Source organism: Falsiroseomonas sp. E2-1-a4 (assembly GCF_051433165.1).
GTDB lineage: Bacteria > Pseudomonadota > Alphaproteobacteria > Acetobacterales > Acetobacteraceae > Falsiroseomonas.
Window position 1 is genome coordinate 1 of sequence record NZ_JBHMFS010000003.1, and the last position, 222,467, is coordinate 222,467.

General features: G+C 69.5%; 205 protein-coding genes and 1 tRNA gene (1 of these 206 running past the window's edge). 118 read left to right on the forward strand and 88 right to left on the reverse strand.

Going from position 1 to position 222,467, the window contains the following annotated elements; translation table 11 throughout:
- Positions 1–455: 455 nt before the first annotated feature.
- From mbhE to ACFHNC_RS04300, 9 genes are all read left to right on the forward strand, one after another.
- The gene (gene mbhE, locus ACFHNC_RS04260; protein ID WP_437167975.1) at positions 456–2,633 is read left to right on the forward strand and encodes a hydrogen gas-evolving membrane-bound hydrogenase subunit E; all 2,178 of its coding nucleotides are present in this window, start codon (positions 456–458) and stop codon (positions 2,631–2,633) included.
- 4 nt (positions 2,634–2,637) lie between these two features.
- Positions 2,638–3,054 carry an MnhB domain-containing protein gene (locus ACFHNC_RS04265; protein WP_437167976.1) on the forward strand — a complete coding sequence of 139 codons (417 nt, stop codon included), beginning with the start codon at positions 2,638–2,640 and terminating at the stop codon, positions 3,052–3,054.
- Between the two features lie 4 nt (positions 3,055–3,058).
- Positions 3,059–3,463 (forward strand): NADH-quinone oxidoreductase subunit K, encoded by a 405-nt coding sequence (locus ACFHNC_RS04270; protein ID WP_437167977.1) that lies wholly within the window; start codon positions 3,059–3,061, stop codon positions 3,461–3,463.
- Positions 3,463–4,992, forward strand: a complete 1,530-nt coding sequence (locus tag ACFHNC_RS04275) for a Na+/H+ antiporter subunit D (protein ID WP_437167978.1) — start codon at positions 3,463–3,465, stop codon at positions 4,990–4,992. The genes ACFHNC_RS04270 and ACFHNC_RS04275 overlap by 1 nt, the downstream gene beginning before the upstream one ends.
- Positions 4,989–5,315 carry a Na+/H+ antiporter subunit E gene (locus tag ACFHNC_RS04280; RefSeq protein WP_437167979.1) on the forward strand — a complete coding sequence of 109 codons (327 nt, stop codon included), beginning with the start codon at positions 4,989–4,991 and terminating at the stop codon, positions 5,313–5,315. The genes ACFHNC_RS04275 and ACFHNC_RS04280 overlap by 4 nt, the downstream gene beginning before the upstream one ends.
- Positions 5,312–5,626: a monovalent cation/H+ antiporter complex subunit F gene (locus ACFHNC_RS04285; RefSeq protein ID WP_437167980.1), complete on the forward strand. Its 315-nt coding sequence runs from the start codon at positions 5,312–5,314 to the stop codon at positions 5,624–5,626. Before ACFHNC_RS04280 ends, ACFHNC_RS04285 begins: the two co-directional genes overlap by 4 nt.
- The gene (locus ACFHNC_RS04290) at positions 5,623–6,933 is read left to right on the forward strand and encodes a monovalent cation/H(+) antiporter subunit G (protein ID WP_437167981.1); all 1,311 of its coding nucleotides are present in this window, start codon (positions 5,623–5,625) and stop codon (positions 6,931–6,933) included. Before ACFHNC_RS04285 ends, ACFHNC_RS04290 begins: the two co-directional genes overlap by 4 nt.
- A gap of 65 nt (positions 6,934–6,998) precedes the next feature.
- The gene (locus tag ACFHNC_RS04295) at positions 6,999–8,489 is read left to right on the forward strand and encodes an ATP-binding protein (protein WP_437167982.1); all 1,491 of its coding nucleotides are present in this window, start codon (positions 6,999–7,001) and stop codon (positions 8,487–8,489) included.
- A complete protein-coding gene (locus ACFHNC_RS04300; RefSeq protein WP_437167983.1) occupies positions 8,486–9,814 on the forward strand; it encodes a sigma-54-dependent transcriptional regulator in 1,329 nt (442 codons plus the stop codon). The genes ACFHNC_RS04295 and ACFHNC_RS04300 overlap by 4 nt, the downstream gene beginning before the upstream one ends.
- Positions 9,815–9,856: 42 nt before the next feature.
- Here ACFHNC_RS04300 and ggt read toward each other — a convergent pair whose 3' ends face one another.
- From ggt to ACFHNC_RS04320, 4 genes are all read right to left on the reverse strand, one after another.
- Complete coding sequence (gene ggt / locus ACFHNC_RS04305) at positions 9,857–11,464, reverse strand: gamma-glutamyltransferase (protein ID WP_437167984.1); 1,608 nt, start codon at positions 11,462–11,464, stop codon at positions 9,857–9,859.
- A gap of 141 nt (positions 11,465–11,605) precedes the next feature.
- The gene (locus ACFHNC_RS04310) at positions 11,606–12,601 is read right to left on the reverse strand and encodes a Bug family tripartite tricarboxylate transporter substrate binding protein (protein WP_437167985.1); all 996 of its coding nucleotides are present in this window, start codon (positions 12,599–12,601) and stop codon (positions 11,606–11,608) included.
- Between the two features lie 2 nt (positions 12,602–12,603).
- A complete protein-coding gene (locus ACFHNC_RS04315; protein WP_437167986.1) occupies positions 12,604–13,170 on the reverse strand; it encodes a GAF domain-containing protein in 567 nt (188 codons plus the stop codon).
- Entirely contained in the window at positions 13,163–15,004 is a 1,842-nt protein-coding gene (locus tag ACFHNC_RS04320) for a CocE/NonD family hydrolase (protein ID WP_437167987.1), read from the reverse strand. The genes ACFHNC_RS04315 and ACFHNC_RS04320 overlap by 8 nt, the downstream gene beginning before the upstream one ends.
- 132 nt (positions 15,005–15,136) lie before the next feature.
- Between ACFHNC_RS04320 and ACFHNC_RS04325 the strand changes: the two genes are divergently transcribed.
- Together ACFHNC_RS04325 and ACFHNC_RS04330 are read left to right on the forward strand one after the other, a co-directional pair.
- Positions 15,137–16,126, forward strand: coding sequence for a LysR family transcriptional regulator (locus ACFHNC_RS04325; RefSeq protein ID WP_437167988.1), 990 nt, complete (start codon positions 15,137–15,139; stop codon positions 16,124–16,126).
- Positions 16,123–16,722: a glutathione S-transferase N-terminal domain-containing protein gene (locus ACFHNC_RS04330; RefSeq protein WP_437167989.1), complete on the forward strand. Its 600-nt coding sequence runs from the start codon at positions 16,123–16,125 to the stop codon at positions 16,720–16,722. The genes ACFHNC_RS04325 and ACFHNC_RS04330 overlap by 4 nt, the downstream gene beginning before the upstream one ends.
- 4 nt (positions 16,723–16,726) lie before the next feature.
- Here the strand turns inward: ACFHNC_RS04330 and ACFHNC_RS04335 are convergent, their stop codons facing one another.
- Positions 16,727–18,493, reverse strand: a complete 1,767-nt coding sequence (locus ACFHNC_RS04335) for a hypothetical protein (protein WP_437167990.1) — start codon at positions 18,491–18,493, stop codon at positions 16,727–16,729.
- A gap of 105 nt (positions 18,494–18,598) precedes the next feature.
- The gene (locus ACFHNC_RS04340) at positions 18,599–19,888 is read right to left on the reverse strand and encodes an HlyC/CorC family transporter (protein ID WP_437167991.1); all 1,290 of its coding nucleotides are present in this window, start codon (positions 19,886–19,888) and stop codon (positions 18,599–18,601) included.
- A 224-nt stretch (positions 19,889–20,112) separates the two neighbouring features.
- Between ACFHNC_RS04340 and ACFHNC_RS04345 the strand changes: the two genes are divergently transcribed.
- The 6 genes from ACFHNC_RS04345 (at position 20,113) to ACFHNC_RS04370 (ending at position 24,601) form a co-directional block, all read left to right on the forward strand.
- Positions 20,113–21,294, forward strand: a complete 1,182-nt coding sequence (locus tag ACFHNC_RS04345) for a urate hydroxylase PuuD (RefSeq protein ID WP_437167992.1) — start codon at positions 20,113–20,115, stop codon at positions 21,292–21,294.
- The gene (gene uraH / locus ACFHNC_RS04350) at positions 21,291–21,629 is read left to right on the forward strand and encodes a hydroxyisourate hydrolase (RefSeq protein WP_437167993.1); all 339 of its coding nucleotides are present in this window, start codon (positions 21,291–21,293) and stop codon (positions 21,627–21,629) included. Before ACFHNC_RS04345 ends, uraH begins: the two co-directional genes overlap by 4 nt.
- 35 nt (positions 21,630–21,664) lie before the next feature.
- Positions 21,665–22,279: a DUF2243 domain-containing protein gene (locus ACFHNC_RS04355; protein ID WP_437167994.1), complete on the forward strand. Its 615-nt coding sequence runs from the start codon at positions 21,665–21,667 to the stop codon at positions 22,277–22,279.
- Positions 22,280–22,359: 80 nt separating this feature from the next.
- Positions 22,360–23,334, forward strand: coding sequence for a 3-hydroxyacyl-CoA dehydrogenase family protein (locus tag ACFHNC_RS04360; protein WP_437167995.1), 975 nt, complete (start codon positions 22,360–22,362; stop codon positions 23,332–23,334).
- Positions 23,331–24,095: an SDR family NAD(P)-dependent oxidoreductase gene (locus tag ACFHNC_RS04365; protein WP_437167996.1), complete on the forward strand. Its 765-nt coding sequence runs from the start codon at positions 23,331–23,333 to the stop codon at positions 24,093–24,095. The genes ACFHNC_RS04360 and ACFHNC_RS04365 overlap by 4 nt, the downstream gene beginning before the upstream one ends.
- 80 nt (positions 24,096–24,175) lie before the next feature.
- Positions 24,176–24,601, forward strand: coding sequence for a VOC family protein (locus ACFHNC_RS04370; RefSeq protein ID WP_437167997.1), 426 nt, complete (start codon positions 24,176–24,178; stop codon positions 24,599–24,601).
- Positions 24,602–24,621: 20 nt separating this feature from the next.
- On the opposite strand, the gene ACFHNC_RS04375 is transcribed toward ACFHNC_RS04370, so the two are convergent.
- Positions 24,622–25,689 carry an LLM class flavin-dependent oxidoreductase gene (locus ACFHNC_RS04375; RefSeq protein ID WP_437167998.1) on the reverse strand — a complete coding sequence of 356 codons (1,068 nt, stop codon included), beginning with the start codon at positions 25,687–25,689 and terminating at the stop codon, positions 24,622–24,624.
- A 123-nt stretch (positions 25,690–25,812) separates the two neighbouring features.
- Between ACFHNC_RS04375 and ACFHNC_RS04380 the strand changes: the two genes are divergently transcribed.
- A complete protein-coding gene (locus ACFHNC_RS04380) occupies positions 25,813–26,766 on the forward strand; it encodes a tripartite tricarboxylate transporter substrate binding protein (RefSeq protein WP_437167999.1) in 954 nt (317 codons plus the stop codon).
- On the opposite strand, the gene ACFHNC_RS04385 is transcribed toward ACFHNC_RS04380, so the two are convergent.
- The gene (locus ACFHNC_RS04385; protein WP_437168000.1) at positions 26,763–27,149 is read right to left on the reverse strand and encodes a RidA family protein; all 387 of its coding nucleotides are present in this window, start codon (positions 27,147–27,149) and stop codon (positions 26,763–26,765) included. The two genes, ACFHNC_RS04380 and ACFHNC_RS04385, sit on opposite strands and share 4 nt — an antisense overlap.
- A gap of 77 nt (positions 27,150–27,226) precedes the next feature.
- On the opposite strand from ACFHNC_RS04385, the gene ACFHNC_RS04390 reads away from it, so the two are divergent.
- Positions 27,227–28,438: a Zn-dependent hydrolase gene (locus tag ACFHNC_RS04390; RefSeq protein WP_437168001.1), complete on the forward strand. Its 1,212-nt coding sequence runs from the start codon at positions 27,227–27,229 to the stop codon at positions 28,436–28,438.
- Position 28,439: 1 nt separating this feature from the next.
- On the opposite strand, the gene ACFHNC_RS04395 is transcribed toward ACFHNC_RS04390, so the two are convergent.
- The 4 genes from ACFHNC_RS04395 to ACFHNC_RS04410 all read right to left on the reverse strand — a co-directional run bounded on the left by ACFHNC_RS04395 (position 28,440) and on the right by ACFHNC_RS04410 (position 31,686).
- Positions 28,440–29,270 carry an alpha/beta hydrolase gene (locus tag ACFHNC_RS04395; RefSeq protein ID WP_437168002.1) on the reverse strand — a complete coding sequence of 277 codons (831 nt, stop codon included), beginning with the start codon at positions 29,268–29,270 and terminating at the stop codon, positions 28,440–28,442.
- Positions 29,267–30,244 carry a D-2-hydroxyacid dehydrogenase family protein gene (locus ACFHNC_RS04400; protein WP_437168003.1) on the reverse strand — a complete coding sequence of 326 codons (978 nt, stop codon included), beginning with the start codon at positions 30,242–30,244 and terminating at the stop codon, positions 29,267–29,269. Before ACFHNC_RS04400 ends, ACFHNC_RS04395 begins: the two co-directional genes overlap by 4 nt.
- A gap of 57 nt (positions 30,245–30,301) precedes the next feature.
- On the reverse strand, positions 30,302–31,144 hold the full coding sequence (locus ACFHNC_RS04405) for a hypothetical protein (protein ID WP_437168004.1): 843 nt from the start codon (positions 31,142–31,144) through the stop codon (positions 30,302–30,304).
- Positions 31,145–31,248: 104 nt separating this feature from the next.
- Positions 31,249–31,686: an acyl-CoA thioesterase gene (locus tag ACFHNC_RS04410; protein WP_437168005.1), complete on the reverse strand. Its 438-nt coding sequence runs from the start codon at positions 31,684–31,686 to the stop codon at positions 31,249–31,251.
- Between the two features lie 235 nt (positions 31,687–31,921).
- Between ACFHNC_RS04410 and minC the strand changes: the two genes are divergently transcribed.
- From minC to minE, 3 genes are all read left to right on the forward strand, one after another.
- Entirely contained in the window at positions 31,922–32,692 is a 771-nt protein-coding gene (gene minC, locus ACFHNC_RS04415) for a septum site-determining protein MinC (RefSeq protein WP_437168006.1), read from the forward strand.
- A gap of 66 nt (positions 32,693–32,758) precedes the next feature.
- Complete coding sequence (minD, locus tag ACFHNC_RS04420; protein ID WP_437168007.1) at positions 32,759–33,577, forward strand: septum site-determining protein MinD; 819 nt, start codon at positions 32,759–32,761, stop codon at positions 33,575–33,577.
- Positions 33,574–33,867 (forward strand): cell division topological specificity factor MinE, encoded by a 294-nt coding sequence (gene minE, locus ACFHNC_RS04425; protein WP_437168008.1) that lies wholly within the window; start codon positions 33,574–33,576, stop codon positions 33,865–33,867. The genes minD and minE overlap by 4 nt, the downstream gene beginning before the upstream one ends.
- Here minE and ACFHNC_RS04430 read toward each other — a convergent pair.
- Positions 33,864–35,093 (reverse strand): glycosyltransferase, encoded by a 1,230-nt coding sequence (locus ACFHNC_RS04430; RefSeq protein ID WP_437168009.1) that lies wholly within the window; start codon positions 35,091–35,093, stop codon positions 33,864–33,866. The two genes, minE and ACFHNC_RS04430, sit on opposite strands and share 4 nt — an antisense overlap.
- A gap of 74 nt (positions 35,094–35,167) precedes the next feature.
- Between ACFHNC_RS04430 and ACFHNC_RS04435 the strand changes: the two genes are divergently transcribed.
- From ACFHNC_RS04435 to ACFHNC_RS04450, 4 genes are all read left to right on the forward strand, one after another.
- Positions 35,168–36,169 carry an LLM class flavin-dependent oxidoreductase gene (locus ACFHNC_RS04435; protein ID WP_437168222.1) on the forward strand — a complete coding sequence of 334 codons (1,002 nt, stop codon included), beginning with the start codon at positions 35,168–35,170 and terminating at the stop codon, positions 36,167–36,169.
- A gap of 194 nt (positions 36,170–36,363) precedes the next feature.
- Positions 36,364–37,500 carry an acyl-CoA dehydrogenase family protein gene (locus ACFHNC_RS04440; RefSeq protein WP_437168010.1) on the forward strand — a complete coding sequence of 379 codons (1,137 nt, stop codon included), beginning with the start codon at positions 36,364–36,366 and terminating at the stop codon, positions 37,498–37,500.
- Entirely contained in the window at positions 37,500–38,267 is a 768-nt protein-coding gene (locus ACFHNC_RS04445; RefSeq protein ID WP_437168011.1) for a PIG-L deacetylase family protein, read from the forward strand. The genes ACFHNC_RS04440 and ACFHNC_RS04445 overlap by 1 nt, the downstream gene beginning before the upstream one ends.
- Positions 38,264–38,833: an SAM-dependent methyltransferase gene (locus ACFHNC_RS04450; protein WP_437168012.1), complete on the forward strand. Its 570-nt coding sequence runs from the start codon at positions 38,264–38,266 to the stop codon at positions 38,831–38,833. The genes ACFHNC_RS04445 and ACFHNC_RS04450 overlap by 4 nt, the downstream gene beginning before the upstream one ends.
- Here the strand turns inward: ACFHNC_RS04450 and ACFHNC_RS04455 are convergent.
- From ACFHNC_RS04455 to ACFHNC_RS04480, 6 genes are all read right to left on the reverse strand, one after another.
- The gene (locus ACFHNC_RS04455) at positions 38,778–39,935 is read right to left on the reverse strand and encodes a glycosyltransferase (protein ID WP_437168013.1); all 1,158 of its coding nucleotides are present in this window, start codon (positions 39,933–39,935) and stop codon (positions 38,778–38,780) included. The genes ACFHNC_RS04450 and ACFHNC_RS04455 overlap by 56 nt on opposite strands.
- Positions 39,936–39,997: 62 nt before the next feature.
- Positions 39,998–41,614: a GMC family oxidoreductase gene (locus tag ACFHNC_RS04460; RefSeq protein WP_437168014.1), complete on the reverse strand. Its 1,617-nt coding sequence runs from the start codon at positions 41,612–41,614 to the stop codon at positions 39,998–40,000.
- Positions 41,611–42,078, reverse strand: a complete 468-nt coding sequence (locus ACFHNC_RS04465; protein ID WP_437168015.1) for a RidA family protein — start codon at positions 42,076–42,078, stop codon at positions 41,611–41,613. Before ACFHNC_RS04465 ends, ACFHNC_RS04460 begins: the two co-directional genes overlap by 4 nt.
- A gap of 73 nt (positions 42,079–42,151) precedes the next feature.
- On the reverse strand, positions 42,152–43,747 hold the full coding sequence (gene guaA, locus ACFHNC_RS04470; protein WP_437168016.1) for a glutamine-hydrolyzing GMP synthase: 1,596 nt from the start codon (positions 43,745–43,747) through the stop codon (positions 42,152–42,154).
- Between the two features lie 50 nt (positions 43,748–43,797).
- On the reverse strand, positions 43,798–44,403 hold the full coding sequence (locus tag ACFHNC_RS04475; protein WP_437168017.1) for an N-acetyltransferase family protein: 606 nt from the start codon (positions 44,401–44,403) through the stop codon (positions 43,798–43,800).
- Complete coding sequence (locus ACFHNC_RS04480) at positions 44,400–45,713, reverse strand: RsmB/NOP family class I SAM-dependent RNA methyltransferase (protein ID WP_437168018.1); 1,314 nt, start codon at positions 45,711–45,713, stop codon at positions 44,400–44,402. The genes ACFHNC_RS04475 and ACFHNC_RS04480 overlap by 4 nt, the downstream gene beginning before the upstream one ends.
- Positions 45,714–46,004: 291 nt before the next feature.
- Here ACFHNC_RS04480 and ACFHNC_RS04485 point away from each other — a divergent pair, with 291 nt between their 5' ends.
- A complete protein-coding gene (locus tag ACFHNC_RS04485; RefSeq protein ID WP_437168019.1) occupies positions 46,005–46,511 on the forward strand; it encodes a hypothetical protein in 507 nt (168 codons plus the stop codon).
- A 36-nt stretch (positions 46,512–46,547) separates the two neighbouring features.
- On the opposite strand, the gene guaB is transcribed toward ACFHNC_RS04485, so the two are convergent.
- From guaB to ACFHNC_RS04505, 4 genes are all read right to left on the reverse strand, one after another.
- A complete protein-coding gene (gene guaB, locus ACFHNC_RS04490) occupies positions 46,548–48,083 on the reverse strand; it encodes an IMP dehydrogenase (RefSeq protein ID WP_437168020.1) in 1,536 nt (511 codons plus the stop codon).
- Between the two features lie 80 nt (positions 48,084–48,163).
- Positions 48,164–48,892: an RlmE family RNA methyltransferase gene (locus ACFHNC_RS04495; protein WP_437168021.1), complete on the reverse strand. Its 729-nt coding sequence runs from the start codon at positions 48,890–48,892 to the stop codon at positions 48,164–48,166.
- A 61-nt stretch (positions 48,893–48,953) separates the two neighbouring features.
- Positions 48,954–49,394 (reverse strand): helix-turn-helix domain-containing protein, encoded by a 441-nt coding sequence (locus ACFHNC_RS04500; RefSeq protein WP_437168022.1) that lies wholly within the window; start codon positions 49,392–49,394, stop codon positions 48,954–48,956.
- A gap of 143 nt (positions 49,395–49,537) precedes the next feature.
- Positions 49,538–50,674, reverse strand: a complete 1,137-nt coding sequence (locus ACFHNC_RS04505) for a Ppx/GppA phosphatase family protein (RefSeq protein WP_437168023.1) — start codon at positions 50,672–50,674, stop codon at positions 49,538–49,540.
- A 200-nt stretch (positions 50,675–50,874) separates the two neighbouring features.
- On the opposite strand from ACFHNC_RS04505, the gene ACFHNC_RS04510 reads away from it, so the two are divergent.
- Positions 50,875–50,948 (forward strand) — tRNA-Gln (locus ACFHNC_RS04510).
- Between the two features lie 21 nt (positions 50,949–50,969).
- Here the strand turns inward: ACFHNC_RS04510 and ACFHNC_RS04515 are convergent.
- Positions 50,970–53,489: a sensor histidine kinase gene (locus ACFHNC_RS04515; RefSeq protein WP_437168024.1), complete on the reverse strand. Its 2,520-nt coding sequence runs from the start codon at positions 53,487–53,489 to the stop codon at positions 50,970–50,972.
- Between the two features lie 108 nt (positions 53,490–53,597).
- On the opposite strand from ACFHNC_RS04515, the gene ACFHNC_RS04520 reads away from it, so the two are divergent.
- The 4 genes from ACFHNC_RS04520 (at position 53,598) to ACFHNC_RS04535 (ending at position 57,665) form a co-directional block, all read left to right on the forward strand.
- Entirely contained in the window at positions 53,598–53,966 is a 369-nt protein-coding gene (locus ACFHNC_RS04520; RefSeq protein ID WP_437168025.1) for an ArsC family reductase, read from the forward strand.
- A gap of 118 nt (positions 53,967–54,084) precedes the next feature.
- Positions 54,085–55,365, forward strand: coding sequence for an ArgE/DapE family deacylase (locus tag ACFHNC_RS04525; protein WP_437168026.1), 1,281 nt, complete (start codon positions 54,085–54,087; stop codon positions 55,363–55,365).
- Positions 55,362–55,922 (forward strand): nucleotidyltransferase family protein, encoded by a 561-nt coding sequence (locus ACFHNC_RS04530; protein ID WP_437168027.1) that lies wholly within the window; start codon positions 55,362–55,364, stop codon positions 55,920–55,922. Before ACFHNC_RS04525 ends, ACFHNC_RS04530 begins: the two co-directional genes overlap by 4 nt.
- 63 nt (positions 55,923–55,985) lie before the next feature.
- Positions 55,986–57,665, forward strand: coding sequence for a cation:proton antiporter (locus ACFHNC_RS04535; protein WP_437168028.1), 1,680 nt, complete (start codon positions 55,986–55,988; stop codon positions 57,663–57,665).
- Positions 57,666–57,693: 28 nt separating this feature from the next.
- Here ACFHNC_RS04535 and ACFHNC_RS04540 read toward each other — a convergent pair whose 3' ends face one another.
- The 3 genes from ACFHNC_RS04540 to ACFHNC_RS04550 form a co-directional block, all read right to left on the reverse strand.
- The gene (locus ACFHNC_RS04540; RefSeq protein WP_437168029.1) at positions 57,694–58,203 is read right to left on the reverse strand and encodes a cupin domain-containing protein; all 510 of its coding nucleotides are present in this window, start codon (positions 58,201–58,203) and stop codon (positions 57,694–57,696) included.
- Positions 58,204–58,214: 11 nt separating this feature from the next.
- On the reverse strand, positions 58,215–59,201 hold the full coding sequence (locus tag ACFHNC_RS04545; RefSeq protein ID WP_437168030.1) for a Bug family tripartite tricarboxylate transporter substrate binding protein: 987 nt from the start codon (positions 59,199–59,201) through the stop codon (positions 58,215–58,217).
- A gap of 87 nt (positions 59,202–59,288) precedes the next feature.
- Positions 59,289–59,669: a hypothetical protein gene (locus ACFHNC_RS04550; RefSeq protein WP_437168031.1), complete on the reverse strand. Its 381-nt coding sequence runs from the start codon at positions 59,667–59,669 to the stop codon at positions 59,289–59,291.
- Between the two features lie 382 nt (positions 59,670–60,051).
- On the opposite strand from ACFHNC_RS04550, the gene ACFHNC_RS04555 reads away from it, so the two are divergent.
- The 5 genes from ACFHNC_RS04555 to ACFHNC_RS04575 all read left to right on the forward strand — a co-directional run bounded on the left by ACFHNC_RS04555 (position 60,052) and on the right by ACFHNC_RS04575 (position 64,321).
- A complete protein-coding gene (locus ACFHNC_RS04555) occupies positions 60,052–61,911 on the forward strand; it encodes a ribonucleoside-diphosphate reductase subunit alpha (RefSeq protein WP_437168032.1) in 1,860 nt (619 codons plus the stop codon).
- Complete coding sequence (locus tag ACFHNC_RS04560) at positions 61,902–62,111, forward strand: hypothetical protein (protein ID WP_437168033.1); 210 nt, start codon at positions 61,902–61,904, stop codon at positions 62,109–62,111. The genes ACFHNC_RS04555 and ACFHNC_RS04560 overlap by 10 nt, the downstream gene beginning before the upstream one ends.
- A gap of 23 nt (positions 62,112–62,134) precedes the next feature.
- Positions 62,135–63,190 carry a ribonucleotide-diphosphate reductase subunit beta gene (locus ACFHNC_RS04565; RefSeq protein ID WP_437168034.1) on the forward strand — a complete coding sequence of 352 codons (1,056 nt, stop codon included), beginning with the start codon at positions 62,135–62,137 and terminating at the stop codon, positions 63,188–63,190.
- A gap of 60 nt (positions 63,191–63,250) precedes the next feature.
- Positions 63,251–63,925 (forward strand): SCO family protein, encoded by a 675-nt coding sequence (locus tag ACFHNC_RS04570; protein WP_437168035.1) that lies wholly within the window; start codon positions 63,251–63,253, stop codon positions 63,923–63,925.
- A gap of 111 nt (positions 63,926–64,036) precedes the next feature.
- On the forward strand, positions 64,037–64,321 hold the full coding sequence (locus tag ACFHNC_RS04575) for a hypothetical protein (RefSeq protein WP_437168036.1): 285 nt from the start codon (positions 64,037–64,039) through the stop codon (positions 64,319–64,321).
- Here the strand turns inward: ACFHNC_RS04575 and ACFHNC_RS04580 are convergent.
- A complete protein-coding gene (locus ACFHNC_RS04580) occupies positions 64,318–65,046 on the reverse strand; it encodes a tRNA1(Val) (adenine(37)-N6)-methyltransferase (protein WP_437168037.1) in 729 nt (242 codons plus the stop codon). The genes ACFHNC_RS04575 and ACFHNC_RS04580 overlap by 4 nt on opposite strands.
- Positions 65,033–65,251, reverse strand: coding sequence for a putative signal transducing protein (locus ACFHNC_RS04585; RefSeq protein WP_437168038.1), 219 nt, complete (start codon positions 65,249–65,251; stop codon positions 65,033–65,035). Before ACFHNC_RS04585 ends, ACFHNC_RS04580 begins: the two co-directional genes overlap by 14 nt.
- Before the next feature lie 147 nt (positions 65,252–65,398).
- Here ACFHNC_RS04585 and ACFHNC_RS04590 point away from each other — a divergent pair, with 147 nt between their 5' ends.
- A complete protein-coding gene (locus ACFHNC_RS04590; RefSeq protein WP_437168039.1) occupies positions 65,399–66,433 on the forward strand; it encodes a polyprenyl synthetase family protein in 1,035 nt (344 codons plus the stop codon).
- Positions 66,434–66,471: 38 nt separating this feature from the next.
- On the opposite strand, the gene ACFHNC_RS04595 is transcribed toward ACFHNC_RS04590, so the two are convergent.
- A complete protein-coding gene (locus ACFHNC_RS04595) occupies positions 66,472–67,878 on the reverse strand; it encodes an aspartate aminotransferase family protein (RefSeq protein ID WP_437168040.1) in 1,407 nt (468 codons plus the stop codon).
- Positions 67,879–68,030: 152 nt separating this feature from the next.
- Here ACFHNC_RS04595 and ACFHNC_RS04600 point away from each other — a divergent pair, with 152 nt between their 5' ends.
- Positions 68,031–70,340 (forward strand): molybdopterin-dependent oxidoreductase, encoded by a 2,310-nt coding sequence (locus ACFHNC_RS04600; protein WP_437168041.1) that lies wholly within the window; start codon positions 68,031–68,033, stop codon positions 70,338–70,340.
- A 23-nt stretch (positions 70,341–70,363) separates the two neighbouring features.
- Here ACFHNC_RS04600 and ACFHNC_RS04605 read toward each other — a convergent pair whose 3' ends face one another.
- The 9 genes from ACFHNC_RS04605 to ACFHNC_RS04645 all read right to left on the reverse strand — a co-directional run bounded on the left by ACFHNC_RS04605 (position 70,364) and on the right by ACFHNC_RS04645 (position 79,594).
- A complete protein-coding gene (locus ACFHNC_RS04605; protein WP_437168042.1) occupies positions 70,364–72,412 on the reverse strand; it encodes a PhoX family protein in 2,049 nt (682 codons plus the stop codon).
- 99 nt (positions 72,413–72,511) lie between these two features.
- The gene (locus tag ACFHNC_RS04610) at positions 72,512–73,486 is read right to left on the reverse strand and encodes a Bug family tripartite tricarboxylate transporter substrate binding protein (protein WP_437168043.1); all 975 of its coding nucleotides are present in this window, start codon (positions 73,484–73,486) and stop codon (positions 72,512–72,514) included.
- Positions 73,487–73,578: 92 nt separating this feature from the next.
- Entirely contained in the window at positions 73,579–74,748 is a 1,170-nt protein-coding gene (locus tag ACFHNC_RS04615) for a hypothetical protein (RefSeq protein WP_437168044.1), read from the reverse strand.
- A gap of 25 nt (positions 74,749–74,773) precedes the next feature.
- Positions 74,774–75,589, reverse strand: a complete 816-nt coding sequence (locus tag ACFHNC_RS04620) for an ABC transporter permease (protein ID WP_437168045.1) — start codon at positions 75,587–75,589, stop codon at positions 74,774–74,776.
- A gap of 136 nt (positions 75,590–75,725) precedes the next feature.
- Positions 75,726–76,658 carry an ABC transporter permease gene (locus ACFHNC_RS04625; RefSeq protein ID WP_437168046.1) on the reverse strand — a complete coding sequence of 311 codons (933 nt, stop codon included), beginning with the start codon at positions 76,656–76,658 and terminating at the stop codon, positions 75,726–75,728.
- 10 nt (positions 76,659–76,668) lie between these two features.
- On the reverse strand, positions 76,669–78,327 hold the full coding sequence (locus ACFHNC_RS04630; RefSeq protein WP_437168047.1) for a peptide ABC transporter substrate-binding protein: 1,659 nt from the start codon (positions 78,325–78,327) through the stop codon (positions 76,669–76,671).
- A complete protein-coding gene (locus tag ACFHNC_RS04635) occupies positions 78,309–78,590 on the reverse strand; it encodes a type II toxin-antitoxin system RelE/ParE family toxin (protein WP_437168048.1) in 282 nt (93 codons plus the stop codon). The genes ACFHNC_RS04630 and ACFHNC_RS04635 overlap by 19 nt, the downstream gene beginning before the upstream one ends.
- Positions 78,587–78,844 (reverse strand): hypothetical protein, encoded by a 258-nt coding sequence (locus ACFHNC_RS04640; protein WP_437168049.1) that lies wholly within the window; start codon positions 78,842–78,844, stop codon positions 78,587–78,589. The genes ACFHNC_RS04635 and ACFHNC_RS04640 overlap by 4 nt, the downstream gene beginning before the upstream one ends.
- 27 nt (positions 78,845–78,871) lie before the next feature.
- Positions 78,872–79,594 (reverse strand): orotate phosphoribosyltransferase, encoded by a 723-nt coding sequence (locus ACFHNC_RS04645; RefSeq protein WP_437168050.1) that lies wholly within the window; start codon positions 79,592–79,594, stop codon positions 78,872–78,874.
- A 61-nt stretch (positions 79,595–79,655) separates the two neighbouring features.
- Between ACFHNC_RS04645 and ACFHNC_RS04650 the strand changes: the two genes are divergently transcribed.
- From ACFHNC_RS04650 to ACFHNC_RS04670, 5 genes are all read left to right on the forward strand, one after another.
- On the forward strand, positions 79,656–80,576 hold the full coding sequence (locus tag ACFHNC_RS04650) for a mitochondrial fission ELM1 family protein (protein ID WP_437168051.1): 921 nt from the start codon (positions 79,656–79,658) through the stop codon (positions 80,574–80,576).
- Between the two features lie 38 nt (positions 80,577–80,614).
- Positions 80,615–81,451: a sulfite oxidase heme-binding subunit YedZ gene (locus tag ACFHNC_RS04655; protein ID WP_437168052.1), complete on the forward strand. Its 837-nt coding sequence runs from the start codon at positions 80,615–80,617 to the stop codon at positions 81,449–81,451.
- 89 nt (positions 81,452–81,540) lie between these two features.
- Complete coding sequence (locus tag ACFHNC_RS04660; protein WP_437168053.1) at positions 81,541–82,086, forward strand: amino acid synthesis family protein; 546 nt, start codon at positions 81,541–81,543, stop codon at positions 82,084–82,086.
- 111 nt (positions 82,087–82,197) lie between these two features.
- Positions 82,198–83,271: a tartrate dehydrogenase gene (locus ACFHNC_RS04665; RefSeq protein ID WP_437168054.1), complete on the forward strand. Its 1,074-nt coding sequence runs from the start codon at positions 82,198–82,200 to the stop codon at positions 83,269–83,271.
- Positions 83,272–83,427: 156 nt separating this feature from the next.
- Positions 83,428–83,667 (forward strand): hypothetical protein, encoded by a 240-nt coding sequence (locus tag ACFHNC_RS04670; protein WP_168053781.1) that lies wholly within the window; start codon positions 83,428–83,430, stop codon positions 83,665–83,667.
- A gap of 67 nt (positions 83,668–83,734) precedes the next feature.
- On the opposite strand, the gene ACFHNC_RS04675 is transcribed toward ACFHNC_RS04670, so the two are convergent.
- Positions 83,735–87,700 carry a PAS-domain containing protein gene (locus tag ACFHNC_RS04675; protein WP_437168055.1) on the reverse strand — a complete coding sequence of 1,322 codons (3,966 nt, stop codon included), beginning with the start codon at positions 87,698–87,700 and terminating at the stop codon, positions 83,735–83,737.
- Between the two features lie 163 nt (positions 87,701–87,863).
- On the opposite strand from ACFHNC_RS04675, the gene ACFHNC_RS04680 reads away from it, so the two are divergent.
- Positions 87,864–88,601 carry a response regulator gene (locus ACFHNC_RS04680; RefSeq protein WP_437168056.1) on the forward strand — a complete coding sequence of 246 codons (738 nt, stop codon included), beginning with the start codon at positions 87,864–87,866 and terminating at the stop codon, positions 88,599–88,601.
- Between the two features lie 8 nt (positions 88,602–88,609).
- Here the strand turns inward: ACFHNC_RS04680 and ACFHNC_RS04685 are convergent, their stop codons facing one another.
- Together ACFHNC_RS04685 and ACFHNC_RS04690 are read right to left on the reverse strand one after the other, a co-directional pair.
- Positions 88,610–89,725, reverse strand: a complete 1,116-nt coding sequence (locus ACFHNC_RS04685; RefSeq protein WP_437168057.1) for a mechanosensitive ion channel family protein — start codon at positions 89,723–89,725, stop codon at positions 88,610–88,612.
- 154 nt (positions 89,726–89,879) lie between these two features.
- Positions 89,880–90,593 carry an aspartate/glutamate racemase family protein gene (locus tag ACFHNC_RS04690; RefSeq protein ID WP_437168058.1) on the reverse strand — a complete coding sequence of 238 codons (714 nt, stop codon included), beginning with the start codon at positions 90,591–90,593 and terminating at the stop codon, positions 89,880–89,882.
- A 46-nt stretch (positions 90,594–90,639) separates the two neighbouring features.
- Between ACFHNC_RS04690 and ACFHNC_RS04695 the strand changes: the two genes are divergently transcribed.
- Positions 90,640–91,605, forward strand: coding sequence for a TRAP transporter substrate-binding protein (locus ACFHNC_RS04695; RefSeq protein ID WP_437168059.1), 966 nt, complete (start codon positions 90,640–90,642; stop codon positions 91,603–91,605).
- On the opposite strand, the gene ACFHNC_RS04700 is transcribed toward ACFHNC_RS04695, so the two are convergent.
- Positions 91,606–92,373, reverse strand: a complete 768-nt coding sequence (locus ACFHNC_RS04700; protein WP_437168060.1) for a sulfite exporter TauE/SafE family protein — start codon at positions 92,371–92,373, stop codon at positions 91,606–91,608.
- Positions 92,374–92,469: 96 nt separating this feature from the next.
- Between ACFHNC_RS04700 and ACFHNC_RS04705 the strand changes: the two genes are divergently transcribed.
- Positions 92,470–93,300: a sulfite exporter TauE/SafE family protein gene (locus tag ACFHNC_RS04705; RefSeq protein ID WP_437168061.1), complete on the forward strand. Its 831-nt coding sequence runs from the start codon at positions 92,470–92,472 to the stop codon at positions 93,298–93,300.
- Positions 93,301–93,446: 146 nt separating this feature from the next.
- Here the strand turns inward: ACFHNC_RS04705 and ACFHNC_RS04710 are convergent, their stop codons facing one another.
- The 7 genes from ACFHNC_RS04710 to ACFHNC_RS04740 all read right to left on the reverse strand — a co-directional run bounded on the left by ACFHNC_RS04710 (position 93,447) and on the right by ACFHNC_RS04740 (position 101,542).
- Positions 93,447–95,117, reverse strand: coding sequence for an ABC transporter permease (locus ACFHNC_RS04710; RefSeq protein ID WP_437168062.1), 1,671 nt, complete (start codon positions 95,115–95,117; stop codon positions 93,447–93,449).
- 16 nt (positions 95,118–95,133) lie between these two features.
- The gene (locus ACFHNC_RS04715; RefSeq protein WP_437168063.1) at positions 95,134–96,138 is read right to left on the reverse strand and encodes an ABC transporter substrate-binding protein; all 1,005 of its coding nucleotides are present in this window, start codon (positions 96,136–96,138) and stop codon (positions 95,134–95,136) included.
- A gap of 163 nt (positions 96,139–96,301) precedes the next feature.
- Entirely contained in the window at positions 96,302–96,952 is a 651-nt protein-coding gene (locus ACFHNC_RS04720) for a hypothetical protein (protein ID WP_437168064.1), read from the reverse strand.
- Positions 96,953–97,367: 415 nt separating this feature from the next.
- Positions 97,368–98,672: a citrate synthase gene (gltA, locus tag ACFHNC_RS04725; RefSeq protein ID WP_437168065.1), complete on the reverse strand. Its 1,305-nt coding sequence runs from the start codon at positions 98,670–98,672 to the stop codon at positions 97,368–97,370.
- Between the two features lie 130 nt (positions 98,673–98,802).
- Complete coding sequence (locus tag ACFHNC_RS04730) at positions 98,803–99,369, reverse strand: thermonuclease family protein (RefSeq protein ID WP_437168066.1); 567 nt, start codon at positions 99,367–99,369, stop codon at positions 98,803–98,805.
- A 105-nt stretch (positions 99,370–99,474) separates the two neighbouring features.
- Entirely contained in the window at positions 99,475–100,986 is a 1,512-nt protein-coding gene (locus ACFHNC_RS04735; protein ID WP_437168067.1) for a CHAD domain-containing protein, read from the reverse strand.
- A gap of 4 nt (positions 100,987–100,990) precedes the next feature.
- Positions 100,991–101,542 (reverse strand): SixA phosphatase family protein, encoded by a 552-nt coding sequence (locus ACFHNC_RS04740; RefSeq protein ID WP_437168068.1) that lies wholly within the window; start codon positions 101,540–101,542, stop codon positions 100,991–100,993.
- A 120-nt stretch (positions 101,543–101,662) separates the two neighbouring features.
- Between ACFHNC_RS04740 and ACFHNC_RS04745 the strand changes: the two genes are divergently transcribed.
- From ACFHNC_RS04745 to ACFHNC_RS04755, 3 genes are read left to right on the forward strand one after another with little or no spacing between them, the layout of a single operon-like run.
- Positions 101,663–102,385: an SDR family NAD(P)-dependent oxidoreductase gene (locus ACFHNC_RS04745; RefSeq protein WP_437168069.1), complete on the forward strand. Its 723-nt coding sequence runs from the start codon at positions 101,663–101,665 to the stop codon at positions 102,383–102,385.
- Positions 102,386–102,420: 35 nt separating this feature from the next.
- Complete coding sequence (locus ACFHNC_RS04750; RefSeq protein WP_437168070.1) at positions 102,421–102,990, forward strand: DUF6134 family protein; 570 nt, start codon at positions 102,421–102,423, stop codon at positions 102,988–102,990.
- The gene (locus ACFHNC_RS04755) at positions 102,987–104,633 is read left to right on the forward strand and encodes a cryptochrome/photolyase family protein (RefSeq protein ID WP_437168071.1); all 1,647 of its coding nucleotides are present in this window, start codon (positions 102,987–102,989) and stop codon (positions 104,631–104,633) included. The genes ACFHNC_RS04750 and ACFHNC_RS04755 overlap by 4 nt, the downstream gene beginning before the upstream one ends.
- Here ACFHNC_RS04755 and ACFHNC_RS04760 read toward each other — a convergent pair.
- Both ACFHNC_RS04760 and ACFHNC_RS04765 read right to left on the reverse strand, forming a co-directional pair.
- Complete coding sequence (locus tag ACFHNC_RS04760) at positions 104,530–105,015, reverse strand: GNAT family N-acetyltransferase (protein ID WP_437168072.1); 486 nt, start codon at positions 105,013–105,015, stop codon at positions 104,530–104,532. The two genes, ACFHNC_RS04755 and ACFHNC_RS04760, sit on opposite strands and share 104 nt — an antisense overlap.
- Positions 105,012–106,889, reverse strand: coding sequence for a putative bifunctional diguanylate cyclase/phosphodiesterase (locus tag ACFHNC_RS04765; protein WP_437168073.1), 1,878 nt, complete (start codon positions 106,887–106,889; stop codon positions 105,012–105,014). Before ACFHNC_RS04765 ends, ACFHNC_RS04760 begins: the two co-directional genes overlap by 4 nt.
- Positions 106,890–107,037: 148 nt before the next feature.
- Here ACFHNC_RS04765 and ACFHNC_RS04770 point away from each other — a divergent pair, with 148 nt between their 5' ends.
- The 4 genes from ACFHNC_RS04770 to ACFHNC_RS04785 all read left to right on the forward strand — a co-directional run bounded on the left by ACFHNC_RS04770 (position 107,038) and on the right by ACFHNC_RS04785 (position 109,383).
- Entirely contained in the window at positions 107,038–107,787 is a 750-nt protein-coding gene (locus ACFHNC_RS04770) for a YebC/PmpR family DNA-binding transcriptional regulator (RefSeq protein ID WP_437168074.1), read from the forward strand.
- Between the two features lie 175 nt (positions 107,788–107,962).
- A complete protein-coding gene (locus ACFHNC_RS04775; RefSeq protein ID WP_437168075.1) occupies positions 107,963–108,106 on the forward strand; it encodes a hypothetical protein in 144 nt (47 codons plus the stop codon).
- Positions 108,107–108,121: 15 nt separating this feature from the next.
- Positions 108,122–108,283 carry a DUF3309 family protein gene (locus tag ACFHNC_RS04780; protein WP_437168076.1) on the forward strand — a complete coding sequence of 54 codons (162 nt, stop codon included), beginning with the start codon at positions 108,122–108,124 and terminating at the stop codon, positions 108,281–108,283.
- Between the two features lie 113 nt (positions 108,284–108,396).
- Complete coding sequence (locus ACFHNC_RS04785) at positions 108,397–109,383, forward strand: Bug family tripartite tricarboxylate transporter substrate binding protein (RefSeq protein WP_437168077.1); 987 nt, start codon at positions 108,397–108,399, stop codon at positions 109,381–109,383.
- Here ACFHNC_RS04785 and ACFHNC_RS04790 read toward each other — a convergent pair.
- Complete coding sequence (locus ACFHNC_RS04790) at positions 109,370–110,365, reverse strand: ABC transporter substrate-binding protein (RefSeq protein ID WP_437168078.1); 996 nt, start codon at positions 110,363–110,365, stop codon at positions 109,370–109,372. The genes ACFHNC_RS04785 and ACFHNC_RS04790 overlap by 14 nt on opposite strands.
- Positions 110,366–110,369: 4 nt before the next feature.
- Positions 110,370–111,353, reverse strand: a complete 984-nt coding sequence (locus ACFHNC_RS04795; protein ID WP_437168079.1) for a Bug family tripartite tricarboxylate transporter substrate binding protein — start codon at positions 111,351–111,353, stop codon at positions 110,370–110,372.
- Positions 111,354–111,518: 165 nt separating this feature from the next.
- Here ACFHNC_RS04795 and ACFHNC_RS04800 point away from each other — a divergent pair, with 165 nt between their 5' ends.
- From ACFHNC_RS04800 to ACFHNC_RS04815, 4 genes are read left to right on the forward strand one after another with little or no spacing between them, the layout of a single operon-like run.
- Positions 111,519–112,463 carry a 4-hydroxy-tetrahydrodipicolinate synthase family protein gene (locus tag ACFHNC_RS04800; protein ID WP_437168080.1) on the forward strand — a complete coding sequence of 315 codons (945 nt, stop codon included), beginning with the start codon at positions 111,519–111,521 and terminating at the stop codon, positions 112,461–112,463.
- A gap of 21 nt (positions 112,464–112,484) precedes the next feature.
- A complete protein-coding gene (locus tag ACFHNC_RS04805; RefSeq protein WP_437168081.1) occupies positions 112,485–113,801 on the forward strand; it encodes a sulfite oxidase in 1,317 nt (438 codons plus the stop codon).
- Positions 113,802–113,848: 47 nt separating this feature from the next.
- The gene (locus tag ACFHNC_RS04810; RefSeq protein ID WP_437168082.1) at positions 113,849–115,180 is read left to right on the forward strand and encodes a sulfite oxidase; all 1,332 of its coding nucleotides are present in this window, start codon (positions 113,849–113,851) and stop codon (positions 115,178–115,180) included.
- Positions 115,180–115,557, forward strand: coding sequence for a hypothetical protein (locus tag ACFHNC_RS04815; protein WP_437168083.1), 378 nt, complete (start codon positions 115,180–115,182; stop codon positions 115,555–115,557). Before ACFHNC_RS04810 ends, ACFHNC_RS04815 begins: the two co-directional genes overlap by 1 nt.
- 1 nt (position 115,558) lies before the next feature.
- On the opposite strand, the gene ACFHNC_RS04820 is transcribed toward ACFHNC_RS04815, so the two are convergent.
- The gene (locus tag ACFHNC_RS04820) at positions 115,559–115,741 is read right to left on the reverse strand and encodes a hypothetical protein (RefSeq protein ID WP_437168084.1); all 183 of its coding nucleotides are present in this window, start codon (positions 115,739–115,741) and stop codon (positions 115,559–115,561) included.
- A gap of 137 nt (positions 115,742–115,878) precedes the next feature.
- Here ACFHNC_RS04820 and pcaF point away from each other — a divergent pair, with 137 nt between their 5' ends.
- From pcaF to pcaB, 5 genes are all read left to right on the forward strand, one after another.
- Positions 115,879–117,087, forward strand: a complete 1,209-nt coding sequence (gene pcaF, locus ACFHNC_RS04825) for a 3-oxoadipyl-CoA thiolase (RefSeq protein WP_437168085.1) — start codon at positions 115,879–115,881, stop codon at positions 117,085–117,087.
- A 143-nt stretch (positions 117,088–117,230) separates the two neighbouring features.
- Positions 117,231–118,370, forward strand: a complete 1,140-nt coding sequence (pcaDC, locus tag ACFHNC_RS04830; protein WP_437168086.1) for a bifunctional 3-oxoadipate enol-lactonase/4-carboxymuconolactone decarboxylase PcaDC — start codon at positions 117,231–117,233, stop codon at positions 118,368–118,370.
- Between the two features lie 4 nt (positions 118,371–118,374).
- Complete coding sequence (gene pcaH, locus ACFHNC_RS04835) at positions 118,375–119,082, forward strand: protocatechuate 3,4-dioxygenase subunit beta (RefSeq protein WP_437168087.1); 708 nt, start codon at positions 118,375–118,377, stop codon at positions 119,080–119,082.
- Positions 119,079–119,624: a protocatechuate 3,4-dioxygenase subunit alpha gene (gene pcaG, locus ACFHNC_RS04840; RefSeq protein ID WP_437168088.1), complete on the forward strand. Its 546-nt coding sequence runs from the start codon at positions 119,079–119,081 to the stop codon at positions 119,622–119,624. The genes pcaH and pcaG overlap by 4 nt, the downstream gene beginning before the upstream one ends.
- Entirely contained in the window at positions 119,621–120,967 is a 1,347-nt protein-coding gene (gene pcaB / locus ACFHNC_RS04845; RefSeq protein ID WP_437168089.1) for a 3-carboxy-cis,cis-muconate cycloisomerase, read from the forward strand. The genes pcaG and pcaB overlap by 4 nt, the downstream gene beginning before the upstream one ends.
- Here the strand turns inward: pcaB and ACFHNC_RS04850 are convergent, their stop codons facing one another.
- The gene (locus tag ACFHNC_RS04850) at positions 120,968–121,333 is read right to left on the reverse strand and encodes a response regulator (RefSeq protein ID WP_437168090.1); all 366 of its coding nucleotides are present in this window, start codon (positions 121,331–121,333) and stop codon (positions 120,968–120,970) included. It abuts the gene before it with no gap.
- Positions 121,334–121,540: 207 nt separating this feature from the next.
- On the opposite strand from ACFHNC_RS04850, the gene ACFHNC_RS04855 reads away from it, so the two are divergent.
- The 5 genes from ACFHNC_RS04855 (at position 121,541) to ACFHNC_RS04875 (ending at position 125,742) form a co-directional block, all read left to right on the forward strand.
- Positions 121,541–122,533 (forward strand): NAD(P)/FAD-dependent oxidoreductase, encoded by a 993-nt coding sequence (locus ACFHNC_RS04855; protein ID WP_437168091.1) that lies wholly within the window; start codon positions 121,541–121,543, stop codon positions 122,531–122,533.
- On the forward strand, positions 122,530–123,108 hold the full coding sequence (locus tag ACFHNC_RS04860) for a pyridoxamine 5'-phosphate oxidase family protein (RefSeq protein ID WP_437168092.1): 579 nt from the start codon (positions 122,530–122,532) through the stop codon (positions 123,106–123,108). The genes ACFHNC_RS04855 and ACFHNC_RS04860 overlap by 4 nt, the downstream gene beginning before the upstream one ends.
- A 109-nt stretch (positions 123,109–123,217) precedes the next feature.
- Positions 123,218–123,553, forward strand: coding sequence for a DUF3253 domain-containing protein (locus tag ACFHNC_RS04865; RefSeq protein ID WP_437168093.1), 336 nt, complete (start codon positions 123,218–123,220; stop codon positions 123,551–123,553).
- Positions 123,550–123,996 (forward strand): DUF1499 domain-containing protein, encoded by a 447-nt coding sequence (locus tag ACFHNC_RS04870; protein WP_437168094.1) that lies wholly within the window; start codon positions 123,550–123,552, stop codon positions 123,994–123,996. The genes ACFHNC_RS04865 and ACFHNC_RS04870 overlap by 4 nt, the downstream gene beginning before the upstream one ends.
- Positions 123,997–124,017: 21 nt before the next feature.
- Complete coding sequence (locus tag ACFHNC_RS04875; protein WP_437168095.1) at positions 124,018–125,742, forward strand: ABC transporter ATP-binding protein/permease; 1,725 nt, start codon at positions 124,018–124,020, stop codon at positions 125,740–125,742.
- A 6-nt stretch (positions 125,743–125,748) separates the two neighbouring features.
- Here ACFHNC_RS04875 and ACFHNC_RS04880 read toward each other — a convergent pair whose 3' ends face one another.
- From ACFHNC_RS04880 to mepA, 8 genes are all read right to left on the reverse strand, one after another.
- Positions 125,749–127,071: a TRAP transporter large permease gene (locus ACFHNC_RS04880; protein ID WP_437168096.1), complete on the reverse strand. Its 1,323-nt coding sequence runs from the start codon at positions 127,069–127,071 to the stop codon at positions 125,749–125,751.
- On the reverse strand, positions 127,071–127,565 hold the full coding sequence (locus ACFHNC_RS04885; protein ID WP_437168097.1) for a TRAP transporter small permease: 495 nt from the start codon (positions 127,563–127,565) through the stop codon (positions 127,071–127,073). The genes ACFHNC_RS04880 and ACFHNC_RS04885 overlap by 1 nt, the downstream gene beginning before the upstream one ends.
- 37 nt (positions 127,566–127,602) lie before the next feature.
- Positions 127,603–128,646: a TRAP transporter substrate-binding protein gene (locus ACFHNC_RS04890; protein WP_437168098.1), complete on the reverse strand. Its 1,044-nt coding sequence runs from the start codon at positions 128,644–128,646 to the stop codon at positions 127,603–127,605.
- Between the two features lie 79 nt (positions 128,647–128,725).
- Complete coding sequence (locus tag ACFHNC_RS04895) at positions 128,726–129,334, reverse strand: 2-dehydro-3-deoxy-6-phosphogalactonate aldolase (RefSeq protein ID WP_437168099.1); 609 nt, start codon at positions 129,332–129,334, stop codon at positions 128,726–128,728.
- Complete coding sequence (locus ACFHNC_RS04900; protein WP_437168100.1) at positions 129,325–130,200, reverse strand: 2-dehydro-3-deoxygalactonokinase; 876 nt, start codon at positions 130,198–130,200, stop codon at positions 129,325–129,327. Before ACFHNC_RS04900 ends, ACFHNC_RS04895 begins: the two co-directional genes overlap by 10 nt.
- Positions 130,201–130,274: 74 nt before the next feature.
- Positions 130,275–131,195, reverse strand: a complete 921-nt coding sequence (locus ACFHNC_RS04905; RefSeq protein WP_437168101.1) for an ABC transporter permease — start codon at positions 131,193–131,195, stop codon at positions 130,275–130,277.
- Positions 131,185–131,994: an ABC transporter ATP-binding protein gene (locus ACFHNC_RS04910; protein ID WP_437168102.1), complete on the reverse strand. Its 810-nt coding sequence runs from the start codon at positions 131,992–131,994 to the stop codon at positions 131,185–131,187. The genes ACFHNC_RS04905 and ACFHNC_RS04910 overlap by 11 nt, the downstream gene beginning before the upstream one ends.
- Positions 131,995–132,154: 160 nt before the next feature.
- Positions 132,155–133,054, reverse strand: a complete 900-nt coding sequence (gene mepA / locus ACFHNC_RS04915; protein ID WP_437168103.1) for a penicillin-insensitive murein endopeptidase — start codon at positions 133,052–133,054, stop codon at positions 132,155–132,157.
- A 160-nt stretch (positions 133,055–133,214) separates the two neighbouring features.
- On the opposite strand from mepA, the gene galE reads away from it, so the two are divergent.
- Positions 133,215–134,216, forward strand: a complete 1,002-nt coding sequence (galE, locus tag ACFHNC_RS04920) for a UDP-glucose 4-epimerase GalE (RefSeq protein ID WP_437168104.1) — start codon at positions 133,215–133,217, stop codon at positions 134,214–134,216.
- 21 nt (positions 134,217–134,237) lie between these two features.
- On the opposite strand, the gene ACFHNC_RS04925 is transcribed toward galE, so the two are convergent.
- The 6 genes from ACFHNC_RS04925 to ACFHNC_RS04950 all read right to left on the reverse strand — a co-directional run bounded on the left by ACFHNC_RS04925 (position 134,238) and on the right by ACFHNC_RS04950 (position 139,788).
- A complete protein-coding gene (locus tag ACFHNC_RS04925) occupies positions 134,238–134,573 on the reverse strand; it encodes a hypothetical protein (protein WP_437168105.1) in 336 nt (111 codons plus the stop codon).
- Positions 134,574–134,583: 10 nt separating this feature from the next.
- Complete coding sequence (locus ACFHNC_RS04930) at positions 134,584–136,011, reverse strand: HlyD family type I secretion periplasmic adaptor subunit (RefSeq protein WP_437168106.1); 1,428 nt, start codon at positions 136,009–136,011, stop codon at positions 134,584–134,586.
- On the reverse strand, positions 136,008–137,744 hold the full coding sequence (locus tag ACFHNC_RS04935; RefSeq protein ID WP_437168107.1) for a type I secretion system permease/ATPase: 1,737 nt from the start codon (positions 137,742–137,744) through the stop codon (positions 136,008–136,010). Before ACFHNC_RS04935 ends, ACFHNC_RS04930 begins: the two co-directional genes overlap by 4 nt.
- Before the next feature lie 15 nt (positions 137,745–137,759).
- Complete coding sequence (locus tag ACFHNC_RS04940) at positions 137,760–138,140, reverse strand: hypothetical protein (RefSeq protein ID WP_437168108.1); 381 nt, start codon at positions 138,138–138,140, stop codon at positions 137,760–137,762.
- A gap of 227 nt (positions 138,141–138,367) precedes the next feature.
- Positions 138,368–139,336, reverse strand: a complete 969-nt coding sequence (locus tag ACFHNC_RS04945) for a glycosyltransferase family 2 protein (RefSeq protein ID WP_437168109.1) — start codon at positions 139,334–139,336, stop codon at positions 138,368–138,370.
- Positions 139,333–139,788: a GtrA family protein gene (locus tag ACFHNC_RS04950; protein ID WP_437168110.1), complete on the reverse strand. Its 456-nt coding sequence runs from the start codon at positions 139,786–139,788 to the stop codon at positions 139,333–139,335. Before ACFHNC_RS04950 ends, ACFHNC_RS04945 begins: the two co-directional genes overlap by 4 nt.
- A 134-nt stretch (positions 139,789–139,922) precedes the next feature.
- Between ACFHNC_RS04950 and ACFHNC_RS04955 the strand changes: the two genes are divergently transcribed.
- From ACFHNC_RS04955 to ACFHNC_RS05040, 18 genes are all read left to right on the forward strand, one after another.
- A complete protein-coding gene (locus ACFHNC_RS04955; RefSeq protein ID WP_437168111.1) occupies positions 139,923–140,771 on the forward strand; it encodes an NAD(P)-dependent oxidoreductase in 849 nt (282 codons plus the stop codon).
- Positions 140,768–142,288: an aldehyde dehydrogenase family protein gene (locus ACFHNC_RS04960; RefSeq protein WP_437168112.1), complete on the forward strand. Its 1,521-nt coding sequence runs from the start codon at positions 140,768–140,770 to the stop codon at positions 142,286–142,288. Before ACFHNC_RS04955 ends, ACFHNC_RS04960 begins: the two co-directional genes overlap by 4 nt.
- 103 nt (positions 142,289–142,391) lie before the next feature.
- Positions 142,392–143,993, forward strand: a complete 1,602-nt coding sequence (locus ACFHNC_RS04965; RefSeq protein ID WP_437168113.1) for an ABC transporter substrate-binding protein — start codon at positions 142,392–142,394, stop codon at positions 143,991–143,993.
- Positions 143,994–144,104: 111 nt separating this feature from the next.
- On the forward strand, positions 144,105–145,697 hold the full coding sequence (locus ACFHNC_RS04970) for an ABC transporter substrate-binding protein (RefSeq protein ID WP_437168114.1): 1,593 nt from the start codon (positions 144,105–144,107) through the stop codon (positions 145,695–145,697).
- A gap of 29 nt (positions 145,698–145,726) precedes the next feature.
- Positions 145,727–147,307, forward strand: coding sequence for an ABC transporter substrate-binding protein (locus ACFHNC_RS04975; protein WP_437168115.1), 1,581 nt, complete (start codon positions 145,727–145,729; stop codon positions 147,305–147,307).
- 4 nt (positions 147,308–147,311) lie between these two features.
- Positions 147,312–148,901, forward strand: coding sequence for an ABC transporter substrate-binding protein (locus ACFHNC_RS04980; protein WP_437168116.1), 1,590 nt, complete (start codon positions 147,312–147,314; stop codon positions 148,899–148,901).
- Positions 148,902–149,053: 152 nt separating this feature from the next.
- Positions 149,054–150,658 carry an ABC transporter substrate-binding protein gene (locus ACFHNC_RS04985; protein ID WP_437168117.1) on the forward strand — a complete coding sequence of 535 codons (1,605 nt, stop codon included), beginning with the start codon at positions 149,054–149,056 and terminating at the stop codon, positions 150,656–150,658.
- Positions 150,659–150,729: 71 nt separating this feature from the next.
- A complete protein-coding gene (locus ACFHNC_RS04990) occupies positions 150,730–151,671 on the forward strand; it encodes an ABC transporter permease (RefSeq protein WP_437168118.1) in 942 nt (313 codons plus the stop codon).
- 77 nt (positions 151,672–151,748) lie between these two features.
- Positions 151,749–152,600, forward strand: coding sequence for an ABC transporter permease (locus ACFHNC_RS04995; protein ID WP_437168119.1), 852 nt, complete (start codon positions 151,749–151,751; stop codon positions 152,598–152,600).
- 4 nt (positions 152,601–152,604) lie between these two features.
- Complete coding sequence (locus tag ACFHNC_RS05000; RefSeq protein WP_437168120.1) at positions 152,605–153,597, forward strand: ABC transporter ATP-binding protein; 993 nt, start codon at positions 152,605–152,607, stop codon at positions 153,595–153,597.
- Positions 153,594–154,640, forward strand: a complete 1,047-nt coding sequence (locus ACFHNC_RS05005) for an ABC transporter ATP-binding protein (protein ID WP_437168121.1) — start codon at positions 153,594–153,596, stop codon at positions 154,638–154,640. The genes ACFHNC_RS05000 and ACFHNC_RS05005 overlap by 4 nt, the downstream gene beginning before the upstream one ends.
- A 108-nt stretch (positions 154,641–154,748) precedes the next feature.
- A complete protein-coding gene (locus tag ACFHNC_RS05010) occupies positions 154,749–155,255 on the forward strand; it encodes a (2Fe-2S)-binding protein (RefSeq protein ID WP_437168122.1) in 507 nt (168 codons plus the stop codon).
- Between the two features lie 78 nt (positions 155,256–155,333).
- The gene (locus ACFHNC_RS05015; protein ID WP_437168123.1) at positions 155,334–157,721 is read left to right on the forward strand and encodes a xanthine dehydrogenase family protein molybdopterin-binding subunit; all 2,388 of its coding nucleotides are present in this window, start codon (positions 155,334–155,336) and stop codon (positions 157,719–157,721) included.
- Positions 157,722–157,737: 16 nt separating this feature from the next.
- Positions 157,738–158,535, forward strand: coding sequence for an FAD binding domain-containing protein (locus ACFHNC_RS05020; RefSeq protein WP_437168124.1), 798 nt, complete (start codon positions 157,738–157,740; stop codon positions 158,533–158,535).
- Between the two features lie 70 nt (positions 158,536–158,605).
- Positions 158,606–159,016, forward strand: a complete 411-nt coding sequence (locus ACFHNC_RS05025) for an AtzH-like domain-containing protein (RefSeq protein ID WP_437168125.1) — start codon at positions 158,606–158,608, stop codon at positions 159,014–159,016.
- The gene (locus ACFHNC_RS05030) at positions 159,013–160,290 is read left to right on the forward strand and encodes an NAD(P)/FAD-dependent oxidoreductase (protein WP_437168126.1); all 1,278 of its coding nucleotides are present in this window, start codon (positions 159,013–159,015) and stop codon (positions 160,288–160,290) included. Before ACFHNC_RS05025 ends, ACFHNC_RS05030 begins: the two co-directional genes overlap by 4 nt.
- A gap of 38 nt (positions 160,291–160,328) precedes the next feature.
- A complete protein-coding gene (locus tag ACFHNC_RS05035) occupies positions 160,329–161,213 on the forward strand; it encodes a cold-shock protein (RefSeq protein WP_437168127.1) in 885 nt (294 codons plus the stop codon).
- Between the two features lie 225 nt (positions 161,214–161,438).
- Entirely contained in the window at positions 161,439–161,825 is a 387-nt protein-coding gene (locus ACFHNC_RS05040; RefSeq protein ID WP_437168128.1) for a hypothetical protein, read from the forward strand.
- A gap of 9 nt (positions 161,826–161,834) precedes the next feature.
- Here ACFHNC_RS05040 and ACFHNC_RS05045 read toward each other — a convergent pair whose 3' ends face one another.
- Positions 161,835–162,575 (reverse strand): aspartate/glutamate racemase family protein, encoded by a 741-nt coding sequence (locus ACFHNC_RS05045; RefSeq protein WP_437168129.1) that lies wholly within the window; start codon positions 162,573–162,575, stop codon positions 161,835–161,837.
- 110 nt (positions 162,576–162,685) lie between these two features.
- Between ACFHNC_RS05045 and ACFHNC_RS05050 the strand changes: the two genes are divergently transcribed.
- Positions 162,686–163,681 (forward strand): Bug family tripartite tricarboxylate transporter substrate binding protein, encoded by a 996-nt coding sequence (locus tag ACFHNC_RS05050; RefSeq protein ID WP_437168130.1) that lies wholly within the window; start codon positions 162,686–162,688, stop codon positions 163,679–163,681.
- 37 nt (positions 163,682–163,718) lie between these two features.
- Here the strand turns inward: ACFHNC_RS05050 and ACFHNC_RS05055 are convergent, their stop codons facing one another.
- The 3 genes from ACFHNC_RS05055 to ACFHNC_RS05065 all read right to left on the reverse strand — a co-directional run bounded on the left by ACFHNC_RS05055 (position 163,719) and on the right by ACFHNC_RS05065 (position 169,033).
- Positions 163,719–166,466, reverse strand: coding sequence for a Calx-beta domain-containing protein (locus tag ACFHNC_RS05055; protein WP_437168131.1), 2,748 nt, complete (start codon positions 166,464–166,466; stop codon positions 163,719–163,721).
- A 106-nt stretch (positions 166,467–166,572) separates the two neighbouring features.
- Complete coding sequence (gene phnD, locus ACFHNC_RS05060; RefSeq protein ID WP_437168132.1) at positions 166,573–167,538, reverse strand: phosphate/phosphite/phosphonate ABC transporter substrate-binding protein; 966 nt, start codon at positions 167,536–167,538, stop codon at positions 166,573–166,575.
- Between the two features lie 55 nt (positions 167,539–167,593).
- Positions 167,594–169,033: a dihydroorotase gene (locus ACFHNC_RS05065; RefSeq protein WP_437168133.1), complete on the reverse strand. Its 1,440-nt coding sequence runs from the start codon at positions 169,031–169,033 to the stop codon at positions 167,594–167,596.
- A 250-nt stretch (positions 169,034–169,283) separates the two neighbouring features.
- Between ACFHNC_RS05065 and ACFHNC_RS05070 the strand changes: the two genes are divergently transcribed.
- Entirely contained in the window at positions 169,284–171,041 is a 1,758-nt protein-coding gene (locus ACFHNC_RS05070) for a glycosyltransferase 61 family protein (RefSeq protein WP_437168134.1), read from the forward strand.
- An 11-nt stretch (positions 171,042–171,052) separates the two neighbouring features.
- Here ACFHNC_RS05070 and ACFHNC_RS05075 read toward each other — a convergent pair whose 3' ends face one another.
- The 5 genes from ACFHNC_RS05075 to ACFHNC_RS05095 all read right to left on the reverse strand — a co-directional run bounded on the left by ACFHNC_RS05075 (position 171,053) and on the right by ACFHNC_RS05095 (position 175,784).
- Positions 171,053–171,832, reverse strand: coding sequence for an SDR family NAD(P)-dependent oxidoreductase (locus tag ACFHNC_RS05075; RefSeq protein ID WP_437168135.1), 780 nt, complete (start codon positions 171,830–171,832; stop codon positions 171,053–171,055).
- A gap of 22 nt (positions 171,833–171,854) precedes the next feature.
- Positions 171,855–173,345, reverse strand: coding sequence for an amidohydrolase family protein (locus tag ACFHNC_RS05080; RefSeq protein ID WP_437168136.1), 1,491 nt, complete (start codon positions 173,343–173,345; stop codon positions 171,855–171,857).
- Positions 173,346–173,527: 182 nt separating this feature from the next.
- Positions 173,528–174,547 carry an ABC transporter substrate-binding protein gene (locus ACFHNC_RS05085; protein ID WP_437168137.1) on the reverse strand — a complete coding sequence of 340 codons (1,020 nt, stop codon included), beginning with the start codon at positions 174,545–174,547 and terminating at the stop codon, positions 173,528–173,530.
- A 142-nt stretch (positions 174,548–174,689) separates the two neighbouring features.
- Positions 174,690–175,586 carry a DMT family transporter gene (locus ACFHNC_RS05090; RefSeq protein WP_437168138.1) on the reverse strand — a complete coding sequence of 299 codons (897 nt, stop codon included), beginning with the start codon at positions 175,584–175,586 and terminating at the stop codon, positions 174,690–174,692.
- Between the two features lie 6 nt (positions 175,587–175,592).
- Positions 175,593–175,784: a hypothetical protein gene (locus tag ACFHNC_RS05095; RefSeq protein WP_437168139.1), complete on the reverse strand. Its 192-nt coding sequence runs from the start codon at positions 175,782–175,784 to the stop codon at positions 175,593–175,595.
- A 237-nt stretch (positions 175,785–176,021) separates the two neighbouring features.
- Here ACFHNC_RS05095 and ACFHNC_RS05100 point away from each other — a divergent pair, with 237 nt between their 5' ends.
- The 11 genes from ACFHNC_RS05100 (at position 176,022) to ACFHNC_RS05150 (ending at position 190,094) form a co-directional block, all read left to right on the forward strand.
- Positions 176,022–177,236, forward strand: coding sequence for an ABC transporter substrate-binding protein (locus ACFHNC_RS05100; protein WP_437168140.1), 1,215 nt, complete (start codon positions 176,022–176,024; stop codon positions 177,234–177,236).
- A 112-nt stretch (positions 177,237–177,348) separates the two neighbouring features.
- Positions 177,349–178,227: a branched-chain amino acid ABC transporter permease gene (locus tag ACFHNC_RS05105; RefSeq protein ID WP_437168141.1), complete on the forward strand. Its 879-nt coding sequence runs from the start codon at positions 177,349–177,351 to the stop codon at positions 178,225–178,227.
- Positions 178,224–179,165: a branched-chain amino acid ABC transporter permease gene (locus ACFHNC_RS05110; protein ID WP_437168142.1), complete on the forward strand. Its 942-nt coding sequence runs from the start codon at positions 178,224–178,226 to the stop codon at positions 179,163–179,165. The genes ACFHNC_RS05105 and ACFHNC_RS05110 overlap by 4 nt, the downstream gene beginning before the upstream one ends.
- Positions 179,162–179,908: an ABC transporter ATP-binding protein gene (locus ACFHNC_RS05115; protein WP_437168143.1), complete on the forward strand. Its 747-nt coding sequence runs from the start codon at positions 179,162–179,164 to the stop codon at positions 179,906–179,908. The genes ACFHNC_RS05110 and ACFHNC_RS05115 overlap by 4 nt, the downstream gene beginning before the upstream one ends.
- Complete coding sequence (locus tag ACFHNC_RS05120; RefSeq protein ID WP_437168144.1) at positions 179,901–180,602, forward strand: ABC transporter ATP-binding protein; 702 nt, start codon at positions 179,901–179,903, stop codon at positions 180,600–180,602. Before ACFHNC_RS05115 ends, ACFHNC_RS05120 begins: the two co-directional genes overlap by 8 nt.
- A 30-nt stretch (positions 180,603–180,632) precedes the next feature.
- A complete protein-coding gene (locus ACFHNC_RS05125; protein ID WP_437168145.1) occupies positions 180,633–182,024 on the forward strand; it encodes an MmgE/PrpD family protein in 1,392 nt (463 codons plus the stop codon).
- Positions 182,021–183,697: a hydantoinase B/oxoprolinase family protein gene (locus ACFHNC_RS05130; RefSeq protein ID WP_437168146.1), complete on the forward strand. Its 1,677-nt coding sequence runs from the start codon at positions 182,021–182,023 to the stop codon at positions 183,695–183,697. The genes ACFHNC_RS05125 and ACFHNC_RS05130 overlap by 4 nt, the downstream gene beginning before the upstream one ends.
- Positions 183,694–185,760 (forward strand): hydantoinase/oxoprolinase family protein, encoded by a 2,067-nt coding sequence (locus tag ACFHNC_RS05135; RefSeq protein ID WP_437168147.1) that lies wholly within the window; start codon positions 183,694–183,696, stop codon positions 185,758–185,760. The genes ACFHNC_RS05130 and ACFHNC_RS05135 overlap by 4 nt, the downstream gene beginning before the upstream one ends.
- A gap of 4 nt (positions 185,761–185,764) precedes the next feature.
- A complete protein-coding gene (locus tag ACFHNC_RS05140; protein ID WP_437168148.1) occupies positions 185,765–186,355 on the forward strand; it encodes a cysteine hydrolase family protein in 591 nt (196 codons plus the stop codon).
- The gene (locus ACFHNC_RS05145; RefSeq protein WP_437168149.1) at positions 186,352–187,740 is read left to right on the forward strand and encodes an FAD-dependent oxidoreductase; all 1,389 of its coding nucleotides are present in this window, start codon (positions 186,352–186,354) and stop codon (positions 187,738–187,740) included. Before ACFHNC_RS05140 ends, ACFHNC_RS05145 begins: the two co-directional genes overlap by 4 nt.
- A gap of 11 nt (positions 187,741–187,751) precedes the next feature.
- The gene (locus tag ACFHNC_RS05150; protein WP_437168150.1) at positions 187,752–190,094 is read left to right on the forward strand and encodes a xanthine dehydrogenase family protein molybdopterin-binding subunit; all 2,343 of its coding nucleotides are present in this window, start codon (positions 187,752–187,754) and stop codon (positions 190,092–190,094) included.
- 3 nt (positions 190,095–190,097) lie between these two features.
- Here the strand turns inward: ACFHNC_RS05150 and ACFHNC_RS05155 are convergent, their stop codons facing one another.
- A complete protein-coding gene (locus tag ACFHNC_RS05155; protein WP_437168151.1) occupies positions 190,098–191,735 on the reverse strand; it encodes a solute carrier family 23 protein in 1,638 nt (545 codons plus the stop codon).
- A 244-nt stretch (positions 191,736–191,979) separates the two neighbouring features.
- Between ACFHNC_RS05155 and ACFHNC_RS05160 the strand changes: the two genes are divergently transcribed.
- Entirely contained in the window at positions 191,980–192,402 is a 423-nt protein-coding gene (locus tag ACFHNC_RS05160) for an ATP-binding protein (protein WP_437168152.1), read from the forward strand.
- A 19-nt stretch (positions 192,403–192,421) separates the two neighbouring features.
- On the opposite strand, the gene ACFHNC_RS05165 is transcribed toward ACFHNC_RS05160, so the two are convergent.
- Positions 192,422–194,026, reverse strand: a complete 1,605-nt coding sequence (locus tag ACFHNC_RS05165) for a Na/Pi symporter (RefSeq protein WP_437168153.1) — start codon at positions 194,024–194,026, stop codon at positions 192,422–192,424.
- Positions 194,027–194,297: 271 nt separating this feature from the next.
- On the opposite strand from ACFHNC_RS05165, the gene ACFHNC_RS05170 reads away from it, so the two are divergent.
- The 6 genes from ACFHNC_RS05170 (at position 194,298) to ACFHNC_RS05195 (ending at position 201,895) form a co-directional block, all read left to right on the forward strand.
- The gene (locus ACFHNC_RS05170) at positions 194,298–195,089 is read left to right on the forward strand and encodes a CheR family methyltransferase (protein ID WP_437168154.1); all 792 of its coding nucleotides are present in this window, start codon (positions 194,298–194,300) and stop codon (positions 195,087–195,089) included.
- Positions 195,082–196,233, forward strand: a complete 1,152-nt coding sequence (locus tag ACFHNC_RS05175; RefSeq protein WP_437168155.1) for a chemotaxis protein CheW — start codon at positions 195,082–195,084, stop codon at positions 196,231–196,233. Before ACFHNC_RS05170 ends, ACFHNC_RS05175 begins: the two co-directional genes overlap by 8 nt.
- Positions 196,230–197,267 carry a chemotaxis protein CheB gene (locus ACFHNC_RS05180; protein WP_437168156.1) on the forward strand — a complete coding sequence of 346 codons (1,038 nt, stop codon included), beginning with the start codon at positions 196,230–196,232 and terminating at the stop codon, positions 197,265–197,267. The genes ACFHNC_RS05175 and ACFHNC_RS05180 overlap by 4 nt, the downstream gene beginning before the upstream one ends.
- Complete coding sequence (locus tag ACFHNC_RS05185; protein ID WP_437168157.1) at positions 197,264–198,601, forward strand: response regulator; 1,338 nt, start codon at positions 197,264–197,266, stop codon at positions 198,599–198,601. The genes ACFHNC_RS05180 and ACFHNC_RS05185 overlap by 4 nt, the downstream gene beginning before the upstream one ends.
- A complete protein-coding gene (locus ACFHNC_RS05190; RefSeq protein WP_437168158.1) occupies positions 198,598–201,198 on the forward strand; it encodes an ATP-binding protein in 2,601 nt (866 codons plus the stop codon). Before ACFHNC_RS05185 ends, ACFHNC_RS05190 begins: the two co-directional genes overlap by 4 nt.
- A 127-nt stretch (positions 201,199–201,325) precedes the next feature.
- Positions 201,326–201,895, forward strand: a complete 570-nt coding sequence (locus ACFHNC_RS05195; RefSeq protein ID WP_437168159.1) for a fasciclin domain-containing protein — start codon at positions 201,326–201,328, stop codon at positions 201,893–201,895.
- A 25-nt stretch (positions 201,896–201,920) separates the two neighbouring features.
- On the opposite strand, the gene ACFHNC_RS05200 is transcribed toward ACFHNC_RS05195, so the two are convergent.
- Together ACFHNC_RS05200 and ACFHNC_RS05205 are read right to left on the reverse strand one after the other, a co-directional pair.
- Positions 201,921–203,102, reverse strand: coding sequence for a PP2C family protein-serine/threonine phosphatase (locus ACFHNC_RS05200; protein ID WP_437168160.1), 1,182 nt, complete (start codon positions 203,100–203,102; stop codon positions 201,921–201,923).
- A complete protein-coding gene (locus tag ACFHNC_RS05205; protein WP_437168161.1) occupies positions 203,099–204,787 on the reverse strand; it encodes a methyl-accepting chemotaxis protein in 1,689 nt (562 codons plus the stop codon). Before ACFHNC_RS05205 ends, ACFHNC_RS05200 begins: the two co-directional genes overlap by 4 nt.
- 195 nt (positions 204,788–204,982) lie before the next feature.
- On the opposite strand from ACFHNC_RS05205, the gene ACFHNC_RS05210 reads away from it, so the two are divergent.
- Genes ACFHNC_RS05210 through ACFHNC_RS05220 form a run of 3 tightly spaced genes read left to right on the forward strand, consistent with a single transcriptional unit; the run spans position 204,983 to position 207,347 of the window.
- Positions 204,983–205,690, forward strand: coding sequence for an RraA family protein (locus ACFHNC_RS05210; protein WP_437168162.1), 708 nt, complete (start codon positions 204,983–204,985; stop codon positions 205,688–205,690).
- Positions 205,677–206,162 carry an acyl-CoA thioesterase gene (locus tag ACFHNC_RS05215; RefSeq protein WP_437168163.1) on the forward strand — a complete coding sequence of 162 codons (486 nt, stop codon included), beginning with the start codon at positions 205,677–205,679 and terminating at the stop codon, positions 206,160–206,162. The genes ACFHNC_RS05210 and ACFHNC_RS05215 overlap by 14 nt, the downstream gene beginning before the upstream one ends.
- Positions 206,163–206,222: 60 nt before the next feature.
- Positions 206,223–207,347 carry a TMEM43 family protein gene (locus ACFHNC_RS05220; RefSeq protein ID WP_437168164.1) on the forward strand — a complete coding sequence of 375 codons (1,125 nt, stop codon included), beginning with the start codon at positions 206,223–206,225 and terminating at the stop codon, positions 207,345–207,347.
- Here the strand turns inward: ACFHNC_RS05220 and ACFHNC_RS05225 are convergent.
- Genes ACFHNC_RS05225 through ACFHNC_RS05240 form a run of 4 tightly spaced genes read right to left on the reverse strand, consistent with a single transcriptional unit; the run spans position 207,338 to position 213,013 of the window.
- Positions 207,338–209,203, reverse strand: a complete 1,866-nt coding sequence (locus tag ACFHNC_RS05225) for an ABC transporter ATP-binding protein (protein WP_437168165.1) — start codon at positions 209,201–209,203, stop codon at positions 207,338–207,340. The genes ACFHNC_RS05220 and ACFHNC_RS05225 overlap by 10 nt on opposite strands.
- Complete coding sequence (locus ACFHNC_RS05230; RefSeq protein ID WP_437168166.1) at positions 209,200–210,090, reverse strand: DMT family transporter; 891 nt, start codon at positions 210,088–210,090, stop codon at positions 209,200–209,202. The genes ACFHNC_RS05225 and ACFHNC_RS05230 overlap by 4 nt, the downstream gene beginning before the upstream one ends.
- A complete protein-coding gene (locus ACFHNC_RS05235; RefSeq protein WP_437168167.1) occupies positions 210,087–211,694 on the reverse strand; it encodes an amidohydrolase in 1,608 nt (535 codons plus the stop codon). Before ACFHNC_RS05235 ends, ACFHNC_RS05230 begins: the two co-directional genes overlap by 4 nt.
- Positions 211,691–213,013 carry an NAD(P)/FAD-dependent oxidoreductase gene (locus ACFHNC_RS05240; RefSeq protein WP_437168168.1) on the reverse strand — a complete coding sequence of 441 codons (1,323 nt, stop codon included), beginning with the start codon at positions 213,011–213,013 and terminating at the stop codon, positions 211,691–211,693. The genes ACFHNC_RS05235 and ACFHNC_RS05240 overlap by 4 nt, the downstream gene beginning before the upstream one ends.
- Before the next feature lie 107 nt (positions 213,014–213,120).
- Here ACFHNC_RS05240 and ACFHNC_RS05245 point away from each other — a divergent pair, with 107 nt between their 5' ends.
- From ACFHNC_RS05245 to hflX, 8 genes are read left to right on the forward strand one after another with little or no spacing between them, the layout of a single operon-like run.
- Positions 213,121–214,227: an extracellular solute-binding protein gene (locus ACFHNC_RS05245; protein ID WP_437168169.1), complete on the forward strand. Its 1,107-nt coding sequence runs from the start codon at positions 213,121–213,123 to the stop codon at positions 214,225–214,227.
- A gap of 58 nt (positions 214,228–214,285) precedes the next feature.
- On the forward strand, positions 214,286–215,227 hold the full coding sequence (locus tag ACFHNC_RS05250) for a 2-hydroxyacid dehydrogenase (protein ID WP_437168170.1): 942 nt from the start codon (positions 214,286–214,288) through the stop codon (positions 215,225–215,227).
- Complete coding sequence (locus tag ACFHNC_RS05255; RefSeq protein ID WP_437168171.1) at positions 215,228–215,998, forward strand: class II aldolase/adducin family protein; 771 nt, start codon at positions 215,228–215,230, stop codon at positions 215,996–215,998.
- Positions 215,998–217,089 carry an ABC transporter ATP-binding protein gene (locus ACFHNC_RS05260; protein ID WP_437168172.1) on the forward strand — a complete coding sequence of 364 codons (1,092 nt, stop codon included), beginning with the start codon at positions 215,998–216,000 and terminating at the stop codon, positions 217,087–217,089. The genes ACFHNC_RS05255 and ACFHNC_RS05260 overlap by 1 nt, the downstream gene beginning before the upstream one ends.
- Positions 217,086–217,928 (forward strand): ABC transporter permease, encoded by an 843-nt coding sequence (locus tag ACFHNC_RS05265; RefSeq protein WP_437168173.1) that lies wholly within the window; start codon positions 217,086–217,088, stop codon positions 217,926–217,928. Before ACFHNC_RS05260 ends, ACFHNC_RS05265 begins: the two co-directional genes overlap by 4 nt.
- Positions 217,925–218,710 carry an ABC transporter permease gene (locus ACFHNC_RS05270; protein ID WP_437168174.1) on the forward strand — a complete coding sequence of 262 codons (786 nt, stop codon included), beginning with the start codon at positions 217,925–217,927 and terminating at the stop codon, positions 218,708–218,710. The genes ACFHNC_RS05265 and ACFHNC_RS05270 overlap by 4 nt, the downstream gene beginning before the upstream one ends.
- A gap of 12 nt (positions 218,711–218,722) precedes the next feature.
- Entirely contained in the window at positions 218,723–219,733 is a 1,011-nt protein-coding gene (locus tag ACFHNC_RS05275) for a dimethylarginine dimethylaminohydrolase family protein (RefSeq protein ID WP_437168175.1), read from the forward strand.
- Positions 219,734–219,770: 37 nt separating this feature from the next.
- The gene (gene hflX / locus ACFHNC_RS05280; protein WP_437168176.1) at positions 219,771–221,114 is read left to right on the forward strand and encodes a GTPase HflX; all 1,344 of its coding nucleotides are present in this window, start codon (positions 219,771–219,773) and stop codon (positions 221,112–221,114) included.
- 3 nt (positions 221,115–221,117) lie between these two features.
- Here hflX and ACFHNC_RS05285 read toward each other — a convergent pair whose 3' ends face one another.
- On the reverse strand, positions 221,118–222,467 hold the 3' portion of the coding sequence (locus tag ACFHNC_RS05285; protein ID WP_437168177.1) for an ABC transporter substrate-binding protein. The gene runs 225 nt beyond the window's last position; the window shows 1,350 of its 1,575 coding nt (coding positions 226–1,575); its start codon lies off the right edge, out of view; the stop codon is at positions 221,118–221,120.

The following is a 222,467-nucleotide window of genomic DNA, read 5'->3' on the forward strand; positions in this document are numbered from 1 at the left end:
TCCGATGCGCCAGAGCCTCCGTTAGCCAACCGCCTCCGCTGTCTCAAAGCATTCGACGACGGACAGTGTCGCCGGTTGTGTGTCCCCGCATCCCATTCGACGAACGTAATCAGCGCGTTAACCTGTTCGCACCGTGACCCGTCGTCAACGCGGGGATGCGGGTGCCCTGTTGTGGCAGGGTTGATGCTTTCCGGGCCGTTCATGATCCTGAACGCCAGCGTTCAACTGCGTTAACCCGCCCAGACGTCGTCGGACAGGGATCGCCCCTAACCCATTGAAGCATAACGAGTGGTAGTCTGGCGCGAAGCTTGCTTACCTCGGTGTTCATCATGCTCTCGCCCGATCTCATGCTCCCGCTTCCCCTCATCCTCGGCCTCGCTGCGGCGATGCTCGTGGCATGCCTGCAACCAACACGCGCTGCGCCGGTGGGGGCTGCCGCGGCGGCTACTTCATTCGTGGTCTATCTGGCTCTGGCGGGCGGCGATCCTGCCTCCGCGGGATTCTGGGCGGTGCCGTCCCTTGGTATTTCGGGCGGGCTACGGCTGGACGGGCTGGCGGCGCTGTTCGCGCTTCTCATCACCGGCATCGGCACCCTCGTGCTGCTCTACGCCGGAAGCTACCTCAAGGGTGATCCGCGCCTCACGCGCCTCGTGGTGCTGTTGCTGATCTTCATGGTGGCGATGCTCGGCTCCGTCACCGCGAACGACGTCATCACCCTGTTCATCTTCTGGGAATTGACGAGCCTCACCTCGTTCTTCCTCGTCGGCTATGACCACGAGAAGCCGGAGGCCCGGAAAGCCGCCCTGCAGGCGCTGCTGATCACCGGCGGCGGCGGCCTGGCGCTGCTTGCCGGCCTGATCCTGGTCGCCATTGCGGCGGAGACCACCAGCCTCACCGGCATCATCGCGGCGCGTGAGGCGGTGCTGGCGCACCCTGCGGCCGTGCCGGCGATGCTGCTGGTGATCCTCGGCGCCTTCACCAAATCGGCCCAGTTTCCGTTCCATTTCTGGCTGCCGAACGCCATGGCCGCGCCGACGCCGGTCAGCGCCTATCTTCACTCCGCCACCATGGTGAAGCTCGGTATCTACCTGCTCGCACGCTTCAACCCGGTCTATGGGTCGGAGGCGCTGTGGCAGAACCTGCTGACCTGGACCGGGCTGCTGACGGCGCTGCTCGCCGCGGTGCTCGCCTTCCGCGAAACCGACCTGAAGCGCGTCCTGGCCTACACCACCGTCACGGCGCTGGGCACGCTGACGATGCTGCTCGGCCTCGCGCCCGAATTGTCGGCCATGGCGGCGGTGACCTTCCTGACGGTCCACGCCCTGTACAAGGCGGCGCTGTTCCTGACCGCCGGCATCCTGGACCACGAGACGGGCACGCGGGACGCCTCCGCCTTGGGTGGACTGCGGGGGGTCATGCCCTGGACGGCCGCGGCCGCGGTGCTGGCTGCCCTTTCGATGGCCGGGCTGCCGCCCTTCCTCGGCTTCGTCGGCAAGGAAATTGTCTATGAGGCGGCGGTCGCGGCGGATGGCGGGGCAGGGCTGGTCGTCCTGGGCGCCTTCCTCGTCAACACCGCGGGCGTGGCGATCGCGGGCCTCCTGTCCTGGCGAATCTTCTTCGGTGCGCGACCCAAGACGCCGAAGGCGCCGCATGATCCGCCCATCGCGATGCTGGCTGGGCCGATCCTGCTCGCGTCGCTCGGCCTGGTGGCCGGACTGGCGCCGTCGCTGCTTGGTGGCTGGCTTCTGGATGGGGCCGCCGCCTCCATCCTCGGCCATCCGCCCACCACCTATCTGGCGCTGTGGCACGGCTTCACGCCGATCCTGGCGCTGAGCGCCGTGACGGTGCTGCTCGGGGCGGTGCTGACGCTGCTGTGGCCGCGCCTGATGCGGGGGTTGCAGGCCACGCGGGCGCTGGACCGGTTCGGCCCCGCCAATGCCTACGACGCCGCGCTGGCCGGCCTCGTTCGCACCGCGGATGCCACGACGGCCGCGGTCCAGCATGGCAGCCTGCGCGGGTACATGCAGGTGCTGCTGCTGGTGGCGGCGCTGGGTCCGCTGATTGTCATTGTCGCGCGCGGCGGCCTGGCATGGCCGGCGGAGACGGCGCTGGATCCGCGCGCGCTCGCCTTCGCCCTAATCGCCGCCGGCGGGGTGGCGACTGCCCTCGCAGCCGGCACTTTCGCCGCGGTGATGGCGCTGGGCTTGGTGGGTTTCGGGGCGGCGGTCGTCTTCCTCACCTTCGGTGCGCCCGACGTGGCGCTCACGCAGTTCACGGTCGAGGTGCTGCTGGTTGTCATCCTGGCAACCGTGCTGATCCGCCTGCCGATCCATGGCCGGGACAGGCGCACCACCCGCCAGCGGGGCACTGATGCGGGGGTTGCGGTGGCGGCGGGGGTTTCCGTCACGGTGCTGCTGCTTGCTGTTCTGGCGTCGCCCTTCGATCCGCGGCTCAGCACCTGGTTCGGGGAAAACAGCGTCCCGGCCGCGCATGGGCAGAATGTCGTGAACGTCATCCTCGTCGATTTCCGCGCCCTCGACACGCTGGGCGAGATCGCGGTGCTCGCCATTGCCGCCTTCGCCGTCATCGCGTTGCTGCGCGGTGCGGCGCGCCCGCTCCGCAGGGGAAACTGAGCCGATGCCCGCCTCCCTCATCCTTCGCGTCGCGGCGCCGCTGCTGCTGTGGATGCCCCTGATCGTGTCGTTCTACCTGCTGCTCCGCGGGCACAATGCGCCGGGCGGCGGCTTCGTCGGCGGCCTGGTCGCCGCTTCGGGCCTGGTCTTCTTCGCCATCGCGCGTGGCCAGGCAGCGGCGCTCTCCGTCATGCGCCTGCCGCCGGCGTCCTGGTGCGGCGTGGGTCTGCTGCTGGGGGGCGGCAGTGGCCTGCTGGCCTTGCTTGATCCCGCTTCCGGCTACCTGACGCACCTCTGGTGGTTCCCGGATCTGCCGGTGAAGCTGCCGCTGAACACCGCCTTCATTTTCGATGTCGGCGTCTATCTCGTGGTGATCGGGACGATCACGGCGATGGTCTTCGCCCTCGTGTCGGAGGATTGAGGCCATGGAAGCGCTTCTTGCCCTGAGCATTGGCGTGCTTGTCGCCGCGGCGGCCTATCTGTTGCTGGCACGCGATCTGCCGCGCGTGCTGCTCGGCTTCGTGCTGCTCGGCAACGCCACCAACCTGACGATCTTCGCCGCGGGCCGGATCGGCACCATGGCGCCGCCGCTGGTGGAGTATGGGGTGCCGACGCTGGCCGCTGGGGCTGCGAACCCGCTGCCGCAGGCCCTGGTGCTGACGGCGATCGTCATCGGCTTCGGCCTTGCTGCCTTCGCGCTGGTGCTGGTGATGCGCGCCTATGCCGAATTCGGCAGCGCCCAGGCCGAGGACATGGATGCGGCGGAGGGTCCGGACGAGCCGGTGCCGTCCCAGCAGGACCCGATGCCCGCGCAACGGGAAGCCGCGTGATGCGCCAGTTCCTCATTGTCGCGCCCATCCTGATTCCGCTCGCGGCCACCGCCGTCACGGCGCTGCTGTGGTCGCGCCCCGCGGCGCAGCGCCTGATTGGGCTGGGTGCCGCGGTTGCGCTGTTCGTCGCCACCCTGGCGGTGCTGGCAGAGGTGATTTCCGGCGGCATGCTGGTCGGGCAGATGGGCAGTTGGCCCGCGCCCTTCGGCATCTCCCTGGTTATTGACCATCTGGCCGCCGCAATGCTGGCGATCACCGGGCTGATGGGCCTGACCGTCGCGGTCTATGCCATGGGGCCGGGCGCGCAGGAGCGTGACCGCGCGGGCTTCCAGCCGCTGTTCCATGCGCTGCTGATGGGCGTCACCGGCTCCTTCACCACGGGCGACCTGTTCAACCTGTATGTGTGGTTCGAGGTGATGCTGATCGCCTCCTTCGGCCTGCTGGTACTGGACCGCACGCGGGAGCAGATCGATGGCGGCATCCGCTACGTGATGCTCAACCTGGTCGGCACCACCTTCTTCCTGCTGGCCATCGGGCTGGTCTATGGGCTGACCGGCACGCTGAACATGGCGGATCTGGCGCGCGTGGCGCCGGATATCGAGAACCAGGGCGCGCTGGCCGCGGTGGGCGTGCTGCTGCTGGTGGCCTTCGGGGCGAAGGCGGCGGTCTTCCCGCTGTTCAACTGGCTGCCGGCCTCCTACCACACGGCCTCCATGCCGGTGGCGGCGATCTTCGCGGCGCTGCTGACCAAGGTGGGCGTCTACGCCATCATCCGCGTCTTCACGCTGATCTTCGCGCATGACCAGGCGCTGTTCGGGCCGCTGCTCGGCATCATCGCCATGGCGACCATGGTGGTGGGCGTGCTGGGGGCGGCCTCGCATTACGATGTGCGACGCATCCTGAGTTTCCACATCATCAGCCAGATCGGCTACATGCTGGTGGGCGTGGCGCTGATGACGCCGCTCGCGATCGCCGGCAGCGTGCTCTACGTGATCCACCACATCGTGGTGAAGGCCAACCTGTTCCTGGTGGCCGGCGCCATGCAGCAGGTGAGCGGGACCTTCGCGCTGAAGCGCCTCGGCGGGCTTTACGCGGCGCGGCCGCTGCTCGGCCTGGCCTTCCTCATCCCGGCGCTGTCGCTGGCCGGCATCCCGCCGCTGTCGGGCTTCTGGGGCAAGCTGGTTGTCATCCGCTCCGGCCTGGAGGCGGAGGCCTATGTGCTTGCCTTCGTCGCCCTCGCGGTCGGGTTGCTGACGCTCTACTCCATGGTGAAGATCTGGAACGAGGCTTTCTGGAAGGCCAAGCCGGATACGGCGCCGGAGACGACACCCGACTGGAGCCTGGCGCAGCGCATCGCGACCTTCGCGCCCATTGTCGTGCTGTGTGGCGTCACGCTGACCATCGGCCTCTGGACCGAACCCTTCGCTGCCTTCTCGATCACGGCAGCCGAAAGCCTGCTCGACCGCGAGGCCTATATCGCCGCGGTGCTCGGCACCAACCCCGTCCAACTCACGGAGGCCGCCCCATGAAGCTCGCGCTTGCGTGGCTCCGCGTCGCAATCACCTTCATCGTGGAGTTGGCCAAATCCACCGGCGCCGTGGTGCGCGCGGTGCTCGGGCCGACGGAGCGGTTGCGCCCGGCAATCCTGGCGGTGCCGCTGGATATCCGATCTCCGGCCGGCAAGGTGCTGCTGGCCAATATCGTGACGCTGACGCCGGGAACCACGAGCCTCGATATCTCGGCCGATGGGCGCATCCTGTATGTCCATGTGCTCGACGCACCGGACCGGGATGCGGCGATCGCCGACATCAAGGCGACGCTGGAATCCCGGGTGCGGGAGGTGCTGCCATGATCTCGGGCCTGATCTACTGGGCGGCCGGGCTGGCCGCGGCCATCGTCGCCCTCGGTGTCGCCCCGGTCGCCTGGCGCCTTCTGGCGGGGCCGTCCTCGGCGGATCGTGCGATCGCCACCGACATGCTGGGCCTGCTCGGGGCCTGCCTCGCCGCGCTTGCCGCGGTGATCGCCGGGGATGCCGCCTTCCTCACCATCGCGCTCGGCATCGCGCTCGTCGGCTTCCTGGCCGCGGTTGCCTTTGCCCGGCTCCTGGAGCGCAGCGGCACTAGGCCCGCCGAAACCCCCCAGCGCGAAAGGGTCGTGGAATGAGCCTCTTCATCGAGATTCTCGCGGCACTCCTGCTGATCGGTGGCGCCACCGTCGTCGGGCTGGCGGCGACCGGCGTGGCGCGGCTGCCCGACCCGTTCAGCCGCATGCATGCGGCGGCCAAGGCCGGTGTCGCGGGTGCCGGCCTGCTGCTGCTCGGCGCCGGCCTTGCCTTCGGGACGACGAGCGCGATCCTCACCACGCTCGTCGCGGTCGTGTTCCTCGTGCTGACGGCGCCGCTCGCCTCGCACGCGCTCGGCCGCTCCGCCTATATTTCCGGCGCGCCGCTTGGCGCGGCGAGCGAGGCCGATGCTCTTGCGGGCATTCTTGAGCGCCGCGTCTTCGACCCCAACCCCGCCGCCGCCGCCGGGCGCAGGCTGCCTGCAAGCATCCCGCCCCGGGGCGACGCCGCCCCGGGCTACCGGCCGAGGGCGCTGCCGGGCAATCCGGCAGCCGGCGAACGGACGGGTGCCACGCCCGTACCGCTCCGCCGCATCCTGCTGTGCCTGCTCGGCGGCCCAGCGCAGCGCGATGCGGCGGCGCAGGCCGTGGAGCTGGCGCGGCCGCATGGCGCCACGGTGCTCGGTCTTTCGGGGGCAGGGCTGGAGCCGCGCAGCTGGCGCGGGCCACTGCCCATCGGGGGGGCCTACTGGGCCGAATGGCTCGCCTCCCGCAGCCGGTCGCAGATGCGCGAGGCCGCGGCGACGGCGCTGGCGGAGTTTCGCGAGGTTGCCGCCGCCAATCCGCAGGTCGAGACCAGCGCGCGGCATGAGGAAGTCGCCTCGGAGGACCTCATCCGGCTTCTGGCCGGCCAGGATCTGGTCATCGTGCCGGCCGGCGTCGGGCCACATGGCGCGGAGAGCGAGCTGGCGCATGAAACCGCGGCGGCACTTGCCGCGGCACATATCGTGCCCGTGCTGCGGGTCCGCCGGCGCCCGGATACGATCCGCGGCGTGGTGCTCGTGGTCGGCTCCTCGCCCGGCTGCGGGGCGCTGGCGGCCGGGCTGCTGCGGTCGGGGCTGTGGTCCTCCGCGCCCATCTCCATCCTGCCGGTCGGCGATGACCGCCGCGGGGTGCGGGAAATGGTGGAGGCGCAGGCCGCACTTCTGCAGGATCATGGGCGAGACGTCACCGTGATGGCGCCGATCGCCCTGGATTTCGAGGTGGATGACCTGCGCGGGCGCCTGGCCGGCTTCGACGCAGCCGTGGTGTCCGGCCTCTCGACGCGCTACGGAGGGGTCTTCGACAGCATCCGGGGCTGCGCCTTCGAAACCACCACGGAAACCGTGCCGCTCGTTCTTCTGCCCTGAGAGGGGAGGCGGCGCAGGGCGGCGGGGCCAGCCCGAATTGGAGTGACCGTGGAGCCTTCCAGGCCATGACGCCTGCCCCCGTCCGCCCCCCCGGGGTCGGCCCAGGGGTCAGCCCCGGGCCCAAGCACCTGCCGCGCCCCATCCTGCCCCCGGCCCTGCGGCTGCCGGCGGCGGCGGGGTTGATTGTCTTCGCGGTAGCCGTCGGCACCACCCAGGTTGCCCTGCAGGTCACCAACCGGCAGGCGGATCGCCAGCTTCAGCAGCTTGGCCAGGTCTATCTCGATGGGCTGGTGGCCAATGTGCGGCCCGGGCTGCAGGCACGCGATCCCGCCGACATTGCCGCCCGCTTCGCCCGCGCCTTCGGCGAACAGTCGGTGGTCGCCGAGCGCGGGCTTTTCGCCTACGCCGCGGATGGCGAGTTGCTGGCCCGGCACGGCGACCCCGCATTGCCGATGCCGGCGCCCGGCTTCCTGACGGGAACCACATGGGCGATCGATTCCGAGACCGGTGTGGCCTGGATCAGCGGTGGCGTGCAGGAGGATGCCGGCCCGGTCGGCCAGCTCGTCGCCGCACTCGATGTTGCGCCGATCCTGGCCGCGCGTGCGCGGTTGGCCTGGATCGTCGTGATGGTGGATCTGTTGCTGGCCGCGGCCTTCGCCGTGCTGACCGGGCTGGTGCTTCGCCACCTGGGTCGCCCGCTGCGGAAGCTGGTGCAGGAATTGTCCGAGGGCGCGCACCGCCCGCCCGCCCGGCTGCCGGAGACGCTGGTCGCCAGTTCCGACCCGCGGACCGCCCATGTGCTGCGCGCCTATAACCGCATGGCCGACGGCGTGCGGGAGCGGGAGAGGCTGTCCGCGGCGCTGGCGGAACGCGAACAGGCAGCCGCCTTGGGCCAGCTTGCCGCGACCGTCGCGCATGAGGTGCGCAACCCGCTCGGCGGTCTCGCCACCGCCGTCTCCACGCTGCGGCGCTTCGGTGACCGGGCGGAGGTGCGCGCGGAATCGCTCGGCTTCCTGGAGCGCGGGATCACGGCGCTGGAGCGGATCGTGACCGGCACGCTCGACGCCTACCGGCCCGGCGAGGACCGGCCACTGACGCGCGCGGATTTCGAGGATCTGCGCCATCTGGTGCGCCCGGCGGCGGAGCGGCGCGGCGTGACGGTCGTTTTCGATCTGGACCTGCCGCAGGGCGCCATCGGCCTCGGCTCCGGCGGGGTACGCCAGGTGCTGTTGAACCTGCTGCTGAATGCCTGTGCCGCCACGCCGCCGCAGGGCGTGGTGGGGTTGCAGGCCAGGATCCTGCAGGGCGATCTGGTCTGCGAGATCACCGATGAGGGTGCGGGTCTCGACCCGGCCGAGGCGCTGCGGCTGTCGGACGGGGCGGCGTCGGAGCCAGGCTCCCGCCGCCTCGGGCTGAGTGTGGTGGTCTCGCTGCTCGGCAATCTCGATGCCCGTGCCTCGGTGGCCGAGCGGCCGACCGGCGGCACCGCCATTCGGCTGGCAATCCCGCTTGTGACCCCGCTGGGCGCCCCAGGCGCACGGGAGGACCGGGCGTGAGCGGGCCGAAGGTGGTGCTGGTGGTGGAGGACGACCCGGTTCTGGGTCCGGCCCTGGTGCAGCGCCTGCGGCTCGAAGGCTTCCGCCCCCGCCTGGCCGCGACCGGGGCGGAGGCGCTGCGGGAGGCGGCGGCGCTGCGCCCCGATGCGGTGCTGAGTGATATCCGCCTGCCGGACATGTCGGGGGAGGCGGTGTATCTGCGCCTGGTGGCGGATCTCGGCGCATTGCCCGCCGTGTTCATGACCGCCTTCAGCGAGGTGGCGCAGGCCGTGCGCCTCGTCCGCGCCGGGGCGCGCGACTACCTGACGAAGCCGGTTGATGTGGACCGGCTGGTCGAGGCGCTGGGCGCCGCCATGGCCGACATCCCGGCACAGCGGATCAAGGCGCCCGGACCCTCGCTCGGCATCTCCGCCGCCATGCAGGAGGTCGAGGCGCTGATGCGCAAGGCGGCGCGGGTCGATGCGCCGGTGGTCTTCACGGGTGAGACCGGTGTCGGCAAGGAAGTCGCGGCGCGCTTCCTGCACGCGGTCTCGGCCCGGGCGGATGAGCCCTTCGTGGCGCTGAACTGTGCCGCCATCGCGCGCGACCTGGCCGAGAGCACGCTGTTTGGCCATGAGCGCGGCGCCTTCACGGGCGCGGTGGCCCGCCAGGTCGGTGTGGTGGAGCGGGCCGGCGCGGGCACGCTGCTGCTGGACGAGATCGCGGAACTGTCGCTCGACCTGCAGGCGAAGCTGCTGCGGCTGGTGCAGGAGCGGAGCTTCCTGCCGCTGGGCGCCGCCGCGGAGCGTCCCTTCGCCGCACGGCTGGTCTGCGCCACCCATGCGGACCTCGCCGCCCGGGTGCGCGCGGGCAGCTTTCGCGAGGATCTCTACTACCGCCTGCACGTCATCCCGGTAGAGGTTCCCCCGCTGCGCCGACGCACGGAGGACCTGCCCTGGCTGGCGGAACGGCTGCTGGCCGAGGCCGTGGCGCGCTTTGACCTGGGTGCGCGCCATCTGGCCCCCGCTGCCCTGGCGAGCCTGGCCGACCATGACTGGCCGGGCAATGTGCGGGAATTGCGCAACCGTATCGAACGCGCGGTGGCCCTGGCGGAAGGCGAGGAGATCGGCGTCGCCGACCTGTTTCCGGAAGGTCGCCTCGACGACAGTGCCGGGCCGGGTGGGGCGTCCCGGCTCGGGGCGGCGATCGATGGCGCGACGCGCGACGCGATCGCCGAGGCGCTGCAGCGTGTCGGTGGCAACCGGGCGGAAGCGGCGCGGCGGCTTGGGATTTCCCGCACCACGCTGTGGAAGCGGATGCGGGAACTTGGCATGGCGGCGGACTGACCGACGTAGCCGGAGGACGGGAGAGATCGGCCGAGAGCGCCCCTACGCGCCCAATGCGATCCCGTCCCGCTGCGGGTCAGCCCCGCCGTGGCAGGCACCGTCCCGGATCAGCACGCCATGCGGCGCACCGAAGGCGTAGCTCTGGTAGGATCGCGCCACCGGATAGCCCATTGCGCCCAGCGCATCCGTCACCCGGTGCGGGACGCGGTTGGCGACATCGATGGTGTCACTCAGCGCCACGATGCGCGGCGCAGCCACCGCGTCCGACATGTCCATGTCGAAATCCACCACATTGCTGATCGCCTGCGCCAGCGCCGGCACGATGTAGGTGCCGCCCGGCGCGCCCAGCACCATGGCAATCCTCTCGTCCCGGAACAGGATGGTCGGCGCCAGGGCGCTGCCGCGGCTTTTGCCCGGTGCGATGGAGGCGGCGCGGCCCGGGCGGGGATCGAAGCCGCTCATGCAGCCATTATACATGAAGCCCAGCCCCGGCGTGATGGCGCCGGAGGGAATGCCGAGCGTGTGGGTGAGGGACACCGCATTGCCCTGCCCATCCACCACGCAGACCACGGTGGTATCCGGCGGGGCCTTCGGTTCCTCCGCGCGCGGCACGCGGGCCTTCTCCCCGGCGCGGATGCGCGCCGCCAGGGCCTCGGCATGTTCGGCCGAGAGCAGCCGGTCGAGCGGCACATCGACGAAATCGGGGTCGCCCATATGGGCGTCCTTGTCGATCGTCATCCACTTCATGGCTTCCGCCAGGATGCGCAGATGCTCCGGGCTGTTGTGCTCCAGCGCGCCGAGGTCGAAGCAGCCCATGATGTGCAGCAGCTCGATCAGCGATCCGCCGCCGGCCGGCGGCGGGTTGGAGGCGACGCGCAGCCCGCGATACATCCCCCAGCAGGGCGCCTTTTCCCGCACCCGGTAGGCTGCCAGATCCTCCAGCGTCACGCCGCCTCCCTGGGCTGCCATGTCGGCCGCGATCTCGTGCGCCATGTCGCCGCGATAGAAGATCTCGGCGCCGCCCTCGGCGATGCGTTCCAGGCTGCGCGCCATGTCCGGGTTGTGCAGCATGTCGCCCGGGCGCTTCAGCGTGCCGTCGGCGCGGAAATAGACCTGCCGGCCGGTTTCGCTGAATCGCAGCTTGTCGGCGACATTCACCTGGCCGTCGCCGCCGTGGTCGATCGCCCAGTAGTAATGCATGTAGGGCCGAACCATCACGCCGCGACGCGCCTGGCCGATCGCGGGCTGCATCACCTCACGCAATGGCATGCTGCCGAAGCGGGAAAGCGCCTCCGTATAGCCTGCGACATTGCCCGGCGTGCCGACGGCGCCGTAGCCCCGGTCATTGGCCTGGTCGCGCAGCAGGAAGACGAAGCCGTCGCGGGACTGGCCGATGAATTTGTCGGCCCACATTCCGGGCGTCGCGGAAAGCGGCGCCCTGCCGAAGAACTCCAGCACCGTGTGCACGCCGCGCGAAGGCATGCAGATCTGCATCGCGCCGAAGCCGCCGATGCCGCACATCTGCGGATCGACGACGCCCTGGCTGAAGGCGCAGGCGATGGCCGCATCCACCGCATTGCCGCCCTGGCGGAGGATCTCCACCCCCGCCTCCGCCGCCTCCGGCTGCGCCGCGACCACCATGCCCCGCATCGTGTCTCTCCCCTTCTTGATACACGCGGCCAGCAAAGCTGGCCGAGGCGCCGAACGGCGCCCGCCGCCGATGCGGCGAAGCCATTCGGGGCGCCGCCCCGAAGCCGGAGGCCGCGTCCGGCGCTTGAGAAATTACGAGTACTAATCCGGCGTGATGCCCGAGGCGCGGATCACCGGCGCCCAGGCGGCAATTTCCTGCCGCACGAATGCCTGCGCATCCGCCAGGTAGAGACGCCCGGCAGTGGTCGAGGTCTCGGCGAAGCGGCGCTGGACGTTCGGGCTGGCCTGCGCGCCGCGCACCGCCTCGGCCAGCTTCTCCAGGATCGGCCGCGGCGTGCCGGCCGGGGCGGCGAGGCCAGCCCAGCCATCGGCCACGACCTCCGGGTAGCCCAGCTCGCGGAAGGTCGGCACATTCGGGAAATCCGGGGAGCGTTCCGGCGCCGTGGTCGCCAGCGCCCGCAGCGCGCCGGAGCGGACATGCGCGCTGGTCGCGGTCAGGCTGTCCACCACGCTCGGCACCACGCCGGCCATGAGGTCCGTGATCGCCTGGGTGGAGCCGCGATAGGGCACATGCTCCAGCGGCGCGCCCGTGGCCGCCGCCAGGCGCATGCCCAGCAGATGCGCGACGCCGCCGGCGCCGGAGGTGCCGTAGAACATCGGGCGGGCCTTCGCTGCCGCCACATAGCCGGCGACATCGCGGATCGGCAGGCTGGGGTTCACGCAGAGCAAATAGGGCGTGCCCATCATGATGGCGATGTGCTCGAAGGAGGTGTCCGCATTGTACTGGATGCGGTCCCGGTACAGCGTCTGGCCGATTGCCATGCCGCTGATGGTGGTGATCAGCAGCGTGTAGCCATCCGCGGGCATGCGCGCGACATAGGCCGAGCCGAGGGTGGAGCCGGCGCCGCCGCGGTTTTCCATCACCATGGTCTGGCCCAGCGTGGCCTGCATTTCCTGCGCGATGACGCGGGCTGCGATATCCGTGGCACCGCCCGCGCCGAAGGGCACGATGACGCGGATCGGCTGCGCCTGCGGCCAGGGCGTGCCCTGGGCGGCGGCGGGGCGGGCGAGCAGCGGCGTGGCGGCCGCGAGGGCGGCGGCCTGCAAGAGCTGGCGGCGGGTGGTTCCGGCTTGCATGGTCAGGTTCCTGTGGCTTGGGGGGGATTCGGCGATCGGATCGTGCCGGTTTCGGCGAGGATCAGGAAGGCCGGCATGGCAAGCTGGGCGAAGCAGCGCACCAGCATCAGGTCATCCTCCGTGTACCAGCTGGAGCGATGCATCAGATTGACCTGGCCCAGCGTGCGGCCCTGCCAGCGCAGCGGCGTGTTCATGGCGCTGCCGCAGCCGAGCGCCGTCGCACCGGCATGGTCCGGATAGCTGGCCCGCAGTTCATCCTCCGTGCGGATCAGGATGGGCCGGCCATGCTGCATCAGCTCCCGCATCCGTGGTGCGGCGGAGGCCAGCTTGCGGCCACCGACCGGATAGGCCTCCGGCAGGTTGGACCAGACCCGCTCCGCCTCCCCACCCGCATGGTGCACCTGCATGGTGCACAGGATGTGCCCGACAGCGCCCGCCAGCGCCGCATCCAGCGCGGCCAGCGTGGCGCCGGGCTGCGCCGGCTCGGCCTGCGCCAAAGCGAGGCGGGTGAGGTAGGGCAGGGGGTGGGCGCGCCGGTTCATGCTGCCGCGCATATCGGACTCATGCATGGGCAGCACCTGGCCCGCAGGGCCGCAGCGGCAATTCCAAGGCCGAGGCCCGATCGCCGCCGCGCAGCAGGGTCAGGCGCGGCGGCCGGCCATGCGGCACCTGCGCCGCGTGGTCGGCATCGGCGCCCGACACGGACAGTCGGATGCGGCTGCCCTGGCGGAACACCCAGGCTGTTGGCAGTAGCGGAATGCGCAGGCGCGTGACCTGGCCGGGCACTAGCGGCGCCGCATCCTCGCGGCGAAAACTGCGGAAGGGCCAGGTGGTGCGGTAGGACTCCGGCGCCGGGCTTTCCTTGCGGTGCAGGGCGCGCAGCAGGCCCTCTGTCACGTAGCGGATGCTGCCATCCGCCTCGACTTCCGAGAGATAGACGAACAGGGCTGCATCCGGCTCGCTCGATTCCAGCCAGAGATCGGCCAGGCCGTGCCCGGCCAATTCCATGTCCTGCGCCAACGGGGCGGAGGACCAGCCAACCAGCCCCGCCTGCCGCTGCCCCCAATCCGCGTAGTAGGTGGTGCTGTTGATGCCGGCGATGCGCTCATACCGCGTGCCGTCGCCGCTGCCCCAGGCGAAATCGGCATGCGTCGCATCCTGCCCCGCAGCCCCCGGTGCCTCGGCCAGCGCGCCCTCGGCGGCGAGGTACAGGCGCTGCGTGGCCTCCACCGGCGGCCAGGAGTCCGCCGCGCGCCAGGCCTCCGCATGCAGGCTGAAGAAATGCACCGGCGCTTCCCGGTCCAGCCCGGTATCTCGCCGCAGCAGGTAATGGTCGAAGAAGCGCAGCACCGCGCCGAGCAGGTCAAATTCCGGCGTCTGATCCCGCCGCCAGGGGGAGACGTTGCAGCGCGCCCCATGATCCCACGGCCCCAGGATCAGATGCACCGGATTGTCGCGCAGCGTCAGGAAGCGGGAGATCGCGCCATTGGCGTAGCCCGCCCCATCCATCCAGCCGGACATCGCGAGCACCGCCACATCCGGCCGGATGCCGGCGCCGACCGAATAGGGGCTGAAGGAAGCCGAGCTGAAGCCCGCATCATAGGGCAGCGGGTCCTCGCGGAAGCGGAACTCCGCCATGAAATCCGGCTGCCGAAAATTGCCGGCATGCTCGCGCAGCGCCTCCGCCAGCAGGCTGCCATCCGCATCCTCATCCACCGGATGCGGCCCGGCGAGATCCGGGTTGGCGTAGTAAACATAGTTCCGCAGCAGGTCGCGCCGGTCGTGGTCCATCGCGACCATCAGGTCATCATAGCTCTTCGCGAGCTGCTTCATGGCGATTCCGCCCGGGTAGTAGTTATCCGCATAGGTGTCCCACACCGCGAATAGCGGCGCGATCGCCTTCACCGCCGGGTGCCCGGTGCTGGCCAGGAAGTCCGACGCCGCGCCGGGGTAGGAGATGCCGGTGGCGCCTACCTGCCCATCCGACCAGGGCTGCGCCACCACCCAATCCGTGATCTCCCGCGAATCCTCCCGCTCCCGCGGCGAGCGGAAGCTGTCGCGCGTGCCGAAGGAGGCGCCGGTGCCGCGCACATCCACCACCACCACCGCATAGCCGCGCGGCACCAGATGGCGCACGAACTTGCCAGCGTTCGGGATGGCGTCGCCCTGGCCACCCTCGCGCAGTCGGAAGCGGCGGTAATAGGGCGTCAGGATCAGGATGGCGGGCACCGGGCCCGTGGCACCCTCCGGCCGCCAGACATCCACCGCGATGCGGCAGCCATCGCGCATGGTGAGGTAGCGGGAGGCCGGTGCCTCCGGCAGCGCGAAGGCCACTTCGCGGGTGGCTGCGTAGCTGGAAGGCGCCAGGCGCCAGGCGGCGCCGGTCTGGTCTCGGTCGGACATGGTCGCAGCCTCGCTGGAGCCGGGACATCGGCCGTGTCACCGGTCCGTCATCCATGCGCGCCGCTGCACTGCTGCGTCAAATGCGTTATGGGTGCCAGGATATGCGATTTCCGCACAGGAAGAAGGGACAGGATGCACAACCTCCGGTCGCTGGATGCGCTGCGTGCCTTCGTCGATGGCGGCTCCGTCTCCCAGGCCGCGATCCGACTGGGGCGCACCCAGCCGCAGGTCGGGCGGCTGCTGGCGGCGCTGGAAGCGGATCTCGGCTTCCGGCTGTTCCACCGCGAGAACCGTCGCCTGACCCTGACGGCGGAGGGGTTGCGCTTCTACCGGCAGGCCGAGCGGGTGCTGGCCGGGCATGATGGGTTGCAACGGCTGGCCGCCGGCATCCGCGAAGGCCGCAGCGACCGCCACCTGCGCGTGCTGACGGCGCCGCAGGTGGCGAGCGTGGTGCTCGGCCCGGCGCTGCGCGCCATGGCGGCGCGGGTGCCCGACTTCACCGCACTGATCGACACGCGCATCCGCCTGGATGCCGAGACGGTGGTGGAGCAGGAGCATTTCGACCTCGGCGTCACCGTCCTGCCGCTGGCCCACCCCAAGCTGAAGGTGGAACCGGTCTGCGCGCTGGAGGCGGTGGTGGTGATGCGCCGCGACCATCCCCTGGCACAGCTTCGGCAAATCGGCTTGGCCGATCTGCTGGCGCATGATCTGGTGGTGACGCATGAACGATCCCTGCTGCGGCAGGGGCTGGAGCGGCATAGCCGAGAGGCGGGGCTGACCCCGCGCCCACGATTCGAGGCATCGAACGGCGTGGTGGTCTGCCAGCTTGTGGCGCAGGGGCTGGGCGTGGCGCTGGCGGACCCCTTCGTGGTGCTGTCCAACCCGGCGCCGCAACTGGTCATGCGGCCCTTCGCCTGCTCGATCCCGGTCCCCTACGGCCTGTTCTTCCCCGCCTGGCAGCCGCGCCCCGGGATCGTGGACGACTTCGCCGCACTGGTGGCCGAGACGGCGCGGCGCGAGGCCGCTTCGCTGCGGCGCAGCCTGCGCCGGCGGGCGCCGGATATTGCCGGGATGCGCGGCGCGGCGGAGACTGCGGCGCCACAGGAGGAACCGTACGAATGAAGCTCACCGTCTCCCCCAACAGCCCCTATGTCCGCAAGGCGATGGCCTGCGCCATCCAGCGCGGCATCGACGGCCGCATCACCCCCTGGGCGGAGGCCGGCAAGGACCCGGCGCTGCTGCAGCACAACCCGCTGTCGAAGATCCCGACCCTGGTCACGGATGATGGCCTGTCGCTGTATGACAGCCCGGTGGTCTGCGAATACCTCGACAGCATCGGCGATGCGCCGAAGCTGTTCCCCGCCGCCGGCCCGGCGCGCTGGACCGCGCTGCGGCAGCAGGCGCTGGGCGACGGCATCATGGATGCGACGCAGCCGCGACGGCGGGAGATTGCGCTGCCGCTGGATGAAGGCCGCCGGACCTATATCGAGACGCAGCAGGGCAAGGTGACCCGCGCCATCGATGCGCTGGAGGCGGAGGCGGAGACGCTGGGCGCGCTGACGACGATCGGCGAGATCACCATCGCCTGCGCCCTCGGCTACCTCGATTTCCGCTACCCGAATGAGCCGTGGCGCCCGGGCCATCCAAAGCTGGAGGCCTGGTACGCCAAGGTCGCCGCGATGCCCGCCATGGCGCGCACCGCCCCGCCCGCCGGCTGAGCCTTCAGCGCGCCACGGCAGACAGGCCGAGCCGCCGTGCCGTCTCCACCGGCCCGGCGGCGGTCAGGCCCTGCATGTCGCCGAAGCTGACCGGCTGCGGCGGGCGCAGGGTGAATTCCAGTTCGCCCGGCTGGCGGATGAAACTGGCCAGCGCCTCACGCACCGACAAGAACGGATCAGCCGGGCCGGCTGCCTGGGGTGCCGACCCCTGGGTTGCCGCCCCCTTGGAACTGCCCGCCGGGGGCGCTGCCGGGGCCGCGCCCTTGCGCGCCGGGGCTGGGGCCGGCGCCGCACGGCCGCGCGGTGCCGCGGGCGCGGCGCCCGGGATCGGCATGGCGAGCGCCATCTGGGCGAATTGTTCGCGAAGCTGCGCCTCCGGCACCCCCTGGCTGCGCGCCTGCTCGGCCAGGACGCGGCCAACCAGACCCTCGTCGCGCAGCGACAGCGTCAGCCCATGCAGCCGGGCCTGCAACAGCTGCGCCAGGAACGCATCATCATCCTGCTCCTCGCCCGGCCGGGGCAGCGGCATTCCGGTCATGTTGCTCCGCAACGACAGGCTGGCCGCCCGGTCCCAGCGTAGCCCGATGGGCGCGATATCCAGCACGCCACCCTCCCGCCGTGCCGAGGCGCGCAGTTCCAGGCCGCCGGCGATCTCGCGGTAGCCATGCTGTTCCAGCCAGGCGGCGGTGCCGGCGGGCAGCGTCACCCGCAGGCCCTGCAAAGTCATGCTGGTCTCCGCCAGGCCGGTTGCATCCATCGAGCCATCGATCGCAGTGCGGCCGAGGGTGAAGATCGGCTGGCCACCCGCCTGTGCCGACAGCCCTTCCAACACCACGCTCTGTGGCGTGCCCACCACCGGGTCCGGCATCTGCACCCCATCCATCAGCGCGATGGTGGTCCCGGCCATGTCGATGCCCTGGGAGGCGATGCGCCCGATGCGGACATCGCCGGCGCCCAGCGCCCCGAAGGGGGCGGCCACCCGCACCCCTTCCACCGCCAGGTCGGTCAGCCGGCCCGGCACCCAGTCCCGCAGCGCGAAGCGGCCAATCGCCAGATCCACCTGGTTGTCCGGCTCGCGCAGCTCCGCCCCTTCCAGCGTCAGAAGCTGGACGGAGAATTGCCGAGGGTCCGGCATCGATCCATCCAGCGGCGGCAGCACCATGGATTGCACCGCGGCGCGGCCGAGGCGGAAGGCGAGGGCGCCGCTGCCGCTATCGCGGAAATCGACGCCTTCCAGTGACGCCGCGCCGAGCACGCCGGGGCCATAGCCCTCCAGCGTGGCGCGACCGACGGTCAGGTTGCCCGGCTGGCCGGTGCCGCGCAGCGCCTCCAGCTCCATCGCGCCAAGCTCGAAGGTGGACAGGCTGAAATCCTGGCCTGCCGGCGGCAGGGACATGCCGCCGAGCACCAGGCGGGCGACCTCGAAGCGGTCCTCCGCCGTGCCGATATTTGTGACCAGCAGGATGGAGCGCGCCTCCGCCCGGCCGAGCCGCTTTTCCGTCACGTCCTGGAGCAGCAATTCGGTGACGGAAATGCGCTCTGTCGGCGCCGTGATGGTCAGGTCGCCAAGTCGCGCACGGCCGGTGACCGGGTCCACCTGCCGCAGCCCGACCGCCAGCCGCGCCTCCGGCCCGAAGGCCAGCCGCAGGCGTTCCAGCGCGGCATCGAGCTGGCGCTCGGCTTCCGCCTGGGCAACGGCGCCGGCACCGGCCAGGGCCAGGGCGCCGGTGAAGGCGCCGGTAAAGACGAGCATGGCGAGGCGGCGGCGCATGGCAGGCTCCCGGGATGATTTGGCCGCCAGCCTATCCAGGATGCCCGGCGCAGGTCCAATGCCGCGCATGGCGGATGGTTTCGGGGTGTTTCACCGGCGTGGAGATCAGGCTGGTATCGCAGGGTTCAGCGGCCGCACCACCAGCCGGTCGATCCGCTGGCCACGGCGTTCCAGCACCCGCAGCACATAGGGACCGATGGAGACCTCCGTGCCCACCTGCGGAATGCCACGCTGGCGCGCCGCCACCAGGCCGCCGATCGTCGCCGCCTCATCCTCCGGCAGGTCCCAGCCGAGCTCGCGGTTGATGTCCCGCACCCGCAGGTCGCCGCGGACCTCGACCTCGCCATTCTCGGACAGGTCGCCGAGGATGGCCTCGCCGCGCTGCACGATCTGGCCGACCACGACCTCGACGATATCCTCCAGCGTGACGATGCCCTTGAGGGAGCCGTATTCATCCAGCACCATCGCCATCTTGATCGGCGCCTTGCGGAATTCCTGAAGCTGTTCGCGCAGCGGCCGCGTCTCGATCACCAGGGAGGCGGGCTGCGCCACCGCGACGAGGTCCATTTTGGCCGTATCGCCCTGCGCCGTCTGCAGGGCGCGCAGCACGTCCCGCGCATGCACCACGCCCAGGATCTCCTCCCCATCCCGGCCCCAGAGCGGGAAGCGCGCATGCGGGGAGGCGAGGACCTTGGCCAGCATCGCCTCCGGCTTCTCCCCCGTGTTCAGGGCGACGACGCGGGACCGGTGGGTCATCACGTCCCGCACCGTCATGTCGTCCAGCGACAGCACGCCGCGCAGCATGCCGCGTTCCTGGCGGGCAGCGAGATCGGCCGGGCCCTGGTGGCCCATGCCGTGCAGGTCGATGGCGCCGAGCAGCTCATCTTCCGTGATGCCGGGGCGCTCGGCTTCCGGCGTCTTCACGCCGAACAGCCGCAGCGTGCCACGCACAACCAGGTTCACGAGGTCGGCGACCGGACCAAGCACCTTCATGGTGGTGGACAGCACCGGCACCACGCGCAGCGCCGCGGCATCGGGCGACCGCAGCGCCAGCGTCTTTGGCAGCACCTCGGAGAAGATCACCAGCAGGGCGGTCATCACCAGGGAGGCATAGGCAACGCCACCCTCGCCGAACCAGGAGATCAGCAGCGCGGAGGCGAGCGCCGTGGCGGTGGTGTTGACCAAGTTGTTGCCGACCAGGATGGCCGCCACGACCCGGTCCTTGCGCTCGCTCAGCCGGCTGAGGGTCCCAGCGCGGCGGTCGCCTTCCTTGGCGCGCCGGGTGACGAAGGCGCGGCTGGCGGCGGTGAAGGCGGTCTCCGTACCGGAGAACATGGCGGAGGCACACAGCAATGCCAGGATGACCCCGAGCATCACCAGACTGGTTCCGTCCATCGACCGACACGACCTCCGCCACGGGAGCGGCCCGGGCCGCGAGATACGGCCGGGTGGCTGCCGGATGAAAAAGCTACCACAATCCTGGCCGGGCTTGCAGGGGGCGGGGCGGGGTGGCGCCACACAAGGTCGCGGGCGCTGGACGCCCGCGCCGCCTGGCGCGAATGTTGCTATGCAAGATGCGCCACGTGGCATCCCCCCGCGGCCGAAGGACGCCCGAGACGATGGACCTCGCCTACCTCGCCGAATGGGCGAATCTGCTGATCCGCTGGCTGCACCTGATCACCGGCATCGCCTGGATCGGCACCAGCTTCTACTTCATCGGCCTGGACAACCAGCTCGACCCGCCGCGGGACGGCAACCCCCTGGTAAAGGGGGAGCAATGGTCGATCCATGGCGGCGGCTTCTACCACAAGCAGAAATACGCCAACGCCCCCGCCAGCCTGCCGGAAAAGCTGCACTGGTTCAAATGGGAGGCGTATTGGACCTGGATCAGCGGATTCGCGCTGTTCATGCTGATCTATTGGGGCCAGGCCAGCACCTATCTGGTGGACCCGGCGGTGATGGACCTTTCGCCCGGCGTGGCGGTGGCGATTTCGGCCGTGATGCTGGTGGCGGGGTGGGTGGTGTACGACCTCGCCTGCCGCTCGAAATGGGGGGAGAACGAGACGTGGCTCTCGGCCTTCGGGGTCGGGCTGCTGGTGGTGGCGGCTTTCGCCGCCTGCCACATCTTCTCCGGCCGCGGCGCCTTCCTGCAGATCGGCGCGATGACGGGCACGATCATGGTGGCGAACGTCGCCATGGTGATCATCCCGGGCCAGCGGAAGATGGTGGCCGCGATGCAGGCGGGGCAGGTGCCGGATGCGAAATATGGCCGCTGGGGCAAGCAGCGCAGCGTCCACAACACCTACCTGACGCTGCCCGTGCTGTTCCTGATGATCAGCCCGCACTACCCGATGACCTGGGGTTCCGAGTGGAACTGGGTGGTGCTGCTCGGCATCACCCTGGCGGGCGCGCTGGTGCGGCAGTTCTTCGTGCAGCGGCAATTCGGCCGCAACCCGCTGGCGCTGCCCGCCGCGGCCGCGGTGGTGGTGGGCGTCATGGCCTTCGCGCTGATGCCGGCCCGCACGCCCGCCGGCGCACCGGCGCCCGCCTTCGCCGAGGTCGAGGGCATCATGGCCGCCCGCTGCGCCTCATGCCACGCGGCAAGGCCGACGCAGGAGGGCTTCGTCGAAGCGCCGAAGGGTGTGCGGCTGGATGAGCCGGGGCAGATCCGCCGCTGGGCGCAATCCATCCGCCAGCAGGTGGCGACGGAGGCGATGCCCCCCGGCAACCTGACCGAATTGACGGCAGAGGAACGCGCCAGCCTGATCGCCTGGGTCGCCGCCGGGGCGCCGCGCGAATGAAGCCCTCCGCACTCACCACCCACATCCTGAACACCGCCAGCGGCAGGCCGATGGAGGGCGTGACGGTCGAGCTGTTCCGCCACGATCCGACCGGCCCGGTACAGGTGACCCAGGCCGTGACCAATGCCGACGGCCGCACCGATGCGCCGCTGCTGACGGCCGCGACCTTTGCCCCCGGCACCTACGAATTGCGCTTCCATGTCGGGGCGCATTTCGGCGGGGCGGGATTCCTGGACGTGGTGCCGATCGTGGTGCGGCTGATGGCGGGGCAGGGGCACTACCACGTGCCGCTGCTCTGCTCGCCCTGGTCCTACGCGACCTATCGCGGAAGCTGAACGAACGCGGCCGGGCGGGCTGCGTTGGATCGGCCATGCAAAGCCATCCGAGCCGCCTGACGCTACCCGCGCTGCTGATCAGCTTCGCCCTCGGCGGCTTCCTCGACGGCATCCTGCTGCACCAGATCCTGCAATGGCATCACCTGCTCAGCGCGGTGACGGACCCGGCCGATCTGCGCTTCCAGATGTTCTGGGACGGCATCTTCCACGGCCTGCATTACCTGCTGGGCTTCGCCGGGCTGTGGCTGTTGCTGGTCCGCCGCCGGCATGCCGCCGCGGCGGGCGCCGGGCGCGTGCTGGTCTCCGCCTGCCTGATCGGTTTCGGCGCCTGGCACCTGGTGGATGCGGTGCTGGTCCACTGGATCCTCGGCCTGCACCGGATTCGCGACGGCTCGCCCAATGTCCTGGCGTGGGACCTTTTGTTCTTTGGCCTGGGCGCGGTGACGGTGGCGCTCGGCGCCTGGATGCGGGGTCGCGACGGTGGGGCCGCCGGGCGCGCCATCGCGGCGGGGCTGGCCCTTTGTGTCCTGGCCGGTGCCCCTGCCGCCGCGCTGCCGCCGCGGGAGGTGGACCCGGTGATGCAGCTCGCCGCCGGCGGCCTGCTGCCCGCCTTCTGCGCGGCCTGGACCCGCGCCCCCCAGTCTCGCTGAGGCCGCCTCGCTGAGCCGCGACTTGCCCGGAACGCGGGGCCGGGCCAGTTTCGCCGCCGGGATTCGGGATGGGAACACACATGGCCAGCGCAACAGGCATCAAGGTCGCCATCATCGGCGCCGGCACCATGGGCCACGCCTTGGCGCTGGTCTTCGCGCTCGGCGGGCATGAGGTGCGGCTGACCGACAATAGTATGGCCACGCTGGACAAGGCCGGTGGGCTGATGGAGACGGCGCTGGAGACGCTGGTGGTGGCCGGCGAGGCGCCGCGCGAGGCCGATGCTGATTGGCTGCACCACGCGGTCACGCGCCTGCCGGTGCTGGCCGAGGCGCTGGAAGACGCCGATCTGGTGCTGGAGGCCATCATCGAGCAGCCGGACGCCAAGCGCGCCCTGTTTGAGGAGGTGGACCGCCTGGCGCCGCCCGACGCCATCATCGCCAGCAACACCAGCTACCTCGACCCTTTCCCGCTGATCCCCGCACGCCGGCAGGGCCGCGCGCTGATCATGCATTGGTACACGCCGCCCTATCTGGTGGATCTGGTGGACATCGTCGGCGGTCCGGACTGCGACCCGGCGGTGGTGGAATTCGCCGTGGCGCTGTGCCGCGCCATGGGCAAGCGCCCCGTGGTGATGCGGAAATTCGTGCCGGGCTACATCGCCAACCGCGTGCAATCCGCCATCGCGCTGGAGGTGCAGAAACTGCTGGATGAAGGCGTCGCCACCGCATCCGAGATCGACACCGCGATTATCGAGGGCATTTCACTGCGCCTGCCGATCCTGGGCGTGCTGGCCAAGGCCGATTTCACCGGCCTCGCCTTCACCCAGACCAGCCTGAAGAACCGCATGTACACGCCGCCCCCGGTGCGCGGGCAATGCGATGCGGTGGATGCGCTGGTGGCGGAGGGCCGCACCGGCGTGATGGCGGGCGCCGGCTTCTACGACTGGCCGGGGGCGACGGCGGATGTGTTGGAAGACCGGGACCGCCGGCTGCTCGCTCTGAAACGCGCGCTGCGGCAGATCGGCACGCTGGCAGGGGAGGGACGCGACCAATGATCACCTATGATCTTCGGGGCAAGGCGGCGCTGGTGACGGGCGGCGCCTCTGGCATCGGCTTGGCCACCGCGACGCTGCTGGCGCGCAGCGGCTGCGACGTGGCGATCAATTTCCTGGCCGGCGATGCGCGCGGCGCGGAGTCCGTCGCGCGCCTCCAGGCCGAGACCAATGCGCGCATCCTGCCCGCGCCAGGCAATGTGGCGGATGCGGCGGATGCGGCGCGGATGGTGGGGCAGGCGGTGGCCGAGCTCGGCCGGCTCGACTACCTGGTGAACAATGCCGGCACGCCCGGCACGCCGACCGCCATCGCGCCGAACGACTTCGACCGGCTGACGGAGGAGCTGTGGGATGCGGTGCTGGAGGTGAACCTGCGTGGCGTGTTCCGTTGCGCCAAGGCGGCCGGGCCGGCGCTGCGCGCGGCAAACGGGGCCATGGTCAACATCGCCTCCATCGCCGGCATCAATTCCGCCGGGTCTTCCATGGCCTATGGCGCGACCAAGGCGGGCGTCATCTCGCTCACCAAGAACCTGGCGCGGGGGCTGGCGCCGGAGGTGCGGGTGAACGCCGTGGCGCCGGGGGCCGTGGACAGCACCTGGATGATCGAATGGACGGAGGAACAGCGCCGATCCTCGATCGAGGGCGCGCTGCTCAAGCGCCGCTGCACGCCGGAAGACCTTGCTGAGGTGATCGTGTTCCTTCTCGCCGGCGCCGCCATGGTCACCGGCCAGACCGTCGTGGTGGATGGCGGGCTGACCACCTGACGCGCATGTGAGCCAGCCGGGGCATTGCATTTGTTAACCTAGTGGTTCAGTGTTTGGGTGTGCCAGACAGGAGCCATGCGATGCCTCGGCTTATCTTTGTCAACCTGCCCGTCACCGATCTGCCGCGCTCGGTCGCCTTCTACGCATCAGTCGGTGCGCGGAAGAACCCCCAATTCAGCGACGAGACCGGCGCCTGCATGGTGTTCTCTGACACCATCCATGTGATGCTGCTGACCCACGCCAAGTTCAGCCAGTTCACCAGCAAGCCGATCGTCGATGCCCGCAAGGCGTGCGAGGTGCTGATCTGCATCTCGGCCGAGAGCCGCGCGGAGGTGGATGATCTGGCGCGCCGCGCGACCGCCGCCGGCGGCGCGGCAGACCCGACGCCTGTGCAGGATCACGGCTTTATGTACGGCCGCAGCTTCGAGGATCCGGACGGCCATATCTGGGAAGTCATGTGGATGGACATGGAAGCCGCGCAGGCCGCCATGGCGCCGGCGGACTGATCCGGCGCCGCCCCCGATGGCTAATCAGCGGCCAGCGCCTGCGGCGTCGCGCGGAAGCGCGGCGCCACCTCCTCCATGAATAGCCGCAGTGACCGCGCGGCGAGATCGGCCGGCATCGGCCCGAGGCGGAAACTGCCGATGACGCCGCCGATGCCGGTGGCCTCGATCTCTGCCATCCGCGCGGCGACGGTGGCGGGCGAACCGGCGATCAGCGCCTTCTCCGGGTCAACGCGCGCGGGCGGCACCGTTTCCTTCTTCATGATGATGCCCTGCTCGCGGTAGATCTTCTCCCGCAGCGATTTCCGCTGTTCCTGCATGGCGAGGAAGTTTGGCACCGCGATGCGCTGTGCCTCCGCATCGGTCTCCGCGACGAAGATGTTGCGCCAGCACCAGCTTTCCTGAAGGCAGGCTTCCACCTGTTCCGCGCTGAAACCCGAATCCGCCATGGTGGCGCGATATTGCAGCAGGCGGTCGCGCGTCGTCTCCAGCGACTGCACATTCATCAGGAAGGGCACGCCACGCCGCGCCAAATGTAGCGCGCCGGCTTCGGAGGATGCGGCGCGGATCACATAGGGATGTGGCTGGGTGAAGGGCTTGGGCCGCAGGCGCGGGATGTTGAGGGTCCAGAACTTGCCCTCATGCCGCATGCCCTCGGGACTGGTCCAGGCCTTGAGCATGATGCCCTCGGCTTCCTCATAGCGTTCCAGCGCTTCCTCCGCCGGAATGCCGTAGCCCTGGTATTCATAGACGTTGTAGGCGGTGCCGCGCCCGAGGCCGACGATGACGCGGCCGCGGGAGAGGTTGTCGAGCAGCGACATCTGCTCCGCCAGCCGCGTCGGGTGGTGCAGCGAAACCTGCGCGACGGCGAAGCCCACCTTGATGCGCTTGGTCGCCGAAAGGATCGCGGCGGCGAAGGTCACCGGGTCGACATAGGCGCAATTGCCGTCAAAATGATGCTCGGCGAGCCATACAACCTCGAAGCCCAGCTCCTCACACAGCAGCGCCTCATCCATCGCTTCGCGGATCGCATCCGCGTCGCGATCGGGGTCGCGGCTTTCGGGGAACAAGAAGTTGCTGAAGCGCAGCATGCGGCGGCTCCTGACCATCTGCAGGAATCGTAGCCAGCGCCTTGCATCCCTGCAACCTAATCCTTGCATCGCGGGAATGTGCGGATGTTAGGATGGGTGCTTCCCCATGCGGAGGTTCCTGCCTTGCCCCAGCGCCGCAGCCTTCTCGCCGCCGGCCTTGCCCTGCCCGCCCTCATCTCCCGCGCCCATGCGCAGGATCGTCCGACGCAGTTGCTCGTGGGCTTCACGCCTGGCGGGAATATCGACCTTGCCGCACGCATGGCGGCGCCCTTCTTCGCGAAGTATCTCGGCCAACAGGTCATCGTGGTGAACCGCCCCGGCGCCGGGGGCATGATCATGCTGAACGAACTGGCCGCCGCCGCACCAGATGGCCGCACCGCGGCGCTGGTCTCCTTCCCCGCGCTGGTGACGGCGCTGTTCGACAACACGCCGCGCTACACGGTGGACAGCTTCGCCTATGTCGGGCTGCTGACGGATGAACCCTACACCATCTTTGTCGGCCCGAACTCGCCCTACAAGTCGCTGCCCGAACTGGTGGCCGCCGCGCGTGCACAGCCGGAATCGGTGACGATGGCTGGCGCAGGTGTCGGCAGCGCGCCGCATCTGGCGTTGATGCAGTTGGAACGCGCGGCCGGCGTGCGCTTCACCTGGGTGCCGACGCCGGGCGCGGGCCAGGCGATGCAGCTTGTCCAGGGCGGGCATGTCGCGGGCTCCATCTCCACCGTCAGCCTGACCGTGCGCGCGCACATCCAGGGCGCGCTGCGCGTGCTGGCGCTGATGTCCGAAAACCGCTGGGACCGCGCGCCGGACCTGCCGACGACGGGGGAGGGGGGCTGGAAACTGGAGGCGGGCTCCGCTCGCGGCTTCGCCCTGCCCGCCGCCACGCCCGCGCCGATCATTCAGCGCTGGGAGGATGCGGTGCGCCAGACCGCGCAGGACCCGGAGTTCAAGGCGCTGACCGAGCGCGACTACCTGATCCTGCGCTACATGGACCGCGCCACGATGACCGCCTTCGTGCAGCGCGAACACGCGGCCTACGGCGAGATCTGGCGCACCACGCCCTGGAAGCAGTCTTAATAAACCGCCGCGATACACTCGATCTCGAGTAGGAATTCCGGCACCGGCAGCGCCGCCACCACGCAGGTGGTGCGCGCCGGCAGCGCATCGGCGGGGAAGGCCTCGGCATAAAGGCGGTTCATCTCCGCCACATCGCCCACGCGCGTCAGCAGCACATTCGCCTTCAGGATGCTCCGCATGTTGCTGCCGCCCTCGGTCAGCGCGCGTTGCAGATGGCCGATGACCAGGGCGAATTGCGCGGCGAAATCATCCTTCGGCACCCCATCCGGCCCCATCGGCCCGATGCCGGAGACATAGAGCGTGGCGCCATGGCGGACGGAGATAGCGAAGGGCGGGTACTGCCGGCCGCCGGCGGGCGGCATGAAGCGGCTGATTTCGGGCATGGCGGCGGGTTCCTTCTCTGGACGCGGCAGGGATGCGCGTTCCACCATGCCGAAGCAACAGCCGAAGGTCGCACGATATGCCGCAGGTCGACACCGCCCGCTTCCTGAAGGACCTGCATGACCTGCGGAAAATCGGCACCTACAAGACCGGCGTGCACCGCCCGACCTACTCGCCGGAGGATATGGAAAGCCGCCGCTGGCTGATGGACCGCATGGCGGAATGCGGGCTGGAGCCGTCGATCGACGGCATCGGCAACGTCATCGGCCGCCATCCCGGCGCGGGGCCGAAGCTGCTGGTGGGGAGCCATATCGAAAGCCAGAACCAGGCCGGCTGGCTGGATGGTGCGCTCGGCGTGATGGCGGGCGTGGCACTGGCGCGCAGCGGCCTGCCGGTGGATGTCATCGCCTTCGCCGATGAGGAAGGCCATTACGGCGGCTTCATCGGCAGCCGCAGCTTCCTCGGCGACTTGCCGGAGGACGAGATCGACCGCCTGGCCAACCGCTACCACGGCAAGCCCCTGCGCCAAGCGCTGCGCGAGGCGGGGCTGGAGGGGCTGCCGCGCACGCAGTTCGAGCCCGGCCGTCACAAGGGTTTTCTCGAACTGCATATCGAACAGGGCACGCAGCTGGAATCGGCCGCGCAGCAGGTGGGCGTGGTGACGGGCATCGTCGCCATCTGGCAATGGCGCATCCTCATTGAGGGCATGCAGGACCATGCCGGCGGCACCACCATGGCGGAACGCCGCGATGCCGGGCTGACGGCGGTGCGGCTGCTGGCCATGCTCGATGAACGCATGCCCTTCGCCTGCGGCCCGCGCAGCACCTGGACCTGCGGCCGCATCAGCCTGGACCCCGGCGCGGCCTCAATCATCCCCGGCACGGCTGAGGTGCTGTTCCAGTTCCGCGACGTGGAACAGCCGGTGCTGGACCGCATGGAGGCCTGCCTGCGCGCCTGCATCCAGGAAGCCAACCGCCGCGAACGCTGCACCGTGACGCTGGAGGCGATGAGCCTGTCCAAGCCCGCTCTGTGCGACCCGGCGATGCAGGCCGCGCTGGCCGCAGCGGCGGAGGATCTGGCCCCCGGCGCCTGGCGCCACATGCCATCCGGCGCCGGGCATGATGCACAATACATGGCGAAGGTGATGCCGGTGGCGATGCTGTTCGCCCCCTCCATCGGCGGTATCAGCCACCATTGGGCGGAGGATACGAAGGACGAGGACCTCGCGAAATGCGCCGAGGTGCTGGCGGAAGGCGCGGCGCGCTATCTGGGCAACAACGCGCCGGCCTGACCTAGCTCAACAGCGTCCCCGCTAGCCGCAGCAGCGACCCGCCCGGCTGGCGCAGCGCCTCCAGCACCCGGAAGTGGTCCGCGCCCGGAATGGGCACCAGCGGTCCCGGCGCATGGGCGGCGCTGCGCAGCGCATGGAAATCGCGGCTGTGGCGCACAAGCTCCGGCAGTTCCGCGGTGCCATAGGCGATGGCGAGCGGCTTGTGCACCACCGGCCGGCGCATCGGCGAAAGCTCCGCGATCTCCGTCTCCGTCAGCTTCAGCGCGGCGTTCAGGTAGGTGTCGCGGATCGGTGCGAGTTCGAAAATACCGGAGATCGCCAGCCCCGCCGTCACCGCCGGATGCTCCAGCGCCAGCGCCGTCAGATGCCCGCCGGCGGACCAGCCGGAGGCGACCAGCGGCCCGCCAATGCCATGCTGTGCGCCATGCGCCGAAAGCCAATCCAGCGCCCGGTGTACCTGCCAGGCGATCTGCGTCAGCGTCGCGGCCGGTGCCAGCGTGTAGCCGTTGAAGGCCACGGACCAGCCCATCGCCAGCGCGCCTTCCGCGAGATGCGAAAAATTCTCGCGCCGGTTGCGCTGCCAATAGCCGCCATGGATGAACACCAGACAGGGCGCCGCCGGGTCCCGGCCGGGGAACAGGTCCCAAGCCTCCCGCTCGCCCTCGCCATAGGCCAGGTCGAGATGCCCGGGATGGGCGGCGCGAAACGCCTCCGCCGCCGCATCGCGGTCCGCCACCAGCGCGGTGCTGTCCGCCACCGCTTCGGCATTGTTATAGGCGGTATCGCGTTCCGCCTGGCTGGCTGCGGCCCAGAAGCCGGGAAGGGCGCTCATGGCGTCAGCACGCGGATCGGCGCATCGGCCAGATAGGCCTCGATCGTCTCCACCGCGCCGGCAAAATACGCGCCGAAATTCTGGCGCGAGACATAGCCCAGATGCGGCGTCAGCAGCGTGTTCGGGCAGGACATCAGCGGATGGTCCAGCGGCAGCGGCTCGCGGTCGAACACGTCGAGCCCGGCGCCGGCGATGCAGCCCTCGGTCAATGCCGCGATCAGCGCGGGCTGGTCGATCAGCGGGCCGCGGCTGGTGTTCACGATGTAGGCGCTGGGCTTCATCGCGGCCAATTCGCTCGCGCCGACAATGCCGCGGGACCGGTCGGACAGGATCATGTGCAGCGTCACCACATCCGCCTGCGCGAACAGCTCCGCCTTCTCCACCCGCGTCGCGCCGGCCGCGACGGCCGCCTCCGCCGTCAGGTTCTGGCTCCAGGCGATCACCTTCATGCCGAAGGCCTGGCCCACCTTGGCCACGCGGGTGCCAAGCTTGCCGAGGCCGAGGATGCCGAGCGTCAGCCCCTCCGCCGCTGTGCCGACGCTGTTGGGCGCGCCCTTGGCCTGCCAGGTGCCGGCGCGCAGGCTGGCGGTCTGTGCCGGCAGGTCGCGCAGCAGGCCGAGGATCAGGCCCCAGGTGATGTCCACGGTCGGCGCGCCGCTGCTCGGCGTGCCGCAGACGGTAACGCCCTGGGCAGTGGCGGCGGCGACATCGAAGGCGCGGTTACGCTCCCCGGTCGTCATCAGCAGCTTCAGATTCGGCAGGCGCTTCAGCAGCGCGGCGGGGAAGGGCGTGCGTTCCCGGATGCCCAGGATGGCGTCGAAGGGCAACAGCCGGGCTGCCAGCGCATCCTGGTCGGCCAGCGCATCCTCGAAGAACTCGATCTGCAGGCCCGGCGGCAGCCGGTTCCAGGGGCCCAACTCCCGGGCGACGCCCTGGAAGTCATCGAGGATCGCCAGCCTGTTCAGCGTTGCCATGCCATGGGTTCCTTCCGGATCAATCTGGCCCGGAATGCGGTCCGCGGCGCCGTGCCGTCAATGGGGGGTGACAAGGTCCCAGCGGATGGTGCGGCCGGGGCGGATCGGCAGCAGGCTGGGTGGCTGATCACCGGGTGCGCCATCAGCGGCGCGCAGTTGCACGGGGCAGGGGGTGAACAGCAGTGCCTCCCGCCCCTCCGCCATGCCGTCCAGCCCATCCGGCAGCGCGCCGAGGAAGTCCGCCGCCAGCGCGGCCGCCAGGGCCGGCACCGGCACCCGGACCTCCAGCGCGCGGGCCACCGGCGGCGGTGGGGGCGCATCGAGCCGCGTCGCCTCGCCGGGCAGGTGCAAGGCGAAGCTGCCATCGGCATCCGTCCAGATAACAAGCCGCACCGGCTTGCCGTGCAGCAGGGTGGCGCATTCCAGGCGGCCGAGGGCGATGCCGCGGCCCTGCCGGTCCCGCAGCCGCCCGATCACCGCCGTCATCCCGTCCGGGATGGCGCGGCTGGGCGAGGGACGCAGCCGGACGGAGACCCGGAGCGGCGCCCTGCCCGCCGATGCCCCGCCTGGCGGTGGGGACGCGGTCGGCCGGGCCGGGAAGCGGGACGGGACCACCACGGTCAGCGCCGCCGGCAGATAGCGGCGCTGCGGGTCCGTCACCAGGATGCGGCGCGGGCCGGGCGGCAGGTCCCGCAGGAAGGTGAGACCGGTGGCGGGATCGAAGCCCTGTTCGGCGCCGGCCAGCCCCACAGCCTGCAGGCGCAGCCCGGCGATCGCGGGCAGGGCGCCTGGCCCGCCCTCCGCCAGATAGCGCAGGGCGTGGACGGACAGCACCGGCTCCGCGTCCGCGCGGGCTGCCGGGGCCAGGCGCCATCCCGGCAGCAGGCCGGTGGCGCTCATGCGGGAAAGGACCTGCCGGCTCGCGTCATCCGATCCTCATCACGGGCACGGACGGAGGCTAACGGCTGGAAGAAAGCGCCGCAACCTCTGGTTGTCTCGCTTCATCAAGGCGCAAGGATTGCGGTAGCAGCCTGCCGCAATATCTCGGGCAGCGCCGTCGGCCGGCGCTGCGTCGCGCGGTCCACATAGACATGCACGAAATGCCCTTCCGCGCACACCTGCTGCGCCTCGCCGCGGAAGATGCCGATGCCGTAGCGGATCGAGGTATTGCCCACGCGCTCCACCCGCAGCCCGGCAGTCACGGCGTCCGGGAAGGCGATGGGCGCGTGGAAGCGGCATTGCGTCTCAACCACCACCCCAATCACCGCGCTGTCCACCAGGTTGATGGCGCCGCTGCCGAGCAGGAAGCGCGCGACCACCGTATCGAAATAGGAATAATACGTCACATTGTTGATGTGACCGTAGATGTCGTTGTCCATCCAGCGGGTCGGGATATCCAGGAAGAAGCGGTAATCCGCCCGCTCCGGAAGCTTCTTGGTCATCCCTCGCGCTCCGCCCATGTCGGGGATAGGGAACAACAGCCACGCGGCCGGGTGAAGGGGCCTACCCCTCGATTCGGGCCTGATGCAGCATCGCAGAGTCAGGCGCCAAGCATCTGCAAAGTGTCATGCCTGCGTGAGAAGGCTTCGCTCTCCGTCCCGGGGCCGGTATAGAGCAGGATTACGCCGACCCTCCCTTCGATCCTGCACCTCCTGGCCCGGGAAATCCCCCCTCGCGATGTCCGCCGCGCACCAGCCTTCCGCCTCGCGCCTTGAGCCCTTCCGCCTGCGGGGGGCGAATTTCAATCTGCTCGTGATGCGGCTGCTGGACCACCGGGTGGAGGCCCTGGTGCCCGCGCTGGGCGACCAGTTCCGCCGCGCCCCCGGCTTCCTGCGCTTCGCCCCCGTGGTGATCGGGCTGGACGACATTCCCGCGCGGCCGGAGGAGGTGGATTTCGCCGCCCTGGTGCAGGGGCTCCGCGCCATCGAGATCGTGCCGATCGGCACCACCGGTGGCACGCCTGAGATGCGGATCGCAGCCCAGGGCGCCGGCCTGCCGCCGCTGCGCCAGGCCGGCGGCGCGCGGGAGGAGGATGTGCCGATGGCGCCCCCCGGCGCCCCCATGCCGCCGCCCCCGGCCGCGCCGCAACCCGCGCCGCCCGCCGAGGCGCCCGCGCTGCGCGCCGCCATGGTGGTGGACCAGCCGGTTCGCGCCGGCCAGCGCATCTGGGCGCAAGGCACAGACCTGATCATCGTCGGCACCGTCAATCGCGGCGCGGAAGTGATCGCGGATGGCAACATCCACGTCTATGGCCGCCTGCTGGGCCGCGCCATCGCCGGTGGCCAGGACAATGCGGAAGCGCGCGTCTTCGCGCTGAATTTCGACCCCGAACTCGTCTCCATCGCCGGCTATTACGCGGTGCGGGAAGGGCTGGGGGAGGCACCGATCGGCAAGACCGTGCAGGCGCGGCTGGTCGGCGAGCATATGCGGTTCGACCCGGTCGGCTGACGCCACCGAGGTCGGTTTTGAATGGTTGCGGCGCGCCCCACGGGGTCGCGGTTGATGGGGGTCAGCATGGCGGAAATCATCGTGGTCACGTCGGGCAAGGGGGGGGTCGGCAAGACGACATCGTCGGCCGCCATCGCCACCGGCCTGGCGCAGCGTGGCAAGAAGACCGTGGTCATCGATTTCGATGTGGGGCTGCGCAACCTCGACCTGATCATGGGCGTCGAGCGCCGCGTGGTGTTCGACATCGTCAACGTCATCAGCGGCGAGGCGCGGCTGAACCAGGCGCTGATCAAGGACAAGCGCGTCGACACGCTCTCGATCCTGCCGGCCAGCCAGACGCGGGACAAGGATGCGCTGACCAAGGAAGGCGTCGGCAAGATCATCGAGGAACTCTCGAAGGATCACGACTTCATCGTCTGCGACAGCCCGGCGGGCATCGAGAAGGGCGCGCTGCTGGCGCTGTACTTCGCGGACCAGGCGATCATCGTGACGAACCCCGAGGTTTCCTCCGTCCGCGACAGCGACCGCATCCTGGGCGTGCTGCAATCCAAGTCGAAGCGCGCCGAGGACAAGCGGGAGCCGGTGCGCGAGCACCTGCTGGTCACCCGCTACGACCCCACCCGCGTTGAGCGTGGCGAGATGCTAAAGCTGGAGGATATCCGGGAAATCCTGGCCATCCCGCTGCTCGGCGTGATCCCGGAGAGCGAGAGCGTGCTGAAGGCCTCCAACACCGGCAATCCGGTGATCATGGACCAGGAAAGCGCCGCCGGTCAGGCCTACAAGGATGCGGTCGGCCGCTTCCTGGGCGACAAGATCGAGCACCGGTTCCTGGAGCCCGTGAAGAAGGGCCTGTTTTCACGTCTGTTCGGGGGGAGGGCGGCATGAGCTGGCTCGCTGATCTCTTCAAGGGCCGCAAGCCCGAGCCGCCGACCGCGTCCAACGCCAAGGAACGGCTCCAGATCGTTTTGGCGCATGAGCGCATCGGGCGGACGCGGGAGGATTTCCTGCCGAAGCTGCAGATGGAGATCGTGGCGGTGGTGGCGCGCTATGTCGCCATCGATCCGGGGCGGGTGAATGTCTCGCTGGACCGGGGCGGGGACATGTCTACGCTGGCCATCGAGATCGACCTGCCCGGCCCGCCCGCCACCGCGAACCGGCGCGCCGCGGCCGGCTAGGCCAGGGCTTGGCGCAGGATGCGGATGGCCTCGGCCACCCCATCCTCGCCGGCCATCCGCACCGCAATGCGCGCGGCCGAATCGCTCATTGCCGGGTCACTGACCGCCTGCCGGATGGCCGCCGCCAGCCGAGGCGACGTCAGCGCGCGAAAGGGGATTGGCGCCGGCCCGGCCCCCAGCGCCTGCACCCTTCGGCCCCAGAACGGTTGGTCGCCGAAGAAGGGGCAGAGGATGGAGGGGCAGCCGGCGCGCAGCCCGGCATCCGTGGTGCCGGCGCCGCCATGATGCACCACCGCCGCCATGCGCGGGAACAGCCAGCCATGCGGCGCGCCTTCCACCACATGCAGGCCCGGTCCTGGTGCCTCCAGCGCCAGCCCGCCCCAGCCGGTTGAGATCACGCCACGCTGCCCGGCGAGCGCCAGCGCCTCCGCCACCAGCCGTCCCATCCCCGCGGCATCCTTCGTCGGCAGGCTGCCGAAGCCGACATGCACGGGCGGCGGGCCCGCAGCCAGGAAGGCGGCCAGGGCCGGCGGCGGCGTCCAGGCCGGTTCCACGGGCAGCACCCAGGCGCCGGTGACATGGGTGCGCGCATCCCAATCCGCCGGGCGCGGCACCAGCGCCGGGCTGTAGGCGTGCAGCCGCCCGGCGGCCGCCGCGCCGCGTCCGGAAGGCGGCAGGCCCAGCGCCTTCGCCCGCCAGTCCCGCAATGGCTTGCGGGCCATGCGCGCCGCGGCGCCCAGCATCAGGGCGTGGCTCGCCCGGTTCAGCGGACCCAGATCGGCGAACGGCAGCAGCGGGGAGGGGAAGGCCCGTGTCGGCGCCAGGGCCGGCAGCGGCAGCGCGACGAAGGCCGGAATGCCCAGCCGCTCCGCGATATGCGCCCCGCCCAGCGCCTTCGGGTGGCAGACCAGAAGCGCCGCGCCCTGCGCCGTCTCCCACTGTGCCTGCAGCAGCCGGCGGAACATCGGGCCGCGGCCGCGCATCAGGCGCAGGGTCGCCAGAAGCTTGTGCCGGCCGGAGATCGCGGCCTGGCCCTCCGGTGTGTCGATCAGCTCCAGCATCTCGCCCGGCAGCGGCGCGAAGGGCACGCCCGCCGCTTCAATGGTCGGCTGGAAACGCGGGGCCGTCGCCAGCCGCACGGGGAATCCCGCTGCCTGCAGGCCGATCGCCAGGGCCAGGAAGGGCTGCACATCGCCGCGCGTGCCGAGTGTCTGCAGGACGATCATCCGGTCTCCCCGCGCATGGCACATCCCCGCGTGCCAGGGTTTTGCCGCCGCGGGCTGATGCCCATATGGCGCACATGATCACCCTATCCGTCCTCGACCTCTCGCCCATCCCCGAAGGCAGCGATGCGGGGCAGGCGCTCCGTAATTCCGCCGATCTGGCGCGGCATGCGGAACAGCTTGGCTACAACCGCTTCTGGATGGCCGAGCACCACAACATGCCCGGCATCGCCAGCGCGGCAACCGCGGTGGCGCTGGCGCATGTGGCGCATGGCACCAGCCGCATCCGCATCGGCGCCGGCGGCGTGATGCTGCCGAACCACGCGCCGCTGCTGGTGGCGGAGCAGTTCGGCACGCTGGCGGCGCTGTATCCCGGCCGCATCGACCTCGGCCTCGGGCGCGCCCCGGGCACGGACGGCCACGCCGCCCAGGCGATGCGCCGCAACCTGACCGCGGATGTCGATGACTTCCCGCGCGACGTGATGGAGCTTCTGGCCTATTTCGAGCCCACCCAGCCGGGCCAAGCGGTGCAGGCCGTGCCCGGCGCCGGGCTGGCGGTGGAGGCCTGGATCCTCGGCTCCTCCACCTATGGCGCGCAGCTCGCCGCCATGCTGGGGCTGCCCTATGCCTTCGCCTCCCACTTCGCCCCGGCGCAGATGCGTGAGGCGATGGAGATCTACCGTGCCCGGTTCCGGCCCTCCGCCCGGCTGGCGGCGCCGCATGTGATGCTCGGCGTGAATGTGGTGGCCGCGCCCACGGATGCGGAGGCGCGCTTCCTGTTCTCCTCCCTGCAGCAGGCCTTCGTGAATCTGCGCACCGGCCGCGCCGGTAAGCTGCCCGCCCCGGTGGAGGGCTACGCTGAGCGGCTGGACCCTCGGGCGCAGGCGATGCTGGACAATGCGCTGTCCTGCTCCATTGTCGGCGGGCCGGAGACGGTGCGGCGGGGCCTGGTGGATTTCGTTGCCCGGACCGGCGCGGATGAGCTGATGGTGACGGCGCAGGTCCACGACCCGGCGGCACGTCTGCGGTCCTTCGGCATTCTGGCGGAGGCGCGTGCGGCGGTGCCCGTCGCCGCCTGAGGCGGCGCGTAGTTAAGCCGCCTGAGGCGGCGCGTAGTTAAGCCGCCTGAGGCGGCGCGTAGTTAAGCCGCCTGAGGCGGCGCGTAGTTAAGCCGCCTGAGGCGGCGCTGCATCCATTTGCGGCCTGGGCCGTTACCCCTCCGGCGCGACCTGCGCCGTGAGAGGAGATCCCGGATGCGCCACGGCGCCGTCGCATGAGTAGCCTGCACCGCCTGCCAAGCCCGGCGCCCCGCGCAGACGCCACATCGCTGCTGATCGCCCTGCGCGATGCCGTTCCCGGCATCGCTGCGGAGGCGGCGACGCTGGATGTCGACGGCGCCTTTCCCGAAGCGGGTCTGGACGCGCTGCGGAACATCGGCTTGCTCGCCGCGCCTTTGCCGCCCGCCCTCGGCGGCGCCGGCTTTGGGACGACGCCCAAAAATGCGACATCGCTGGCCACGGCTTTGCGCCTGGTCGGTCGCGCCAGCCTGCCGCTCGGCCGCTTGTTCGAAGGCCATGTGAATGCGCTGCGCCTGGTCCTGCTCCACGGCAGCCCCGCCCAGGCCGAGGCGGCGGCGCGGGATGCGCGGCAGGGCCGGTTCTTCGGCGTCTGGAACACCGATGGCTTTGGCGAACCGCCCCTGGCCCTGGCGGGTGGGGTGCTGCGCGGGCGCAAGATCCTGTGCTCCGGCGCCGGCTGGGTGGACCGCGCCTTGGTCACCGCACGCGACGACCCCGAGGCGCCGCCACAGATGCTGCTGGTGGAACTGGCGCCGGGCGAGCGGGCGGATCTCTCGCCCTGGCGAGCGCAGGGCATGCGCGCCTCCGCCACCGGCGCCGTGGATTTCACCGGGCTGTCGGCGGATTTGATCGGCCAGAAGGGCGACTATCTGCGCCAGCCCGATTTCTCCGGCGGCGCCTGGCGCTTCGCCGCGGTGCAATGCGGCGGGGTGGAGGCGGTGCTCGGCCTGCTGCGCGCGCATCTGAACCATACCGGCCGCGGTGGCGATCCGCATCAGGCAGCGCGGCTCGGCCAGGCGGCGATGGCGGCGGAGACGGCGCGGCTCTGGGTGGACTCCGCCGCGGAACGCGCCGAAGCCGTAAGCCCGCCCCCGGATACGGTGGCCTATGTGAACCTTGCGCGGCTGGCGGTGGAGCGGGCGGCGCTGGATGTGCTGGAACTGGCGCAGCGCTCCATCGGCCTCCAGGCTTTCATGCGCCCGAACCCGATCGAGCGCGTCGCCCGCGACCTTGCCACCTATCTGCGCCAGCCTGCGCCCGACCGCGCGCTGGTGGGTGCGGCGGCGCATGTGCTGGAGGCGAAAGCGGAGCCCGGCGACCTGTGGGGCTGATGCCGGCCGGGGATTGGCTGCGCGCGGCGGAGCGCGACCTGCCGTGCGGCGCGGACCCTGCCGCACTGCTCGGCGTGGATGGCGCGGCGCTGGTGCTGGCGCCGCATCCGGATGACGAAAGCCTGGGCTGCGGAGGCTTCCTGGCCGCCTGTGCCGGGGCGGGGCGGCGGGTGATGGTGGTGGTGGTCAGCGACGGCGCCGGGTCTCACCCCAACTCCCGCGCCTGGCCGCCGGCGCGGCTTGCCGAGCTGCGCCAGACGGAAACGCGGGATGCGGTGGCGGCGCTGGGCCTGGATGCGGCGCGGGATCTGCATTTCCTGGGGCTGCCGGATCGCAGCGTCCCCCACGAAGGCCCGGCCTTCGAGGCGGCGCTGGCGCGGCTGCTGGAACTGGCACCGGCTTCCTGCACCATCTTCGCCGCCTGGCGGCACGACCCGCATGCCGACCACGCGGCCAGCTTCGTCCTCGCCAGCGCGTTGCGGCAGCGCCGGGGAACGCGGCTTTTCGCCTATCCCGTCTGGGGCCTGGCCCATGCCCATCCCGTGCCCGGCTTCCCGCTGCCCCCGCCACCCGGCCTGCCGGCACCGCCGCGTGGCCATCGTCTGGATGTCTCGGCCTGGCTGCCGGCGAAGCGCCGGGCGATCGCAGCGCACCGGTCCCAACTCGGCCAGGTGGTGAGGGATGATCCTGGCGGCTTCGTGCTGCCCCAGGCCCTGCTGGACCTCGCCTGCCGGCCGCATGAATTGTTCCTGGAGGAGCCGGCATGAGCCTGCCGCCGAATTACTTCGAGGCGCTGTACCAGGCCGACCCCGACCCCTGGCGCTTCGCCGAGAGCGCGTATGAGCGCGGCAAATACGCCGCCACCCTCGCCGCCCTGCCGCGCTCCCGCTACGCCAGCGCCTTCGAGGCAGGGTGCTCCATCGGCGTGCTGACAGCGGCGCTTGCACCACGCTGCGAGGCCCTGCTGGCGGTGGATGCGGCCGCGGCACCGTTGCAGGCGGCGCGGGACCGCTGCGCCGCGCTGCCACAGGTCACGCTGCGCCAGGCGGTGCTGCCGGCGGATTGGCCGGTCGGGACCTTCGACCTGATGCTGTTCTCGGAGGTCCTGTATTACCTCGACCATGACGACCTGCACCGCCTGGCGGCGCAGGCCTCGGCCAGCCTGGCGCCGGGCGGCGACATCCTGCTGGTGCATTGGACCGGGGAGACGGACTACCCGCTGACCGGCGACGCGGCCGCCGAGGCCTTCTGCGCGGCGCTGGCGCCACGCGCCGCCATCACGTGGCAAAGCCGCGCAGATCGCTATCGGCTGGATCTGCTGCGCGGCCGCTGACCAGCGCCTGGCCCATCCGTAGCAGCGCCAGCAGGCTGCGCACGCGCGCGATCTCCACCGGCAATTCGGCCAGGCGCAGCGTGCGGCGGCGCAGCGCGGGGGCGGCGCGCTGCAACTCCTCCCAGGCCGGCCAGAAATGCGGCATGGCGGCAATCGCGCGCAGCCTCTCGCGCGGCAGGCCGAGCGCCAGCGCCAGCCGGGCCGGATCGCCGATGCGCGGCCTTCCGGCATGCAGGCGCCGCAATGCGTAGCGGCAGCGCAGCCGCAGCAGCGCGGCGAGGGCGGGCTCCAGCCTGTCATCAACCGGCGCATCGGGATGCGCCAGGCGCTGGCGGAGCGTATCCGCCATCCCGCCCACGGCCCGCCCCTCGAGGCGGCAGGAGACGATGACCCGTGCCGCCGGGCAGTGCCGCACGCGCAGCCCGGCGCAGAGCAGGGCGTCGAACAGGGCGCGATCCTCCCCCACCGGCACCTCCGGCAGCCCGCCCACCGCGGGGTAGGCGGCAAGGCGCAGTGCGATAGAGGCGCCGGAATGCACGGCGTGGCGGGGCCAGGGGTCGTGCGGGTCGGAATCGACCAGCGTGGCCATCTCCTCCAGCAGCGTGGCGTAGCTGGCCTCCATCGCCTCCCGCCGCCGCAGCGCTTCGGGAAGCAGTGCGACCTCGGCGGGGTCGGGGGCGTAGGTGCCAGCTACCGCATCGGCGCCGGCGGCGAAGGCGGCCAGGTTGGCGGCGATCCAGTTCGGGGTGGCACGGCCATCCGCATCCGTGCTGAGCAGCAGCGCCCCAGCCTCGGGCGCTGCGCCGAACAGGGCGGCACCGGCTTCCATCGCCGCCCGGCGGGCGCCGCCGGCATGTGCGCGGCTGGGTGGCAGGCGGCATTCGGACACCTCCAGCCGATAGGGCAGGCCGGGTGCCAGGCTACGGGCGAGTTCGGCTGTGTCGTCGCCGCAGTTGTTCGCCAGGACCAGCACGGCAACCTCATCCAGCCGCACGCCCCGCTGTTCCGCCAGCGCGGCGAGGCAGGACGGAAGCTGGGGCGCCTCATCCCGGGCCGGGATGGCAATGACGATGCGGGGCGGGGGAAGGGGCGGGATCGGCATGGGAGGTGGCGGGAAAACGCCCCCCAGGCTCAGCCGTTCCCGTCACGGCCCCGTTGGCAGGCTCATGTTACCGTGCCGGTGATGAAATCCGCCGCCCGCTCCGCGATCATCAGCGTGGTCGCGTAGGTGTTGGCGGAGGGCATGGAGGGCATGATGGAGGCGTCCACCACCCGCAACCCGGCCAGCCCATGCACCAGCAGCCGATCGCTGACCACGGCGGAGGGATCCGTCTCCGGCCCCATCCGGGCCGTGCCGATCAGATGGTAGGTGGTGCTGCCGTTCTTCTTGGCGAAATCCAGCAACTCGTCGTCGCCCTGCACCTTCGGCCCGGGCAGCGTCTCGCCATCCAGGTACTGTCCGAGTTCCGGCGTGCCGAGCATCCGCCGCAGCAGCTTCATGCCGCCGAGATGCACGCGGATATCCATCGGGTCCGAGAGGTAGTTCGGGTTGATCTCCGGGTCCTCGAACACGTCGGTGCTGCGCGCGCGCACCCAGCCGGTGCTTTCGGGGCGGTGCTGCCAGGCGCCGGCGGTGACGCCGGGGTAGTCATCCAGCACATAGACCTTGCCCTCGGCATAGCTGCCGGGGGTGAAGACGCATTGCAGGTCGGGCTGGTCGAGGCCTTCGAAACTCTTCCAGAAGACATGCACATGGGAGGGCGTGGTGGCGAGGATGCTCGGCCGCCCGGTGGCCCAGCGGGCGATCTGTGCGCCGAGCTTCAGGCCGCGCGACAGCTCGTTCAGCGTCTCCACCCCGGGCTTGGCGCGCATCACGAAGCGGCTGGCGTAGTGATCCCGAAAGTTGGACCCCACGCCGCGCACGTCCCGGACCACCGGAACGCCGAGCCGCCCCAGCAGATCGGCCGGCCCGATGCCCGAGACCTGCAGCAGTCGCGCCGTGTTCACCGTGCCGGAGCACAAAATCACCTCCCGCCGCGCCAACACCTGCCGCGGCGGCGCATTGCGCGCGGATTGGTAGGCGATGCCGGTGGCGCGGGTGCCCTCGAACAGGATGCGGCTGGCACGGGCGTTGGTGCGGACTTCCAGGTTCGGCCGCTTCATCGCCGGCTTCAGGAAGGCGGTTGCGGCAGAGATGCGGCGGCCGTTGCGGATGGTGCGCTGGTAGTAGCCGACGCCGGCCTGGTGGCCGCTGTTGTAGTCGGGCGCGCGGGGGATGCCGATGCCCTCGCAGCCGCGGATGAAGGCCTCCGAAACCTGGTTGATCCAGTCCATGTCGGTGATCGGGATGCCGTCCGCATTGCGGCCGCGCGTCTCATCCCCAACCCCGATGCGATTCTCGCTGCGCCGGTAATAGGGCAGGCAATCCGCATAGCCCCAGCCGCGATTGCCGCGCTGCGCCCAGCTATCCAGATCCGTCGGCTGGCCTCGATTGTAGATCAAGCCATTGACGGAGGAAGACCCGCCCAGCGTACGCCCCTGGGTCGTGCTGATCCGCCGCCCGCCCGTCATTGGGATGCCCTCGGTCTTGAACTGCCAGGTGACCGCCGGGTTGGACAAGGTCTTGATGAAGCCGGCGGGGATGTGGATGAAGGGGTTGCGGTCCGGCGGCCCGGCTTCCAGCACGCAGACGGTAACGGTGGGATCGGCGCTCAGCCGGTTGGCCAGCACCGATCCGGCAGCACCGGAGCCGACGATGACGTAGTCGAAGCTTTCGGTCACGGCGCGGATTTCAGCAGGACAACGGCCTCGATCTCCACCGCGATGCCGCGCGGCAGGCTGGCCAACCCCACGGCGGAACGTGCCGGGCGGCCGGAGTCGCCGAACACCTCCACGAACAGATCGGTGCAGCCATTGATGACTTCCGGCTGGTGCCCGAAGTCCGGCACGGCGCGCACCATGCCGAGCACCTTCAGGATGGTATCGACCCGGTCGAGCGACCCCAGCGCGCCGCGCATATTGGCCAGCAGGTTGATGCCGCAGAGCCGCGCGGCCTCATACCCCTGCTGCACGTCCAGATCGGCGCCGACCAGCCCGGTGATCGAACTGCCATCCGCCCGCCGCGGCCCGACGCCGGACAGGAACAATAGCCCGCCGCCAATCCGCCAGGGCACGTAATTGCCCATCGGCTTCGGCGATGGCGGCAGTTCCAGGCCGAGTTCGGTCAGGCGGCGTTCGGCAGACATGGGGTGGCTCCGTGGCGAGAAGATGCACCATCCTGCCGGGCAGGGCGCCGCTGATCCATCCCCCGATTCACGGTCACTCCCACTCAATCGTCCCCGGCGGCTTGCTCGTGATGTCGTAGGTCACGCGGTTGATCCCGCGCACCTCGTTCACGATGCGGCCGGCCACGCGCGTCAGGAATTCCATGCTGAACGGATAGACATCCGCCGTCATGCCATCCGTGCTGGTCACGGCGCGCAGCGCGCAGGCGCTGTCATAGGTGCGGCCATCGCCCATCACGCCCACGGTCCGCACCGGCAGCAGCACCGCGAAGGCCTGCCAGATCGCGTCGTACAGGCCGGCGTTGCGGATTTCCTCCAGGTAGATGGTGTCCGCGTGGCGCAGGATATCCGCCTTCTCCGCGGTCACCTCGCCGGGGATGCGGATGGCAAGCCCCGGGCCGGGGAAGGGGTGGCGGCCGACGATGACCTCCGGGATGCCGAGCTCCCGCCCCAGCACGCGGACCTCGTCCTTGAACAGGTCGCGCAGTGGCTCCACCAGCTTCATCCGCATGCCCTCGGGCAGGCCGCCGACATTGTGGTGGGACTTGATCGTCACGCTGGGGCCGCCGGTGGCGGAAACGCTTTCGATCACGTCGGGGTACAGCGTGCCCTGGGCCAGGAAGTCGGCGCCGCCGATGTTCTGCTGTTCCTCCTCGAACACCTCGATGAACAGGCGGCCGATGGTCTTGCGCTTCTTCTCCGGGTCGGTGACGCCGGAGAGCTGGCCGAGGAACAGGTCGCTGGCATCGCGATGCACCAGCTTGATGTTGAAGCGGTCGCGGAAGGTGGCGACCACCTGTTCCGACTCATTGGCCCGCATCAGCCCGTGATCGACATAGATGCAGGTGAGCTGGTCGCCGATCGCCTCATGCAGCAGCACCGCGGCGACGGAGGAATCGACGCCCCCGGAAAGCCCGCAGATCACGCGCCCGCTGCCGACCTGCGCCCGTATTTTTGCGACCATCTCCGCCCGGAAGGCGCCCATGGTCCAGTCGCCGGTGCAGCCGCAGACAATGTGGGAAAAGTTCTTCAGCAGGGCGGCGCCATGCGGCGTGTGCACCACCTCCGGGTGGAACATGGTGCCGTAGTAGCGGCGCTCGTCATTGGCGATGACGGCGAAGGGCGCGCCCTCGCTGGCGGCAACGACCCGGAACCCCTCGGGCAGCCGGGTGATGCGGTCGCCGTGGCTCATCCACACCTGTTCCCGCGCGCCCGGCGCCCAGACGCCCTGGGTGATGGCGCAGTCGCCAGTCACGTCGATATGGGCGCGGCCGAATTCGCGCAGATGGCCGCCCTCCACCAGCCCGCCGAGCTGATGCGCCATGACCTGCTGGCCGTAGCAGATGCCGAGAATCGGCAGCCCCATTCCGAACACCGCCTCCGGCGCGCGGGGGCTGGCTTCCTCCGTCACGCTGGCTGGGCCGCCGGACAGGATGATGCCCTTCGGCGCGAAGGCGCGGATGCGGTCATCCGGCGCGGCGTTGAAGGGCCAGACCTCACAGTACACACCGGATTCGCGGAGGCGGCGCGCGATGAGCTGCGTCACCTGGCTGCCGAAATCGAGTATCAGGATCCGGTCGTGATGCTGCGCGAGCGGGGTGGAAGCGGCATCGGGGGCGGCGTGTGTCATAGCGCCTAACAGCACAGGCACGATGCAGCGACAAGCCGTTTTGCGGCCAGTCAGCCTTCCTCGCGAATCCGCCCCTGGGGCCCGCCCCGGGGCCCTCCCTGGGGCACCGGCGCGGTGGCCGCCAGCAGCGTGTCGATCGGGTCCCATAGCAGGGCGATCTGGTCCACCCCCTGGCCCGCCACCCGGATCATCTCCCGCATCGCCGTGCGGCCGCCGAGGTGGCGGTAGAAGAAACGGCTGGGATTGGCCTCCAGCACCCAGGCCATGGCAGAATTGCAGCCGATGGCCCGCAAATGCGCCGCCATGGCCCGCATCAGGCGCCGGCCGCAGCCACGCTCACGGTAATCATCCAGCACATAAAGGGTCTCCACCTCGCCCTCCGCCAGGCCGCGGCGCCGGGCGCGGCCGCCGGAGGCGAAGCCCACCACCTGCGCCGGGCCGGATTCATCCTCCGGCGTGGAGGTGGCCACGAACACCGCGTGGCCTTCGCGCCGGTCCAGGATGGCGCGCTGGTAGAAGCCGGCCAGCCGGATCTCGGACAGTTCTGCCAGGTAGCCATCCCGCAGGATGCCGGCATAGGCGCTGCGCCAGGCCGCGACATGCACCGCGGCGATCGCCGCGGCATCGCCCGGCCGGGCGCGGCGGATGGAGATCATGAAGGTTGCCGTTGCAGTACGGCGGCGAAGAAGCCATCCGTGCCATGGCTGCCGGGCGACAGCGCCATGTAGGGACCAGGGCCGGGCGCCGCGACGCCGGGTCGCAGCGCGTCCCAGACCTCCGCGAAGGGCATCGCGGTGAAGTCCTGGTGGCGTTCCAGGAAGGCCGCCATCTGCATCTCGTCCTCCTCGGGCAGCAGCGAGCAGGTAGCGTAGACCAGCCTTCCGCCCGGACGCACCAATTCAGATGCATCGTCGAGGATCATCGCCTGCTTCAGCACCAACTCCGCCAGGTCCCGCCCATTGGTGCGGATGCGGGCATCCGGGTTGCGGCGCCAGGTGCCGGTGCCGGTGCAGGGGGCATCCACCAGCACCCGGTCGAATTTGCGCGAGTTGCGCTTGCGCCATTTGTCGCCGGAGGTGAGCAGATGGCGCTCGGCATTGTTCACATCGGCCCGGCGCAGCCGGCGGCCGGCGCCTTCCAGCCGGGCGGCGGAGGTATCGCAGGCCACGATGTGGCCCTTGTTGGCCATGGTCGCGGCCAGCGCCAGGGTCTTGCCCGCGGCGCCGGCGCAGAAATCGGCAACCCGCATGCCGGGGCGCGCATCGGTCAGCAGGGCCACAAGCTGGCTGCCCTCGTCCTGCACCTCGATCAGCCCCTCCAGGAAGGCCTTGGTGGCGGAGACCGGGCGGCGATCGGCGATCCGCATCCCCCAGGGGGAGAGCGGGGTGGGGGTGGCGGCGATGCCCTCCGCCGCCAGCGCGGCCAGCGCCGCCTCCCGCGTCACCTTCAGCAGATTGGCCCGCAGGTCGAGCGGCGCTGGCTCCTCCATCGCCGCGGCTTCCTCGGCCAGCTTGTCGCCAAAGCGGGTGACGAGGCCCGGCATCGCCCATTCCGGTAGGTTCAGCCGCGGCCCGTCCGGCATGCGCGGCAGCACCAGCGGGCGGCCCGCCAGCTTGCCGAGCAGCGCACGCTCCTCCTCCACCAGGGGGGAAGCGGCGAAGCGCTCGCCGGAGAAGTTCTGGTCCACGCCATCTACCGACCAGCCCTCGGCAAGGATCAGATGCGCCCCCAGCAGCAGCCGGGCGGAGGGGCTGGCGATGCCCATTTCGGAAAAATGCCAGGCGAGCCGAAGCCGCTGGCGGATCGCCCCCCAGGCGCGCTCCGAGACGTTCCGCCGGTCCGAGCCGCCGATGTAGCGGCGGGCGCGGAAGAAATCATTGGCGATGGCATCCGCCGGACGGCGGGGGGAGGCCTCGACGGCGGAGAGCAGGTCGATGGCGGCGGAGAGGCGGGCGGCGGGGGTCATGCGGGAAAATCCGGGCGGCCGCGGCGCCGGGGGCGCGGGGCGGACGCGGGCAGGGGGTGGCGCGCCGGGGCTCCGGCGGCGAAGGGCGGCAGACCGGGGCGGCGGGCCCCGGCCGGAACCGTGCGGGCAACATAGACCTTTGCCGCCGTCTCCGCGATGCCGGGCATGCGCGACAATGTTCCGGCATGATTTTCATGTCAGCATGTTTCGCGCCGGGTGGGCTTGATGCGCGGTTTCCGATTAGTTTGCCTCACGCCGCATCAGGCGGTTCGACAAAGGGGTCCTACACCGATGTTCAAATCCATCCTCGCCGCCGGCGCGGTGCTGGCGCTGGTCGCCGGTGGTGCGGTTGCCCAGCAGAAGGGCGCGGCGCCGCAGCAGGCCCAGCAATATCCCGACTGGCGCGCCCAGCCGCGCTACGCCACCGTCAACCTGCGCGCCGGCTTCGAGCCGGACCCGCGGGAGATTCCCGTGGAAGCGGGCGGCGACCGGGAAGCCACCGGCATCGGCCCGGATTGCGCCGGCTGGATCGATTTCTCCAAGCCCGATGTGGACCTGAACTACACCTCCGGCCAGTTCCCGCTGTTCATTTCCGTCGTCGCGAACACCGATACGACGCTGGTGATCAACGATTCGGCCGGCAACTGGCACTGCAACGACGACCTGGACGGGGTGAACCCCGGCATCGTCCTGCAGCGCCCGGCGAGCGGCAACTACAACATCTGGATCGGCACCTTCGAGCGCGGCACGCCGCAGCGCGCGACGCTGCGGATCAGCGAGATCCCGCCGAACCGCTGACACAACGCGCGCCCCGCCCAGGCGGGGCGTGCGATGTCAGCCTTCCAGGCGGTAGTTCGGCGCTTCCCGCGTCACCGCCACATCATGCACATGGCTTTCGCGCAGGCCGGCATTGGTGATGCGGCGGAACTTCGCCTTGGTCTGAAGGTCCTGGATGGTGGCGGCGCCGGTGTAGCCCATGGCCGCGCGCAGGCCGCCGACCATCTGGTGAATCACGGTGCCGACCGGCCCCTTGTAGCCAACGCGGCCCTCGACACCTTCCGGCACCAGCTTCAGCTTGTCCGCCACTTCTGCCTGGAAGTACCGATCCGCGGAGCCGCGCGCCATGGCGCCGAGCGAGCCCATGCCGCGATAGGATTTGTAGGATCGGCCCTGGTACAGGAAGACCTCGCCCGGGGCTTCATCCGTGCCGGCGAAGACGCTGCCCATCATCACGCAATCGGCACCGGCCGCAATCGCCTTGGCGACATCGCCGGAGGACCGGATGCCGCCATCGGCAATTGCCGGCACGCCGCGTTCGCGGCAGGCGGCCGCGCTTTCCAGCACGGCGGTCAGCTGCGGCACGCCGACACCGGCGACGATGCGCGTGGTGCAGATGGAACCCGGGCCAATGCCGATCTTCACCGCATCGGCACCCGCCTCGATCAGCGCCAGCGCGCCTTCTGGGGTTGCAACGTTGCCGGCCACGATCTGCACGGCGTTCGACAGTTTCTTGATGCGCTCCACCGCGCGCAGCACGCCGCCCGAATGGCCATGCGCGGTATCCACCACGAGCACGTCAATATCGGCGGCCACCAGCAGGCCGGCCCGATGGAAGCCATCATCCCCCACGCCTATCGCGGCCGCGGTGCGCAGGCGCCCCATCGGGTCCTTCACCGCATTGGGGTTGGCCTGGGCCTTGTCCATGTCCTTCACGGTGATCAGGCCGACGCAGCGATAGGCCTCGTCCACCACCAGCAGCTTCTCGATGCGGTGCTTGTGCAGCAGCTCCCGCGCCTTGTCCTTGGTAACGTCGGCATCGGCCGTCACCAGGTTTTCCCGCGTCATCAGCTCATAGACCCGCAGGTTCGGGTCTGTGGCGAAGCGGACGTCGCGGTTGGTGATGATGCCGACCAGGCGGCCCGAATCCCGCTCCACCACCGGCACGCCGCTGATCCGGTGCGTTTCCTGCAGCGCGCGGACCTCGGCCAGCGTCTGGTCCGGGTGGATGGTCAGCGGGTTCACCACCATCCCCGACTCGAACTTCTTCACCTGGCGGACCTGGGCGGCCTGGTCTTCCGGGGACAGGTTTTTGTGGATCACGCCGATGCCGCCGGCCTGGGACATGGCAATGGCCATGTTGGCTTCCGTCACCGTATCCATCGCCGCGGCAACCAGCGGGATGTTCAGTGAAATCTCCCGCGTCAGCCGGGTGCGGGTATCCGTCTCGCTCGGCAGCACGGTGGAATAGGCCGGGACGAGCAGCACGTCATCGAAGGCGTAAGCTTCCTCGAACCTGGCGCGAAAGGCGGCCTCGCGGTTCGTGGAGGTGCCAGGGGATTTAGCAGGGGTATTCGTGTCTGGGGGCGCCATGGCGGGAACCTCTTTCGATCCGCAACCTTGGCGGCCCCGCCTACACCGGTTCCGGGTGCGGCGTCCATAGTGGGAAAATGTCAGGCCGGCTTGCCGCCGCGAAAGCCTGTCGCCACCACATACAGCTCCGCGCTGTCCTTCCGGCTGGCGGGCGGCTTGGCGTGGCGCACCACGACGAAGTCGCGCTTCAGCGTGGCGAGGAATTCCTTCTCCGACCCACCCGCCAGCACCTTGGTGACGAAGCCGCCACCCGGCGCCAACACCCTTCCGGCGAAATCCAGCGCAATTTCGGCGAGCGCCATGATGCGGAGGTGGTCCGTCGCGTTGTGGCCGGTGGTGTTGGGCGCCATGTCGGACAGCACCAGGTCGGCCTGGCCATTGAGCGCGGCCAGCACGCGCTGTTCCGCCTCGGCATCCTGGAAGTCGCCCTGCATCAGGATGGCGCCCGGAATCGGGTCCACCACCAGCAGGTCGATACCGACCACGCGGGTGGCCTTGCGCGCCAGCGCCACCTGGGTCCAGCCACCAGGCGCCGCGCCGAGGTCCACGACGCGGGATCCGGGCTTCAGCAGATGGAACTTGTCATCCATCTGTTCCAGCTTGAAGGCGGCGCGGGACCGCAGGCCGCGGGCCTTGGCCTCCTTCACATAAGGGTCGTTCAACTGCCGCTCCAGCCAGCGCTGGCTGCCGATGGTGCGGCCCTTGGCGGTTTTCAGGCGATCGGCGAGCTGGCGCGTGGTGCCGGAAAGTTTTCCGGCCGAGGATTTACCGGCTGCAGATTTACCGGGAGGGGTTGGGGACTTGGCCATGGAAAGGCTTTACGCCCTCTGCGGCCATCCCGGAATGCCCATGCACACCCGCGCCGCGCAATCAGGCTTCGTCGCGCCAACGCTTGATGGACGCGCGGCCGACACGAAGCTCCTTCGCGATGGCGGAGACGGTCTTGCCCGCGGCCAGCATTGCCTTCGCCTGGGCCATCTTGCTGTCCGGCGTCGGCTGGGCGGCGGCTGGCGCCGGCTCGACCGCAGGCGCAGCTGCCGTGGCTGCGGGCAGCGCTGCCACCGGCTGCTCCGGCGCATCCTCCAGCGTCCATTGCTCATCTAGAGCATAGATGATGTGGCCCGGAATCGGAGCCCCCTTCAAAACAGCATTCCGGACGATGAAAAAACGACCTTCGAGTGGAAAATCCGGCGCCTTGATGACATCGCCCCTGGCGACGCGGAGCTTGTCTGTGTCTGGTTGAACCTTGCTGTGCTTGTTTCGGTCCGCCTTAAGATGCGTGTCGATTTTGGCTATCAGATGATACGGCATCGGCGATCCTAGTAAGAATGGAAAACGACTGGCAACTGAAGGGCGACCTACCTGAATGGCAAGGGCGCCGCAAAAACAGCAGGAATAGTAATTCGCTCAACGATCCGCCGCCAGCGGCGGCTTTGCCGGGTCGTGTTGGTCCGTCAGCCGCAACCGGGCCATAAGCGGCCGGGCCGGCGCTGCGTGGCGCGATCCAGCCGCATCAGCCGCAGCAGAATCCCCTCCCGCAGCCCGCGGTCGGCCACCGTCAGCCGCGGCACCGGCCAGACGCGGCGGATGGCGGCATAGACGGCGCAGCCCGGCAGAACGAAATCCACCCGCTCCGGCCCAACGCAGGGGTGGGCGGCCAGCCCGTCCCGGCCCAGCGCGAACAGGTCGCCCAGCGCCTGGTCGGCGTCGCACGCCTCCAGCACCTGGCCATCGACCAGCAGGCGGCGGTAGCGCGGCAGCGCCATGGCGACGCCGGCCAGTGTGGTGACGGTGCCGGAGGTGCCCATCAGCCGCACCCCGCCGGCGCGGATTTCCTGGCCGATGCAATGCACCGCATCGAAGCCACGCAGCCGCGCCGCCACCTCATCCACCACCGCATGAAAGCCCGCCTCCGTGAAGCAGGACGGGCCGCAGCGTTCGGACAAGGTGACGACGCCGACGGGGACGGAGATGGTGCCGATCAGCTCCGGCACCCGGCGGCCCGGATGGATGCGAATCCAGGCAATTTCGGTCGATCCACCGCCGATATCGAACAGCAGGGCGCGGCGGTCGCAGGCCTCCAGCAGCGGGGCGCAGCTTTCCATCGCCAGCTCCGCCTCCTCCCGCGCCGAGATGATCCGCAGGCGCAGGCCGGTCTCGGCCTCGACCCGCGCGACGAATTCCGGGCCGTTGCCGGCACGGCGGCAGGCTTCCGTGGCCACCGCCAGCAGGCCGCGCACCGGGCGGCGGGCCAGCTTGTTGGCGCAGGCGTGCAGCGCCGTCAGCGCCCGGTCCATGGCCGCGTCGGACAGCCGGCCGGTGGCGCCGAGTCCCTCACCCAGCCGCACGATCCGGGAAAAACTATCCACCACCCGGAAGTTGAAGGGTGCCCCGGTTCGCGTTGTCGCCCCCGCGCCGGTGCCCCAATGCGGCGTGCCGATCAGCAGGCGGCAGTTGTTGGTGCCAAGATCGAGGGCCGCGAATGCGCTGGATCCCTGATTCGGCTGCCATCCCGGCAGCGGCAGGCATGCCTCGCCCGGTCGGGCGATGCAGTCTGTCGGCTGGAAGGGGAGGGGCGCGTCGTCGGGCATGTCCTCAACCAAATGGGTTGCCGGGCGGGTGATCCGTAGCCCCTGGCAGAAATGCCGGTGGCCCGTGGGCGCCCGGCGCATGATCCGGCGGGCGGGCGGCAGGGGCAAGGCATTTCGCAGCGGCGGCGTGGTTGCCTGCCTCGAAGTCGCATGCTAATTCGCCGCTCCCGACGGTTGTGGCGCAGGCCGGACCGTGCTGGTGGGGGATAGTTTAACGGTAGAACTCCCGACTCTGACTCGGGCAGTCTTGGTTCGAATCCAGGTCCCCCAGCCATTTCGGCAGCACATGGCCGCCTCAGATCGCCGCCGCCGGCTCCACCAGCAGCACATGCCGCCCGGGCAGCGCCAGCACCACGCTCAATCCCACCGGCGCCCAGTCCCAGGTAACGCGACCACCGAGCTGCGACCGCACGGTACCGTCCACCACGCGCGTCCCAAAGCCGCGCCGGGCGGGTGGGGCGTGCAGCGTGGGGCCGCCGGATTCGGTCCAGGCCAGCTCCAACAGCCCCTGTTCGTCATGGCCCGGCGGCCCCGGCAGCAGTTGCCAGGTCACTGCCAGCCGGCCATCCGGGCAGGATAGCGCGCCGTATTTGGTCGCATTCGTCGCCAACTCATGCACCGCCATGGCCAGCGGCTGCACCGCGTTCGGGGCCAGAATCACGGGCGGGCCGTCCAGCCTCGCCCTCGGCAGGCCCGGCGCGGCCTGCCCGCCCTCAGCGGTCGATACGAAGGCGGCCAGCGCGCCGTCCAGCATCTCCCGCAGCGGGATGCCGGACCAGCTGGTCTCGGACAGCAGGGTCTGGGCGCGGGCCAGCGCATCGATGCGCCCTTCCACGGCGGCGGCGTAATAGGCCGCATCGTCCCGCGGGGTCAGGCGCAGTGCGGCCTTCACCACGGCGAGGGCATTCTTCGCCCGATGGTCCACCTCCCGCAGCAGCAGGAACTGGCGTTCCTCCGCAATCCGGCGCGCGGTGACGTCGACGGCGCCGCCGACCAGCCAGGCTGGTGCGCCGGTCGACGGGTCGCGGGTGACCTGGCCGCGGTCCCACAGCCAGGCCCATCCGCCATCGGCGCGGGCCACGCGATACTCCACGGCGAAGCTGTGCCGGTCCGCCTCCTCCTGCACCGCGAGGAGCACGGCATCCACCCGGTCGCGATCCTCCGGGTGGATGCGGGCCAGCCATTCCTCGGCCGAGAGCGTCGCGGCATGGCCGAGCAGCGCATCGGCGCCGCCGGTGCGCTCGACGCGGCCGGTGGCGAATTCCCACTCATAGACGAAGCCCGCCATGGCCGCGGTCGCTACGGCAAAGCGCGCCTCCGCCCGGCGACGCTCATTGATGTCGATGTCGATTCCCACCATCCGCGCCGGCTTGCCGCCCTCGGCGGGGTAGAGCCGGGCCCGGCAAAACAGCCAGACCTGCTCCCTCCGGCCGTCCGCCCGGCGGCGGAAGACGCGGAACTCGACGGTCATCGTGCCCTCCGTCAGCCCGTCGAGGATGGCGGAGCGCAGCATCGCGCGGTCCTTGGGGTGCACCATCGCCATGAAGCCATCGAGGGTGCCGCTATCCGCATCGCGTTCATGATGCAGGCCGAGCAGGGCAAACATCTCCTCGGACCAGTGCAGCCGGCCGGATTCCGGCTCCCAGGACCAGGACCCGGCGCCGGCGGCCTGCTGGGCCAGGCGCAGCATGCTCTCCCGCTCCCGTAGGTCGCGCGTGCGGTCCTCCACCCGGCGCTCCAGCGCGGCGTTGGTGGCGACCAGAGCGGCCTGCCGGCGCAGCGCCACGCGCGCCAGCAGCAGCAGCAGCAGCAGCAGGGTGGACCCCAGGGAGAGCACGGCCTGCGGCGCCACCGTCTGCCGCCACGCCGCTACCACCGCGGGTCTCGCCCGCGCTGCCGCGGCATAGACGGGCCAATCCCCGCCGACCCGCCGCAGCGCCGCGACCCGTTCCACCCCATCGGTGCGCGAGGGCCGGGCCTCGATGATCCGGGGTAGGCCCAACACCATGCTCGCTACCGCCGGTGAATCCGGCGCCAGGCGCATGGCTTCGGGGGCCAGGTCGCCGAAGTCGCCGGAGCGCGCTAGCAGGACCCCATCCGTGCGGATCAGCGCCACCCGATCACCCTCCGCGGCGCCCAGTGCCCCCAGTGCCGCACTGGCATGATCGAGGTAGATCGAGGCGACGAGAACCCCGTCATAGGCGCCGGGCTCGGCCCCGTTATCCGCCCCGACCCGCCGTGCGGCCACCGAGAAATAGGGCCGACCCGTGGTGCGGCCGACATAGATGCGGCTGACATGCACCCAGGGGGCATCCGGCGGCCGCAGTGCCTGGTTGAACTCCCGCGCCTGGATCACCGGATTCGGTCCCGGGGCCGGCAGCAGGTTGCTGGCCACCAGCGCATCGCCGTTGCGGTCATAGGCCAAGATGTAGAAAGCGGCTTGATCCGCCGGCTCCCGCTCCGCCGCAATGCCGGCCAGCGACCGGTTCAGTTCGCTCTGCCGCGCCCTGACCTCGGCATCGCTGAGGCCGGCCAGAAGCTCATTCGCCCGTTGCAGCCGCAGCACCTGGCCTTCCAGCAGGCAACGGGCATATTCGGCGGCCGCGTCGGCGGTGCGGGTGACCTCCAGCTCCGCCCCGCGCCAGGCCTGGTCCCAGCTGCGCCAGGCGGAGACGGCAAAGATCAGCAGAGGCGCCAGCACCGCGGCCGCCAGACCCCAATGCAGCGCCGTGATGCGGCGCAGCGCGCGAGGTCCGTCCGCCTCAAGGACCGGCGATGACGACGTCGCGTCTGGATGGGGCGCAGCCTGGTCCAAATCTCATTCGCTCTACGGGGGCCAAAGACTGGGGCAAAGCCCGGCACGGCAGGTCTGGCGACTCACGTTCAGGTGAAGCAGAACACCACAACATTAAGGGATGCACCCATGGCCGCGCCAATCATGATCTACGGGATCAAGAACTGCGATACGATGAAGAAGGCGCGTGGCTGGCTGGAGTTGCACGGCGTGGCCTGCACGTTTCACGACTACCGGCAATCCGGCATCCCGGCCGGGCTGCTGGAGGGTTGGGTGGCGCAGGTCGGCTGGCCCGCCCTGCTGAACCGCGCCGGCACCACCTTCCGCAACTTGCCGGAGACGGAGCGGGAGGGGCTGGACGAGGCCCGCGCCATCGCCCTGATGCACAGCTATCCCGCCATCATCAAGCGCCCGGTCCTGCCGCGGGCGGGCGGCCTGCTGATCGGCTTCAAGCCGGAGACCTATGCCGCGGTGTTTGGGAGCCCCGGCCCGGCTTGACGCGAACACCGGCACGTCCTGACGCACCAAGCCGCGCGTCTTGACGCGAACACCCGCGCGTCTTGACGCGACCCAGCATGGCGCGGACCGTCCGGGACGCATTGCACAGGATTGCCCCATGCCCGACGCCGCCCTGCTCGACCGCCTTCGCCACGCCGTGGAAGCAGGCTTTGCGCGGGAGACCGCCTTCCTGCAGGAGCTGGTGCGCTTCCCCAGCCTGCGGGGGCGGGAGGCACCGTTGCAGGACTGGTTCGCCCGGCAGATGGCCGGCCGCGGCTACGACGTGGACCGTTTCAGCCTGGCCGATGTGCCGGCGCATCCCAAGACCGCGCCCATGGTGGATGCCGACCCCGGCGCCAGCATCCAGGTGGTCGCCACGCACCGTCCCGCGAATCCCACCGGTCGCAGCCTGATCCTGCAGGGCCATATCGACGTGGTGCCGGAAGGCCCGCATGAGATGTGGACCCACCCGCCCTACGCCGCCGTGATCCGCGATGGCTGGATGTATGGCCGCGGCGCGCATGACATGAAGGCCGGCGTCGCCGCCATGGTCTTCGCCATGGATGCGATCCGCGAAGCCGGGCTGGAGCCCGCCGCGGATGTGTACCTCCAGACGGTGACGGAGGAGGAAAGCACCGGCAACGGCGCGCTCGCCACCCTGCTGCGCGGCTACCGCGCCGAGGCCGCGCTGATCCCGGAGCCCACGGCCCATTCCATCACCCGCGCCCAGACCGGCACCATCTGGTTCCGCCTGAAGGTGCGCGGCGTGCCGGTGCATGTGATGGTGGCGCAGGATGGCAGCAACGCCATCATGTCCGCCTACGCGCTGATCAATGCGCTGTACGCGCACACCAAGGCGCTGAACCAGGCCGGGCGCGACAATGCCTGGTACGGCGCGGTGCCGGACCCGATCAAGTTCAACCCCGGCATCATCCGCGGCGGCGACTGGGCTTCCTCGACCCCCGCCTGGTGCGAGGTGGATTGCCGCATCGGCCTGCTGCCTGGCACGACCCCGGAGGAGGCCATGGCCGGCGTCGAGGCTGCGGTGCGGGCGGCGGCCAAGGGCGACGCCTTCCTCGCCAACAACCCGCCCGAGATCACGTTCCACGGTTTCCAGACCGACCCATACGTCCTGGAGCCGGGCTCCGAGGCCGAGGCGGTGCTGGCCGCCGCGCATGCGGCCGTGCATGGGGGGGAGATGCCGGCGCGGCTGTCCACCGCAGTGAACGACACTCGGTATTACGGCCTGTACTTCGCCATCCCCGGCCTGTGCTACGGCCCGAAGGGGGAGATGGCGCATGGCTTCGATGAGCGGACCTCCCTGGCGGACCTCAAGACCTGCACGCTGACCATTGCCGCCTTCATCGCCGATTGGTGCGGGGTGCGCCCGGCGGCATGACGGCCGAGGCGCGGCTTCTTGCCCTGGCGCGAGCCAGTCCGGTGAATGCCGCGCTGTTGGAAATTCTGCCGTCGCTCGGCCTGAACCAGGGCCATCTAACCGCCGGCTGCCTGTTCCAGGAGGTCTGGAACCACCGCGCCGGCCGGCCGGTGGGCTGGGGCATCCGCGACTACGACGTGTTCTACTTCGACGACGGCGACCTGTCCTTCGAGGCGGAGGATGCGGTGATCCGCCGGGTGCGCCAGGCCACGGCGCATCTGGCGGTGGAGGTGGAGGTGCGGAACCAGGCGCGGGTGCATCTGTGGTACCCGCAGCGCTTCGGCCCAGGCTATCCGCAGTTGCGCTCGGCGCGGGACGGAATTGACCGCTACCTGGTGGCCTGCACCTGCATCGGGATCGAATTGGCCACCGGCATGCTGTATGCGCCGCGCGGACTGGCGGAGCTGGAGGCCGGGATGCTGAGGCCCAATCCGCGCAATGACCGGCCGGACCTGTTTCGCGCCAAGGCCGAGGCCTATCGGGCACGCTGGCCGTTCCTGACCATCCTGGACGAGTGAACAAGCCCTTCACGCGGGCGTCCCGGCGCGGCAGAACCACGGCAGATTGAGGGGCACGACGCCTTGGAAAACATTCTCGCAACCTCGGTCTTCTACGAGGTCGCCGCCCTGCTGGTGCTGGGCGCCGCGGTGGGCCTGGTGGCGCTGCTGCTGCGCCAGCCGCTGATCGTCGGCCTGATCGCCGCCGGCATTCTGGCCGGCCCGGCGGCGCTCGGCATTGCCCGATCCGATGAATACATCACGCTGCTGTCGGAACTCGGCATCGCGGTGCTTCTGTTCCTGGTGGGGCTGAAACTCGACCTCAGTCTGGTCCGCAACCTGGGCCGTGTGGCGCTGGCAACCGGCCTCGGCCAGGTCGCCTTCACCGCCATCATCGGCTACGCGCTGTGCATTCTGCTGGGGCTTGGGGCGCTGGAGAGCGTGTATGTCGCGGTCGCGCTGACCTTCTCCAGCACCATCATCATCGTCAAGCTGCTATCCGACAAACGCGAGATCGACAGCCTGCACGGCCGCATCGCGCTCGGCTTCCTCATCGTGCAGGACATCTTCGTGGTGCTGGCCATGGTGGTGGTCTCGGCGATGGCGGCCGGGGCGGGGGAGGCCTCGGCCATGGCCGGGCTGGCGCGGGTGCTGGCCGGCGGCGTGGGGATGCTGGTGGCGGTCGGCCTCATCATCCGCTTCGTCGCCGGGCCGCTGACCGCGCGGCTGGCGCGCGCGCCGGAACTGCTGGCCGGCTTCGCCATCGGCTGGGCGGCGCTGCTGGCGGCGGTCGGCGATTATGTCGGGCTGGGCAAGGAGTTGGGCGGACTGCTTGCCGGCGTCGCCCTGGCCTCCACTCCGTACCGGGAGGCGATCGCGGCGCGGCTGTCGAGCCTGCGCGACTTCCTGCTGCTGTTCTTCTTCATCGCGCTCGGCTCGCGGCTCGACCTCGCCTCGATGGGGGAACAGGTGGGCGCGGCGCTGGCTCTGTCCGCCTTCGTGCTAATCGGCAATCCGCTGATCGTCGTGGCGATCATGGGCTATATGGGCTACCGGCGCCGCACCGGGCTGCTGGCCGGGCTGACGGTCGCGCAGATCAGCGAATTCTCGTTGATCTTCATGGCGATGGGCGTGGCGCTGGGCCATGTCGCGGAACCGGCGCTGGGGCTGGTGACGCTGGTCGGATTGGTGACCATCGCGCTGTCCACCTACATGATCACCCACTCGCACAAATTGGCGGCCTGGCTCGACGCGCCTTTGCGGGTCTTCGAGCGGGAGCATCCGTGGCGGGAAGCGCTGGAGGCCGGGGATGCGAGCGTGGCCGCGGAGAAGGCCGATGTCGTTCTGTTCGGCCTCGGCCGTTTCGGCTGCAACATCGCCCTGCACCTGCGCGCGCGGGGGCTGACGGTGCTCGGCGTGGATTTCGACCCGGAGGCGGTGCGCCAGTGGCACGAACAGGGCTTCGCCGCGCTGTATGGCGATGCCTCCGACCCCGAACTGATCGCGGCCCTGCCGCTGGAGGGCGCGCGCTGGGCCGTCTCCGCCATTCCCGCCCGCACCGGCGGGGTGACGCATGAGGATCACCGCCTGGCGCTGATAGACGCGCTGCGGGCGCAGCATTTCGCCGGTGGTATCGCGGTGACGGCGCATGCGGAGAAAGAGGCAGCTGCGCTGCGCCAGCGCGGCGCCGCCCTCGTGCTGCTGCCGTTCCGGGATGCGGCGGACCGGGCGGCGGAATTGCTGGCGGCGCCGCCCGCCGGCTGATCCGGCGGGCGGCCCAGGGTTCAGGGATTCAGGGGGCCTTGTGGATCGGGTCCACCCAGGCGACCGATTCCGGCTTCTCCGCCGGCTCGATATCCAGGTTCACCACCACCGCTTCATTGTCCGAGCGCACCAGCACGCACTCCAGCGTCTCATCCGTGCTGGCGTTGATTTCCTGGTGCGGGACGTAGGGCGGCACGAAGATGAAATCGCCGGGGCCGGCCTCAGCCACATATTCCAGCTTCTCCCCCCAGCGCATCCGGGCGCGACCCTTGAGGATGTAGATCACCGATTCCAGCGCGCCGTGGTGATGCGCGCCGGTCTTGGCATTGGCGTGGATATGCACCGTGCCGGCCCAGATCTTCTGCGCGCCGACGCGGGCGAAGTTGATCGCGGCGGCGCGGTTCATGCCGGGGGTCTGGGCGGTGTTGGTGTCCAGGCTGTCGCCCGGAATCACCCGCACGCCGGTATGCTTCCAGCCATCATCCGGCGGCGTTTCGTGCCCGTGGTCGTTTCCATGGTCGTGTCCGTCATGCGGCATCTGCGTTCTCCTCAATCAGCCCGTGCGCCGGAGGCGCGGACCAGCGGCAGCCACAGGTCGATCTCGGACTTCAGAAAATCCTCGAAGCGCTGCGGGGTCCAGCCGCGCATGGCGGGCGTGCCCATCTGGTCGAAGCGCTGGCCGATGGCAGGGTCGGACAGCGCCTGTTCGATCGCCGCGGCCATACGCGCCACGATCGGGGCGGGCGTGCCGGCGGGGGCGTAGATGCCATACCAGGAATAGGCCTTGTAATCGCCCAAGCCCACCTCCCGCGCCGTTGGCACATCGGGCACCTGCGGGCTGCGCTCATCGGTCGCGACGAAGATCAGCCGCGCCGAATCGGCCTGGTGGAAGGGCGCGAGGATGGAGGGGATGTCGCTGGTGAAGGCGATCTCGCCCTGCTGCAGCGCCAGGTAGGTCTGCCCCGGATTGCGATAGGGAATATGCTCCGCCGTCGCCCCGATGCGCGACAGGAAGGCGGAGGAGGCGATGTGGCCGGAGGTGCCGGCGCCGGCGCTGCCATAGGAATACTTGCCCGGATTGGCCCGCAGCAGCGCGATGAACTCCTGCGCCGTGCGCACGCCGAGCTTTGACGAGATCGCCATCCCGATCGGGATGAAGACCGTCGGCGCAATGGAGACGAAGTCCTTCAACGGGTCATAGGGCAGCCGGCTGTACAGCCCGATGGCAAGCGCCATGTTGGAGACGGTGGCCAGCAGGAAGGTCTCGCCATTCGGCTGCGCCTTGGCCACCAGATCGGCGCCCAGTGTGCCGCCGGCCCCGGGCCGGTTCTCGATCACCACCGTCTGGCCGAGAATCTCGGACAACTTCGGCGCCAGGACCCGGGTGGTGATGTCCGTTCCGCCGCCGGTGCCGAAGGGCACGACGATTCGGATGGGCCGGGTCGGCCAAGCCTGGCCGCTGCCTTGGGCCAGGGCGGGCAGCGATGTGGCGGCAAGCGGCAGCGCCAGGGTGGCGCGGCGGGTGATCGGTCGCATGGTGGGGGTCTCCGGTCTTCCCCCCGATCAAAGCGCGACTGGCCGCGGCTTGCACCCCCCCAACGCCAGAACGCGCCGCGATCGGCCTTAATAGGCCGGCGGGGGCGGCACCGGCAGGCCGGGGGTGTGCGGCCGGATCGTCAGCGCATCCTGCTCCGGCACGGCGATGCGGCCCGCGACTCGCGACCAGCCAGCGCCATCCAGACTCTTGCCTTCCTGGTACAGCCAGCCGGTGATCTGGCCCTGGGTGGTGAATCGCCGCGCCAGGCGATCCAGATCCGGGCCTGGGCCGAGTGCGGCAAGCTCCGCCATGCTCAGCCCCGGCAGCAGGTCGCCCCGGATGGTCACCACACGGAACAGCTGCATGCTGGGGAGGGCAGGGTGGGCGTGGGCAGGCAGGGCGGCGCCGGGCCGCCGGCGCTGAAACAGGCCGGGGAACAGCGCGGCGGCAACACGCTGCGTGGACATGGGCCGGGCCTCCTGCGTTAGACGCAAACCTGAACCGCGGATGTTGCGCGAACATGTCGCGCCCTGTTTCGCGCGCTTCGCCCGGTTTTGCCTGTGGATCAGGAGGATATCGGGGACGACCGGCGTTTCCGGTGCCCCGGCGCCGACGGCCCTGCATGGCATGGGGCGCGCGCCGGCCCATGCCGCGCTACAATGTGAACGAAACGGGAACTTGAGTCCGTACCCGCAAGGCCCGCGAAATGCAACCGTTGAAGTGCTTCGCACCCGTAGTAGCGACGGGGGTGTGGCAACACTACATCTTGTTGGTGTAGGACTGCGCGGGCATCCTGCGGGTGTCGGGGGAGTCGCTCCACGCGACGGAAGCCAGATTGGGGGTTGGTCGGTGTTTGATGCAGTTCAGCTTGAAGGCCACGGCCAAGTTCAGATCGATCGGTCCCGCGACGCGCTGCTGACCGATTTCGGCAAGGCGACGCTGGATGACCGCTACCTGCTGCCCGGCGAATCCTACCAGGACCTGTTTGCCCGCGTCGCCTCCGCCTATGGCGACGATGCGGCGCATGCCCAGCGGATCTACGACTACATCTCCCGGCTCTGGTTCATGCCGGCCACCCCGGTGCTGTCTAATGGCGGCACGACGCGCGGGCTGCCGATCTCCTGCTTCCTGAACGAAGCCTCCGACAGCCTCGATGGCATCGTCGGGCTGTGGAACGAGAATGTCTGGCTGGCGGCGAAGGGCGGGGGAATCGGGTCCTACTGGGGCAATCTGCGCGGGATCGGCGAGAAGGTCGGCCGCAACGGCAAGACCTCCGGCGTCATCCCCTTCATCCGGGTGATGGACAGCCTGACGCTGGCGATCAGCCAGGGTTCGCTGCGCCGCGGCTCGGCGGCCTGCTACCTGCCGGTGAACCATCCGGAGATCGAGGAGTTCCTCGAAATGCGCCGCCCGACCGGTGGCGACCCGAATCGCAAGGCGCTGAACCTGCATCACGGCGTGCTGCTGTCCGATGCCTTTATGCGCGCGGTGGAAGCGGATGAGGAATGGGCGCTGGTCTCGCCCAAGGACGGCGCGCTGATGCGGAAGGTCTCCGCGCGCTCCATCTGGATTCGAATCCTGACGGCGCGGATCGAGACCGGCGAGCCCTACATCATCTACTCCGACCACGTGAACCGCGCGCGGCCGGAACACCACAAGCTCTCGGGCCTTGAGGTGAAGACCTCGAACCTGTGCAGCGAGATTACCCTACCGACCGGCATCGACCAGCATGGCCAGGAACGCACCGCGGTGTGCTGCCTGTCCTCGCTGAACTGCGAGACCTGGTTCGAGTGGAAGGATCATCCGCGGTTCATCCCGGATGTGATGCGGTTCCTGGACAACGTGCTGCAGTCCTTTATCGACTCGGCACCGGATTCCATGGCGCGGGCGCGCTATTCTGCGATGCGGGAGCGGTCGGTGGGCCTCGGCGTGATGGGCTTCCACAGCTTCCTGCAGGCGCTGAACGTGCCCTTCGAAAGCGCCATCGCGAAGGTCTGGAACAAGCGGATGTTCAAGCACATCCGCGAACAGGCCGACCTGTCCAGCCGCATGCTGGCGGAAGAACGCGGACCCTGCCCGGATGCCGCAGAATACGGCTTCATGGAGCGCTTCTCGAACAAGATGGCGATCGCGCCGACGGCGAGCATCTCCATCATCTGCGGTGGCGCCTCGCCGGGCATCGAGCCGATTGCGGCCAATGTGTACAACCACAAGACGCTGTCCGGATCCTACATCGTCCGCAATATCCACCTGAAGAAGGTGCTGGCGAAGCATGGCCGGGACGATGACGACACCTGGACCAGCATCACCGTCACCAAGGGCAGCGTGCAGCACCTGGATTTCCTGACGGACCAGGAACGCGCCACCTTCAAGACGGCCTTTGAGCTGGACCAGCGCTGGGTGATCGAACACGCGGCGGATCGCACGCCGTTCATCTGCCAGTCGCAGTCGGTAAACGTTTTCTTGCCGGCGGACGTCCACAAGCGGGATCTTCACCAGATTCACATGACCGCGTGGAAAAAGGGCCTGAAGTCGCTTTATTACTGCCGCAGCCTGTCCATCCAGCGCGCCGATACCATCTCTGCCAAGGTGGTAGGCCAGTCCGACGTGATGACGCTGCACAAGGACGAGGAAGTCCGGAAGCTGGTGGCCGCCGCACCGCCATCCGAGAACGAAAATGACTACGAGGAATGCCTCGCGTGTCAGTGAGAAACCCGCAACACCCCGATCCCGCGCGCGTCGCTGCGCTCAAGGCGGCGCTGGAGCGTGATCTGGACCGCATGCTGGAATGGCGTGGCCCGGTGACGGAAGTCCGTCGCCTGGTGGCGGAGCTTGACCATCTCGATGCCCAGTTCCAGCGGGCCACCGCGCGCGCCGCCGGACCGGCGCGCGACCACATGGCCAATTGAACAATTTTACGGCGAGACACTTCATGCCCGATGACGCGATCCCCCGCGCAGAACTTCCCACCCGCTTCGACCTGCTGACGGCGAACCCGGTCTACAAGCCGTTTCGCTACCCCTGGGCCTATGAGGCCTGGCTGCAGCAGCAGCGCATCCATTGGCTGCCGGAGGAAGTGCCGCTCGCCGATGATGTGAAGGACTGGCAGAAGAACCTGACGCCGGGTGAGAAGAACCTGCTGACGCAGATCTTCCGCTTTTTCACCCAGGCGGATGTCGAAGTGAACAACTGCTACATGAAGCAGTATTCACAGGTCTTCAAGCCGACCGAAGTGCTGATGATGATGTCGGCGTTCTCGAACACCGAGACAATCCACATCGCCGCCTACAGCCATCTTCTCGATACCATCGGCATGCCGGAAACCGAGTACACGGCCTTCCTCAAATACAAGGAGATGAAGGACAAGTACGACTACATGCACAACTTCTCGGTCGACAACAAGACCGAGATCGCGAAGACGCTCGCCGCCTTCGGCGCCTTCACGGAGGGCCTGCAGCTATTCGCCTCCTTCGCCATCCTCATGAACTTCCCGCGCTTCAACAAGATGAAGGGCATGGGGCAGATCGTGTCCTGGTCGGTGCGCGATGAGACGCTGCACTGCCTGTCCGTGATCCGCCTGTTCCGCACCTTCGTGCAGGAAAATCCGGAGATCTGGACGGAGGAACTGAAGCGCGACCTGTACACGATCTGCTCCACCATCGTGGAGCATGAGGACGCCTTCATCGACCTCGCCTTCGAACTGGGCGGCGTGGAAGGCCTCGATGCGGCGCAGACCAAGCAGTACATCCGCTACATCGCGGATCGCCGACTGCAGCAGCTTGGCCTCGAATGCCTCTACAACATCGAGAAGAACCCGCTGCCCTGGCTCGATGAAATGCTGAACGCAATCGAGCACACCAACTTCTTCGAGAACCGGGCCACCGAATATTCCCGCGCCAGCACCGCCGGGTCCTGGGAAGAGGCCTTTGGCGACCAGACCTTTACTTCGGCGCAGCCGGAAGGGGAGATCGCCCTCCCGGCACGGTGATGCGCCGCGGCGTGGCTTCCGTTATGGACGCCGCGCCGCGCCCCGCCTATCTCACCCTCCATGTTGATAGCAATTCGCGTTTTCGCCCTGATGCTGATCCTGCTGCTCGGTGGGATTTGGACAGCCGCTTGGCTCGGCCGCGCGCCGGGTGAGGGGGTGGCGGATGCCTTCCTGCGCCGGATCGGCAGCTTCGTGGGCGCCGACATGCCGGCACCCTCCGCCGGTGGGGTGCAACTGCCGCAGGGCCTGGCGCTGGGCGGGCCGTTCAGCCTGGTGGACCAGACCGGCCGCGCGGTGACGGAGGCGGATTTTGCCGGCCGCAACCTGCTGGTCTATTTCGGCTTCACCTACTGCCCGGATGTCTGCCCGACCGAACTCGGCACCATCGCCGCCGCGATCGATGAGCTGGGCGAGCAGGGGGAGCAGGTGACCCCGATGCTCATCACCATCGACCCGGAACGTGATACGCCGGAGGCACTGGCCGACTATGTCTCCCGCTTCCATCCGCGTATGGTCGGGCTGACCGGTACTCCGGCGCAGATTGCCGCCGCCGCCCGTGCCTACCGCGTCTTCTATGCGAAGGTGGAGCGGCCGGAGATGTCGGCCTACCTGATGGACCACTCCTCCTTCATCTATTTGGTCGGGCCGGACGGCAAGGTGAGAACGCTGTTCCGCCCGGAATCGACACCAGAGGCGATTGCCCAGTCCGTACGGGCTTATTTGCGCGGCATCTGAACGTCTTCTTGGAGCCTTCCCAAAGCGGAGGGTTCCGGGCCACCTTAACACTGGCTATTGTCCTGTCGATGGCACCGGAATCCGGTGCCGAACTTTGGAGCCGCATTCTGCATGTCCGACGAGGAACGGGATCTATCGGGCCGCGATGCAGGTCGTGCACCGTCCAACCCGCCACGCCACACCAGGCGGCTTTCCGACAAGATCCTGATCGCCTTCCATCACGCCTGTGACCAGGGTGATTTCGAGGTGGCGGAGGAATTGCTGCGGATCCTGGAAATGATGCTGACCCGCCGCCCGGTCGCACCCGACGTCAACCGCCGCAAGAACATGGAAAGCCTGGTGGCGGCGCATGAGCGGCTGTGGCTGCTGCGCCACCCCGACTCGAACGAAAGCTAGAGCGCCAGGGCCTCGCCACCCCGCAGCACGGGCTCTGCCGCCGCACCCGGCCCGTGCAGCACCAGTCCCGGCAGGATTCGCGCCGGGCCGCGGCCGCCGCGCCGGCCAGAGATCAGCACCCGCTTCGCCGCCTCGCCCTGCCGCGGCCAGAGCGGCAGCAGCGCCAGGCTGCCACAGCCCGCACCCTGCAGGGCTACCAGCCCCTCCGCGAAGCGCGCGGCCGGCAGCACCAGGGTAAGGCTGCCGAGATGGGCCAGGCCATGGGCCAGGAATCCTGTCCAGTCAGGCAGTGCCACAGCCTCCGCATGGGTCGCCCCGGCGCGCAGCGACTCCGGCGGCCGCGTGCCGCTGGGCCAGTAGGGCGGGTTGGCGAAGGCGTGGTGCAGGCGGGGCAGAATGCGGCGCAGCGCCGGGTCCGCCACATCGCCCTCCGTCACCGTCACCTGCGCCGCCCATCCGTTGCGCGCCGCATTCTCCCGCGCCAGCGCCGCCAGCCCCGCATCGCGCTCCACCGCCAGGACCATCACGCCCGGCACGCGGGCCAGCAGGCAGAGGAAGACGGCGCCGCTGCCGCAACCGGCCTCCAGCACGGTCTGACCGGGCCGAGCCGGGATGGTGGCTGCCAGCAGCACCGCGTCATGCCCGGCACGCAGCCCCTGGCGTGGCTGGTGCAGCCGCACCTTGCCATCCAGCAGCCGATCCTCGGTGAGGTCAGCGCAGCCCATCCGTCTCCCCGGCCTCGGCCAGCACACGCCGAGCCTGGGCTTCCTGCTCCGAAGGCACCGCCAGGCGGCGCGGGAAGATGCCGATACCGCCCTCGATTGCGCTGATATGGCCATCCATCACCAGCGGCGCGCAGCCGGCATCGCGCAGCAGGGCCATCAGGAAGGACAGGCGGATCGGGTCCGTGGTGGCCAGCAGCACCCGCATCACGCGACCCCCTGAAGACGAAGAACCGGCCCCGGCCTTGCCGGATCGCGCATAGACCGCACCTGCACCAACAGGCGTCGGCCGCCAGCTTGCCCCGAGGGGGGGCGGTGGCTAAGTTGCCCGCCACTTGAACGAGGTCAATACCGCGTGGATCTGCCCGTCGCGCCCAGCGCCGAACAAGCTCCGGAGACCATCCGCGGTGAGGACGCCCTCGCCACGTTGACGGCCCTGGTGCAGCGCGACCTGGAAGCCTGCAACCGGCTGATCGTGGAACGGATGCAGAGCCCCGTGGCGCTGATCCCTCAGCTCGCCGCTCACATCGTGGCCGCCGGCGGCAAGCGGCTGCGCCCGTTGCTGACCCTGGCCGCCGCGAAGCTGGCCGGCTATCGCGTGGGCGAGCGCCATGTGGCGCTCGCCGCCTGTGTCGAGTTCATCCACACGGCGACGCTGCTGCACGACGATGTGGTGGATGAAAGCGCGCTGCGCCGCGGCCAGGCCAGCGCCAACGCGCTGTTCGGCAACAAGCCCAGCGTGCTGGTCGGCGACTTCCTGTTCGCCCGCGCCTTCCAGGTGATGGTCGAGGACGGCTCGCTGGAAGTGCTGCGAATCCTGGCCGAAGCCTCGGCCACCATCGCGGAAGGCGAGGTGCTGCAACTCATCACCCAGAACGATACGGCGACGACGGAGGCGCAGTATCTCGCCGTCATCGAGGGTAAGACCGCCGCACTGTTCGCCGCCGCAACCGAAGTCGGCGCCATCGTCGCGGAATGCGGTGCGGCGCGGCAGGCGGCGCTGCGCGCCTATGGCCACAATCTCGGCGTCGCCTTCCAGCTGATCGACGACGCGCTGGACTACAGCGCGGCGCAGGAAGCGCTGGGCAAGACGGTCGGCGACGATTTCCGCGAGGGCAAGATCACCCTGCCGGTGCTGCTCGCCTTCCAGCGTGGCGACATGGCTGAGCGCGACTTCTGGCGCCGGACGCTGGAGGAACGCGACCAGGCGGAGGACGACCTGCCGCACGCCATCGCCCTGATGCAGAAGCACGCCGCCTTCTCCGATACCGTCGGTCGTGCGCGGCACTACGGGCAGGCGGCACTGGATGCGCTGGAGCTGTTCCCGGATGGCGTCGAGCGCCGCGCCTTGGCCGGCATCGTCGAGTTCTGCATCAGCCGGGCACGCTGAAATCCCTCTCCCCCGGATCGGGGGAGAGGTTCGGAACCTCAGACCAGCGTCAGGCTTTCGCGGCGCAGCTGCACCGTCACCGCATCCAGCGCGCGCGCGGTGCGGTCCACCATCGCATCGACTTCCTCCGTCTTCATGATCAGCGGCGGGGAGAAGGCGATGGTGTCGTTCGCCAGGCCGCGCAGGATCACGCCCTCGGCCTCACCGGCCTTGGCGATACGCGGGCCGACCTTGGCGGAGGGCTCGAAGTTCTTGTGGTTGGCCTTGTCCGCCACCAGCTCGATCGCCGCCACCATGCCGATGCCGCGCACTTCGCCGACCAGCGGATGGCCCTCGAACCGCTCGCGCAGCAGCTTCTGCATGTAGCCGCCGACGGTCCTCACATGGTCCACGATGTTCAGCTCGTCGTAGATCTTCAGCGTCTCCAGCGCGACGGCGGCGGCGACGGGGTGCCCGGAATAGGTGAAGCCATGGCCCCAGGTGCCGATGGTGGCGGAGCCATCCGCCAGGCCCTGGAAGATCTTGTCGTTGATGATGATGGCGGAGATCGGCAGGAAGGATGCCGACAGCGCCTTGGCGCAGGTGATGATGTCCGGCGTGATGTTATAGGTCTGGCAGCCCCAGTAGTTGCCCGTGCGCCCAAAGCCGCAGATCACCTCATCGGCCACGAACAGCACATCGTACTTGCGCAGGACGGCCTGGATCTTCTCGAAATAGGTGGCGGGCGGCAGCATCACGCCGCCGGCGCCCATCACCGGCTCGGCGAAGAAGGCGGCGACCGTCTCCGGCCCCTCGCGCAGGATGGTTTCCTCCAGCTCGGTGGCCAGACGGGTGGCGAAATCCTCCTCCGACTCGCCGGGCTTCGCGCCGTGGTAGTGGTGCGGCGTCGAGACATGAATGATGCCGGCGATCGGCAGGTCGAACATCTTGTGGTTGGCCGGCAGGCCGGTCAGCGACCCGCTGGCGATAGTGATGCCGTGATAGGCCTTGAGGCGCGAGATGATCTTCTTCTTCTCGGGCCGTCCGATGGCGTTGTTGTAGTACCAGACCATCTTGATGGCGGTGTCGTTGGCCTCGGAGCCGCTGTTCGCATAGAACACCTTGCCCATGGGGCAGGGTGCACGCTCGATCAGCATCTCGGACAGGTCGATCAGCGGCTCATGCGATTTGGCGCCGAAGGCGTGGTAGAAGGGCAGCTTCAGCATCTGCTGATGCGCCACATCGGCCAGGCGCTTGCTGTCGAAGCCCAGCGCCGCGCACCACAGGCCGGCCACGCCCTCGATGTATTCCTTGCCCTGGTCGTCCCACACCCGCACGCCCTCGCCCCGCGTGATCACCAGCGGGCCGTTCACGGCATGGGCGCGGTGGTCCGTGTAGGGGTGGAGCACATTCGCGATGTCGCGGGCGGCGTTCGAATTGCGGGCCGCATTGGCGGGGGGCGTCATGGCGCTCGATATTCCTTGAGCAGGAGGTGGTCGTCGGCGGGAAGCCTAGACCCTTTTCAGCCGAGTGGAAGCGGCAGGATGGACCTCGCGGCATTGCCGGTTGCCGCACGCGGCCGCGGGCGGCAGATTGCCGTGATTGGAGACCCCGACACATGACCGAGATCAAGCCGCATTCGTCCCATTGGGGCGCCTTCCAGGCGGTGGTGGAGGGCGGCCGGCTGGTCGAGGCGCGGCCCTTCGCGCGGGACCCGTTCCCGGGCTCGCTGCTCGCCTCGATGCCGGATGCGGTGCATGGCGCCGCGCGGATCGACCGGCCCTATATCCGCGCCGGCTGGCTGCGCGGCGAACGGCGCGGCGCCTCCCGCGGCGGCGACACTTTCATCCCCGTAAGTTGGGACGAGGCAATCCGCCGCGTTGCGGAGGAAACCGCGCGGGTTCGTGAGGAACATGGCGCGCCGTCCATCCTCGGCGGGTCCTATGGCTGGTCCTCCGCCGGGCGCTACCACCATGCGCGGACGCAGCTGCACCGCTTTCTCGGCCTGGGCGGCGGCTTCACCAGCCAGGTGACCAATTATTCCTACGGCGCCGGCATGACGCTGATGCCGCATATCCTGGGCACCAACGAGGTGATCCAGGGCCGCATCACCGATTGGCGCAGCATCGCCGGCCACACGAAGCTGATGCTGTGCCTCGGCGGGTTGCCGCGGAAGAACGGGCTGGTGACGGCGGGCGGCGGCGGCGCGCATGAATACCTGCCGCTGATGCGCCAGGCGGCGGAAGCCGGCGTGCGCTTCGTCAACATCTCGCCGTTCCGCGGCGATACTGAGGATTTCCTCAACGCCGAATGGGTGCCGATCCGTCCCAACACGGATGCGGCGCTGATCTTCGGCATGGCGCATGTGCTGCTGGAAGGCGGGCTGCAGGACAGCGCCTTCCTGGACCGCTGCACGGTGGGCTTCGAGCGGTTCCGGGATTACGTGCAGGGCGCCACGGATGGCACGCCGAAAACCCCCGAATGGGCCGCCGCCATCACCGAGGTGCCCGTCGAGACCATCCGCCGCCTGGCGCTGGAGGCGGCCGGCGCGCCCACCATGTGCACCGCAACCTGGTCCATCCAGCGCGCCGAGCATGGTGAGCAGCCCTGGTGGGCGCTGATCGCCTTCGCGGCGATGCTGGGCGGCATCGGCAAGCCGGGGCAGGGGATCGCCTTCGGCTATGGCAGCATCAACGGCATGGGCACGCCGCGCATCGACCTGCCCAGCGTCTCCGGCCCCTCCGTCCGCAACCCCTGCGGCGCCTATATCCCGGTCTCGCGGGTGACGGAGCTGCTGGAGCGGCCGGGTGAGATCCTGCAATACAATGGCCGCGACCTGCTGCTGCCGGATATCCGGATGATCTGGTGGGCCGGCGGCAACCCCTTCCATCACCACCAGGACCTGGGCCGGCTGCTGCGCGGCTGGAACCGGGCGGATACGGTGGTGGTTCAGGAACCGTGGTGGACCTCCGTCGCGCGCCACGCCGATATCGTGCTGCCGGCGACGACGACGCTGGAGCGCAACGATATCGGCAGCTCCTCCCGCGATCGCTTCGTCACCGCCATGCACCAGGCAATCGCGCCGGTGGGCCTGGCGCGCAACGATGTGGACATCCTGGCCGACCTCGCGGACGCCGCAGGCTTTCGCGCCGCCTTCACCGAACAGCGGGACGAAAGCGCCTGGCTGCAGCACATGTATGGCCGCTGGCGCCAGGCCTGCGCCAAGCAGGGCATCGAGGTGCCGGATTTCGACACCTTCTGGGCCGCCGGCCATGTCGAGATTCCGCCCCCCGAGCAGGACTACGTCCAGTTCGCTGATTTCGCCGCGGACCCGGAGGCGAATCCGCTGGATACGCCCACCGGCAAGGTCGAGATCTTCTCCGAAACCATCGCCAGCTTCGGCTATGCGGAAACGCCGGGCCACCCGGTCTGGCATGAGCCGACCGAGTATCTCGGCAGCAAGATGGCCGAGAAATTCCCGCTGCACATGCTGTCTTTCCAGCCCTCCACCCGCCTGCATGGTCAGCTCGACAGCGGGCGCGTGGCGGCCGCCGACAAGATCCAGGGGCGGGAGAAGCTGCGCATGAACCCGGCCGATGCCGCGGCGCGTGGCCTGGCGGATGGCCAGGTGATCCGCGTGTTCAACGACCGCGGCGCGGTGGCAGCGGGACTTCTGGTGACGCCGGATATCCGCCCCGGCGTGGTGGCGATGGCCACCGGCGCCTGGTGGAACCCCGAGCGCCCCGGCGCCACGGACAGCGCCTGCGTTCATGGCAATGCGAATGTCCTGACGCAGGATATCGGCACCTCGCGGCTCGGCCAGGGCTCTGCCGCACAATCCTGCCTGGTGGAGATCGAGGCCTGGCGGGGCGAGCTGCCGCCCGTCACGGTGCACGCCCCGCCGCCAGGTGCCTGCGCCGTCCCGTAGCGGGGCGGCGCAGGCCGGCTTCATCAGGTCCCGATGATGCCGCCGTCGTCCTTGGTGATCACCAGCGTCACCGAGAGCGGCACGCCGCTGGCATTCGGGAAGCTGCTGTTCGGCTTGCCCGCCGCCCAATCCGCCGGGGTGGTGGTGGCGCCCGGGTGCTGGACATTGACGAACATGGTCCGCTGGTCCGGCGTGGTGATCACGCCGGTGATCTCCTGCCCGTGCGGGCCGGTCAGGAAGCGCCGCGTCTCGCCGGTGACCGGGTTGGCGCAGAGCATCTGGTTGTTGCCGAAGGGCGCCAGGTCGCCACGCAGCTGCGCGCTCTCGCCGATATCCGTCTGGATCCACAGCCGGCTGTCGGCGTCGAACCACAGGCCATCCGGGCAGGCGAACATGTTGTCCGCATTCACCGTGGCATTGCCGGCGATGCGGCTGTCGCCCTCGGGGCCTGCGATCAGGAACAGGTCCCAGGCGAAGCGCGTCGCGGCGTGGTCGTCATTCGCCTCGCGCCAGCGGATGATCTGGCCGAACTGGTTGCGCGCGCGCGGGTTCGCGGCATCCACCTGCTCGGCGGTGCGGCGCGTGTTGTTGGTCAGGGTGAAATAGACGCGGCCATCACGAGGGTCTACCGCGCCCCATTCCGGGCGGTCCATCTTGGTGGCACCCACCGCATCGGCGGCGAGGCGGGTGTTCACCAGAACCTCGCCCTGGTCGGCAAAGCCATTGGCGGCGGTCAGCGGCCCCTGGCCCTGGACCAGCGGCAGCCATTCGCCGCTGCCATCGGCATTGAACTTGGCGACATAGAGAGTGCCCTCATCCAGCAGGCTGCCATTCGCCGTGGCGCGGTTGAACGGGCGGGCGGAGACGAATTTGTAGATGTATTCATTGACCGCGTCGTCGCCCGCATAGCCGACAACCGGGCGGCCTTCCCGCGCCGGGCCGAACACCACGCCCTCATGTGCGAAGCGGCCGAAGGTGGTGCGCTTCACCGGCGCGCTGTCCGGGTTGAAGGGGTCGATCTCGACCACCCAGCCGAAGGCATTGACCTCGTTGCGGTAATCCTGCGTGGCGTCAGCCCCGGTGGAGGAGACGTTGAAGCGCGCGAATTCATCGCCGCCGCCGCGCACCTGGTCCCAGTTGTAGCGGGCCTGGCCGGTCGGCACACCGTAGCGGGCATGTTCGCGCGGCAGGTTGGGCTTCTGGTCCTGCTGGTCTTCGTTGCGGAAGTAGCCGGCCCAATTCTCCTCCGCCGCGAGGTAGGTGTTCCAGGGCGTCACGCCATGCGCGCAGTTGTTCAGCGTGCCGCGCACGCGGGTGCCGTCCGGGCTGTACTTCGTGCGGAGCAGCGCATGGCCGCGGACCGGGCCGGCGATTTCCATCGGCGTCGCGCCGGTGATGCGGCGGTTGCGCGGGTCGGCCTTCACCGCCCACTTGCCGTCCGCGCCCTTTGCGATGCGCACGACGGAGACGCCATGGGCGTTGATCTCCTTCATCGCCTCATCCGCATCGCGCGCGCGATCGACCAGCGGCATGCGGCCGCTGTTGATGGACATCCCGGCGGCGCGGGCATGCATGAAGCGCGGCTCGACATATTCGTGGTTCAGCACCAGGAAGCCATCGGTGCTGCTGCCCTGGTCCGGCTCGCGGCCCTCGATCGGGAAGAAATGCATGCCGTCATGATGCGCGCCGACGGCGGCACCCTGCTCGGCGGCCGTCATCTCGCCCAGGGTCTTGCCGGCCGGCTGGCCGCTGAGCGGCGTGCCCTGCGGGATGATGGTCTGGACCGAATAGCCTTCCGGCACCACGACGGTGTTATTCGGGCTGACCGGCACCGGCTTGAAGCCGATCACCGGACCCTGCGCGGCGGCGGCCGCGCCCTGGGCCAGCGCCGGGCGGGCGGCGCCGGCGCCGATGAAGCCGGTGAGCGCGGCGCCAAGGCTGCCCATCAGCAGGCCGCGGCGGCCAAGGCGGGCCTGGGCGACATCATTGAAATGCGTGTTGGCGGAGGTGTTGGAAGGCACCTCATCGCCCGCCTCGAGGTCGTAGGGGAGGTGGCGGAGATCGTCCGGCATGATGGCGCATCCTGGCGGTTGCTAGATGCGCCCTTCCTAATCGACCTCCGCAACAGTCATCCTTCAGTTGCGTGACGGAACCATGACGGTCACGCCGTCCTACTGAACCGTGATGCCCTTGGCCCGCACCACCTCGCTCCACCGCGTCAGGTCGCTTTGCATCACCGCGGCCAGCGCCGCGCCGTCGCCGCCCACGGGCGTCGCGCCCTGCTGCACGAAGCGGGCGCGCACTTCCGGATTGGCCAGCACCTTGTCCACCTCGCCGCGGATCTGCGCGACCAGCGCCGGGTCCATCCCGCGCGGGCCGAGCAGCCCGTACCAGAAGGAATAGGTGAAATCGAAGCCGAGTTCCTTCGCCGTCGGCACATCCGGCAGCGCCGGAATCCGCCCACCCGTGGTGCCGATCGCGATCGCGCGCGCCCTGCCATCCCGCACGGCGCCGAGCACGGTGGGCGGCGCCGCGATCAGCAGGCCGACGCGCCCGGCCATCAGATCCAGAAAGGCCGGGCCCATGCCGCGATAGGGCACATGGGTCAGGCGGATGCCGGAAATATCCTGCAGGTATTCGGTGTAGAGATGCGGGGAGGAGCCGGAGCCCATCGAGCCGTAGAAATTCGCATCCGCCGCCTGGCCCCGCGCGGCCTCGACATAGTCGCGCAGGCTGCGGACGGGGGAATTGCCGGGCACGACGAAGACGGTCGGGTAGTCCACCATCAGCGAGATCGGCGTGAAATCGGTCTGCACATCGAAGCCGAGGTTCGGATACAGCGGCGGTGCGGTGGCCAGCGAATTGTCGGTCAGCAGCAGCGTCGTGCCGTCATTGGCCGAGCGCACCACATTGGTCCAGCCGATGATGCCGCCGCCGCCGGAGCGGTTGTCCACCGTGAAATTGCCACCGGTCTGCTCACCCAGGCGCTGTGCCAGAAGCCGGGCGACGAAATCGCTGGTGCCGCCGGGCGGGTAGGTCACCAGGATGCGGACCTGGCGGTTGCCCGGCCAGGCGGCGGGCTGTGCGAGGGCAGGGGCCACGGCCAGCAGCGCGGCGGCGGCACCCAGCAGGATACGGCGAAGCATGGGGGTTCTCTCCTTGGCAGGTTGGGCCGTTTGCGGCCCAGGTTTTGGTCTTGGTTTCGGCGCCGGGCGTCGGATGGTGCAGAGCCAGCACATCAGGGGCGCAGCCTTTCGGTCGCCAGACGCGCGCCATCCGCCATGCTCCGCAGCTTCGCCCACACCACATCGGACGAGACGCGGCCCCGGCCGGCGGCGGTGTCGAAGCCACAATCGGTGCCGGCCAGCAGGCGGCGCGCATCGCCCAGGCTGTCCGCGATCCGCTCCAGCCGTTCCGCCACCACTTCCGGGTGCTCGACGAAATTGGTCAGCGTGTCGATGACGCCGGCGACGAGGATCTGGTCCTCGGCCAGCGGGTGCTTGCGGAACAGCCGGTGTTCATGCGCGTGGCGCGGATTGGCGAAGGGCAGCACGAAGCCGCCCACCTTGGCGTGCAGGATGGTGGGCAGGATATCGGCCAGCGGCACATCGGCATCGTGCGGGCCTTCGTAATTGCCCCAGCAGACATGCAGCCGGATGCGGTCCTTCGGCAGACCTTCGATGGCGCGGTTGATGGCGGTGATCACACGCTCACAGAAGCCGATGAAATCGGACAGCGGGCGGTCCTGGTAGGAGGCGTGGCGTTCCAGCGCCAGGTCCGGACAATCAAGCTGCAGGATGAAGCCGGCATCGAGGATCGCCTGGTATTCGCGGCGCAGCGCCGTGGCCAGCGCCGCGAGATAGGCTTCCTCGGTGTCGTAATGCTTGTTCTGCACCACGGCCGCGACGATGCCGGGCGATGGCGCGGCGAGAAAAGCTTCCCGGTACTGCCCCTTGGCGGGCGCCAGGGCGCGCGCGAATTCGGCGCATTCGGCGCCCATCGCGGCGTCGCCGATATAGCTGACGTCACCCACAGCGGCGGGCAGGTTCGACGTCATGCTCGCCGTCTCCTTGCCCGCATTGGCGGCCTGGAGGTCGGCCTTGAATTCCGGATAGGCGTCGATGTCCTGCCAGCCGCCGCGCAGGCTTTCGCCGCCCAGGCCGGTCAGCCGGTCGCGCAGATACAGCACGAAGGATTCGCGGCCCTGTTCGCCATTATTGGGAATGTCGATGCCGGCGGCGATCTGCTTCGGCACGATGGCAGATACCGCCGCCTGCGCCGCGGCTTCCAGCTCCGCCGCATCGACGGCCTCGCCCCGGGCGCGGCGGGCATGCAGGCGGGTCAGGGCGCGCGGGCGCGGCAGGCTGCCGGTATGGGTTGTCAGGATGCGGTCGGCACCGATGGCCATGATTTTTCCCCCGATTTGGGAAAGACTACCGCCGCAGCCCGTCCGCCACCAGGGTGCAGCCCGCGACCGCCACCAGGATGGCAAGCCCCGGCCAGACCGCGACCCAGGGCGCGCTGAACACCAGATCCTGCGCATTCGCCAGCATGTTGCCCCAGCTCGCCGCGGGGGGCGCGATGCCGAGGCCGAGGAAACTCAGCGTGCTTTCGGCCAGGATGGCGCCCGCCACGGTCAGCGCCGCGGCAATGGCGATCGGCCCGGCGATGTTCGGCAGCACATGCCGCAGCAGCACCCGCCCTTCCGAGGCCCCGAGTCCGCGCGCCGCCCGCACATAATCCCGCGCCAGCACGGACAGCGCCGCCGCGCGGGCCAGCCGCGCCACGCCAACCCAGCCGAAGACGGACAGGATCACGACGATGCGGATGATGTCGGACGCGGCCTCCCCCCGCGGCAGCCCGATCCGCCCGGTATCGGCCGCCGCCAGCACCACCAGCACGGGCAAGGCCGGCAGCGCCAGCATGCCATCCGCCAGCCGCATCAGCAGCGCATCCACCACACCGCCGCGCCAGGCCGCCAGCAGCCCGATTCCGGTGCCGATCACCGTCGCCGCCACCGCCGTCGCCACCCCCACGGCCAGCGAAACCCGCGCGCCCTCCAGCAGCCGCAGCAGCACGTCCCGCCCGAGATCATCGGTGCCGAGCGGGTTGGTGGTGGAGGAGGGGGCGAAGCGGTTGAACAGGTCCGGCGCAAAGGGATCGAGGCCGAGCCACGCCGCGATCCACGGCGCTGCAAGACCGCTAGTCGCCAACAGGCCGAGCAGGAGAAGGCCGAAGCGGAGCCTCATGCTTGCTTCCCCCTCTCCCCCTCGGAGGGGGGGAGGGTTGGGGTGGGGGGGCAGAGCCGAATCGACGCACCTGCACCGACCCCCCACCCCGACCCTTCACCCTGATAGGGGGGAGGGAGAAGCACGGCGCCCGCCCTCATGCCAGCCGCGGGTCCAGCGCCCTCTGCCCGAGATCGGCCGCCAGCGTCGCCAGCATCGTCACCAGCGCCACCAGCAGCAGTGCCACCAGCGCCAGATTCGTGTCGTTGCCCATCACCGCATCATAGATCAGCTTGCCCATGCCAGGCCGGGCGAACAGGGTCTCCGTGATCAGCGCGCCGCCTACCAGGCTGCCGGCATCCAGCGCCGCCACCTGCAACACCGGCACCGCGGCGTTGGGCGCGGCGTGGCGCAGCAGCAGGCGCATCTCCCCCACGCCACGGGCGCGGGCCGCGGTGATCCAGGGCGCGCGCAGCACCTGCGTCAATTCCGCCGCGCTGTGGCGGGCATAGGCGGCGAGGTTGGCCATCGCCAGCGTCGCCACCGGCAGCACCAGGAAGCGCACCGCCTCCCACCCCCCTTCCTCCGCGGACCCGCCGGCCGGCAGCCAGCCGAGGGTCACGGCGAAGACGATGATCAGCAGGATGCCGAGCCAGAAACTCGGCGCGGATTGCCCGAGGATGGCGATGGTATCCGCAACCGGCGCGAAGCGCGGCCGCATCGCCGCCAGCGCGCCGAGCAAAAGGCCAATCAGCGCCGAGACCGCCACCGCCGCGCCCAGCAGCACCAAAGTGGAGACCAGCGCCGGCCCGATGATCTGTGCCACCGGCTGCGCGAAAAGCCGCGAATAGCCGAACTCCCCGCGCAGCAGCGCCGCGGCCCAGGCGAAATACCGGGTGAGCAAGGGCTGATCCAGGCCATGCAACGCGCGCAGCCGCGCCGCATCCTCGGCCGTCAGCCGCGGGTCGCCGGCCAAGGCCAGGTCGATCGGGTCGCCCGGCATCAGGCCGATCAGCAGGAACATCGCCAGCGACAGCAGCGCCAGCGTCACCGCGATCTGCACCAGCCTTCCCGCCAGCAGGCGGATCATGCCGCGCGCCTCACCGCGCCACCCGCCACTGCTCCACCCAGTTGGAGGAGGGCGTCAGATGCCCGGTCGGCCGCACCCCCTCCAGCCACAGCGGCCAGACATGCGCGTCGGAGCGGAACCACAGCGGGATCGCCGGCAGTTCCTCCGCATAGATCGCCTGCAGCCGGTGCCACAGGGCGCGCCGGCGCTCGCGGTCCAGCTCGATCGGTAGGGTTTCCAGCAGCGCGTCCATCTCCGTGTTGCGGAAGCCGGTGTAGTTCTGGCCGGACCAATTGCGCTCGGCGGTGGGGATTTCGTCCGAATGGAGCGTGCTGCGGGGCACATTCTCCGGGCTGCTGATCCAGGCGAACAGCGCCGCGCCGGTGAAGCGGCGGCGGGAGACGGTTTCGCCGAAGAAGACGCGCGGCGGCTCGTTGCGAATGCGCGCCTCGATCCCCGCCTGGCGCCACATGCCCTGGAGTACCTGCTGCACCTGCTCGCGAGACCGGTTGCCGGCGGTGGTCATCAGCTCCAGCGTCAGGCGGTCCCCGGCGGCATTGCGGCGGATGCCGTCCGGGCCTGGGGTCCAGCCGGCCTCCGTAAGAAGGGCGCCCGCGCGGGCCGGGTCGAAGGGCCACTGGCGCACCGCATCGTCATGCATGCCATCCAGCGGGTTGACCGTGGTGTGGGCGACGGGCTGCCGGTTCTCGTACAGCCGGGCGACGATCTGGGCGCGGTCGGTGGCCAGGATCAGTGCCTGGCGGACGCGGCGATCGGCCAGGATCGGATTGTCCAGCATCAGGTCGAGATGTTCGTAGACCAGGCCGGGCTTGTATTCGACGCGGAAGCGGCCGCGCGCGCGGCGTTCCAACGCGGTCACCTGTTCCAGCGGCAGGCCAAGCTCGCCCGCCACCATGTCGAGCTGGCCGGCCAGCAACTGCGCCTCCAGTGCCGCGGTGTTCTCGATGGTGCGGATGGCGATGCGGCGGAAGGCGGGCGCCGGGCCGGACCAATGGGCGTTGCGCTCCAGCGTCACGCCGCTGCCGGGCGTGGTGGCGGTGACCCGGTAGGGGCCGTTCCACAGGCCGGGATTGGTAGGCTCCGTCTCATAGGCGCTGCGCGTGCGGTAGGTGCGGGGCTCGGCTTCCCAGCGGGCGCGCTCGATATGGCTGGGCAGCGGCACCCAATCGCCGGAGGCGCCGTATTCGAAGGTGACCTGGTCGAAGCGCAGCGTGATGCGGCGGGGCGATTCGACAATCGCCTCATAGGCCCGCCGATAGAATTCGCTGGCGCCGAAGCCGGTGGAGAAATCCCGCCCGGCCTGCCAGGCGAACAGCAGATCCTCCGCCGTCACCGGCGTGCCATCGCCCCAGGCCCAGCCCTCGCGCAATTCCCAGGTCACGCGGATGCCGGCCTTGCCATCCGGCGTCTGTTCGCGGACGGCCAGGCCATTCTCCAGCGTCGGCACGGTGACGCAGCCGAGGCAGGTGAGGTTCCAATCCGGGTCGCGTGCCGTCAGGGGGCGACGGGTGAAGCCGGCGATGTAGGATTTCGCCGCCATGGATTCGATGTTGGGGTGGAAGGTCGCCGGGTATTGCGTGATGCCGATGGTCAGGCTGTCCCGCGCCGGCTGCCCCATGGCGGGGGTGACGACGGCGAGCAGGATGAGGGTCAGCCAGCGGGCGGCCATTGGCGGGCTCCATGCCAGACAGCGAGTATGGCGATACGGTCAGGATGGGCACGGTAGATCAAGCTATAAGGTGTTGGCGGCAGCGCAATGATTCGGCGTGCGCCGCCATGTGTACGGCCGGCCTGCGGGAAGCGGACCAGCAGTTCCGCTCTGTGCATCAACCCAGCGACCAGCGCATCGGCCGCAGCGGGATTGTCCTGCGCGATGTGGTCACGTGCCTCGCGCAGGTGGCGCAGGGCCACCGGCATCCAGATCAGCTTCACCGGCTGGCGTGACGGGCTCGAATATCAGCGGCCCAGGCGTGCATCTCCTGCATCACCTCCTCATGCGGCACGCCGAGGCCGGCTTCGCTCTCCGCCTCGGCCTGTGCCAACTCGGCTTCAAGCGCAGCCTGATCTGCCACCCGATCCCGGATGGCGCTGGCGGCCAGCATTTCGGGCGTGGATTGGCAGGCGCTGGCAGCAGCCTGAAGCGCGGCCGCCACCTCGTCCGGCAAATCGACACTGATCCGCACCATCCGCCTGCCTCCGTTCGTGTCGCTTCTCTACTCGCTGCCATCCTTCGGCTTCGCGTCGGCGATCGAGGCGATGCCGCCATGCGCGCCGGACCAGCCCACCGGATCCTCCAGGAACTTCCGCACTTCCTTCAGCGCAGCTTCCGAGAAGTAGGGGCGTTCGCGGCAGACTTCCAGCACATCCCACCAGGTACACAGGTGGTGCAGGTTCAGGCCCATGGCCTTCATCTGCTCGAAGCTGCCCGGGAAGACGCCGTAGTAGAACACCACGAAGGTATGGTCGCAGATGGTGCCAGCCTCGCGCAGCGCGTTGGCGAATCGGATCTTGCTGGCACCGTCGGTGGTCAGGTCTTCCACCAGCAAGGTGCGTTGGCCGACCGGGACCTCGCCCTCGATCTGCGCATTGCGGCCGAAACCCTTCGGCTTCTTCCGCACATAGGCCATCGGCGCCATCATGCGGTCGGCGATCCAGGCGCCGAAGGGAATGCCGGCGGTCTCGCCACCCACCACCACATCGATGGATTCATAGCCGATATGCCGGCCGATCTTCTCCACCGCCAGGTCGCAGATGCGGTTGCGGGCGCGGGGGAAGGAGATGATCTTGCGGCAGTCGATATAGACCGGGCTCTTCCAGCCCGAAGTGAAGGTATAGGGCTCCTCCGGCCGGAAATTCACCGCCTTGATCTCCAGCAGGATCCGCGCGGTGGTGAGAGCGGCGTCGCGGTCCCAGTCGGAGGCGTGCGGGATGGCCATTGATTCAGTTTCCTCTGCGCGGGCGATCGCCCGTTGGTAGCCCTGCCGCGCGGCTGCGTCCATGACGGCTGAGGTCTGGGTGCTGGCCGACCCGCGCGCCGGGACGGCGGCGCAGGCGCTGGGTATCGCCGAGCGGCTGCCGGTGCCGCACCGGGTTGTGGCGCTGGAATGGGGCGCGCTGGGGCGGGTGCCGTTTCCGTTCCCGACCCTGGCCGGGCTGAGCCCCGCCGCGCGGGCTGGCTTCGTGCCGCCCTGGCCGCGGCTGGTGATCTCGGCCGGGCGGCGGGCCGGGCCGGTGGCGCGCTGGCTTGGCGCGCGCGGCGCCCGCACCGTGAACTGCATGCGTGCCTTCGGCCGCTTCGATCTTTCCGTCATCGGCCGCCACGATGCGCCGCGCGTGGCGCCGGATGTGCTGCCGATTCTCGGCGCCGCGCATCGGGTGACGCCGGCCAGGCTGGCGGCCGCGCGCGAAGAATGGGCGGCGCTGGCGGCGTTGCCGGGGCCACGCGTCGCGTTGCTGCTCGGCGGGCCGGTGCGGGGGGAGGGGCTGGACCCCGCACGCGCCGCAGCACTCGGCGCGCAGGTGGCGGGCCTTGGCGGCAGCGTCCTGGCCAGCGCCAGCCGCCGCACCGGCGCGGACGCGACCGATGCCCTGGCGCAGGCGCTGACCACGGTCCCGCACCGCCTGCATCGTTGGGGGGACACTGGCAAGAATCCCTATCTCGGCTTCCTGGCCTGGGCGGATCTGGTGGTGGTCAGCGGCGACAGCGTCTCCATGCTGTCGGAGGCGCTGATGACCGCCGCGCCCGTCTTCGTGGCCCCGCTGGGCGATGAAGGTCCGCGCCACCGCGCGCTGCATGCAAGCCTGTACGCCGCCGGCCAGGCCCGGCCGCTGGCGCAAGCCCCGGCGCCGTTCGACCGCCCCGCGCTGGACGAGGTCGGCCGCGCGGCGGCCGAAATCCTGGCGCGCGGCTGGCTGTGAGGCGGAACCGGACGGGGCGCGGCGGCGAAGCCGCGGATATGAGCATCACCTTGCCAACCCCCTTTGCCTGGCCCTGGCGTGACCGTGCCGGCCGATTCTCCTGGCTCCGCGCCTGCGTCCTGGCCGCCGCCCTGTCCCCCGGCCTGGTGCTGCTGGCGCTGCTGGCGGCCGGCGAATTGGGCGCCGAGCCGTGGAAGGCGGCAGCGCGGGAGGCCGGGACCCATGCCATGCGGCTGCTGCTGGTCAGCCTGGCCGTGACGCCGCTGCGCTACCTCGCCGATTGGCCGAAGGTGGTGACGCTGCGGCGGATGCTGGGGCTGGTGGCGCTCGGCTACGCGCTGCTGCACCTGGCGCTGTACACCGGCCACATGGCCTGGGACCTGGCCGATGTGGCCAGCGAGATCGTGCTGCGCTTCTACCTGACGCTGGGATTCGGCGTGCTGCTGGGGCTTGCGGTGCTGGGCTGGACCTCCACCGATGGCTGGCAGCGGCGGCTTGGGCGGCGATGGAAGCGGCTGCACAAGGGCGTCTATCTGCTGGCGGCGCTCGGGATTTTTCACGCCTTCCTGCAGGCCAAGTCGCGCGCCGATTCGGCGGTGGTGCTGGCCGGCGTCTTCCTGTGGCTGATGGGTTGGCGGCTGCTGCCGGGCTGGGCGCGAGCGCATGGGCTGGCGCTGGCCGGGTTGGCGGTGGTGGCGGCGCTGGCCGCGGCCGGGCTGGAATGGGGCTGGTACGCAGCCACCACCAATCTGCCCGCTGCGCGCATCCTGGCGGCGAACCTTGATCCTGGCGCTGGGCTGCGGCCGGCGCAGGGCGTGCTGGTGGCCGGTTTGGTAGTGGCCGTACTGACGGCTGCGCGGCGCCGCCTCGCCTGAGCCGGGGCTAGACGTTCGATTTGCGTGCTGGATGCCGGGAGGGGCAACGTGACCCCTGCTGCGTGGTAGCGGCTGAAGCAGGAGGGCCGATGCTCAACATCCGCAAGTTGCAGACCATCCGCGAGGAGGTGCGCTCCGAACTCGGGACGGAGGGTGAGCGGCCGGTGATCCGCGCCGTTGGCCTCGCGGTAATCCAGAACCCGTTTGCCGGCCGCTTCGCCGAAGACCTGTCGCCGCTGTGGGAGTTCGGCGCCACCCTGGCCGTACGGCTGATGCCCGACCTGGTGCAGATGCTGGCCGGCTCCGCGGTGTCCTACGGCAAAGGGGCAGTGGTCGGCGTGGCCGGGGAGATGGAGCATGGTGGCGCCTGTATCCATCCCCGCCTCGGCAAGCCGATGCGCGCCGCCATCGGGGGCGGCGCGGCGGTCATCCCTTCCAACGTGAAGGTTGCCGCCGCCGGCACGCCGCTCGACCTGCCGCTGGGGCACAAGGACGATCCCTGGTCCTTCGCGCATTTCGATACCATCACGGTCTTCCTCACAGACGCGCCGCGGCCGGACGAGATCCTCGTGGCGCTGGCCGTGGCCGACGGCGGAAGGCTGCGAAACCGCTGCGGCGCGGGGCCGGTCCGCTAGGCGCATCCGGGCCCGGAGCAAGCTGGTGCGGTTGGTTCACGCCCGGTGGGGTGCTTGCCGCGCAGCGCCGGCGGCGGCAGTGTCCGCCCGAACTTTCCGGAGGCCCCGCCCATGTCCCGCAAGACCTACAAACTCGCCGTGCTGCCCGGCGACGGCATCGGCAAGGAGACGGTGCCGGAGGGCCTGCGCGTGCTGGACGCCGCCGCCCGCCGCTTCGGCTTCGACCTGGAGCTCAGCCATTACGACTGGTCCTGCGAGACCTATGCCCAGACCGGCAAGATGATGCCCGATGACGGGCTGGACCAACTGGCGAAGTCGGACAGCGTGTTCCTTGGCGCGGTGGGCTGGCCCGGCGTGCCGGACCATGTCTCGCTCTGGGGCCTGCTGATCCCGATTCGCCGTGGCTTCGACCAGTACATCTCGCTCCGCCCCTGCAAGCTGATGCCCGGCGCCCGCACCCCGCTGGCCGACCGCACCCCTGCCGACATCGATTTCTACGTGGTGCGGGAGAATACCGAGGGCGAGTATTCCTCCACCGGCGGCAAGATGTTCCCCGGCACGGACCGTGAATTCGTGACGCAGGACAGCGTCTTCACCCGTGTCGGCGTGGATCGCGTGCTGAAATACGCCTTCGAGCTGGCGATGACCCGCCCGCGTCGGAAGCTGACCAGCGCCACCAAGTCCAACGGCATCACCTTCACCATGCCGTACTGGGACGAGCGCTTTGCCGAGATGGCGAAGAACTACCCGGGCATCACCACGGACCAGTTCCACATCGACATCCTCTGCGCCCATTTCGTGCAGCACCCGGACTGGTTCGACGTGGTGGTGGGCTCGAACCTGTTCGGCGACATCCTCTCCGACCTTGGCCCGGCCGTGGCCGGCTCCATCGGCATCGCGCCCTCGGCCAACATCAACCCCGAGAAGAAATTCCCGTCCATGTTCGAGCCGGTGCATGGCAGCGCGCCCGACATCGCCGGCAAGTGGATCTGCAACCCGATCGGCCAGATCTGGTCCGGCGCGATGATGCTGGAACACCTGGGCGAAAAGGCCGCGGCGGATTGCATCGTCAAGGCGATCGAGACGCTGCTGGCGGAGGGCGGCCCGCGCACCCGCGACATGGGCGGCAATGCGGGCACCGTGGATGTGGGCAAGGCGCTGGCGGAAGCGGTGGCGCGCGGCTGAAGGCGCCACGGCGCGGGTGCTGATCGAAGCGCCCGCGCCGAATGATGCAGCGCGTCACTTGAACACCAGGCCCCGAGCGTCGTATAACCGGGTCAAGAGTTGAGAATGATTCTCAACTTCTTCGCATCCCCGCCAAGCGGGAAGACGGGAGCGCCCATGGGCCGCGAATTCAGCTACATCGCCCGACGCTGCGAGCGCGCCGTCGTCACGGCCTATCGCGAGCTGCGTGATGGCGGCAATGCGGATATGGCGGCCTTCACCGCCTGCACCACGCTGTACCGCATCCACCACCCCGAATCCTCGGTGACGGAAGCGCGCCGCCTGGTCTCCGAATGGATCGACCATCATGTGGTGCAGGGGATGCAGACCGAGACGGATGGCTGCGATTGCGACTGACTTAAATTGCGAATGATTCGCAATTGAGGCGGCGCGCGAACCGGCCCGCCGCCTGAATCGTCCGGCGTCAGCCGGCAGCCTGCACAGCCGCCAGCGTCCGCTCCGCCAGCATCGGCAGCCCGGTGGCGGCGCCCGAGGCGGCCTCGGCATTGCCATCCCGCGCCGCCATTTCGACCGCCGCCAGCATATCCGCCAGCGGCCGCGCCCCGGCCATGCGGGCCGCCCCCTTCAGCCGGTGTGCCGCCGCCGCGGTGCCGGGCAGGTCGCCCTCAGCCAGCGCCACCGCCACCGCCTCCACATCCCGCCGGACCCCATCCCGGAAGCTGGAGAGCAGCCCGGCCAGGCGCTTCGGGTCCGCGCCGAACAGGCTGCGCAGCGCCTCCGGGTCGAAAAGGGGCGCGATCTCGGCCGGCGGCTGGCCGGGCTGCGCGCCCTGTGGCGCCTGGTTCGGCAGGAAGCGCGCCAGGGTGCGGGACAGCAGATCCAGCGCCAGCGGCTTGGCCAGGAAGGCATCCATCCCCGCCGCGTAGCAGCGCTCATCCTCCCCCTTCAGCGCATTGGCCGTCACCGCGATCAGCGCCGTGCGCGGCTGGCCGGCGGAGGCTGCCTCGTCCCGCCGGATGGCGCGGGACATGTCCAGCCCGTCCATCACCGGCATGTGCAGGTCCACCAGCACCAGCCGGTGCCGCTTGGCCCGCCACAGCGCCAGCCCCTGCGCGCCATCCGCTGCCATATCGGCCTCGCAGCCCAGCAATTCCAACTGCCGGGCCAGCACCTCCCGGTTCACCGGATGGTCGTCCACCACCAGCAGCCGCGGTGTTTCCGCCCGCGCGGCGGCAGGCTCCAGCAGCGGCGCCGCTTCGGCCGCCACCACCGTATCTGCTGCTTCCACGAGGCTGAGCCGGAGCGTCACGGCGAATCGGCTGCCGCGCCCCGGCGTGCTCTCCACCGTCACGTCCCCGCCCATCAACTGCGCCAGCCGCCGCACAATGGACAGGCCGAGCCCGGTGCCGCCGAAGCGGCGGGTGGTGGAGGTATCGGCCTGCGCGAAGGGCTGGAACAGCTTGCCCAATTGCTCCGGGGTCATGCCGACGCCGCTGTCTTCCACCATCAGGGAGACCATCACCGCATCGTCCATCCGGCTGGCGGAGGCGCGCAGGCGGACGAAGCCGACATCGGTGAACTTGATGGCGTTGCCGACCAGGTTGAACAGGATCTGCCGCACCCGTACCGGATCGCCCAGGACCAGGTCCGGTGACAGCGCCGTCTCCGCCCCCATCGGGTCCGCGAACAGCAGCAGGCCGCGGCGCTTGGCCTCCACCGTCAGCGTATCCACCGCGCCCTCCACCAGCCCGCGCAGGGAGAAGGGCAGGGTTTCCAATTCCATCCGGCCCGCCTCGATCTTCGAGAAATCGAGCAGATCGTCGATGATCCGCAGCAGCGACCCGGCACTTTCGCGAATGACCGCGACGCAGCGATCCTGCGCCGGGCCGGGCGGGGTGCGTTCCAGCACCTCGATCATGCCGAGCACGCCATTCATCGGGGTGCGGATCTCGTGGCTCATCGCGGCCAGGAAGGCGGATTTGGCGCGGTTCGCGCCCTCCGCCGCATCGCGCGCGGCGGCGAGGGCCTGTTCCACCCGCTTTCGCTCGGTGATGTCCATGTAGGTGCGGACGGCGCCGCCATCATCCATGAGCCGCGCATGCACCTCCACCACCGTGCCGTCGCGGCGGGCGCGTTCGTAGCGTTCCTCGCCCAGCGCCTCGCCGGCGATGGCGCGGCGGGCTTCCTCCTGCCGGTGCTGCGACCCTTCATAGTCGCCACGCGCTGCCTGGAAGGCGACCAGGTCGCCGAAGGGCACGCCGGGCTGCGCCAGATGCGGCGGCAAGGCGAGGATTTCGGCGGCCCGGCGGTTCATCACTCGTACCCGGCGATCGGGGCCGACCATCACCAGCCCCTGGCTCATATGCTCGATGGTGGCGGCCAGCGCGCCGCCGGTGGCACGCGCCTGGTCGCGCGCCGCGGCCAGCGCCTCCTCCTGCCGCCGGCGCTCCGTCACATCGGTCAGGGTGCGGACGGAGCGGCCATCGGGCATGCGGATCGACTCCACCTCCAGCACCGATCCATCGCGGCGGCGGCGTTCGAAATGCCCTTCCGGCAGTGGCCCGCCGGCGACCACCGCTTGCGCGCCCTCGGTGCCTTCGGCGCTGTTCTCATATTCGCCGCTGCCGAGCTGCCAGGCGGTGATATGCTCCAGCGGCGTGCCTTCGCGGGCCAGTTCCGGCGGCAGGCGCAGCAATTCCACGGCGCGGTGGTTGATGACCTGCACGCGGCGATCCGGCGAGAACATCACCAGCCCCTGGCTCATATGCTCGATGGTGGCGGACAGCGCCGCCTCTGCCGCGCGCGCCGTATCGCGTGCCTGGCGCAGCTCCGCCTCCCGCGCCTGGAGGCGGGAGACGTTGCGGTAGGTGGACAGCACGCTGCCATCGGGCAGCTTCTGGCGCGTGATCTCGACCCAGGCGCCGGAGGGGGCGAGGCGGATGTCCGACTCGCAGGTTGGGTTCAGGATGGCCTGCGCCCGCTGCGCCACCGCCGCTTCCAGTGCCGCGCCTTCGGCCGGCGGCGGCCCGTAGTCGCCGCGGCGCAGCATCATCCGCAGGATATCCCGGCCATCGGCGCCGGGAGGGGTCAGCTTTTCCGGAATGTCGTAGAAGCCGGCGAGCTGGCGGTTCAGCAGGCGCACGCGCAGATCCGGGCCCCACAGCACCAGCCCGTCATTCATCGTATCCAGCACCAGCTCATGCGTGGCGCGGGCGGCTTGGAGTTCTTCCTCATGGCGCTTCAGGGCGGAGATGTCGCGGTAGATCACCAGCGTGCCGCCATCGGGCGTCGCGACGGAAGATGCCTCGATCCATTCGCCGCGGGCGCCGCGTACCAGCTGCGATGCGGTGCCGGGCTCCCGCGCCAGAACCACGCGGGATTCGACCAGTGCCTCGAATTCCGCCGGATCTTCCGGCACCGGGCCGAAATCGCCGCGCCGCAGCCGGTGGCGCATCGCCGCCAGCGCGGAGGCGCCGGGGGTGCCGAGTTCGGGCGGCATGTCGAACATGCGGATCGCGGCGCGGTTGCCCAGGCGGAAGGTCAGGTCGCGGTCCATCAGCACGACGCCATCGGTCATGCTGTCCAGGATGAGCTGGTACATGGACCGTGCGGCGGCCAGCTCCTCCTCCCGCTGCTTCAGGCTGGTGATGTCGCGGTACATCAACACCGCGCCGCCACCCTCCACCGGCACGGTCTTCACCTCCAGCCACATGCCGGAGGGAGTCTGGCGGATATAGGAGATGCCGCCGGGCCGGTTCAGCAGCGCGGCGCGCTGGGCCACGCGGGCTTCCAGCTCCGCCTCGTCCCGCGGCGCCTGGCCGAATTCGCCGCGCCGGTCCTGGTAGCGCATGACGTCGAGCACGCTGAAGCCCTTGATCGCCATATGCGCCGGGAATTCGCCGACGCGCAGCGTCTCCCGGTTCCAGAACTGCAGGCGCATCTCGGAGTCCCACATCACCACGCCATCGGTCATGTGGTCGAACACGGTCTGCAGCACGGTCTGCGCAGCGGACAGCTCCGCCTCCTGCCGCTTGAAGTCCGTGACCTCGGCGGCGGACAGCACGAAGCCGTGTTCCATGCGGCGGATATGGATGCGGAACCAGGCGCCCTCCGGGGTCAGCCAATCCTGGCTGCGTTCCGCCTTGCCCGGCTCCGGCAGCCAGGTGGCGGGGTCGGCGGCCTCGGCGATGGCGGGGTTCAGCGCTGCGGCGGCTTCCCCGATGCAGGCCACCAGCGCCTCCAGCCGGTCCGGCACCGGATCTCGCGCCGTGGCCGGCAACAGGCGGAGCAGGCTGGCATTGGCGGAGACAAGGCGCCCATCCGCAGCGAATAGCGCGAAGGGGCCGGCGAGATTCGCCAGCGCCTCCGCCTGCAAGGCGGCGAGCTCTGCCGCCGGCAAGCCTGCGGCGGAACGGGCGGTTTGGAGCATCACGACATCATGCCGCAGGTGGCAACAATTTGTGTTTCGCGCAGGGGCGGGGTTTGTTTCACAGGCTTCGCGCCAATCGGTGCTTTGACGCAGGTCGCCAGGGTTTGTAACTGTCGAGTGTATCAAGGCCTGTCACTGCGCGCAGGTTCAGGGGGAGCCAGGCATGGCCGGTGGCACGACCAATCTGCTCGTTGTCGAGGATGACCCGTTCCAGCGGGAGACGATCTGCGCCTACCTGGTGAGCCAGGGCTTCGTGGTGGAGGCGGTGGGCGATGGCGCCGCCTGCCGCGCGGCGGTCGCGGCGGCCATGCCGGATGCGGCGCTGCTCGATGTCGGCCTGCCGGGCGGGGAGGATGGCTTCGCGTTGGCCCGCTGGCTGCGCGGCCAATCCGCGCAGCTCGGCATCATCATGCTGACCGCCGCGGGTGACCTGGTGGATCGGGTGGTGGGCCTCGAATCGGGCGCGGATGACTACATCACCAAGCCCTTCGAGCCGCGCGAACTGCTGGCCCGGATTCGCGCCGTGATGCGCCGCGCCGGCGCCGAGGGCGCGGCCCAGGCGGCCAAGCCGGAGGTGCTGGGCCCGGGCAAGACACGAATCGGCGGCGCCGTGCTGGACCTGAAGCGCGGCCTGCTGGTGACGGCCGAGGGGCGGGAGGACACGCTGACCGAGGGCGAATTCACCCTGCTGAAGCTGTTCGTCGAACACCCGAACCGCGCCCTGCACCGCGACTGGCTGCTGGAGCGCACCTCCGGCGACGAGGAGCCGGAGGCTTTCGACCGGGCGATCGACCTGCGCATCATGCGGCTGCGCCGCAAGGTCGAGCGCAACCCGACCCGCCCGATGGCGATCCGCACCGTCCGCGGCGTCGGCTACCTGTTCGACCCCGAGGCGGTATAGGGCGAAGGTCACGCCGCCAGCGCGCGCTGGGCGATCGGCGCTTCCGCCTGGCCCAGGAGTTCGGCCCGGCGGCGGGGCAGGGCGCCGGGGTGTTCGGCCTGGAGGTAGGCGACCATCTTCTCCCGTACCTCGCAGCGCAGGTCGAAGGCGCGGCCGGCATTGGTGGCGCTGACCAGCATGCGGACCTCCATCGTCTCCGCCCGCAGCTCCGTCACTTGCAGGTTCACCACCCGCCCATCCCACAGCCGGGTGCCCTCCGCGATCTCCACCAGCTTGCGGCGCATGGCCTCCACCGGCGCGGTGTAGTCCACATGGATCATCGCGGTGCCGATCAGGCTGGCGCTTTCGCGGGTCCAGTTCTGGAAGGGGTGCTCCAGGAAGTAGCTCAGCGGCAGCACCATCCGGCGCCAATCCCACAGGCGGATGACGACGTAGGTGGAGGTCACCTCCTCCACATTGCCCCATTCGCCTTCGACGATCACCGCATCCTCCAGCCGGATCGGCTGGGTCACCGCCAACTGGATGCCGGCCACCAGGTTCTTCAGCAGCGGCTGCAACGCCAGGCCCAGCACCAGGCCGGCGGCACCGGCGGAGGCGAGCAGCGACACGCCGTATTGCCGCACACCCTCGAAGGTCATCAGCGCCACGGCGATGGTGACGGTGACGATCAGCCAGCCGGCCACCCGCTTGAGGATGCGGGACTGCGTTGTGTGCTTGCGGGCGAGGAGGTTGTCCTCCGAATCCAGTTTGAAGCGCCGCAGATAGATCGTGGTCCAGATGTGCAGCACCGTCCGCGCGGTCCAGCCGACCAGCGCGATGAAGCAGAGCAGCAGCAGGTGGCGGACGGCATTGGCCTGGCCGTTGGTGAGTGGGGCGATGGTGGCGGCGAAGGCGACGGCGATCATCATCAGGGTCAGCCGCGAAGGGCCTTCGGTGCGCTGCACCAGGGACCGCCAGAACAGGTCGCGATCGGCCACCATGCGGGTGCTGACGCGAAACAGCGCCCGGTGCGCCTGGATGGCCAGGAAAATCCCGGCCGCCAGCACGATCAGGCTGAGCAGCCAGGCCGGGACGAAGGTGAAGGAGGCGACGACGCGCCGGGTGGCGAAAACGATATTGTCCAAGAGGCGGCCCCTGTGGCGGTCTTGCATAGGGTTAATGCTGCGGCGCGTCAGAAGTTCCCTGCCGTGCTTTCTCCAGAACGTCTCTCAAGTTATTGTTTAAATTGTATTACTGCCATGCCGTGACCCTGGCGAGCGACGATTGTAGCCGCGACGCCTACTTCCCCGCCCAGCCGATCGCCGCCCGCGCCAGCGCGTCGATCGTATCGCAGACGGGAAAGGGCAGCGCCGGACCGGCGGCGATGCCGAGCGGGATTTCGGTGCAACCCAGCACCACCGCCCGCGCGCCGCGTGCCACCAGGGCCTGCGCGGCCTCGGCCAGGGGGGCGTAGGCTCCGGCGACGCGGTTGGCCTTCACCTCCGCAATGCCGGGCGAGACCAGCGCGCCCATCTCCGCCTCCGTGGGTACCAGGCAGGTCCAGCCGCGCGGCTCCAGCCGGTCCTGGTACAGCCGCATCGCCAGCGTGCCGGCGGTGCCCATCAGCCCGATCGCGCCGGGGGTGACGCCGAGCCGCAACAACTCCGTCTCCGCCGCATCGACGATGTGCAGGATGGGCAGCGCGGTCGCGGCCTGCATGCCTGCGAACCAGCCATGCGCGGTGTTGCAGGGAATGGCGATGGCGCCGGCGCCGGCCGCCTCCAGCCCCTGGATGCCGCGCAGCAGGGCGGGAAGGGGGTCCGCGCCGCCGGCCAGCCGCGCCGCGGTGCGGTCCGGCACCCGGGGATCGGACCACAGCACGGCGGGGATATGGTCCTGGTCGCGATCGGCGGGCGTCAGCAGGGTCAGCCGCAGCATGAATTGCGCGGAGGCCAGCGGCCCCATGCCGCCCAGCACGCCGAGCACCGGAACACCAAGAGTTTTGTCCGCCATGCGAGACCCTGTCCTATCGTTCTGGCGCCCCTGGAGATCTGCCCCGATGCGCCGCCGCAGCCTAATTGCCCTGTCCGCCACCATGCCCTTCGCCGCGGCTGCACAACAGGGTGGCGGCGCCTGGACCGCCGCCACCGAATACCCGGCCGGCGCCATGCCGGCGGAGGGGCTGGTGCGCCTGGCGGAAGCCGCGAAGCCGCTGGCCATCACGCCGGCCTTCGATGCGCCGGGCGGCGTACGCTCCGCCGCCATGCCGCGGGCCGTAGCGGAAGGGCGCTTTGCCATCGGCGATGCCTTCGCCGGCGCGCTGGGGCCGGCGGATCCGGTGTTCCTGCTGTCCTCGCTGCCCTTCCTGGCAACCTCCGCGGCGGAGGCGAAGCGGCTGCTGGGGGCGGCCCGGCCGGCCTATCAGGAAGCGCTGGGCAAGCTCGGCGTCACCCTGCTGCATGTCACCCCCTGGCCGCCCACCGGCATCTGGTCCCGCCGCCCGATCGCCACACCTGCCGATCTGCGCGGCCTGAAGCTGCGGACCTATGACGCCACGGGCACGGAGACGCTGCGCGCCGTGGGGGCGGAGGCGGAGATGCTGAGCTTCCAGGCGGTGGCGACGCGGCTGGCGGATGGCTCGCTCGATGCCGTGCTGTCCTCCGGCGATGGCGGCGCCGGGCGGCGGCTGTGGGAGCATCTGCCGCATTTCACCGAGATCGGCTACGCCATGCCCGTCAGCCTGGCCTTCGGCGACCCGGCGAAGCTGCGTACGCTGACCGAGGATCAGCGCGCCGGGCTGGAACGCGCCGCGACGCGGACGGAAGCCGGCCTGTGGACCCTGCTGGAAACCCGCAACGCCGCCAACCAGCAACGCATGCGGGAAAATGGCGTCACCATCGCCCAGCCGGGCGCCCCACTGCTGGCAGCGCTTAAGGAAGCGGGTGCCGCGGCGGTGAAGGCGTGGGAGGAGAAGGCCGGCGCCACCGGGTCCGAGATCCTGGCCGCCTATCGCACCGGCGGCTGACTACAGGCCCGCCAGCCCGTCCCACACCAGCTTGGTCCCGGTCACGGCCAGCATCGCATAGACGATCCGGTAGAAGACCCGGTCGCTCATCCGCGATTGCAGCCAGATGCCCAGCTTCACGCCGACCGGGGCCAGCGGCAGCAGCAGCAGGCTGGTCAGCAGGTTGGTGGCGGAAAGCTGGCCGAGGAAGGCGTAGGGCACCAGCTTCACGTAGTTCATCACTGCGAAGAACACGACGGTGGTGGCCGCCAGCGTCGCCCGGTCCAGCCGCAGCGGATACAGGTAAACCGCCAGCGGCGGCCCGCCGGCATGGGCGATGGTGCTGGTCAGGCCGGAGACCATGCCCCAGAAGCCGCCGCGCAGCCGCCCCGGCGTGGCGGGCGTGGGCGCCGGCCGGCCGGGCCGGGCCTGCCACAGGCTGCGCGCCAGGAAGACCAGCGCGATGCCGCCCACCATCAGCTTCACCGCCGCATCGCTCATCAGCCCGAACACCGCCGCGCCCACCGCGATGCCGGCCAGTCCGCCCGGCAGGATGATGCGCAGCTGCGCCCAGCTCCACCGCCCCCACCAGGCGCGGATCGAGGAGATGTCCATCGCGCAGAGCACCGGCAGCGCGATGCCCGCGGCCTGCGGTGCTGGCACCACCAGGGCCATCAGCGGAACCGCGACATTGCCGGCCCCGGAGGCGAAGCCGCCCTTGCTGATGCCGGTCAGCAGGAAGGCCGGCACCGCGAGCGCCCAGAACCAGGGGTCTGTGATGATGGACACGCGCGGGACCCCGGGATGACGCAATGGGAGGCGAGGTGTATGGCACGCCACACCCCAGCCCGCACCCCAAGCCCGCACCCAGGAGTTGCCTGCATCATGGAGCATATGACGGACCCGACGTGGCTCGCCGGTCTCGCCGTGGCCATGGCGATCACCGGGCTGATCTCCGGCACCCTGGCCGGGCTGCTCGGCGTTGGCGGCGGCATCGTCATCGTGCCCGTGCTGTTCAACGTGTTTCCGCTGTTCGGGATTCCGGAGGCGGTGCAGATGAAGCTGGCCGTTGGCACCTCGCTCGCCACCATCATCCCGACCAGCATCCAGTCGGCGCGCAAACACTTCGCCAAGGGCACAATGGATGTGCCGCTGCTGAAATCGCTGGCGCCTTCCATCGGCGTTGGTGTGCTGTTCGGCACCATCCTGGCGATCTGGCTGAAGGGGGAGGCGCTGACGCTGGTCTTCGCCATCATCGCCATTCTGGTCGCCTTCAACATGGGCTTCACCGGCGTGGCCTGGAAGCTGCGGGACAGCTTCCCGACCGGCCTGCTGCGGCAGGGGCTGGGCGGCTTCATCGGCACCGTCAGCGCCATGATGGGCATTGGCGGCGGCACGGTGGGCGTGCCGATCCTGTCCATGTTCGGCGCGCCGATCCGCAGCGCGGTGGCCACCGCCAGCGTCTTCGGCATCATCATCTCGATCCCGGCCACCATCGGCTTCATCTATGGCGGCTGGGGCGACCCGATGCTGCCGCCGCTGAGCCTTGGCTACGTCAACCTGATCGGCTTCGCGCTGATCGTGCCAACCTCCATGATCGCGGCGCCCTGGGGCGTGCACCTGGCGCACACCATCCCGCCGCTGCTGCTGAAGCGCGCCTTCGCGGCCTTCCTGTTCCTGACGGCGCTGCGGATGTTCTATTCGCTGGTGATGTAGGGCGGCCTATACCAACCCGGATTGATCGCGACCTGCGCCCGCCACAGGCGGGCGAGCGTCCCAATGGGCGCCGCGCCAAGTGGTGCGTAGCCAAGCGAAGCGCCGGCGCCTAAGGGCGGATCGGTCACGATCTGCGGGATTTGGTATTACGGCCGCCAGGGCAGCGTCCCCGCCGGCAGGCGCCGCGCGGCCAAGGTGGCGGCGGCCATCAGCCCAGCGCTTAGCAATAGCGCCAGGCAGGACACGGCGGCGGCCAGCGGCGACTGGCCGCTTTCCTGCAGGCTGAACACCAGCACCCCCAACGTCTGCGTGCCCGGCCCATAGAGCAGGGAGGAGACGGTCACCTCATTCACCGCCGTCAGCGCCACCAATATGCCGCCGGCAGCCAGGGCCGGCGCCAGAGGCGGCAGGTGGATGGACCACAGGCGGCGCCATGGCCCGGCGCCCATGCCGCGCGCCGCATCCTCCAGCAGCGGGTCCAGCCGAGCGGCGGCGGCGGCGGCGGGACGCAGGGCAAGCGCCTGGAAGCGGGTGAGATAGGCGAACAGGATCAGCCCCAGCGTGCCATACAGCGCCCCGCCACCCGGCAGCGACAGCACCACCAATATGGCGGCCACCCCGGTGCAGGCGCCGGGCAGGGCATAGGGCAGGTCGGTCGCCGTCGCCGCCAGCCGCACCGGGCGGGCGCGCAGCGTCAGCGCGATGGGAAGCGCCGCGGCGGCCAGCAGCAGCGCGGCGCCGGCGGATAGCAGCAGCGAATTGGCGAAGGCGCGGCCGGTCTGCGCATCGGCCGCCACCGCCGCACCGAAGTGGCGCAGCGTGGCGGTGGCCGGTGTCAGTTCCATGCCCATGGCCGGCACCAGTGCCGCGGCTAGCAGCGCCAGCATCGGCACCGCCAGCACGATGAACAGGTACAGCACCACGCCCCCCAGCACCGCCGCCTTGCTCGGTCCGGGCAGCGCAAGCGGCGCGAAGGGCAGCCGCCCGGCGGAGGGGGCGCGCCGGGCGGCCAGCGCCTGGAGCACCAGGGCTGGCGCCGCCATCACGGCCAGCAGCAGCGCCAGCGCCGCAGCCTCCGCCAGCGAAGCGGTGCCGCCGGAGGAAAGCCGCTGCCAGATCAGCACTGGCAGCACGGTAAAGCGCGCCGGAATGCCGATCAGCGCGCCGACGCCGAAATTGCCGAGCGCCGCGACATAGGCGAGCCCGGCGCCAGCCAGCAGTCCCGGTGCCAGCAGCGGCCAGACGGCGCGGCGCAAGGCGGCCTCCGGCGAGGCACCGAGGCCGCGCGCGGCCAGCACCACCTCTCCGGGCACGCGGCGCAGCAGGGCGGCGACGGCCAGCAGCACCAGCGGCGCCGATTGCGCGGCCAGCAGCAGCGCCATGCCGGTGGGGGAGTAGATCGGGTTCGCCGTGCCAATCGGCGGTGCCAGCCCGAGCGCCAGCAACAGGGGGGAGGCCGGGCCACCGGCCTGAATCCAGCCCAGCGCCATCACCTGCGCCGGCACCAGCGCCGGCAGCACGGCGCAGAAGATCAGCACGCGCCGCCCCGGCAGGCCGCGCAGCAGCAAGGCCCAGGCCAACACGCCCCCGATCAGCGTCGCCAGCGCGGCGGCGGCCACGGACAAGGCCAGCGACCGCCAGGCAGCGCGCCAGATGGCCGGGTCGGCCAGCGCGCCGGCCACCACCGTGCCGCCCAACGCCTCCGCCAGCAGGCGCAGCAACGGGACGGCGCCGACCAGCAGCAGCCACACGAGCGACAGGCCCGCAATGCCACGCCCCAGGCCCTGCCCGGGGACGTGATCCTGATCCCGCGTCAAGGTTGGGGCGAGCGCCTCAGCCGCTGGTCAGAGCGGCGAAGCGGCGCAGGATCTCGGCCTGCTCGGCGGCGGCGCGGGTCGCGTCCAGCGGCATGATGCGGATCGACTTCGGGTCGGGGAAACCGGCCGGCGGCGCCACCTCCGGGTCGATCGGCAGGAAGCCCTGGCGGGAGGCAAGCTCCTGGCCCTCCTGCGACAGCAGGAAATTCAGGAAGGCAATGGCGGCCGGCGCATTGCGGGTGGTGGACAGGATCGCGGCCGGTTCGGTGATGGCGGAGACACCATCTTCCGGGAAGACGAAGCGCACCGGGGCGCCCTTGGCGGCTTCGCGGATCGGCAGGTAGTCGATGGCGATGCCGAAGGCGCGCTCGGCGCCGGCCACGGCCTGCATCACCGGGCCATTGCCGCCACGCGCCTGCACGCCCTGCGCCACCAGCTTTTCCACATAGGGCCAGCCGAGCGCCGGGTTCTGCACCAGCGCCGTCACATGGATGGCGGCGGCGCCGGAGACGGCGGGGGACGGCATGGCCACCTGGTTGCGCGCGCGCGGGTCCAGCAGGTCCGTCCAGATCTTCGGCACGAAGGGCGCGCGGGTGTGGTGGACGATGCCGGTGGTGATCAGCTTGGTGGCGAAGTAGCCGCGCGCCGCATCCACCTGGCCAGGCGGGGTGCCGCCGAGTTGCACTTCCGGGCTCGGGCGGAGCCGGCCTTCGGCGCGCAGACCCTCGAAGGTCAGGCTGTCGGCCAGCAGCAGCACGTCGGGGCGAGGCTGGCCGGCGGCGATCTCGGCGCGCAGGCGGGTCATGATCTGGCCGGTGCCGGCGCGGATCCATTCCACGGTGACGCCCGGATGGCGCGCCCGGAAGGCTTCCACCGTCTGTGCCGCATCGGGTTCGAGCTGGGAGGTATAGAGCACCAGCGGGCCGGACACGCTCGCCTGGGCCAAGGCCGGGCTGGGCAGGAAGCGACTGGCGGCAATGCCTGCCGCGGCCAGGCCGAAACTCCGCCGGTGTAGTGCCATCGTTTCCCCGCTGCATGAAACCCAGTGCCGATCTAGAGCGACCGGTGCAGATCGGGCAGGGGGGCTGTGTGAAGTTCCTGTGGCTTTTTTCAGGAAAGCCCGGGCGGGCCGGCAAAAAAGGAGGTCCCACCACCCCCTGCCGCCGGCCCGACCGGGCTCCGGATCACGGTGGGGTCATGAAGTTCGCGGTGGCGCTGGCGCGGCCGATCAGCGACTGCATCTCCGGCGCCTCATGCCCATCCACCGCGGTCAGCGCCTCCATCGGGCAGAAATACTCATGCGGCGCGGGCATCTGGGACTTGGCGAAGCCCAGGTAGTGGCGCGCCTTCAGCCCATACAGAACCCGCACGTCGCGCACCGGCAGCACCAGCGGCTCCGTCGGCGCCTCCCGCAGCAGGCGGATCAGGCGCCAGCGCGGCGTGTGATCCTCCGCCCCCACCCGCTCCATCATCCAGCGCAGCGGGCAGACCACCAGCAGCGACCCGGTCCAGGGGGCGAAGCGCGCCCGCTTGTCCTGGAGGTTGGAGATCGAGCCGCAGGCCTCGATGCACAGGATGTCCGCGTAGCGATCCGCGGGATCGGGGCTGAAATGCAGCCAGAGGCCATCCGGGATCGTGCGGTACGTGTTGGTGCCCGGCAGCTTCAGGAAGGGCTGGGCTGCGAGCGAAAGCTCACCGGGCCGGCCGCGCAGCCAGGTGCCCGGCTGCTTCGGCGTGCGGGTGATTCCGGGCGGGCGCTGCGGCCAGAGGCGCAGGCGATTGCGGACAAGTTCATCGAGTTCCTTGCCGGAGCCCAGGCGTAGTGATTCGCTCATCTGGTTTAAGTCCCCTGTGGATATCAACCCTACGTAGATAGATTCCCTGAACGGCGTTGGAGTTCAAGGCGAAAATGCATGTTTTCTTAAGAAAACACCCGCGACGGTTGCAGAATCGTCCAGGTTGCGCGGAAGGCCAGAGGGGCGGGTGGGTGGGTCGCCATTCGCGCGAAGCTGTCGCGCAATTGCACCGCATGATTTTTCCACAGGCTTTCAATTGCTTGCGTGAAGCCCGCAATTGCACGGCGCTGAATCTCCCGCTCGCGGAACGGTCGCGGGGCCCCGAAGCGCGCGCGCTGATTTTTTCGCAGGGCCCGGCGGCCTCCGGCCGCCGCGGGCATGAAAAAGCCCCGCGCGGCAGGGCCGGCGGGGCTCAGATGGTGTCAGACGCGGGACCGGGTGGCCCCGCCACAGGTCAGCGGGCGGCGACCTTCACATAGTCCCGCTGCGCCGGGCCGGTGTAGATCTGGCGCGGGCGGCCGATGCGCTGCGACGGATCCTCGATCATTTCCTTCCACTGGCTGACCCAGCCCACCGTGCGCGCCACGGCGAAGATCACCGTGAACATGCTGGTCGGGATGCCCATCGCCTTCAGGATGATGCCCGAATAGAAATCGACGTTCGGGTACAGCTTGCGGGAGACGAAGTACTCGTCCTCCAGCGCCACCTTCTCCAGCGCCATGGCGAGGTCGAGCAGCGGCTCGTCCTTGATGCCGAGCTCGGACAGCACCTCGTGGCAGCTCTGCTGCATGATCTTCGCCCGCGGGTCGAAGTTCTTGTACACGCGGTGGCCGAAGCCCATCAGCTTCACGCCGGAGTTCTTGTCCTTCACCTTCTCGATGAAGGAGGGGATGTTGTCGACATGGCCGATCTCGGCCAGCATCTTCAGCACCGCCTCATTCGCGCCGCCATGCGCCGGGCCCCACAGCGCCGCGATGCCGGCGGCGATGCAGGCGAAGGGGTTGGCGCCGGTGGAGCCGGCCAGCCGCACGGTGGAGGTGCTGGCATTCTGCTCATGGTCCGCATGCAGGACCAGGATGCGGTCCATCGCCTTGGCGAGGGTCGGCGAGACCTTGTATTCCTCGGCCGGCACGGAATTCAGCATGTGCAGGAAGTTGGCCGCGTAGGACAGGTCGTTGCGCGGATACACGAAGGGCTGGCCCTGGCTGTACTTGTAGGCCATGGCGGCAATGGTCGGCACCTTCGCAATCAGGCGGAAGGCGGCGATCTCGCGCTGATGCGCGTCGTTGATATCCAGGTTGTCGTGATAGAAGGCGGCCAGCGCGCCGACCACCCCGCACATGATCGCCATCGGGTGCGCGTCGCGGCGGAACCCGTTGAAGAAGTTGCGGATCTGCTCATGCACCATGGTGTGGTAGGTCACACCCTTGCGGAACTTCGCGAGCTCCGCCTCGGTCGGCAGGCTGCCGTTCATTAGCAGGTAGCAGACCTCGATGAAGTCCGAATTTTCCGCCAGCTGGTCGATCGGGTAGCCGCGGTACAGCAGCACGCCCTCATCGCCATCGATGAAGGTGATCTGGCTCTCGCAGCTCGCGGTCTCGCCATAGCCCGGGTCGAAGGTGAATACGCCGAGGTCGGCGTAGAGCTTGCGGATGTCCACGACATCCGGGCCGAGTGATCCCTTGAGGATGGGCAGGCTGGTACTGCGGTTGGAGCCGTCGAGAGTGAATGTGACGGACCCGTTGGCCGTGACGGTCATGGCTTGCTTCCTCGCAGGCAGGGGGCGGTGGCGGTTGCCTTACTCGCGCCACCGTTATGGTGCGGCGCAAGATAGGAGCCTGCCCACCCCCTTGGCAACTTGGGCTCGGATAAAGACGGCTTCCGGCGGGTCAGTTCCGGCGGCGCCAGGCGTCCGGCCGGGTGAAGCTGCCGGCCCAGAGGCCGCGGCCGGCCAGCCGCGCCTCGGTCTCCACCAGCCGCATGGCCACATCGTCATCCGCATAGGCCAGGGCCCAGCCCGCGGTGACCAGGCCGGTGTTCAGCTCCGCCCCGCCGGCGGTGCAGCGGCCAAGCCCCCGTCCGAAGCGATCCCGCCCATGCACCCGGCACAGCACGGAACGGCCATTGACCAGGCGTGACAGCGCCTCCGCCGCCGCTGCGCCGCAATCGAACCAGCGGCCGGCGGCATCGGTGCAGGACTGCCCGCGTTCCGGCGCATCGATGCTGGACAGCCGCAGCGTGCGATCGCCGAGGCGCAACGTGTCGCCATCCACCACCCGGACCTCGGCCGCCAACGCCGACCAATCCTGTTCCCGGGGAGCGGACCCCATCAGGTCCGGCGGCAGGCCGATGCCGGACAGGCCGGCGACGATCAGGACTCCGGCCAGAGCCATCAGCGGGGCGCGCAGACGGCGGGGGGCGGGGGCGGGGCGGAAGATGCGGCGGCGTCGAAACACGGGAATGGATGCAGTGCTCGAATGGGGTTGGCTACGGGTAACCCATGCACCACACGGCGCGCAACCCATTCATTTATCTTAAATATTAGGTCAGGAATCGGGCTTTCAGCCCTGATTCCAAAAGGGTTCGGTCGTGAGAAGGTTGCCCCAGGCCTTGGCAGCCCGGGACCTTGCGCGGCGCGACCGGACCAGGACCCACCCCTCCGCCACCCCGGCCGCCCAGGCCCCGGGGCCATGGGATTCTGTCTCAACCAGTGCGCGAGCCACGCTGGCGTCATTCGCCAAACCGAATTGTTCCTGCATCTCGGCCAGCCGTTCCAGGAAGCGGCGGCCGCGCTTGCGGCCGAACAGGGGGGCGAACAGCTCCGCCAGGTAGCGCAGCCGCTTGCCGTGCAGGCGCAGCGCGTGGAATTCGGGATCGGGCAGATGGGCGATGTCCTCCCCCACCTCCGTCATCCGGCGCCAGGCCTTGGAGAGCATGTCGCTGGCCAGGTCCTCCAGCGGCGCATCGCGGCGATCGGCGGCCTTGGGGTCCTCCGTCGCCCGCCAGGGGCTTTCGAGGTCCAGCGCCACGCCGTCCCACACCATCTGCCGGAAGGCGGGGCTGGCCAGCAGGCCGCGCAGCGCCTCGTAGCCTGCCGCACGGTGGCGCTCCCCGGCTTCCAGCAGGGATGCGATCCGGCGCTCGCCCGGAAGCGCCTCGGCCAGCTCGGCGCCGAGCCCGGCCAGGAACACATCCCAGTCCCGCGCCGGGCCGAGCGTGCTGGCGAGGCCCTTCAGCCCCTGGTCGAAGCGGCGCAGCGCCGGGGCGTCTGCCGCGGGGCGAAAGGCGCGCAGCGCGGAACGCAGCCGGCGCAGCGCCACGCGCATCTGGTGCACGCCGCTGGGGTCTTCCCGCGCCACGGCCACCGGCATGTGCCACAGCAGCACCTCCAGCAGATGCCCGATGACGCCGCGCAGCGCCGCCTCCACGTCGAGATCGGCCGCCAGGCGCGGGGCGCCCAGGCGGCGCGGGCGCAGCTTGTCCTGCTCGGCGAAGGCGCGGGCTTCCTCGGCCAGGCTGGCACGCGGCGGCAGCAGGGGCAGAACGCCGGCCAGGTCCCGCATCGTCGCCAGCACCGCCTCCGGTGGGCCGGTCAGCGTGAGGCGGGCGATCGGGCGCTCCGTCACCTGCGCGCGCAGCGTGCCGTGCGATGCGTGCGCGCGCAGCGTGCCATGCAGCAGGATGGCCTCCACCGCTCCGGCCAGGGGCACGCTGACGCGGCGGCCGGCAAAGGCCGCGCGTGGCAGCAGGGGGGCCTCGCCCGCCTCCGCCGGCACGGCATCCGGCGCCAAGGTCTCCAGCACCGTGGCCGGGGTGCCGGGGCGCCAGGGCGCATCCGCCGCGGGCAGCGCGAGCACCAGGCGGCGCGGCGCGCGCGGGCCGGGCGCGGCTTCCAGCGCCAAGCCCTGCTCGGACAGCGCGCCCTTGGCGGTATCGAGCCAGCCCAGCGCCACCGCGACGGATCGGGTGCGCCCGGCGCGGCGGGCGGACAATGCCGGATGGCGGAAGAAGCCGGCGGCCTCCGCGGGGTCGAGCGCCGCTTCGAGGCTCAGGACGGGAGTGGTTGCGGACATCGTCTCAGGCCGGCAATTCGGGCGTTTCGCCGTCGGCAGGCAGGTCGGCGGGGGAGAGCACGCGCAGCAGCCGCCCGCCACCGCCCTCCAGCCGCCGCCAGGGCAAAGCGAGGGCGAATTCGGTCAGTGTCGCGGTCGGGTAGCCTTCCGCCAGGCGGCGGGTCATCGGCGTCGCGGTGGCCATGGCGGCGGGGCCGGCCAGCGCCATCGCCAGCTCATGCAACCCAGGATTGTGGCCGATCAGCAGCACGCTGCGCGCCGTCTCCCGCACCCCGCGCAGCACGTCCAGCAGGCTGGGCCAGGCGGCGAGATACAAATCGTCCATCGGCTCGACCAGCGGCGAGCCTTCGAGCGGCGCCAGGGCCTCCAGCGTCTGCAGGGTGCGGCGGGCGGAGGAGACCAGCACGATATCCGGCACCAGCCCGAGCTCGCGCATCGCCGCCCCCATGCCGACGGCCGCGCGCCTGCCGCGCGCATTGAGCGGGCGGGCGTGGTCCGAGAGGCGCGGATCGTCCCAGCTGGACTTCGCGTGCCGCAGCAACAGCAATTGGCGCATAGTGGCGCATCATGCCACGCCGGGCCGCGATTGGCGACGGGTCGCCATTCGCGCGCCGGGGCGCTTTCCGTTGCGGGCTTCGGGGCCATCTGTGCCGGTCTGGACGGGGATTTGGATGCGATGACGGGTCAGGTGCTGGTCTTCGGGGCAACCGGTGGGGTGGGGGCGGCGCTGGCGCGGCGCCTGGCGGCGCGTGGGGCGCGGCCCTTCCTGGTGGCGCGGCGGGAGGCACCGCTGGCCGAACTGGCGGCGGAACTCGGCTGCGGTCACTTCGCCGCGGATCTGCTGGACCCGGCCGGGCGCCGCGCGGCGGTGGAGGCCGCGGGCACGCCGCTGGCGGGGCTGGCCGTCTGCGTCGGCTCCATCCTGCTGAAGCCGCTGGCCCGGGTGACGGAGGCGGAACTGCTGGAAACCTTCCGGCTGAATACCGCAGGCCCGGCGCTGGCGGTGCAGGCGGCGGCGGCGGCGCTGGCGGCGGGGAAGGGCTCGGTTGTGCTGTTCTCCTCCGTCGCGGCGCGCACCGGCTTTGCCAATCATGTGGCGATCGGTGCTGCCAAGGCGGGGGTGGAGGGGGTCACTGTTGCACTCGCTGCCGAACTTGCGCCGCATATCCGCGTCAACTGCATTGCGCCGAGCCTGACCCGCACGGCGCTGGCCGAACCCCTGACGCGGAGCACCCAGATGGCCGATGCGATTGCCAAGCAGCACCCGATCCCCCGGCTGGGGGAGGCCGATGATGTGGCCGCGCTGGCCGATTTCCTGCTGTCCGACGCCGCCGGCTGGATGACCGGCCAGGTGATCGGCGTCGATGGCGGACGCGGCGCCATTGCGGGGCGCGGATGATGCGGCGGCGGGCGCTGCTCGCCGGGGTTCCGGCCATGTTGCTGGCAGATGAAGCTTTCGCGGCGCCCGCCGGGCTCGATTTCCGGGTGCTGCGCGCCGGCAGCCCGGTTGGCACCCATACCGTGCGGTTCCGCGACAATGCCGGGCTGCTGGAGGCGCAGAGCGATGTGCGGATCGAGGTGAAGCTGATGGGCTTCACCGTCTTCCGCTACCGCCACGAAACCTCGGAGACCTGGCGCGGCGACCGGCTGGTGGCGATGTCCTCCCGCCTCGAGAAGAACGGCACCACCACCGCCTGCGAGGCCCGCGCCAGCGGCACCGCCCTGCTGCTGCGCGGGCCGGAGGGAGAGCAGCGCCTGCCCGCCCAGGCGGCGCCGCTGACCTGGTGGCGGATGGCGACCTTGCGCGCCGGCGTGCCGCTGTTCGACCCGCGCAAGGCCCTGGCGGTGGACCCCGAACTGCGGATCAGCCCGGCCGCCGGCGGCACCCGCGTGGTGCTGGTGGGCGGGGAGGGGGCGGAGGTGCTGTACGATGCCGCCGGAACCTGGATCGACTTCGCCACCACCGGTGAGGATGGCAGCGCCGTGCGCTACGAACGAGCGTGACCACCCTTCGCGTGGTCCTCGGCGACCAATGCTCCGCCGGCCTGTCCGCGCTGGAGGGGCTGGATGCGGCGCGAGACGTGGTGGTGATGGGGGAGGTGCGGGCGGAATGCACCTATGTGCGCCACCACAAGCAGAAGATCGTGCTCGTGCTGTCCGCCATGCGGCACTTTGCCGAGGCGCTGCGGGCGCGCGGCATCACCGTGGCTTATTCCCGACTCGATGATCCGGAGAACACGCAGACGCTGGCCGGGGAAGTGGCGCGGGCGGCGAAGGCGCATGGCGCGACGCGCATCATCTGCACCCATCCCGGCGAGTTCCGCGTGTTGCGCGACATGCAAGCCTGGCAGGACGCCACCGGCCTGCCGGTGGAGGTGCGGGAGGATACCCGCTTCCTGTGCAGCCTGGACCGTTTCCGCGCCTGGGCCGGCGAAAAGAAGCAGCTCCGCATGGAGTATTTCTACCGCGAGATGCGCCGCGCCACCGGCCTGCTGATGACCGCCCCGGATGAGCCGGCCGGCGGCCAGTGGAACTACGATGCCGAGAACCGCGCCGCCCTGCCCGCCGACCTCACCCCGCCACGCCCGCGCCGCTTCACGCCCGATGCGGTGACGCAGCAGGTGATCGCGCTGGTGGAGCGCGAATTCCCCGACCATTTCGGCACCACAGGCCAGTTCCACTGGCCGGTCACCGCCGAACAGGCAGAACAGGCGCTGGCGGATTTCGTCGCCCACCGCCTGCCGCGCTACGGCGACTACCAGGACGCCATGGCGAAGGGCGAGGCGACGCTGTTTCACGCGCTGGTTGGTGCCGCGCTGAATTGCGGGCTGCTGGACCCGATGGTGGCCTGCCGCGCGGCGGAGGCGGCCTATCGCAGTGGCCATGCGCCGCTGAACGCGGTTGAGGGGTTCATCCGCCAGATCCTCGGCTGGCGCGAATATGTCCGCGGCATCTACTGGCTGAAGATGCCCGCCTACCGCGAGACCAATGCGCTGGAGGCGCATCGGAAGCTGCCCTGGCTCTACTGGTCCGGCGAGACCGACATGGCCTGCATGGCGGCCGCCATCGGGCAGACTCGCGACTTGGCCTATGCCCACCACATCCAGCGGCTGATGGTGACCGGCAATTTCGCCCTGCTGGCGGGGATCGAGCCGGCCGAGGTGAATGACTGGTACATGGTGGTCTATGCCGACGCCTATGAATGGGTGGAACTGCCCAATGTGCACGGCATGGCGCTGCATGCGGATGGCGGGGTGATGGCGTCGAAGCCCTATGCTGCGTCGGGCGCCTACATCAACCGCATGTCGGATTACTGCCGCGGCTGCGCCTATGACGTGAAGCGGCCGACGGGGGAGGGCGCCTGCCCGTTCAACTACCTCTACTGGGACTTCATGGCCCGGCACGCGACGCGCTTCGCAAAGAACATGCGGATGGCTATGCCGCTGCGGACACTGGCCAAGATGGACCCGAACAAGGTCGCCACCATGCGGGCGCAGGCGACGAAATTCCTCGATGCGCTGGAGGCCGGCGCGGAGCCTGCGCCTATGGCACGCAGGACATCAGCGTCACGGGCTGGCCGCGATACTGCTCTGCCCCTTCTGGAGACCACCCAAGCGACGCGTAGAACGCCGCCTGCCCGCCGGTGAACAGCCAGAGGCGAGGATAGGCCAGCGCGGCCGCGCGCCGCCGCACCTCCGCCACCAACGCCGTCGCCACGCCCTGCCGCCGGTAGGCGGGGGCGACCAGGACGGAGGCGAGCCAGGGCGAAAGGTCCGGCCGGCTGGGCAGATCCTCGGTATCGAGCGTCGCGGTGCCCAGCGCCACGCCGTCCCGTTCCGCGACCAGCGCGCAGGGCAGGCCGGGGCCGGTGGCGCGGCGCAGGAAGGCCTCCGCCTCCGCCAGCGCATGGCCGCCCGCCGCCCACCATTCGGCATGCAGCCAGGTGGCGACCAGGGGCAGATGCGGGGAATAGGCGACCGGGCGGATCAGCATGGCGGGCAGGGTGCGCCACGCCGCCGCCGCCGTCACGCCACGCTGCGTGACAGGGCGGCCAGTTCCTCGCTGATCAGCCGCCGCGCCGCCTCGGCCGGCACGGGGCGGCCGAACAGCCAGCCCTGGGCCTGCTCGCAGCCCTCCGCCGTCAGGATGCGCGCCTGTTCCTCCGTCTCCACCCCCTCCGCCACCACTGTCATATCCAGGATGCGGCCGAGGCCCACGATTGTGGCGACGATGGCGGACAGCTTCGGGTCGCAGGCCAGGTCCTTCATGAAGGCGCGGTCGATCTTCAGCTTGCCGAAGGGGAAGCGCCACAGATGCGCCAGGCTGGACCAGCCGGTGCCGAAATCATCCATGGCGATGGAAACGCCCAGGCCCCGCAGGTCGCGCAGCAGGGCCACGACATCCTCCGGGTCTTCCTGCAACAGGCTTTCGGTGATCTCGAGCTCCAGCCGATGCGGCGGCAGACCGGTGCGGGCCAGGGCATCGGCCACCGTCTGGACCAGATCGCCGTAGCGGAACTGGGCGGGGGAGAGGTTGACCGCCACGCGGTAATCCCCCGGCCAGCGTGCGGCCTCGGCGCAGGCGGCGCGGATCACCCAGGCGCCCAGCGGCACGATCATGCCGTTCTGCTCGGCCAGCGGGATGAATTCGATCGGCGGGATCATGCCTCGCGCCGGATGCGGCCAGCGCAGCAGCGCCTCGAACCCCACAAGCCGCTGGTCGCGCAGCCGGCGCTGCGGCTGGTAGTGCAGCACCAGGGCTTCCGCCTCGATCGCCTGCTGCAGATCGGCCTCCAGCTCCCGCCTTGCGCGCAGCGCCTCATCCATCGCCGGCTCGAAGCCGCGGATCGCCGGCTTCGGGGCGCCGCGCGCCGCGGACAGCGCCGCCTCGGCGCGCGCCAGCAGCAGCTCCGCCTCCTCCCCATCCTGCGGTGCGACGGCCAGGCCGAGCTCCACACACAGGGACAGGCCACCGCCATTGGGCAGGGGCAGCGGCTCCGCCAGGGCATTGGCCAGGCGCTCCGCCAGGGTGATTGCGCCCTCCTCCCCGGCCAGGGCGGTCTGCACCACGGCGAAACGGTCGGCTGAGAGGCGGGCCACGGTATCGCCGCGGCGGACCAGGGATTGCAGGCGCCGGGCCAGCGCCTCCAGCACTGCATCGCCGGTGGTGCGGCCATGCAGCGCGTTCACGTCACGGAAGCCGCGCAAATTCAGCACCAACACGCCCACCTGGCCCTGCCCAGCCCGCACCCCCTGCAGGGCCAGGTCCAGTTGCTCGCGCAACTCCGCATGGGTGGGAAGGCCGGTCAGGCTGTCATGGCGCAGCAGGGTGCGGGCGCGGGTGGCGGCCGCTTCCTCCCGCCGGCCGCGCAGCCCGAGCCACAGCATGAGCGCCAGCATCGTGCCGGCGAACAGGGTGATGCTGGCCTGGGCCATGCGGAAGATATTGACGATGTGCTGGCGCCGCCCGCTATCGCGCATCGTGACCTGGAGGGTCCCGGCCGTGCCGCGTCCATCCACGAACGGCGCCTCCAGCAGCGCCGGGCGCCGGGCGCGGCGTTCCTGCGCGTCGGCGGGCGCTTCCGCCAGCAGCGCGCCGCCCGCGGCAACCAGCCGGAAGCCTGCGAATTCCTCCGCCAGGGGAAAAGCGCGGAGCCGCGCAAGTTCGGCGGCGCTGGCCGCCTCGCCCCGCAGAAGCCGCGGCAGGCGCGGTTCCTCCCGCACCATGTCCGTGACCATCTGCTGGGCGAAGGAGATGCTGGCGGCCCGCAGCGTGTTTTCCAGCAGGAACTGGTTTACGGCCATCGCGGCCAGCGTCAGCACCACGGCGACCGCACTCAGGCGCAGAAGCAGGCGCTGCACCGTATCGGTCGAGGTCGAAGCCGGGGACGCAGTGCTGGCCATGCGGTCATTCTGGACCGCATTGATGAACCGGGCGTTGAAGGCGCAGCGGGTTCGGATTCTTCCCTGGATTTGCCCCGGAACGCCGCGCGCCGGTATAGCAACGCTCCCAACGCTCCAGCCGCGCGACAGAATCACGGAGAGACAGGCCATGGCCGGCCATTCGCATGCGAAGAACATCATGCACCGCAAGGCGGCGCAGGGGGCCAAGAAGGCGGCGGCCTTCGGCAAGCTGATCCGGGAGATTTCCGTCAGCGCCAAGCAGGGCCTGCCCGACCCGGCGATGAACCCCCGCCTGCGCGCCGCGGTGAAGGCGGCGCTGGTCGCGAACATGACGCGCGACACCATCGACCGCGCCATCAAGCGCGCCGCGACGGCCGGGGTGGGGGAGGATTACCAGGAGATGCGCTACGAGGGTTACGGCCCCTACGGCATCGCCGTGATCGTCGAGGCGCTGACCGACAACCGCAACCGCACCGGCGGCGATCTGCGATCCATCTTCGCCAAGGGCGGCGGCGCGCTGGGGGAGACCAATTCGGTGGCCTTCCAGTTCGAGCGCAAGGGCGTGCTACGCTACCCGGCCGCGGCGGCGGATGCCGACACCATGCTGGAGGCCGCCATCGAGGCCGGCGCCGGTGATGTGGAAAGCACCGAGGACGGGCATGAGGTGTCCTGCGCGGTGGAGGATTTCGCCGCCGTGCGCGACGCGCTGGAAGCCAAATTCGGCACCGCCGAGGCCGCGAAGCTGGAATGGTGGCCCTCCACCACCGTCGACCTGGACGAGGAGCGGGCGCGGGAGGTGCTGAAGCTGCTCGATATCCTGGACGAGCATGACGACGTGCAGAACGTCTATGCGAATTTCGAAGTGGATGCGGCGGCGCTGGAACGCCTGAGCGCCTGAGTGAACGTTTGAAAACACCGGCGGGTCATCAGCCGCCGGCCTTCTCAAACGGTCACTGACGCCCCGAGCCGTCAAGATTACAAACGCGTTACCGAATGAACCCGGACCCGCAACGGGCGATCTGTTCCCAACCGCGACGATGACATCGCGGGAAATGAATTGAATGGACCGCCCGATGAGCCGAAACCTGCTTTACCCAATCCTGGGCGTGCTGCTGATCGCGGTCGGCGCGCTGGGCTACTGGGCCTATGAGCGGCAGAACCGCAGCGGTGTGGACATCACCGTGGGCGGCCGCGGCATCAGTGTCGAAACGCGCTGAGGGAGGTAGGTCAACATGCTCGGAACAGTCCTGATCATCGTGCTCATCCTGGTGCTGCTGGGCGGCGTCAGCGGGCGCTTCGGCGGCTATGGCTACGGCTTCGGCCATGGCGGCATGGGCCTGCTCGGCACCGTGCTGGTCATCGTGCTGATCCTGCTGGTGCTCGGCCGCATCTGACCGCGGCCCGCCCCGGGCTGGGGCACCGGTTGCATCCCGGGTTGGCTTAGCAGCGTTTTGCGGCGATATGTTCCCCCAAGGGTCGCGAATGGCCCAGCGGAGGAAATGCTGCCATGACCATGATGTCCCGTCGTATTGCGCTCGGCCTGCCCCTGATGGCGCTGGCCGCGCCGACCCTGGTCCGGCCCGCCTTTGGGCAGGCGGCCTGGCCGTCGCGGCCGATCCGGCTTGTGGTGCCCTATGCGCCGGGCGGCACGACAGACGTGATGGCGCGCCTGGTGGCGGAGCAGATCGGCCAGCGCCTGGGCCAGCCGGTGATCGTCGAAAACCGCCCCGGTGCCGGCGCCACTATTGGCGCCGGCATGGTGGCGCAGGCGGAACCGGATGGGCTGACCCTGCTGATGTCCAACAGCGGGTCGCATGGTGTCTCTCCCAGCCTCTACCCTAACCTGTCCTATGACCCGATGCGGGACTTCACCCATGTGGCGCTGGTGGTGACCAGCCCCTCCGTCCTGGTGGTGACCAAGGGGCATCCGGCACAGGACATGGCGCAGTTCATCGCCCATGTCCGCCGCGCCGGGGAAATCGATTTCGCCGTCTCCGGCGTCGGCAGTTCCAGCCACCTGACCGGGGTGCGCCTGGGCCTGGCGCTCGGCGTCCGGGTGCTCGCGGTGCCCTATCGCGGCGCCGGCCCGGCGATGACGGACACCATCGCCGGCGTGGTGCCCGCGATGATGGACAGCCTGCCCTCCGCCGCCCAGCACATCAACAGCGGCAGCGTGCGCGCCCTGGCGGTGTCTTCCGCCACGCGGTCCAACCGGTTCCCGAACCTGCCGACGCTCAAGGAAAGCGGCGTGGATGTGGTGAACTCGGCCTGGTTCGGCATTTCCGGCCCGGCCGGCCTGCCGGCCCCAATCGTGGCGCGCCTGGCCGCCGTGATCCGCGAATCCCTCGCGCAGCCCGCCATGATCACGCGCTTCGAGGACCTGACCGGCGCGCCGCCGCCGGAGAGCACGCCGGAAAGCTACACCGCATTCGTGCGCTCCGAGATCGCCGGCTTCGCGCCCATCGTGCGGGCCGCCGGCATCAACCCGCAATAGGCGGGTCGTCCTCCACCCCCGCCGCGAAGACCTCCGCCACCGCCAGCCGGCGCCGCGAGAGATGCTGCGTGTGGGACCAGCGGCAGATCGCCTCCAGCTCCGCCCGGTTGGCGGCGATGCCGTAGGTCCAGGGGTCGGGGCCGAGCAGGGCCTTGGTGGCCGCCCATTGCTCCGGATGGAAGGGCAGCATCTGGGTCAGGGAGGAATGGCGGAGGTCAGCCTCGATATCCGCCAGCGCCAGCCGCTTGGCCTCCGCGAAGGCGGCGGTCAGGCGCGGGGCCAGGGTGGGGTCCTGGGCCAGGATGTCCTGGCGGATTCCCATCAGATGCATGATCGGGTGGAAGCCGGTGCGGCGGTGATAGGCGATGGCGGCCGCACGCGGGTCCGGGAACAGCCGTGCCACACGCGGGTCCCCGGCGGCGAAGGCGGCGGGCTCGGTGGGCGACAGGATGGCGTCGATCTCGCCGGCCAGCAGCGCGTCGTTCAGCGTGCCGGGGATGGGCTGCACATCCATTTCCGGCGGCAGCTCCAGGCGCAGCCTCTCCTTGCGACCGGCCTGGTTGGTGCCGGCGGTGCGCCAGGCGATGCCGTTCACATCCACGCCGTGCTCATCCGCCAGGATGCCGCGCAGCCATAGCCCCAGCGTCATCTGGTATTCCGGAATGCCGACGCGCCGACCCTCCAGGTCCTTCGCCGTGCTGATGCCCGCGCCGGTGCGCAGATAGATGCAGCCATGCCGGAAGGCGCGGGAAACGAAGGCCGGAATCGCCGCGTAGGCCGCTTCCCCGCGCGAGACCTGCAACAGGTGGGAGGACAGCGACAGCTCTGTCACGTCGAATTCCGCGCGGGTGAAGGCGCGCGGAAAGCTCTGCTCCGAATGGATCGGCACCTGCACCAGGCGGATGCCCGGGATCTGCACGCGCCCATCGAACAGGGCGCGCACGCGGTCATAGGGCGCGCAGGCGACCGTCAGCGTCAGCAAGCGCTCAATCCGCGCGGATGCGTGCGCGGGCGATCAGCACGCGGAAACGCTCCAGCTCACTGGCGATCAGCGTGCGGAAGGCCTCCGGCGTGCGCGGGGCGGCATCGGCGCCTTCCGTCACCAGCCGCGCCTTGAGGTCGGCATCGCCCAGCAGGCCGTTCACCGCGGCGTTGATGCGGGCCACCACCTCCGGCGGCGTCGCGGCCGGGGCGACCAGGCCGTGCCACTGCACCACCTCGAAGCCCGGCAGCGCATCGGCCCCTATGGCGGGGATGCCGGGCAGCGCGTCGGACGGTGTGAGCGCGCTCATCCCCAGGGCCAGCAGGCGGCCATCGCGGATCGAGGGCAGCACCACCGGCGCGCCGGCGAAGCTGGCCTTCAACCGCCCGGCCATCAGATCCGCCAGCATCGGGCCGTTGCCGCGATAGGGCACATGCAACAGCTCGATCCCCGCCGCATCGCAGAAGGCGGCCATGGTGATGTGCGAAGCCGCGCCATTGCCGGCGCTGCCATATTCCAGGCTGCCGGGATTGGCCTTGGCCAGCGCGATGAACTCGGCTGCCGTGCGCGCCTGGACCGAGGGATGGATGGTCAGGATGGAGGGCAGGGTGGCGACCAGCGCCACCGGCGCGAAGTCCCGCAGCACGTCATAGGGGTTGTTCGGATAGATCCAGGGATTCACCGCCAGCGTGCCGACATGGCCCCACATCAGCGTGTGGCCATCCGCCGGGGCGCGCACGACGGCGGTGGCGCCAACCGTGCCGCCCGCACCGCCGCGATTCTCCACCACCACCGGGTGCCCGCCCAGCGCCTGCTGCAGCTTCAGCGCCACCGGCCGCGCCAGCAGATCGTTCGACCCACCGGGCGGGAAGGGCACCACGATGGTGATCGGCCGCGACGGCCAGGGCGCCTGGGCCAGGGCCGGGCTGGCGAGCGAGGACAGGCCCAGCAGGCTGCTGGCGCGGAGGAGGGTGCGGCGTGCGGGCATGGGGAGGACTCCGGGAGGTTCTCAGCACCATTGCGTGTTGCGCATGATTGCGGAAGGCGGCATCCCGCATCGTGGAAGCCTTGCCGATTGCTGCAACCAGCCCGCGAATGATTTCCAGCCGGCCCGGAGCTGCGTTAGGCTGCCGCATCCTGCTGGAGAAAGCCGATGACCAAGATGCGGATCGAGGGTTCCTTCGTCGCCCTGATCACCCCCTTCAACGCCGATGGCAGCGTCGATTTCGGCGGCTTCCGCACGCTGATCGACTGGCAGGCGGAGAACGGCACCTCCGCCGTGCTGATCATGGGCTCGACCGGCGAGGTCTCCATGCTGACGCCGGAGGAACGGCGGGAGATCGTCGAGAAGACCGCCAAGATGAAAACCGGCGGCATGAAGATGTTCTACGGCTGCACCGGCACCAGCACGGCGGCGACCATCGCCTACCTGAAGCATGCGAAGGCCGCCGGCGCCGATGGCGCGATCCTGGCCGCGCCCGCCTATATCTGCGCGCCGGAGGAGGACATCGAGGCCTTCTTCGCCGAATGCGCGGATGCGGTGGAACTGCCGATCGGCATCTATAACAACCCGCCGCGGGTGAAGTCCGATCTGCATTGGGACCATCTGCTGCGGCTGATGAAGCACCCGAACATCGTCGTGCTGAAGGAAAGCACCACGCGGGTCGGCCAGGTGGCGCAGGTGTGCGCGGCGCAGCCGGATGCGACCATCATGTGCTGCGACAGCCCCAATCTCGGCCTGGTGGTGCCCACCATGTCGCTCGGCGGGCATGGCACGGCGAATATGACGGGCAATATCGACCCGGCGGGCATGGCGCTGCTTTCGACCCCCTGGGCCGATCCGGCGCAGTCGGTGGTGTTCCGGGAAACCTATCTCCGCCTGCTGCCGCTGCTGCACTTCACCTATTCGGCAATCAACCCGGTGGCGGTGAAGTCACTGATGCAGGCAGTGGGGCTGCCGGCGGGCGATCTGCGGCGGCCGCTGTCCGGGCTGAAGCCGGACCATCTGGCGCGTGGCCTGGCGATCGTGCGCAACCTTGGCCTCGATGCGCGTTATGGCTGGACGACCGCCCCCGGCCTGCCGATGGCGGCGGAGTAACGCGCGACCCGGGGGCGATGCATGGCGCAGGAGCGGTCGGCCCAGGAACTCTACCGCGACGATCCGCAGCGCGCCGATGCCGAGGTGTTCGGCCGGCGCGGGGAGCTTGAAGGGGCATCCTTGCAGGCGATGCAGGCGGCGGTGGGCGCGTCCATCCCGGCCGCCGCGACAATGCAGGCGGGCACGCTGCCGGCGGCCTTCGCCCGCCCCGGCGCGCTGCCGCTGCTGACCATGCCCGGCAAGGCGGCACTGCTGCTGCATGATGAACGCCCACTCTGCGCCGAAACGCCGGAGGTGTTGCTGGATGAGGCGGTGACCTCCGCGCCGGCCATGTTCATCCGCAACAATGGCGGCATCCCGCCGGAGGTGGCGGAACCGCTTGCCTGGCGCTTCACCGTGGAGGGGAAGGTGCAGGCGCCGCTGTCCCTGACGGTGGGCGATTTGCAGTCCCGCTTCCCGGTGGTGACACGCCAGTTGCAACTGGAATGCGGCGGCAATGGCCGCGCCTTCCACCAGCCGGCGGCGCGCGGCAACCCTTGGGGCAATGGCGCCATCAGCAATGGCGAATGGACCGGTGTGCGGCTGCGGGATGTGCTGCTGGCCGCAGGCCTCAGGCCCACGGCGCGCTTCACCGGGCATTACGGCGCCGACCCGCATCTGTCCGGCGAGGCGGGGCAGGTCTCCATCGCGCGCGGCATGCGGATCGAGAAGGCGCTGGATGAGGATACGCTGCTCGCCTTCGGGCTGAATGGTGCGCCCTTGCCGCATCTGCATGGCGCACCGCTGCGACTGGTGGTGCCGGGCTGGCCGGGCAGCCTCAGCCAGAAATGGCTGACCCGCATCTCGGTGCGCGACGTGCCGCATGATGGGCCGGGCATGGGCGGCACAAGCTATCGCGTGCCGCTGCATCCGGTGATTCCGGGCAGCGCGCAGGATGGGCGGGATTTCGTGGAGCTGGAGAGCATGCCGGTGCGCTCCATCCTGACCAGCCACGCGCATGGCATGCATCTGCCGGCTGGCACGCGGCACCTGGATCTGCGGGGCGCCGCCTGGGCCGGGGATCTTTCGGTGCAGGCCCAGCATGTCAGCCTGGATTTCGGCGCCACCTGGCGGAAGATGGCGCTGTTTCCGGCGGCCAACCGCCACGCCTGGCAGCGCTGGCAGGGCCGCGTGACGGTGCCGGCCGATGGTTATTACGAAATCTGGTACCGTGCGACGGATAGCGCCGGCCGGATGCAGCCGCACCAGGCTGCCAACTGGAACCCGCAGGGCTACGGCGCCAACCCGACCAGCCGTGCCGCGGTGTTCATCGGAAGGGCGCTTGCCGCAGGCGCCTGACGGGGTAATCCTACCTACGGACTATCGCAGATAAGAGGAAACAAGCCATGACACGCAAGACCGAACGGTCCGTGCAGGAACTGTACCAAGACGACCCGGAGCGTGCCGATGCCATGGCCTTCGGCCGCCGTGGCGCGCTGAAGGGCGCCGCACTGGCGGCCATGGGTGGTGCGGTGGGCGCGGCCATTCCCTTCGGCGGCAACATGCCGCCCGGAACGCTGCCCGCCCTGTTCGGCCGCCCCGCCGCGGCGCAGGGCGCCGCAGGTGCTGCCGCCGGGCCGCAGATGATGCGCATCGATGGCAAGGTGGAGATGATTCTTCAGGGCGATCGCCCACTGGTTCTGGAAGCGCCCGAGACGATCCTCGATGACGCCGTCACGCCCAACGATAAGATCTTCGTGCGCAACAACGGGCAGCTTCCGCCCGTGGCCGAGAATCCGGACGCCTGGAAGGTGAAGATCGACGGCGAGGTGAATTCGCCGCTCGAACTCAGCGTGGCCGAGTTGCGGGGCCGTTTCGACAACGTGACGCGCCAGCTCCAGATGGAGTGCGGCGGCAATGGCCGGGCCACCTTCGTACCGCAGACGCGCGGCAACCAGTGGGGCAATGGCGCCATTTGCAACGCGTCCTGGACCGGCGTGCGCCTGCGCGACGTGCTGCGCGCCGCCGGCGTGAAGGACGGCGCGAAGCACACCGGCCATTTCGGCGCGGACCCACACCTCTCCGGCGCGCAGGACCGCCAGGCGATCAGCCGCGGCATGCCCGTCGAGAAGGCGATGGACGAGAACACGCTCATCGTCTTCGCGGTGAATGGCGGACCCATCCCGCACATCAACGGCGCGCCGGTTCGCCTGCTGGTGCCGGGCTGGCCGGGCAGCCTCAGCCAGAAGTGGCTGACCCGCGTGACCCTGCTGAACGAGCCGCATCGCGGCCAGGGCATGGGCGGCACCAGCTATCGCGTGCCGGTGACGCCCATCGTGCCGGGCAGCAGCAATGACGGCTCCGGTTTCCGCGACATGACCAGCATGCCGGTGCGCTCCATCCTGTCCTCGCACGCGCATGGCACGCGGCTGTCGGCGGGCACGCGCAACCTCGACCTGCGCGGCGCCGCCTGGGCCGGCGACCAGACGGTGCGCGCGATGCACGCCAGCGTGGATTTCGGCGCGACCTGGACGGAGATGCAGGTGGCAGCCCCCGCCAATCGCTACGCCTGGCAGCGCTGGCAGGGCCGCGTGGTGCTGCCCTCCGACGGCTATTATGAAGTGTGGTACCGCGCGACCGATAGCGAGGGGCGGATGCAGCCCCACGCCCCGGCCAACTGGAACCCACAGGGCTATGGCGCCAACGCCATCGGCCGCGCCGCTGTCCTGGTGGGCTGATGCGCAAGACGCTTGCGTTCCTGCTGCTGCTGGGTGGGGGCGTGGCCCTCACCCAGGCGCCCGCCCTGCCCGCCGCCTGGGCGCAATCCACCAGCCTGGATGAAGCGACGCAGCCGGCGGAGGAGCCTTCCGTCCTTCCGGCGGGCGATGGCCAGGAGGAGGTGTTCTACGCCTGCACCGCCTGCCACAGCACCGCGATCATCCGCCGCAGCCGCTTCAGCCGCGAGCGCTGGGACGAGTTGATGACCTGGATGACCGAGGTGCACGGCATGAACCCGCTGGAAGGCGAGGAGCGCACGCTGATCGTGACGTACCTCGCGCAGCATTACGGGCCGGCCCAGGCCCCCGCGCGGGGGCGCAACCCCTTCCTGAATTAGCTCAGCGTTTCGCGCCGCCATGCCCCACCGCGGGGCCGGGCGGTGCGGCGCCGGGGTCCTTCGGCGTCTCGGCCGGTTTTTGGGCCGGGCCGTGCACGGCCGGGCCGACCGGGGCGGGGCCGGGGTCCGGCTTGCCTTCGCTGTCGCTCGTGGAGGCTCCGCCGCCGCGTTCCTGGGTGCTCATCGGGGTGTTTCCTTCGCATTCGATCCGCTTCCAACGCTCCGACGGGCCGCCGGTTTTCCGGGGTACCTTCTCTGGGGCACCGTTGACGCGCGGCCGCTGCGGCGGCACGAACCCGAAACCCATCGAGGAACCCGACCATGGCCGATGCCTTCATCTGCGACGCCGCCCGCACCGCCATCGGCCGCTACGCCGGCGCGCTGAAGGATGTGCGCCCCGACGACCTTGGCGCCGTGCCGATCAAGGCGCTGATGGCGCGCAATCCGGGCCTCGACTGGGCGGCGGTGGAGGATGTGATCTTCGGCTGCGCCAACCAGGCGGGCGAGGACAACCGCAATGTCGCGCGCATGTCCGCGCTGCTGGCCGGCCTGCCCGAGTCCATTCCCGGCGCCACGGTGAACCGCCTGTGCGGCTCCGGCATGGATGCCGTCGGCATCGCCGCCCGCGCCATCAAGGCGGGCGAGGCGGAACTGATGCTGGCCGGCGGTGTCGAGAGCATGACCCGCGCGCCCTTCGTCATGGGCAAGTCGTCCGAGGCCTTCGGCCGCACTGCGGAGGTCTATGACACCACCATCGGCTGGCGCTTCGTGAACCCGAAGATGAAGGCTGGCTTCGGCACCGATTCCATGCCGGAGACGGCGGAGAACGTCGCGCAGGATTTCCAGGTCTCGCGCGCCGATCAGGATGCCTTCGCCTACCGGTCGCAGCAGCGCGCCGGCCGCGCCCAGTCCTCGGGCCGCTTCGCGCAGGAGATCGTGCCGGTCTCCATCGCGCGGCGGAAGGGTGACCCGATCATCGTCGACCAGGACGAGCATCTGCGCCCCGACACGACGATGGAGGCGCTGGCCAAGCTCGGCACGCCGTTCCGCAAGGACGGCGGCAGCGTCACCGCTGGCAATGCCTCCGGCGTCAATGACGGCGCCTGCGCCATCCTGGTTGCGAGCGCGGAGGCGGCGCGGAAGCATGGCCTGACGCCGCGCGCCCGCGTGGTGGCGGCCGCCACGGCCGGCGTCGCGCCGCGCATCATGGGCTTCGGCCCGGCGCCGGCGGTGAAGCGCGTGCTGGCCAAGGCCGGACTCAGCCTGTCCGACATGGCGGTGATCGAACTGAACGAGGCCTTTGCCGCGCAGGCGCTGGCCGTCACGCGCGACCTCGGCTTGCCGGATGATGCGGCGCATGTGAACCCGAATGGTGGCGCCATCGCACTCGGCCATCCGCTCGGCATGTCCGGCGCGCGGCTGGTGCAGACGGCGGTGCAGGAGTTGCACAACCGGGGCGAGCGTTATGCGCTGGTCACCATGTGCATCGGCGTCGGCCAGGGCATCGCCATGGTGCTCGAACGCGTCTGAATCGTGTTGCCCCAGCGCGCTTGACGCGCGACGTGCCCCAGCGCGCTTGATGCGCGACGGGCCGCCGCGCGGCCCGTTCACCCGGCTTCCCGGCGGCCGCGTTCGAATGTTAAACATCCTTCCTCATCAGGTGGGGAGCCGGGATGTTTTTGCACCTGGGGGATATCGTCGTGCATGCCGTGGTGGAGGGTCCCACCGAGGCACCACCCCTGCTGATGCTGCATTCCATCGGCACGACGATGCAGGTCTTCGAGCCGCAGGTCACGATGCTGGCGCGCACCCATCGGGTGATCCGCATGGACATGCGCGGCCATGGCCTGTCCGGTGTGACCGATGGCGATTACTCGATGGAACTGCACGCTTCGGACGCGCTGGCGCTGCTGGATGCGCTGGGGGTGCAGCAGGCGCATGTGCTCGGCATGTCCATCGGCGGGCGCATCGCCATGCAACTGGCAGCCATGGCGCCGGATCGCGTGCTGTCGCTGATGCTGATGGACACCGCGCTGGAATTCCCGCCGCCGCAGGCCTGGCAGGACCGCATCGATGCGGTGCGGGAGGTCGGCACCGAGGCACTGGTGGATGTGGTGATGCCGCGCTGGGTGGTGGACCCGTCCCTTGCATCCTCCCAGGGTCTGCGCCGGATGCTGCTGCAGACGGATCGCCGCGGCTATGCCGGTTCCGCCGCGGCGCTGCGTGATGCCCGTGCCGCGCAGGTCGCCGGGCGCATCGCCTGTCCGACCACGGTGATGGTCGGCGACCGGGACATCGCCACGCCGCCCGAATTGGCGAAGGAGGTGCAGGCCGCGATCCCCGGCAGCCGCTATGTCGAGATCAGCGAGGCCGGCCATCTGCCGACCCTGGAACGCGCCGACCAGGCGACCGCCGCCATCCTGGAGCATTTCGCAACGCTGGCCCCCGCCGCGGGTCACGACGCCGGCATGGCCATCCGCAAATCGGTGCTGGGGGAGGCGCATGTGGCGCGCGCCGGCAGCAACGTCACGTCACTCGACGCGCCGTTCCAGGACTGGATTACTGCCAATGTCTGGGGCGGCATCTGGACCCGCCCGGGGCTGACGCGCCACACCCGCAGCCTGCTCTGCATCGGCATGATGGCTGCGCTCGCCCGGCACGAGGAATTGGAACTGCACCTTCGCGCCACCCGCAACACCGGCGTGACGCCGGAGGAAGTGGGTGAGGTTTTGTTGCAGGTCGGCGCCTATGCGGGCGTGCCGACGGCGAATGCCGCGCTTAAGATCGCCAAGGCCGTCCTCAAGGAAGAATAGGCAAATGCCAGATCCCACCGCCTTCCGCCGCCCGGACCCGGCGACGCAGCCGCCCTACGACGCGCCCGCCTATGGCAGCACGCATAAGCGCCACCCGAAGCAGAATTTGGTGGTGGTGCCGCATACGCTGACCGAGACGAGCGGCCCGCGCTTCGACCCGGCGCATTACCCGCCGCAGGTGGACATGTCCCAGCTCGGCGGCCGGGCGGCGATGGGCGAGTGCATCATCGTCGCTGGCCGCGTGACGGATGAGGATGGCCGGCCGCTGCGCGGCGCGATGGTGGAGGTGTGGCAGGCCAATTCTTCCGGCCGCTACCACCACCCGCGCGACCAGCATGACGCGCCGCTGGATCCGAACTTCGAGGGACGGGCGCGGCTGTTCACGGATGTGGAGGGCAACTACAGCTTCACCAGCATCAAGCCCGGCGCCTATCCCTGGCGGAACCACGCCAATGCCTGGCGGCCGATCCATATCCATTTCGGTCTGCATGGCGCGGGCTTCGCGCAGCGCATGATCACCCAGATGTATTTCCCCGGCGACCCGCTGCTGCCGCTGGACCCGGTGTTCAACTGCACGGCGGATGCGGCGGCGCGCAACCGGCTGGTCTCGAGCTTCGACCTGGATATCACCCAGCCGGAATGGGCGCTGGGCTACCGCTTCGACATCGTGCTGCGCGGCCCGGCCGCCACCCCCTTCGAGAACGCGCCATGACCTACACACCGGCCACGGCGAGCCAGACCGCCGGCCCCTACTGGCACATGATCGATTTTCCCGAGTGGGCCGACCTTCTGCGCGCTGGCGGGCCGAATGACGGTGTGCAAGGCGATCGCATCACACTGACGGGCCGCATCACCGATGGCGATGGCGCCCCCTGCGTCGATGCGCTGGTCGAGATCTGGCAGGCTGGGCCGGATGGAAGCTACGACACCGGCTTCCACGGCTTCGGCCGCTGCGCCAGCAACGAGGATGGCGTCTTCCGCTTCACCACGCTGAAGCCGGGCCCCGTGCCGGGCCTCGGCAATGCGACGCAGGCGCCGCATATCGTGGTGACCATCTTCGCCCGCGGCCTGATGAAGCACGTCGTCACGCGCGCCTACTTTGCTGGGGAGGTGCTGAACGCGGCCGATTCGGTGCTGAACCTCGTCGATCCCGCGCGGCGATCCACGCTGGTGGCGCAGCCGGAAGGCGAGGGCACCTGGCGGCTTGATATCTGCCTGCAAGGCGCGGATGAGACGGTGTTCCTCGACGTATGAGTGTTGCCCCTGGTGATGGCCCCGTCTTCGGCGCGGTCTTTGGCAGCTATGCGATGCGCGCCATCATGGGGGAACGCGCCTTCCTCCAGCGCATGCTGGATGTGGAGGCGGCGCTGGCCCGCGCGCAGGCGCGGCTCGGCCTGATCCCGGCGGAGGCCGCCACCGCCATCACCGCCGCCGCGCGGGTCGAGATGCTGGATATCCCGGCGTTGGCGGCCGCCACCCGCAACACCGGCTTCGCCGTGGTCGGGCTGGTGAAGCAGCTTTCGGCTGCCGCCGGGCCGGAAGCCGGGCGCTGGACCCATTGGGGCACCACCACCCAGGACATTACCGACAGCGCCTTCGTCCTGCAGATGCGCGATGCCTTCGCGCTGATCGAAGGCGATCTGGACCGGCTGATCGCGGCGCTGGCGCTTCTGGCGCAGGCGCATCGCGGCACCGTCATGGCCGGGCGCACCCATGCGCAGCAGGCGCTGCCCATCACCTTCGGGCACAAGGTGGCGCTGTGGCTGGACCCGTTGATCACCATGCGGGACCGCCTGGCCCAGGCGCGGCCGCGCATGCTGCGGCTGCAATTCGGCGGTGCCGCCGGGACGCTGGCCTCGCTGGGTGAAGACGGGCTGGCGGTGCAGCGTGAATTGGCGGCGGAACTGGACCTCATCGTCCCGGCCATCCCCTGGCATGTCGCCCGCGACGGCATGGCGGAGGCCGCCTGCTGGCTCGCCATGCTCACCGGCTGCCTGGCGAAGATGGCGACGGACATCATGCTGCTGATGCAATCCGAGGTCGCGGAAGCCTCGGAGCCTTCGGCACCCGGCCGTGGCGGCAGTTCGGCGATGCCCCAGAAACGCAACCCGATCGCCTGCGAATACGTCATCGCCCAGGCCCGAAGCGCGCAGACCCTGGTGCCGCAGGTGCTGGGCGCCATGGCGCATGAGCATGAGCGCGGTGCCGGCGGGCAGCAGGTGGAGCAATTGGCCCTGCCGCAGATCTTCCTCTACGCGCATGGCGCGCTGGACCAGGCGCTGCTGCTGGGGGAGGGGCTGGTGGTGGATGCCGCCCGGATGCGCCGCAACCTGGAGGACTCGCGCGGACTGATCGTGGCGGAGGCGGTGATGATGGGCCTGGCGCCGCTGCTCGGCCGCAACCCGGCGCATGATGTGGTGCACCACGCCTGCGACGTGGCGATGGCGGAGGGGGTGACGCTGGATGCGGCGCTGGCCCGCGATGCGCGCGTCACCGCGCATCTGGACGCGGCCGGCATCGCCCGGTTGACCGACCCGGCCAACTACCTCGGCGCCGCGCCGGCCTTCATCGATCGGGTGCTGGCCCGGCTGTCCTGATTACCGCAGCAGCTCCCCGATCGCCTCCGCCGCCCGCGCCACGGTGAAGGGCTTGGCCAGGAAGGGCGCGCCCGGCAGGCCGCGACCAGGCTCCGCCGCGCGAAAGCGGCCGGAGGCGTAGAGCACCGGCAGCGTGGGCCGAAGCTGCCGCGCCGCATGCGACAGGTCGAAGCCATCCGCGCCCGGCAGGTTGATGTCGGTCAGCAGCACGTCGATATCGGGCCGGCGGGCCAGCAGGCCCAGCGCGGCCTCGGCATCCTCCGCCTCCAGCACCAGAAAGCCGGCATCGGTCAGACCCTCGACCAGGGTCATCCGAACCAGCGGGTCATCTTCGACCAGCAGCAATGTCTGCGGCCCCGACTGCATGTGATCCATCCTCCAACGCGGAGGCTAACCACACGGCGGAGGGAAATAGGTTACTCGCAGGCGGCACGACTGCGTGAGTTGCCCTGAACACACCATGCTGTGTCCTGACTGTGGCTTTGTCCTGACTGGGCCGGCAGAAGGCGCGGCGGCGATTTCGCAGCGCACGATACCCTTGCCTACCCGGCCCGACACGCCATACAGGGCAATATGCCTCCCAAAGACATCGCCATCATCGGCGCCGGCGTCGCCGGCCTCGCCTGTGCCAAGACCCTCGCCGCCTATGACGTCCGTCTGCGGCTGTTCGACAAGGGCCGCAGCCCTGGGGGGCGGATGACGACGCGGCGGGTCGAGGCGGGCGGCCATGTGCTGAACTTCGACCATGGCGCGCAATACCTGACCGCCCATGGCGCCGCCTTCGCCGCCGTGCTGGACGCGGCGAATGCCCAGGAATGGCCCGATGCCGGGCGCCGCGTCGGCGTGCCGCGCATGTCCTCCGTGCCCCGCGCGCTGGCGGAGGGGATGGATATCGACCTGATGCGCCATGTCAGCGCCATCACCGGCGAGCCCGGCGCCTGGCATGTGCACCATCTGGATGCGCGGCTGATCCGCCCCGGCCGGCCCTTCCCCACCCAGGCGCCGGAAGTGGAGGGCCCGTTCGATGCGGTGATCCTGGCGCTGCCGGCACCCCAGGCCCAGGCGCTGCTCGAAGGCCCGGCGCCGCATCTGGCCGCGGTGCTTCAGTCCGTGCGGTTCGAGCCCTGCTGGGCGCTGATGCTGGCCTTCCCCGAACGCCTGCCGCTGCCGGATACCATCCGCCTGCACCATGGGCCGATCGGCTGGGCGGCGCGCGACAGTTCGAAACCCGGCCGCGATGCCAGCCTGGAGCTCTGGGTGGTGCAGGCCGGTCCGGCGTGGTCGCGGGAGAATCTGGAACTGACGGCGGAGGACGCGGGGGCCAGGCTGCTCGAGGCCTTCGCCGGGCTGGCGGCGGAACAGGCCCCCGGCACCGTCCTGCCCGCGCCCTTCTACCAATCCGCGCATCGCTGGCGCTACGCGCTGGTGGAAGCGCCGCTCGGCGCGCCCTGCCTGTGGGATGCCTCTCTGGGCCTGGGCGCCGCGGGCGACTGGTGCATCGGGGCGCGGGCCGAGGCGGCGGTGGACAGCGCCGGCGCCCTGGTCGCCGCGATCCGGAGCACATGACCGAGGCACGCGACCTGGAGGCGACGCTGGCGGAGGCGTTCCGGCTGATCTCGCGCGGGGTCGCCGATCGCCGCCACCCCTTCCACACGCCAACCCTGGCCACCCTGGCCGCCGATGGCGCGCCATCGGCCCGCACCGTGGTGTTGCGCGGCTTCGATGCAGCCACGCGCCAGCTTCGCATCCACACCGACCGGCGCGCCGCCAAAGTGGCGGAGCTGGCCGCGCAACCGCGCGCCAGCCTGCATATGTACGACCATGGCGGCGCCGTGCAGCTTCGCCTGTCCTGCGTGGCGACGCTGCATGCCGATGACGCGGTGGCCGATGCCGCCTGGTGCGCCAGCCGCGATTTCAGCCGCATGTGCTACGCGGTCCAACCCGCCCCCGGCACGCCCTGCGCGACCCCACCGCCGGCGCCGGTCGATGCCGAGGCGGGGCGGCCGAATTTCTGCGCGGTGTTGCTGCGGATCGACCGGCTGGAATGGCTGCATCTGGCCGCATCCGGGCACCGGCGGGCGCGCTTTGCCTGGCAGGGGCCGGGGCAGGGCGGTCCCGAGGCCGACTGGCTGGTGCCGTGACACTCGGACCCTCCTGCATCCGCAGGATTTTGGCTGGCTCGCGATCCGCCCTAATCTCACACGGCACCAGGCCGCGGCCCGCACGGCTTCGCCCATCAGCTAGGCACCCATGATCGCCACCGAGACCATTACCGACGAAATCCTCCGCCAGACCGCCTTGCGCGGGGTGGAGAAAAGCATCTGTCCCAGCGAGGTGGCGCGTGCCCTGGCGCCGGAGGAGGAGGCCTGGCGGCGGCTGATGGGGCCGATCCGCGCCGCCGCCATCCGCCTGGCCCGCGCCGGGCGGATTGAGGTGCTGCGCAAGGGCAAGCCGGTCAGCACCGACAGCGCAATCCGCGGCGTGATCCGCCTGCGCGCGGCCGCCAACCCACCCGCGGCAGCAAGCATCGACACAGCACCGGGCACCGACAAAGCACCGGGCAACGAAACGGACGAAACGGCATGAGCCAGGCAGCGATGATGCGGGGCCGCGGCACCGCCGGCCTGCCGCCGGCCGCACCGCTGGATTTCAGCCGCCTGGTGCTGCCCGGCTCGCCCAATGCGTGCCTGCTGGCACCGCCGGCCATGACGACCCAGCCGCATATCGCCCAGCCCTTGCTGCCGGTCTCGCCGGAAGCCGCCTGGGCGGCGCTGCGGATGCTGGGGGAGGCGGAGGCGCGCTGCTGGAAGATGGCGGAGTGGCCGGAGAAGCGGCAGCTGCAATGGGTGGTGCGCACGCGCTTCGCCAATTTCCCGGATCTGGTGAATGGCCAGGTGGTACCGCTGGTCGGTGGCTCCGGCGTCTTCCTGTATTCGCGCAGTCTGCTCGGCTATTACGATTTCGGGGTGAACCGCCGCCGCATTGCCGCCTGGCGCGCCCGGCTGGATGAAGCGCTGCGCGCCCGCTGACCTTCCTGGATACCGCCACCCATGCGCCGCCTCGGCTCGTTCCTGCGTGATGCCTGGGCGCTGACCCGCCCCTACTGGACCAGTGAGGAAAAGGGCCGCGCCCGGCTGCTGCTGGCGGCGGTGGTGGTGCTGAACCTGTCGCTGGTCGGCATGACGGTGGTGCTGACCTACTGGCAGCGCGCCTTCTACAACGCGCTGGAAGCGAAGGACGCCGGCACCTTCTGGTCGCTGATCTTCCTGGGTGGGGAGGCAGAGGGGACCTGGTTTCCCGGCTTCGCCGTGCTGGCGGCCGCCTATATCCTGATCGCGGTCTATCAGCTTTACCTCAAGCAGGCCTTGCAGATCCGCTGGCGGCGCTGGCTGACCGGGCGCTACCTGGATGAATGGCTGGCCGAGCGCGCCTATTACCGCATCGCCCTGACCGACCCCCAGACGGATAACCCGGACCAGCGCGTGGCCGATGATCTGCGGTTGTTCGTGGATGACACGCTGACACTCGGCCTCGGGCTGATGTCGAGCGTGGTGACGCTGTTCTCCTTCATCTTCGTGCTGTGGTCGCTGTCGGGTCCGCTGGAGGTCTTCGGCGTTTCGATCCCCGGTTACATGGTGTGGGTAGCGATCATCTATTCCGTGGTTGGCACCTGGCTGGCGCATCTGATCGGCCGGCCGCTGATCCGGCTGAACTTCCTGCAGCAACGCGTGGAGGCGGATTTCCGCTACGCCCTGGTGCGGCTGCGCGACAATGTGGAAGGCGTGGCGCTGCATAATGGGGAGGCGGATGAGAAGCGCGGCCTGCTGGCGCGCTTCCATGCGCTGACCACGAATTGGTGGGCGATCATGACCGCGACCAAGCGGCTGACCTTCTTCACCGCGGGCTATTCGCAGGTGGCCAGCATCTTCCCCATCGTGGTCGCGGCGCCGGCCTATTTCGCCGGCACCATCCCGCTCGGCGGGCTGATCCAGACCGGCAGCGCCTTTGGCCAGGTGCAGGGAGCGCTTTCGTGGTTTGTGGAAAGCTATGCGCGGCTGACCGAATGGCGGGCGACGGTGGAACGCCTGACCGGCTTCCAGCTTGCCATCGCCATCGCGCGCGCCACCACCACCGGGCCGCAGCCGGTGGCGGGGGATGGCCAGGCAGTGACGATGGCGGGTGTCACGCTCAGCCTGCCGGATGGGCGGGTGCTGGTGCAGGACGCGGCCTTGCGGCTGGAGAAGGGGGAGGCGGTGCTGATCTCCGGCGCCTCCGGCAGTGGGAAGTCCACGCTGTTCCGGGCGCTGGCGGGCATTTGGCCCTTCGGCGCCGGGGAGGTGCATATGCCGGCCGGTACGCGCGCGCTGTTCCTGCCGCAGCGGCCCTATCTGCCGCTCGGCACGCTGCGCCGCGCCGTCTGCTACCCGCTGGATGCGGCGGGTGTGCCGGATGCGGCGGTGCGCGCGGCGCTGGAGGATGTGGGCTTGGCGCGGTTGCTGGACCGGCTGGATGTGGAGGATGTCTGGGACCGGCGGCTTTCGGGTGGCGAACAGCAGCGCCTGGCCTTCGCCCGCGCCTTGCTGGTCAAGCCCGACTTCCTGTTCCTGGACGAGGCCACCGCCAGCCTGGACCCGGCGGCGGAGGCGGCGATGTACCGGCTGGTGACGGAAAAGCTACCGGAGGCGGGCATCCTGTCCATCGCGCATCGCCCGGCGGTGGCGGCGTTCCATGGCAGGGCGCTGGTGGTGGCGGAGGGGCGGCTGGGGGCGGCTTGAGGCGCCTCAACTCAGCGCATTGACCAGCCACAGGCTGAGCGCCGGAAACGCCACCAGCAGGCCGAGGCGCACCAGGTCCATCGCCAGGAAGGGCATGACACCGGCATAGATCCGCGCCATCGGCACGTCCTTCGCCAGGCCGGAGACAACGAAGACGTTCAGCCCGATCGGTGGCGCGGTCAGCCCGATGCCGACCACCACCAGCACCAATATGCCGAACCAGATCGCGGTCTCCTCCGTCGTCAGGCCGAAATCCAGCGCGGTGATGACGGGGAAGAACACCGGCAGGGTCAGCAGCATCATCGCCAGCTCATCCATCACCGCGCCGAGCACGATGTAGCAGAGCAGCAGGATGCCGAGCACCGCATAGGGCGGGTAGTTTTGGTCCGAAATCCACATCCCCAGCAGGTCCGGCGCCTGCGTCAGCGCCAGGAACGCATTGAAGATTTCCGCGCCGAGCAAAATCGCAAAGATCATCGCGGTGGTCTCGGCGGTGGCGAAAAGGCTTTCGCGAATCTGGCGCGGATGCAGCGTGCCGCGCAGCACGCCGACCGCCAGGGTGCCGATGCAGCCGATGGCGGCACTCTCGGTGGGCGTGAAGACGCCGCCATAGATGCCGCCCACCACCACCACGGCGATCAGCAGAACCGGAATCACGTTGAGGAAGGCGCGGCGGCGTTCATGGGCGCTCGGCGCCTCGCCCGGCGGGCCGAGCGCCGGCCGGAAGCGCACCATCAGCGCAATCGCCAGCACATACAGCGCCATCGCCAGCAGGCCCGGGATCAGCGCCGCCATGAACAGCTTGGCGATGTTCTGCTCCGTGCTGATCGCATAGATCACCAGGATGACGCTGGGCGGGATCAGGATGCCGAGCGTGCCGCCCACCGCGATGGTGCCGGTGGCGAAGCCGGGGTCGTAGCCGTAGCGCCGCAACTCCGGCAGCGCCGCGCGGGCGAAGGTGGCGGTGGTGGCGACGGAACTGCCGCAGACTGCGCCGAAGCAGCCGCAGGCACCGATCACGCCCATCGCCATGCCGCCCGGCTTGCGGCCGATCAGCGCATTGGCCGCCGCGAAAAGGTCTCGCGCCAGCCCGCCGCGCTCCGCCAGCGCCCCCATCAGGATGAACAGTGGAATGACCGACAGCGTGTAGTTGGCAAACAGGTGGTAGGGCGTGGTCTTCAGGTAGTTGCCGAGCGCGGTCCAATCCAGGATGTGGACATAGCCGCCCATGCCCACCAGCAGCATGGCGAGCCCGACCGGCGCGCGCAGCGCGATCAGCGCCAGCAGCACGCCGAAGCCGGTCAGCGCAAGGGCGAATTCCGGTGCCATCAGAAGCGCCCGCGGACGAAGCGCAGCGCCCAGGCCAGCGCCGCAAGCCCTGTCATGGCGAAGGCCAGCGCGCCGATGGCGACCGCCCACCAATAGGGCAGGGCCAGCAGCCCGATGGTCCGCATGCCGTTGTTCAGCGTCTCGACCGCGCCGAGGCTCATGCGTTCGGCCAGCCACAGCGTCACCGCCGCCCAGACCAGCATCCAGAACCCATCCACCACGCCAGCCACACGGCGCGGCAGCCAATTTGAGAAAGTGTCCACCAGGATGTTGGCGCGCATCAGCGTGCCATAGGCGAGGAAGCCAAACACGCCGACACCGCTGGCGATGGAGACGATCTCGAAATCGCCGCGGATCGGCTGGCTGGTGAGCCATCGCAGGATGACGCTGATGGTGGTGACCAGCGCCGCCACCAGCAGGGAGACGCCGCCCAGGAAGGCCAGTGCCCGGGCGGCGAAGCCGATGGCGCCGCCCGGCGCCGCGTTATCCCGCATCAGCCGGCGCTCCTGCTTTCGGCCGGCCCGGAATAAATCAGGCGCCGTGCTTGGCGATCAGGCCACGCGCATCGGCCAGCAGCGCCGCGCCGTCGAAGCCGCGTTCGCGCGAGCCGGCAATCCAGTTGTCAACCACCGGGCGCGTCGCCTCGATCCAGCGCTGCTTCTCCTCGGCCGAGAGCTGCACGATGGTGTTCTGGCGCCGGCGTTCCACCTGGGCGCGCACGACGGGGCCCTGTTCGTCCCAGGGCTTGGCGGCCATCTCGGCGGCGGCCATGCCGGAATTGGCGTCCAGCACCGTCTTCAGCTCGGCCGGCAGCGCGGCGTATTTCGCCTTGTTCATCGCGAGGATGAAGCTGGCGGTATAGAAGGTGGGCGTGCCGAGAATCTCGGTATGGTTGCTCACCAGTTCCTGCAGCCGGATCGAGGGCACCACCTCCCACGGCACCACGGCGCCGTCGATCACGCGCTGGGACAGGGCCTCCGGCACCTGGGGGATTGGCAAGCCGATCGGCGCGGCGCCGAGGGCGCGCAGCGCCTCTCCGGCCTGGCGGGTCGGGAAGCGCAGCTTCAGGCCGCGCATATCCTCCAGCCGGTTGACCGGGCGGTTGGCGTGGATGACGCCGCCATCATGCGCCCAGACGACGATGGGGTGCACATCGGCGAATTCCTCACGCATATGCGTCTGGTAGAATTCCTGGCAGGCGAGCGCATTCGGCCTGGCGCGGGGATCCGCCACGAAGGGTAGCTCGAACACCTCGATCCGCGGGAAGCGGCCGGGGGTGTTGCCGGGCAGGGTCCAGACGATGTCCACCACGCCGTCCCGCGCCTGGTCGAACAATTGTGGCGGGGCGCCGCCCAACTGCATCGAGGGGAAGATCTGCACCCGCAGCTTGCCCTCCGACTCCGCCTGGATCTTCTGTGCCCAGGGCATCAGGAAATGCCGGTGCACATTGGCGACCGGCGGCAGGAAATGGTGCAGACGGAGCGTCATCTCCTGCGCCTGGGCGCTGCGCACCAGGGCGGGCGCGGCGAGCGCGGAGGCCCCGAGCAGAAGGAGTTTGCGGCGTTGGACGATCATCGATGCAGGCCCCCCGTTTCCATCCGTGCTGCGAGGTCGCGCCGGACGATTGCCGGCAGTGTGGCCTGCCACGCCGGGTTCAAGCAAGGCGCAGCGCAGCGGCCTTGGCGCTGACCGCGGCGGCATCGTCGCCGGGGCGGTAGATGGCGCTGCCGATGCCAAATCCGGCGGCGCCGGCCGCGCGCCAGGCCGGGATGTTGCCGGCATCGATGCCGCCCACCGGCAGCACCCGCGTGCCCTTCGGCAGCACCGCGAGCAGCGCCTTCAGCATGGCGGGGGACCCGGCCTCGGCCGGGAACAGCTTCAGCCCATCCGCGCCCGCCTTGAGCAGCGCAAAGGCCTCGCCGGGGGTGAAGAAGCCGGGGATGCAGATCATGCCCTCCGCCTTCGCGGCGCGGACCACGGCGGGGTCGGCATGCGGGGTCACGATCAGGCGGCCGCCGACGGCGGCGATGCGCGCGCAATCGGCCGGGTCCGTCACGGTGCCGGCGCCGATCAGCGCATCCTCGCCGAATCGGTTGGCCAGGATGCGGATGCTCTCCAGCGGCTCCGGCGAATTCAGCGGCACTTCCAGCACCGCGATGCCGGCGGCGACCAACGCCTCCCCGATTCCGCTTGCCTCCTCCGGCTTGATGCCGCGCAGGATGGCGACCAGCGGGCAGGCCGTGAGCCAGTCATTCAGACCCATTGCAGGCTCCTGCCGATATGCCGCAGCCCGGCCGCGACAAGATCCGGATCGTGCCGGGTCACTGTGATGCCGCTCTGCGCCAGCGCCGCGGCATACAGCCCGGCCAGGCCGGCGGCACCGGCCAGATGCACATGCGTCACGCCCTGCGCCGCGGCCGCGATCTCATGGCCGATCAGCAGGCCGGAGAGGAAGCTGCGGGTTTCCGCCTGCGCCAGCCCGCCCATCAGGTGCAGGCTGCGGGCGCCGAACAGATGGTGCAGCAGGCCGCCGGGCTGGCGGGCGCGGGCGACGCCCCGGGCGAAGGCCTCCGGCACATCGGGGCCATCGGTGCTGGTCCGCGCCAGGATGGTGTGCTGCGACAGGGCGGCAAAGGTCTCGCCCGTCATGTGCGTGACGAAGCCGGTGACGCGCCCGCCTTCCAGCTTTGCCCATTTGCTGTGCGTGCCGGGCAGGCAGGCCAGCCCCGTGCCGATGGTCTCGGCCAGCGCCACCAGCTTGGTCTCCTCGCCGCGCATCACATCCGGGATGCCAGCGGCATCCTCCGTGGTCAGGCCGGGCACCAGGCGGATCTCGGCGCCGTCGAAGGGAATGCGGATGGTGGCGGCGGCGATCTCCGCCGGGCCGGCGGGGCAGCGGAGATAGGGTGCCTCGACCCAGCCCTGGCGGCTGCCGACCATGCCGCAGAGAAGGATGCGGGTCTCGCCCGCTTCCAGCCAGGGGCCAATGGCTTCACGCAGCGCCGCGGGAAAACCGCCCTCGGCCACGGTCAGGATGCCGCCGGGCCGATCGATTCGCGCCAATGGTTCGCCCGCGGCGCCGATCCGGTAGGCGCGCAGGCTGGTTGTGCCCCAATCGACGCCGATCATCCGCCGTTCCGTATTCCGTCCCACCCCTGTCCTGCGCCCGGGGCCGGGCGCATGCAAGAGGGGGGGGCGGAAGGTCAGACGCCGCCCATGTGCATCTGCTGGTCGCTCTGCCCGCGCATGGCCCAGCCGGTGGTGCGGTTCTCGATGGCGACGGCCGCGACATACATCGCAACCCCCATCACCGCCGTTACGATCAGCCCGGCGAAGACCAGCGGCACGTCGAAGCGGGACGACGCCAGGATCATCAGGTGGCCGATGCCTTTGTTGGCGGCCACCGTCTCCGCGATGATGGAGCCGACGAAGGCCACCGTGATGGCGATCTTCAGCGAGGCGAAGAAATACGGCATCGCCCGCGGCAGCCCGACCTTGCGAATGATGTCGGACGGCCGGGCGCCGAGCGCCCGCAGCACGTCCCGCACCTCCGGCTCCACCGTGGCGATGCCGGTGGCGACATTCACCACGATGGGGAAGAAGCTGATCATGAAGGCGGTGATTACAGCCGGCACGGTGCCGATGCCGAACCAGATCACCAGGATCGGCACCACGGCGACCTTCGGAATGGAGTTGAAGCCGATCAGCAGCGGATAAAGCCCGTGGTACAACAGGCTGGAACTGCCGATGGCAATTCCGAGCAGCAGGCCGAAGATGACGGCCAGGAAGAAGCCGATCAGCGTGGTCATCAGCGTCTGCCAGCTATTGTCCAGCAGCGGCACCCACCACTTCACCATGCTTTCCGCGATGGCCGAGGGCGCCGGCAGCACGAATTGCTGCACGTTGAAGGCCCGCACCCCGATTTCCCAGACCACGAACATGCCGATGATGACCAGCCAGGGCAGCCAGGCCTGCAGCCGGCGGCGGCGGCGCTGCGCCTGCGCCAGCGCGTTCAACCGGCGCAGCGCCTCCGGCGACATGCCGGACTCCAGGGCCGCGGATCGCGGGGTTGCGGCGGTTGCGGGGGCGGGCGCGGCGGCGGGGATGGCGGCGTCACTGGCCATGGACGACCTCCTCGCCCTTGCGGGCGGCGCTGATGTGTTCGCGCAGATCATGCACGAGGGAGACGAATTCGGGCTTGTAGGTGGTCTCCAGCGTGCGTGGCCGCGGCAGGTCCACCACCCGTTCGGCGATGATCCGGCCGGGGCGGGAGGACATGACCAGCACGCGGTCCGCCAGGTATGCGGCTTCCCGCAGGTCATGCGTCACCAGGATCACGGTCGGCTTGCGCGCCATCCAGACGCCCTGGAGCACCGCCCAAAGATCCTCACGCGTGAAGATGTCGAGCGCCGCGAAGGGCTCGTCCAGCATCAGCAAGGCCGGTTCATGGATCAGCGCGCGGCACAGGCTGGCGCGCTGCTGCATGCCGCCCGACAGCTCATGCGGGAATTTCTTGTCGAAGCCGCCGAGGCCGACGAGCTTCAGCAGGTCCTGCGCCTTCGCCTCATACATGGCGCGCTGGCGGCGAAGCTGGCGGCGATGCGGCTCCACCACCTCCAGCGGCAGCATCACGTTGTCCAGGATGTTGCGCCAGGGCAGCAGGGTTGGGTTCTGGAAGGCCATGCCGGCGATGGTGAGCGGGCCGTCCACCTCCCGCCCCGCGACCAGCAGGGTGCCGGCGGTGGCGGGCCACAGGCCGGTGACCAGCTTCATCAGGGTGGATTTGCCGCAGCCGGAGGGGCCGACGACGGCGATGAATTCACCCTTGCCAACATCCAGCGTCGCATTCTGGAGCGCCAGCGTGCCCTCCACGCCGCCATACCGCATGGCGACGCCGCTGATCTCGACGAAAGGTCGCTCCATCAGAATTCCCCGGCCCTTCCCTGGCGCGTTGGGTCGCGCACGGTCCTGTGTGCGACAGCCGAGGCCCCCGGCGCAAGACATGCTGCGCCGCACAGCACCTCATGAAGACCATGCTGCGCCCAATTCTGCTCCAGAACCGGGCAGATCGCCCAGATCGGCATCAGCGTGCCTCGAGAACCGCGGTGCAGGACGCCGGCAGCCGGGGCGGCGGACCGGGCGGGGCGGGCCGGCGCGGCGGTGGCTGGCGGGCCTCGGCGCTGAACCACCAATCGAGGCTGGCGTCGCAGCCATCGCCGGGCGGCGGGGGGGCGATGTCCTGGCACCCCGGGCTATCGGCCGGGCAGCGCAGGCGGAGGTGCATGTGGCTGTCATGCCCGCGCCAGGGCCGCACCCGCCGCAGCCAGGGGGCGCCGGCATGGTCGGCACAAAGCCGGCGCTTGATGGCAGGGTTCACCAGCAGCCGGTCCAGCCCCGGCGCCTCCGCCGCGATGCGGATCAGCGTGGCGTGGCGGGCGGTCCAGCGCGCCGGGTCCACATCCTGCCCATCCGCGCGGACGAGGGAGGGAATGGTCAGATCCTCCCGCATCGCGGCCGGCACGCGGGGCTTCGGGCGCAGATCGAGCCAGATATCGGCATCCAGCCCGGATTGGTGGCTGGCATGGCCCCAGGGCATGGGCCCGCCGCGCGGCTGGGACAGGTCGCCGATCCAAAGATCGGGCAGCCCCGCCGCGCGCGCCTGGCCCGCGATATGCGCGACAAGGCCAAGTGTCGCCGGGTGGCCCCAATGGCGGTTGCGGGAGGTGCGGATGGCCTGCCAGCCCGGCCCTTCCGGCGCCAGGGCCTGTGCCCCGGCGAGGCAGCCCAGATTGGTGCGGCCAATGGCGCGTGGCGGCGCCATGCTCGGCCGGGGCAGTGCGGCCCAGTCCGCGGCGCTGGCCGGTGGCCCCTGCTGCGACCCCTGCTGGGCCCCCTGTTGGGCCATGGCCGGGGGCGCAAGCGCCAGCAGGCCGAGAAGGCAGGCCGCGCGCAGGGCACGAAGGGAGGCAGCGCCTGGGGTCATCACATGTTGATAAGGCCAGCGGCCCAGCCACTCAACCCGGCGCGAGAAGCCCTGCAGCCACCTCGTTCTGCCATGAATTCTGACACATTTTGCACAGCAGGATGACGCCGCGCAGCCCCACGGCCTCGGGCGTGGGCGGCGCGCGCTGGGAGCAGAAGATTTGGGCCGTTATTTGGTGACCGGCGGAGCCGGCTATGTCGGCAGCCATACCGTGTTGGCACTGCGCGACCGTGGGGATGAGGTCGTCGTGCTGGATGATCTCTCGAAGGGCCACCGCGAAGCCGTGCCTCCGGGCGTTCGCCTGGTGAATGGGCGCTGCGAGGACCGGCAGACCCTGGCCGAGGCCTTCGGCGGTGGCCGCTTCGATGCGGTGCTGCATTTTGCCGCCCTGTCCCTGGTGGGCGACAGCATGCGCGACCCGCTGCGCTACATGGCGGAAAATCTGTCGGGCCTGTCCGCCGTGGCGAATGCCGCCGTGCAGCACGGGTGCCTTCGCCTGGTCATGTCCTCCACCGCCGCGCTGTTCGGCTTCCCCGAGCGCATCCCGATCGATGAGGATCAGCGCCTCGGCCCGGTCTCGCCCTATGGCGAGAGCAAATTGATGTGCGAGCGCGCGCTGGATTGGGCGGAGCGCATCCACGGCCTGCGCTTCGCATCCCTGCGCTACTTCAACGCCGCCGGCGCCGACCCGGCGGGCCGGGCCGGGGAGGATCACGACCCGGAGACGCATCTGGTGCCGCTGGCGATCGACGCCGCACTCGGCCTGCGCCCGCCGCTGATGGTGTTCGGCACGGATTACCCGACGCCCGATGGCACCGGCGTGCGGGACTATGTGCATGTGACGGATCTGGCCGACGCACATCTGCGCGCGCTGCCACTGCTGGAGCAACGTTCCGTCCGCTACAACCTCGGCAACGGCACCGGCTATTCGGTGCGCGAGGTGATCGACACAGTGGCCCGCGTCGGCGGCCGCCCCGTCCCGCATGCGCTGGGCCCGCGGCGGGAGGGGGACCCGGCGGTGCTGGTCGCGTCCTCCGCGAAGCTGCGGGCGGAGACCGGCTGGCAGCCGCGTTTCCCGAAGCTGGAGGATATTGTCCGCACCGCCTGGGACTGGCGCGTGTCGCACCCGCAGGGCTATGCGGGCGCCCGCCAAGCGGCCTGAGCCGCCCGGCCCTGCCTTGGCTTACCCGTTGAAGCGGAAGGCGCCGGCCACCTGGTCCTGTGGCTGGCCCTGGTTCGACTGGTTCTGGCTGGCCTGGCCCTGGTTGGACTGCGTGGCGGCCTGACCGGCGGCCACCTCCTTCGCCCGCGCCTCGATCTGGCGCGTCACATCGGCCAGCACCCGCGCCAGGTTCGGCAGTTGCAGCACCGGCACCACAACCATGGCGGAGGGCTCCGGCTTGCCGTCCTTGATTGCGGCGGAGGCGCTGGTCTGCACGCCGAGCGTGATGCGCGCGACGCCGCTGGCCACATGCACGTCGATGATGCCGTCGCCGAAGACGGTCGGAATGGCGGTCATGGCTGGTTCCTTACTGTTCGCGGAAGGCGCGGTGGAAGCTGTCGATCAGCGGCTGCATCATGTAGCGGGCGAAGGTGCGTTCCCCGGTCTGGATTTGCGCCTCCACCGCCATGCCGGCCCGCAAGGTCAGCCCCTCCACCGCACGGAGCTGGTCCTCGTCGAGCTGGATCTGCACACGGTAGTAACTTACGCCCCGCCGTTCATCCTCGGTCACGTCGGAGGCGACGAAGGTGACATGGCCGTGCAGGTAGGGCACGAGGCGCTGCTTGAAGGCGGGCAGGCGGATTTCGGCCTGCAGGCCCTGGTGCACCACGTCGATATCGTTCGGCTGGACATGCACCTCGGCGATGATGCGGTCCTCGGCCGGCACCAGATCCATCACCGGGTCGCCCGGGCGTACCACGGCGCCGATGGTGAAGACGCGTGAATTCAGCACCGTGCCGGCCTCGGGCGCCGTGATCTCAAGGCGGGTTGAGACATCCTGCGCCGCGCGCAGCCTTTCCTCGGCCTCACCCAGGCGCTGGCGCACCTCGCGCAACTCGGTCGAGGCTTCCTGGGTGTGGGTGTTGTTCACGCGCGCCATCTCGCGCTCGGATTCCGTGATCTGGGCGCGGGACCGGACCATCTGGTTGGTGATGTCGGTGATGTTGCCCTCCACCGAGGCCACCTGGCGCTGCAGTGCCAGAAGCTGCGGCAGCCGGGCCAGGCCCTGGCGCAGCAACTGGGCGGTATTGGTTTCTTCCGCCTTCAGCAGCACCAGCATGCGGCGCTGCGCGTCCATCTGCCCCTCGGCCGAGGCGATGGTGGCGTTGTGCTGGTCGATGCGCGAACGCAGCACCTGCATCTGGCTTTCCAGCGCCACGCGGCGTGCCTGGAACAGCGCCCGCTGGCCGCTGGTGACCTCGATAGCGCGCGGTTCGCTGGAGGCGACCAGATCGGCGGGGAAGCCGATGGTCGTCGCCCCGGCCAGTTCCGCCACCAGCCGCGCATCCTGTGCCAGCAGCGCCCAGCGCTGGCTTCGCAGGGTCTCGGTCTGCTGCTCCGCCTGCGGCTGGTCAAGCCGCATCAGCACCTGGCCGGCTGTCACGGCATCGCCGTCCCGCACCAGGATGTCGCGGACGATGCCGCCTTCGAAATGCTGGATGGTGCGGCGGGTACCCTCCACCTTCAGCACGCCGGGCGCGATGGAGGCCTCCGCCAGCGGCACGAGGCTGGCCCAGACGCCCAGGCCCACCACGAAGACGGCGACGATCACGTAGCCGAGCCACATCGCGGTGCCGGTGCGCGGCTTCGGCGCATCGAGGACGGGGTCCTCCTCCGCTGGCTGCCACAGGGCCGGCGGCGCGGAGGCGGGGCGCGGGGCGAGGTCCTGGCCGCCAGGCGTGGGCGTGATGCTGCCGATGACCCCGTTGCCGGGAAGTGGAATCGCGCCGCTCATCGTGCACCTCCGGCGTGTTGGACGATTTCAGCCGGGCGGCTGCCTTGGGCAAGCCGCTTCAGCACCTCGGTGCGCGGGCCGAAGGCCTCGGCCGCGCCGTCACGCAGCAGCAGCACCTTGTCGACTCCCTGCACCAGGGTCGGGCGGTGGGAGACCAGGATGACGGTGGCGCCCTGTGCCTTCAGCGCCTCCAGCCCCCGGATCAGCGCCTGCTCGGCATCGCCGTCGAGGTTGGAGTTGGGCTCGTCCAGCACCACGAAGCGGGGGTTGCCGTACATGGCGCGCGCCAGGCCGATCAGCTGCCGCTGGCCGCCGGACAGGTGCTGGCCGCCATCGCCGATTTCCGTATCGTAGCCCTGCGGCAGGCGCAGGATCATCTCATGGCAGCCGGCCAGCCGTGCCGCCTCGAACACGCCTTCCGGCGGTTCTTCCCGCATCCGGCTGATGTTCTTCATCACCGTGCCGTCGAACAGCTCCACATCCTGCGGCAAGTAGCCGACATAGCGGCCGAAATCCTCCCGCTGCCAGGTGAAGACATCGGCACCATCCAGCCGCACCGTGCCCGCGGCGGGCGCCAGCGTGCCGATCAGCAGGCGGATCAGCGTGGTCTTGCCGGCGGCCGAGGGGCCGATGATGGCCATGCTCTCGCCGGCCGTCAGGTTGAAGGTGATGCCCTTGATGATGGCCACCGACTGGCCGGGGAAGCCGAAGGTCACGCGTTCCGCGGAAACCCTGCCGGTTGGCGCCGGCAGCGCCATGCCCGGCGGGCGGATGCGCGGCAGGGCGAGGAAGCCGAGCAGGCGGCGATAGGATTGCCGCGCCTGCACCAGCTGCTTCCAGCCGCCGATCATCTGCTCCACCGGCGCCAGCGCCCGGCCCATGATGATGGAGGCGGCGATGGAGGCCCCGGCCGTGAGCTGCTGTTCCAGCACCAGGAAGGCGCCGACGCCGAGCACGCCGATCTGCACCGTCAGCCGGGTGAACCGGGTGATGGACAGCAGGAAGGCGGCGCGGTCCGCCGCGCGTTCCTGCGGCGGGATGGAGGCGGACAGCCCCTCGCGCCATTTGTGCAGCACGGCGGGCGCCATGCCCATGCTGTCGATGACTTCGGCGTTGCGGACCATGCTCTCGGCGCGGCGCTGGTTGGTCATGCTGGCGGTGCTGGCCTGGCGGACCAGGGACCCGGTGGCCCATTCATTGGCCAGCGTCAGCAGGAACAACAGGGCCGCGCCCGCCAGCGCGATCCAGCCGAGCGTCGGGTGCAGGGCGAAGATCACCGCGAGGTAGATCGGCACCCAGGGCACGTCGAAGACGGTGAGCGAGGCGGGCGAGCCCAACCATCCGCGGCAGGCGCCAAGGTCGCGCAGCGCCTCCATCCTGTAGGGGCGGCCGCGAAGCTGGCTTTCGATGGCGCGCAGAAAGGCTTCGGGCGCCACCTTGCCCTCGATCCAGGAGGCCAGGCGCTGCATCACCTGGCCACGCAGCCCGTCCAGGATCGCCATGATCAGCAGGGCAAAGATGGCGATGGCAGTCAGGTAGTACAGCGTATCGAGGCTGCGGGAACCGAGGACGCGGTCGAAGACCTGCATCATGTAGAGCGAGACGGTGAGCTGGAGCAGATTCACCACGCCGCTGAACATCGCGACGCCGATAAGCTGGCGCCGGCCAGCCGCCAGGGCGCGCGACAGCACCGTCTCCGGCGGGCGGTCGCCGCCGCCGGGCATCAGGGGCATCGGTGGACGCATCGGTCAGAACACTCCGGCAGGCAGCAGATCCGGCCGCAGCCAGATGGCATAGGCGGCACCCAGCACCAGGGCGATCGCCAGCAGATTGGCCAACACCAGCTTCAGCAGGCCAGGCCCGCGGGGCAGGCGGGCGATCTGGTCACGGGCGGCTTCCATGCGGATCGCCTCCGCCTGATTGTGCAGGGTGCGGAAGGCATGGGCCTGCAACTCGGCCTCGGCCTTGCGGCGCAGCGCCTCCGGCTCCATCGGCCGGGCGGCTTCGACGGCCATGGCAAAGGCCAGCAGGTCGCGCAGGCGGTCATCCGCCCGGTCGGTGATGAAATCCGCAAGACAGGGCGCGGGCGGTATGGCGAGCATGACCGGCGGCATCGGTCGTTCAGGCATCGGTCTTTCAGGCATGGCGCCTGCATCGGCGCGGCCGGGCAGGGGGCCGGCTGTAGGCTGGCCCGTCATGGGACTTCCAGACATGTCTTGTGTCCGTGAAACTGGCCGGGTGGTGCAGCAGGTGATCCGGGTGCGGGCGTCCTAGCATGCGAAGCCTGGCGATAAAACAAACGTGATGGTTGAACCCTCGCGCGGAAGGTTCCGACTCCGCCACCCGTCAGCGTTATCTATCGCAAAGATGTTTCCCGCGTGGTGACAGTCTTGCTCACGAAGCTTGGCGCGGGAATGGCAAGGTAGGCCATCCGCTTCGCCTCGACCCGTCCGCGGGTCACGGTATCCAGGATCAGCCCGCAGGCGAGCGACAGGAAGGCGAGCAGCATCAGCCCCATGGACAGCACGGCGGTGGGCAGGCGTGGCACCAGCCCGGAGGCGAAGAAGGTATGCAGCACCGGGGCGGCAAGGCCCAGGCCGGTGCCGGCCAGCACCAGGGCGATCAGTGCGAAGAAGGGCAGCGGCCTTTCCCGTCGCACCAGCAGCAGGATGGCGTTGAGGATGCGGAAGCCGTCCCGCCAGGTGTTGAGCTTGGAGGTACTGCCCGGCGGCCGCGCCCGGTAGCTGCTGGGCACTTCGCCGACCGGCATCCGCAGTTCCAGTGCGTGCACGGTGAATTCCGTCTCCGTCTCGAAGCCCTGCGCCAGGGCCGGGAAGGATTTGGCGAAGCGGCGGGAGAAGACCCGGTAGCCGGAGAGCATATCCGACACCCGGTTGCCGAAGATCACGCGCACCAGGCCGGTCAGCACCTGGTTGCCGAGCACATGGCCGGGGCGATAGGCGGCCTTGGCCTCCGTGACCCGCGTGCCGGTGACCATGTCGAGCCGGTCCTCCATCGCCAGGCGCAGCATTTCCGGCGCGGCGGCGGCGTCGTAGGTGTCGTCACCATCGACCAGGACGTAGAAATCCGCCTCGATATCGGCCAGCATCCGGCGCACCACATGGCCTTTGCCCTGCTGCACCTCCCGCATCACCTGGGCGCCGGCGGCGCGGGCGGCCTCCCGGGTGCCGTCGCGGCTGTTGTTGTCGTAGACATGGATGGTGGCGTCGGGCAGGGCGGCGCGGAAATCCGCCACCACCTTCGGGATCGCCACTTCCTCGTTGTAGCAGGGGATCAGGACGGCAATGCGGGGCACCTGGGTCATGCGGCGGCCCGGGCGGCGTTGAAGACGAAGCGGCGCGACAGCCAGAAATTGCCCACCATGCCGGCCAGCGCGCCGGCCGCGACGCCGATGACCGGGTGCGCCGCCACCAGTGGGATGTTGGCCACCATCAGCGCATAGGTTCCATAGTTGCAGGCGAAGCCGATCAGGTTGACCAGCAGGAACAGCGCCCATTGCCGGGCCATCGGCGCGCGCGGCGCGGCGCGGAAGGTCCAGGCGCGGTTCAGCGCCCAGGTGGTGGTGGCGGCGGCCAGGTAGGATACGGCACGGCCCGAATACAGCCCGAGTCCCAAGGCCAGCCCGGCATAGAGCACCGCGGTATCCACCACGAACCCCGCCGTGCCGACCACGCCGAAGCGCAGGAACTGCATGACGCCGGCCCGCCTTTCCGGTCCCAGGCGCGCGTTCAAGGCGTCGGCGGTGCGTGCGGGCATGTCGTTTCCATGCGTGGTGAATTGGGGTGACGGCCAGCAACGTCAAACCACCATAGCATGACCAAAAGGCGGCAGCTTGCGGGCGGCGGCCGCGGCTGCGAGCCTCGTTGCGTTTTTGAAGGGGTGTTGGGCGGATGCGGATTGGGCTGGTGGGTCTGGGGCAGATGGGGCTGGCCATGGCCGGCAGGCTGGCGACGCAGGGGGCGGAGGTGCTGGGCTTCGACCTCGATGCCGGGCGCTGCGAGGCCGCGCGGGCGCGTGGCGTGCGGGTGGTCTCGGCGGTGGAACAGGCGGCCGCGCCGGTGATGCTGCTGTCCCTGCCGCAGGACCGGGCGGTGGAGGCCGTGCTGCTGGCGCTGCTGCCGGCTTTGCCCAAACAGGCGGTGATCGCCGATACCTCGACGCTCGACCCGCTCGCGACGCAGCGTTTCGCTGCGGCAGCCGCCGAATGGGGCGTGGACTACCTGGATGCACCGGTCTCCGGCGGCCCGGCCGGTGCGGCGGCGGGCACGCTGGCGATGATGCTGGGCGGGGAGGCCGCGGCGATCGACCGCGCGCGTCCCGCACTGGCGCTGGTGGCGACGGAGCTGGTGCATGTCGGTGGGCCGGGTGCCGGGCAGGTGGCGAAGCTGGTGAACAATTTGATGGTCGCGACGCATCTGGCCGTAGCCGGGGAGGCGCTGCGGCTCGGCGCGCTGGCCGGCGTGGCGCCGGAGGCGCTGCTGCCGGTGGTCAACGCCGCCTCCGGCCGCTCCGCCGCGACGGAGGTGAACTTCCCAAGGTGGATCCTGCCGGGTGGCTTCGATTCGGGCTTCTCGGCGGGGCTGATGCGGAAGGATGTGCGGCTCGCTTTGGCGCTGGCCGAAAGCGTCGGCGCGGCGCTGCCCGTCTGCGGCCCGGCGGCGGCGCAATGGGAGGCGGCGGCCGCAGGCGATGCGGAGGATTTCAACCGCGTGCCCGCCGCCATCCTCGGGGGGGCATGAGCATGTTCGCGGCGAAGACGGTCCTGGCCGAGGAAATCGCGCGGCTGCTCGGCGGCCGGATCGGCAGCGTGCTGATGGGGGAAGTGGCGGCGGGGCAGGGCGCGCCCATCACCCTGCAAGACCCGGCCACCGGCCTGCCCATGGCGGACTACGCCGATGCAGGTGCTGCGGTGGCGCGCCAGGCGGGGGCGGGCGCCGTGGCGGCGCAGCGGGCATGGATGGCGCTGAGTGCGGCGGAGCGGGGCCGGCGCATCTGGGCGCTCGGCGCGCTGGTGCGCCAGAATGCGGAGGCGTTGGCAAGGCTGGAATCCGCCAATGCCGGCAAGCCGCTGCGCGATTGCCGCGCCCAGGTCGCGCGCGTGGCGGAGATGGCGGAATACTGGGCCGGCTGGTGCGACAAGATCGAGGGGCGGACGGTGCCCGTGCCCTCCGGCCATACCGTCATCATCCGGCGGGAGCCGGTGGGCGTGGTGCTGGCCATCACGCCGTGGAATGCGCCGCTGTTCACCTGCGGCTGGAACGTGCTGCCGGCCATCGCAGCGGGCAATGCGGTGGTGCTGAAGCCATCCGAATACACGCCGCTGACCTCGCTCGCCTTCGGCCTTCTGGCGGTGCAGGCCGGGCTGCCGCGCGGACTGGTGCAGGTGGTGGCTGGGTTCGGCGCGACGAGCGGGGAGGCGCTGCTGGCGGCGCCCGAGATCGCCATGGTGACCTTCGTCGGCGGCGCGGCCAGTGCCAGCCGGATCGCCGCGGCCTGTGCGACACGGATGATCCCCTGCGTGCTGGAGCTGGGCGGCAAATCCGCCAATATCGTCTTTGCCGATGCGGATCTGCCTTCCGCCGTGCAGGGCGCGCAGCAGGCGATCTTCGCCAGTTCCGGCCAGAGCTGCGTCGCCGGGTCCCGCCTGCTGGTCCAGCGATCCATCCATGACCGGTTCCTGGAGATGCTGGCGGAGGCCTCGGCGAAAATCCGGCTGGGCGATCCGCTGGATGCTGCGACGGAGGTGGGGCCTGTCGCCACCGCGCGGCAATTCGCGCATGTGACGCAGATGGTGGCGGATGGCGTGGCGGAGGGCGCGCAGCTGCTGGCCGCGCCGCGTGCCGAAAGCCTGCCCTCGGATGGCTTCTGGGTGATGCCCTGCATCCTGGCCGGCCTGCCCAACACCGCCCGCGCGGCGCAGACCGAAATCTTCGGCCCGGTGGTCGCCGCCATTCCCTTTGACGATGAGGATCAGGCAGTGGCGCTGGCCAACGCCACCCCCTACGGCCTGGCCGGCGCGGTGTGGACGCGGGACCTCGGCCGGGCGCATCGCGTGGCCGCCGGCGTGCGGGCGGGCAGCTTCTGGGTGAATGGCTACGGCACCATCCATGTCTCCGTGCCCTTCGGCGGCTTTGGCGCCAGTGGCCATGGACGGTCCTCCGGCATCGAGGCGCTGGCCGCCTATACCCAGTCCAAGGCGGTGTGGGTGGAGACGGCGGCGGCGCCGGTGCTGGGCTTCGGGCACCGGCCCGGGTAACGGAATTCACGGCGCTTGCATCGAGCCGGGGAAGGCTGTTCCCTTGGCGTACAGGGCTGACCGTGGCGCTTCGCCGCGAACGCGATCTGGGAGACATAGAAAAATGTTGCGTCGTCATCTTCTGACCGGCGCCGGGGCGGCGCTCGGCGCCTCCGGCATGGGCATGCCCGCCTTCGGCCAGGGCACCTCCGCCGCGTCCCGGGTGCTGAAGTTCATCCCGCAGGCGGACCTCGCGGTGGTCGATCCCATCGTGACCACCGCCTACGTCACCCGCAACCACGCCTACCTGATCTGGGACACGCTGTACGGCTTCGACGCCGACTACAAGGCGCAGCCCCAGATGGCGCAGGGCCATACGGTGGAGGATGACGGCAAGCGCGTCACCATCACGCTGCGCGACGGGCTTAAATGGCATGACGGCACGGCGGTGACGGCGAAGGATTGTGTCGCCTCGATCCGTCGCTGGGCGGCGCGCGATGCGCTGGGCCAGGTGCTGATGGCGCAGACGGATGAGCTGGCGGCGCCGGGTGACAAGACCATCCTGTTCCGCCTGAAGCGGCCCTTCCCCCTGCTGTTCGAGGCGCTGGGCAAGCCCTCCACGCCCGTCGCCTTCATGATGCCGGAGCGCCTGGCCAGCCAATCCCCCACCACGCCGATCACCGGCGACCTGATCGGCAGCGGGCCGTTCAAATTCGTCGCCGGCGAACGCGTGCCCGGCGCCCGCGTGGTCTATGAGCGCTTCGCCGACTACGTGCCGCGCCCGGATGGCGAGGCGAGCTGGACCGCGGGGCCGAAGGTGGCGAAATTCGACCGCGTGGAATGGCATGTGACGCCGGATGCCGCGACCGCCGCCGCGGCGCTACAGAGCGGCGAGATGGATTGGTGGGAACAGCCCACCGGCGACCTGCAGCCGCTGCTGCGCCGCAACCGCAACATCGTACTGGAAATTCCGGACCCGACCGGGTTGATGGCGATCGCGCGCTTCAACCATCTGCACCCGCCCTTCGACAAGCCGGCGGTGCGCCGTGCGATGCTCGGCGCCGTCAACCAGGCAGATTTCATGACCGCCGTCATCGGCACGGATCGCAGCCTGTGGCGCGAGGGGATTGGCTTCTTCCCGCCGAGCACGCCGATGGCCTCCGATGCGGGGCTGGAGGCGATGACCAGCCCGCGCGACGTGGAGAAGGTGAAGCGCGAGCTGGCAGCCGCCGGCTATAACGGGGAGAAGGTGACGCTGATCGCGGCGTCGGACTTCCCCTCGCTGAACGCACTCGCCCAGGTCGGCAACGACATGATGCGGCGCGTGGGCATGAATGTGGACTATATCTCCACCGACTGGGGCACCGTGGTGCAGCGGCGCGCGAGCCGCGAGCCGGCGGAACGCGGCGGGTGGAACATGTTCTTCACCTTCTGGTCCGGCCTCGACATGTTCAACCCGGGCGTGCACCAGAGCCTGCGTGGCCATGGCCAGCAGGCCTGGTTCGGCTGGCCGACGATTCCGCGCATCGAGGAACTGCGCCAGGCGTGGTTCGACGCGCCGGACCTGGCCGCGCAGCAGGCGGTGGGCCGGCAGATCCAGGAGGTGGCATTCCAGGAAGTGCCCTACCTGCCGCTCGGCCAGTATTTCCAGGCGACCGCCTATCGTCGCGACATTACCGGCGTGCTGAAGGGCCTGCCGCTGTTCTGGAACGTGCAGCGCGCCTGATCCGGCGTCTGGCGGAAGGGGCGGTGCGGCCCCTTCCGCCGGATGCCGCTTGCGGGATCGGCACAGGGCTGGTCTGATCGTCTCTCGGGATGGTTTGAACGGGAGACTGGTATGCTTCGCAGGAACCTGCTGAAGACAGGCGCAGCTATTGGTGGCGCCGCGGCGGCGCCGAGCTTCGCAATCGCGCAGCCGGCGCAAAACCGCATTTTGAAAATGGTGCCGCAGGCGAACCTGACCAGCCTGGACCCGATTTGGACCACGGCGAACATCACGCGCAACCACGGCCACATGATCTATGACACGCTGTACGGGCTGGACGCGCAGTTCCGCCCGCAGCCGCAGATGGCCGCCGGCCATGTGTCCGAGGATGGTGGGCGGCGCATCATCATCACGCTGCGCGACGGGCTGAAATTCCACGATGGTACGCCGGTGCTGGCGAAGGATGTCGTGGCCAGCGTCTCGCGCTGGATGAAGCGCAACCCCTTTGGCCAGAAGCTGGGTTCGCTGACCGATGCGCTGACCGCGCTGGACGACAAGCGGCTGCAGTTCAGCTTGAAGCGGCCCTTCCCGCTGCTGTTCGCGGCCCTCGGCCAGGTCTCCAACAGCCCGGCCTTCATCATGCCGGAACGCCTGGCCAGCACGGATGCATTCACGCAGATCCGTGAGGCCGTGGGCAGCGGGCCGTTCCGCTTCAAGCCGGATGAGTACAATTCCGGCTCGATGGTGGTGTACACCCGGAATGCGGACTACGTGCCGGTTTCCTCCGGCACGCCGAGCCTGACGGCAGGGCCGAAGATCGTGCATTTCGACCGAGTCGAGTGGCACATCATCACCGATGCCGCGACCTCGGCCGCCGCCATTCAGACCGGCGAGATCGACTGGTATGAGCAGCCGCCGCCGGAGATCCAGCAGCTGCTGCGCCGCAACCGCAATGTGCGGATCGAAGCGATCGACCCGCTGCCGCTGACCGGCATCCTGCGCTTCAACCACCTGCACGCGCCTTTCGACAACAAGAAGCTGCGCCAGGCGATGCTGCCGGCGATCAGCCAGTCGGACTTCATGCAGGCGATCGTCGGCACCGACCCGGCCAATTTCAACGCCGCCACCGGCTTCTTCACGCCGGGTACGCCGATGGCGAATGACGCGGCGATGGCCGCGCTGACCGGCCCGCGCAGCATCGACCGCGCCAAGGCGCTGATGCAGGAAGCCGGCTACACCAACGAGGTGATGCGCCTGATCGGCCCGACCGACATCCTCGCACCCTCCGCCATGACCCAGGTGGGTGCGGATCTTGTGCGCCGGATGGGCTTCAACGCCGATATCGTGCTGACCGACTGGGGCACCACGGTGCAGCGCCGCACCTCGCGTGAACCGGTTTCCGCCGGCGGCTGGAGCATGTTGTTCACCGCCTTCTCCTCCTTCGATTTTGCCAATCCGGCGGCGCATTTCCCGCTGCGCGGCAACGGTGCCGGCGCCTGGTTCGGCTGGCCGAACATCCCGAAGCTGGAGGAGCTGCGCGACGCCTGGTTCGAGGCGCCGGATGCCGCCGCCGAGCAGCGGCTGGGCCGGGAGATGCAGGAGGTGGCGATGGATGAGCTGCCCTACATCCCGGTCGGCGCCTACCTCTCGCTGACGGCACTGCGCAACAACCTGTCCGGCCGCGTGCCGGGGCTGGCGCTGTACTGGGGCATCAAGCGCGACTGATCGACTACAACGGAACAGGGAATCGACAGATGATCGGACGGCGTGGATTGATGGCGGCCTCGGCCGCGGCGGTGGCGGCCCCCAGCGTAGTTTCGGCGCAGGGTGGCGCGGCACGACGCCTGCGGGTGATTCCGCAGGCCAACCTGACCTCGGTGGATCCGGTCTGGACCACCGCGGTGGTCACCCGCAACCACGCCTTCATGATCTACGACCAGCTTTGTGCGCAGGACAGCAGCGGCGCGATCAAGCCGCAGATGGTGGAGGGCTGGACGCTTTCCGACGACCAGCTCACCTGGACCTTCACGCTGCGCGAGGGCCTCGCCTTCCATGATGGAGAGAAGGTGCTGGCGAAGGATGCCGTCGCCTCCATCAAGCGCTGGGCGCGGCGCGATCCGTTCATGCAGGTGCTGATCGGCAATGTCGCCGAGGTGGAGGCGCTGGATGACCGGCGCTTCCGCTTCCGGCTGCACCGCCCGGTGCCGCTGCTGACCATGGCGCTCGGCCAGACGCAGTTCCCCTGCTTCATCATGCCGGAACGCATCGCCAGCACGGATGCCTTCACCCAGATCCGGGAGACTGTGGGCAGCGGCCCGTTCAAATTCGTCCCCGGCGAGTGGAACCCGGGCCAGCGCGCCGTCTGGGCGAAGAACGAGCGCTACGTGCCGCGGCAGGAGGCGGTGGATGGCCTGGCCGGCGGCCGCCGTCCGAATATCGACCGCATCGAATGGACCATCATCACGGACCCGGCGACCAGCGCCAACGCGATGATGCAGGGCGAGCAGGATTACTGGGAATACCCGCTGCACGACTTGCTGCCGCTGATGCGGCGGAACCGGGAGATGGTGGTGCAGCAGCGGCTGCTGGACGGCACCTATGGCGTTTGCCGGTTCAATACGCTGCAGCCGCCCTTCAACAACCCGGCGATCCGCCGTGCGGTGGCCATGGCGGTGGACCAGCGCGACTATCTGCGCTCGGTCGCTGGCAACGACCCGGATGGCTGGGGTGTGTGCGAGGGCGTCTTCACCTGCGGCACCCCGCTGGCCAATGAGAATGGCAGCGAAATCCTGAAGACCCGCAACATCGAGCGCGCCAAGGCGGCGCTGGCCGCGGCTGGCTACAATGGCGAAAAGGTCGTGCTGATCGCGCCGGGCGACTATCCGCAGATCAACGCGCTGTCGTTGGTGACAGCCGATATCCTGATGCGGATGGGCATGAACCTGGAGGTGATCTCCACCGACTGGGGCACGCTGGTGCAGCGCCGTGCCAGCAAGGAACCGGTCGAGCGCGGAGGCTGGAGCATCATCCACACCACCTCCTCCGGCCAGTCTCTGGCGTTGCCCGTGTACCACCTGTTCCTGCGCGCCAATGCGGCGAATGCCTGGTTCGGCTGGCCTGATGAGCCGGAGATCGAGCGGCTGCGCGGCGAATGGGTGCAGACCGGCGACCCGGCGCAAAGCCGCCGCATCGCGGAGCAGTTGAACGCCAAGGCGATGGAGTCGATGTACTACATCCCGCTCGGCTTCTACTGGCAGCCGAGCGCCTGGCGCCGCAATGTCACCGGCGTGTTCCCCGCGCCGGCCACCGTTTTCTGGAACATCGGCAAGGCTTGATTTCATGATGCAGACAACCAGGCGTGGCGTTCTCGGTGCAGCAGGGGCGGCGCTGGTCGCGCCCCGGCTGGCGTCGGCGCAGACACAGGCACGCACCCTGCGCTTCGTGCCGCAGGCGAACCTGTCCAACATCGACCCGGTGTGGTCGACGGCCGTGGTGGTGCGCAACCACGGGCTGATGATCTATGACACGCTGTACGGCCTCGGCGCGGATTTCCAGCCGAAGCCGCAGATGGCGGCAGGCCATGAGATCAGCGACGAGGGCCGCCGCTGGACCATCACGCTGCGACCCGGGCTGCGCTTCCATGATGGCGCGCCGGTGCTGGCGCGGGACTGCGTGGCCTCCATCGCGCGCTGGTCGAAGCGGGATGTGCTCGGCCAGCGGCTGGACGGGCTGCTGGATGGCATGCGCGCGATCGACGACACGCGCTTCGAGATCCGCATGAAGAAGGCCTGGCCGGGGCTGGCCTTCGCGCTCGGCAAGCCCTCCGCCAATATCTGCGCCATCATGCCGGAGCGCGTGGCACAGACGGACCCGTTCCAGCAGATCCAGGATTTCACGGGCAGCGGGCCCTTCCGCTTCCTGCGTGACGAGTTCCGTGCCGGCGACCGGGTGCTCTACGCGAAGTTCGACGGCTATGAATCGCGCAACGAGCCGACGGATTTCTTGGCCGGCGGCAAGCCGGTGCATTTCGACCGGGTCGAGTGGCAGATCATGCCCGATCCTTCCACCGCCGCCGCCGCACTGCAGAACAATGAGGTCGATTGGTGGGAAGCGCCGCTGGCGGATCTGCTGCCCCTGCTGAGCCGCAATCGCAACATCGCGGTGGAACTGATCAGCGCAGCCGGCAATCTTGGCGTACTGCGCTTCAATTTCCTGCACCCGCCCTTCGACAATGCGGCGGTGCGCCGCGCCATCCTGCCGGCACTGGACCAGCGCGCCTTCATGGATGCGGCCATCGGCACGGATCCGGAAATGTCCCATGTGCCGGCAGGTGCCTTCACACCGGGCATGCCGCTGGCAAATAATGCAGGGCTGGAGGTTCTGTCCGGTCCGCGCGACATGGCGGCGGCGCAGCGGGCGCTGCGCGAATCGGGTTATGCGGGCCAGCGCGTGGAGATGCTCTCCGCCACCGATCTCCCGATTCTGCAGAACCTATCCGTGGTGGCGGCGGATCTGCTACGACGCATCGGCTTCAATGTCGAATTGCAGGCCATGGATTGGGGCACGCATATCCAGCGCCGCACCAATCGCGGCCCGGTGGACCAGGGCGGCTGGAGTGCCTTCTGCACAACCTGGGAGGGCTTCGACGTCTCCGTCCCCGGCAGCCACCAGCCGATCCGCGGCCATGGCAGCGCCGCCTGGGCCGGCTGGCCCACCATCCCGCGCCTGGAGGAACTGCGCGAGGCGTGGTTCGAGGCGCCGGATCTCGCGGCGGAGAAGCGCATCGCGGAGGAGATGCAGCGAGTGGTGTGGCAGGAGGTGCCCTTCATTCCGCTCGGCCAGGTCCTGCCGCGGATGGCGCATCGGCGCAGCATCACCGGCCTGGTGAAGGGCGGCCCGGCGCTGTTCTGGGGTGTGCGCCGCACCTGACCCATCCCGCCTGCCGCGGTGGCACGCCGTGTGCACCGCAGCAGGCCTGTGTGCGCCAGACCAGGATGAACGGTCTTGGACGCTGGCGCATCGCACAGGGATAAGGCAGGCTGCCTCTAACGAGGGCGTCTGGGATCAAGGGGCTTTAAAATATGGAACGCAGGTCATTCCTCAAGACCGGCCTTGCCGCCGGCAGTCTCGCGGCGGTGGGCGGCCATGCCGCGCCGGCGCTGTCGCAGGGGGCGCGGGCGCGCACGCTACGCTTTGTGCCGCAGGCGAATCTCGCCAATTTCGATCCGATCTGGGGCACGCAGTATGTCGTGCGCAACGCCTCCGCCATGGTGTGGGACACGCTGTATGGCGTGAACGACAAGCTCGAGCCGCTGCCGCAGATGGTGGAAGGGGAGACGGTTTCGTCGGACGGCCTGACCTGGACTTTCAAGCTACGCGCCGGGCTGCGCTTCCATGACGGCACGCCAGTGCTGGCGAAGGATGTCGTCGCCTCCATCGCACGCTGGGCGCCGCGCGACCCGATGGGGCAGATGGTGCGCGCCATCCAGAAGGAGCTGGTGGCGGTGGACGACACCACCTTCCGCTGGGTGCTGGGCAGCCCCTATCCGAAGCTGAAGTATGCGCTCGGCAAGACCAACACGCCGATCTGCTTCATCATGCCGGAACGTATCGCGACGAAGTTCGACAGCTTCACGCAGATCGATGAATATGTCGGCTCCGGCCCGATGCGCTTCATCCGCAATGAATGGGTGCCCGGCGCCTCTGCCGTGTTCCAGAAGTTCGACCAGTATGTGCCGCGCGAAGGCACGGTCAGCTGGCTGTCCGGCCCGAAGGTGATGGGTGTGGACCGCGTAGAATGGGTGGTGATGCCTGACCCGGCCACCGCCGCCGCCGCCCTGCAGAACGGCGAGGTGGATTGGTGGGAGAACCCGATCACCGACCTGGTGCCGCTGATGCGCCGCAACCGGAACATCCGCCTGGATATCGCGGACCCGCTGGGCAATATCGGCAGCTTCCGCATGAACCACCTGCATGCGCCCTTCAATTCCAAGAAGATCCGCCAGGCCGTGCTCGCGGCGATGAGCCAGGAAGACTACATGCGCGCCCTGGTGGGCACGGATGATGCGCTGTGGAAGGCACTGCCGGGCTTCTTCACACCGGGCACGCCGGCCTATACGGAAGCGGGTGGCGACATCCTGAAGGGTCCGCGGAACATGGATCGGGCCAAACGCCTGTTGCAGGAAGGCGGCTACAACAACGAGCCGGTGATCTGCATTGTGGCGCAGGACCAGCCGATCACGAAGGCGCAGGGCGACATCACGGCGGACCTGCTGAAGCGCATGGGCATGAATGTGGATTTCATCGCGACCGATTGGGGCACCACGGGCCAGCGCCGCGCCATGAAGAACCCGCCGGCGAATGGCGGCTGGAGCATGTTCCACACCTGGCACGCCGGCGCCGACTGCGTGAATCCTGCCGCCTACAACGCGGTGCGCGGCACCGGCCAGAGCGCCTGGTTCGGCTGGCCGGAATCGAAGGGCGTCGAGGACGGCGTGACGGAATGGTTTGCCGCACCGAATGCGGCGGCGGAAAAGGTGGCGATGGACAAGATCAACACCGCCGCGATCGACGATGTGGTCTATGCGCCGACCGGCTTCTTCCTGGGCTACACCGCCTGGCGCAGCAATGTCAGCGGCATCCAGAAGGGCCCGCTGCCCTTCTTCTGGGGCGTCAACAAGGCCTGATGAAAGACTGCATCCGGGCTGGGCGCCGACCCGCCCGGATGCACCGATGAACCGAAAGGTCTGATAAGCGGATGTTTGCCTATATTGTCCGAAGAGTTCTCGCCACCATCCCGGTGATGGCGATCGTCGCGTTGTTCGTCTTCTCGCTGCTCTACATCGCGCCCGGTGATCCCGCCGCGGTGATCGCGGGGGACCAGGCCACGCCGGACGATGTGGAGCGCATCCGAGCCAGCCTTGGCCTGGATCGCCCCTATCTGGTGCGGTTCGGCGCCTGGGTTTGGGATATCGCACGCGGCGACCTCGGCGTGTCGATCTTCACCAACCTACCGGTCAGCACCATGATCCAGCAGCGGATCGAGCCGACGCTCTCGCTGATGATCGTCACGCTGATCCTGGCAGTGTCCATCGCCATCCCGATGGGGGTGGTGGCCGCCCAGCGGCAGGGCACCTGGATCGACCGCGCGGTGATGGGCTTCGCCGTGCTTGGCTTCTCCGTGCCCGTTTTTGTCGTGGGCTATGTGCTGGCCTACATCTTCGCGCTGGAGCTGGATTGGCTGCCGGTGCAGGGCTACACGCCCTTCGCGCGCGGCTTCTGGCCGTGGCTGGAGAATCTCATCCTGCCCTCTGTCGCGCTCGGCAGCGTCTATATCGCGCTGATCGCGCGCATCACCCGCGCCACGATGCTGGAGGTCTTGCAGCAGGACTACATCCGAACGGCCCGCGCCAAGGGTCTGAACCAGTCCGGTATCCTGTTCCTGCATGCGCTGAAGAATGCCGCCGTGCCGATCATCACCGTCATCGGCATCGGCATTGCGCTGCTGATCGGTGGTGCGGTGGTGACGGAAAGCGTCTTCGCCATTCCGGGGCTCGGCCGCCTGACGGTGGATGCCATCCTGCGGCGTGACTACCCGGTGATCCAGGGCGTCGTGCTGCTGTTCAGCTTCATCTATGTGCTGGTCAACCTTGCCATCGACCTGGCCTACACCCTGTTCGACCCGAGGATCCGGTATTGAGCACCGCAGTCATTCAAGGCGGCTCCGTCGCCGGGCTCCCCCCCGGGGTCAACGCCGCTGTCCCGATGCAGGACATCATGCCGCCCGTACGCGCGCGCGGTGGCGTGTTCGGCTATGTCCGTCGCAATCCGACCATCGCCATTGGTGGGTTCCTGGTGTTCGCGATGATCTTCGTCGCGGTCTTCGCCCCCTTCCTGACCAGCAAGGACCCGACGGCGCTGGCACCGGCGCTGCGCACGCGTGAACCATCCGCGCAATTCTGGTTCGGCAGCGACATGCTGGGCCGCGACATCTACTCGCGCGTGCTGTACGGCGCGCGCGTCTCGCTGACCGTGGGCTTCGCGGTGGCGATCTGCGCCTCGGCCATCGGGCTGTTCATCGGCCTGGTCTCCGGCTTCATCCGGGTGGCCGACAGCATCATCATGCGGATCATGGATGGCATGATGTCCATCCCGTCCATCCTGCTGGCGATCGCGCTGATGGCGCTGACCCGCGGCAGCGTGGGCAATGTGGTGCTGGCCATCACCATCGCGGAAATCCCGCGCGTCTCGCGCCTGGTGCGCGGCGTGGTGCTGTCGCTGCGCGAGCAGCCCTATGTGGATGCGGCGGTGGCGTCGGGCACGCGCACCCCGATGATCATCATCCGCCACATCCTACCCAACACGCTGGCGCCGCTGACCGTGCAGGCCACCTATATCTGCGCGAGTGCCATGATCACGGAGGCGATCCTGTCCTTCATTGGCGCCGGCACGCCGCCCATCATCCCGTCCTGGGGCAACATCATGGCCGAGGGCCGCGCGCTCTGGCAGGTGAAGCCCTATATCGTCTTCTTCCCGGCGCTGTTCCTGTCCATCACCGTGCTGGCCGTGAACCTGCTGGGCGACGGGCTGCGCGATGCGCTCGACCCGCGCATGGCCAAGAGGCTCTAACGACATGGCACTTCTCGAAGTCGATATGCTGCAGACGCATTTCCGCGCGCCCGACGGTGTCAACCGTGCCGTCGATGGTGTCTCCTTCCACGTGAATGCCGGGGAGACGCTGGCGATCGTGGGCGAAAGCGGGTGCGGCAAATCCGTCACCGCCATGTCCATCCTGCGGCTGATCCCGGAGCCGCCGGGCAAGATCGCCGGCGCCATCCGCTTCAACGGCAAGAACCTGCTGGAAGCGACCGACAAGGAAATGCGGGCGATCCGCGGCAACGAGATCAGCATGATCTTCCAGGAGCCGATGACGAGCCTGAACCCGGTGCTGACCGTGGGCCGCCAGATTGGTGAGACGCTGCGTTTGCACCAGGGCATGTCCGCCCAGGCTGCCGAAGATCGTGCCGTGGACATGCTGAACCTGGTCGGCATTCCCGAGGCCAAGCGGCGCGTGAAGGAATATCCGCACCAGCTTTCCGGCGGCATGCGGCAGCGCGTGATGATTGCCATCGCGCTGGCCTGCAACCCGAAGCTGCTGATCGCGGATGAGCCGACCACGGCGCTCGATGTCACCATCCAGGCGCAGATCCTGGACCTGATGCGGGACCTGAAGCATCGCGTGGGGGCGGCCATCGTGCTGATCACCCACGACCTCGGCGTGGTGGCGGAGGTCGCGGAGCGCGTCGTCGTCATGTATGCCGGCAAGAAGGTCGAGGAAGCGCCGGTGCATGCGCTATTCAACCGCCCGCGCCATCCCTACACCCAGGGCCTGCTCGGCTCCGTGCCGAAACTCGGCTCGTCCCTGACCGGGGAGGCGACGCGACTGGCGGAGATTCCCGGTCTGGTGCCGAGCCTGAAACAGAAGATCCCTGGTTGCGTCTTCGCCTCCCGCTGCGCGCATGCGACGGACCTCTGCACGGCCTTCGCGCCGGCGCTGGAGGAGAAGGCGCCGGGGCATGTCGCCGCCTGCCACTATGCCTTGCGTGAAGGGGCCCTTGCCGCATGAGCACCGTGCCCCTGTTGCAGGTCAATGACTTGAAGAAGCACTTCCCGATCCATGGTGGGTTCTTCGGCGGCGTCACCGCCAAGGTCTATGCGGTGGATGGCATCTCCTTCGACATCGCGGAGGGGGAGACGCTTTCGCTGGTCGGCGAATCGGGCTGCGGCAAATCCACCGTCGGCAAGGCGCTGCTGCGGCTATTCCCGCTGACGGATGGCCAGGTGATCCTGGGCGGCACACGCATCGATGACATGCCAAGCAGCACGCTGCGGCCGCTGCGGCGGCGGATGCAGGTGGTGTTCCAGGACCCGTTCAGCTCGCTGAACCCGCGCATGCGGGTGCGCGACATCCTGGCCGAGCCGATCCGCAATTTTGGGCTGGCGAAGAACTCCGCCGATCTGGAAGCGCGGCTGGTGGCGCTGATGGACAAGGTCCGGCTGCCGAAGGACGCCATCAACCGCTGGCCGCATGAATTCTCCGGCGGCCAGCGCCAGCGCATCGGCATCGCCCGCGCCCTGGCGGGTGAGCCGGATTTGATCATCTGCGACGAGGCGGTCTCCGCGCTCGACGTCTCGGTGAAGGCGCAAATCGTCAACCTGCTGCAGGATCTGCAGAAGGAACTGGGCTTGGCGATGCTGTTCATCAGCCACGACCTGGCGATCGTGGAGCATATGACGCACCGGGTCGCGGTGATGTATCTCGGCAAGATCGTGGAGGTGGCGCCGCGGCGCAGCCTGTTCGCGGCGCCGAAGCATCCCTACACGGAAGCGCTGCTGTCCGCCGTGCCGCAGCCGACGCCGGGCATCCAGCGCCAGCGCGTCATCCTGAAGGGCGACGTGCCCAGCCCGATCAACCCGCCCACGGGCTGCCGTTTCCACACCCGCTGCCCCTACGCCTTCGACCGTTGCCGGTCGGAGGAGCCGGTTCTGCGACCGATCCGTGACACGTTGGGGGAGGGGCATATCAGCGCCTGCCACCTGCACGACCTGCCCGATGCCGAAAATCCGCTCGCCGGGGCCAAGGGTGCAGCACTTCTCGCGGTGGGGTGACGGTTTCGCCATCGCCACGCTTGACGAGGCGCGGGACCGGGACGACTCTCCGAAGCTAGGGCGGCCCCCAACCGGGGGCCGGCAGGCCAAAATTCGGGGAGAGGCGCGATGCCGCAGGTGACACTGACGGTCAACGGCACGAAACACACGGTTGAGGTCGAGGCCCGCACCCTGCTGGTCGAGACGCTGCGGGAGCAGCTTCGCCTCACCGGCACGCATGTCGGCTGCGATACCAGCCAATGCGGCGCCTGCGTCGTCCATATGGGCGGCGATAGCGTGAAGGCCTGCACGATCCTGTCCGTCCAGTGCGACGGCAGCGACATCACCACCATCGAGGGGCTGGCCGCGGCCGACGGCACCCTGCACCCGATGCAGGAAGCCTTCCGCGAATACCACGCTCTGCAGTGCGGCTTCTGCACACCGGGCATGGTCATGTCCGCCATCGACCTGGTGAACAAGCACCCGGACGGGATGAGCGAGAAGGAGATCCGGGAGGGTCTGGAGGGTAACCTCTGCCGCTGCACCGGCTACCACAACATCGTGAAGGCCATCGCCGCCGCGCAGGACGTGATGCACGGCCGCGTCTCCGAACTGGCCCGCGCCGCCGCGGAGTAGCCTGGCGTTTCGAGGCCAGGGCCGCGGAACAGCCCCCCGCCAGAGGGGGCGCCGCGGTTCAACGGGGAGGAATGAACGATGAACGTGGTGACACCCTTCGAGGGCATCGGCGCCAGCCTGCGCCGCAAGGAAGATTATCGCTTCCTGCTGGGTCGCGGTCAGTATGTGGATGACCTCAACCGGCCGGGCCAGACCCATGCCGTGATGCTCCGCAGCCCGCACGCCCATGCAACGATCGACCGTATCGACACCGCGGCCGCCAAGGCGATGCCGGGGGTGAAGGCGATCTTTGTGGGCGAGGACATGGCGGCCGAATCCATCGGCGGCATTCCCTGCGGCTGGCAGATCCACAACAAGGACGGCTCGCCGATGGCGGAGCCGATGCACCCCGCCCTGGCGCTCGGCAAGGTGCGCCATGTGGGCGACCCGGTGGCGGTGGTGATCGCGGAGACCAAGGCGCAGGCGCGGGATGCGGCGGAAGCCATCGTGGTGGACTACACGCCGCTGCCCGCGGTTTCCTCCACCGAGGCCGCGGTGAAGCCCGGCGCGCCGCAGGTGCATGAGGGGGCGCCGGGCAACCTTTGCTACGATTGGCACATCGGCGACAAGGCGGCGCAGGAAGCGGCCTTTGCCCGCGCCGCCCGGGTGGTGAAGTTCGAGACGACGAACAACCGCCTGGTCCCGAACGCCATGGAACCGCGCGCGGCGATCGGCGCTTTCGACAGTTTCTCGGGCGATTACACGCTCTACACCACCAGCCAGAACCCGCATGTGATCCGGCTGCTGATGGGCGCCTTCGTGCTGCACATCCCCGAATCCAAGCTTCGCGTGGTGGCCCCCGATGTGGGCGGCGGCTTCGGCAGCAAGATTTACCACTACGCTGAGGAAGCCATCGTCACCTGGGCCGCCGGCAAGGTGAAGCGGCCGATAAAATGGACCTGCGAGCGGTCCGAATCCTTCATGTCCGATGCGCATGGGCGCGACCATGTTTCCACCGCCGAACTGGCGCTGGATGCGGAGGGGAAGATCCTTGGGCTGAAGGTCCACACGCTGGCAAATATGGGCGCGTATCTCTCCACCTTCGCGCCCTGCGTGCCGACCTACCTCTACGCCACGCTGCTGTCCGGCGTGTACGCCACGCCGGTGATCTATGCCGAGGTGAAGGCGGTGTTCACCCACACCGTGCCGGTGGATGCGTACCGGGGCGCCGGGCGGCCGGAGGCGACCTATCTGCTGGAACGGCTGATGGATGTGGCGGCCGCGGAAGCGGGCCTCGACAAGGTGGATTTCCGGCGCCGCAACTTCATCCGGCCGGACCAGTTCCCGTACCAGACGCCCGTCGCGTTGCAGTATGACAGCGGCGATTATCATTCGACGCTGGAAGCCTGCCTGGAGACGGCGGGCTGGGCCGAATTCGAGACGCGGCGGGCCGAATCCAAATCCCGCGGCAAGCTGCGCGGCATCGGCATCTCCACCTATGTCGAGGCCTGCGGCATCGCGCCCTCCGCCGTGGTGGGCAGCCTCGGCGCGCGGGCGGGGCTGTACGAGGTGGGCACCATCCGCGTGCACCCCACGGGCAGCGTCACCGTGCTGACCGGGGCGCATAGCCACGGGCAGGGGCATGAGACGACCTTCGCGCAGCTCATCGCGGACAAGCTCGGGGTGCCGACGGCGAATGTGGATATCGTGCATGGCGACACGGCCAAGGTGCCCTTCGGCATGGGTACCTATGGGTCGCGCAGCCTGGCGGTGGGTGGCTCCGCCATGGACAAGGCGATGGACAAGATCATCGCCAAGGGCAAGCGCATTGCCGCCCATCTGATGGAAGCCAGCGTCGAGGATGTGGAGTTCGAGCGCGGCACTTTTCGAGTCGCCGGCACGGATCGCACCAAGACCCTCACGGACATCAGCCTGGCTGCCTACGTCCCGCACAACTACCCGATCGACGAGATCGAGCCGGGGCTGGAGGAGACGGCCTTCTACGATCCGAAGAACTTCACCTATCCGGGTGGCTGCCACATCTGCGAGGTGGAGATCGACCCGGATACCGGCCGCGTCGAGGTTCTGAGCTTTACCGCGGTGGATGATGTGGGCCGGGTCATCAACCCGATGATCGTCGAAGGCCAGGTGCAAGGCGGCGTGGCGCAGGGCATTGGCCAGGCGCTGCTGGAGGCGGCGATCTATGATGCATCCGGGCAACTCGTCTCCGGCTCCTTCATGGACTACACCATGCCACGGGCCGGGGACCTGCCGGATGTCGGCGTCGCCACCCACGTCACGCTTTGCACCCATAATCCGCTGGGGGTGAAGGGGTGTGGCGAGGTCGGCGCCATCGGGTCGCCGCCGGCGGTGATGAATGCGGTGGTGGATGCGCTGCGTGACTATGGCGTGCGCCATGTGGAAATGCCGGCGACGCCGCAGAAGATCTGGGGCATCGTCAACGCACACAGGCTTGCGGCCGAATAGCTGAGGGAACCGGAAAATGTATGATTTCGCCTACCACAAGCCCGCCTCGGTCGCGGATGCCGTGAAGATCCTGGCGGCCGATCCCGATGCGCGGCCGATCTCCGGCGGCATGACCCTGCTGCCGGCGCTGAAGCTGCGGCTGAACAAGCCGACCTCCGTGGTCGACCTGTCCGGCATTGCGGAACTGCACGGCGTGAAGCGCGAAGGGGACAAGTTGGTGATCGGCGCCCTGACCCGGCATGTGGAGGTCGCGACCTCGGCCGAGGTGCAGGCCGCGATCCCGACGCTCGCCGCCATGGCCGGCACCATCGGTGACACCCAGGTCCGCAACCGCGGCACCATGGGCGGCTCCGTCGCCAACAACGACCCCTCCGCCGATTATCCGGCGGCGCTGCTGGCCCTCGGCGCCACCATCCAGACCGACAAGCGCAAGCTGGCGGCCGAGGATTTCTTCACCGGCATGTTCACCACGGCGCTGGAAGTCGGCGAATTGGTGACGGCGATCCATATCCCGATCCCGACCAAGGCCGGCTACGCCAAGATGCGCAACCCGGCCAGCCGCTATTCCATGGCCGGCGTCTTCGTGGCGCAGACCGCGGCCGGCGTGCGCGTGGCGGTGAATGGCGCGGGCGCCAATGGCGTGTTTCGGGAGAAGGCGATGGAAGCGGCGCTGACCGCCAACTGGTCGCCCGATGCCGTGGCCGGCGTGAAGGTGGACCCCGGCCTGCTGAATGGCGACATCCATGGCAGCGCCGAATACCGCGCGCATCTGGTGACCGTCATGGCCAAGCGCGCGGTGATCGACGCGGGCTGACAGCGGACGCCTGCCTTTCCAGCCTGCCCGGCTTGGCGCAGGCTGGAATCCGCTTGGCAGGAGATACCGCGTGCAAATTGACGACCCGACCATCATCGCGGAGGTACGCGCCGTCTTTGACCGCTACGAAGCGGCGCTTATGGCGAATGAGACGGAAACCCTCGACGCCATCTTCTGGGCGGACCCGCGCACCGTGCGCTTCGGCATCGGCGAAATCCTGTATGGCATCGAGGCCATCCGGGCCTGCCGCGCCTCGGTGAAGGCCTATGCCCAGCGCACCCAGCGCCAGGTGCGGATCACCGCCTTCGGGCAGGATGTCGCGGCGACGCATCTGGAATATGAACGCATCGGCACCGGCCTGGTGGGGCGGGAGACCAAGATCATGGCGCGCATCCCGGGGCAGGGGTGGCGGGTGGTCTCGGCCCATGTCTCGCTGCTGGCCGCCGGTGATCCGGGGCGTGTGATGGGAGAGCTGCGTTGAGCGAGGCAGGGCTCCGGCCGCATGTGGTCGTGATCGGCGCCGGGATCATCGGCGCCGCAACCGCGATCGGCGCGCTGCGCGAAGGCTACCGGGTGACCATACTGGAGCCGGGCGAGCCGGGTGGCGAACAGGCGGCGAGCTACGGCAATGGCTGCTGGCTCAGCCCCATGTCGGTGATCCCGCCCGCCAGCCCCGGTCTGTGGAAGAAGGTGCCGAAATTCCTGGCGGACCCGCTGGGGCCGCTGGCGATCCGCTGGACCTACCTGCCGCGCGTGCTGCCCTGGTTGGCGCGCTACCTCTGGGCCGGCTGGACGGAGGCGAAGGTGCTCCGCGCCGCGCAGGCACTGCGCCCGCTGCTGGTGGGCAGCCCGGCGCTGCACAAGGAATTGGCGGACCAGGCCGGCGTCGGCCACCTGATCGAGCGCCGCGGCCTCATCTACATCTATGAGAATCGCGCCCAGTTCGAATCCGAGGCGATGGCCTGGCGCATCCGCAAGCAGGTCGGCATCGAATGGCTGGAACTGGATGCGGATGAGATGCGCCAGCGCGAGCCGGACCTCGACCGCCGCTACACCTTCGGTGCGCTGGTCGAAGAAGGTGGGCATTGCCGCGACCCTGGCGCCTATGTCGCCGCCCTGGTGGCACAGGCCTGTGCGGAGGGTGCGGTGCTGCGGCGTGACGCGGCCACCGGCTTCCGGGTCGAGCAGGGGCGGCTCAAGGCCGTGGTGACGCAAGGCGGGGAGGTCGCTTGCGACCGCGCGGTGATTGCCGCCGGCGCCCATTCCCGCAAGCTGGCGGCCTCGGTCGGATCTGACGTGCCGCTGGAGACGGAGCGGGGCTACCACGCGATGGTGGCGGATGCCGAGGCCGGGCCGCGCACGCCGATGATGCCCTATGACGGCAAGATGTCCGTCACCTGGACGGATCGCGGCCTGCGCTGCGCCGGGCAGGTGGAAATTGCCGGGCTCGACGCCGCGCCCAACTGGAAGCGGGCGGAGATTCTGCGCGACCATCTGCTGCGCAGCTTCCCCGGCCTGCCGCGGGACCTGCCGGCTGGACGGGTGAAGATGTGGATGGGGCACCGGCCCTCGATGCCGGATGGCTTGCCCTGCCTCGGCCCGGCCGCTGCAACGCCGGATGTGTTGCTGGCCTTCGGTCATGGACACACCGGCCTGGTGGCGGCGCCGCGCACGGCGACCGCGATTGTGGACCTGCTGGCTGGCCGCAAACCGGCCCTGCCGATGGAATCATTCAGCCCGGCACGATTCGCATGACCCTGGATGGCGCAAGAAGGCTCCGTCGCTAGGAATCCTTGCGCTTTTCGCTGGTTTTTCTTGCTACCGGGTGCAATCTTGCACTGTGGCGGCCCTGCATCGTGTCGGGTCGTGTCCACAAGTACGGATTGCATAAGAACGTGTTTCCCGACAACGAGCAGGGCGGCGCCGGGTCCGTCGAAGCCGAAGTGAAGTGGTACAACGCCCGCAAGGGCTTCGGCTTCGTCCTGGGACCGGATGGACAGGACGTCTTCTTCCATGCCTCGGCCTTAACCGAGGCGGGCATCGAACCGCCGGACACCGGCGACAAGTTGAATTGCGAGATCGGGGCGGACCGACAGGGCCGGCGCCTGGTCACGCGGATTCACTCGGTCATCAAGGGTCCGGGCGGCGGCGACAGGGCCGCACGTCCGGGTGGGTTCGGGGATCGTCCGCCGCGTCGGGATTTCGGAGGCGCGCCGGGTGGCTTCGGTGATCGTCCGCCGCGCCGCGACTTCGGTGGCGCCCCCGGCGGCTTCGGAGACCGGCCGCCGCGCCGGGACTTTGGTGCCGGTGCCGGTGGTGGCGGCTTCGGCGATCGTCCGCCGCGCCGGGACTTCGGTGGTGGTGCACCGGGTGGCTTCGGCGCCGGTGGCGGTGGCTTCGGCGCGCCGCGTGGCAATTTCGGCGACCGTCCGCCGCCGCGCCGCGACAGCGGCCGGGACGAGGGCGGCCCGACCTATGCCGTGCAGGGCACGGTGAAGTGGTTCGACCAGGTGCGCGGCTTCGGCTTCGTGACCCCGGAAGATGGCGGGCAGGACGTGTTCCTGCATTCCTCCGTCCTGCAGCGCGCCGGCCGGGCCGATGTGCAGCAGGGTGAGAAGGTGGCGCTGGATGTGCGGGACGGCCAGCGCGGCCGTCAGGCCGTCAACATGAAGGAATAGCCCAGCCCTTATCGGCTTGGCTCGGAAAGCCCCCGACGCGAAAGTGTCGGGGGTTTTTTTGTGAAATTAACCAAAAACCGTCCATTACGGCGAGTGTCAGGCTGCAATTTAACTTTCTGTTGAGGATCCGGGGCCGAGTGTAAGGACATCGCGACGCTTCGCTCGTCGCGTGGAAATCGCCATACGGGAAGATCCCGGAGGAAACGCGATGTCGAGCGCTCATCCATGTCATCGCCCATGGCCGCCTACGCGGCTCCGCCGGGGGAGGCCGGGCTATTCTACGATCCGGTTTTACGCCTGGGCATTTCCTGGCTCGATGCGCCAGCCCGCGGCGACCCGCCCAGCGATGCGGCGCGCGCCGCGAGCCTGGCCGAAGCCGTAGCCGGCATCGTCGCCATCGCCGCCGCCCGTGCGCGTACCCCTGCCGAGCACCTGGCCCTGCGGCGCGCGGTGGACCGCGCGCTGGGGCTGCCGGACCGGATAAGCGGGGACCTGCAGGCGCCAGACCCGCGTGAGGGCGGGCTGGATGACCCGCCCTCGATCTGCGACGCCCAGACGGGGCGGGAGGCGGATCGGCTCGGTGCGCTGATGCGGCGGCAGGCGGTCGGCTGAACCGTCTGGTCAGCCGAAGCGTGCAGGCCGCAGCCCGCCATGCAGCCAGTTGACCAGGGTGTAGATGTCATAGACCGGCAGTCCGAGCTCCGCCTGCAATGCAGCGGCGTAGGGCGGCATATTGGTGCATTCCAACACGATTGCCCCGACCTCGGGATGCCGTGCCACCAGGGCGCGCCCGGCATCCAGAATATCCTGCTCGGCCAGCGCCACATCCATGTCCGACGCCTCGGACTGGATCAGCACGCGAAAGAACTCCCGCCCGCCTTCCGTCCCCTGCACGGGAATGTCCAGCGGCACATTCGCAGCGCGCAGATGCGCGGGTGTCAGCGAACTGCTGTTGACGGTCACCACCCCGACCCGCTTGCCTGGCGGCAGCATCGCCTGCACCCAGGGCACCTGCATGAGGGATGAGGTCGCGACCGGCACTTGCACCGCCGCCGCAAGCTCCGCCTGGAACAGGCTCAGGAAGCCGCAATTGGTGGTGATGGCCTCCGCCCCCAGACCCACCAGGTCCCGCGCAGCTTCGATGAAGTCCGGCAGCAGGCCCCGCGCGCCCTGAAGCACCACCTTCTCCGGCGTTGCACCGCGCACCACGCGGAACAGCACCGGGAAGGGCCAGGTGGTGCCGTTGCCCATGTCGCCCGGAATGCGCGGGAATCGCGCCTCCAGCATCAGGATGCCGAGCGGCGCGCCGTAGATGGATTTACCGCCACGGGCGATACGGGGAGCAGGGGAGGGGCTGGACATGGCCAAAGCCTAGCCCGTTGACGCTTTCTGTCCAGCCGGGCGTGGCAAGGGGTTGCACCGAAGGCGCCAGGGCGGTTCTTCTACGCGTGAACAGGCTGAGGACTGCCAAAATGAAATTCCGACATCGCCTTCTGCTGCCGCTGCTCGCCGCGCTGGGCGCCGCGGCGCCGGGCCTAGCGCAGGCGCAGGATGCCTGGCCGTCGCGGCCGATCGAATTCCTCGGTGGCTTCCCCAACGGCTCCGGCGTGGACATCTACGCTCGCCGCATCGCGGAGCCGTTGTCCCAGGCGCTGGGCGTGCCGGTCGTGGTCAACAACCGCGTCGGTGCCGGCGGCAACATCGCCTCCAACCACGTGGCCAAGGCGCGGCCGGATGGCTACCTGATCCTGTTCGGCACCGCCGGCACGCATGCGATCAACGCCACGTTGTATCGCCGCCTGCCCTTCGACCCGATGCGCGACGTGACCCATATCGCGCATCTGGGCGACGTGCCGAATGTTCTGATCACCAGCATGCAGCACCGGCCGCAATACACCGACTGCGCGGCGCTGATGGCAGATGCCAAGGCGCGGCCCGGCGCGCTGAACTACGCCAGCACCGGCAATGGCGCCTCCACACACCTGGCGGGCGCCGTCTTCGCCTCGACGGCGGGGATCGACATGCTGCACATCCCCTTCCCCGGCCAGGGGCCTGCCATGGCCTCCCTGCTCGGCGGGCAGACCGACCTGTTCTTCAACCAGGCCGGCCCCTCGGTGGGCATGATTCGCCAGGGTGCCGTGCGCGGGCTGGGCGTCACCACCCCGCAGCGCCTGGCCGCGCTGCCGGACGTGCCGACCATCGCCGAGGCGTGCAACCTGCCGGGCTTCGAGAGCACCACCTGGTACGGCGTCTTCGGCCCTCCCGGCCTGCCGGCGCCGATCCAGCAGCGCCTGAACATGGAAATCCGCAAGATCATCGAGGCGCCGGAATTCCGTGACTGGCTGGTGAACAGCCAGGGCATCGCGCCCTCCACCGTGCGCACGCCAGAAGCGTTCCGCCAGGTGCATGAGCAGGACATCGCCCGCTGGGGCCAGATCGTCCGCGCCGCCGGCGCCCAGGTGGACTGACAGACGGGAAGGGGGGGCGCCATGGCGCCCCCCATTTTCAAGCGAGGATGAAGTCGGCCGCCGTCAGCGCATGCAGGCCGAGGACGACGAAGGCCAGTTCCGCCACCACATCGGCATCGTCACTGTCGAACCAGACGATGGTGTTGCCCTGCGCCTGTGTGATTCGCACCGCAGCCACGCCGGGCGTGAAAGCGCCTTGGCCCAGAAAGGCGATGGGCTGGCTGGACAGGGCCGAGAGATCGAGCAGATCTTCCCCGACGACGAAGCCGTTGATGCGATCTCGCTGCGTAAGGCTGCTCTCCGCCGTGGCGGTCCAGCGGAAGACATCCGCGCCGGCCCCGCCGAGCAGGACATCAGCATCGAGACCGCCGATCAGGGTGTTGTCGCCATCGCCACCGATCAGGATATCGCGGGTGTCGCTGCCGAGCAGCAGGTCGTTCCCTGCTTCGCCGCGCAGCGTATCCATCAAGCCATTGCCGGCGATCAGCGTATCGTTGCCGGCGCCGCCAAACAGATGGTTGTTTCCGCTGCCGCCCTCCAGCCGGTCATCGCCATCCCCGCCATACAGGCGATCATCGCCGGCACCACCCGACAGCACATCGTCACCCGCGCCGCCGGTCAATGCATCGTGGCCCTCGCCCCCCAACAGCGTATCGGCGCCGTTGCCGCCGCTCAGCAGGTCGTCGCCCCTTCCGCCATCCAGCAGGTCGTCGCCGTCATTCCCCACCAGCCGGTCCGCGCCGCTGCCGCCCCACAGGCTGTCATTCCCCAGGCCGCCGTACAGCGAATCCTGCCCCGTGCCGCCTGAGAGCCAGTCATCGCCATCGAGGCCCACCAGCGTATCCGCACCGCCTGCGCCCTCCAGCGTATCAGCGCCGGCACGGCCACGCAGCAGTTCCGCCACGGGGGGGCGTGGCTGGTCCTGCACGACCAGCGGCGTGATGTCCTCCGCGTTGAAGCGAGAGCCGTAGACGATGATGGTCCCGGCCTCCGCCATCTCCGCCAGTTCATCGGCGGCCAGGGTCAGCACCACCGAGGCTTCCGACTGACTGGGTGCGAAGGAGACGGTGCCCAGGAAACCCGTGCCCGGCACGAAATCCTCATAGCTGAGGCTGCCCGTGGTTGGTGTGGGCGCCAAGGGGGCGAAGCTCCACCCCAGGCTCACTGCCTCCGAAAGGTCGACGCCGCTGCGGATGAAGCGATAGACGACCGTGGTGTCTTCGGTGCCCTCCACCACGGGTGTGATGTCGGGGCGGACCGTGAGGAGGCCGTTGGAATCGACGATCGTGCCAGTGGCCACACCACGCGACAAATCCGTGCCAACCGGATTTGACAATGTGACCGTCAGCGTCTCATCCGGCTCCACCACGCCATCCGAGGCGATGAGCACGCGAATGGTCTTGCTCAACTCCCCGATCCCGAACTCCAGCCTGCCGCTGGTGGCTGTGAAGTCCTCGCCCGCGGTCGCGCTGTTGCCCGTCACCGCAAAATCGACGCTGCCGGCCGCGCCTGCATCGCCGCGGGTGACGGTGAAGATCATCTCGCCGGCCGATTCCCTGGCCGTGGCGTCGATCATGCGGAAGCCGTTGCGGGAGGGCGTGTCGTCATCGGTGATGGTGACCACGACGCTGTTCGTCAACAGGATGCTGCCGCCCGGATTGAGGAAGCTGACCGGGTCGCTGGAAAGCTCCAGGCGAAAGGTTTCGCCCGTGAAGCCGAAGAAGGGCAGGATCTCGGCGATCGCGTCCCGGACGACCGGGATGAAGATGGTCTTCTGCGTTTCCCCAGGCGCGAAGGTGATGCTGCCGCTGGTCTCCAGTAGGTCGGCCTCGACATTGGCAAAGCCCATGCCGGTATTCTGGTTCACCGCCTGCCAGGTGACGGTGACGCTGTGCGGCACGCCGGCCACCAGGCGGATCGGCACGGCGGCGAAGGTGGCGCCGGGGCCGGTGCCTTCCACCACCGTCGCATCCTCTGCGCTGATCTCCGCGGTGACCCAGCCCTGGCGGTAGGCGTAGTGCCAGACACCGGGCTGGCCGATGATGTTGCCAGTGGTGACCAGGTCAGCGGCGGAAGCCGGGTCCGTGGCCGCCGCCAGGCTCGGCGGCAATTCGGTGATGACCACCTCGCCGTCGCGAAAGGTGTTGAAATCCGTCATCACCGCGCGGCCGGCGCTGGTGGCGATGAGCGTGTTGTCGAGGAAGCTGAAGGAGGGCCACTCCAGCGTTTCGTAACGGAAGGTCACGTCGAAATCGATCGAGGTGGCGCCGGCATTTGTGGCCGGGCGAAGCTCCAGCTGGAAGGCGTTGCGGCCCGCGGCATTGTCGATCTCTCGCCCGCCACCGGATTGCGGTTGCACGTCGTCCCAGGTGACGGTGACGGTGCCGGTGGCCGCGTCCAGATCGTACCAGACCCGGTTGGCGCCGGTGGAGGTGCCGCCCTCGCTGGCGGGCAGTGGAGCAATGCCCGTGTCCAACGGGCTCCAGAATGGCGCCAGGATCGGTGCGATGGTGTCACCGAAGGAGGCATCGAGCACGCCGGCGCCAGGACCATCGAAGGGAATGCCCGGAAGCTGCGCCCGCTCTCCATCGGCGGGGCGGAACTGAATGAAGCCGTCCCGGTTCACCCAGAGCGACTGGTAGAAATTGCCGAGGAATTTCAGCCCCGCGCTGCCGTTGTAGAAGCCGGAGATATCGATCGGCACGAGGCTCCAGCGGTCATCGGGCGCCAGCGCATTCTCGCCGAACCCTGCAGGACCGCCGAGGCCGTTAGTCAGGACTGCCATTCCAGTATCCGATTCCTTACGATCAGACACAGAATGGCGCAGCAATGCGCCGCGTCAACGGCCCCCCTGGTTTCAGCCCATTTCGCGGTGCTGCAGGTCTCCGGGCTCAGTTCCGCCGGCGGCGCTGGACAGCTTCTTCCTGCCGCATGGTCACGAAGACCTCGTAATCCGCATGCTGCGTCGGCACCCAGCCGATGACGTTGCCGCGTTCCACCGCACGATGAATCTCCGGATGCGCGGGGGGCAGGGCCAGGTGAAAGGCGGTGATATCCGCCTTGAAGCCGGCCGGCGTGTCCTTGCGGACCACGATCGGGCCGTTCTTGATTGGGCGCGACTGCCAGATGATGCGGAGGTCGCGCAGGTTGAGCAGCCCCTTCTCCGCCGTGGCGCGCAGCATGCCGCGCGAGAAGCCCTCGGAGGCCTCGCCAATGCCCGATGCCCAAGTCACGCCCGCATCGAATTGCCGGCCCATGACGGCCACGATTGCCTGTTCATGCCCTCCGGCGAAGCCGGCGCGGCTGAAGAACTGCTCCGGGTTGATGCCGGCGGCGCGCAGCTCCGCGCGGGGGATCAGGTAGCCGCTGGCGCTGTTCGGATCGGCCCAGGCCATGGTGCGGCCGCGCATCTGCTCGAGGCTGGTGATGCCGCTATCGGCACGGGTGTACATGACGGCAATGTAGCTGGTGCTGCCATCGGCTTCCTGCGTCACCAGGATGGGCTCCACATTGCCATTCGAGTCCATCCAGGACGCGGCATAGGCGGCGGGCGACATGGATGCCATCTCGATCTGCCGGCCGGAAAACGCCTGCACCACGCCGGAATAGTCGCTGGCCTGATACAGGCGCACGGGCACGCCGAAGGTCTCACTGATCAGGCGGCCATAGGCGCCGTAGCGGCCGATGCGATCCGCCTCATTCTCCCCACCCAGGATGCCGATGCGGATTTGCGGCAGTTGCTCCGCCCAGGGGCGGCGGCCCTTCTCGGGCATCGCGGGCGCCTGGGCGCGCGCGGCGAGGGGGGCCAGCGGGGACACGGCGGCAGCGGCGATCAGGGCGCGGCGGCGGATCAGCATGGGAGCGGGTGCCTCGGTGACGGTCTTGCGAGCCTAGCGTGACAGCGCGGGCAAATCACCAGGATTGGGCGCCCGGCCGCAGGATCGCCTTGGTTGTCGTCGCCAGGTTGCGCGGTGCGGGTTTCGGCATCTCCGGCCGCTCCATCCGGCCCCAACCGGGCGCATCCGCCACCGTGCCGCCTTCCATCACGATGCGGCCGCGCACGATGGTGGCGACCGGCATGCCCACCGTCTCGAAGCCTTCATAGGGCGTGAAGCGGCTGCGGAGGCTGTGCAGCTCGGCGCCACGGATCACGCCTTCCTTCGCCGGGTCCACCACGGCGATATCGGCATCCGCGCCCGGCTGGATCACGCCCTTGCGCGGATACAGCCCGAAGGCCTTGGCCGGCGCGGCGGAGGCCATGCGGACATACTGCTCCATGGTCGTGCGCCCCTGATGCACCAGGGTCAGCATGAGCCGCATGGAGGTCTCGACCCCCGGGAAGCCGCAGGCATTGTCCCAGAAGCTGGCATGCTGCTTTTCCGCCACGGCATGCGGTGCGTGGTCCGTGCCGAGCATGTCGATGGTGCCGTCCAACAGCGCGGCCAGGATCGGCTCCCGCTGCGCGGCCTCCCGGATCGGCGGATTCAGCCGCGCGATGCGCGCCTTGTCGCCGACAAGATCCTCGGCCGACAGAAGAAAATATTGCGGCCCGGTCTCCACCGTCATCGGCACGCCGCGCGCCTTGGCATCCCGGATGATGGGGATGGAGCGCATGCAGCTTTCATGCACGATGTGGATGCGCGCGCCGGTCCATTCGGAGAGGGTGATGGAACGGTTGAGCGATTCCAGCGCGACGATATCGGCCCGCGCCGCCAGATGCGCGAAGGCATCGTCGCGACCGGCAGCCTTCATGCGGTTCTCGCGCCAGAACAGCATGGGCGAATTTTCGGCGTGGATCGAACAGCGCAGGCCAAGCTCGGCAAGGATCTCGAACCCCTCCAGCACCGCACCATCATTGGGCGCGGGCAGGTTGCCGGTGGTGTTGCCGTAGAACAGCTTCGTACCGATGATCCCGGCCTCGGCGAGCTTGGGCAGGATGTCGAGCGTGCGTTCGTCCAGCAGGCCATACAGTCCGTAATTGACATGCGCCTGGCGGGCCGCCGCTTCCTGCTTGATGGCCAAGGCATCCAGCGACCAGACCGGCGGGTCGGTGTTCGGCATGTCGAAGATGGTGGTGACACCACCGGCCGCGGCGGCGCGGGTGCCGGTGGTCCAGTCCTCCTTCTGCGTCATGCCGGGTTCGCGGATATGCGTGTGCACATCGATGGCGCCGGGGATGACGAATTTGCCGGCGGCCGACAGCGTCTGCGTGGCGCGCGGGGCGAAGCGGGGATCGCCCACGAAGACGATGAGCCCATCCTTCACCGCGACATCGGCGGGGAACCGGCCTGTCTCGTTCACCACCGTGCCGCCGGTGATCAGCAGGTCAACGAGCATTTCAGCGTCCGGCATGATGGTCTGTCCTGTCTGGTCTTGTTACTTAAGCCGCGGACCTAGCCGGCCTCGACCTCCTGGCCAAGCCTGGGTTTGGCTAGGTGCAGTTTGACGAAGATCGGCCGGCCTGTAGGCAGGCCGCCGGAATTGGGACGAAAGCGGAGGTCACTTGCTAGGCATGAGGCGCGACGGCTACGGTGGCAGGCAAAGTTATATTCATACGATGCGATTCCTCCGAATATTTCGGGCTTTTTGAGGTCGATAAGTGATGCTGGATAAAATCGGAATTCGGCATCACAGCGACAAATCTTCCCTGATTCACGGTTATCTGGATATCTACGAATATTTCCTGGAGGATTTCAGGAAAAATGAAGTGCAAATTTTGGAATTCGGTGTCGGCGGTGGCGCGTCACTGCGGACATGGCTGGATTTTTTTCCACTTGCGAAAATAATCGGTGCAGATCCAAACGCCGCCTGTCGGGCGTTTTCTGGCCCGCGCGCAATCATTGAGACCGGTGCCTATGACGACCCTGCCTTTCTATCGGATCTGGCTGAACGCTACGACCCGAGTGTTGTTATCGATGATGGCTCGCATTTCTGGGATCATCAAATTTTATGCTTGAAACATTTATTTCCTGTCGTTCGGCCGGGCGGATTCTACATAATTGAGGACCTGCAAACGAGCTTTGGTAAGGCAAACTTTACGACCTATGCCCGTGGCGCCACGCGATCCGCCTTCGATTATCTCCACGGACTAGTCTCTGGACTGACCGCCGGGCCCAAGCTTGCGGCAGAAACAGCGGACTCGTTCGAGGCATATTTTCGATCGACTGCGGAGTTCGTGCTGTTCCGGAAAGGCCTCATTATTATCCGAAAGAATTCGGAAAAATTCTCGAAGCAGGGCGAAACGAAGCTAAGGCTGGTGCCAATGGTCGCAGCTGTGCCAGAAACCAAAGTGTTCGACCATCCTCGACGTTATCAACGAATTCCGCCACGGATTATAGGCGCTGCGGATCGGATCGCTGCACCGGCCATGGCCGAAGCTGCAAAGGGGGAGGTCGAGGCGCCGGCTTCACGCGTGGCGCGTATCGAAGATGCTATGATCCTTGGGGACGGTGTCGTCGTAACGTCGACGGGATCCATCGTGGAGGAAAGCCTAATTAATCAGCGCGGCGCAACGCGTTTCGCGGGGCTGTATCGCGTTTCGGCCGGAGCGCGGCTTGCTGTGCATGAAATATACCCGGATCCGCGCCGCCTCTCCAGCGGGCGGGACTATGTGCTGCTGAAGCAGCGATGGGATGGAAATTTCGGACATTGGCTTGTCGAGAGTCTGCCCCGCTTGGCCCTGGCGCGGGAAATTACCGACACCACGAAATGTCTTTACATTCTGAGGGAGCCGAATGAACCTGCGATGCGGCAGGTCTGCCTTGACAGCTTGGCTTGGTTCGGTGTGCGCCCTGAGCAGGTTCTATTCGTAGACAACCGGGCGTTGCAGGTACCTTCCCTCATTTATCCTGCGCCGCTAACTCGGCAACCCTGGGTCAAAGCCCCCTACGCAATCAGGGTGCTTGAGGAAATAGCCTATATCGTTACTGCTGAAATGCCCGTGAACCACGAGACCTCCGAGCGCATCTATGTCTCCCGGAATCGCACTGGCCGTCGAAGGCTGCTTAATGAGGATCAGCTGATTCCGCTGGTCGAGAGTCATGGGTTCCGTGTCGTGTATCCGGAACACATGCCAGTCACCGATCAGATGATGCTGTTTCACGATGCGCGGCTTGTTATCGGTAATCTTGGTGCCGCGCTGACGAACCTTGTTTTCTCCAGGCCAGGTGTGCGTCTGTTAGCCCTATCCACTGAATTTATGATTGATGATTTTTTCTGGGACATTATTTGTAACAAGCAAGGTACTTATTGGTCTCTGCATGGTAAGGCGGCTAACCCCGCGCTCGGGATGCAGTCGGATTTCAATATAGACTGCGCAGCATTCAGCGAACTGCTGAAGGAATTTGTGGGGCCGGGCTAGCGAGCGCCCGCTCAGATCACCCAGCCGCCATCCACTGCCAGATCCTGCCCGGTGGTCTGGCGTGAGAGGTCCGACGCCAGGAACAGCACTGCATTGGCCACGTCCTGGTCCGTGCTGATACGCCGCAGCGCATATTCGCCGGCGTGCTTCGCCCGCGCCTGCTCGATGCTGATGCCTTCCTTCTGCGCCATGGTGGCGCGCACTTCCTCGAAGCGTGGGCCCTCGACCATGCCGGGGCAGCAGCAATTGACGTTGATGTTGTGCGGCCCGAGCTCCAGCGCCGCGGATTTGGTGATGCCGCGCAGCCCCCATTTGCTGGCGGAATAGGCCGCGCGCCCGGCCCGGCCGCGCAGGCCGAAGGTGCCGCCGACATTGACGATCTTGCCATAGTTCGCCGCGATCATCCCGGGCGCGAAGGCGCGCATGGTCAGGAAGCAGCCGGTGACGTTCAGCCGCAGGATCTCGTCGAATTCCTCGGGCGTCGTTTCCCAAAAGGTCTTCCCCATCGGGCCGCGGCCGCCGGCGATGTTGACGAGAATATCGCAGCGGCCGAAGGCGGCCAGGGCTGCCTTCGCCATGGCATCGACGCTCGCCGCCTCCATCAGGTCGCAGGCGATGATCTCCGCCCGGCGCCCCATGGCCCGAACCTGCGCGGCCACCGGCTCGATCGCCGCGATGTCGCGACCGGCCAGGACCAAATCGGCGCCCTGTTCGGCCAGCAGCAGGGTGCAGGCCGCGCCCATGCCCTTGGCCGGGCCGGTGACCACCGCGACGCGATCCTTCAACAGCATACCCGCTCTCCGTTGCTCAGGCTCAGTCAGCCCTAAGCAAACGGCGCGACCGGGTCCAGCCCTTCGCCATCGCCCGGCAGTGGCAGGCGACATGCGGCGCCACCGCCGCGCACCAGGCGCGCGCCTCGGTGTTGACGCCGCGCAGGCGTTCGGCGGCGGCATTCGCCTCCCGCGCCAGTTTCGCCTCATCGATGCCGAGCACGCGGCGGTCGCGCAGCTTCCATGCGCCGGCGATCATCACATCGACCACGGCGCTGCCATCCTCGGTCCAGACCATCTGGTTCGCCGCATCGTTCAGCGGCGCCCAGTTCACATGGTCCAAATCCAGCAGCACGAGGTCCGCATTGCGCCCGGCCTCGATGGTGCCGCCCTCCAGCCCCAGCAGGCTGGAGGAGCCTTGGGTCGCCAGCCGCACCGTCTCCGCCGTGCCGAGCCAGTCGTCATCCTCCGCGCCCTCCCAGAGGCGGGAGGCGAAGGCGGCCAGGCGCATGGCCTCGAACATGTTCTGGTTGTCGGAGGATGAGGATCCATCCGTGCCGATGCCGACGGTGACGCCGGCCGCAATCGCCTTCCGCACCGGTGCGATGCCGGATGCCAGACGCATATTGGCGCCCGGATTATGCGAGATGCCGGCGCCGCGTTCGGCCAGCAGCGCCAAATCCTCATCGGTGAGCCAGACGCCATGCGCCACGCTGAACCAGGGGCCGACCAGGCCGAGCTTGTCCATGTGGCCCAGCAGCGTCGCGCCCTCATAGCGGATTTCGCCGCCCGCCGACTGGTAGCGGGACTCGGCCACATGGCTCTGCATCGGCAGGCCATGCTCCGCGGCCAGGGCCCGGCAGGCCTTGAGGAAATCATCCGTGCCATGCAGCGGAATGGTCGGCGCCACGCCGAAGCGGATATTCCGGCCGCCATGCGACCAGCCGCGGGCGATGCTGCCCATGGCGCCCAGCGTCTCGGAAGCCGGGGCGGCGGACATCGCCGCGACCTTGCTGCGGAACGGCTCCGGCAGGCTGTCGATCAGGCCCGGCGTCGCCTGGAAGAAGGTGAGGTCGCCCAGCATCGGCGCCAGCACGGCGCGCAACCCTACTGCCGCATAGGCCTCCGCCATCGCATCCAGCCCCTCCGCCGTAGGAAGCGGGATTTCAGAGGGCAGGTCATAGACCGCGGTGCAGCCCTTCTTCAGGTTCTCCACGGCGTTCAGCGCGGAGGACAGGTACTTGTCCTGCAGCAGCCGCCCGCCGGTGACCCAGGGCGCATGGGCCAGCAGCAGCGCCAAATCCCATTTGTCACCCGAGCCCTTGGCAAGCCCGCCATGGCCATGGGTGTGGCCGTTCACCAGGCCGGGGATGATCAGCCGGTGGCGAGCGTCGAAGGTCTGCGCGGACTCCACCTTGCTGCCGGGCGGCAGCAGCGCGGCGATCCTGCCGCCCTCCACCAACACCTCCTGAAAGCTGGTGGACAGCGCATCCGGCGCCAGAACCCGGGCGCCGGTCAGAAGGATTTTGGACATGGCCGGAGCCTCCCCAGTAGGCGGCCGGTGCACGTCGCGCCGGCCGAGCGGCCTAGAGGTTGCCGCCGCTTATGCGTCGCGCCAAGGGCGCGCCTTCGGCGTGATGATGCCAGGCCGGCGGATGCCGGCGCCCGTCACGCCCTCGGCGTGCCTGCGGCGCGACCGAGGGCGCCGAAAATGCTTCAAAACATCCGCTCGGACTTCGGCGGCAGGTAGCGGTCGGTGAACATGCTCTCCGCGGAGGGCGGGTTGGCGACGCCGAGCGCCTCCGCATTCACCTGCACCAGCTGCTGGGCGCGAGCCATGTCCAGGTGGCCCATGCCGCCGGCGCGGCTGTTCGGCGTGATGATGGAGCGGTCGCGCGTCATCGCGAAGCGGCGGGATTCCAGCGCCTCGTCGAACAGTGCCTCGCGCCGCTTCAGCGCGGCCATGCCGGCGGGGACATCGTTCAGCAGCAGCTTCAGCCCGTCGATCGAGGCCTTCACGAAGCGCGCCGCGACATCCTGGTTCCGCTCCAACCATTCGGCGCGGACAAAGACGCCGGAGCCGTACAGGTCCAGGCCGTTCTCGGCATAGGGCCAGGACAGGATGTTGTCCTCCGGGATACCGAGGCCCACCAGGTTGAAATGCACCGTGAACAGGAAGCCCGTCACCGCATCCACCTGGCCGGTGCGCAGCATGGTGTCGCGCAGATTGGCGGCCATGGAGGTCCAGCGCACGCGGCTGGCATCGATGCCGGCAACCTTGGCGAAGGCCGGGAACAGCAGGCGAGACCCTTCACCCTCCGGCGCGCCGAGGCTCTTGCCCGCCACATCCTGCGGCTTTTCGATGCCGCGGCCCTTCATGGTGACGATGGCGGCGGCGGTGCGGTCGAACACCGGGTATAGCATGACCAGCCGGCTGTTCGGGTTCTCCGCGTTGAACTTCACCGCGCCGGAAAAATCCGCGAAGCCGATGTCGTAGGCACCGGAGCCCACCTTCACCAACGCATCGCCGGAGCCAAAGCCGCGGTCCATCCGCACGGCAAGCTGCGCGCGCTCGAACAGGCCACGATCCTGGGCCAGCGCCCACATGCCGTGATTGCCCTGCAGCGCCCAGTCGAGCGTGAAGCGCAGGGCGGTCTGTGCGTGGGCGGTGCGAATGGCGGGCAGGGCAAGCGCGGCGCCGGCGCCGGCGGCCATCAGGGTGCGACGGTTCAGCATGTTCGGATCCTCCTCGGTCGGCGCACCATAACCTGGAATTGTCGTCTGTCACCGGCTCGAAGGCATCGGATGGGGCATTGCCGGCGAGCCGCTGCCGCAGCCCTGGGCACCTGCCTGTTTCTTGGGCCACCTTTTGGGCCGATCAGCGCCCCGAACGCCCACGCTGCGCCAGATATAGCGTGGCGCCCACCATGATGAGCGTGCCCCAGAGCAGGCTCCAGCCCGGTGCCTCGCCGAAGGCCGCCAGGCCGATCATCGCCGCCGCCGGAATCTGCACATATTCAATGGGCGCCAGCAGCCCCACCGGGGTCCGTCGTGCGGACCAGGAGGCCAGGAAATCCCCCGCCATGGCGCAGGCCGACCCCGCGATCAGCAGCAGCACGGCGGCCGTGGTCGGGGTCTGCCAGACGAAGGAGGAAACCGGCCCCCAGATCAGTACGGAGCATATCGCATACCAGGCGACGACGCGCGCTGGCGGCTCGGTGGAAGACAGTGCCTTCACCGCCACCAGCACGCCCGCCCCGCAGGCCCCGCCGGCCAGCGCCGCCATCAGCCCCAGCGTCGGCGCCTCCGCCAGCCCGCCGGCCGGGCCGACGATCACCAGCACGCCGGCAAACCCCACCGCGGCCGCGATCGCCCGGTCCCAGCCCACTTTCTCCCCCAACAGCAGAAAGGCCAGCGGCAACGCCCAGAGCGGCTTGGCGTGCAGGATCGCCACCGCATCGGCCAGCGGCAGCAACAGCAGCGCGAACATCGAGAGCATGAAGCTGGCCGAGCCGGTGGCGCAGCGGGCGATGTGCGCGCCGGGGCGGCGGGTGGCCAGCGCGGCGGTGCCGTGCCGCAGCAGCCAGGGCAGCATGACCAGGGTGGTGAAGACGCCTCGGGCGAAGGGCACCAGCGGCACCGGAAGGCCTTCCTGCATCGCGGCGCGGAAGCAGGCATTCATCACGGCGAAAAGCAGGCAGCAGCCCACCATCAGGCCCATGCCGACCAGGACTCGGCGCCCCTCCACCGGGGATGGGGGCGCCGCGTCCGGCATGGGGGATTACTTGCGTTCTGGCGCCAGCTCCGCCTCAAGCTCCTTGATCCGGGCGAGCAGGGTGGTCCGCAGGGTGGGCGAATTATGCGGCTTGATCCCGGCCAGGGTCTCCTTCAGCTCCGCCAGCAGGCGGCGCTTTTCCAAGGGGGACCGGCGGATCGGGCGGTTGTCGGAGAACTGGCCCTCATGCGAGCGCATCGGCGTGACCTTCCCGGGCTGTTGTCGATCCCTTGGGGTTACGGGCAGGCGCGGCGGGCGTCAACGCGCGGCAGAAGCCGCCGCTTTGTGCAACAGCCTGCCTCGGAACCCGGCAGCTTCGGCTGGCTCCGGCGCCGTGCCGCCGCCTAGACAGCTTGCCCAAAAGGGCGCGCCGGCGCAGATATCGACCGCAGGCGGCTGCGCGCCGCAGGGACCACAAACAGGGAACCAAGAACGATGCCGAACGCATTCCAGCCCTCTCGCCGCGCCGTGCTGCTGGGGGCCGCCGGCGCCCTGGCGGCCCCGGGCCTGCTGCGCGCCCAGCCCGCCGCCATCAAGCTCGGCATCCTCCAGCCCGTCACCGGCGCCCTGGCGCAGGACGGCGAATATGGCCGCCTCGGCGCCGAACTCGCCATTGCCGAGATCAATGCCACCGGCGGCATCAAGGCGCTCGGCGGCGCACAGATCCAGACGGTGTTCGGCGATGCCCGCTCCTCGCCCGAGGGCGGCACGGCGGAGGTCGAGCGCATGAACGGGGAGGGTGTGGTGGCCGTGGTCGGCGGCTTCGCCAGCCCGATCTGCCTCGCTTCCTCCCAGGCCGCATCGCGCTACGACCTGCCCTATGTGGCGGATGTCGGCGTCTCGGATGCCATCGTCAGCCGTGGGCTGAAGAACACCTTCCGGTTCTCCCCGGGCTTCGGCAGCATCACTGCCGCGGCGCTGGACAATTTGGTGAAGCTGAACGATGCCGCCGGCAAGCCCGCCAAGACCGTGGTCGTGGTACATGAGGATGGGCTGTTCGGCTCCGGCATGGCCCGCCTGATGGGCGCGGAACTGCCGAAGCGCGGCTTCGAGGTGCTGGAGACGATCAGCCACCCGACGCCTGCGCGCGACATGTCCAATATCGCGCTCCGCATTCGCGCGCTGAACCCGGACCTGATCATCCCGTCCAGCTACTACGCCGAATTCGTGCTGCTGAGCCGCACCCTGCAGCAGCGCCGCATCCGGCCGAAGGGCATCTACTGCGTGCTGAACGGCGCGGCATCCAACTACCGCTTTCTGCGTGAGTTCCCGGAGGCCGCCAACCTGGTGATGGACGTCAACCATTGGGCCGACCCGCGCAAGCCGAAGACGGCGGAGCTGCGCCGGACGGTGGAGGCGCAGGGCCGCTTCTGGCTGTACAACACGCCACTGAACTATTCGGCGGTGATGCTGGTGGCCGATGCGCTGGAGCGTGCCGGAGCCGCGGACCGCGCCAAGGTCATCGAGGCGCTGGCGGCGACCGACGGCAACTTCACCCGCCACATCATGCCCTATGGCCCGACGCGCTTCGTCAACGGGCAGAATCAGGCGGGGCAGGCGGTGAACACGCAGGTGCAGGACAACGACATCAAGTTGATCTTCCCGACGGATTTCGCCAACGCCCAGGCTGTTTTCCCCTGGCCGGCCTGAGGTTTTCCATGACCCTCACACGCCGGGCGTCGGCCGTGCGGCCGCCTTGGCTTCGCCGCACGCGCGGCGGCGGCCATTCGGCCGCTCGGCGCGCCTGAGGTAGACGCGCCGCATGAGGAATTTTCCACCTGAGATCGTGATGGAGGCCGTGGCGAACGGCCTCCTCACCGGTGCCGTCTATGGGCTGGTCGCGCTCGGCCTGACGCTGGTCTATGGCGTGCTGCACATCATCAACTTCGCGCATGGCGCCTTGCTGACGCTGGCGATGTATGCCGCCTGGGTGGCCTGGGCCGCCTTCGGGCTGGACCCCTACGTCGCCATCCTGCCGCTGGTGCCGATTTTCTTCGTGCTCGGCTACGGCGTGCAGCGGTTGGTGATCGGGCCGGCGAGCCGGGGGGAGGATTCCAACATCCTGCTGGTGACGCTCGGCCTGTCCATCCTGCTGGAGAACGCCATGCTGGCGATCTTCCGGTCCGACACGCTGTCCGTGCAGGTAGATTACGCGATGGAGGTGGTGGAGCTCGGGCCGATGCTGCTGTCCTTCCCGCGCGTGGTCGGCTTCGGCGTGGCCTTCGTGGTGGCAGCGGTGCTGTTCGTGCTGCTGCGGATGACGGATACCGGGCGGGCGATCCGTGCCGTGGCGAAGGAACGCACCGGCGCGGCACTGGTCGGCATCGATGTGCGCCATGTCTATGCGGTGACCTTCGGCATCGGCACGGCCTGCCTGGCGGTGGCGGCCTGCCTGCTGCTGCCTTCGTTCTATGTGAATCCGCGCGTGGGCAATGCCTTCGTGCTGGTGGCCTTCACCATCGTTGTGCTCGGCGGCATGGGCAGCGTGCCCGGCGCGTTGCTGGGCGGGCTGGTGATTGGCGTGGTGGAGAGCCTGTCGGGGCTCTATCTCGGCGACAGCCTGGGGCAACTCGGCATCTTCGTGATCTTCATCCTGGTGCTGCTGTTCAAGCCGACCGGCCTGTTCGGGGCGAAGGCATGACGGCGCGGGATATCTGGCCGATTCTGCTGTTCGGCGCGGTGGCGGCGCTGCTGCCGGTTTTCGTCACCGCCGGCACATTACTGAATTTTGCGATCTTCACGCTGATCATCTGCCTGGCGGCGCAGGGCTGGAACATCCTTGGCGGTTTTGGCGGCCAGTATTCCTTCGGCCATGCGGCGTTCTTCGGCACGGGGGCCTATACGGCGGCGGTGTTGCAGGTGCGCTACGGCGTGAACCCCTACGTCACCTTCCTGGCTGGGATTGCGCTGGCGGCGGTGGTGGGCTGGGTGATCGGCTTCCTGTCCTTCCGATCCGGCCTGCGCGGCAGCTATTTCGCGCTGGTCACGCTGGCCTTCGCCGAGGTGTTTCGCGTGCTGTCCAATGCCGTGCCGTTCACCGGTGGCGCGGCCGGGTTGTTGATTCCGCTGGACCAGCGGGCAGCCAATTTTCAGTTCGAATCGCGCGGCTGGTTCTATCTGGTGGCGCTGGCGCTGGTGGTGCTGGCGCTGCTGATGACCCGGGCGCTGGAACGCTCCCGCCTCGGCGCGCAGTTGGTCGCGGTGCGGGAGAATGAGGATGCGGCGCGAGCGGTGGGCGTGGACGCGCTGCGGGTGAAGCTCTCTGCCATCACGCTGTCGGCCGCCATGACCGGCGCGGCGGGCGGGCTGTATGCGCAGTACTTCCTCTATCTCGACAGCACCATCGCCTATGGCACCTGGATTTCGGTGGAAGCGCTGCTCGCGCCCATCATCGGCGGGGCCGGTACCGTCTTCGGCCCGGTGATCGGCGCGGTCATCCTGCACACGCTGGCAGAGGTCACCCGCATGATGGTGGGGCGCATTCCGGGCATCGACCTGGTGATCTTCGGCATTCTGCTGATTCTGGTGGTGCGCTTCCCGCCGCGCAACCTGCTCGCCTGGCTGCGGGGGCGGCGATGAGTTTCCTTGAAATCAGAAATGTCTCGATGCGCTTCGGCGGGCTGATGGCCGTGTCCGATGCCAGCTTCGAGGTGGCGGAGGGCAGCATCACCGGGCTGATCGGGCCGAATGGCGCGGGCAAGACCACGCTGTTCGCCATCGTCTCCGGCTTCCAGAAGCCGACCAGCGGCCATGTGCTGTGGCGCGGGGCGGAGATCACTGCACGGCCGCCGCATGTCCTGGCCGCCGAGGGCCTGTCCCGCACCTTCCAGATCGTGCAGCCCTTCGCCGGTCTGTCGGTGCGCGAGAACATCGCCGTCGGCGCCTTCCTGCGCCACAGGCGCCGCGCGGATGCGATCGCGCTTGCCGAACAGGTGGCGGAGCAGGTCGGGCTGACGGCGGAACTCGACAAGCCCGCCGCCGCGCTCACCGTCTCCGGCCGCAAGCGCGTCGAACTCGGCAAGGCGCTGGCGACTCAGCCAAAACTGCTGCTGCTGGATGAGGTGTTGGCCGGGCTGAACCCGAGCGAGGTGCGGGACATCGTGCCGGTGGTGCGCGCCATCCGCGATTCCGGCGTGACCGTGCTGATGATCGAACACGTCATGCAGGCGGTGATGAACCTGTGTGAATCCGTGCATGTGCTGGCCCAGGGCCGCATCATCGCCAGCGGGACGCCGGCGGAGGTGGTGGCGACGCCCGCTGTGGTGGAGGCCTATCTCGGCCATGGCGCGGCAACCAGGCTGTCAGGGGGCGCGCATGCTTGAGGTGCGGGACCTGGTCGCGGGCTATGGGCTGACGCGGGTGCTGGAAGGCGTTTCGCTCGACGTCGGGGCGGGCGAGATCGTCGCCGTGCTCGGCTCCAACGGTGCCGGCAAGACCACGCTGAACATGGTGATCAGCGGGCTGGTGAAGCCGCGGAGCGGGGAGGTGCGCTTCGGCGGCGAACGCATCACCGGCCTGTCGCCGGCACAGGTGATGGCGCGCGGGCTGATCCAGGTGCCGGAAGGCCGCAAGATTTTTCCGAATCTGAACGTGCGGGAAAACCTGGAACTGGGCTCCTACCGCCGCGCCAAGGCGAACCGCGCGACAAATCTGGAGAAGGTGTTCGCCACCTTCCCGCGACTGCGCGAACGTGTGGCGCAGGCGGCGGGCACGCTTTCGGGTGGCGAGCAGCAGATGCTCGCCATCGGCCGCGGCATGATGGCGGAACCCCGCCTGCTGATCCTGGACGAACCCTCGCTCGGCCTGTCGCCGCTGCTGGTGGAGGAGATGTTCGCGCTGATCCGCCGGCTGCATGGCGAGGGGCTCGCGATCATGCTGGTCGAACAGAATGTCGCGCAGTCGCTGGACCTGGCGGACCGCGCCTATGTGCTGGAACACGGCAGCTTCGCATTGTCCGGGCCCGCCGCCGAGGTGCGGGAGAATCCGGAATTGAAACGCGCCTATCTCGGCTTGTAGGGCCAGACTTGTAGGGAAGGAAAAACCATCATGGCCATCGTGACGCCGGGCGTGAAACCCGCCTCCGCGCTGCTTGCCGCGGCGCCCTCCTCCTGGCTCGGCGAATGGGCCGCCTTCGCGGCGCGCGCGCGCTTCGCGGATCTGCCGGCGGAGGTGGCGCAGCGCACGCGGTTGGCGCTGCTGGACTGCATCGGCGCCATCGCCGCAGGCGCTCAGGAAGGTGAGGTGCAGGCGCTCGCCGCGCGCATGATCTGGCGTGAGGGTGGTGGCGATGCGCCCGTCATCGGCGTTGGCGGCGGCGCGCGGCCCGGCACGGCGGCGTTCCTCAACGGCACCTCCGGCACCATGCTGGAGCTGGATGAGGGCAACCAGTATGCGCGCGGCCATCCGGCCATCCATGTGGTGCCGGCGCTGCTGGCCGCGCCGCGCGGCGATGGCGCCGGCTTGCTGATGGCGCTGGCGCTGGGCTACGAGATGGGCGCGCGCGTTGGTATCGCCAGCAAGCTGAATGTCGCGATGCATCCGCACGGTACCTGGGGCACGCTCGGCGCGGCCGTGGCTGTGGCCAAGCTGCATGGCGCCAGCGCGGCGGAATTTCGCGGCGTGATCAACATGGCCTCCTCCCTCGGCCTCGCGACCTCCCGCAACAACATGCTGGAGGGCGGCACGGTGCGGAATACCTATGCCGGCGTGTCCAACATGCTGGGGCTGACGGTGTGGGATTTGGCGCGGGCGGGGTTCGAGGCGGAGCGCGACGGCGTCGCCACCATCTTCGGCCAGGTCTCCGCCACCGACTTCCAGCCGGAGGAGATGGTGCGGGAACTCGGCACGCGTTGGGAAGTGGCGCGCAACTACTTCAAGCGCCACGCCGCCTGCCGCTACACCCATGGCGCGCTGGACGCGCTGGCGCGCATCACGGCCAGCACGGGCAAGCTGGACCCGACGCAGGTCGCCTCCATCGCGGTCGAGACCTATGTCTGGGCGGCGCAGCTCGACAGCAAGGCGGCGCCGAACATGCTGGCGGCGAAGTTCAGCATTCCCTTCGCGCTCGCCACCTTCATCGTCCATGGCGCGGCCACCGTGCCGGCCTTCCGTGGCCCGGCGCGCGAGAATCCGGAGATCCTGGCGCTCGCCTCCCGCGTGACGGTGGATGAGGATGCGGCGATGACGGCGCAGCTTCCGGGCCTGCGCCCGGCGCGGGTCACGTTGGTGATGCAGGACGGCACGCGGCACGTGGCAGAAGTCACGACCAACCGCGGCGACACCGAGGACCCCTTCACCGAGGCCGAGGTGCGCGAGAAATTCCATGAGTTGACGGACCCGGTCTATGGCCGGGACCGCGCCTCGGCGATCGAGGGCGCGGTGATGGGCATGGGGCCGCATACCGAGGCCTCCGCATTGGTGGAACTGCTGAAATCATGAGTCTGGATGCCGTCACACTGGCCGTGCTGAAGGGCCGGCTGGAACAGATCGCCGATGAGATGGACGCGACTCTGTATCGCAGCGCCTTCAACCCGATCATCGCGGAGGCGCGCGACGCATGCCACGGGCTTTACCAGGCCGAGACCGGCGCCACGCTGGTGCAGGGCACCAAGGGCCTGCCGATCTTCGTCGGCGCCATGTCCTTTGCCGTGCAGGCCGTGATCCGTCGTGTGCAGGCCGGCGCGGGGCTGGAGCCGGGCGATACCTTCATCTTCAACGATCCGTATGAGGGCGGCACCCATCTGAATGACTTCCGGCTGGTGCGGCCGGTGTTTCGTGAAGGCAAGCTATTCTGCTGGCTCGCGAGTGTCGGGCACTGGCTCGATATCGGCGGCAATGTGCCCGGCAACTACAATCCGCGCGCGACGGAAAGCCACCAGGAAGGCGTGCGTTTTCCGCCGGTGAAGCTCATTCGCGCCGGCGTAATGCAGCAGGATATCCTGGACATCCTGAGCGCGAATTCGCGCGTGCCGCAGTCCAATTGGGGCGATCTGAATGGCCAGCTCAATGCGCTGGATCTCGGCGAGCGGCGGCTGCTGGAACTGTTGGACGATACCGGCGATGCCGTGGTCGACGCCGCCTTCACCGCACTGGCGGATCGTGCCGCCGCGCTGATGCAGGCGGAGGTCGAGGCGCTGCCGGATGGGCATTACGCCTTCGAGGATTACCTCGACAATGACGGCGTGGTGGATGAGCGGCTGACCATTGCGCTGGATATGAAAATCCTGGGCGGGCGGATGACGTTGGATTTCTCGCGCAGCTCCGCCGCCTGCCTGGGCCCGATCAACATCAGCTACGCGACCAGCGTTGCCGCCTGCTATGTCGCGCTGAAGCACGCTTTCCCGGATGTGCCAGCCAATGCGGGCGTGCTGCGGCCGATCGACTTCGTGATCCCGGACACGTCCCTGCTGGCCGTCGGGCCGCCGCGGCCGGTGGCGGGCTACACCGAGACCATCCTGCGGCTGATCGGCGTGATCTTCGGTGCGCTCGGCAAGGCGGTGCCGGAACGGGCGACGGCGGCGCCCTTCGGTACCATCAATGCGCTGTCGCTGTCGGGCCAGAAGCAGGACGGCACGCGCTGGGTGATGTTCTCCTTCTTCGGTGGCGGGCTCGGCGGCAATCCGGAGACGGATGGGCTGCACCACGCCAACAACCCGATCTCCACCGCGACCATCCCGCCAGCCGAGATCATGGAAGCCGCCTATCCGGTGATGTTCACGCAATGGGCGCTGCGGCCCGATAGCGGCGGCGTCGGCCTGCATCGCGGCGGCGTCGGCGCGGTCTATGAGATTGAGGCCCTGTCGCCCGGCACCACGGAAGTGGCGCTGCTCGGTGAGCGCGGCCGCTACGCGCCGTTCGGAGTCTCGGGCGGTGGGCAGGGGGCGCTGAACCGCTTCGCTTGGCAGGATGGGCAGGGCTGGCAGACGCCGCCCATGGCCAGCAAGATCGTTGGTGTGAAGCTGCAGCGCGGCCAGCGGCTGCGCCTGGAAAGCCCCGGCGGCGGCGGCTGGGGCGACCCGAAGCAGCGGCCGAGGGAGGCCGTGGCACGCGACCTGCGGCTGGGCTTCGTGACGGCGGATGTGGCGAAGCGCGAATACGGATACGAGGCATGAGCGGCGATTCCCTGGTCGGGCCGGTCGTCGGTGTCGATGTCGGCGGCACCTTTACCGACCTGTTCCTGTTCGACCCGACGCTCGGCACCTTCCGTACCGCCAAGGTGCCGTCCAACCGCGGCGATGAGGCGGTGGGCTTCCTGGCGGGCCTGCGGAAGCTCGGCGGGCCTGCAGGGTTCGAGGCGATCGTGCATGGCACCACGGTCGGCACCAATGCGCTGCTGGAACGCAAGGGCTGCAAGCTCGGCATCATCACCACGGCCGGTTTCCGGGACGTGCTGGAAATGCGCCGCCGCGATCGTCGCAACACCTGGGGCCTGTGGGGCGAATTCGTGCCGGTGACGGAGCGCGACATGCGCGTGGAGGTGCCGGAACGCGTGCTGGCAGATGGCACCATCCACACCCAGGTGCATGCGGCGGATGTGCAGAAGGCGGCGCGGGAATTGCTGGCGCGCGGCGCGGAAGCCTGCGCCATCGTCTTCATCAATTCCTACGCGAATCCGCGCAACGAACGCGCGGCGGCGATGACGGTACGGGCGATCTGGCCGAACGCGCATGTCTCGGTTTCGTCGGAGATCCTGCCGGAGATCCGGGAGTTCGAGCGCGCCTCCACCACGGCGCTGAATGCCTATCTGCAACCGGCCGTGGCCAATTATCTCGGCAAGCTGGAGCGTGCGCTGGGCGAGGATGGGTTCAGCGGGCGCTTCCATATCGTGCAGTCGAATGGCGGCATCATGTCCACCGCCACGGCGCGCGGCGTGCCGGTACGCACGGCGCTGTCCGGCCCGGCGGCGGGCGTCATTGCGGCGGCGGCGATTGCCAAGGCGGCGGGGTTCGAGAACGCCATCACCTGCGACCTCGGCGGTACCAGCTTCGATGTCTCGCTGGTCAGCCGCGGGCGGATGGAGTTGGCGGCGCAGGCGACCATCGATTTCGGCCTGGTGATCCGCAGCCCGATGATCGAGATCACCACCATCGGCGCCGGCGGTGGCTCCATCGCGCATGTCGATCGTGGCGGGTTGTTGCAGGTGGGGCCGGAATCGGCGGGCAGCCGGCCGGGGCCGGTCTGCTACGGGCAGGGCAATACGCGGCCGACGCTGACCGATGCGAATGTGGTGCTGGGCCGCATCAATGCGGACAAGCCGATCGGCGGTGCGCTGACGCGGCTGGATGTGGAAGGCGCGAAGGCGGCGATTGCGGAGCATGTGGGTGGGCCGCTCGGGCTGGATGCGATGCAGGCGGCGGAAGCCATCGTGCGGGTCGCCAATGCGAGGATGGCGGGCGCCATCCGTCTGGTCTCCATCGAGCGTGGGCACGACCCGCAGAAATTCGTGGCGCTGCCCTTCGGTGGTGGTGGCGCGTTGCATGTGGGCGCACTGATCAAGGAAGTCGGCCTGCGCGCCGCGCTGGTGCCGCGCTTCCCGGGCGTGACCAGCGCCATCGGTTGCGTCATCGCTGATGTTCGGCACGACCAGGTGCGGACGCTGAACCTGAAGCTGGATGGCATCGATGCCGCGGCGCTGGATGCGCGGATGGTGGAGGAAGCCACCGCCGCGCGCGCCGTGGTGGATGGCGCCGGCCTGCCGGTGACGCGCACGGAAATCCGCTTCGAGCTGGACATGCACTATGCCGGCCAGACCCATACGGTGGGCGTGCCGCTACCGGTGCATGTGATCGAGGGCACCACCGGCGTTTCCGAGGCCATCATCCGCATGGCCTTCGAGGCCGCCTATCAGACCGCCTTCAGCCGGCTGCTGCCGGGCCTGCCCATCCGCATCGTCTCGCTCCGCACGGCGGCCATCGGCGTGCGGCCGGATTTCGATCTGAAGGCGCTGGCGCCGCCCAGGGATGCGACGGTGGAGGGGGCGGCGCGCGGCGGGCGCCAGGTGTGGTTCGACGGAGCCTGGCACGCGGCCAATGTGTGGTCGCGGCTGGATCTGCCCGAGGGCGCGCTGGTGCATGGCCCGGCCATCCTGGAGCAGCCGGATGCGACGGTGGTGGTGGACCCGGACCTGGTCGCGCGCGTCGATGCCTATGGCAATTTGATCATCGAGCGGGAGTGACGCCGTGCTGAGCGAAACCGCGCTGCTGCTGTGCGATCTGCAGAATGACTTTCTGCATCCCGATGGGGCCTATGGCCGGGCGGGGCAGGGCGCGGCGGAGATCGCGGCCATCCCGGCGCGGTTGAAGCCGCTGGCGGATGCGGTGCGGGCGAAGGGTGGCTGGATCGCTTCCACGCATTTCACGCTGTTCACCGGCAAGGGCGGCGAGCCGTTCATCGACCCGCATCTGCGCCACTTGCGGCCCTTCCTGAAGAAGGGCGACTTCGTGCAGGGCAGTTGGGGCCATGCGGTGGTGGACGAACTGGCACCGTCGGATTTACCGGTGGAGAAGGTGGGCTACGACGCCTTCTACCAGACGCGGCTGGAATGGCTGCTGCGCAAGGCGGGCATCCGCAAACTGCTGGTCGCCGGCATTGTCACCAATGGCGGCGTTGCCTCGACCGTGCGCGGCGCGCATGTGCGGGAATTCGAGGTGACGGTGCTGGAGGATGCCTGCGCCGCCTTCTCCCGCGAAGTGCATGAGACGGCCATTGCGGCGTTGCGGCCTGTGGCCAAGATCAGCACCGTCGCCGCCGAACTGGCAAAACTGCAATGAGCATCAGCTGCGAACAGGACCCGGTCTTCGATGCCGAGGTGCCGGTCGCCATCATTGGTGCCGGCGCCGCGGGACTGGTCGCGGCGCTCGCCTGCCGCGGCGCGGGCGTGGAGCCGCTGGTGCTGGAGCGGGATGCGGTGCCGCGCGGCAGCACATCCCTCTCTGCCGGGCTGATCCCGGCCGCGGGCACGCGCTTCCAGCGCGCGCATGGCATTGCGGACGATGCCGCCACCTTCGCCGCCGACATCCAGCGCAAGGCGCATGGCGAGGCCGAGCCCGGCACCGTCACCACCGTGGCGCGGGAAGCGGCGCCGACGCTGGAATGGCTGGCGGAGGCGCATGGCCTCGACTTCAGCGTGGTGCATGATTTTGATTATCCCGGCCACAGCCATCGCCGCATGCACGGCCTGCCCAGCCGCAGTGGCGCGGAGCTGGTCGACCGGTTGCGCGCGGCGGCGGAGGCGGCGGAGGTGCCGCTGCTGACGGAGGCGCTTGTCACCACTCTGGTGCTCGACCAGCACGGCGCGATCCGTGGTCTGGTGGCGCAGCGGCCGGATGGCACGCAGGAACGCATCGGCGCCAGGGCCATCGTGCTGGCCTGCTGCGGCTATGCCGGCAACAAGGCGCTGGTCGCGCGCTACATCCCGGATCTGGCGCAGGCCGTCTATTTCGGCCACCCCGGCAATGAGGGCGAGGCGCTGGCCTGGGGTGAGGCGCTGGGCGCTGAGTTGCGCGACATGACGGGGCACCAGGGCCACGGCTCCGTCGCCCATCCGCAAGGCATCCTGGTGTCCTGGGCCGTCATCATGGAAGGCGGCTTCCAGGTGAATGCGGAAGGCGCGCGCTTCTGGAACGAGGCCAGCGGCTATTCCGAGGCCGGCCGCGCCGTAATGGGCCAGCCTGGCCACATCGCCTGGGGCATCTTCGACGAACGCATCGCCGCCATCACCCGGCAATTCGAGGATTTCCGGCAGGCCGAGGCGCAGGGCGCCGTGCTGCGGGCGGACAGCATCGCGGATCTCGCCCGCATGACGAAGTTGCCGCTCGAATCCGAGATGGCGACGGTCGCGGCGTTGAAGCACGCCGGCGCCACGGATGGGTTTGGTCGCAACTGGACCGGTGTTGCGCAGCTTTCGCCGCCCTACTGCGCCGTGCGCGTCACCGGAGCGCTGTTCCACAGCCAGGGCGGCATGGTGGTTGATGATCAGGCGCGGGTGCGTCTTGCGGGTGGCGGGATCGTGCCGAATCTGTTCGCGGCGGGTGGTGCGGCGTGCGGCGTATCCGGGCCGGACGCTTCGGGCTACCTTTCGGGAAATGGCTTGCTCACCGCCGTCACCCTCGGCCGCATCGCCGGGAAACAGGCCGCGAGGCTCGCCCACGCATGAGGGACGGAAGAATGGACGCGATCGTGACGCAGACGGCCGAGGATCAGTTCGGCATCGGCCAGCCGGTGCGGCGGAAGGAGGATGTGCGCCTGCTGACCGGCGCCGGCACCTATACCGACGACATCAACCTGCCCGGCCAGGCCCATCTTGCCATCCTGCGTTCGCCGCACGCCCATGCGCGCATCCTGTCCCTCGACACCACCGCGGCGAGGGCCGCCCCCGGCGTGCTGCTGGTGCTGACCGGCCATGATGCGGCGGCCGATGGCATTGGCCTGTTTCCCGTGATGGTCGATGTGCCCGCGATGGAGGGCACGCAGCCGCTTTATGCGCCGCCGCGCAGCATCCTGCAGACCGAGGCGGTGCGCTTCGTGGGTGACCCCGTCGTTGCCATCGTGGCGGAAACCCGCGCCCAGGCGATGGATGCGGCGGAGCTGGTCGAGATCGACTATGACATGTTGCCCTCCGTCACCGACACCGCCCGCGCGCTGGATGCGGACGCGCCGGTGATCTGGCCGGAGCGTGGCAGCAATCTGTGCGTCACCTGGTCCAATGGCCGCCAGGCGGAAACCGACGCCGCCTTTGCCAAGGCGCATACCATCGCCAAGGTCGAGCTGGTGCAGAACCGCCTGGTCGGCAACCCGATGGAGCCGCGCGTGGCCGTTGGCGCCTTCGACACGACGCGCGACCGCTACGAGCTGCACAGCCCGAGCCAGGGCGTGATGAAGGTGCGGGAATCCCTCGCCAAGTTCATCTTCCAGATCCCGATGGAGAAGCTGCGCGTCGTCTCCCGCGATGTCGGCGGCGGCTTCGGCCTGCGCGGCAAGAATTTCCCTGAATCCGCAATGGTGTTGTGGGCGGCGAAGAAGCTCGGGCGGCCGGTGAAGTGGCGTGCGGATCGCACCGAGACCTTCCTGTCGGACCCGCATGGCCGGGACCACGTGACGAAGGCGGAGATGGCCTTCGACGCCCATGGCAAGGCGCTCGGCATGCGGACCAAGACCATGGCCGCGATGGGCGCCTATCTGTTCGATTTCGGCCCGCGCATCCCGACCGTCGCCGGCGCGCGCATTGCCGGTACGGTCTATGACTTGCAGGCGGTGAACCTCCAGGTGCAGTGCGTCTTCACCAACACCCATTCCACGGATGCCTATCGCGGCGCCGGGCGGCCCGAGATCGCTTATACGGTGGAACGCCTGCTGGATGTCGGCGCCAATCTGTTCGGGCTGGAGAAGGACGAGATCCGCCGGCGCAACTACATCCGCCCGGACCAGATGCCCTACGTCAACTGCGTCGGCAATGAACTCGACAGCGGCGATTTCGCCGGTACGCAACAGATGGCGCTGGATCTCGCGGACTGGACCGGCTTCGCGGCACGTCGCGCGGCATCCGAAGCGCAGGGCAAGAAGCGCGGGCGTGGCATCGGCTATTTCATCGAGGCCTCGGGCGGCCAGCCGCAGGAATGGGCGCGGCTCAGCATGGGCGCCGACGGCAAGGCGCGGTTGCATGTCGGCACCTTCAGCCACGGCCAGGGGCATGAGACCGCCTTCGCGCAAATCGTGCATGCCCGCCTCGGCATCCCCTTCGGCGATATCGAGCTGGTGCAGGGCGACACGGATGAGGTGGAGCAGGGCTTTGGCACCGGTGGCTCCCGCTCCTCGCAGATGGGCGGCGTCGCGACCTCGCGCGCTTCGGAAGCGGTGCTGGCCAAGGCCAAGCGCATCGCGGCACATCTGCTGGAAGCCGGCGTGGCCGATGTGGAGTTCCACGATGGCCGCTTCGCCGTGGCCGGCACGGACCTCGCGGTGACCTGGAAGCAGGTGGCGTCCGCCGCGCAGGACCCGGCCAAGCTGCCGCCGGGGGAGGAGCCGGGCCTCGACGAGCGCGTGCTCTACAAGCGCAGCACCGAATGCAACTTCCCCAATGGCTGCCACGTCGCGGAAGTGGAGATCGATCCGGAAACCGGCGTGCTGACCGTGGACCGCTACGCTGCGGTGGATGATGTGGGCAATGTCATCAACCCCATGCTGGTGCATGGCCAGTCGCATGGCGGCATCGCCCAGGGGCTTGGCCAGGCGGTGCTGGAACATGCGATCTACGACAACGAGTCCGGCCAATTTCTGACCGCCACCTTCCAGGACTATGCGATGCCGCGCGCGCAGGACCTGCCGGACCTCGCCATCGGCTTCAACATCGTCCCCACCCCGATCAACGAGCTTGGCGTGAAGGGCGCGGGCGAGGGTGGCGCCTGTGGCGCGCCGCCGGCCATCGTCTCGGCGGCCTGCGATGCGCTGGGGCTCGACCATATCGACATGCCGCTGACGCCCGAGCGCGTCTGGCGCGCGCTGGGGCGCTGAGCCTCAATCCGCGAAGGCCAGCCGCAGCTCCTCCCCACCATCGGGGCGCTGCCGCTGGTCCACGCTGTCCGCGTTGCGGGTGGCAAGCCAAAGCGCAAACGCTTCCTGCGCCGCGGCGGGGCCTTCCAGATCGGAGGCGGAGGGTCGCGGGGAAGGGCGGGGCAGGTGGGCGCCGTCCCAGGACGCGATGACCTGCACCTGGTCCGTGGCGTAGGTGGCCTGCACGCGGATCTCGGCCACGCCGAGGCCGGCCAGCAATTCCTCCAGCTCCAGCAGCGCATGGCCGACATGGTTCATCGTCTCCCGCCTTGCGCCCCAGCCGCCGCCCAGCGCCTCCACCTCATCGAGCAGCGCTTGGTTCATGCCGGCGCCAGGGCGAATGGTGAAATCCGCGCGCTGCGCCACCAGCGGCGCCGTCAGCAGATTCAGCGCTATGGCGACCAGCGCGCCGGCGGTGACGGGCGCCTGCAGCATCGGCGGCAGGAACTGTTCGAAGACGGGCACGCGCAGCAGCGTGCCGATACCGATGGCAAGGCCGAGGCCCACGGTGAAGGTGCGGCGCGTGTCCAGCATGCGCTGGCCCATCAACTGGCAGCCCGTCGCCATCATGAAGCAGCAGACATACAGCAGCATCGCCGCCTCCACCGGGTCCGGCAGCGCCAGCAGCAAAGCGAGCAGCTTGGGGCAGCAGGCCAGCGCCAGCAGCGCGACGGACCCCCAGATGGCGACGCGCCGCGCCAGCACCCGTGTCGCGATGGATAGCCCGACACAGGCCGAGGAACTGCCGGGCGGCATGCCGCCAGCCAGCGCGGTGAGAGAGAAGGCCAGGCTATGGGCCAGCAGCCCGCGGCGGATCGGCGGCGTATCCGGCCGCCGCCAGCCGCCATCGGCAGCGCGCTGGAAGGCCACCAGATCGCCGGTCCAGGAGGCGAAGCAGGCGAGCAGTGCGACGATGAAGGGCGGCAGCATCGCCACATCCAGCTCCCCCAACGCCGGCAGCGTGGGGCGCGGCAGCGCGAACCACGGCGCCTCCCGAAGCATCGCACCATCGCCGAGGCCCGTGCCGTGGAGGGCAGCGGCCAGCGTGCCGACGGCGGCCCCCACCAGCACGGCGAAGCGCGAAAGCCTGCCGCCCTTCAGCGCCACCCCCATCATCACGACAAGCGTCACCAGTGCCAGCGCCGCATGCGCCGAGGTGGGGCCGGTGGCGGCCAGTGCGCGCGGCAGCAGGCTCACGCCGATCAGCAGGATCACCACGCCGGCCACTTCGGTCGGCACCACCTTCTGAAGCCGCCGCAGCGTGCCGGCCAGCAGCACGCCGAGCAGCCCGGTGACCAGCGCCGCCGCCGAAACCGCAGCCAGGCTCACCCCCGGCGTCGCCGCCAGATAGACGGCCACGAAGATCGGCGTCGGGATGGCCGCGATCGGGTAGCCGGAGCCGATCGGCCCGCGCGGCTGCGCCTGCAACAGCCCCGCCAGCGCCATGGCGACGACCGAGAGGCTGACGAAGTTCAGGATATCCAGCGGCAGCAGCCCGAAATGCGTGGCAACCAGCCCCGGCAGGATCAGGTAGATCGACTGGATGCCAATCTGTTGCGCGGCGAGCCCGATGGTCTGCGCCGCGCCCGGGCGATCCTCCACCCCGTGCTCGATCTGCGGTGGGCGAATGGTCCGGCGATCGGCGCGCGGGCTGAAAAGCGTACTGGGGGCGGACCTTGGGGGAATGCGATGGTTTACTTGAAGCGGCAGCTATGCGGTCGCATCCTGCGGTCTAGGCAACATCCGGTCCGACCGCATCCTTCGGAACGGATTTTTGCGCATCGCACCGGGCCATTCCAATGCGGAGTGGTATAACCTTTCCAATCCCGTTCAAGAGAGCAGGGACGTGCCGCCAACGCTTGCCATGACGATCCCGCCCGCAACGGAGGAGGTGACGCGCCTGCTCGAAGCGCTGGAAGCCTTCGCGGAGGCGGCCGCGCTGTCGCCCAAGGCGGCGCACCGGCTTTCCGTGGTGATCGAGGAACTCGCCGCCAATGTGGTCATGCATGGCAGCGCCGGGCCGGACGCCGCCACCTTCGTGGCCGTCACCGTCAGCCAGGATGGCGACGCGCTGATTGCCACTATCGAGGATGATGGCCGCGCCTTCGACCCGCTGGCCCATGCCGCGCCGGATACCGAAGCGACGCTGGACGATCGGGACATTGGCGGCCTCGGCGTGCATTTCGTGCAGCAGATGACCCGCACGCTGCACTACAGCCGCGCGGATGGCCGCAACCGCATGGTCGCCGTGCTCGATCTCACGGGCTGAGCCCAGGCCGCGTCCCGGATCACCCCGCCAGGATCGCGGCCTGGCGGCGTACCAGCCAGACCGCGCGCTCGAATTGCGCGGTGGCGGCGAACAGGGCGGCCCGCGCCGCGGCCGGCCAATCCGCGCCCTCCTGCACCAGGCGCCGGCGCAGGCCCTCCATCATCGTGCCGCGATCATCGGCCAATTGGCGCAGCAGCGCTGCATCCTCGGCATCGCCGCTCTCGGCAAGCTCCGCCAACTGGCCGAGCAGCAGGTGCAGCGCCTCCGCCATGCGCTGCGTTGTCTCCCGCAAGGTGGCGCCGCCGCTGGCGCTGGTGGCGGCGAATTCGCCCAGGGTCTGGCGCAGCGCGGCAAGCCCGTTATTCGCCGCCTCCAGCGTCACCGCGCGGCCGAGCAGGCTGCGGTCGCCACCGCGCGCGATCGCCTCGGCCAGGAAGCCGGCGATGGCGCGCTCTAGCAGCGCGCCGGCCTCCAGCACCCGCGCGGCCTCGCCAGCGGCGCGCTCCGGCTCGGCGCGCAGCGGGTCCACCAGGCCGGGTAGGCGCCGCGCCAGGCGAAGCTGCTCGCGCGCCGCCAGGTCGAGGGCGGTGGGGGGGTGGTCCAGCGCGCGGTCGTACAGGTAGCGCGGCCTTGCCGCCTGTTCCGCCGCGCTGTCCGGGCACAGCCGAGTCAGCAGCGCCAGCATCCGCCCCGGCGCCGCCAGGCCCAGCAGCGCGGAGGTCGTTTGCAGCAGCAGGAACAGCACGCCGATGCGCAGCGAGGCCTCCGGCACCGCGACCGCCAGGCTGGCCAGCAGCAGATCCAGCCCGCTGAAGTGCTCCAGCAGCAGCAGTGCCAGGAACAGCAGCGCGCCCGCCGCCTTCAGCAGCGCCTGGAACATGGAAAGCCGCCGCGCCGCGCCGCGCAGCCCGGCGGCCAGCAGCAGCACCGCGCCGCCCGAGCCGAGCGAGGCGCCACAGACCGCCATCGCCGCCTGTTCGAAGGTCAGCACCCCCGCGGCATGCAGCGTCAGCGCCAGGATGCTGACGGTCGAGGAGGATTGGGCCAACAAGGTCACCGCCGCGCCGGCCAGAAAGGGCAGGATCAGGCCGGTGGTGCCGGCCGGGCTGGTGATGTGCCGCAAATCCTGCAATTCGGCCGCGCCCTCCTTCACCAAATCGAGGCCAAGGAACATCAGCGCCAGGCCAAACAGGGCGCCGAGCACCGGCTTCAGCCGCCGGTCCCGGTCCAGGTTCAGCGCGCCCATCAGCCCCACCAGGCCGATCACCCACAGCACCGCGAGGCGGATATCGACGGTGGCCAGCAACACCAGCCCCGCCGTGCCGGGATTGGCGAAGGCGGCCAGCGGCAGCGCCTGGCGCAGCGACAGCACGCGCGATTGCACCAGCGCGGTCAGGATGAAGGTCACGGCGTTGCTGCTCTGCGTCAGGCCGCCGAGCAGCAGGCCGGTGGCGGCGCTGGTGAAGGGGCCTCGGGTCGCGCGTGCGGCGGCGGCGCGCATGCGCTGCCCGGCCAGGGACTGCAGATTCGCCCCCAGCCCCTTGATGCCCAGAAGAAACAGCCCGATGCCGCCCAGCAGCGCGCCCACCAGATCCACTACCACGCCATCAACCGTGTCATGCAACCGTCATGAATCGTGTCTTTCCAACGCCATAGACAGATAGCCCGATCGGGAGCGATGGGTCCATGCTGGGCTGCGCGCTGGCATCCGGCCTGCGGCACGGCTGGGGCCGTTCCGCCGTGCCAGCTTCTGCGCTAGCGTCGAGATCGATGCCGAGAGAGAAATCCCGCACGTGCCGCCAGCACCCTGCCACCCCGTGCCGCCCGAGACGCGAACCGCGGCCCGGCTGATCCGCAACCGGCCCTTCGCCGGCCTGGCCGGCTGACCGACCCGCATGGCTGATTCGCTGGCCACGCCGGCTCCGGCTCTCCCCTTGGGGGCCGTGCAGGAAAGGCTGGCGGGGCTGGCGGGCTTCTCCCGGTCCGACGTGTTGCGAAACCGCCTGCTGCGCGCCGCGCCCATCCTGTCCCGCCTGCCGCTGGACCGCGCCAGCATCGACCATCCGGACTGGGCGGCGCTGCTGGATGCGGTGACGGTGCAGGAAACCCGCATGTTTCGCGCTGCCGCGCAGATCGCCGCCTTCCGGGCGGAGGTTCTGCCGGCACTGGGCTTCCCCGGCACTCTCTCCCTGGTCTCGGCCGGCTGCGCGACGGGGGAGGAGGCCTGGACATTGGCCATCCTCGCCGCCGGTCTCGGCCGGCCCTGGCAGGTGGAGGGGCTGGATCTGTGCCGCCCGGCGCTGCTGGCCGCCGCCGCCGCGCGCTATCGCCTCGGCCCGCCCGATGCGCTGCGGGAGGTGCCGGAGGCCGATCGCGCCATGCTCGACATCGCCGATGGCTGGTTCGAGCCGGTGGCGGCGCTGCGCCCGCAGGTGCGCTTCCGCCGCGGCAACCTGCTGGATCCCTGCCTGCCGGATGCGGCGGCCGATGCCATCCTGTGCCGCAACGTACTGATCTACATGACGGAGGAAGGGCGTCTGGCAGTGCTGCGGCGGCTGGTGGCGGCGCTGCGCCCGGGCGGCGCGCTGCTGCTCGGCCCGACTGACCGGCCGCCGCGCGGCATCGGCCTGGTGCCCTGGTCGCGCGACCTGATCGGGATCTGGCGGCGGGAGGGGGCCGATGCCTGAAGCTCTGCTCGCCGGTGGTCAGATATTCGCCCTGCCGCAGGATGCCAGCGTGGTGGAGGCCGCCCCGCTGCGCCCGGCGCCCCTGGCTGCCGCCGGAATGCTCGGGGTGGCCGTGGTGGCCGGGCAGGTGGTGCCGGTGATGGCCGCCGCGCCGGGGCTGCCGGGTGGCTCGGCCTGGGTGATGCTGGACGGGCCGGGCGGCCGGGTGGTGGTGGCCGGGCAGGGGTTCGTGCCGCTGCCGCCACAAGGCGCACCACTGCTGGTGCCGCCGCGCCTCGCCGCGCGCCGTGCCCCGCCGCCGCTGCCGGCTGCCGATGCCGCGGAGGGCTGGGCCGTGCCGATGCGTGGCGCGGCGACGCGGCAGATGGCGCTGGCGGCGGAGCTCGGCGCGCTGCGCCTGGTGCTGCCCTTCGCGGCGCTGGAACGGGTGGTGCCGATGCCGGTGCTGCGCCCGGCACCCGCCGCCGGCGCCTGCGCGCTGGGCTATGCGGTGGCCGCAGGCGCGCCGGTGCTGGTGCTCGATGCCGGTTGGCTGATGCAGGCGGAGACCGAAGTGCCGCAAGCCTCGCTGCTCGTGCTGTTCCGCCATGGCGGTCGCCGCCTCGGCCTGCCCTGCACCCGCATCGGCCCGGCCCGCGCCGGGGAGGCGACGCTGGCGCATCGGCTGGATCAGGTGGCGGAGGCGCTGACTGCCGCCCCGCTGGCCGAGGCCGCCGCCCCGCCCGCACCCACGCCGACCCGCGCCGTGCTGCTGTGCAGCGCCGGTGGCCAGGCCTTCGCCCTGCCGGTGGAGGAGGTGGTGGCGGTGATCCCGCCGCAGGCCCCGACCCCGGCGCCGGAGGGTCTGCCACCCGAATTCCGTGGCGTCGCCGCGCATCGGGGCGATGTGCTGCCGGTGCTGGATGCCGGGCTGCGTCTGGGCGGCCTGCCGGTGCTGGGCTGGCAGGGCGCGGTGGCGCCGCTGCTGCGGCTGGCGGGCACGCCTGCCGTTGCTCTGGCGGTCAGCCATGTCACGGGCCTGCGCCGCATCGCCGAGCACGACATCGCCGCCGTGGCCGGGGAGGGGCTGGTCTCCGCCGTCGTCGCAATGGGCGACCAACCTTTGCCGGTCTGCCGCGCCGCCATATTGGGCGCCACCCGATGATCCGCGTGCTGGTGGTGGATGACAGCGGCTTCATGCGCATGGCGCTGCGCCGCATCATCGAGGCTGAGGGCGACCTGAAGGTGGTGGGCGAGGCCGCGGATGGCGAGGCGGCGCTGGAACAGGCCGCGAAGCTGCGCCCGGATGTCATCGCCATGGATGTGGAGATGCCGAAGCTGGATGGGCTGGAGGCGACGCGGCGCATCATGGCGCTGCCCGACCCGCCGGCGGTGCTGATGGTCAGCCACCATACCAGCGACGGATCGGCCACCGCGCTGGCGGCGCTGGACCGGGGCGCGGTGGATTACCTCTGCAAGGATGGCGACCTCGGCAGCGTGGACCTGTCCATGCTGGACCGCGAATTGCGCGGCCGGCTGCGGCATTGGGCGGGGCAGCGCGCGGCGGTGCGGCCGGCGGCGCGGGGCGCGGCGCCGGTGCGGCTGGTGCACGCCGCGGGCGGCTGCGATGTGGTGGTGCTCGGGGCTTCGACGGGCGGGCCGGACGCCCTGGCCGCCTTCCTCTCCGCCGCCGGGCGGCTGCCGGTGCCCTGCGTGGTGGCGCAGCACATGCCGGCGGAACTGGCGCCCGATCTGGCACAGCATCTGGCGCGGCTGTCCGGCGTGCCGGTCGGCGTCGGCCGGGCCGGGCAGCGGCTGATGTCGGGCGAGGTCACGGTGATCCCGGGTGGGACGGATGGGCATCTGGCGCGTGGCGCGGGGGCGGAGGCCGGGCTGGTGCTGCGGCTCGCCGGTGGTGCCGCGGCGGTGCATCCTTCGGTCGATCTTCTGTTCCAATCCGCGGCGCTGGTGGCGCAACGTGGGCTTGGCGTGGTGCTGACGGGCATGGGGCGGGACGGGCTGGTGGGGGCGCGGGCGATGCAGGACAGGGGAATGCCGGTGCTGGCGCAGACGGTGGCGAGCTGCGTCGTCGGCGGCATGCCCGGCGCGGTGATCGCGGCGGGCCTGGCGATCGAGACGGCGGACCCGGCCGGCCTCGGCCGCCGGGTGGCGGCGCTGGTGCGGGAAAGGGTGGCGTGACCACCCTCGATAGAGACCTCTTGGACGCCTTCGTGCCGGAATTCGAGGCCGAGGCGGTGCGGCTCGCCATGGTGCGCGATGCGGCGGCGGCCGGGCGGGCGCTGGACCAGCTTCGCGCCATGGCCGCGGCACTCGGCGCGCCTTCCCTCGCCACGCTGGTGGACCGCACGGCGCAGGCGCTGGATCCGCTGGACTGGCCCGCCCTGCATGCGGGGGCGGAGGCGCTGGCGCGGCAGGCGGTGGCGATCGGCGCGGTCGGCGCGGATGTACCGCTCGCCGAACCACCCGCGCCGGAACCGGCGCCCGTCCCGCCGGCCGCCCCCGCCGCCCTGCTGGACCGGGAGATGCTGGAGGCCTTCGCCCCCGAATTCGCCGCGGCCTGCGACCGGCTGGCGCAGGCCGCCGATGCGGCGCAGGCGGGGTGGGCGCTTGATGGGTTGCGCGCGATGGCGGGCGCGGTGGAGCTTGGCTCCCTGCTGCGTCTGCTGGAACCGGCATCCGCTCTGCTCGACCCCTTCGATGCTGCCGCGCTGGCTGGTCTGTCCGCGGCGCTGCGGGCGCAATCGGCGCGCATCGTCAAGGCCGGCGCCGATCTGGCGCCGCCCGATCCCGCGCCCGCCCCGGCCGTGGCCGCGTTGGATGCGGAGCTGCTGGAGGCCTTCGCGCCCGAATTCGCCGCCGGCTGCGCCCGCCTCGGCACCGCCCCAGATGCCGCCGCGGCCGCCCGGGCGACCGAGGCGTTGCGCGCCATGGCCGCCTCGCTCGGCCTCGATTCGCTGCGCGCCATGCTGGCGGAGGCGCCGTCCGAGGATCTGGCCGCGCTGCCCGCCCTGGCCACGGCGCTGGCCGCCCATGCCGCGGCCATCGCCGCCACGGGCCACGACCTGCCGCCGCCGCTGCCCGCCGCCGGACCAGCCCGCCGCCGCGTGCTGGTGGTGGATGACAGCGCCATGATGCGCCGCCTGGTGCGGGAGGCGCTGGCCCTGGATCCGGAGTTCGAGGTGGTGGGCGAGGCCGCGGACGGCATCCAGGCGCTGGCCGCGCTGCAACGCCTGGCGCCTGACCTGACCATGCTGGATATCGAGATGCCGGAGCTGGACGGGCTCGGCGCGTTGCGGCGCTGGGCGCTGGAGGGTGGCGGCGCGGTGGTCATCGTCTCCTCCGCCGCGCGGCCCGGCTCGGCCACGGCGGTGGAGGCGCGGCGGCTCGGCGCCGCGGGCATCGTCGGCAAGCCTTCCGGCGCGCTCAGCCCGGATTTGCGGGAGCGGCAAGGCGCGGCGCTGCTGCGCACCGCCCGCCGCGCGGCGGGCCTGCCGGTGGAGGCGCTGAGATGATCCAAGACGAGGCGCTGTGGCAGGAATTCGCGGGTGAGTCGGAGGACCATCTGGATGCCATCGACCGCATCCTATCCGCCGGCGAATCAGACCGCGCGGCGGTGGACCGGCTGTTCCGCGCCTTTCATTCGCTGAAGGGCATGTCCGATGCGCTGGGCGCGCCGGGCATGAAGAATGTGGCGCACCGGGCGGAGGATCTGCTCGGCCTGGCGCGCAACGGCCGCGTCATCGTGCAGGGCGCGGTGGCGGAGGGGTTGCTGGCCGCGGTGGATACGCTGCGCCGCCAGCGCGCCACCGTGCTGGAGGCGCATCGCGACGTGCCCGCGCCCGCCGATCTGCTGGCGCGGCTCGCGGCGTTGGCGGAGGGCGGTCCGGCCCGGCCGGCGGCCGCCCCCGCACCCCCGCCGCCGCCCATGCGCGGCGCCGGGGTGGCGCTGCTGGGCGCGCTCGCCTCCCGCTTCGAAGCCGCCGCGCCGCTGCTCGCGGGCCTGGTGGCGGACCGCCGGGCGGACGCGGTGCGGGAGGCGGTGGAGCTGGCGGAGGCAGCCCGGATGCTGGGCCTCGCCCGACTGGCGGCGGCGGTGGAGCGTCTGGCGGCCTTGGCTGGCGGGCCGGGCGCGCTGCCGGCGCTCGGCGCGCTGCGGCGCGGGCTGGGGCTGTTGCAGGATCGGGCCGGGGAGCCAGCCGGTGCCGCGCAGCTCCTCGGGCCGCCGGGCGGCGAATCGGTTGCGCTCGGCCCGCGCCTAGCGGCGCTAGCCTATCAGCTCGAAGCCGCGCTGGCCGGCGGCGATGCCACCGCCGCCATGTCCGGTGCGATGGAAGCGGCGGAGGTCGCAGCGGCCTTTGGGCTGGAGGCGCTGGAACAGCTTCTGCTGGCGCTGGCCGACCTCACCGACCGCGCCGCGGACCCGGATGCGGCGGCGATCCTGGCCGCCCAGGGCCCGGTGCTGGTGGATCGGCTGCGCCATGCGGCGGAAGGCGGGCTGGCGGCGCTGCGTGCGGTGCCGGATGCGCTGCCCGGCGCGGACCAGGCCGACCCGCGCATCCCGCCCGGCTTCGCCGCGCTGCTGGGCGCGGAAGGCCGCCGCCGCGTGGTGGCGGCGGTGGAAGGCGCGCGGCTTCTGGTCCGGCTGCGGCTGGCCATCGGCCTGCCGGCGGAGCTGGAAGCCGGCATCGCCGCCGTTTTATCCTCGGAGGCGGAGGTGCTGACCAGTCGCACGGTGCTGGATGGCCACCCGCCGCATCTCGACATGCTGCTGGCCGGTCCGGCGCAGTTCGAGGCGCTGTCCCGCGCGCTGACCGCCGCCGACCCAGCTGGCGCCGCCGTGCTGGAACTGGCCCCGGCCGAGACCGGCCCGGCGCCGGAGGCGGCGCCCGCCCGCGGCGCGCCGGTGACCATGCGGGTGCGGCAGGAGACGATCGACCAGATCATCACGCTGGAGACCGAGGTGCGCGCCGCCGCGCTGGCCCTCGCGGAGGCGCTGGATGATGGCGGGCTGGCGCAGGCGCTGGCCACGCTCGGCGCGCTGGAACGCCGCCTGGCCGGCGGCACCGCACGGGAGCTCGGCGGCGCGCTCGGCCGGCTGCGGCAGTTGCAGGAAACGCTGGAGCGCAGCGAAAGCCGCCTCGCGCTCGGCATGCGCCGGCTGGATGATGCGGTGATGGAGCTGCGCGTGGTGCCGGTCGGCACGCTGTTCGGCCGACTGCCGCGCGTGGTGCGCGCCGTCGCCCAGGCCTCGGGGCGGGAGGTGGAGCTGGTGATGGAGGGTGAGGACGTCACCATCGACCGCAGCCTGGTCGAATTGCTGGCCGACCCGCTGCTGCACCTGACGCGCAATGCCGTGGATCACGGCATCGAGCCGCCCGAGGTGCGAGAGGAAGCGGGCAAGCCCCGCCGTGGCCAGCTTCGCGTCTCCGCCGCGCGCCGCACCGGCCAAGTCTGGGTGCGGGTTGCCGAGGATGGGCGGGGGATCGAGCGTGATCGCGTGCTGGCCCGCGCCGTCGCGCGCGGCATCGTCAGCGCCGATCAGGCGGCGCAGATGGGGGAGGAGGAGGTCTTCGCCCTGCTGTTCCGCCCCGGCTTCTCGACCGCCGAGACGGTGACCGAGACCTCCGGCCGCGGGGTCGGGCTGGATGTGGTGCAGGATGCGATCCGCCGGGCCGGTGGCACGGTGGAAATCGCCAGCGTGGCCGGGCAGGGCACCAGCTTCACGCTTCGCCTGCCGCTGACCGCCGCGGTGCAGCCGGTGCTGCTGGTGGAGGCCGCCGGCCACCCCTATGCGCTGCCCGCAGCAAGGGTGGAGGCGGTGCTGGAAGCCGGCAGCCCGGCGGGCTGCGACGTGCTGGCGCTGGCCACGCTGCTCGGCGCGGGTTCGCCGCCCGGACCCGCGGGCGCCATCGTGATCGTGAAGTCGGGCGGGCGCAGCTTTGGCCTGGCGGTGGACCGGGTGCAGAAGCGCACCGATCTGCTGCTGCGACCGCTGCATCCGGCACTTGCCGTGCTGCCGGGAATCGGCGGCGTTGGTGTGCTAGGCAATGGCGAGCCGGTGTTGGTTCTGGAACCGGATGGGTTCGCGCCGGAGGTGGCGGCGGGTTGATCCACGGCGCTTCGCGGGGGGCGCTGGACGCTGCCGCGCGCCAAGGCTAAGGCCGCTTCATGCGCCGTCAGGGCGACTCGCCCCGGCCCGAAGAATGGCCGCCCGATACTTGAGGAAGGACCTGCCCGTGATTGCTCGACGCCACGCCCTTGGTGCCGGCGGCCTCGCGCTGCTGCTGGCCGCCTGCCAAGCTCCTATCGCCCAGCGCGCGCTGCCGGAGGACGGCACGATCGACCTGCTGACGCTGCTGCGCGGCAAGCCAGAACATAGCCGATTCGCCGCCGCCCTCGCGGTCGCCGGCGCGGTGCCCCGCCTCGGCCTGCGCAGCGGCGCCGTGACGCTGTTCGCGCCCACCAATGAAGGCTTCAATGGCCTGCCGGCCCCCGTGTTGGCGCTGCTGGACAACCCGCCCTCCAACCCGACGGAGGCGCAGCGCGCGCTGGTGCAGCCGATCGTCTTCGCCAATGCCGCCTTCGGCCTGCTGCGCTTCCAGGACATCGCGGCGCGCCGCAATACGGTGGTGACCTGGGACCGCGCCCGGCTTCGGGTGCAGCCCAGCGGCACCCGCACCGCGACCCTGGTGCGGGAGGGTGTCATGCCGGTGGCCGGCCGCGCGCCGGTGACCATCACGCGTGGCGATGTGCTGGCCTCGGACGGCGTGTTCCATGTGACCAGCGGGCCGGTCCTGCCGGGCTGAACCCAGCCCCTGCGCGCGCGGGCGCTCAGCCCGCGTAGCGCAAGGCGAGCGCCGTGATGTCATCCGCCTGCGGCGCGCCATCGGCGAAGGCCGTCACGGCGCGCAGCACCGTATCCACCACCTGGCGCGGATCGGTGCCGGACTCCGCCAGCGCCGCCACCAGGCGGTCCCGGCCGAAGAAGCCGCCCTTGTCATCCTCCGCCTCCGACACGCCGTCGGAGTAGCAGAACATCGTCTGCCCGGCCGCGAGCTGGAACGGGTCCGAGCTGTAGGGGATGCCCTCCATCACGCCGAGCGCCGGCTGCCGGCGCAGCTTCTCCATCAGCCGCGGCGCCGCACCCTGCGCGACCAGCAGCGGAATGTCGTGGCCCGCGACCGCGATCCGCCCGGCGCCGGTGGTGCCATCGATCACGCCGACCACCACGGTGACGAAGGTCTGGTTTTCATTGTCGGCCGAGAGGTCGTCATTGGTCATGGTGAGGATGTCACCCGGATCCGGCGCGCCATCACTGGGCGCGAGGCGCTTCGCGGCGGCGCGCATCAGGCCGAGCGTGCGCGCCATGGTCAGCCCCGCCGGCGCGCCCTTGCCGGAGACATCGGCCACCGCGAACAGCATGTATCGGCCATCGAGAGCCAGGCAGTCATACAGATCGCCGCCCACCTGGCGTGCCGGCACCATGGCGGCATGCACCGCCAATTCACCCGTCGCGGCCGCGCGGAAGTCACGCGGCACCAGCGAAAGCTGCGCGGCGCGGGCCGATTCAAGCTCCGCCTCCAACGCCGCCAGCCGGGCATCGGCCAGGTCCCGCAGGCGCTTCTTTTCCAGCACCGCGCCGAGGCGCGCCTTCAGCAGCGGCGGGTCGAAGGATTTCGGCAGGTAGTCCTCGGCGCCGAGTTCGATGCAGCGGACGATCTTGTCCATCTCCGTCAGCGCGGAGATGACAATCACGGGCGGCGCCGCGCCGCGGGCGGCGCGCAACTGTTCCAGCACGCCGATGCCGTCCAGGTTCGGCATTTCCAGGTCCAGCAGCATGATGTCGAAGCGCGCGCGCTCCAGCGCCGCCAGCCCCTGCACGCCGTCCTCGGCCATCGTCACATTGGGATAGCCGAGTTCCGCCAGCCGGCGCTTCAGCACCAGGCGGTTGAAGCTGCTGTCGTCGACGACGAGGATCGCGACATCCTCGCCGTTCAGGATTGTCTCGCTCACGCTTTCTTCCCTCGATCGGACGCCCCACGGTCTGACGCCCCACGGTCTGAAGCCATGGCCTCCACCACGCTGCGGGTCTCGGCGGCCAGCTTGGACAGGTCGATCATGGTCACGGTGATCTCCTCCGCCGCCGTCGCATTGGACTGGCCAATGCGGGACAGGGTGCTGACGCGGTCGGTGATGGAGGTGACGGTGGCCTGCTGTTCCTCCATCGCCACTGCGATGGCGCCCGCCAGCCGGGCGCTTTCGGTGACCAGTGTTTCCAGTTCGTCCATCGCTTCGCCCACCGCGGCGGCGGTGCCGCTGCCTTCGCGGGTGCGGCGGCCGGCGACCAGCACGACGTCGGCGATTTCCTGCGCCAGCGATTCGCTGCTGGCGGCCAGCGCGCGCACTTCCTCCGCCACCACGGCCAGGCCGCGGCCATGTTCGCCGGCGCGGGCGGCCTCGATGGCGGCGTTGATGGCCAGGATGTTGGTCTGGGTTGCGATCTTGGCGATGGTGCCGGCGATGCGCGTGACGCGTTCGGTATCCTCCGCCACCGCATCCACCAACTCGATCAGGCTGCGCAGCTTCACCAGGTTGGTGGCGAGCAGGGTCTTCGATTCATCGGCGCGGTCGCTGCTGTCCTGCGTCGTGCGGTTGACCTCCCGTACCGCATCCTGGGTCTGGCCGAGCGCTTCCTCCACCTGGCGCAACTCCGCCAACTGGGTCATCGCGCCATCCGAGACCTGGCCGATGGCATCCGAGGCCTGGGTGGTGGCGACCGCGGTGCGGCGGGCATTTTCCAGCGCCGTTTCGGTCAGGTTGCGGGCGGCAACCAGATTGGCGCGGAACACCAGCAGGGCGCGGGCCATGTCGCCCACCTGGTCGGTGCGGTCCGCCCCCGGCACCGAGGTTTCCACCGCACCGCGCGACAGGCTGACCATGGCCATGGCGAGGCGCGACAGCGGCCGCGCCAGCAGCCGCACCAGCACCACCCAGACCAGCGCGCAGCCGACCAGCCCGGCGATGGCGGCGGCGATGACGATGGTACGCGCCTGCTGTTCGAGCTGCCGTGCCGCTTCCAGCGATTCTTCCGAGCTGCGCTTCACCTCGACCCGCGCCGCGGTGGCGACGCGGTTGAAGGCGGAGGCGAAGTCCAGCCATTCCTCATGCAGCGGGCCGAACATCGGGCGCTCGCGGGCGGCGAAGGCGGCGCGCACCTGTTCGGTGAAGCCGGGCAGGCGCGCCGCCATGTCCACGCCGCCACCGAGCACGATCGGGTCGATCTGCCGGCCGAGGATCGCCACCATCCGGTCGAAGGTCTCGTTGATCAACTGGCCGTTGCGCACCATGCGCTGGGCGCTGGGGCCCGGCTGCAGCACGCCGGCGATGACACTGGCGAAGGCGGAGGAGAAATCCGCCACATGCAGCGCGAGGTCATCGACAGCCGTATCGGCATCCCGGTCGCGCAGGCCGAGCTGCTCGATGATGACCACCTGGCGCCCCACCACGACCAGCGCGGCGCTGGACAGCAGCCCCACCACCATCACCATCAACAGGGTGATCAACCCGGCCCGTACGCCGATGCGCCCGAGCCAGGCCCCGAGGCGGGACGCGCCGGGGTTGGCGGTGCCGGCACGCAGCCCGGCGGGATGCGACGCGGCTGGGGGCGGGCTGCCGGGCTTGGCCGAAAGATCCGGCATGGCTCAGCCCTGGTCCTGGATGGGTGCGAAGCTGCGCATGCGGGGTTCGGTGGCCTTCTTTACCTTGGCGCTAGGCGACGGGGCGGGAGGCTACAGGCCGCGCCACCCGGCAACAAGCGCGGGCGGCGGTTTGACTGGGGGCGCCGGGCGCCGGATGCTCCCGATCGCGCAGAGACGCAGGAGGGAAACGCGACCATGGCCGAGCATCCATTCACCCTGGAAGACCTTGAGACGCTGCGGCAATGGGATACGCCGACCATCTGCAACGCGCTGGAATTCGTAGTGCCGGCCCGCCGCGGCCACGGCTTCACGGTGCGCCCGATGGTGGCCGCGGACCGCAAGCTGCCGCCGATCTGCGGCCTGGCCCGCACCGGTACCATCCGCGCCGCAGCACCTTCGGGCCGGCCGAAGGAGGTGGACCGCAAGATCCGGCTCGGCTGGTACGAATATGTCGAGCGCGCATCCCTGCCGACCATCGTGGTGCTGCAGGACCTGGACGATACGCCCGGCGTCGGCGCCTTCTGGGGCGAGGTGCATTCGGCGGTACACAAGGCGCTCGGCGCTCAGGGCGGCGTCACCAATGGCTCGATCCGCGACCTCGACATGCTGGCCCCGAACTTCCAGCTGATTGCCGGTGTGGTAAATCCGTCTCACGCTTTCGTGCACATGGTGGCCTTCGGGCAGGAAGTCTCGGTGCATGGGATGCATGTGCAGCATGAGGATGTGGTCCATGCCGACCACCATGGCGCCGTGGTCATCCCGCATGACGCCGTTCGCAAGATTCCGGCCGCGATCGAGCTGGGCGCGCGGCGGGAGAAGGTGATCCTGGACCTGTGCAAGGACCCGGATTTCAGCGCCGCCAAGCTGGCGCAGGCGCTGGCCCAGGCGGATGAGATCCACTGACCGCGGGGCTGGCGTGACGGAGATGCGGGTCGGGCTGGGCCATGTCCGGCCCGAATGGGTCGATCACTACGGCCACATGAACCTGGCCTACTACCTTGTGGTCTTCGATCTCGCGACGGATGCCGCCTGGCCGGATTGGGGCCTGGGCGCTCCGTTGCGGGCGCGGGGCCTTGGCACCTTCGCGGTTGAATCCTGGCAGGCCTATCGGCGGGAGGTGGTGCTGGACGCGCCACTGGCCGCTGACAGCGCGCTGCTCGCCTTCGATTCCAAGCGCCTGCTGCTGCGCCACCGGCTGTATCACGCAGCGGAAGGCTGGCTCTCGGCGGAGAATGAGGTTCTGTACCTCTGCGTCGACCTCGCCACGCGGAAGGTCGGCGCCTGGCCGGAGGATGTGCTGGCCCGCTTCGCGGCACTGCGGGTGGAGGAGTCCCCGCAGCGCCTGGCCCTGAAACGGCGCGAAACGGGAACGTAACGCAAGGGGATTTTCAACCTTGGTGCAGGAGGATAGGGACCGCGCCAAGGAGTATCCCCGATGCCAGACCTGATCACCGAGACCACCCGCACCTCCTGGTTCAGCCGGCTCGGCAGTGCGATCGGCGGCATCTTCGTTGGCCTGATATTCGTGCTGGCGGCGGTGGTGCTGATCTTCTGGAACGAAGGCCGCGCGGTGCAGACCGCGAAATCACTCGCGGAGGGTGCGGGTCAGGTCCAGAGCGTGGCGGCGGACCGGCCGGATGCGGCGATGGAGGGCCGGCTGGTGCATGTCAGCGCCCCGGTGCGTGCCGGCGGCGTGCCCGCGGATACCGAATTGGGCGTCACCGCGCCGCCCGGCACGCTGCGCCTGCTGCGCCAGGTCGAGATGTATCAGTGGCGGGAGGAGCGGCAGACCGAGACGCGGACGCAAATGGGCGGCGCCTCCGAGACCGTGACCACCTATCGCTACACCCGCGGCTGGGCGGAAGGCCGCAACGATTCCAGCCGCTTCCGCCAGCCGGCGGGGCATGAGAACCCCGAGCCGCGTTACGCCGACCGGGCCCGGACGGCGCCCGATATCCGCCTCGGCGGCTTCCGGCTGACCGAGGAGCAGGCGGGCGAGGTGCCGGCACGGGAGGAACTGGCCCCGCCCGCTGGCCTCGGAAGCGCGATGTTCATCGGCGCCGATGCCAACGCGCCGCGCGTCGGCGACCTGCGCATCACCTGGCGCATCGCGCGGCCGGAGGCGCTGTCGGTGGTGGCGGCGCAGAGGGGCGATGGCTTCGCTGCCTTCCGGACCCGGGCCGGCGATGAGCTGTTCCTGCTGGTGCCGGGCCAAGTGCCGGCGTCAGAGATGTTCGCCCAGGCCGAGGCTGCCAATGCGACGATGACCTGGCTGCTGCGCGGCGGTCTGGTGCTGCTGATGCTGGTGGGCTTCGGCCTGGTGCTGAAGCCGCTGAAGGTGCTGGCCGATGTGCTGCCGCCGGTGGGCGCCGTGGTCGGCTTCGGCACCGGGCTGGTGGCGCTGCTGCTGACGCTGGTGCTGGCGCCGTCGGTGATCGCGCTGGCCTGGCTGTTCTACCGGCCGCTGGTGGCGGTGGCGGTGCTGGCGGCGGGGATTGGCGCTGCGTTTGCCATCGGGCGGCTGCGGCGGGGGCGGATGGCAGTCGCGGTTCAGCGGTAGCCGGCGGCCTGCAGCTCGAACAGCTCGGCATAGCGGCCGCCCTGGGCCAGCAGAGCTTCATGCGTGCCTTCCGCCTCGACCCGGCCATCAGCAAGCACCAGGATGCGGTCGGCCATGCGGACGGAGGAGAAGCGGTGCGAGATCAGCACCGCGGTGCGGCGTTCGCTGAGGTCCTTGAAGCGGGCAAACACCTCGTATTCGGCGCGGGCGTCGAGCGCGGCGGTGGGTTCGTCCAGGATCAGCACCTGGGCCTGCCGCATGTAGGCCCGGGCGATGGCCATCTTCTGCCATTCGCCGCCGGATAGCTCGACGCCGTTCTTGAAGCGCTTGCCGATCATCTGGGCGAGGCCGGCGGGCAGGCGGGCGATCACCCCATCCGCCTGGCTGCGCTGCGCCGCACGCTCGATGCGCGCCGTGTCGTCGCGGGCGGCGATGCGGCCGACGGCGATGTTGTCCGCCGCGGTCAGGTTGTAGCGGACGAAATCCTGGAAGATCACGCCGATGCCGGCGCGCAGCGCATCCAGATCATAATCGCGCAAATCGCGGCCATCGAGCAGGATGCGGCCCTCCACCGGGTCGTACAGCCGCGTCAGCAGCTTTACCAATGTGGTCTTGCCGGCGCCGTTTTCGCCGACCAGGGCCACCACCTCGCCGGCGTGGAGCGTGAAGGAGAGGTGGCGCACGGCCCAGCGTTCGGCGCCGGGGTAGCGGAAGCCGACATCCTCGAAGACGAAGCCCTGCTGGATTTGCGCCGGGAAGGGCAGGGGCTCGGGCGGGGAGAGGATGCCGGGCTGCACCCGGAAGAAGCTGAACAGATCGTCCAGGTACAGCGCCTGGCTGGCGGTGGTGGAGAAGCCCGTCAGCAACCCCTCCAGCAATTGCCGCAGCCGGCGGAAAGACCCGGCGAGAAAGGTCAGGTCGCCGACGCTGAAGGCGCCCTCCAGCGTGCGCCATACGATGAAGGCGAAGGCCAGATAGTAGCCGATGGTGCCGATCGCGGTGAAGGCGCCGCCCCAGAAGGCGCGCCTTTGCGCCAGAAGCCGGTTGCCGGCGTAGAAGGCGGTGGCGACCTCGGCATAGCGATTGATGAGGAAGTCGTTCAGGCCGAAGACCTTCACCTCCTTCGCCGTTTCGGCGCTGGCGGCGGTGGCGCGGACGTAATCCAGCTCCCGCCGCTCCGGCGCCCGGAAATAGTCCAGCGCGTAGCCCTGGGCGTTGAAATGCGCCTCGCCGAGGAAGGCCGGGCCGAGGGCGACCAGCAGCAGCAGGATCAGCCAGGGGGCGTAGAACAGCAGCCCGGCGGCGAAGCTGGCGACCGTCACCAGATCCTGCACCTGGTTGAAGATCTGCCCCATCAGGCTCATCCGGCCGCTGGTCTGCCGGCGGGCGCGGTCGAGCTGGTCCTGGAAGGCGGCATCCTCGAAATCCGCCAGGTCCAGCGTGGCCGCGTGGCGCATCAGGCGGATGGAGGCGTCATTTGCCACCCGCTCCCCCAGCAGGCTGTCCACCAGGGCGACGACGCGGCCAAGCAGATCGCCCAGCACCGCCAGGCCGAATTCCGCGGCAACCAGCCAGGCGAGCCAATCCAGCCGCCCTGCCTCCCACCATTCCCAGGGCGAGGCCGGGCGCGGCTGTTCACCGAGCAGCGCGACCACATCGTCGATGATCAGCTTCCCGATGAACAGCGCCATCACCGGCAGCAAGGCCCGCACCAGCCGCAGCAGCAGGGAGGCGGTGGTGAGCCAGGGGCTGGTGCGCCAGACCATGGCGATGAAGGGCGCCAGGTTCCGCAGTGCGCCCAGCCGTTCCTGGAAGGATTTTGGCACGCGCTGCGGCGGGCTGCGCCGGCCGCTCACGGAGGCTTCTTTTCGCGGGGCCCCGCGCTGTTGACGATGACAATGCCGCCGCAGATCAGTACCAGCGCGCCGAGCAGCGCGGGCGTTATCGGCTCCGCCAGGATCAGCGCGCCGAACACAACGCCAAACGCTGGCGTCAGGAACAGGAAGGGGGCGAGGCGGGAGGCCGGGTGGCGCGCGACCATCCAGAACCAGGCGATGTAGCTGGCAACCGCCACGACCAGCACCTGATAGACCAGCGACCACCAGACCACGGCGCTGGGCGCGAAGATGCCGGCCTCGCCAAGCGCGAAGCCGAGCGGCATCAGCAAGGCGGACACCAGAAGTTGGTACAGCAGCGTGCGTTCCGGCGCGATGCGGGTCAGGCGGCTCACCTTGATGGTGGCGATGGTGCCGCCCCAGGCGAGACCCGCCAGCAGCGCCAGCGCATCACCCACAAGCTGCGTGCCGCCGAGGCGATCGGCGAAGATCAGCGGCGGCCCGCACAGCGCCATCAGCAGGCCGGTGAGCTTGCGCGGCGTCAGCCGGTCATCCCGCAGCAGGAAATGCGTGGCAAGCGTCGCGAAGAAGGGTGCGGTGTACAGCAGCACGACGACCCGCGCCGCGGTGGTGCGTTCCAGCGCCGCGAAGATCGCCCAGAATTCCAGCGCGAACAGCGCGCCGCAGAGCAGCCCGGCCGGCAGGCTGCCATCGCGCTTCACCAGCACCACGCCGCGCCACCAGCACCAGGCCAGCACCGGCGGTATCGCCAACGCGGAGCGAAGCCCGGCCTGGACCAGGGGCGAGATGCCCTCGCCCCCCAGCTTCATCGCCACCTGGGCAAAGCCCCAACTGGCGCAAAGCAGAACCAGCAGCGCGATGTCGGCAGGTGAAAGCCGTGCCGTCACGCCTGGTGGCGCAACACGCCGCCGACGATGGTGGCCTTCACCTGTGTGCCGCCGATGTCCTCCCCATTCAGCACGTCGCGATCGAGCACGATGCAATCGGCCAGCTTGCCGATCTCCAGTGAGCCCTTTGCGTGTTCCTCCCGCTGCGCCCAGGCGCCGAGGGTGGTGTAGGCATGCAGTGCCTCCATCGGTGTGATGGCCTGGGATGCGTCCAGATCCGCGCCGGTGCTGGTGCGGCGGGTGGCCATCGCGGCCAGTGCGGTCCAGGGCGAGACGCGACAGACGGCGAAATCCGAGTGGCCGGGCGCGGGGATGCCGGCATCGATCAGCGCACGATGCGGCCACATATGGCGCATGGCGTCCTGACCGCGATTGGCGACATAGGCCTCGCCGAGTTCGTCCATGAAGCCGGTGGCGGAGCTGTCCACGAAGCCGCCGCGCTTCAGTCGCGCCAGGATCGGTGGCGTGACGAAGCAGCAGTGCTCGACACGCATCCGGTGATCTGCCACGGGATGCGCGGTCAGCGCCGCCTCCATCACATCCAGCGCGAAGTCGATGCCGCGATCGCCGACACCCTCGATCATCACCTGCAAACCGGCGGCGTGGGCGGCGGTGGCGCGCTGGATAAGGTCGTCCTTTTCATAGAGCAGCATGCCGATATTCGGCACCGGCTCCCCCGGCACCGGCGTGCCGAGATAGGGGTCCCAATAGGCGGCGGTGCGGCCGCTGGTGGAGCAATCCGGGCACCACTCCACGCCGATCAGCCGCAGCCAATCATCGCCGAAGCCGGACTGGATGCCGGCGCCGATCAGCGCCGGGATCAGCGGCTCGTCGCGGCCGGAGGCGATGATGCCCATCCGCATCCGCCATTTTCCGTCCCGCAGCATGCGCTGATAGGCGCGGATGGCCTTGGCCGGCGTCAGCGAATTGGCAACGGAGGTGATCCCGGCGGCGAGGCACTGGTCCTGCACCTGCTCCATGCCCTCCGCGATGTCGGCCTCGCTGTCCTGGCCGTGCACGGCGTTGAGGAAGACATGCGCCGCGGTTTCGCGCACCAGGCCGGTGAAGCGGCCATCGGGCAGGCGATCGAAGCGGCCGAAGGCGGGGTCGGGCGTGTCCTGCGTCACGCCGCAGGCGGCGAAGCCGGCGGAATTCGCCAGGCCCAGATGGCCGTCGGTCCGCAGGATGAAGATCGGCCGGCCGAGGCTCGCCGCATCCAGCTCCGCCAGCGTCGGGTACCCGCCGCAGGCGCGTTCGTTAAGCCGGTAGAAGGCGCACCATTGGCCGGGCGCGGCCTTCTCGCAGCGCGCGCGGATGCGGGTGAGCAGCGCCTCGCGCGTTGCCACATGATCCGGCGAGACCAGCGTCCAGGCGCGCAACCGCAGCGCATAGGCATCCGGATGCGCGTGGCTGTCGACGATGCCGGGCAGCACGCGGCGGCCCTCCGCATTCAGGATCGTCGTGCCGGGACCTGCAAGGTCGCGCAGCCCGTCATCGCCCAGCGCCACGATGCGGCCGCCCAGCGAGGCCAGCGCGGTGCATTCGCGGCCGTCCGCATCCATCGTCGCGATGCGGCCATTCAGCAGCAGGAAATCGGGTCTCATGCGGCGATCCTGTCGATCTGGTCGCGCAGCCGGTACCAGCCGCCGACGAAGGGCAGGAACCAGGGCGTGCCGGTATAGGTGGGCCGGGTCGGGAAGTTCAGCCCGTCCAGCGCGAAGCGTTCATTCGCCGCGCCCGCCAGCTTCAGCGCGACATTGTGGCCGAGCCAGGTGGCCATGGCGACGCCGCTGCCCTGGCAGCCGGCAGCGAAATGCACGCCATCCTGCACGCCGATATGCGGCAGGTAGTCGAAGGTGAAGGCCACATAGCCGGTCCAGGCATGGGTGATCTTCGTCTGTGCCAACTCCGGAAAGGTCGCCGTCATGTAGCCATGCAGGGTTGGCGCGGATTGCTCTGCGGTCGCCGCGCGAAAACTGGCGCGGCCGCCCCACAGGACCCTTTTCCCGTCTGGAGACGGCCGGAAGTAGTTCAGCACGCGTTTGCTGTCCGAAATCATGCGGCGGCCTGGGAACAGCCGATCCATCGTCTCCGGCGGCAATTCCTCTGTCGCGATGATGTAGGAATTCAGCGGCACCAGGCGGCGCGCCAGCCAGGGCAATGCCGTGCCGCGCGCATCCTTGGTGTAGCCATTGGTGGCCACCAGTACGGCATCCGCGCGCATCTCGCCCTTGTCGGTCGCCAGGCGGAAGCCGCTGCCGTCCTGCTTCACGCCAGTGACGCGCACGCCATCCACCAGATGCGCGCCGGCCTTCTCCGCCGCCGCGGCCAGGCCGCGCGCATATTTGCCGGGATGCAGGCTGCCGGTGGCCGCGGCCGCCATGCCGCCCTGGTAGTGATCGCTGCCAAGGTATTCGCGCTGGCGGGTCTTCGGCACCATCTCCGTCGGCAGGCCCGTCACCTTCGCGATCCACTCGGCGCGGCCCTCGATGGCCTTGTAGTGGCCCTTTGACCAGGCGCCGAGGTAGCGGCCGCAGCGCACATAGTCGCAGTCGATGCCCTCCCGCGCGATGGTCTCCTCGATGAAGGGGAAGGACGCCGCGGCGGCTTCCGTGATGCGCTGCGCCTGCTCCGCGCCATAGGTCTGGGTGAGGCCGGTGGAGGCCACCTTCAGCCCGCCCGAGACCATGCCGCCATTGCGGGACGAGGCGCCCCAGCCGATGCGCTCGGCATCCAGCACCGTCACCTGGTGCCCCAGCCGCCGCAGCGTCAGCGCGGCCGAAAGCCCGGCGTAGCCGCCACCGACGATCGCGACCGCGGTTTGGTCCGGCAGGGGGTTGTCGCGGTCCGGCGGCTCTGCCGCTTCCCACCACCAGGGGCGGGCCTTGAAGCCGGGGGCGAAGATCGGATGAAGATCAGACATTGCCGTGGCGCGCGTCCCGCTGTTCACTTGGTCTGGATAAGGTTCCTGCCGGAGACGCCCCGGATCAAGGGACCAATCGGGGGCTTCAACAAAAAGGGGATTTTCGTATGCAAAACTTCCAGCAGGATTGCGTCGAGCTGGCGCTGGAGAAGTTCCGCCGTGGCGAAGTCAGCCGACGTGGCCTGATGGTGGGGCTGGCCGCGCTGGGCGTGGCCAGCGCGCTGCCGAATGCGGCACAGGCCCAGGCGGCGCAGCAGCTTGTCATGGTGAACTGGGGCGGCATCGCCAACCAGGGTTTCGGCAACTTCTACGGTGCGCCGTTCACCGCCGCCAATCCGGGCGTAACCGTGGTGCAGGACAGCACCGGGCCTTCCGCCGGGCGCATCCGCTCCATGGTCGAGTCGCGGCGCGTGACGTGGGACCTCTGCGACAGCTCCGCCACCTCCTCCTACCTGCTCGGTGCGTTGAATCTGCTGAACCCGGTCGATTACAGCGTGGTGGACCGCAGCAATGTCATCGGCCCGACCTTCGCACTGGAGCATGGTGCAGCGCCGTATTCGTTCAGCAACGTGCTGGTCTATGACAGCAGCAAATTCGCCGAGGCGCCGAAGGGCTGGGCGGATTTCTGGGACCTGCAGAAATTCCCCGGTACCCGCCTGCTGCGGCGCGATGCCGCCGGCGCGCTGGACGTGGCGCAGCTTTCGCTCGGCAAGAGCCCGGAGAATCTCTACCCGCTCGACATCCGCGCCTGCCTGGCGCGCGTGCGGGAGATCCGGCGCAGCCTGGTGTTCTGGACCAGCGGCGCGGAATCGGAGCAGTTCATCCGCACCGGAGAGGCGGTGATGGGCATGCTGTGGCACACCCGTGCCAAGGTGCTGGAGAATGAGAGCAACGGCCGGTTCAAGTTCATCTGGAACCAGGGCATCCTGCAGCCCGGCATCTTCGTCAGCCCGCGCGGCAACCCGGGTGGCGCGCTGGCGCAGCGGCTGCTGGCCTCGATGCTGGCGAATGCGGCGCCACAGGTGGAACTGCTGAAGTTCCTCGGCAACGGGCCGACCAACCCGAATGCCGCGGCGCTCGTGCCCGAGGAATTCAAGAAGTACAACCCGACCGAGCCGGCCAATGCGCGGGTGCAGGTGGCACAGGATGGTCGCTGGTGGGGGCAGAATTATGCCCAGGCCAATGCGGACTATATCGACATGGTCACGGGCTGAGTGCAGTTTTGCTGCGGCGCGGCATGACCGCGCCGCAGGCAGACTTGCAAGGGACTTCATGCCGACGATCCTGGTGAAATCCGGCGGCGAGGCTGCCATGCCGGAATGGCAGCGGCATTTCGCCGAATTCGCGCCCGATCTGGCGGTGCGGTGGTGGGATGATGCGGGCGTGGAACCGGATGCCGTGGATTACGTGCTGGCCTGGGATCCGGATGCCGGGCGGCTGGCCGGCCTGCCGAACCTGAAGGTCATCTTCGGCAGCGGCGCCGGGGTGGACCGCATCACTGCCGACCCCGCGCTGCCGCGGCATCTGCCGCTGGTGCGCATGGCGCCCGATGGCGCAACGCAGCGCATGGGCGAGTTCATCTGCTGGGCGGCGCTGTTGTTACTGAAGGATGCGCGACGCATGGCGCTGAACCAGGCGCTGGCGCAGTGGAAGGATTTCGAGCCGGAGCGCACCGCGGCCGAATCCCCTGTCGGCATCATGGGTCTCGGCAATATGGGCGGCCGCGCCGGCGCCATGTTGCAGGGGCTGGGCTTTCCCGTGCGTGGCTGGTCACGCACGCGCAAGAACCTGCCGGGCGTGGCGTGTTTTGCCGGCGCGGCGGAGTTGGGTGCCTTCCTGGCGGAGACCCGCATCCTGGTCTGCCTGCTGCCCGCCACGGCGGAGACGAACGGCATCCTCGCCGCGCCGCTGCTGGCCAGGCTGCCGCAGGGGGCCGGGCTGGTGAATGCGGGCCGCGGCAGCCACCAGAAGATCGAGGATATCGTCGCGGGGCTGGATTCCGGCCAGTTGTCCGGCGCGGTGCTCGACGTGTTCGAGACGGAGCCGCTGCCAGCGGAAAGCCCGGCCTGGGCGCATCCGAAGATCACCGTCACGCCGCATGTCGCCAGCCTGCCAAGTCGTCGTGAACGCGCGCAGTATGTGGCGCGCGCGATTGCCGACTTCACCGCGGGCCGCCCGCTTGCCAACCTCTATGACCACGCGCGAGGCTACTGAATGGGACTCCCGCCGCCGCCTGTCCGCCCCGATCCGGACCACGTGCCGACCGAGCAGGAACTGCGCGAGGATCTCGCCGCTGCCTACCGCCTGATTGCGCTGTACGGCATGACCGACCTGGTCTTCACGCATCTGTCGGTGCGCGTGCCGGGAGAGGGACACAGGTTTCTGGTGAACCCCTACGGGCTGCTCTTCGAGGAAATCACGGCATCTTCCCTCGTGCTGGTCGATGCGGATGGGGAACCGCGGCAGAGCACCACCTGGCCGGTGAATCCGGCCGGCTTCGTCATTCATTCCGCCGTGCATCGCGGCCGCGACAACGCGAATTGCGTGATGCACACGCACACTCTGGCCGGCATGGCGGTGGCGGCGCAGCAAGGGGGCTTGCTGCCGCTGAACCAGATGATGATGGAGTTCATCGGCCGCGTCACGATCCATGACTATGAAGGCGTCGCCGCGGATGACAATCTCTCGGAGCGTGAACGGCTGGTGCAGGACCTTGGCGACAAGCCGGCGATGATCCTTCGCAATCACGGCCTGCTGACGGTTGGGCACACGGTGGCGGAGGCCTTCTACTGGATGTGGTATCTGGAACATTCCTGCCGCATCCAGCTCGCCGCTCAATCCTCCGGCGTGCCGCTTGCGGTGGCCTCCGACGCCACGGTGGAGCGCACGCGGAAGCAGTTCAGCACGGGCCCGACCAAGGGCTGGCTGCCCTGGCAGGCGCTGCGGCGAAAGCTGGATCGTGAGCAGCCGGATTATCGCGCCTGATGTCGGCCACGGGACACGCGCTCGCCCTGCGGGGCTTGAGCAAGCGCTATGGCAGCTTCACCGCAGTGGCCGATGTGTCGCTGGATGTGGGGCAGGGGGAGTTCCTGACCCTGCTCGGCCCCTCCGGCAGCGGCAAGACCACCATCCTGATGTGCATCGCGGGCTTCGTGGCGCCGAGTGAAGGCGCCATCCTGCTCGATGGCCGGGACATCACCGCATTGCCGCCGGAACGACGCGATTTCGGCATGGTGTTCCAGGGTTACGCGCTGTTCCCGCACATGACGGTGGCCGAGAACGTCGCCTTCCCGCTGCGCGTCCGCAAGATGGGGGCGGCGGAGCGTGAGGCGAAGGTGCGCGCAGCACTCGACCTGGTGCAGCTTTCCGCCTTCGGCGAACGCCTGCCGCGCCAGCTTTCCGGTGGCCAGCAGCAGCGCGTGGCCCTGGCCCGCGCGCTGGTGTTCGAGCCTGCGCTGCTGCTGCTGGATGAGCCGCTCTCGGCGCTCGACAAGAAGCTGCGCGCGGAATTGCAGGACGAGCTGAAGGCGCTGCACCGCCGCATCGGCCGGACCTTCGTTAATGTCACGCATGACCAGGAGGAGGCGCTATCCCTGTCGGATCAGGTTGCCATCCTCAACCATGGCAAGCTGATCCAGCAGGGTGCACCCGCTAAGTTGTACGAGGCGCCGCGCACGCGCTTCGTCGCCGACTTCCTCGGCAAGTCGAATTTTCTCGCGGGCACGGTGCGGGAGGTGTTCGCCGGCGGCTTCGCCATCGGCGCCGGTGCGACGCGCGTGGTGACCACGGCCGCTGAGGCACCACCGCTCGGCAGCCAGGCGCTGCTCAGCCTGCGTCCCGAGAAAATGGCGCTGCTGGCGGAGGGGGAGACGGCGGAGAATGCCGTGACCGGCGCCATCGCAAGCTGGTCCTATCTCGGCGCCGGCTATGCGCTGAACGTGGCCACCCCGGATTTCGGCACGCTGCGCATCACCCTGCCGAGCTGGAACGCACCGATCGCGCCGCGGGAAGGATTGGAGATTCGGCTCGGCTGGAGTGCCTCGGCCAGCGTGCCCGTGCTGGAAGATCTGGCATGATGCGCCGGCAGGATATGGGCTGGTGGCTGCTGATCCTGCCGGCCTTCTTGCTGATGACGGCCTTCTACGTCGCACCCATCGCGCAGGTGCTGGCGATTTCTTTTACCGAGCCTTCGCCGGGCCTGGGCAATTACGAGCGGCTGTTCACCAGTGAAAGCGTGCAGCGCGTCATTATCACCACGCTGCGGATCTGCATCATCACCACGACGCTGTCGCTGCTGCTGGGCTATGTGCTCTCCTATCGCATCTCACTCGCCAGCCCCGCGGCGCAGCGCTGGTGGATTCTAGCGGTGCTGGTGCCGCTGTGGATTTCCGTGCTGGTGCGCGCCTTCGCCTGGGTGACGCTGCTGCGCCGCCAGGGCCTGGTGAACGAGACGCTGATCGGCACCGGGATCATCACCGAACCGCTGCAACTGGTATGGAACGAATTCGGCATCGTCGTCGGCATGGTGCACTACATGGTGCCCTATGCCGTCCTGCCGATGCTGGCCAGCATGCGAGAGATCGACCCGCGCCTGCTGGCCGCCGCCCGCGGACTGGGTGCTGGCCGCATCACCATATTTACGAAAATCTTCCTGCCGCTGTCGCTGCCTGGGCTGCTGGCGGCAGGCGTGTTGGTCTTCATCTTCACGCTCGGCTTTTACATCACGCCGGCGCTGCTCGGTGGGGGCAAGACGCTGATGGTGGCGGAATGGATCGGGCTGCAGATCCTGGACCTGCTGCGCTGGGGGCTGGGGACGATGATGGCGACCGTGCTGGTTGTCGCCATTCTGGTGACGCTGGCCATCTTCTCCCGCCTGGTGGACATGAAGCGCGTCTTTGGGGGAGGTGGCGTATGATGTCGCACCAACCCGGCCTGTTCGCCCGCACCTCCGCCTGGGTGGTGGCGCTGTATCTGCTACTACCGATCAGCATCATCATCCCCGTGTCGATGACCGACCAGCGCTTCCTGTCCCTGCCGAAGGAGGCGCTGTCGCTGCAGCATTACGCGACTGTGTTCGGCTCTCCGGAGTGGTTGGCCTCGATCTGGCAATCCTTCCAGATCGCGGTGGTCTCGACCTGCATTGCCGTGGTGGCGGGCACGCTATGTGCCATCGGCTGCTGGCGGCTGGCCACCCGCGCGACCAATCTGGTCCGGGCGCTGATGCTGCTGCCCATCATCATCCCCTCCATCGTCTATGCGGTGGGGCTGTATCGCTACTTCGCCGGGCTGGACCTGCTGGACCGCTTCATGGGGGTGGTGCTGGCGCATGGCGTCACCGGCATTCCCTATGTCGTCATCACCGTCTCCACCGCGCTGGCGGCCTTCGACCCGCGGCTGGAACAGGCGGCGCGGGGCATGGGGGCTTCCCTGATGCAGACGTTGCGCTGGGTGATCCTGCCGCGCATTACGCCGGGCATCCTTTCGGGGGCGATCTTCGCCTTCATCCATAGCTGGGATGAGTTGGTGATCGTGTTGTTCATCGCCTCCCGCGATGTCTTCACCCTGCCGCGCCGCATCTGGGACGGCATCAATGAGAATCTGGACCCGGCGATGGCGGCGGTTGCCGTGCTGCTGGTGATCTTCACCACGGGATTGCTGTTGCTGGACCTGGCGCTGCGCAGACGCCGGGCTGAATAGACGAGGAACGCCATGACCCGCGCGATGAGTGAGTTCGACCACCGCTACAACATGCTGATCGAGCGCTTCGCCAGCGAGCCGGAGCCCGCCTTCGAAACGGCCAGTGAGCAGGCCTTCACCTGGGGCCGCGAATGGGGCTGCAACTCCGATATCGGCACGCTGCGCGTGGTGCTGATGCACCGCCCCGGCGAGGAAATGCGCGTGGTGGACACGCTGCCGCATATCCCGGAGCTCAACGCCTTTGGCGACCCAAAGACCGGCGCCTATTGGCGTGGCGACACGCGCCCCACGCTGGCGGAACAGCAGGCGCAGCATGATGCGCTGACGGCCGCGCTGCGGGAGGAAGGCGTGGAGGTAGTGTACCTCAAGCGCGCCGCGCCGGGCCGGCACAAATCCATCTACACCCGCGATTCCTGCATCGGCATCCAGGGCGGCGCCATCGTCGCCCGCATGGGCCCGCGCATCCGCCGTGGTGAGGAAGCGCCGGTGACGGAGACGCTGGCGGCGCTGGGCATGCCCATTCTTCGCACCATCCACGGGACCGGCCTGATGGAGGGCGGCAGCTTCGCCTATATCCGCCCCGACCTCGCCGTGGTCGGCGTCTCCTCCCGCGTCAATGAGGAAGGCGCGCGGCAGTTGGAGGAGGCGCTGGCAGTGCAGGGCACGAAGCTGATCCGCGTGCAGATCCCGGGCTACCGCCTGCATATCGACGGCGCCTTCGTGATGATCGATCACGACACCGCCATCGTGAACCCCTCCACGCTTCCCTTCGTTTTCATGGAGGAAATGAAGCGCCAGGGGGTGAAGCTGATCCATGTGAACCATGAGGACCCGTCCTGGACCATCAACTGCCTGGCGGTGCGGCCCGGGCGTATCCTGATGAGCGACAAGGTCGGCCCGCGGACGCAGGAGGCGCTGGACAAGGCGAATATTTCGATCCGCCTGGTGGACTACGACAAGGTGGGGCTGGGCGGCGGTGGCATCCATTGCTCGACCAGCCCGCTGGTAAGGGACCGGCTGTAAAGCTGGGTTTTGGCGCAATCCGTGCTAACTCCGCGGCATGGAGACCAAATCCCCCACCCCGCGTGCCGTCCTCGTCGGAATCCAGACGCCGGAGGTGGACGACATCGCCCACGCCGCCAGCCTCGAGGAACTCGGGCGGCTGGTAAAGACGCTGGGCTATGAGGTGGTGGGCAGCGTGTCCCAGCGCCGCGAAGGCACCGGCGCCGGGTCGCTGCTGGGCAGTGGCAAGCTGTCGGAACTGGCGGCGCTGACCGGCGGTACCGGCGAGATCGGCAGCATGGCGCCGCCGCCCCGGGCCAAGGCGCGTCAGCGTTTCGAGGGTGCGGCCGAAGCCGCAGCCCCGGAACCGGAAGAAGCCGCGGCGCCGAAGCCCGAATTCGTCATCGTCGACCATGAATTGTCGCCCAGCCAGATCCGCAATCTGGAACGGGCGACCGGCGCGCAGGTGCTGGATCGCACCGGCGTGATCGTGGAGATCTTCCACCGCCACGCCAACACCCGTGAGGCGAAGCTGCAGGTGGAGATGGCGCGGCTGAAATACGTCGCGCCGCGCCTGCGCGAATCCTCCGGCGGCGGTGGGCGCCAGCAGGGGCCGGGCGCGGGTGAGACCACGCTGGACCTGGATCGCCGCAAGATCCGCGACCGCATTTCCGAGCTAAAGGACCAGCTCGAATCGGTGCAGCGCGATTCCGACAACCGCCGCTCCGCGCGGCGGGACCAGCTTCGCGTGGCGCTGGTCGGCTACACCAACGCCGGAAAGTCGTCCCTGATGCGGGCGCTGACCGGCAGCCAGGTGCTGGTGGAGGACAAGCTGTTCGCCACGCTGGATACCACCGTCCGCATCCTGCAGCCGGAGACGCGGCCGCGCGTGCTGGTCTCGGATACCGTCGGTTTCATCAAGCAGCTGCCGCATGATCTGGTTGCCTCCTTCCGCTCGACCCTGGCGGAGGCGCTGGAAGCCTCGCTGCTGCTGTTCGTAGTGGATGCCTCTGATCCGACCTATGAAGCGCAGCTGGAAGTCAGCCGCAGTGTGTTGCGGGAGATCGGTGCGGATGCCGTGCCGTCCCGCCTGGTGCTGAACAAGATGGACCGCGTCGATGCCGCCGGCCGCGCCGCGCTGGCCGAGAAGCACCCCGATGCGATCATGCTCTCGGCCCATGCGCCGGAGGATGTCGCCGCGTTGCGCGAAACGCTGATCGCCTTCTTCGAGGCCTCGATGGTGGAGGACGTGCTGGTGCTGCCCTACGCCAAGCAGGGGCTGATCGGCGAGGTCTACGAAAGCGCCCGCGTGCTGTCCGAGGACTATAACGAAGCGGGCCGCGTCCTGAAGGTGCGCGGCCTGCCCGGCGCCATTGCGAGGCTCCAGCGGAGCCTCGCTTAGCCGCTATCGCTTTGTCACGCCCCAGAACACCGGCACCGTGGTCGGCCGCAGACCCTCGATGTTGCTGCGATGCGCGGCCAGTGTGCGGAACTGCCCGGCATTGATGTAGGGCAGCACCTGGTAGGCGCGGGCATGGACGCGGTGCAGGATTTCCTGCCGCTTTGCTGCGTCATTCTCCTCCCACCACGAACGGCGCAGCGCCTCCAGCTCCGCATCACAGGGCCAGCCGGTCAGGCCGCCCTCGCAGGGGCTGGCGAGGTAGAGGTTGGTCAGCGGGTTCTGGCCATCCAGCACATTCGCCACGGTGACGAACATGTTCCAGCCGCCCTGGTCCACCGGTTCGCGCCGGTTGCGACGCTGGGTGACGGTGGCCCAGTCCATGCTTGGTACGTCCATGGTCAGCCCGCCGCGCTGGAAGGCGGCGGCCATGGTCAGCGTGGCCGCGTTGTTGATCGGGCTGTCGGCGGCGTTCATGAAAACGATGCGCCGATTGTCGTAACCGGCCTCCCGTAGCAGGGCGCGGGCGCGGTCCGGGTTCTCGGCGCGCAGACCCTCGGCGCCGGCATCGGATTGCAGGGGCGTGTTGCAGAAGAAATAGGCGGGGCAGTAGGGCACCTGCTCACTGGCGCGCACGCCGATGGCGTTCAGCACATCCTGCTGGTTGATCAGGTGCAGCAGCGCTCGGCGGCCCTCCGGCTTGTCGAAGGGCGGCTGGGTGTGGTTCAGCCGCAGCCAGACCATGAAGCCCACCGGGTTCAGCGCGAAAGTGCGGATGTTCCGGTTGCGCTCCAGCACCGGGATCAGATCGGGCGAGGGCTGTTCGATGAAGTCGATTTCGCCCGCCTGCAGCGCCGCCGCCGCGGTGGCCGGGTCCGGCATCGCCACCCATTCCAGCCGGTCGATATTCACTACCTTGCCGCCGGCCAGGCCATCGGCCGGCTCCGGGCGCGGCCGATAGGCAGGGTTGCGGAGATAGACGGCACGGTTGCCCGCCTGCCACTCATTCGCCTGGAAGATGAAGGGGCCGCTGCCGGTCGCCTCCGTGATCGCGGTGGCGGCCGGCGTTTGTGCGATACGTTCCGGCATCACGAACAAGGCGCTCGCCGTGGGGCGGGCCAGCGCCTCCGTTACCAGCGCGAAGGGGCGGGACAGGCGGATGGTGAAGGTCTTTTCATCCACCACCTCCATCGCCGCGGTGGCGGCGGCCAGGGCGCGGCCGACGATGTCGCGCTGCGACCAGCGACGGATGGAGGCCACGGCATCCGCGGCGCGCACCGGCGTGCCGTCATGGAAGGCCAGGCCCTCGCGCAGGGTGAAGCGGTGGCTCATGCCATCGGCGCTAGGCTCATGGCG

What these genes read in the sequence shown, in the direction of transcription:
- ACFHNC_RS04265 (WP_437167976.1), top strand. Translation starts at nt 2,638, where the DNA reads ATGCCCGCCTCCCTCATCCTTCGCGTCGCGGCGCCGCTGCTGCTGTGG.
- ACFHNC_RS04270 (WP_437167977.1), top strand. Translation starts at nt 3,059, where the DNA reads ATGGAAGCGCTTCTTGCCCTGAGCATTGGCGTGCTTGTCGCCGCGGCG.
- ACFHNC_RS04275 (WP_437167978.1), top strand. Translation starts at nt 3,463, where the DNA reads ATGCGCCAGTTCCTCATTGTCGCGCCCATCCTGATTCCGCTCGCGGCC.
- ACFHNC_RS04280 (WP_437167979.1), top strand. Translation starts at nt 4,989, where the DNA reads ATGAAGCTCGCGCTTGCGTGGCTCCGCGTCGCAATCACCTTCATCGTG.
- ACFHNC_RS04285 (WP_437167980.1), top strand. Translation starts at nt 5,312, where the DNA reads ATGATCTCGGGCCTGATCTACTGGGCGGCCGGGCTGGCCGCGGCCATC.
- ACFHNC_RS04290 (WP_437167981.1), top strand. Translation starts at nt 5,623, where the DNA reads ATGAGCCTCTTCATCGAGATTCTCGCGGCACTCCTGCTGATCGGTGGC.
- ACFHNC_RS04295 (WP_437167982.1), top strand. Translation starts at nt 6,999, where the DNA reads ATGACGCCTGCCCCCGTCCGCCCCCCCGGGGTCGGCCCAGGGGTCAGC.
- ggt (WP_437167984.1), bottom strand. Translation starts at nt 11,464, where the DNA reads ATGCGGGGCATGGTGGTCGCGGCGCAGCCGGAGGCGGCGGAGGCGGGG.
- ACFHNC_RS04310 (WP_437167985.1), bottom strand. Translation starts at nt 12,601, where the DNA reads ATGCAAGCCGGAACCACCCGCCGCCAGCTCTTGCAGGCCGCCGCCCTC.
- ACFHNC_RS04315 (WP_437167986.1), bottom strand. Translation starts at nt 13,170, where the DNA reads ATGCATGAGTCCGATATGCGCGGCAGCATGAACCGGCGCGCCCACCCC.
- ACFHNC_RS04320 (WP_437167987.1), bottom strand. Translation starts at nt 15,004, where the DNA reads ATGTCCGACCGAGACCAGACCGGCGCCGCCTGGCGCCTGGCGCCTTCC.
- ACFHNC_RS04325 (WP_437167988.1), top strand. Translation starts at nt 15,137, where the DNA reads ATGCACAACCTCCGGTCGCTGGATGCGCTGCGTGCCTTCGTCGATGGC.
- ACFHNC_RS04330 (WP_437167989.1), top strand. Translation starts at nt 16,123, where the DNA reads ATGAAGCTCACCGTCTCCCCCAACAGCCCCTATGTCCGCAAGGCGATG.
- ACFHNC_RS04335 (WP_437167990.1), bottom strand. Translation starts at nt 18,493, where the DNA reads ATGCGCCGCCGCCTCGCCATGCTCGTCTTTACCGGCGCCTTCACCGGC.
- ACFHNC_RS04340 (WP_437167991.1), bottom strand. Translation starts at nt 19,888, where the DNA reads ATGGACGGAACCAGTCTGGTGATGCTCGGGGTCATCCTGGCATTGCTG.
- ACFHNC_RS04345 (WP_437167992.1), top strand. Translation starts at nt 20,113, where the DNA reads ATGGACCTCGCCTACCTCGCCGAATGGGCGAATCTGCTGATCCGCTGG.
- uraH (WP_437167993.1), top strand. Translation starts at nt 21,291, where the DNA reads ATGAAGCCCTCCGCACTCACCACCCACATCCTGAACACCGCCAGCGGC.
- ACFHNC_RS04355 (WP_437167994.1), top strand. Translation starts at nt 21,665, where the DNA reads ATGCAAAGCCATCCGAGCCGCCTGACGCTACCCGCGCTGCTGATCAGC.
- ACFHNC_RS04360 (WP_437167995.1), top strand. Translation starts at nt 22,360, where the DNA reads ATGGCCAGCGCAACAGGCATCAAGGTCGCCATCATCGGCGCCGGCACC.
- ACFHNC_RS04365 (WP_437167996.1), top strand. Translation starts at nt 23,331, where the DNA reads ATGATCACCTATGATCTTCGGGGCAAGGCGGCGCTGGTGACGGGCGGC.
- ACFHNC_RS04370 (WP_437167997.1), top strand. Translation starts at nt 24,176, where the DNA reads ATGCCTCGGCTTATCTTTGTCAACCTGCCCGTCACCGATCTGCCGCGC.
- ACFHNC_RS04375 (WP_437167998.1), bottom strand. Translation starts at nt 25,689, where the DNA reads ATGCTGCGCTTCAGCAACTTCTTGTTCCCCGAAAGCCGCGACCCCGAT.
- ACFHNC_RS04385 (WP_437168000.1), bottom strand. Translation starts at nt 27,149, where the DNA reads ATGCCCGAAATCAGCCGCTTCATGCCGCCCGCCGGCGGCCGGCAGTAC.
- ACFHNC_RS04390 (WP_437168001.1), top strand. Translation starts at nt 27,227, where the DNA reads ATGCCGCAGGTCGACACCGCCCGCTTCCTGAAGGACCTGCATGACCTG.
- ACFHNC_RS04395 (WP_437168002.1), bottom strand. Translation starts at nt 29,270, where the DNA reads ATGAGCGCCCTTCCCGGCTTCTGGGCCGCAGCCAGCCAGGCGGAACGC.
- ACFHNC_RS04400 (WP_437168003.1), bottom strand. Translation starts at nt 30,244, where the DNA reads ATGGCAACGCTGAACAGGCTGGCGATCCTCGATGACTTCCAGGGCGTC.
- ACFHNC_RS04405 (WP_437168004.1), bottom strand. Translation starts at nt 31,144, where the DNA reads ATGAGCGCCACCGGCCTGCTGCCGGGATGGCGCCTGGCCCCGGCAGCC.
- ACFHNC_RS04410 (WP_437168005.1), bottom strand. Translation starts at nt 31,686, where the DNA reads ATGACCAAGAAGCTTCCGGAGCGGGCGGATTACCGCTTCTTCCTGGAT.
- minC (WP_437168006.1), top strand. Translation starts at nt 31,922, where the DNA reads ATGTCCGCCGCGCACCAGCCTTCCGCCTCGCGCCTTGAGCCCTTCCGC.
- minD (WP_437168007.1), top strand. Translation starts at nt 32,759, where the DNA reads ATGGCGGAAATCATCGTGGTCACGTCGGGCAAGGGGGGGGTCGGCAAG.
- minE (WP_437168008.1), top strand. Translation starts at nt 33,574, where the DNA reads ATGAGCTGGCTCGCTGATCTCTTCAAGGGCCGCAAGCCCGAGCCGCCG.
- ACFHNC_RS04430 (WP_437168009.1), bottom strand. Translation starts at nt 35,093, where the DNA reads ATGATCGTCCTGCAGACACTCGGCACGCGCGGCGATGTGCAGCCCTTC.
- ACFHNC_RS04435 (WP_437168222.1), top strand. Translation starts at nt 35,168, where the DNA reads ATGATCACCCTATCCGTCCTCGACCTCTCGCCCATCCCCGAAGGCAGC.
- ACFHNC_RS04440 (WP_437168010.1), top strand. Translation starts at nt 36,364, where the DNA reads ATGAGTAGCCTGCACCGCCTGCCAAGCCCGGCGCCCCGCGCAGACGCC.
- ACFHNC_RS04445 (WP_437168011.1), top strand. Translation starts at nt 37,500, where the DNA reads ATGCCGGCCGGGGATTGGCTGCGCGCGGCGGAGCGCGACCTGCCGTGC.
- ACFHNC_RS04450 (WP_437168012.1), top strand. Translation starts at nt 38,264, where the DNA reads ATGAGCCTGCCGCCGAATTACTTCGAGGCGCTGTACCAGGCCGACCCC.
- ACFHNC_RS04455 (WP_437168013.1), bottom strand. Translation starts at nt 39,935, where the DNA reads ATGCCGATCCCGCCCCTTCCCCCGCCCCGCATCGTCATTGCCATCCCG.
- ACFHNC_RS04465 (WP_437168015.1), bottom strand. Translation starts at nt 42,078, where the DNA reads ATGTCTGCCGAACGCCGCCTGACCGAACTCGGCCTGGAACTGCCGCCA.
- guaA (WP_437168016.1), bottom strand. Translation starts at nt 43,747, where the DNA reads ATGACACACGCCGCCCCCGATGCCGCTTCCACCCCGCTCGCGCAGCAT.
- ACFHNC_RS04475 (WP_437168017.1), bottom strand. Translation starts at nt 44,403, where the DNA reads ATGATCTCCATCCGCCGCGCCCGGCCGGGCGATGCCGCGGCGATCGCC.
- ACFHNC_RS04480 (WP_437168018.1), bottom strand. Translation starts at nt 45,713, where the DNA reads ATGACCCCCGCCGCCCGCCTCTCCGCCGCCATCGACCTGCTCTCCGCC.
- ACFHNC_RS04485 (WP_437168019.1), top strand. Translation starts at nt 46,005, where the DNA reads ATGTTCAAATCCATCCTCGCCGCCGGCGCGGTGCTGGCGCTGGTCGCC.
- guaB (WP_437168020.1), bottom strand. Translation starts at nt 48,083, where the DNA reads ATGGCGCCCCCAGACACGAATACCCCTGCTAAATCCCCTGGCACCTCC.
- ACFHNC_RS04495 (WP_437168021.1), bottom strand. Translation starts at nt 48,892, where the DNA reads ATGGCCAAGTCCCCAACCCCTCCCGGTAAATCTGCAGCCGGTAAATCC.
- ACFHNC_RS04500 (WP_437168022.1), bottom strand. Translation starts at nt 49,394, where the DNA reads ATGCCGTATCATCTGATAGCCAAAATCGACACGCATCTTAAGGCGGAC.
- ACFHNC_RS04505 (WP_437168023.1), bottom strand. Translation starts at nt 50,674, where the DNA reads ATGCCCGACGACGCGCCCCTCCCCTTCCAGCCGACAGACTGCATCGCC.
- ACFHNC_RS04520 (WP_437168025.1), top strand. Translation starts at nt 53,598, where the DNA reads ATGGCCGCGCCAATCATGATCTACGGGATCAAGAACTGCGATACGATG.
- ACFHNC_RS04525 (WP_437168026.1), top strand. Translation starts at nt 54,085, where the DNA reads ATGCCCGACGCCGCCCTGCTCGACCGCCTTCGCCACGCCGTGGAAGCA.
- ACFHNC_RS04530 (WP_437168027.1), top strand. Translation starts at nt 55,362, where the DNA reads ATGACGGCCGAGGCGCGGCTTCTTGCCCTGGCGCGAGCCAGTCCGGTG.
- ACFHNC_RS04540 (WP_437168029.1), bottom strand. Translation starts at nt 58,203, where the DNA reads ATGCCGCATGACGGACACGACCATGGAAACGACCACGGGCACGAAACG.
- ACFHNC_RS04545 (WP_437168030.1), bottom strand. Translation starts at nt 59,201, where the DNA reads ATGCGACCGATCACCCGCCGCGCCACCCTGGCGCTGCCGCTTGCCGCC.
- ACFHNC_RS04550 (WP_437168031.1), bottom strand. Translation starts at nt 59,669, where the DNA reads ATGTCCACGCAGCGTGTTGCCGCCGCGCTGTTCCCCGGCCTGTTTCAG.
- ACFHNC_RS04565 (WP_437168034.1), top strand. Translation starts at nt 62,135, where the DNA reads ATGCCCGATGACGCGATCCCCCGCGCAGAACTTCCCACCCGCTTCGAC.
- ACFHNC_RS04570 (WP_437168035.1), top strand. Translation starts at nt 63,251, where the DNA reads ATGTTGATAGCAATTCGCGTTTTCGCCCTGATGCTGATCCTGCTGCTC.
- ACFHNC_RS04575 (WP_437168036.1), top strand. Translation starts at nt 64,037, where the DNA reads ATGTCCGACGAGGAACGGGATCTATCGGGCCGCGATGCAGGTCGTGCA.
- ACFHNC_RS04580 (WP_437168037.1), bottom strand. Translation starts at nt 65,046, where the DNA reads ATGGGCTGCGCTGACCTCACCGAGGATCGGCTGCTGGATGGCAAGGTG.
- ACFHNC_RS04585 (WP_437168038.1), bottom strand. Translation starts at nt 65,251, where the DNA reads ATGCGGGTGCTGCTGGCCACCACGGACCCGATCCGCCTGTCCTTCCTG.
- ACFHNC_RS04595 (WP_437168040.1), bottom strand. Translation starts at nt 67,878, where the DNA reads ATGACGCCCCCCGCCAATGCGGCCCGCAATTCGAACGCCGCCCGCGAC.
- ACFHNC_RS04600 (WP_437168041.1), top strand. Translation starts at nt 68,031, where the DNA reads ATGACCGAGATCAAGCCGCATTCGTCCCATTGGGGCGCCTTCCAGGCG.
- ACFHNC_RS04605 (WP_437168042.1), bottom strand. Translation starts at nt 72,412, where the DNA reads ATGCCGGACGATCTCCGCCACCTCCCCTACGACCTCGAGGCGGGCGAT.
- ACFHNC_RS04610 (WP_437168043.1), bottom strand. Translation starts at nt 73,486, where the DNA reads ATGCTTCGCCGTATCCTGCTGGGTGCCGCCGCCGCGCTGCTGGCCGTG.
- ACFHNC_RS04615 (WP_437168044.1), bottom strand. Translation starts at nt 74,748, where the DNA reads ATGGCCATCGGTGCCGACCGCATCCTGACAACCCATACCGGCAGCCTG.
- ACFHNC_RS04620 (WP_437168045.1), bottom strand. Translation starts at nt 75,589, where the DNA reads ATGAGGCTCCGCTTCGGCCTTCTCCTGCTCGGCCTGTTGGCGACTAGC.
- ACFHNC_RS04625 (WP_437168046.1), bottom strand. Translation starts at nt 76,658, where the DNA reads ATGATCCGCCTGCTGGCGGGAAGGCTGGTGCAGATCGCGGTGACGCTG.
- ACFHNC_RS04630 (WP_437168047.1), bottom strand. Translation starts at nt 78,327, where the DNA reads ATGGCCGCCCGCTGGCTGACCCTCATCCTGCTCGCCGTCGTCACCCCC.
- ACFHNC_RS04640 (WP_437168049.1), bottom strand. Translation starts at nt 78,844, where the DNA reads ATGGTGCGGATCAGTGTCGATTTGCCGGACGAGGTGGCGGCCGCGCTT.
- ACFHNC_RS04645 (WP_437168050.1), bottom strand. Translation starts at nt 79,594, where the DNA reads ATGGCCATCCCGCACGCCTCCGACTGGGACCGCGACGCCGCTCTCACC.
- ACFHNC_RS04650 (WP_437168051.1), top strand. Translation starts at nt 79,656, where the DNA reads ATGACGGCTGAGGTCTGGGTGCTGGCCGACCCGCGCGCCGGGACGGCG.
- ACFHNC_RS04655 (WP_437168052.1), top strand. Translation starts at nt 80,615, where the DNA reads ATGAGCATCACCTTGCCAACCCCCTTTGCCTGGCCCTGGCGTGACCGT.
- ACFHNC_RS04660 (WP_437168053.1), top strand. Translation starts at nt 81,541, where the DNA reads ATGCTCAACATCCGCAAGTTGCAGACCATCCGCGAGGAGGTGCGCTCC.
- ACFHNC_RS04665 (WP_437168054.1), top strand. Translation starts at nt 82,198, where the DNA reads ATGTCCCGCAAGACCTACAAACTCGCCGTGCTGCCCGGCGACGGCATC.
- ACFHNC_RS04670 (WP_168053781.1), top strand. Translation starts at nt 83,428, where the DNA reads ATGGGCCGCGAATTCAGCTACATCGCCCGACGCTGCGAGCGCGCCGTC.
- ACFHNC_RS04675 (WP_437168055.1), bottom strand. Translation starts at nt 87,700, where the DNA reads ATGCTCCAAACCGCCCGTTCCGCCGCAGGCTTGCCGGCGGCAGAGCTC.
- ACFHNC_RS04680 (WP_437168056.1), top strand. Translation starts at nt 87,864, where the DNA reads ATGGCCGGTGGCACGACCAATCTGCTCGTTGTCGAGGATGACCCGTTC.
- ACFHNC_RS04690 (WP_437168058.1), bottom strand. Translation starts at nt 90,593, where the DNA reads ATGGCGGACAAAACTCTTGGTGTTCCGGTGCTCGGCGTGCTGGGCGGC.
- ACFHNC_RS04695 (WP_437168059.1), top strand. Translation starts at nt 90,640, where the DNA reads ATGCGCCGCCGCAGCCTAATTGCCCTGTCCGCCACCATGCCCTTCGCC.
- ACFHNC_RS04705 (WP_437168061.1), top strand. Translation starts at nt 92,470, where the DNA reads ATGGAGCATATGACGGACCCGACGTGGCTCGCCGGTCTCGCCGTGGCC.
- ACFHNC_RS04715 (WP_437168063.1), bottom strand. Translation starts at nt 96,138, where the DNA reads ATGGCACTACACCGGCGGAGTTTCGGCCTGGCCGCGGCAGGCATTGCC.
- ACFHNC_RS04720 (WP_437168064.1), bottom strand. Translation starts at nt 96,952, where the DNA reads ATGAGCGAATCACTACGCCTGGGCTCCGGCAAGGAACTCGATGAACTT.
- gltA (WP_437168065.1), bottom strand. Translation starts at nt 98,672, where the DNA reads ATGACCGTCACGGCCAACGGGTCCGTCACATTCACTCTCGACGGCTCC.
- ACFHNC_RS04735 (WP_437168067.1), bottom strand. Translation starts at nt 100,986, where the DNA reads ATGTCCGCAACCACTCCCGTCCTGAGCCTCGAAGCGGCGCTCGACCCC.
- ACFHNC_RS04740 (WP_437168068.1), bottom strand. Translation starts at nt 101,542, where the DNA reads ATGCGCCAATTGCTGTTGCTGCGGCACGCGAAGTCCAGCTGGGACGAT.
- ACFHNC_RS04745 (WP_437168069.1), top strand. Translation starts at nt 101,663, where the DNA reads ATGACGGGTCAGGTGCTGGTCTTCGGGGCAACCGGTGGGGTGGGGGCG.
- ACFHNC_RS04750 (WP_437168070.1), top strand. Translation starts at nt 102,421, where the DNA reads ATGTTGCTGGCAGATGAAGCTTTCGCGGCGCCCGCCGGGCTCGATTTC.
- ACFHNC_RS04765 (WP_437168073.1), bottom strand. Translation starts at nt 106,889, where the DNA reads ATGGCCAGCACTGCGTCCCCGGCTTCGACCTCGACCGATACGGTGCAG.
- ACFHNC_RS04770 (WP_437168074.1), top strand. Translation starts at nt 107,038, where the DNA reads ATGGCCGGCCATTCGCATGCGAAGAACATCATGCACCGCAAGGCGGCG.
- ACFHNC_RS04775 (WP_437168075.1), top strand. Translation starts at nt 107,963, where the DNA reads ATGAGCCGAAACCTGCTTTACCCAATCCTGGGCGTGCTGCTGATCGCG.
- ACFHNC_RS04780 (WP_437168076.1), top strand. Translation starts at nt 108,122, where the DNA reads ATGCTCGGAACAGTCCTGATCATCGTGCTCATCCTGGTGCTGCTGGGC.
- ACFHNC_RS04785 (WP_437168077.1), top strand. Translation starts at nt 108,397, where the DNA reads ATGACCATGATGTCCCGTCGTATTGCGCTCGGCCTGCCCCTGATGGCG.
- ACFHNC_RS04795 (WP_437168079.1), bottom strand. Translation starts at nt 111,353, where the DNA reads ATGCCCGCACGCCGCACCCTCCTCCGCGCCAGCAGCCTGCTGGGCCTG.
- ACFHNC_RS04800 (WP_437168080.1), top strand. Translation starts at nt 111,519, where the DNA reads ATGACCAAGATGCGGATCGAGGGTTCCTTCGTCGCCCTGATCACCCCC.
- ACFHNC_RS04805 (WP_437168081.1), top strand. Translation starts at nt 112,485, where the DNA reads ATGGCGCAGGAGCGGTCGGCCCAGGAACTCTACCGCGACGATCCGCAG.
- ACFHNC_RS04810 (WP_437168082.1), top strand. Translation starts at nt 113,849, where the DNA reads ATGACACGCAAGACCGAACGGTCCGTGCAGGAACTGTACCAAGACGAC.
- ACFHNC_RS04815 (WP_437168083.1), top strand. Translation starts at nt 115,180, where the DNA reads ATGCGCAAGACGCTTGCGTTCCTGCTGCTGCTGGGTGGGGGCGTGGCC.
- ACFHNC_RS04820 (WP_437168084.1), bottom strand. Translation starts at nt 115,741, where the DNA reads ATGAGCACCCAGGAACGCGGCGGCGGAGCCTCCACGAGCGACAGCGAA.
- pcaF (WP_437168085.1), top strand. Translation starts at nt 115,879, where the DNA reads ATGGCCGATGCCTTCATCTGCGACGCCGCCCGCACCGCCATCGGCCGC.
- pcaDC (WP_437168086.1), top strand. Translation starts at nt 117,231, where the DNA reads ATGTTTTTGCACCTGGGGGATATCGTCGTGCATGCCGTGGTGGAGGGT.
- pcaH (WP_437168087.1), top strand. Translation starts at nt 118,375, where the DNA reads ATGCCAGATCCCACCGCCTTCCGCCGCCCGGACCCGGCGACGCAGCCG.
- pcaG (WP_437168088.1), top strand. Translation starts at nt 119,079, where the DNA reads ATGACCTACACACCGGCCACGGCGAGCCAGACCGCCGGCCCCTACTGG.
- pcaB (WP_437168089.1), top strand. Translation starts at nt 119,621, where the DNA reads ATGAGTGTTGCCCCTGGTGATGGCCCCGTCTTCGGCGCGGTCTTTGGC.
- ACFHNC_RS04850 (WP_437168090.1), bottom strand. Translation starts at nt 121,333, where the DNA reads ATGCAGTCGGGGCCGCAGACATTGCTGCTGGTCGAAGATGACCCGCTG.
- ACFHNC_RS04855 (WP_437168091.1), top strand. Translation starts at nt 121,541, where the DNA reads ATGCCTCCCAAAGACATCGCCATCATCGGCGCCGGCGTCGCCGGCCTC.
- ACFHNC_RS04860 (WP_437168092.1), top strand. Translation starts at nt 122,530, where the DNA reads ATGACCGAGGCACGCGACCTGGAGGCGACGCTGGCGGAGGCGTTCCGG.
- ACFHNC_RS04865 (WP_437168093.1), top strand. Translation starts at nt 123,218, where the DNA reads ATGATCGCCACCGAGACCATTACCGACGAAATCCTCCGCCAGACCGCC.
- ACFHNC_RS04870 (WP_437168094.1), top strand. Translation starts at nt 123,550, where the DNA reads ATGAGCCAGGCAGCGATGATGCGGGGCCGCGGCACCGCCGGCCTGCCG.
- ACFHNC_RS04875 (WP_437168095.1), top strand. Translation starts at nt 124,018, where the DNA reads ATGCGCCGCCTCGGCTCGTTCCTGCGTGATGCCTGGGCGCTGACCCGC.
- ACFHNC_RS04880 (WP_437168096.1), bottom strand. Translation starts at nt 127,071, where the DNA reads ATGGCACCGGAATTCGCCCTTGCGCTGACCGGCTTCGGCGTGCTGCTG.
- ACFHNC_RS04885 (WP_437168097.1), bottom strand. Translation starts at nt 127,565, where the DNA reads ATGCGGGATAACGCGGCGCCGGGCGGCGCCATCGGCTTCGCCGCCCGG.
- ACFHNC_RS04890 (WP_437168098.1), bottom strand. Translation starts at nt 128,646, where the DNA reads ATGATCGTCCAACGCCGCAAACTCCTTCTGCTCGGGGCCTCCGCGCTC.
- ACFHNC_RS04895 (WP_437168099.1), bottom strand. Translation starts at nt 129,334, where the DNA reads ATGGGTCTGAATGACTGGCTCACGGCCTGCCCGCTGGTCGCCATCCTG.
- ACFHNC_RS04900 (WP_437168100.1), bottom strand. Translation starts at nt 130,200, where the DNA reads ATGATCGGCGTCGATTGGGGCACAACCAGCCTGCGCGCCTACCGGATC.
- ACFHNC_RS04905 (WP_437168101.1), bottom strand. Translation starts at nt 131,195, where the DNA reads ATGGCCAGTGACGCCGCCATCCCCGCCGCCGCGCCCGCCCCCGCAACC.
- ACFHNC_RS04910 (WP_437168102.1), bottom strand. Translation starts at nt 131,994, where the DNA reads ATGGAGCGACCTTTCGTCGAGATCAGCGGCGTCGCCATGCGGTATGGC.
- mepA (WP_437168103.1), bottom strand. Translation starts at nt 133,054, where the DNA reads ATGACCCCAGGCGCTGCCTCCCTTCGTGCCCTGCGCGCGGCCTGCCTT.
- ACFHNC_RS04925 (WP_437168105.1), bottom strand. Translation starts at nt 134,573, where the DNA reads ATGACCGCCATTCCGACCGTCTTCGGCGACGGCATCATCGACGTGCAT.
- ACFHNC_RS04930 (WP_437168106.1), bottom strand. Translation starts at nt 136,011, where the DNA reads ATGAGCGGCGCGATTCCACTTCCCGGCAACGGGGTCATCGGCAGCATC.
- ACFHNC_RS04935 (WP_437168107.1), bottom strand. Translation starts at nt 137,744, where the DNA reads ATGCCCCTGATGCCCGGCGGCGGCGACCGCCCGCCGGAGACGGTGCTG.
- ACFHNC_RS04940 (WP_437168108.1), bottom strand. Translation starts at nt 138,140, where the DNA reads ATGCCTGAACGACCGATGCCGCCGGTCATGCTCGCCATACCGCCCGCG.
- ACFHNC_RS04945 (WP_437168109.1), bottom strand. Translation starts at nt 139,336, where the DNA reads ATGACCCAGGTGCCCCGCATTGCCGTCCTGATCCCCTGCTACAACGAG.
- ACFHNC_RS04950 (WP_437168110.1), bottom strand. Translation starts at nt 139,788, where the DNA reads ATGCCCGCACGCACCGCCGACGCCTTGAACGCGCGCCTGGGACCGGAA.
- ACFHNC_RS04955 (WP_437168111.1), top strand. Translation starts at nt 139,923, where the DNA reads ATGCGGATTGGGCTGGTGGGTCTGGGGCAGATGGGGCTGGCCATGGCC.
- ACFHNC_RS04960 (WP_437168112.1), top strand. Translation starts at nt 140,768, where the DNA reads ATGAGCATGTTCGCGGCGAAGACGGTCCTGGCCGAGGAAATCGCGCGG.
- ACFHNC_RS04965 (WP_437168113.1), top strand. Translation starts at nt 142,392, where the DNA reads ATGTTGCGTCGTCATCTTCTGACCGGCGCCGGGGCGGCGCTCGGCGCC.
- ACFHNC_RS04970 (WP_437168114.1), top strand. Translation starts at nt 144,105, where the DNA reads ATGCTTCGCAGGAACCTGCTGAAGACAGGCGCAGCTATTGGTGGCGCC.
- ACFHNC_RS04975 (WP_437168115.1), top strand. Translation starts at nt 145,727, where the DNA reads ATGATCGGACGGCGTGGATTGATGGCGGCCTCGGCCGCGGCGGTGGCG.
- ACFHNC_RS04980 (WP_437168116.1), top strand. Translation starts at nt 147,312, where the DNA reads ATGATGCAGACAACCAGGCGTGGCGTTCTCGGTGCAGCAGGGGCGGCG.
- ACFHNC_RS04985 (WP_437168117.1), top strand. Translation starts at nt 149,054, where the DNA reads ATGGAACGCAGGTCATTCCTCAAGACCGGCCTTGCCGCCGGCAGTCTC.
- ACFHNC_RS04990 (WP_437168118.1), top strand. Translation starts at nt 150,730, where the DNA reads ATGTTTGCCTATATTGTCCGAAGAGTTCTCGCCACCATCCCGGTGATG.
- ACFHNC_RS04995 (WP_437168119.1), top strand. Translation starts at nt 151,749, where the DNA reads ATGCCGCCCGTACGCGCGCGCGGTGGCGTGTTCGGCTATGTCCGTCGC.
- ACFHNC_RS05000 (WP_437168120.1), top strand. Translation starts at nt 152,605, where the DNA reads ATGGCACTTCTCGAAGTCGATATGCTGCAGACGCATTTCCGCGCGCCC.
- ACFHNC_RS05005 (WP_437168121.1), top strand. Translation starts at nt 153,594, where the DNA reads ATGAGCACCGTGCCCCTGTTGCAGGTCAATGACTTGAAGAAGCACTTC.
- ACFHNC_RS05010 (WP_437168122.1), top strand. Translation starts at nt 154,749, where the DNA reads ATGCCGCAGGTGACACTGACGGTCAACGGCACGAAACACACGGTTGAG.
- ACFHNC_RS05015 (WP_437168123.1), top strand. Translation starts at nt 155,334, where the DNA reads ATGAACGTGGTGACACCCTTCGAGGGCATCGGCGCCAGCCTGCGCCGC.
- ACFHNC_RS05020 (WP_437168124.1), top strand. Translation starts at nt 157,738, where the DNA reads ATGTATGATTTCGCCTACCACAAGCCCGCCTCGGTCGCGGATGCCGTG.
- ACFHNC_RS05040 (WP_437168128.1), top strand. Translation starts at nt 161,439, where the DNA reads ATGTCATCGCCCATGGCCGCCTACGCGGCTCCGCCGGGGGAGGCCGGG.
- ACFHNC_RS05045 (WP_437168129.1), bottom strand. Translation starts at nt 162,575, where the DNA reads ATGTCCAGCCCCTCCCCTGCTCCCCGTATCGCCCGTGGCGGTAAATCC.
- ACFHNC_RS05050 (WP_437168130.1), top strand. Translation starts at nt 162,686, where the DNA reads ATGAAATTCCGACATCGCCTTCTGCTGCCGCTGCTCGCCGCGCTGGGC.
- ACFHNC_RS05055 (WP_437168131.1), bottom strand. Translation starts at nt 166,466, where the DNA reads ATGGCAGTCCTGACTAACGGCCTCGGCGGTCCTGCAGGGTTCGGCGAG.
- phnD (WP_437168132.1), bottom strand. Translation starts at nt 167,538, where the DNA reads ATGCTGATCCGCCGCCGCGCCCTGATCGCCGCTGCCGCCGTGTCCCCG.
- ACFHNC_RS05065 (WP_437168133.1), bottom strand. Translation starts at nt 169,033, where the DNA reads ATGCCGGACGCTGAAATGCTCGTTGACCTGCTGATCACCGGCGGCACG.
- ACFHNC_RS05070 (WP_437168134.1), top strand. Translation starts at nt 169,284, where the DNA reads ATGCTGGATAAAATCGGAATTCGGCATCACAGCGACAAATCTTCCCTG.
- ACFHNC_RS05075 (WP_437168135.1), bottom strand. Translation starts at nt 171,832, where the DNA reads ATGCTGTTGAAGGATCGCGTCGCGGTGGTCACCGGCCCGGCCAAGGGC.
- ACFHNC_RS05080 (WP_437168136.1), bottom strand. Translation starts at nt 173,345, where the DNA reads ATGTCCAAAATCCTTCTGACCGGCGCCCGGGTTCTGGCGCCGGATGCG.
- ACFHNC_RS05085 (WP_437168137.1), bottom strand. Translation starts at nt 174,547, where the DNA reads ATGCTGAACCGTCGCACCCTGATGGCCGCCGGCGCCGGCGCCGCGCTT.
- ACFHNC_RS05090 (WP_437168138.1), bottom strand. Translation starts at nt 175,586, where the DNA reads ATGCCGGACGCGGCGCCCCCATCCCCGGTGGAGGGGCGCCGAGTCCTG.
- ACFHNC_RS05095 (WP_437168139.1), bottom strand. Translation starts at nt 175,784, where the DNA reads ATGCGCTCGCATGAGGGCCAGTTCTCCGACAACCGCCCGATCCGCCGG.
- ACFHNC_RS05100 (WP_437168140.1), top strand. Translation starts at nt 176,022, where the DNA reads ATGCCGAACGCATTCCAGCCCTCTCGCCGCGCCGTGCTGCTGGGGGCC.
- ACFHNC_RS05105 (WP_437168141.1), top strand. Translation starts at nt 177,349, where the DNA reads ATGAGGAATTTTCCACCTGAGATCGTGATGGAGGCCGTGGCGAACGGC.
- ACFHNC_RS05110 (WP_437168142.1), top strand. Translation starts at nt 178,224, where the DNA reads ATGACGGCGCGGGATATCTGGCCGATTCTGCTGTTCGGCGCGGTGGCG.
- ACFHNC_RS05115 (WP_437168143.1), top strand. Translation starts at nt 179,162, where the DNA reads ATGAGTTTCCTTGAAATCAGAAATGTCTCGATGCGCTTCGGCGGGCTG.
- ACFHNC_RS05120 (WP_437168144.1), top strand. Translation starts at nt 179,901, where the DNA reads ATGCTTGAGGTGCGGGACCTGGTCGCGGGCTATGGGCTGACGCGGGTG.
- ACFHNC_RS05125 (WP_437168145.1), top strand. Translation starts at nt 180,633, where the DNA reads ATGGCCATCGTGACGCCGGGCGTGAAACCCGCCTCCGCGCTGCTTGCC.
- ACFHNC_RS05130 (WP_437168146.1), top strand. Translation starts at nt 182,021, where the DNA reads ATGAGTCTGGATGCCGTCACACTGGCCGTGCTGAAGGGCCGGCTGGAA.
- ACFHNC_RS05135 (WP_437168147.1), top strand. Translation starts at nt 183,694, where the DNA reads ATGAGCGGCGATTCCCTGGTCGGGCCGGTCGTCGGTGTCGATGTCGGC.
- ACFHNC_RS05145 (WP_437168149.1), top strand. Translation starts at nt 186,352, where the DNA reads ATGAGCATCAGCTGCGAACAGGACCCGGTCTTCGATGCCGAGGTGCCG.
- ACFHNC_RS05150 (WP_437168150.1), top strand. Translation starts at nt 187,752, where the DNA reads ATGGACGCGATCGTGACGCAGACGGCCGAGGATCAGTTCGGCATCGGC.
- ACFHNC_RS05170 (WP_437168154.1), top strand. Translation starts at nt 194,298, where the DNA reads ATGGCTGATTCGCTGGCCACGCCGGCTCCGGCTCTCCCCTTGGGGGCC.
- ACFHNC_RS05175 (WP_437168155.1), top strand. Translation starts at nt 195,082, where the DNA reads ATGCCTGAAGCTCTGCTCGCCGGTGGTCAGATATTCGCCCTGCCGCAG.
- ACFHNC_RS05180 (WP_437168156.1), top strand. Translation starts at nt 196,230, where the DNA reads ATGATCCGCGTGCTGGTGGTGGATGACAGCGGCTTCATGCGCATGGCG.
- ACFHNC_RS05190 (WP_437168158.1), top strand. Translation starts at nt 198,598, where the DNA reads ATGATCCAAGACGAGGCGCTGTGGCAGGAATTCGCGGGTGAGTCGGAG.
- ACFHNC_RS05205 (WP_437168161.1), bottom strand. Translation starts at nt 204,787, where the DNA reads ATGCCGGATCTTTCGGCCAAGCCCGGCAGCCCGCCCCCAGCCGCGTCG.
- ACFHNC_RS05210 (WP_437168162.1), top strand. Translation starts at nt 204,983, where the DNA reads ATGGCCGAGCATCCATTCACCCTGGAAGACCTTGAGACGCTGCGGCAA.
- ACFHNC_RS05215 (WP_437168163.1), top strand. Translation starts at nt 205,677, where the DNA reads ATGAGATCCACTGACCGCGGGGCTGGCGTGACGGAGATGCGGGTCGGG.
- ACFHNC_RS05220 (WP_437168164.1), top strand. Translation starts at nt 206,223, where the DNA reads ATGCCAGACCTGATCACCGAGACCACCCGCACCTCCTGGTTCAGCCGG.
- ACFHNC_RS05235 (WP_437168167.1), bottom strand. Translation starts at nt 211,694, where the DNA reads ATGAGACCCGATTTCCTGCTGCTGAATGGCCGCATCGCGACGATGGAT.
- ACFHNC_RS05240 (WP_437168168.1), bottom strand. Translation starts at nt 213,013, where the DNA reads ATGTCTGATCTTCATCCGATCTTCGCCCCCGGCTTCAAGGCCCGCCCC.
- ACFHNC_RS05245 (WP_437168169.1), top strand. Translation starts at nt 213,121, where the DNA reads ATGCAAAACTTCCAGCAGGATTGCGTCGAGCTGGCGCTGGAGAAGTTC.
- ACFHNC_RS05250 (WP_437168170.1), top strand. Translation starts at nt 214,286, where the DNA reads ATGCCGACGATCCTGGTGAAATCCGGCGGCGAGGCTGCCATGCCGGAA.
- ACFHNC_RS05255 (WP_437168171.1), top strand. Translation starts at nt 215,228, where the DNA reads ATGGGACTCCCGCCGCCGCCTGTCCGCCCCGATCCGGACCACGTGCCG.
- ACFHNC_RS05260 (WP_437168172.1), top strand. Translation starts at nt 215,998, where the DNA reads ATGTCGGCCACGGGACACGCGCTCGCCCTGCGGGGCTTGAGCAAGCGC.
- ACFHNC_RS05265 (WP_437168173.1), top strand. Translation starts at nt 217,086, where the DNA reads ATGATGCGCCGGCAGGATATGGGCTGGTGGCTGCTGATCCTGCCGGCC.
- ACFHNC_RS05270 (WP_437168174.1), top strand. Translation starts at nt 217,925, where the DNA reads ATGATGTCGCACCAACCCGGCCTGTTCGCCCGCACCTCCGCCTGGGTG.
- ACFHNC_RS05275 (WP_437168175.1), top strand. Translation starts at nt 218,723, where the DNA reads ATGACCCGCGCGATGAGTGAGTTCGACCACCGCTACAACATGCTGATC.
- hflX (WP_437168176.1), top strand. Translation starts at nt 219,771, where the DNA reads ATGGAGACCAAATCCCCCACCCCGCGTGCCGTCCTCGTCGGAATCCAG.